The organism is Anaerostipes hominis (ex Lee et al. 2021) (assembly GCF_002270485.1).
GTDB classification, from domain to species: Bacteria; Bacillota; Clostridia; order Lachnospirales; family Lachnospiraceae; genus Anaerostipes; species Anaerostipes hominis.
Window position 1 is genome coordinate 173015 of sequence record NZ_NQOG01000001.1, and the last position, 230686, is coordinate 403700.

At 41.5% G+C, this 230686-nt stretch carries 207 protein-coding genes, 7 pseudogenes, 1 CRISPR repeat array and 1 other annotated feature (2 of these 216 cut by a window edge); of the genes and pseudogenes, 38 read left to right on the plus strand and 176 right to left on the minus strand.

Annotated features, from left to right (window positions below; genetic code table 11):
• The 27 genes from CI597_RS00900 to rsmH all read right to left on the minus strand — a co-directional run.
• A protein-coding gene (locus tag CI597_RS00900) for an SH3 domain-containing C40 family peptidase (RefSeq protein WP_024726758.1) crosses the window boundary here: on the minus strand, positions 1 to 1068 show its 5' portion. The gene continues 198 nt to the left of window position 1, outside the view; 1068 of the gene's 1266 nt are visible here — the first part of the coding sequence; its start codon is at positions 1066 to 1068; the stop codon falls past the left edge of the window.
• A gap of 174 nt (positions 1069 to 1242) precedes the next feature.
• The gene (locus CI597_RS00905; RefSeq protein ID WP_024726757.1) at positions 1243 to 2457 is read right to left on the minus strand and encodes an LL-diaminopimelate aminotransferase; all 1215 of its coding nucleotides are present in this window, start codon (positions 2455 to 2457) and stop codon (positions 1243 to 1245) included.
• A 34-nt stretch (positions 2458 to 2491) separates the two neighbouring features.
• Positions 2492 to 3049 carry an ANTAR domain-containing response regulator gene (locus tag CI597_RS00910; RefSeq protein ID WP_051405181.1) on the minus strand — a complete coding sequence of 186 codons (558 nt, stop codon included), beginning with the start codon at positions 3047 to 3049 and terminating at the stop codon, positions 2492 to 2494.
• Between the two features lie 33 nt (positions 3050 to 3082).
• The gene (locus tag CI597_RS00915; protein ID WP_024726755.1) at positions 3083 to 4414 is read right to left on the minus strand and encodes a glutamine synthetase family protein; all 1332 of its coding nucleotides are present in this window, start codon (positions 4412 to 4414) and stop codon (positions 3083 to 3085) included.
• 172 nt (positions 4415 to 4586) lie between these two features.
• Positions 4587 to 7787 carry a carbamoyl-phosphate synthase large subunit gene (carB, locus tag CI597_RS00920; RefSeq protein ID WP_024726754.1) on the minus strand — a complete coding sequence of 1067 codons (3201 nt, stop codon included), beginning with the start codon at positions 7785 to 7787 and terminating at the stop codon, positions 4587 to 4589.
• Entirely contained in the window at positions 7780 to 8859 is a 1080-nt protein-coding gene (locus CI597_RS00925) for a carbamoyl phosphate synthase small subunit (RefSeq protein WP_024726753.1), read from the minus strand. The genes carB and CI597_RS00925 overlap by 8 nt, the downstream gene beginning before the upstream one ends.
• A 181-nt stretch (positions 8860 to 9040) precedes the next feature.
• Positions 9041 to 9646: an epoxyqueuosine reductase QueH gene (locus CI597_RS00930; RefSeq protein WP_034548907.1), complete on the minus strand. Its 606-nt coding sequence runs from the start codon at positions 9644 to 9646 to the stop codon at positions 9041 to 9043.
• Between the two features lie 155 nt (positions 9647 to 9801).
• The gene (locus tag CI597_RS00935) at positions 9802 to 10113 is read right to left on the minus strand and encodes a YbjQ family protein (RefSeq protein WP_024726751.1); all 312 of its coding nucleotides are present in this window, start codon (positions 10111 to 10113) and stop codon (positions 9802 to 9804) included.
• Positions 10094 to 10315, minus strand: coding sequence for a hypothetical protein (locus CI597_RS00940; RefSeq protein ID WP_024726750.1), 222 nt, complete (start codon positions 10313 to 10315; stop codon positions 10094 to 10096). The genes CI597_RS00935 and CI597_RS00940 overlap by 20 nt, the downstream gene beginning before the upstream one ends.
• Before the next feature lie 115 nt (positions 10316 to 10430).
• On the minus strand, positions 10431 to 10895 hold the full coding sequence (cmr5, locus tag CI597_RS00945; RefSeq protein ID WP_024726749.1) for a type III-B CRISPR module-associated protein Cmr5: 465 nt from the start codon (positions 10893 to 10895) through the stop codon (positions 10431 to 10433).
• Positions 10861 to 11733 (minus strand): CRISPR-associated protein, encoded by an 873-nt coding sequence (locus CI597_RS00950; RefSeq protein WP_235824513.1) that lies wholly within the window; start codon positions 11731 to 11733, stop codon positions 10861 to 10863. Before CI597_RS00950 ends, cmr5 begins: the two co-directional genes overlap by 35 nt.
• A gap of 19 nt (positions 11734 to 11752) precedes the next feature.
• Positions 11753 to 13045, minus strand: coding sequence for a hypothetical protein (locus CI597_RS00955; RefSeq protein ID WP_024726747.1), 1293 nt, complete (start codon positions 13043 to 13045; stop codon positions 11753 to 11755).
• The gene (gene cmr3, locus CI597_RS00960) at positions 13038 to 14126 is read right to left on the minus strand and encodes a type III-B CRISPR module-associated protein Cmr3 (RefSeq protein WP_024726746.1); all 1089 of its coding nucleotides are present in this window, start codon (positions 14124 to 14126) and stop codon (positions 13038 to 13040) included. The genes CI597_RS00955 and cmr3 overlap by 8 nt, the downstream gene beginning before the upstream one ends.
• A gap of 10 nt (positions 14127 to 14136) precedes the next feature.
• Entirely contained in the window at positions 14137 to 15534 is a 1398-nt protein-coding gene (locus CI597_RS00965; RefSeq protein WP_024726745.1) for a Cas10/Cmr2 second palm domain-containing protein, read from the minus strand.
• Between the two features lie 2 nt (positions 15535 to 15536).
• On the minus strand, positions 15537 to 16346 hold the full coding sequence (gene cmr1, locus CI597_RS00970; RefSeq protein ID WP_024726744.1) for a type III-B CRISPR module RAMP protein Cmr1: 810 nt from the start codon (positions 16344 to 16346) through the stop codon (positions 15537 to 15539).
• Positions 16321 to 17400, minus strand: a complete 1080-nt coding sequence (gene cmr6 / locus CI597_RS00975; protein ID WP_024726743.1) for a type III-B CRISPR module RAMP protein Cmr6 — start codon at positions 17398 to 17400, stop codon at positions 16321 to 16323. The genes cmr1 and cmr6 overlap by 26 nt, the downstream gene beginning before the upstream one ends.
• A gap of 1 nt (position 17401) precedes the next feature.
• Positions 17402 to 18301: a type III-B CRISPR module RAMP protein Cmr4 gene (cmr4, locus tag CI597_RS00980; protein WP_095142857.1), complete on the minus strand. Its 900-nt coding sequence runs from the start codon at positions 18299 to 18301 to the stop codon at positions 17402 to 17404.
• Between the two features lie 470 nt (positions 18302 to 18771).
• Positions 18772 to 19378: direct repeats of the CRISPR family, unit length 30 nt; unit sequence ATTTCAATACATCTAATGTTTTTATTTATC.
• Positions 19379 to 19788: 410 nt separating this feature from the next.
• The gene (gene cas2 / locus CI597_RS00985) at positions 19789 to 20079 is read right to left on the minus strand and encodes a CRISPR-associated endonuclease Cas2 (protein WP_024726742.1); all 291 of its coding nucleotides are present in this window, start codon (positions 20077 to 20079) and stop codon (positions 19789 to 19791) included.
• A complete protein-coding gene (gene cas1b, locus CI597_RS00990) occupies positions 20080 to 21078 on the minus strand; it encodes a type I-B CRISPR-associated endonuclease Cas1b (RefSeq protein ID WP_024726741.1) in 999 nt (332 codons plus the stop codon).
• An 11-nt stretch (positions 21079 to 21089) separates the two neighbouring features.
• Positions 21090 to 21587, minus strand: coding sequence for a CRISPR-associated protein Cas4 (locus CI597_RS00995; protein ID WP_024726740.1), 498 nt, complete (start codon positions 21585 to 21587; stop codon positions 21090 to 21092).
• Between the two features lie 14 nt (positions 21588 to 21601).
• Positions 21602 to 24169, minus strand: a complete 2568-nt coding sequence (locus CI597_RS01000) for a CRISPR-associated helicase/endonuclease Cas3 (RefSeq protein ID WP_095142858.1) — start codon at positions 24167 to 24169, stop codon at positions 21602 to 21604.
• Between the two features lie 75 nt (positions 24170 to 24244).
• The gene (cas5b, locus tag CI597_RS01005; RefSeq protein ID WP_024726739.1) at positions 24245 to 25003 is read right to left on the minus strand and encodes a type I-B CRISPR-associated protein Cas5b; all 759 of its coding nucleotides are present in this window, start codon (positions 25001 to 25003) and stop codon (positions 24245 to 24247) included.
• Between the two features lie 3 nt (positions 25004 to 25006).
• Positions 25007 to 25948: a type I CRISPR-associated protein Cas7 gene (locus tag CI597_RS01010; protein ID WP_024726738.1), complete on the minus strand. Its 942-nt coding sequence runs from the start codon at positions 25946 to 25948 to the stop codon at positions 25007 to 25009.
• On the minus strand, positions 25949 to 27673 hold the full coding sequence (locus CI597_RS01015; protein ID WP_024726737.1) for a hypothetical protein: 1725 nt from the start codon (positions 27671 to 27673) through the stop codon (positions 25949 to 25951).
• Positions 27674 to 27684: 11 nt separating this feature from the next.
• A complete protein-coding gene (gene cas6 / locus CI597_RS01020) occupies positions 27685 to 28386 on the minus strand; it encodes a CRISPR-associated endoribonuclease Cas6 (protein ID WP_095142870.1) in 702 nt (233 codons plus the stop codon).
• Positions 28387 to 28575: 189 nt separating this feature from the next.
• Positions 28576 to 28938, minus strand: coding sequence for a ferredoxin domain-containing protein (locus tag CI597_RS01025; protein WP_024726736.1), 363 nt, complete (start codon positions 28936 to 28938; stop codon positions 28576 to 28578).
• A 29-nt stretch (positions 28939 to 28967) separates the two neighbouring features.
• Positions 28968 to 30023, minus strand: coding sequence for a 16S rRNA (cytosine(1402)-N(4))-methyltransferase RsmH (gene rsmH / locus CI597_RS01030; RefSeq protein ID WP_024726735.1), 1056 nt, complete (start codon positions 30021 to 30023; stop codon positions 28968 to 28970).
• Positions 30024 to 30161: 138 nt separating this feature from the next.
• Here rsmH and CI597_RS01035 point away from each other — a divergent pair, with 138 nt between their 5' ends.
• Positions 30162 to 31397: a peptidoglycan-binding protein gene (locus CI597_RS01035; RefSeq protein ID WP_024726734.1), complete on the plus strand. Its 1236-nt coding sequence runs from the start codon at positions 30162 to 30164 to the stop codon at positions 31395 to 31397.
• Between the two features lie 435 nt (positions 31398 to 31832).
• Positions 31833 to 32078 (plus strand): hypothetical protein, encoded by a 246-nt coding sequence (locus tag CI597_RS18300; RefSeq protein WP_024726732.1) that lies wholly within the window; start codon positions 31833 to 31835, stop codon positions 32076 to 32078.
• A gap of 81 nt (positions 32079 to 32159) precedes the next feature.
• Here the strand turns inward: CI597_RS18300 and CI597_RS01050 are convergent, their stop codons facing one another.
• From CI597_RS01050 to upp, 14 genes are all read right to left on the minus strand, one after another.
• Positions 32160 to 34136, minus strand: a complete 1977-nt coding sequence (locus CI597_RS01050; RefSeq protein ID WP_024726731.1) for a sodium-translocating pyrophosphatase — start codon at positions 34134 to 34136, stop codon at positions 32160 to 32162.
• 150 nt (positions 34137 to 34286) lie between these two features.
• Positions 34287 to 35357, minus strand: coding sequence for a branched-chain amino acid aminotransferase (locus CI597_RS01055; protein ID WP_024726730.1), 1071 nt, complete (start codon positions 35355 to 35357; stop codon positions 34287 to 34289).
• Between the two features lie 69 nt (positions 35358 to 35426).
• Positions 35427 to 35924: a dihydrofolate reductase gene (locus CI597_RS01060; RefSeq protein ID WP_024726729.1), complete on the minus strand. Its 498-nt coding sequence runs from the start codon at positions 35922 to 35924 to the stop codon at positions 35427 to 35429.
• A gap of 9 nt (positions 35925 to 35933) precedes the next feature.
• On the minus strand, positions 35934 to 36782 hold the full coding sequence (gene thyA, locus CI597_RS01065) for a thymidylate synthase (protein ID WP_024726728.1): 849 nt from the start codon (positions 36780 to 36782) through the stop codon (positions 35934 to 35936).
• Positions 36779 to 37957 carry a sporulation integral membrane protein YtvI gene (gene ytvI, locus CI597_RS01070; protein WP_024726727.1) on the minus strand — a complete coding sequence of 393 codons (1179 nt, stop codon included), beginning with the start codon at positions 37955 to 37957 and terminating at the stop codon, positions 36779 to 36781. The genes thyA and ytvI overlap by 4 nt, the downstream gene beginning before the upstream one ends.
• Before the next feature lie 86 nt (positions 37958 to 38043).
• Complete coding sequence (locus tag CI597_RS01075) at positions 38044 to 38916, minus strand: DUF5688 family protein (RefSeq protein ID WP_024726726.1); 873 nt, start codon at positions 38914 to 38916, stop codon at positions 38044 to 38046.
• Positions 38917 to 39066: 150 nt separating this feature from the next.
• The gene (gene hisC / locus CI597_RS01080; protein ID WP_024726725.1) at positions 39067 to 40119 is read right to left on the minus strand and encodes a histidinol-phosphate transaminase; all 1053 of its coding nucleotides are present in this window, start codon (positions 40117 to 40119) and stop codon (positions 39067 to 39069) included.
• Between the two features lies 1 nt (position 40120).
• A complete protein-coding gene (locus CI597_RS01085; RefSeq protein WP_024726724.1) occupies positions 40121 to 41314 on the minus strand; it encodes a pyridoxal phosphate-dependent aminotransferase in 1194 nt (397 codons plus the stop codon).
• Between the two features lie 80 nt (positions 41315 to 41394).
• Positions 41395 to 42150 (minus strand): 4-hydroxy-tetrahydrodipicolinate reductase, encoded by a 756-nt coding sequence (gene dapB / locus CI597_RS01090; RefSeq protein ID WP_024726723.1) that lies wholly within the window; start codon positions 42148 to 42150, stop codon positions 41395 to 41397.
• A gap of 12 nt (positions 42151 to 42162) precedes the next feature.
• Positions 42163 to 43047: a 4-hydroxy-tetrahydrodipicolinate synthase gene (gene dapA / locus CI597_RS01095; RefSeq protein WP_024726722.1), complete on the minus strand. Its 885-nt coding sequence runs from the start codon at positions 43045 to 43047 to the stop codon at positions 42163 to 42165.
• A 29-nt stretch (positions 43048 to 43076) separates the two neighbouring features.
• Positions 43077 to 43565 (minus strand): cob(I)yrinic acid a,c-diamide adenosyltransferase, encoded by a 489-nt coding sequence (locus CI597_RS01100; RefSeq protein WP_024726721.1) that lies wholly within the window; start codon positions 43563 to 43565, stop codon positions 43077 to 43079.
• Positions 43566 to 43757: 192 nt separating this feature from the next.
• On the minus strand, positions 43758 to 44393 hold the full coding sequence (locus CI597_RS01105) for a single-stranded DNA-binding protein (protein ID WP_024726720.1): 636 nt from the start codon (positions 44391 to 44393) through the stop codon (positions 43758 to 43760).
• Positions 44394 to 44498: 105 nt separating this feature from the next.
• Positions 44499 to 46325: a translational GTPase TypA gene (gene typA, locus CI597_RS01110; RefSeq protein ID WP_024726719.1), complete on the minus strand. Its 1827-nt coding sequence runs from the start codon at positions 46323 to 46325 to the stop codon at positions 44499 to 44501.
• A gap of 111 nt (positions 46326 to 46436) precedes the next feature.
• Positions 46437 to 47069 carry a uracil phosphoribosyltransferase gene (gene upp / locus CI597_RS01115; RefSeq protein WP_006565577.1) on the minus strand — a complete coding sequence of 211 codons (633 nt, stop codon included), beginning with the start codon at positions 47067 to 47069 and terminating at the stop codon, positions 46437 to 46439.
• A gap of 138 nt (positions 47070 to 47207) precedes the next feature.
• On the opposite strand from upp, the gene hydE reads away from it, so the two are divergent.
• Positions 47208 to 48257, plus strand: coding sequence for a [FeFe] hydrogenase H-cluster radical SAM maturase HydE (gene hydE, locus CI597_RS01120; protein ID WP_024726718.1), 1050 nt, complete (start codon positions 47208 to 47210; stop codon positions 48255 to 48257).
• A 367-nt stretch (positions 48258 to 48624) separates the two neighbouring features.
• Here hydE and CI597_RS01125 read toward each other — a convergent pair whose 3' ends face one another.
• From CI597_RS01125 to CI597_RS18060, 19 genes are all read right to left on the minus strand, one after another.
• Positions 48625 to 50310, minus strand: a complete 1686-nt coding sequence (locus CI597_RS01125; protein ID WP_024726717.1) for a S8 family peptidase — start codon at positions 50308 to 50310, stop codon at positions 48625 to 48627.
• A gap of 53 nt (positions 50311 to 50363) precedes the next feature.
• On the minus strand, positions 50364 to 50846 hold the full coding sequence (locus tag CI597_RS01130; protein WP_006565580.1) for a gamma carbonic anhydrase family protein: 483 nt from the start codon (positions 50844 to 50846) through the stop codon (positions 50364 to 50366).
• Positions 50847 to 50858: 12 nt separating this feature from the next.
• A complete protein-coding gene (locus CI597_RS01135) occupies positions 50859 to 52814 on the minus strand; it encodes a fructose-bisphosphatase class III (RefSeq protein ID WP_006565581.1) in 1956 nt (651 codons plus the stop codon).
• An 86-nt stretch (positions 52815 to 52900) separates the two neighbouring features.
• A complete protein-coding gene (gene clpX / locus CI597_RS01140) occupies positions 52901 to 54310 on the minus strand; it encodes an ATP-dependent Clp protease ATP-binding subunit ClpX (RefSeq protein ID WP_024726716.1) in 1410 nt (469 codons plus the stop codon).
• 29 nt (positions 54311 to 54339) lie between these two features.
• A complete protein-coding gene (locus CI597_RS01145; protein ID WP_024726715.1) occupies positions 54340 to 55731 on the minus strand; it encodes a PLP-dependent aminotransferase family protein in 1392 nt (463 codons plus the stop codon).
• A 22-nt stretch (positions 55732 to 55753) separates the two neighbouring features.
• A complete protein-coding gene (locus CI597_RS01150; protein ID WP_024726714.1) occupies positions 55754 to 56524 on the minus strand; it encodes a peptidylprolyl isomerase in 771 nt (256 codons plus the stop codon).
• A gap of 14 nt (positions 56525 to 56538) precedes the next feature.
• Complete coding sequence (locus tag CI597_RS01155) at positions 56539 to 57528, minus strand: Gfo/Idh/MocA family protein (RefSeq protein WP_024726713.1); 990 nt, start codon at positions 57526 to 57528, stop codon at positions 56539 to 56541.
• Between the two features lie 102 nt (positions 57529 to 57630).
• The gene (locus CI597_RS01160; RefSeq protein WP_024726712.1) at positions 57631 to 59466 is read right to left on the minus strand and encodes an ABC transporter ATP-binding protein; all 1836 of its coding nucleotides are present in this window, start codon (positions 59464 to 59466) and stop codon (positions 57631 to 57633) included.
• Positions 59459 to 61627 carry an ABC transporter ATP-binding protein gene (locus CI597_RS01165; protein WP_024726711.1) on the minus strand — a complete coding sequence of 723 codons (2169 nt, stop codon included), beginning with the start codon at positions 61625 to 61627 and terminating at the stop codon, positions 59459 to 59461. The genes CI597_RS01160 and CI597_RS01165 overlap by 8 nt, the downstream gene beginning before the upstream one ends.
• 18 nt (positions 61628 to 61645) lie before the next feature.
• The gene (locus CI597_RS01170) at positions 61646 to 62107 is read right to left on the minus strand and encodes a MarR family winged helix-turn-helix transcriptional regulator (RefSeq protein WP_024726710.1); all 462 of its coding nucleotides are present in this window, start codon (positions 62105 to 62107) and stop codon (positions 61646 to 61648) included.
• Positions 62108 to 62209: 102 nt separating this feature from the next.
• Positions 62210 to 63142, minus strand: coding sequence for an alpha/beta hydrolase (locus CI597_RS01175; RefSeq protein ID WP_024726709.1), 933 nt, complete (start codon positions 63140 to 63142; stop codon positions 62210 to 62212).
• Between the two features lie 18 nt (positions 63143 to 63160).
• On the minus strand, positions 63161 to 63832 hold the full coding sequence (locus CI597_RS01180; protein ID WP_095142859.1) for a DUF6320 domain-containing protein: 672 nt from the start codon (positions 63830 to 63832) through the stop codon (positions 63161 to 63163).
• Positions 63819 to 65105 (minus strand): hypothetical protein, encoded by a 1287-nt coding sequence (locus CI597_RS01185; protein ID WP_024726708.1) that lies wholly within the window; start codon positions 65103 to 65105, stop codon positions 63819 to 63821. The genes CI597_RS01180 and CI597_RS01185 overlap by 14 nt, the downstream gene beginning before the upstream one ends.
• A 226-nt stretch (positions 65106 to 65331) precedes the next feature.
• A complete protein-coding gene (locus CI597_RS01190; RefSeq protein ID WP_024726707.1) occupies positions 65332 to 65838 on the minus strand; it encodes an SEC-C metal-binding domain-containing protein in 507 nt (168 codons plus the stop codon).
• A gap of 349 nt (positions 65839 to 66187) precedes the next feature.
• Entirely contained in the window at positions 66188 to 66532 is a 345-nt protein-coding gene (locus tag CI597_RS18305) for a Fic family protein (protein ID WP_330606997.1), read from the minus strand.
• A 24-nt stretch (positions 66533 to 66556) separates the two neighbouring features.
• Positions 66557 to 67189 carry a hypothetical protein gene (locus CI597_RS01200; RefSeq protein WP_235824515.1) on the minus strand — a complete coding sequence of 211 codons (633 nt, stop codon included), beginning with the start codon at positions 67187 to 67189 and terminating at the stop codon, positions 66557 to 66559.
• Entirely contained in the window at positions 67179 to 68582 is a 1404-nt protein-coding gene (locus CI597_RS01205; protein ID WP_024726705.1) for an AAA family ATPase, read from the minus strand. Before CI597_RS01205 ends, CI597_RS01200 begins: the two co-directional genes overlap by 11 nt.
• 478 nt (positions 68583 to 69060) lie before the next feature.
• Positions 69061 to 69234 (minus strand): hypothetical protein, encoded by a 174-nt coding sequence (locus CI597_RS17905; protein ID WP_155854002.1) that lies wholly within the window; start codon positions 69232 to 69234, stop codon positions 69061 to 69063.
• A complete protein-coding gene (locus CI597_RS18060; protein ID WP_024726704.1) occupies positions 69231 to 69575 on the minus strand; it encodes a hypothetical protein in 345 nt (114 codons plus the stop codon). The genes CI597_RS17905 and CI597_RS18060 overlap by 4 nt, the downstream gene beginning before the upstream one ends.
• An 83-nt stretch (positions 69576 to 69658) precedes the next feature.
• Here CI597_RS18060 and CI597_RS01210 point away from each other — a divergent pair.
• From CI597_RS01210 to CI597_RS01225, 4 genes and pseudogenes are all read left to right on the plus strand, one after another.
• Positions 69659 to 69829: pseudogene (locus tag CI597_RS01210) on the plus strand (ArsR/SmtB family transcription factor); the annotation flags it as partial.
• A gap of 108 nt (positions 69830 to 69937) precedes the next feature.
• A pseudogene (locus CI597_RS19655) lies at positions 69938 to 70174 on the plus strand (permease); the annotation flags it as partial.
• A 302-nt stretch (positions 70175 to 70476) separates the two neighbouring features.
• Positions 70477 to 71223, plus strand: a complete 747-nt coding sequence (locus tag CI597_RS01220) for a tyrosine-protein phosphatase (protein WP_024726702.1) — start codon at positions 70477 to 70479, stop codon at positions 71221 to 71223.
• Positions 71220 to 71405, plus strand: coding sequence for a hypothetical protein (locus tag CI597_RS01225; RefSeq protein WP_024726701.1), 186 nt, complete (start codon positions 71220 to 71222; stop codon positions 71403 to 71405). The genes CI597_RS01220 and CI597_RS01225 overlap by 4 nt, the downstream gene beginning before the upstream one ends.
• A gap of 41 nt (positions 71406 to 71446) precedes the next feature.
• Here CI597_RS01225 and CI597_RS01230 read toward each other — a convergent pair whose 3' ends face one another.
• Both CI597_RS01230 and CI597_RS01235 read right to left on the minus strand, forming a co-directional pair.
• Entirely contained in the window at positions 71447 to 72313 is an 867-nt protein-coding gene (locus tag CI597_RS01230) for an aldo/keto reductase (protein ID WP_024726700.1), read from the minus strand.
• Between the two features lie 3 nt (positions 72314 to 72316).
• Positions 72317 to 73636, minus strand: a complete 1320-nt coding sequence (locus CI597_RS01235) for a replication-associated recombination protein A (RefSeq protein WP_024726699.1) — start codon at positions 73634 to 73636, stop codon at positions 72317 to 72319.
• 162 nt (positions 73637 to 73798) lie between these two features.
• Between CI597_RS01235 and CI597_RS01240 the strand changes: the two genes are divergently transcribed.
• Entirely contained in the window at positions 73799 to 74440 is a 642-nt protein-coding gene (locus CI597_RS01240; protein WP_024726698.1) for a hypothetical protein, read from the plus strand.
• Between the two features lie 53 nt (positions 74441 to 74493).
• Here CI597_RS01240 and spoIIID read toward each other — a convergent pair whose 3' ends face one another.
• The 14 genes from spoIIID to CI597_RS01310 form a co-directional block, all read right to left on the minus strand.
• The gene (gene spoIIID / locus CI597_RS01245) at positions 74494 to 74769 is read right to left on the minus strand and encodes a sporulation transcriptional regulator SpoIIID (protein WP_024726697.1); all 276 of its coding nucleotides are present in this window, start codon (positions 74767 to 74769) and stop codon (positions 74494 to 74496) included.
• 152 nt (positions 74770 to 74921) lie between these two features.
• A complete protein-coding gene (locus CI597_RS19305) occupies positions 74922 to 75038 on the minus strand; it encodes a hypothetical protein (protein WP_081723786.1) in 117 nt (38 codons plus the stop codon).
• A gap of 20 nt (positions 75039 to 75058) precedes the next feature.
• Positions 75059 to 76411, minus strand: a complete 1353-nt coding sequence (locus CI597_RS01255) for a dicarboxylate/amino acid:cation symporter (RefSeq protein ID WP_024726696.1) — start codon at positions 76409 to 76411, stop codon at positions 75059 to 75061.
• Positions 76412 to 76538: 127 nt separating this feature from the next.
• Entirely contained in the window at positions 76539 to 77297 is a 759-nt protein-coding gene (locus CI597_RS01260) for a DeoR/GlpR family DNA-binding transcription regulator (protein ID WP_024726695.1), read from the minus strand.
• 128 nt (positions 77298 to 77425) lie between these two features.
• Positions 77426 to 78418 carry an aldo/keto reductase gene (gene ydjG / locus CI597_RS01265; RefSeq protein ID WP_024726694.1) on the minus strand — a complete coding sequence of 331 codons (993 nt, stop codon included), beginning with the start codon at positions 78416 to 78418 and terminating at the stop codon, positions 77426 to 77428.
• Positions 78419 to 78471: 53 nt separating this feature from the next.
• On the minus strand, positions 78472 to 79443 hold the full coding sequence (locus tag CI597_RS01270) for a carbohydrate kinase family protein (protein ID WP_024726693.1): 972 nt from the start codon (positions 79441 to 79443) through the stop codon (positions 78472 to 78474).
• A complete protein-coding gene (locus CI597_RS01275; RefSeq protein WP_024726692.1) occupies positions 79436 to 80275 on the minus strand; it encodes a class II fructose-bisphosphate aldolase in 840 nt (279 codons plus the stop codon). The genes CI597_RS01270 and CI597_RS01275 overlap by 8 nt, the downstream gene beginning before the upstream one ends.
• Positions 80276 to 80290: 15 nt before the next feature.
• Positions 80291 to 81346: an NAD(P)-dependent alcohol dehydrogenase gene (locus tag CI597_RS01280; protein WP_024726691.1), complete on the minus strand. Its 1056-nt coding sequence runs from the start codon at positions 81344 to 81346 to the stop codon at positions 80291 to 80293.
• Positions 81347 to 81370: 24 nt separating this feature from the next.
• The gene (locus CI597_RS01285; protein WP_024726690.1) at positions 81371 to 82741 is read right to left on the minus strand and encodes an MFS transporter; all 1371 of its coding nucleotides are present in this window, start codon (positions 82739 to 82741) and stop codon (positions 81371 to 81373) included.
• A 54-nt stretch (positions 82742 to 82795) separates the two neighbouring features.
• Complete coding sequence (locus tag CI597_RS01290) at positions 82796 to 83509, minus strand: ribulose-phosphate 3-epimerase (protein ID WP_024726689.1); 714 nt, start codon at positions 83507 to 83509, stop codon at positions 82796 to 82798.
• A gap of 35 nt (positions 83510 to 83544) precedes the next feature.
• A complete protein-coding gene (locus CI597_RS01295) occupies positions 83545 to 84621 on the minus strand; it encodes a zinc-binding dehydrogenase (RefSeq protein ID WP_024726688.1) in 1077 nt (358 codons plus the stop codon).
• A 491-nt stretch (positions 84622 to 85112) separates the two neighbouring features.
• The gene (locus tag CI597_RS01300) at positions 85113 to 86021 is read right to left on the minus strand and encodes a D-alanyl-D-alanine carboxypeptidase family protein (protein WP_024726687.1); all 909 of its coding nucleotides are present in this window, start codon (positions 86019 to 86021) and stop codon (positions 85113 to 85115) included.
• Positions 86022 to 86197: 176 nt separating this feature from the next.
• Positions 86198 to 87154: a GTP-binding protein gene (locus CI597_RS01305; protein ID WP_024726686.1), complete on the minus strand. Its 957-nt coding sequence runs from the start codon at positions 87152 to 87154 to the stop codon at positions 86198 to 86200.
• Between the two features lie 13 nt (positions 87155 to 87167).
• Complete coding sequence (locus CI597_RS01310) at positions 87168 to 88133, minus strand: CobW family GTP-binding protein (protein ID WP_024726685.1); 966 nt, start codon at positions 88131 to 88133, stop codon at positions 87168 to 87170.
• Between the two features lie 269 nt (positions 88134 to 88402).
• Between CI597_RS01310 and CI597_RS01315 the strand changes: the two genes are divergently transcribed.
• The 7 genes and pseudogenes from CI597_RS01315 to CI597_RS19660 all read left to right on the plus strand — a co-directional run.
• Positions 88403 to 89161 carry a LytR/AlgR family response regulator transcription factor gene (locus tag CI597_RS01315; protein ID WP_024726684.1) on the plus strand — a complete coding sequence of 253 codons (759 nt, stop codon included), beginning with the start codon at positions 88403 to 88405 and terminating at the stop codon, positions 89159 to 89161.
• Positions 89145 to 90602, plus strand: a complete 1458-nt coding sequence (locus CI597_RS01320; RefSeq protein ID WP_024726683.1) for a GHKL domain-containing protein — start codon at positions 89145 to 89147, stop codon at positions 90600 to 90602. The genes CI597_RS01315 and CI597_RS01320 overlap by 17 nt, the downstream gene beginning before the upstream one ends.
• 42 nt (positions 90603 to 90644) lie before the next feature.
• Positions 90645 to 91919: a VanZ family protein gene (locus CI597_RS01325; RefSeq protein WP_024726682.1), complete on the plus strand. Its 1275-nt coding sequence runs from the start codon at positions 90645 to 90647 to the stop codon at positions 91917 to 91919.
• Between the two features lie 209 nt (positions 91920 to 92128).
• Positions 92129 to 92323 carry a hypothetical protein gene (locus tag CI597_RS19310; RefSeq protein ID WP_328514484.1) on the plus strand — a complete coding sequence of 65 codons (195 nt, stop codon included), beginning with the start codon at positions 92129 to 92131 and terminating at the stop codon, positions 92321 to 92323.
• A 47-nt stretch (positions 92324 to 92370) separates the two neighbouring features.
• A complete protein-coding gene (locus CI597_RS19315; protein ID WP_328514485.1) occupies positions 92371 to 92499 on the plus strand; it encodes a hypothetical protein in 129 nt (42 codons plus the stop codon).
• A gap of 290 nt (positions 92500 to 92789) precedes the next feature.
• Positions 92790 to 93109: pseudogene (locus CI597_RS19320) on the plus strand (molybdopterin cofactor-binding domain-containing protein); the annotation flags it as partial.
• A 61-nt stretch (positions 93110 to 93170) separates the two neighbouring features.
• Positions 93171 to 93335 (plus strand): annotated as a pseudogene (locus CI597_RS19660) ((2Fe-2S)-binding protein); the annotation flags it as partial.
• Positions 93336 to 93394: 59 nt separating this feature from the next.
• Here the strand turns inward: CI597_RS19660 and CI597_RS01340 are convergent.
• On the minus strand, positions 93395 to 93847 hold the full coding sequence (locus CI597_RS01340) for a PaaI family thioesterase (RefSeq protein WP_024726679.1): 453 nt from the start codon (positions 93845 to 93847) through the stop codon (positions 93395 to 93397).
• Between the two features lie 183 nt (positions 93848 to 94030).
• Here CI597_RS01340 and CI597_RS01345 point away from each other — a divergent pair, with 183 nt between their 5' ends.
• Complete coding sequence (locus CI597_RS01345; protein ID WP_024726678.1) at positions 94031 to 94456, plus strand: hypothetical protein; 426 nt, start codon at positions 94031 to 94033, stop codon at positions 94454 to 94456.
• A 159-nt stretch (positions 94457 to 94615) separates the two neighbouring features.
• Complete coding sequence (locus tag CI597_RS01350) at positions 94616 to 94819, plus strand: cold-shock protein (protein ID WP_006565614.1); 204 nt, start codon at positions 94616 to 94618, stop codon at positions 94817 to 94819.
• Positions 94820 to 94933: 114 nt separating this feature from the next.
• Here CI597_RS01350 and CI597_RS01355 read toward each other — a convergent pair whose 3' ends face one another.
• From CI597_RS01355 to deoC, 4 genes are all read right to left on the minus strand, one after another.
• On the minus strand, positions 94934 to 95698 hold the full coding sequence (locus tag CI597_RS01355; protein ID WP_024726677.1) for a DeoR/GlpR family DNA-binding transcription regulator: 765 nt from the start codon (positions 95696 to 95698) through the stop codon (positions 94934 to 94936).
• A gap of 106 nt (positions 95699 to 95804) precedes the next feature.
• Complete coding sequence (locus CI597_RS01360) at positions 95805 to 97652, minus strand: PTS mannitol transporter subunit IICBA (protein ID WP_024726676.1); 1848 nt, start codon at positions 97650 to 97652, stop codon at positions 95805 to 95807.
• Positions 97653 to 97667: 15 nt separating this feature from the next.
• Positions 97668 to 98681, minus strand: a complete 1014-nt coding sequence (locus tag CI597_RS01365; RefSeq protein ID WP_024726675.1) for a Gfo/Idh/MocA family oxidoreductase — start codon at positions 98679 to 98681, stop codon at positions 97668 to 97670.
• A 13-nt stretch (positions 98682 to 98694) separates the two neighbouring features.
• Entirely contained in the window at positions 98695 to 99372 is a 678-nt protein-coding gene (gene deoC / locus CI597_RS01370; RefSeq protein WP_024726674.1) for a deoxyribose-phosphate aldolase, read from the minus strand.
• Positions 99373 to 99648: 276 nt separating this feature from the next.
• On the opposite strand from deoC, the gene CI597_RS01375 reads away from it, so the two are divergent.
• The gene (locus CI597_RS01375) at positions 99649 to 100680 is read left to right on the plus strand and encodes an STAS-like domain-containing protein (RefSeq protein ID WP_024726673.1); all 1032 of its coding nucleotides are present in this window, start codon (positions 99649 to 99651) and stop codon (positions 100678 to 100680) included.
• A 211-nt stretch (positions 100681 to 100891) separates the two neighbouring features.
• Here CI597_RS01375 and CI597_RS01380 read toward each other — a convergent pair whose 3' ends face one another.
• The 26 genes from CI597_RS01380 to CI597_RS01500 form a co-directional block, all read right to left on the minus strand.
• Positions 100892 to 101857: a sugar-binding transcriptional regulator gene (locus CI597_RS01380; protein ID WP_024726672.1), complete on the minus strand. Its 966-nt coding sequence runs from the start codon at positions 101855 to 101857 to the stop codon at positions 100892 to 100894.
• 21 nt (positions 101858 to 101878) lie between these two features.
• Positions 101879 to 102937, minus strand: coding sequence for a hypothetical protein (locus CI597_RS01385; RefSeq protein WP_024726671.1), 1059 nt, complete (start codon positions 102935 to 102937; stop codon positions 101879 to 101881).
• A gap of 17 nt (positions 102938 to 102954) precedes the next feature.
• Positions 102955 to 104058, minus strand: coding sequence for an L-ascorbate 6-phosphate lactonase (gene ulaG, locus CI597_RS01390; protein WP_024726670.1), 1104 nt, complete (start codon positions 104056 to 104058; stop codon positions 102955 to 102957).
• 12 nt (positions 104059 to 104070) lie between these two features.
• Entirely contained in the window at positions 104071 to 104757 is a 687-nt protein-coding gene (locus CI597_RS01395) for an L-ribulose-5-phosphate 4-epimerase (RefSeq protein ID WP_024726669.1), read from the minus strand.
• A 16-nt stretch (positions 104758 to 104773) separates the two neighbouring features.
• A complete protein-coding gene (locus tag CI597_RS19085) occupies positions 104774 to 105154 on the minus strand; it encodes an HAD family hydrolase (RefSeq protein ID WP_024726668.1) in 381 nt (126 codons plus the stop codon).
• Positions 105155 to 105165: 11 nt separating this feature from the next.
• Positions 105166 to 106038 carry an L-ribulose-5-phosphate 3-epimerase gene (locus tag CI597_RS01405; protein ID WP_024726667.1) on the minus strand — a complete coding sequence of 291 codons (873 nt, stop codon included), beginning with the start codon at positions 106036 to 106038 and terminating at the stop codon, positions 105166 to 105168.
• Positions 106039 to 106053: 15 nt separating this feature from the next.
• Positions 106054 to 106350: a PTS sugar transporter subunit IIB gene (locus CI597_RS01410; protein ID WP_024726666.1), complete on the minus strand. Its 297-nt coding sequence runs from the start codon at positions 106348 to 106350 to the stop codon at positions 106054 to 106056.
• A gap of 48 nt (positions 106351 to 106398) precedes the next feature.
• Positions 106399 to 107835: a PTS ascorbate transporter subunit IIC gene (locus tag CI597_RS01415; protein WP_024726665.1), complete on the minus strand. Its 1437-nt coding sequence runs from the start codon at positions 107833 to 107835 to the stop codon at positions 106399 to 106401.
• Between the two features lie 14 nt (positions 107836 to 107849).
• A complete protein-coding gene (locus CI597_RS01420; RefSeq protein ID WP_024726664.1) occupies positions 107850 to 108299 on the minus strand; it encodes a PTS sugar transporter subunit IIA in 450 nt (149 codons plus the stop codon).
• 191 nt (positions 108300 to 108490) lie between these two features.
• Complete coding sequence (locus tag CI597_RS01425) at positions 108491 to 110389, minus strand: NAD(+) synthase (protein WP_024726663.1); 1899 nt, start codon at positions 110387 to 110389, stop codon at positions 108491 to 108493.
• A 2-nt stretch (positions 110390 to 110391) separates the two neighbouring features.
• On the minus strand, positions 110392 to 111465 hold the full coding sequence (gene prfA / locus CI597_RS01430) for a peptide chain release factor 1 (protein ID WP_024726662.1): 1074 nt from the start codon (positions 111463 to 111465) through the stop codon (positions 110392 to 110394).
• Between the two features lie 11 nt (positions 111466 to 111476).
• On the minus strand, positions 111477 to 112313 hold the full coding sequence (gene prmC / locus CI597_RS01435; RefSeq protein WP_024726661.1) for a peptide chain release factor N(5)-glutamine methyltransferase: 837 nt from the start codon (positions 112311 to 112313) through the stop codon (positions 111477 to 111479).
• On the minus strand, positions 112306 to 113238 hold the full coding sequence (locus tag CI597_RS01440; RefSeq protein WP_024726660.1) for a DUF1385 domain-containing protein: 933 nt from the start codon (positions 113236 to 113238) through the stop codon (positions 112306 to 112308). The genes prmC and CI597_RS01440 overlap by 8 nt, the downstream gene beginning before the upstream one ends.
• A gap of 78 nt (positions 113239 to 113316) precedes the next feature.
• Positions 113317 to 113517, minus strand: a complete 201-nt coding sequence (gene rpmE, locus CI597_RS01445) for a 50S ribosomal protein L31 (protein ID WP_009290709.1) — start codon at positions 113515 to 113517, stop codon at positions 113317 to 113319.
• Between the two features lie 109 nt (positions 113518 to 113626).
• Positions 113627 to 114970 carry a transcription termination factor Rho gene (gene rho / locus CI597_RS01450; protein WP_024726659.1) on the minus strand — a complete coding sequence of 448 codons (1344 nt, stop codon included), beginning with the start codon at positions 114968 to 114970 and terminating at the stop codon, positions 113627 to 113629.
• 171 nt (positions 114971 to 115141) lie between these two features.
• The gene (locus CI597_RS01455) at positions 115142 to 115867 is read right to left on the minus strand and encodes a SigB/SigF/SigG family RNA polymerase sigma factor (RefSeq protein ID WP_024726658.1); all 726 of its coding nucleotides are present in this window, start codon (positions 115865 to 115867) and stop codon (positions 115142 to 115144) included.
• 9 nt (positions 115868 to 115876) lie between these two features.
• Positions 115877 to 116290, minus strand: a complete 414-nt coding sequence (gene spoIIAB / locus CI597_RS01460) for an anti-sigma F factor (protein ID WP_024726657.1) — start codon at positions 116288 to 116290, stop codon at positions 115877 to 115879.
• A gap of 18 nt (positions 116291 to 116308) precedes the next feature.
• Positions 116309 to 116614: an anti-sigma F factor antagonist gene (gene spoIIAA / locus CI597_RS01465; RefSeq protein ID WP_006565629.1), complete on the minus strand. Its 306-nt coding sequence runs from the start codon at positions 116612 to 116614 to the stop codon at positions 116309 to 116311.
• Between the two features lie 121 nt (positions 116615 to 116735).
• On the minus strand, positions 116736 to 118067 hold the full coding sequence (locus tag CI597_RS01470) for a tetratricopeptide repeat protein (RefSeq protein ID WP_024726656.1): 1332 nt from the start codon (positions 118065 to 118067) through the stop codon (positions 116736 to 116738).
• A gap of 13 nt (positions 118068 to 118080) precedes the next feature.
• Positions 118081 to 118224 carry a hypothetical protein gene (locus CI597_RS18065; protein WP_022261227.1) on the minus strand — a complete coding sequence of 48 codons (144 nt, stop codon included), beginning with the start codon at positions 118222 to 118224 and terminating at the stop codon, positions 118081 to 118083.
• Positions 118221 to 119420, minus strand: coding sequence for a bifunctional folylpolyglutamate synthase/dihydrofolate synthase (locus CI597_RS01475; RefSeq protein ID WP_235824525.1), 1200 nt, complete (start codon positions 119418 to 119420; stop codon positions 118221 to 118223). Before CI597_RS01475 ends, CI597_RS18065 begins: the two co-directional genes overlap by 4 nt.
• 40 nt (positions 119421 to 119460) lie before the next feature.
• Positions 119461 to 122100, minus strand: coding sequence for a valine--tRNA ligase (locus CI597_RS01480; protein WP_024726654.1), 2640 nt, complete (start codon positions 122098 to 122100; stop codon positions 119461 to 119463).
• A 24-nt stretch (positions 122101 to 122124) separates the two neighbouring features.
• A complete protein-coding gene (locus CI597_RS01485) occupies positions 122125 to 123120 on the minus strand; it encodes a hypothetical protein (protein ID WP_024726653.1) in 996 nt (331 codons plus the stop codon).
• Positions 123095 to 123895, minus strand: a complete 801-nt coding sequence (locus CI597_RS01490; RefSeq protein ID WP_024726652.1) for a tetratricopeptide repeat protein — start codon at positions 123893 to 123895, stop codon at positions 123095 to 123097. The genes CI597_RS01485 and CI597_RS01490 overlap by 26 nt, the downstream gene beginning before the upstream one ends.
• Positions 123892 to 124944, minus strand: a complete 1053-nt coding sequence (locus CI597_RS01495; RefSeq protein WP_034548891.1) for a DUF5716 family protein — start codon at positions 124942 to 124944, stop codon at positions 123892 to 123894. The genes CI597_RS01490 and CI597_RS01495 overlap by 4 nt, the downstream gene beginning before the upstream one ends.
• On the minus strand, positions 124941 to 128159 hold the full coding sequence (locus CI597_RS01500; protein WP_268876099.1) for a DUF5717 family protein: 3219 nt from the start codon (positions 128157 to 128159) through the stop codon (positions 124941 to 124943). Before CI597_RS01500 ends, CI597_RS01495 begins: the two co-directional genes overlap by 4 nt.
• An 83-nt stretch (positions 128160 to 128242) precedes the next feature.
• On the opposite strand from CI597_RS01500, the gene CI597_RS01505 reads away from it, so the two are divergent.
• Entirely contained in the window at positions 128243 to 129331 is a 1089-nt protein-coding gene (locus tag CI597_RS01505) for a pyridoxal phosphate-dependent aminotransferase (RefSeq protein ID WP_024726649.1), read from the plus strand.
• A gap of 75 nt (positions 129332 to 129406) precedes the next feature.
• On the opposite strand, the gene CI597_RS01510 is transcribed toward CI597_RS01505, so the two are convergent.
• Positions 129407 to 130330: a TDT family transporter gene (locus CI597_RS01510; protein WP_034548889.1), complete on the minus strand. Its 924-nt coding sequence runs from the start codon at positions 130328 to 130330 to the stop codon at positions 129407 to 129409.
• Positions 130331 to 130557: 227 nt separating this feature from the next.
• Between CI597_RS01510 and CI597_RS01520 the strand changes: the two are divergent.
• Positions 130558 to 130665, plus strand: a pseudogene (locus tag CI597_RS01520) (TnpV protein); the annotation flags it as partial.
• A gap of 135 nt (positions 130666 to 130800) precedes the next feature.
• On the opposite strand, the gene CI597_RS01525 reads toward CI597_RS01520, so the two are convergent.
• The 4 genes from CI597_RS01525 to licT form a co-directional block, all read right to left on the minus strand.
• On the minus strand, positions 130801 to 131013 hold the full coding sequence (locus CI597_RS01525; RefSeq protein ID WP_024726647.1) for a helix-turn-helix domain-containing protein: 213 nt from the start codon (positions 131011 to 131013) through the stop codon (positions 130801 to 130803).
• Positions 131014 to 131127: 114 nt separating this feature from the next.
• Positions 131128 to 132531: a glycoside hydrolase family 1 protein gene (locus CI597_RS01530; protein WP_034548887.1), complete on the minus strand. Its 1404-nt coding sequence runs from the start codon at positions 132529 to 132531 to the stop codon at positions 131128 to 131130.
• Positions 132532 to 133163: 632 nt separating this feature from the next.
• Complete coding sequence (locus CI597_RS01535; protein ID WP_024726645.1) at positions 133164 to 135026, minus strand: beta-glucoside-specific PTS transporter subunit IIABC; 1863 nt, start codon at positions 135024 to 135026, stop codon at positions 133164 to 133166.
• A 109-nt stretch (positions 135027 to 135135) separates the two neighbouring features.
• Complete coding sequence (gene licT, locus CI597_RS01540; protein ID WP_024726644.1) at positions 135136 to 135996, minus strand: BglG family transcription antiterminator LicT; 861 nt, start codon at positions 135994 to 135996, stop codon at positions 135136 to 135138.
• Between the two features lie 648 nt (positions 135997 to 136644).
• Between licT and CI597_RS19325 the strand changes: the two genes are divergently transcribed.
• Together CI597_RS19325 and CI597_RS01550 are read left to right on the plus strand one after the other, a co-directional pair.
• Complete coding sequence (locus tag CI597_RS19325) at positions 136645 to 136737, plus strand: relaxase/mobilization nuclease domain-containing protein (RefSeq protein WP_390123427.1); 93 nt, start codon at positions 136645 to 136647, stop codon at positions 136735 to 136737.
• On the plus strand, positions 136728 to 137018 hold the full coding sequence (locus tag CI597_RS01550) for a hypothetical protein (RefSeq protein ID WP_024726643.1): 291 nt from the start codon (positions 136728 to 136730) through the stop codon (positions 137016 to 137018). Before CI597_RS19325 ends, CI597_RS01550 begins: the two co-directional genes overlap by 10 nt.
• Before the next feature lie 94 nt (positions 137019 to 137112).
• On the opposite strand, the gene CI597_RS01555 is transcribed toward CI597_RS01550, so the two are convergent.
• Together CI597_RS01555 and CI597_RS01560 are read right to left on the minus strand one after the other, a co-directional pair.
• Entirely contained in the window at positions 137113 to 138204 is a 1092-nt protein-coding gene (locus CI597_RS01555; RefSeq protein WP_024726642.1) for a fibronectin type III domain-containing protein, read from the minus strand.
• A 22-nt stretch (positions 138205 to 138226) separates the two neighbouring features.
• A complete protein-coding gene (locus CI597_RS01560; protein ID WP_024726641.1) occupies positions 138227 to 139135 on the minus strand; it encodes an alpha/beta hydrolase in 909 nt (302 codons plus the stop codon).
• Positions 139136 to 139270: 135 nt separating this feature from the next.
• Here CI597_RS01560 and CI597_RS01565 point away from each other — a divergent pair, with 135 nt between their 5' ends.
• On the plus strand, positions 139271 to 140092 hold the full coding sequence (locus CI597_RS01565; RefSeq protein WP_024726640.1) for a DUF6612 family protein: 822 nt from the start codon (positions 139271 to 139273) through the stop codon (positions 140090 to 140092).
• Between the two features lie 53 nt (positions 140093 to 140145).
• Here CI597_RS01565 and CI597_RS01570 read toward each other — a convergent pair whose 3' ends face one another.
• From CI597_RS01570 to CI597_RS01585, 4 genes are all read right to left on the minus strand, one after another.
• Entirely contained in the window at positions 140146 to 141513 is a 1368-nt protein-coding gene (locus CI597_RS01570) for a citrate/2-methylcitrate synthase (protein ID WP_034548885.1), read from the minus strand.
• A 59-nt stretch (positions 141514 to 141572) separates the two neighbouring features.
• Positions 141573 to 142334, minus strand: a complete 762-nt coding sequence (locus CI597_RS01575; protein WP_006565643.1) for an amino acid ABC transporter ATP-binding protein — start codon at positions 142332 to 142334, stop codon at positions 141573 to 141575.
• Between the two features lie 12 nt (positions 142335 to 142346).
• Entirely contained in the window at positions 142347 to 143018 is a 672-nt protein-coding gene (locus CI597_RS01580) for an amino acid ABC transporter permease (protein ID WP_024726638.1), read from the minus strand.
• Between the two features lie 111 nt (positions 143019 to 143129).
• Entirely contained in the window at positions 143130 to 143939 is an 810-nt protein-coding gene (locus tag CI597_RS01585) for an amino acid ABC transporter substrate-binding protein (RefSeq protein ID WP_034548883.1), read from the minus strand.
• A 208-nt stretch (positions 143940 to 144147) separates the two neighbouring features.
• Here CI597_RS01585 and CI597_RS01590 point away from each other — a divergent pair, with 208 nt between their 5' ends.
• Both CI597_RS01590 and CI597_RS01595 read left to right on the plus strand, forming a co-directional pair.
• Positions 144148 to 145533 carry an N-acetylglucosaminidase gene (locus CI597_RS01590; protein ID WP_024726636.1) on the plus strand — a complete coding sequence of 462 codons (1386 nt, stop codon included), beginning with the start codon at positions 144148 to 144150 and terminating at the stop codon, positions 145531 to 145533.
• Between the two features lie 286 nt (positions 145534 to 145819).
• Complete coding sequence (locus tag CI597_RS01595; protein ID WP_024726635.1) at positions 145820 to 147130, plus strand: N-acetylglucosaminidase; 1311 nt, start codon at positions 145820 to 145822, stop codon at positions 147128 to 147130.
• Between the two features lie 100 nt (positions 147131 to 147230).
• Here the strand turns inward: CI597_RS01595 and CI597_RS01600 are convergent, their stop codons facing one another.
• The 11 genes from CI597_RS01600 to CI597_RS01660 all read right to left on the minus strand — a co-directional run bounded on the left by CI597_RS01600 (position 147231) and on the right by CI597_RS01660 (position 162322).
• On the minus strand, positions 147231 to 147737 hold the full coding sequence (locus CI597_RS01600) for a hypothetical protein (protein WP_024726634.1): 507 nt from the start codon (positions 147735 to 147737) through the stop codon (positions 147231 to 147233).
• 364 nt (positions 147738 to 148101) lie between these two features.
• Positions 148102 to 149160: a sigma-70 family RNA polymerase sigma factor gene (locus CI597_RS01605; protein WP_024726633.1), complete on the minus strand. Its 1059-nt coding sequence runs from the start codon at positions 149158 to 149160 to the stop codon at positions 148102 to 148104.
• 275 nt (positions 149161 to 149435) lie between these two features.
• Positions 149436 to 150221 (minus strand): tryptophan synthase subunit alpha, encoded by a 786-nt coding sequence (trpA, locus tag CI597_RS01610; protein WP_024726632.1) that lies wholly within the window; start codon positions 150219 to 150221, stop codon positions 149436 to 149438.
• Complete coding sequence (trpB, locus tag CI597_RS01615; protein WP_095142860.1) at positions 150211 to 151401, minus strand: tryptophan synthase subunit beta; 1191 nt, start codon at positions 151399 to 151401, stop codon at positions 150211 to 150213. Before trpB ends, trpA begins: the two co-directional genes overlap by 11 nt.
• Positions 151398 to 152018 (minus strand): phosphoribosylanthranilate isomerase, encoded by a 621-nt coding sequence (locus tag CI597_RS01620; protein WP_024726630.1) that lies wholly within the window; start codon positions 152016 to 152018, stop codon positions 151398 to 151400. The genes trpB and CI597_RS01620 overlap by 4 nt, the downstream gene beginning before the upstream one ends.
• Positions 152015 to 152794 carry an indole-3-glycerol phosphate synthase TrpC gene (gene trpC, locus CI597_RS01625; protein WP_024726629.1) on the minus strand — a complete coding sequence of 260 codons (780 nt, stop codon included), beginning with the start codon at positions 152792 to 152794 and terminating at the stop codon, positions 152015 to 152017. The genes CI597_RS01620 and trpC overlap by 4 nt, the downstream gene beginning before the upstream one ends.
• A 10-nt stretch (positions 152795 to 152804) precedes the next feature.
• Positions 152805 to 154442, minus strand: coding sequence for a bifunctional anthranilate synthase component II/anthranilate phosphoribosyltransferase (locus tag CI597_RS01630; RefSeq protein WP_024726628.1), 1638 nt, complete (start codon positions 154440 to 154442; stop codon positions 152805 to 152807).
• The gene (trpE, locus tag CI597_RS01635; protein WP_024726627.1) at positions 154439 to 155896 is read right to left on the minus strand and encodes an anthranilate synthase component I; all 1458 of its coding nucleotides are present in this window, start codon (positions 155894 to 155896) and stop codon (positions 154439 to 154441) included. Before trpE ends, CI597_RS01630 begins: the two co-directional genes overlap by 4 nt.
• A gap of 442 nt (positions 155897 to 156338) precedes the next feature.
• Positions 156339 to 156595, minus strand: a binding site (T-box leader).
• 887 nt (positions 156596 to 157482) lie between these two features.
• A complete protein-coding gene (locus tag CI597_RS01650) occupies positions 157483 to 158694 on the minus strand; it encodes an NADP-dependent isocitrate dehydrogenase (protein ID WP_024726626.1) in 1212 nt (403 codons plus the stop codon).
• An 83-nt stretch (positions 158695 to 158777) separates the two neighbouring features.
• On the minus strand, positions 158778 to 160496 hold the full coding sequence (locus CI597_RS01655) for a [FeFe] hydrogenase, group A (protein ID WP_024726625.1): 1719 nt from the start codon (positions 160494 to 160496) through the stop codon (positions 158778 to 158780).
• Positions 160490 to 162322, minus strand: coding sequence for an NAD(P)-binding protein (locus CI597_RS01660; RefSeq protein ID WP_024726624.1), 1833 nt, complete (start codon positions 162320 to 162322; stop codon positions 160490 to 160492). Before CI597_RS01660 ends, CI597_RS01655 begins: the two co-directional genes overlap by 7 nt.
• A 296-nt stretch (positions 162323 to 162618) precedes the next feature.
• On the opposite strand from CI597_RS01660, the gene CI597_RS01665 reads away from it, so the two are divergent.
• The gene (locus tag CI597_RS01665) at positions 162619 to 163263 is read left to right on the plus strand and encodes a chloramphenicol acetyltransferase (RefSeq protein ID WP_024726623.1); all 645 of its coding nucleotides are present in this window, start codon (positions 162619 to 162621) and stop codon (positions 163261 to 163263) included.
• A 394-nt stretch (positions 163264 to 163657) separates the two neighbouring features.
• Here the strand turns inward: CI597_RS01665 and CI597_RS01670 are convergent, their stop codons facing one another.
• The 4 genes from CI597_RS01670 to CI597_RS01685 form a co-directional block, all read right to left on the minus strand.
• Positions 163658 to 164092, minus strand: coding sequence for a hypothetical protein (locus CI597_RS01670; RefSeq protein WP_024726622.1), 435 nt, complete (start codon positions 164090 to 164092; stop codon positions 163658 to 163660).
• A 26-nt stretch (positions 164093 to 164118) separates the two neighbouring features.
• Positions 164119 to 165129, minus strand: a complete 1011-nt coding sequence (locus CI597_RS01675; RefSeq protein ID WP_095142861.1) for an ATP-dependent endonuclease — start codon at positions 165127 to 165129, stop codon at positions 164119 to 164121.
• A 177-nt stretch (positions 165130 to 165306) separates the two neighbouring features.
• Positions 165307 to 166206 (minus strand): nucleotidyl transferase AbiEii/AbiGii toxin family protein, encoded by a 900-nt coding sequence (locus CI597_RS01680; protein WP_024726620.1) that lies wholly within the window; start codon positions 166204 to 166206, stop codon positions 165307 to 165309.
• Complete coding sequence (locus tag CI597_RS01685) at positions 166206 to 166814, minus strand: type IV toxin-antitoxin system AbiEi family antitoxin domain-containing protein (protein WP_024726619.1); 609 nt, start codon at positions 166812 to 166814, stop codon at positions 166206 to 166208. Before CI597_RS01685 ends, CI597_RS01680 begins: the two co-directional genes overlap by 1 nt.
• Positions 166815 to 167107: 293 nt before the next feature.
• Here CI597_RS01685 and CI597_RS17680 point away from each other — a divergent pair.
• From CI597_RS17680 to CI597_RS01705, 6 genes and pseudogenes are all read left to right on the plus strand, one after another.
• Positions 167108 to 167229: pseudogene (locus CI597_RS17680) on the plus strand (TnpV protein); the annotation flags it as partial.
• A 150-nt stretch (positions 167230 to 167379) separates the two neighbouring features.
• Positions 167380 to 167796 carry a hypothetical protein gene (locus CI597_RS01690; protein ID WP_024726618.1) on the plus strand — a complete coding sequence of 139 codons (417 nt, stop codon included), beginning with the start codon at positions 167380 to 167382 and terminating at the stop codon, positions 167794 to 167796.
• A gap of 1 nt (position 167797) precedes the next feature.
• Positions 167798 to 168007, plus strand: a complete 210-nt coding sequence (locus CI597_RS01695) for a helix-turn-helix transcriptional regulator (protein ID WP_024726617.1) — start codon at positions 167798 to 167800, stop codon at positions 168005 to 168007.
• Positions 168008 to 168024: 17 nt separating this feature from the next.
• Positions 168025 to 168168, plus strand: coding sequence for a cysteine-rich KTR domain-containing protein (locus CI597_RS01700; RefSeq protein ID WP_420313782.1), 144 nt, complete (start codon positions 168025 to 168027; stop codon positions 168166 to 168168).
• On the plus strand, positions 168161 to 168226 hold the full coding sequence (locus tag CI597_RS19665) for a hypothetical protein (RefSeq protein ID WP_412215836.1): 66 nt from the start codon (positions 168161 to 168163) through the stop codon (positions 168224 to 168226). The genes CI597_RS01700 and CI597_RS19665 overlap by 8 nt, the downstream gene beginning before the upstream one ends.
• 36 nt (positions 168227 to 168262) lie before the next feature.
• Positions 168263 to 168676, plus strand: a pseudogene (locus CI597_RS01705) (DUF5131 family protein); the annotation flags it as partial.
• A gap of 132 nt (positions 168677 to 168808) precedes the next feature.
• On the opposite strand, the gene CI597_RS01710 reads toward CI597_RS01705, so the two are convergent.
• The 4 genes from CI597_RS01710 to CI597_RS01725 all read right to left on the minus strand — a co-directional run bounded on the left by CI597_RS01710 (position 168809) and on the right by CI597_RS01725 (position 172427).
• Positions 168809 to 169645: a DegV family protein gene (locus CI597_RS01710; protein ID WP_024726615.1), complete on the minus strand. Its 837-nt coding sequence runs from the start codon at positions 169643 to 169645 to the stop codon at positions 168809 to 168811.
• 80 nt (positions 169646 to 169725) lie between these two features.
• Positions 169726 to 170580: a DUF368 domain-containing protein gene (locus CI597_RS01715; RefSeq protein WP_024726614.1), complete on the minus strand. Its 855-nt coding sequence runs from the start codon at positions 170578 to 170580 to the stop codon at positions 169726 to 169728.
• A gap of 13 nt (positions 170581 to 170593) precedes the next feature.
• The gene (locus CI597_RS01720) at positions 170594 to 171070 is read right to left on the minus strand and encodes a DUF5721 family protein (RefSeq protein ID WP_024726613.1); all 477 of its coding nucleotides are present in this window, start codon (positions 171068 to 171070) and stop codon (positions 170594 to 170596) included.
• A 94-nt stretch (positions 171071 to 171164) separates the two neighbouring features.
• Positions 171165 to 172427: a S1C family serine protease gene (locus CI597_RS01725; protein WP_024726612.1), complete on the minus strand. Its 1263-nt coding sequence runs from the start codon at positions 172425 to 172427 to the stop codon at positions 171165 to 171167.
• 175 nt (positions 172428 to 172602) lie between these two features.
• Between CI597_RS01725 and CI597_RS01730 the strand changes: the two genes are divergently transcribed.
• Together CI597_RS01730 and CI597_RS01735 are read left to right on the plus strand one after the other, a co-directional pair.
• Complete coding sequence (locus CI597_RS01730; RefSeq protein WP_024726611.1) at positions 172603 to 174030, plus strand: undecaprenyl-phosphate glucose phosphotransferase; 1428 nt, start codon at positions 172603 to 172605, stop codon at positions 174028 to 174030.
• Positions 174031 to 174040: 10 nt separating this feature from the next.
• Positions 174041 to 175063: an LCP family protein gene (locus CI597_RS01735; RefSeq protein ID WP_024726610.1), complete on the plus strand. Its 1023-nt coding sequence runs from the start codon at positions 174041 to 174043 to the stop codon at positions 175061 to 175063.
• Between the two features lie 62 nt (positions 175064 to 175125).
• Here the strand turns inward: CI597_RS01735 and CI597_RS01740 are convergent, their stop codons facing one another.
• Both CI597_RS01740 and CI597_RS01745 read right to left on the minus strand, forming a co-directional pair.
• Positions 175126 to 176292: an SAM-dependent methyltransferase gene (locus CI597_RS01740; protein WP_024726609.1), complete on the minus strand. Its 1167-nt coding sequence runs from the start codon at positions 176290 to 176292 to the stop codon at positions 175126 to 175128.
• Positions 176293 to 176349: 57 nt separating this feature from the next.
• A complete protein-coding gene (locus CI597_RS01745; RefSeq protein ID WP_024726608.1) occupies positions 176350 to 177078 on the minus strand; it encodes a helix-turn-helix domain-containing protein in 729 nt (242 codons plus the stop codon).
• A gap of 129 nt (positions 177079 to 177207) precedes the next feature.
• On the opposite strand from CI597_RS01745, the gene CI597_RS01750 reads away from it, so the two are divergent.
• Positions 177208 to 177696: a sporulation initiation factor Spo0A C-terminal domain-containing protein gene (locus tag CI597_RS01750; protein WP_024726607.1), complete on the plus strand. Its 489-nt coding sequence runs from the start codon at positions 177208 to 177210 to the stop codon at positions 177694 to 177696.
• Positions 177697 to 178195: 499 nt separating this feature from the next.
• Here CI597_RS01750 and CI597_RS01760 read toward each other — a convergent pair whose 3' ends face one another.
• The 14 genes from CI597_RS01760 to CI597_RS19670 all read right to left on the minus strand — a co-directional run bounded on the left by CI597_RS01760 (position 178196) and on the right by CI597_RS19670 (position 195858).
• Positions 178196 to 179350, minus strand: a complete 1155-nt coding sequence (locus CI597_RS01760; RefSeq protein ID WP_235824516.1) for a CDP-glycerol glycerophosphotransferase family protein — start codon at positions 179348 to 179350, stop codon at positions 178196 to 178198.
• Between the two features lie 18 nt (positions 179351 to 179368).
• Positions 179369 to 180304 (minus strand): glycosyltransferase family 2 protein, encoded by a 936-nt coding sequence (locus tag CI597_RS01765; RefSeq protein WP_024726605.1) that lies wholly within the window; start codon positions 180302 to 180304, stop codon positions 179369 to 179371.
• A 12-nt stretch (positions 180305 to 180316) separates the two neighbouring features.
• Positions 180317 to 182695 (minus strand): LTA synthase family protein, encoded by a 2379-nt coding sequence (locus CI597_RS01770; protein ID WP_024726604.1) that lies wholly within the window; start codon positions 182693 to 182695, stop codon positions 180317 to 180319.
• Between the two features lie 49 nt (positions 182696 to 182744).
• Complete coding sequence (locus CI597_RS01775) at positions 182745 to 183911, minus strand: CDP-glycerol glycerophosphotransferase family protein (RefSeq protein ID WP_024726603.1); 1167 nt, start codon at positions 183909 to 183911, stop codon at positions 182745 to 182747.
• 14 nt (positions 183912 to 183925) lie between these two features.
• Positions 183926 to 184819, minus strand: coding sequence for a UTP--glucose-1-phosphate uridylyltransferase GalU (gene galU / locus CI597_RS01780; protein ID WP_024726602.1), 894 nt, complete (start codon positions 184817 to 184819; stop codon positions 183926 to 183928).
• Between the two features lie 16 nt (positions 184820 to 184835).
• Positions 184836 to 185258, minus strand: a complete 423-nt coding sequence (gene tagD, locus CI597_RS01785) for a glycerol-3-phosphate cytidylyltransferase (RefSeq protein WP_024726601.1) — start codon at positions 185256 to 185258, stop codon at positions 184836 to 184838.
• A gap of 26 nt (positions 185259 to 185284) precedes the next feature.
• Complete coding sequence (locus CI597_RS01790) at positions 185285 to 186031, minus strand: ABC transporter ATP-binding protein (RefSeq protein ID WP_024726600.1); 747 nt, start codon at positions 186029 to 186031, stop codon at positions 185285 to 185287.
• 9 nt (positions 186032 to 186040) lie between these two features.
• A complete protein-coding gene (locus CI597_RS01795) occupies positions 186041 to 186823 on the minus strand; it encodes an ABC transporter permease (RefSeq protein ID WP_024726599.1) in 783 nt (260 codons plus the stop codon).
• Positions 186824 to 186845: 22 nt separating this feature from the next.
• Positions 186846 to 187871 (minus strand): ribitol-5-phosphate dehydrogenase, encoded by a 1026-nt coding sequence (locus CI597_RS01800; protein WP_024726598.1) that lies wholly within the window; start codon positions 187869 to 187871, stop codon positions 186846 to 186848.
• A 1-nt stretch (position 187872) separates the two neighbouring features.
• Entirely contained in the window at positions 187873 to 188583 is a 711-nt protein-coding gene (locus CI597_RS01805; protein WP_024726597.1) for a 2-C-methyl-D-erythritol 4-phosphate cytidylyltransferase, read from the minus strand.
• Positions 188584 to 188668: 85 nt separating this feature from the next.
• A complete protein-coding gene (locus CI597_RS01810) occupies positions 188669 to 190057 on the minus strand; it encodes a polysaccharide pyruvyl transferase family protein (RefSeq protein ID WP_024726596.1) in 1389 nt (462 codons plus the stop codon).
• Positions 190058 to 190134: 77 nt separating this feature from the next.
• Positions 190135 to 191919: a CDP-glycerol glycerophosphotransferase family protein gene (locus tag CI597_RS01815; protein WP_024726595.1), complete on the minus strand. Its 1785-nt coding sequence runs from the start codon at positions 191917 to 191919 to the stop codon at positions 190135 to 190137.
• Between the two features lie 21 nt (positions 191920 to 191940).
• Positions 191941 to 194760: a CDP-glycerol glycerophosphotransferase family protein gene (locus tag CI597_RS01820; RefSeq protein WP_095142862.1), complete on the minus strand. Its 2820-nt coding sequence runs from the start codon at positions 194758 to 194760 to the stop codon at positions 191941 to 191943.
• A gap of 753 nt (positions 194761 to 195513) precedes the next feature.
• Positions 195514 to 195858 (minus strand): acyltransferase family protein, encoded by a 345-nt coding sequence (locus tag CI597_RS19670; RefSeq protein ID WP_024726592.1) that lies wholly within the window; start codon positions 195856 to 195858, stop codon positions 195514 to 195516.
• Positions 195859 to 196062: 204 nt separating this feature from the next.
• On the opposite strand from CI597_RS19670, the gene CI597_RS01840 reads away from it, so the two are divergent.
• Positions 196063 to 198639 carry a YfhO family protein gene (locus CI597_RS01840; protein ID WP_024726591.1) on the plus strand — a complete coding sequence of 859 codons (2577 nt, stop codon included), beginning with the start codon at positions 196063 to 196065 and terminating at the stop codon, positions 198637 to 198639.
• A 73-nt stretch (positions 198640 to 198712) separates the two neighbouring features.
• Here CI597_RS01840 and CI597_RS01845 read toward each other — a convergent pair whose 3' ends face one another.
• From CI597_RS01845 to CI597_RS01945, 21 genes are all read right to left on the minus strand, one after another.
• Positions 198713 to 200092 (minus strand): glycerophosphodiester phosphodiesterase family protein, encoded by a 1380-nt coding sequence (locus CI597_RS01845; RefSeq protein WP_024726590.1) that lies wholly within the window; start codon positions 200090 to 200092, stop codon positions 198713 to 198715.
• Between the two features lie 79 nt (positions 200093 to 200171).
• Positions 200172 to 202019 carry a nucleoside-diphosphate sugar epimerase/dehydratase gene (locus tag CI597_RS01850; RefSeq protein WP_024726589.1) on the minus strand — a complete coding sequence of 616 codons (1848 nt, stop codon included), beginning with the start codon at positions 202017 to 202019 and terminating at the stop codon, positions 200172 to 200174.
• A gap of 51 nt (positions 202020 to 202070) precedes the next feature.
• On the minus strand, positions 202071 to 203408 hold the full coding sequence (locus CI597_RS01855) for a hypothetical protein (protein ID WP_024726588.1): 1338 nt from the start codon (positions 203406 to 203408) through the stop codon (positions 202071 to 202073).
• A 54-nt stretch (positions 203409 to 203462) separates the two neighbouring features.
• On the minus strand, positions 203463 to 204908 hold the full coding sequence (locus tag CI597_RS01860) for a lipopolysaccharide biosynthesis protein (RefSeq protein ID WP_024726587.1): 1446 nt from the start codon (positions 204906 to 204908) through the stop codon (positions 203463 to 203465).
• A 5-nt stretch (positions 204909 to 204913) separates the two neighbouring features.
• Positions 204914 to 206032 carry a DegT/DnrJ/EryC1/StrS family aminotransferase gene (locus tag CI597_RS01865; RefSeq protein WP_024726586.1) on the minus strand — a complete coding sequence of 373 codons (1119 nt, stop codon included), beginning with the start codon at positions 206030 to 206032 and terminating at the stop codon, positions 204914 to 204916.
• Position 206033: 1 nt separating this feature from the next.
• A complete protein-coding gene (locus tag CI597_RS01870; RefSeq protein WP_024726585.1) occupies positions 206034 to 207017 on the minus strand; it encodes a Gfo/Idh/MocA family protein in 984 nt (327 codons plus the stop codon).
• A gap of 19 nt (positions 207018 to 207036) precedes the next feature.
• Positions 207037 to 208077 (minus strand): glycosyltransferase family 4 protein, encoded by a 1041-nt coding sequence (locus CI597_RS01875; protein WP_024726584.1) that lies wholly within the window; start codon positions 208075 to 208077, stop codon positions 207037 to 207039.
• A 6-nt stretch (positions 208078 to 208083) separates the two neighbouring features.
• On the minus strand, positions 208084 to 209160 hold the full coding sequence (locus CI597_RS01880) for a Gfo/Idh/MocA family protein (protein ID WP_024726583.1): 1077 nt from the start codon (positions 209158 to 209160) through the stop codon (positions 208084 to 208086).
• A 29-nt stretch (positions 209161 to 209189) separates the two neighbouring features.
• Positions 209190 to 210086 carry a hypothetical protein gene (locus tag CI597_RS01885; protein WP_024726582.1) on the minus strand — a complete coding sequence of 299 codons (897 nt, stop codon included), beginning with the start codon at positions 210084 to 210086 and terminating at the stop codon, positions 209190 to 209192.
• Positions 210087 to 211208, minus strand: a complete 1122-nt coding sequence (locus tag CI597_RS01890; protein ID WP_024726581.1) for a glycosyltransferase — start codon at positions 211206 to 211208, stop codon at positions 210087 to 210089.
• A 73-nt stretch (positions 211209 to 211281) separates the two neighbouring features.
• Positions 211282 to 211974, minus strand: a complete 693-nt coding sequence (locus CI597_RS01895; protein ID WP_095142865.1) for a formyltransferase family protein — start codon at positions 211972 to 211974, stop codon at positions 211282 to 211284.
• A gap of 17 nt (positions 211975 to 211991) precedes the next feature.
• A complete protein-coding gene (locus CI597_RS01900) occupies positions 211992 to 213305 on the minus strand; it encodes a nucleotide sugar dehydrogenase (RefSeq protein WP_024726579.1) in 1314 nt (437 codons plus the stop codon).
• Complete coding sequence (locus CI597_RS01905) at positions 213302 to 214540, minus strand: glycosyltransferase family 4 protein (RefSeq protein WP_095142866.1); 1239 nt, start codon at positions 214538 to 214540, stop codon at positions 213302 to 213304. The genes CI597_RS01900 and CI597_RS01905 overlap by 4 nt, the downstream gene beginning before the upstream one ends.
• Positions 214541 to 214569: 29 nt before the next feature.
• Positions 214570 to 215529, minus strand: coding sequence for an ATP-grasp domain-containing protein (locus tag CI597_RS01910; protein ID WP_024726577.1), 960 nt, complete (start codon positions 215527 to 215529; stop codon positions 214570 to 214572).
• Positions 215530 to 215538: 9 nt separating this feature from the next.
• Complete coding sequence (locus CI597_RS01915; RefSeq protein ID WP_024726576.1) at positions 215539 to 216717, minus strand: hypothetical protein; 1179 nt, start codon at positions 216715 to 216717, stop codon at positions 215539 to 215541.
• Positions 216710 to 217333, minus strand: coding sequence for a sugar transferase (locus CI597_RS01920; RefSeq protein ID WP_024726575.1), 624 nt, complete (start codon positions 217331 to 217333; stop codon positions 216710 to 216712). The genes CI597_RS01915 and CI597_RS01920 overlap by 8 nt, the downstream gene beginning before the upstream one ends.
• Positions 217330 to 218478 (minus strand): DegT/DnrJ/EryC1/StrS family aminotransferase, encoded by a 1149-nt coding sequence (locus tag CI597_RS01925; protein WP_024726574.1) that lies wholly within the window; start codon positions 218476 to 218478, stop codon positions 217330 to 217332. Before CI597_RS01925 ends, CI597_RS01920 begins: the two co-directional genes overlap by 4 nt.
• Positions 218479 to 218525: 47 nt before the next feature.
• The gene (locus tag CI597_RS01930; protein ID WP_095142867.1) at positions 218526 to 219833 is read right to left on the minus strand and encodes an O-antigen ligase family protein; all 1308 of its coding nucleotides are present in this window, start codon (positions 219831 to 219833) and stop codon (positions 218526 to 218528) included.
• 275 nt (positions 219834 to 220108) lie between these two features.
• Positions 220109 to 222088 carry a S8 family serine peptidase gene (locus tag CI597_RS01935; protein WP_024726572.1) on the minus strand — a complete coding sequence of 660 codons (1980 nt, stop codon included), beginning with the start codon at positions 222086 to 222088 and terminating at the stop codon, positions 220109 to 220111.
• Entirely contained in the window at positions 222085 to 224751 is a 2667-nt protein-coding gene (locus tag CI597_RS01940; RefSeq protein ID WP_024726571.1) for a YfhO family protein, read from the minus strand. The genes CI597_RS01935 and CI597_RS01940 overlap by 4 nt, the downstream gene beginning before the upstream one ends.
• Positions 224752 to 224767: 16 nt before the next feature.
• Positions 224768 to 227413: a YfhO family protein gene (locus tag CI597_RS01945; RefSeq protein WP_024726570.1), complete on the minus strand. Its 2646-nt coding sequence runs from the start codon at positions 227411 to 227413 to the stop codon at positions 224768 to 224770.
• Positions 227414 to 227609: 196 nt separating this feature from the next.
• Between CI597_RS01945 and CI597_RS01950 the strand changes: the two genes are divergently transcribed.
• Both CI597_RS01950 and CI597_RS01955 read left to right on the plus strand, forming a co-directional pair.
• The gene (locus CI597_RS01950) at positions 227610 to 228035 is read left to right on the plus strand and encodes a GtrA family protein (protein WP_024726569.1); all 426 of its coding nucleotides are present in this window, start codon (positions 227610 to 227612) and stop codon (positions 228033 to 228035) included.
• A gap of 4 nt (positions 228036 to 228039) precedes the next feature.
• Positions 228040 to 228789 carry a PIG-L family deacetylase gene (locus tag CI597_RS01955; protein ID WP_024726568.1) on the plus strand — a complete coding sequence of 250 codons (750 nt, stop codon included), beginning with the start codon at positions 228040 to 228042 and terminating at the stop codon, positions 228787 to 228789.
• Between the two features lie 17 nt (positions 228790 to 228806).
• Here the strand turns inward: CI597_RS01955 and CI597_RS01960 are convergent, their stop codons facing one another.
• Both CI597_RS01960 and CI597_RS01965 read right to left on the minus strand, forming a co-directional pair.
• Positions 228807 to 229733, minus strand: coding sequence for a glycosyltransferase family 2 protein (locus CI597_RS01960; RefSeq protein WP_095142868.1), 927 nt, complete (start codon positions 229731 to 229733; stop codon positions 228807 to 228809).
• A gap of 10 nt (positions 229734 to 229743) precedes the next feature.
• On the minus strand, positions 229744 to 230686 hold the 3' portion of the coding sequence (locus tag CI597_RS01965) for a YbbR-like domain-containing protein (protein ID WP_024726566.1). It continues 287 nt past the right edge of the window; the window shows 943 of its 1230 coding nt (coding positions 288–1230); the start codon falls outside the window, past its right edge; the stop codon is at positions 229744 to 229746.

Here is a 230686-nt window from a genome sequence, read left to right on the forward strand (position 1 = left end):
GCGTCCATCGTTTGCCTGGGAATAGGATGTTCTGCTGATGTTATAACCAAAATGACCGAGCACCTGCTGAGTAAATCCGGAACAGTCCGTGCCGTTTGTCAGGCTGTTTCCGCCGTAGCGGTACTTATTCCCCACAAACTTCAGAGCATAATTTACAACCTGCCGGCGGGTAGTTCCTGAGGAACTGCTCCCACTCTCCTGAGAAGAGGAATCCTGCCTTTCGCTCTCGGTTGTTCTCTCTGTACTCGCAGTACTCTTTGCTGTCTTTGTATTTTTTACCGTTGACTTTGCACTGGTATAGTAATACCCAATACTGACATAATCTTTTGCCAGATAGCCTTTGTCCCCGTCTGCCTTCACATTGACCCACTCTGCAGATTCTCCGAGGACTTTGTAGCTGTCATCTCTGGAGACCAGTGTCAAAACTTTTGCTTTGGTAGACTGTTTCTGTCTGACCTTCAGTGTATCTACTTTCACCACTGCTTTTTTCGGAAAATTATGTTCCTTTGCGTAACTGTGAATATTGCTTCCCCAGATCAGATACTCGTTCTTCACATAACCGGTCACTTTTCCGGAACGGATCCTGCTCCATTCTTTTCCCTTTTTTAATACTGTGCCGATGTTTCCTTTTTTGAACTTTCCAACCACAGGACTGGAAATACTCTTTTTCTTTCTGATATTCAGTACAGACCGCACGTTGGGTGTTGCCTTTCCCCTGTAAAATGAAGCAGAAAATTCAGGCTCTTTTGTCTTTTTCTGTACCGCAGCCGTCACCGGCTGTTTTGCTGTCACCTTTTGTTTTGCGGAAGTCGCTGCCGGCTGCTTTTTAACTTCTGTAATATGCTGTGTCTTTGTCGTCTTCTTCACTGCCGCCGTAGCCGAGGCTGCTTTTACATTTTTCTTTGGTGCTGAACTGTCTGACTCTGTGTACTGTTCCATAGCTGCCGCAGATCCCGCAAGACCGGTCTGGTACTGATCGCCTTTGGCGTCTGCGAATGTAGAAACTCCGAGAATGAATGCCAGTGACAGTCCGGCTGCCATCGTTCCCTTTGCTATCTTATGCTTCATATCCCTCTGTGTCTCCCTCTCCTTCCTGCGTATTGTGAACTTATTATAACATTATTAAAATTAACTTAACACATTCTGTGTAAAATGTCAATGAATCGTCATATTTTGACAAAACTCTGTGTCAGGAACTTTAAAAGGACCATGCCGGCAAAGGCATGGTCCTGCAAAATACATTTATATATTTTTAATCCGTTCAATGGCTTTCACCGTATTCTCGTAATTTCCAAATGCCGTGAGCCGGAAATAGCCTTCCCCGCTCGGTCCGAATCCTGATCCCGGTGTTCCCACCACATTCGCCTGCTCCAGCAGGTGGTCAAAGAAATCCCAGGAAGACATTCCCTCCGGAGTCTTTAACCAGATATATGGTGCGTTGACTCCGCCGGACACGGTATATCCCGCTTCTTTTAATCCCTCAAAGATGACTTTTGCATTATTCATATAGTAGCCGACCTGTTCTTTCAGCTGGGCTTTTCCCTGCTCTGTATAAACAGCCGCTCCCGCTTTCTGAACAATATATGGTGCACCGTTATATTTTGTTCCGTGGCGTCTTGCCCATAAATCATGGAGTTTTACGTCTCCGCATTTCAGATCCTTCGGAACCACCGCATATCCCAGGCGCACACCGGTAAAGCCTGCATTTTTAGAAAAACTCTTTAACTCAATGGCACAGTTCCGTGCTCCTTCACACTCATAGATGGTGTGGGCCACATTATCTTCTGAAATATATGCCTCATATGCCGCATCATAAATGATGACCGCTCCGTTTTTGTTGGCATAATCCACCCAGCCCTGAAGCTGGTCTTTTGTGATCGTAGAACCAGTCGGGTTATTTGGGAAACACAGATAAATAATATCCGGCACTTCCTCAGGAAATTCCGGCGCGAAATTATTCTCTGCCGTACACGGCATATAGATCACATCGCTCCATGTCTCACTCTTTGGGTCATAGGTACCCGTTCTGCCTGCCATGACATTGGTGTCTACATAGACCGGGTAAACAGGATCGCAGACAGCGATTTTATTATCCTGTGCAAAGATCTCCTGGATATTTCCCGAGTCACACTTTGCTCCGTCGCTGACAAAGATCTCGTCCGCCTCAATCTGCGCGCCCCGTGACCTGTAATCACCTTCCATGATAGCATTTCTTAAAAATTCATATCCAAGGTCCGGTGCATAGCCATGAAAGGTCTCCGCTGCCGCCATCTCATCCACTGCGCCGTGAAGCGCCTCGATGATCGACGGAGCCAGCGGCTGTGTCACATCCCCGATCCCCAGACGGATAAGCTCTTTGTTCGGATTGGCTTCCTGGTATGCATTGACCTTTTTGGCAATGGTTGAAAACAAATAACTTCCTGGTAATTTTAAATAATTTTCGTTAATCTTAAACATGATGTCCTCCTAATAATTTACTATAAAAGTCCGTTTAGTATCTATATGAATCCCGGATCATCTTAGCCATTTCAATCAGTCCCACACCGCTGTTCATGCTGCGGCGCTGAATATACTCGTGGGCTTCCTGTTCTGAGATCCGGTTGTTTTTCATCAGCAGTTCCTTCGTTTCTTCGATGATCTCCAGCTCTTCCCTCGTACGCTGTCTCGGCCTGTGCCGTTTTTTCTTCTGAGCGTTGCACAGAGCGTCCGCCATTTCCCGTACTTTTTCCATCAGAAACGGGGGCTTTAAAGGCATTGGCAGATACTCCATCCCCTGGATATCCAAAAATTCCAGACTCGCCTGTGGAGCTAAAACAATCATCCTGAATCCGTCAGGGAGATATTCTCTCAGTTCACTGCAGACCATGTCCGCAAACTTATATCCGCAGACGATCAGCCCGTCTTCCAGGCTTTCGGCCCGCTGCATGATCTGGGCGCCTGTGACACAGGCAGCCGTCACTTCAAATCCGTTTCTCACAAGCAGGTTGCGGATACTCCTTGCCTGCTCCTGTTTCGGGAAAAGAACAAAAATATGAACCAAGCTTCCCACCTCCCCGTATGAATGACGCCTGCCTTCTGCCTGTCAAATCTTGTACAAATATTCATCTATTTCCCACTGAGAGACATTTTTCTGATAGGATTCCCATTCTCCCTGTTTTGCATCCAGATACCGGTCAAAAATATGATGTCCGAGCACCTCTTTCATGAACTCACTGTCCTTGAACAGGTCCATTGCCTCCTTCATATCCCTTGGAAGGGCCCCGATACCGGCTTTTAATTTTGCCTTCTCTGTAACTTCGTATTGATTCTTTGTAGATGCCTTTCCGGGCTGCAGCTTATTTTCAAGGCCGTCGATCCCTGCCGCGAGGCTCACTGCAAGCGCAAGGTAAGGATTGGCCGCAGAATCCGGGCTTCTGAATTCCAGACGTGTTCCGCTTCCTCTGGCCGTCGGCACACGAATCAGCGGACTTCTGTTTGCCGGAGACCAGGAAATATCCACCGGAGCCTCATATCCCGGCACGATGCGCTTATAGGAATTCACCAATGGATTTGTGATCAGCGACATCTCCGGCGCATGCTTCATCAGGCCTGCCATAAAGTGGTACGCCTCATCGCTGAGCCCCAGTTCGCCTCTGGAGTCTGCGAACATATTCTGGCCTTCGCTCCAAAGAGACATATTAAGGTGCATTCCGGAACCATCCACACCGGAGATCGGCTTCGGCATAAAGCTCGCATACAGCCCATGCCGTTTTGCAATGTACTTTACTACAAATTTAAAGGTGAGGATATTGTCCGCAGTACGGAGTGCATTGTCGTATTTAAAATCAATCTCATGCTGAGCCGGAGCCACCTCATGGTGAGAGGCTTCGATCTCAAATCCCATATTCTCCAGGTTCAGGATCATATCTCTTCTGGCCGCCTCACCAAGATCCAGCGGCGCCACATCAAAATAGCCTGCTTTTTCATGAGTCAGCGTCGTGGGACAGCCTTCCTCGTCCGTGTGGAACAAAAAGAATTCACACTCCGGCCCTACATTGAAATTATATCCAAGCTTCTTGCTCTTCCTGAGCACTTTCTTCAGGATATAGCGGGAATCCCCGATGAATGGAAGTCCGTCCTGTCCGTACACGTCACAGACCAGTCTCGCGACTTTTCCGCTCTGGGAATGCCATGGAAATATGAGAAAGCTGTCCAGATCAGGGTACAGATACATGTCGGATTCTTCTATCCGCACAAAACCGTCCACTGAAGACCCGTCAAACATACACTTATTATCCAATGCTTTTTCCAGCTGTCTTGCAGTGATTGCCACATTTTTAAGCGTCCCGAACACATCGGAAAACTGCAGCCGGATAAACTGTACGTCATTTTCCCTGACCAGATCTATGATGTCCTGCTTGGTATATCGGTCCATATCATCACTCCTCTTTTCTTTTTTAATATCTGACTTAAAATTACAGCCAGCGGTTAAGATAATTCTATCAAGTTACATTTTTATTGTCAATCAGGGCAGAGGGAACACCGTCCTCCTGTAATACTGAAAAAAGGGGTACCTTTAATAGACTTAAAGGTACCCCGTTGTACGTTTAAATTTGTGCAATGTCCACAACTGATAAATTGTCTCTGCTTCCTGATTCCAGGCTGGTGAGCAGTGCATCTGCCGTATCCAGACTGGTCAGACAAGTCACACCGGTTTCAATCGCATAACGGCGGATCAGGAATCCGTCCCTGCTGCGCCCTACTCCCTGAGAAGGTGTATCTATGATTAAATCTATTTTATCATCTAAAATCAAATCAAGCAAGTTCGGAGATTCTTCTTCCAGCTTGTTGATCGGATGGGCAGGCACTCCGTTTTCATTCAGCACTCTGCACGTGCTCCTTGTGGAGAAAATTTCGTATCCAAGATCCACGAATCTTCTTCCGATATCCACCGCATCGATTTTATCTGAATCCTTCACCGTGAGAATCATCTTCTTGTACTTCGGAAGGTTAATTCCCGCTCCGAGGAACGCCTTATACAATGCCTCATTGTAGTTTTTGGAAACTCCCAGACATTCTCCGGTGGATTTCATTTCCGGCCCTAAGCTGACTTCCGCGCCCCTCAGTTTTTCAAAGGAGAACACCGGTTTTTTAATCGCATAATATTCAGACTCTTCCTGGAGTCCCGGCTTATATTCCAGATTCCTGATCTTGGCTCCGGCGATCACTTTGGCAGCCAGATCTACGATCGGAATTCCGGTTACCTTGCTGATGTAAGGTACCGTACGGCTGGAACGAGGATTTACCTCGATGACATAAACCTCCTCATCACAGACAATAAACTGGATATTGATCAGGCCGACTACATTCAATGATTTCGCCAGCTTCCTTGTATACTCTGCGATCACCCGTTTCACCTTATCACTCAGGTTGATCGTCGGGTAGACGGAAATACTGTCTCCGGAATGAATTCCGGCACGCTCGATATGTTCCATGATACCAGGAATGATGATCTCTTCCCCGTCACATACGGCATCCACTTCCACTTCTCTTCCGACCAAATATTTGTCGATCAGGATCGGATGCTCCTGGGTCTGGCGGTTGATGATCTCGATAAAGGATACAATATCTTCATCGGAAACAGCAATCTGCATTCCCTGTCCTCCAAGAACATAGGACGGCCTTACAAGAACCGGATAACCCAGGTCATGTGCTGCGTTCAGCGCCTCCTCGCATGTAAACACGGTCGTTCCCTTTGGTCTTGGGATACAGCACTCTTCCAGAATTTCATCGAACAGCTCTCTGTCTTCGGCCGCATCTACATTTTCTGCACTTGTCCCGAGGATCGGAACTCCCATCTCCATCAGAGCCTGTGTCAGCTTAATCGCAGTCTGTCCTCCGAACTGCACTACGGCTCCGTCCGGTTTTTCCAGATCCACGATACTCTCCACATCCTCGGCTGTCAGCGGTTCAAAGTAAAGCTTATCTGCCACATCAAAGTCCGTGGAAACCGTCTCCGGATTGTTATTGACGATGATGGTTTCATACCCTACGTCTCTTAATGCCCATACGCTGTGCACAGAACAGTAGTCGAACTCGATTCCCTGTCCGATACGGATCGGTCCGGAGCCCAGTACCATGACTTTTTTCTTCTTGCTCAGCTCTTCTACTTCGTTTTCACTTCCGTATACAGAATAATAGTAAGGAGTGCTCGCCTCAAATTCAGCTGCGCATGTGTCTACCATCTTATAAGCCGCATGAAGACCAAACTGGTTTCTCAGCTGCTTGATCTCTTTTGCAGTTTTCCCTGTCAGCTTTCCGATAACAGAATCCGGGAACTCCAAGCGCTTTGCCTCTGCCAGCAGTTCTCTATCCAATTCCCCTGCTTCTTTCAATTTCTTTTCCATCTCTACCAGAACGGCAATCTTATCTAAGAACCAGCGGTCGATCTTTGTGATATTGAAAATAGTATTGTAATCAAATCCTCTGCGGATTGCCTCTGCGATCACATAGATCCTCATGTCGTCGATCTTTTCTAATTCCTTTGTCAGTTCTTCATCTGACATGTCCCCGTAGCTGCCAAAGATCAGGCTGTCTACATTTTGTTCCAGAGAACGGATGGCCTTCATCAGGGCACCCTCGAAGTTGTCGCAGATACTCATGACTTCTCCGGTAGCTTTCATCTGAGTCGTCAAAGTTCTCTTTGCATGAATGAATTTATCAAACGGAAGACGCGGCATTTTTACAACGCAGTAATCCAGCATCGGCTCGAAGCTTGCATAAGTCTTTCCTGTGATGGCATTTGGAATTTCATCCAGATTATATCCGATGGCGATCTTTGCCGTCACCTTTGCGATCGGATATCCCGTAGCCTTGGACGCCAGCGCAGAAGAGCGGCTGACACGAGGGTTTACCTCGATGACACAATATTCAAAACTGTCCGGATTCAGCGCAAACTGTACGTTGCACCCGCCGTTTACCTTAAGTTCTGTGATAATGTTCAGCGCAGAAGTACGCAGCATCTGGTATTCTTTGTCCCCTAAGGTCTGGGAAGGAGCCACTACGATGCTGTCTCCGGTATGAACGCCGACCGGATCGATATTTTCCATGTTACATACAGTGATGCAGGTTCCGCTTGCATCGCGCATCACTTCATATTCGACTTCTTTCCATCCGCCGATGTAGCGCTCTACCAGAACTTCCCCGACACGGCTCAGTCTGAGACCGTTTTCCAGGATCACTTCTAATTCTTCTCTGTCATGGGCGATTCCTCCGCCGCTTCCCCCTAAAGTATAGGCCGGACGGCAGACGACCGGATACCCGATCTCTTCGGCAAACTCAGCACCCGCTGGGATGTCTGTGACAACTTTTCCTGCCGCGATAGGCTCGCCGATCTTTTCCATCGTATCTTTAAATTCCTGGCGATCCTCAGCCTTTCTGATCGTAGTGGAGGAAGTACCGATCAGGCGCACTCCGCTCTTTTCAAGAAACCCTTTTTCTTCCAGCTCCATCGCCAGATTCAGCGCAGCCTGTCCTCCCAATGTCGGGAGAATACTGTCCGGTTTTTCCTTTTCTACGATCTTTTCCACGACCTCTGCAGTCAGGGGTTCAATGTAGACTTTATCTGCAATATCCTTATCGGTCATGATGGTAGCCGGATTAGAGTTCACCAAAACAACCTCGATTCCCTCTTCCTGAAGGGCACGGCAGGCCTGGGTTCCTGCATAGTCAAACTCTGCTGCCTGTCCGATGACGATTGGTCCGGATCCAATGACTAATACTTTCTTAATACTTTCAATCCTAGGCATTTTTTGCTCCTTTCATCATTTCAATAAATTCATCAAACAAGTAAGCGGTATCTACCGGCCCCGGGCTGGCCTCCGGATGGAACTGTACGGTGCGGACATTTTTCCCCTTATACCGGAGTCCCTCAATACTCTTGTCATTGACGTTGATAAATGAAACTTCTGCCAGATTCTTTGGTACACTCTCTTTTTTGATCACATATCCATGGTTCTGGGAAGAAATATAAACGCGGCCAGTAGCCAGGTCTTTTACCGGGTGATTGCCGCCCCGGTGCCCGAAACGCATCTTTCTCGTATCTGCTCCGTTTGCCAGAGCCATCAGCTGATGCCCCAGACAGATCGCAAAGATCGGCACATCACTGTCATATAATTTTTTTATTTCTTTTATAATGGACACACATTCTTTCGGATCTCCAGGCCCGTTGGATAACATAATCCCGTCCGGCTGATCCCCGAGGATTTCTTCTGCCGCTGTAAATGCCGGATAAACGGTCACATCACATCCTCTTTTGTTGAGAGAATTTGCAATGTTGCTCTTTGTACCCAGATCTAACAGGGCAACTTTCAGTCCGTCTCCCGGAAAATGTTCTTTTTCTTTTCTTGATACGGTCTTAACCGCGTCTTTTACCTGATATCCTTTTAATTTTGGAAGGAGCTCATCCAGATCAAAGTCCGGATTAGTTGTGATCATGCCTCCCATACAGCCTTCTTCTCTCAAAATTTTTGTAATCGCTCTCGTATCCACTCCCTGGATTCCAGGAATATCATTAGCGATCAGATAACTTTCCAAATCCTGTTCACTTCTGAAGTTACTTGCGGTTCTTGATAATTCTCTTACAATAAAAGCCGAATGCCATGGCTTTACGGATTCCGCATCCTCAAGACATACACCGTAGTTACCGATCAGCGGATATGTCATGACGACTCCCTGTCCCTGATAGGACGGGTCCGTAAGCACCTCCAGGTAGCCTGTCATCGATGTATTGAATACAACTTCGCAGATGACTTCTTTCCTGGCGCCGAAACTTTTTCCTTTAAACACTTGCCCATCTTCCAAAATCAAAAATGCGTCCATGAATCTGTTTCCTCCTTAAAAATGTGCATAAAAAAAATATATCCAAAAATAAAAATCACGAATCCAAGCATTGATGCCAGACGCAGTTCAATGCAATATGTGGTATTATTTTAGATATATCTCTCTACAAATTGTAAAAATTTTATCACAAATAAAAACCTTTTGCAAGGGTTTTTGACAATTATTTTTTGTTTTTCGAAAAAACACACCCGCAAAACCTTTGTCGGTACAAGTCAAACTTTTGTGATAATTCCACAGAGCGTTTATAACCGTTTTTCTTTTTAAAATCGGACGGCAGAAACCTCACCTGGTACTGCGCCTCTAATTGCTGACCGATTTCATTGAGCCATTGGGCATTTTTCAGTGGGCTGATGGTAAGGGTCGTGGTAAAATAGTCACTTCCCAATTCTCCTGCCTTTTTCGCCGCCTCAGTAAGTCTCAGCCGATAGCACCGAAGACATCTCTTCCCGCCCTCCGGCTCTCTTTCATATCCTTTGACTGCCTGATAGAACTCTTCCGGACGAAACTCTTCCTTTATAAAAGATACTTTATCCGGAAGTTCCATCTCTGAGATCAGACGCTCCTGCTCCTTGGCTCTTTTTTCGTATTCTTCTTTGGAGTCAATGTTAGGGTTATAATAATATACTGTGATTTGAAAATACTTCGAGAGATATTCCAAAACATAACTGCTGCACGGGGCACAGCAGCTGTGCAGCAAAAGAGAAGGCCTCTTTCCCTGAAGCCCTTCTATGATACCGTCTAACTTTTTCTGATAATTTTCCTTCATCTTTTTCACTCCTGTGTATTATTATACACGAAAACAGCAGGATTTCAATTTATCAAAGTTGAAAATTGTACAAAGAGGACAAGTTTAATATTTTCCTCAGCAACAAAAAAACAGCATTGCCATCTGAATTACACCAGAACCGGCAATGCCATTGTTTATTTAAATTTAACTGCTGTGCCGTAGGCCATAATCTCGGCAGCACCCGACATGATTTCCGTTGATGCATAGCGGACACATACAACTGCATCTGCCCCTAATGCTTCTGCCTCCTCTACCATACGTTTTGTGGCAAGCGCCCTGGCTTCGTTCATCATCTCTGTATAGGCTTTCAGTTCACCGCCAACCAAATGTTTAAACCCCTGAGTAATATCTCTTCCTACATTTTTGGTCTGAATGGTATTGCCTTTGACCATTCCTAATGCTTCGAAATCTTTTCCCGGTATTGCTTCAGTAGTTACTAAGATCATCTTCCTCACCACTCCTTACTTCCTTAATGCGTTCAACGAGTACGAAAACGGAGACACCCGCCAGACAAAGCGGAATCAGACCGATCAGCAGACGGAGAACGACAGATAATGGAATGAGTACAAAAATCAGTCCAAAGTAAAATAATAAAAATGCGATTGTGAAAACCGTCACAATGATTGGGGCAATCAGCTTTTTCAGCATAAAGAATGCGTCTCCTTTTGTATTAATTTTATAATACAATAATATAATATTTTTATTATAGTGTCAATTAGAAAATTTTATCCAAATTAATGACGAATCATTATTTTTCAAATTCTTATTCATCATTTTGTGTACAGCTTATTGTTGTAATGTCTCTTTTTACTTCCATTTCAGCATGTCTCTTTAACCAAACAAAATATTTAATTATCTCCCTGGATATCATCATATATTCTTTTTGACTAACTTCATCGATTATGTAGGTAAATGCGTTGTCCGCCTCTTTTGGAATTGAAAAGACAAATGAAATCCATTTCATTGATTGCTCAAATATTTTCTGTTCTATTGAAGACGTCCCTTTTCCTTTTAAAAAAGCAAAAGTAGTGATAAATCCATTATCCCTCATAAGAACTGGAAGTTTTCTGCAGATGGTTCTTAATTGCTCTTTTTTGCTTTTTATACTTTCCTGTACTTTTGGATCTCCAAGATCTTTTGATTCCTCAATATGTTCTATGAGGTCGTTGATTGCATTATAGGAAGCCAATGCCCTACGACGATTTAGATCTACAAAGTGGTTTTCCATTCTTTACTTCCTCCCTTTTCATTTCACTGATTGTCACACTTCCTTTTCCAGTATTAAGATTTCTTCCAATCTGATATACTTTACCTTCTTTTTCATTCGTTTCAATCCATCTAGAAATTTGAGGAAGCACAGGTGCTTTTACTGGTCTGACAAGATCCTTGAATTCACAAATAAATCCATACAAAATACTTCCTTCCGGCAAATATTCTTCTGTAAACAGTGCCTGATTTTCGAGTCTGTTGCGAGTAATAATCTCTGTATGATATCTAGTAAAATATCTAAAATCTTTATCAGATACGATTCCAATATGTTTGATCACTGTTTGGGAAAGTCCAAGCTTTCTTAAAAGATCCTTTATCACATTATCTTTATAGTTAACAGCCTGTAATTTATATCCTCCAATCCATTCTGTATCATCGTGATGAGACCACTGACATATCACACCATCTACAACCCGCCTTTTCAGTCCCTTCAATTCTTGGGAAACATCATCACATTCATATTCGTTCCATGAAATTTCTAAAAAGAATTGTTCTAAACAGTTTACACTTGTTAAAAGCCTGTAAATCCCATGTGACGATTGAACCGAAAAAAACAGCAGCCTTAAATCTGAAAAAGAAAGTTTTGCCTGCTCCGGTGATTTATTTTGAATTATTTTTTTTAGCTTACCGTCCATTTTATAGAGCAGACTTCCTTTGAACGTCCCTGCATCTATTTTAGGGAAATCATCATTTCTTTGGATATTGCAGTCCGCTCTAAAATCTCCTTCGCCTGACCCTGCACAAACTGGCGTATTTGCTATACACCAAACTGCATTTGCTCTGTTTTTAATGCTCATAATATTCACCCCCTTTTTCTCACAGTGCATCTTTGAACAAATCCTTTAAATCCTCTTTAAGAGTATCCAAATGAAAAACTTCCAATCCGGCCCGGCGTGCAGATGAATATGCCTTTATTATATTTTCATATCCATCAGACTTTACACCTTCTACTGCTTCACGCTTGCTCAGTGGTGTTATCAATATAGGTTTTCCATATACACCGCCTAGCGCATAAGCTGTATACTCCCGTGACTTTGCGTTTTCTGCTGACATAAACCCAGATTTACATTCAAAAACAACTGTTTGTCCTGATCTCAGCAATAAGACAAGATCCAATTCACAAAATTTTTCTTTCCCATTCCAATCATTTTTGTATACTTTTACACTATGGGATAAACTCTGAAAAAAATCTGCATCTGGCTTTGATATTTCTTGTACCGCATTCCAAATCACTGCTGCCGCCATATATTCCAGAAAATATCCAAAAAGATAATTGCTTCTATTATTTAACGACTCTTTTATTATCTCAATATCATCAGTTACTTTACCCTTATGGTTTATACCGTCAAGCAATTTAAAAAACTCATTTGCATTATTTTCTTTCTTATTCCACTTATTTGACTCGATTAACTTTTTCCGTACTTCTTCATTTACTTCATATAGTTTGGAATAAAAATTAGAATAAGCCTTCAGCAGATTTAAAAAATCTCCTTCGTTTTTTCCTTCATGAATAAATACAGCATCACTGATATCCGTTTCGTATCCTGCCAGACGAAACAGGTTGTGTAAATCTATTGTATCGCTTCTATAACTATTGTTTACAGCTCCAAATTTCCACTCATTTGTATCATAATAGCCAACAGTAATCTTCTGGGTATTTCCCTCTAAGTACATAACTGTATGATTTGAACTTGTATCGGCATTATCCTCTATATATTTCATTGCGGTAAATAATATATTTCTCTGTCCTCCCGTGACATTCCAAATAAAGTTTTTATTTTTTTTGTCCTCAATACAATTTTCAATTTTTCTAATATAATCTTCACACTTAAATCTTCTAGGCAATTTTATATCATCAGAGTCAATCCATGGCCTTTCCTCATATCTGTGGTGATAAACTGAAGAAAAATTTTCGTCCCACATCTTATTTGAAAATCGTTTATTTTCCCCGTCTTCATAAGTTAAATTTATAATTTCTAAAGATTTATTTTCCCTATTTTTTAAATTTTCTACCGGCAGATAGTTTACAATTTGATTTAGTGTAGAACACATGACATATACATCGCATTTTTCCTGAGCTTGTCTCCATCTATTTTCAAAATCAGTCATAGACAGCCTCCTCATTTCCCAGTATAAAACTTCCAAATCCTCGATGCTTTTGAACAATTACATCCGACAGTATCTCCGATAATAATTTTTTGTTTTGTTCATTCGTATTAGATTTAAATTGGGTGCTTTTTAACAGATATAAACTTCCTTCTGGGATGACTTTTTTCAATTCTTTGGGCTTATTCTTTGCCATATCCCATCCTCCGGCTGTCTCTGGTTTTCCTATAATCTTTGACAAGACCGAAATTCCTTTTTCTTTTAATACACTCTCCAGACTTTTCTCATTCTTCATAATAAACGGTGTGGTAAAGATTAATTTTAAGTTTTCACTGCTGCTTTTCTTTTTGTTATATTCTCTAACATCTTTATGATACTCGTCCAATGACCCCAAAAATAATTCTAGCCTGGCCATCCTGGCCTCTCCCCCTAATAAAATATTCGCTCTAAATCCCTTTGATATTTCATCATGCATCTCTGCCTCGATAAGAAAGCAAGTATTCTTATATGTATAATCTCTCATTGTTGTAAAATATAGATGTTCTTTTTTTGCTATCTTCTTATTATCTTCCAATTCTATTCCTGTCTTTTGATATTCACCTGCAAACTCTTGTTGATTTTTTAAATAAATTTCTTCTTTTTCAGATATATCATAGCAAGTCATAAATTCATATAAACTGATATATTTTCCCGAAGCTGGTTTGACTTTTTCTTGAAGCTGAGGATTCGTATAAAGCAATCCCTTTTGAAAATTACTATCCCGTATGTCACCATCCTCATTTACCATAAGATCTCTTGGAGCAGGAAGATAAATTTCATTCTCCATCTCTAAATATATCTGTCTGATTTTTAAATTCTCTTTTAAAACATCTTCCAGTATTGTCGTATTTCTTTCTATAAGAGTTTTATGAACCTCATTCAAATATCCATTTTCCATCAAACTCGTGCATATTGCACCATAAAAAACAGAGGGATACGGAAAAAATCTGCTTTCTACATAATTAGAAGTTTTTTTATCCAATAAAGTCCCATCCCGAAACATAACTGTATCCCACGGTTCTATTTTTACTGTAATGATCCCCATCCCATTCCTCCTATTTTTCACTGAAAGATGCTAATTTCTCTGCTATATGCATCAGATCAAAATAAGCATTAAAGTCTATGCAAAATCCATCTTTGGCTTCTTTTGTAACATCATTTCTAAGATTAATTAACAAATCAGTTAATTCTTGTTTTTCCTCAGAGCTCTTTCCCTCGCTTTTCCTTGCCACAATCCTTTTTGTCTCATTATTCATGATGAATCTTAAATCTGTATATTCATCCACACCAAAGTTTTCTCCCCAGCCCATGAATTCCTCTTCCATTTGAAAAATAACACTTCTTGAAAACTGATGCCTGCAAAACGCGGAAATCAGGCTGTAAAAATGATTCTGCATTCTATCGCCTTTTACAAAAATCATTCTTGAACCACTGCCTCTATATAAAACAGAGAAACAGCATCCCCCTTTTCCGTCTTTTCTATAATGTTGTTTTACTTGTTGCATGCTCTCTCTGGACTTTTTCAGAACATATCGAAGCGGCTCCTTGCAGTGTGCAACTATAATACTTTTAGAAAATGTCATCCCTGAATCACACATTTCAATCCAGTCTGACTCTAGCTTCTTTGTAATATCCTCTATACAAAAAACAGGACAAAAAAAGAGCATGTCATCTCCCCCGGCATAGATCACAGCGTTCTCGTTCTCTGTTACTTTTTTCACCTCTTGGTTAATGAACTCTTTCTCTTTTATGAAAAATTCATTTGCTGCCCGACTTATTTTTTTCTGATAATTATGTAATTCTTCATCCCTCTCCCATCCTTTTTCCCCTGAGATGTACATCCCCATATCATCGATATCAATTCGTACTAGTGCGTAATATAGAGAACCAAAGTTCTCTGTTGATGGAAATGCAATGCGTTTTCCTTCTTTTCTTTTGTTACGGCATTCGTTGCACAAATACTCTTCATCAACTAGAGCGTCAGCTAACCGAATTCCACAAATACTACAAATATGGGATGTCACTTGTTCTTCAGATTCTTGTTTCGGCAAAAATGCGTTCAGCCTATTATTTTTATACGCTTGAAATTTTCGGTACAAAAATTTATATGTCTCCTGATAATTCTCTTTCATAGAACATACGGTAATAAAACATGGCAGATCTTCAGAACATCTCTCTCCTTCTTTCATCAATACATCTAAAATCTGTTTTTCTACTTCTTCAGAAGTTTTGTCTGTCTGTAATTTAGCAATAAAAAAATTCGGAGGATCTCCGACAACACCCTCACCCAGCAATAATTCGCAGGATTCAAACTCTCTTTGAATTCTTTTTTTAATCCATAAAATCTGCTTAATGACTCTCTGACTGCTTCCGTAAAGATCTGCAGTCTTTTTGGCACGACTAATGTATTCTTGAACACCGCTGACTGATACCAACAGTAACTTTTCTCCCATAATTACCCCTCTATTAAATACTTAATGTATGTTTGACAATAATTCCTGACAAAATTGTTATATCTCTTTACTCTAAATTCACTGACTATCGGTATTACTTTTGAATCTTCGCTGCCATAACAAGATGCATTTAATAAATATTCTTTTGTATTGGCCGTCTCATGGATACATTTCTTTACATCTTTATAGAATTTCTTCAATTTTCTTTCTCTGCCAATCCTAATCTTTTCCAGACATAAATAGTTAGGGTCGTTACAATTAAAAATAATATTTTGCCCTTTATTTAACTGTTTTATATGGTCTTCACCAGTAATACTGATGATTAATTGCTTCAGTATCTCAATTATATCTTTTTCTTTTGGTGCAGCATCATTATTTTCAATAACCTTAAAGGCTCCATACCCCTTCCGGCTTCTTTGTCCGATTCCTCCAAGATAAGAGGTCAGTTTTAAAATTTGCAAGTATTTATCTAATTTCTCAGAGTCATGGGAAAGCAACTCAATTTCAATCACTTCTCCTTCCTCGAAGAAATCTACAGTTCCCCCTTTTCCTAAATTAACGGATTGCGCATTTGGTCTATCAAATTTATATTGACGTATGCTGACCGGAGCCTTTCTACCTAAACTTCCAAACAACGCTGATTCTTTACGATACAACTCTTCTGCGGAATCAAAGCACTGTACAGCTCTCCACCAAAATCTCATGGCAGACTTTAACTCTGTAATACGAAATTCTAATTCCTTTTTATTAGCACCATGTGTCCCCATAGCCGTTATTAATTCTAACTTAATTCTTTTTTTCAAGATAGCCATAACCAACCGCCCCTTTTGCCCCAAAATTACATACTTGAATACACTCAAGAAATGCTTTTTCTATATCATCTTTATCCCTATTGTCTTTTCCAATTATCATTTGTATCGTCATATCTTTAATTTCTACTGCATAGAAATTTACCAAATTTGGTTTTTGTAGTGTTGGAAAATTCATTTTTTTCCCAGTTTGTGATTGCTGATAATAATTACCATATTGATTAGAAATGATATCCTTTTTGATTGTGTATTGATCCGGGGTAGCCGTTAAAAATATAATTTGTCCTTCATTGTCTTCATCGCCAAACCAATTTTTGATTTTTGCTTCAGATATGTGCCCATCTTGTTCACAAAAGGAACGGAAGACTCCTTTGATTGCTGTCGCTGGCAGCTCAGGGATACCATATAAAAAATTCATATGAAAATATAACTCTTTCTTGATTGTTTGACCTGTCCCAATCAGCATTCTGCTTTCTCCAAATCTTTGCAAAGGAAAGTTTAAAGTATGCCATTTTTCTTTTGAATATATTGACTGTATTTTATTTTTTTTATGATGAATATACTCTTTAGGTATATTAGGAGTTCTGACAATCAAATCTTTTTTGGAACTAGTAAAATAATAATGTAGATATGGATTTTGAATATCCAAAAGCTCTTGCTCTGTATGCTCAATTCTAGTCATGTATTCTTTCCCTTTTAGTTGGTCATTACATTTTTTATTGGCATTATTGCTTTCAGGATGAACAGACATCAAGATTGCAGTTTTACATAATTTCATTGTATCTCTTACACACTCAGCATAGCTTTCGTTATCAGCGGGAAATTTACATTGATCTTTATTCATCCCTCCTTCACCAAACAAATAATAGTATATGAACTGGAAAATATGTCTCTCAGAATCATTTTCTGACCTCTTTGTAAACAAAAACTCCATCGTATAATCCAGTCCAAATTTATAGACATAAGCTGGTATTTTTTTGAGGAGATTTATATCCGAACTACTAAATTCTTTCATGCAGTCCATTATATAAGTCAAACATTCCTTTTCTGTTTTCAACTTACTTACCCTCCTCTGTCTTAATCGCCACGAAAGAAGTAATTCCCTTTCCTATTGTCGTATCTCCGCCAAGTTGAATCATTCCCTCAACTCTAGGGTATTTGTTTGATTCTGCTTCCTTTATTTCTTTCCCCTGTTCCTCCAATATTGTCTTAGCAAAAGAATTTTTATCACAGTTCTGCATATCTTCTACAAAATTATATAGTACAGTCTGTTCCGGCAAAAATTCTTCTGTAAACAGTCCGCCATCCTGTACGACTCCGCTATCTCCAATTTTAATTCGGGTAATCACCTCTGTACTGAATTCACAAAAATAGGAAAACATATCATTGCTGACCATGTAAATATCATTTTGTATTTTATTTCTTAGATACTTATCTTTCTCTGAAACGATAAAATCCGAAGGAAATTTTAATTTCTTATTTTCCTGAACTTGAAATTCAAAATCTTCCAGTATTTTTTTGTCTCCTGGATCTTCATTTTTACCTATCATAATTATTTTATTATCATCAAGTGTTTCTTCCCATTCTCTGAACTTGTTTGTTAGGTTCTCAAACCTTTTAGATCCATCAATCTCATTTAGAAACCTATTTAAAACAAATGGGCAGGTCACCCATACAAATAACTCTTTACCACTACTTTTTACAGGAAGAAAGAGGATTCTGGCGTCTGTAAAGCAAATCTTTCCTGGCTCTCCCTGATCCGAATCACTATCGCTCTCTTTACCAAAATAGTCTTTATATTCACTGATACTTCTAAAATTCCCTTTGATACTCGATGCCTCTCCCTTAGGAAATCCAGTGTGCTTTTCTCTTTGTATAGGAAGGTCAACAACCCCTAATTCAGTTCCTGTTCCCATATGTAAAGGTGTTTCATTTCGATAAAATACTAGAAATCTCATAATCAATACTCAGCGTTGTTATAATAGCTGTTTCTCCTTTTTGTTTAATATTTACATTTTCGTTTCATACAAATACATTTCTACATTACTAAGAATTAAGTTATAAATACTATGCCCGATTTTTGTTGAACTGACTCTCATCCCCCTTATTAACAAAAGGAAAAGACAGAAATTGTATATTTACAACTTCTGTCTAATTATTTCTATGCAAAACATGCTTATAAGAACAGCTATAGTCAGCTATTCTAATGAATTTGCTATTCTTTTTCTTATCCCATTTTGAAACGGATTGGTCCCCATATCTATGAAAGACATTTTTGTTCATCATATCTATATTATAATCCCTAAATCCTCAACCATTCTATCTACTATTTTACTACAATCATCCTGTTTTTTCAACAAATTCCAGAAAAAATCCTTCACTTATATCTTAAAGATAAAAATGTAAAAAATTTTATGTAAGAGAGGAGATTTCAATACATCTAATGTTTTTATTTATCAACACTAAAAAGTAGTTGACAAAAGTACATCAATAATTTCAATACATCTAATGTTTTTATTTATCGCTGTGTTGGGTTTCCGTCACCGTCGCTAATAATTTCAATACATCTAATGTTTTTATTTATCCAGACTTTATATTAGGTATAAATCTAACTAAAAAATTTCAATACATCTAATGTTTTTATTTATCCCGGAGCAGATCACAAGGTTGATATGCAAAGACTATTTCAATACATCTAATGTTTTTATTTATCGAAAGAAAACTGGAAGTAGCGCAGGACTATATAAAATTTCAATACATCTAATGTTTTTATTTATCAGGGCTAAGTCTGTATATTCCCCAATCTTATATTTATTTCAATACATCTAATGTTTTTATTTATCTTGATCCGGTCAAACCTTGCCATCTCCTCATCCGATTTCAATACATCTAATGTTTTTATTTATCCCACCGAAGGAAGAGGTCACAGAAATTCAATATCAATTTCAATACATCTAATGTTTTTATTTATCGAATAGAGGGAAGCAGCATCTGAGCAAAATAAGATTTCAATACATCTAATGTTTTTATTTATCCAACGCTTTTAAGCCATTTCTATTTTTTATCATACCCTATAAACCCTTATTTTTCAACATTTTTTAAATATTTTCCCAACCTCCGCCCTGAAATTTCAATTTTCTCCCATATGTCCTCCTAACCCGCATAAAATCACGCTTTTTTCAGTTTTAATATAAATATGGTTGGGAAACGACCTTCCTTATTGTGGAATTAAAACCATTCTCAAGACTAGTTTAATAGCATCCTCAACAGCTCGATCCACCGATCTTCTCATATATTATACCTTTCAGACAGACTAGTTCATTTCCACATCAAACCTAATCTTCATTGGAGTGAACTAGTCTGCCAAGCAAAAAACAGCTTTTCAAAAACTTTTTGTTGTTCGATAAATACCTGTTAAAAACTGATGAAAGTTAATGAAAAATCTTCACAGTATCAAACTTTCTCCCACATTATCTTCCGGATTACCCAAGATCTCCTCCCCAAATACATTATCATTCATCAGCTTAATAATGCAGACAAAATCCTCATCTTCATCCAATACTTTTTTAAGATCATTCCTGAGCCTAATCAGTTTAGAAGGGGACATTTCTCCCCGGAATACAGATTTTTGAAAATGGGTCAGATACTTTTTACAGACTTTAAACACCTTCTGCACTCGTTTTTCATTTACATCGTAAAATACAAAAGCATAGTTGTAATTCATCTTCTTTTTCATCTACATCTTCTCCTTCAGACTAAATGGCCGGAATTCCTTATCCTCCCAAATAAATTTAATCAGCTTATAGCAATCCAATTTAATGGCAGTTCGATACGTTACCTTTCGTTTTAATTTCGGATGCTGGAATGCAGTTTCCATTCGCTTCTCAAATGCTTCAATGAATATTTTTCTTCCATCTTCATTTAAGAGACAATAGTTTACTCTCTTATCAAAATGCTTCTCTACTTTCAGCTGCTTTCGATTCACCAGATCAAAAATAGTCCGATATACAATAACAGGTTTGAACACTTCACACATATCAAGACTCAGCGAAAACCTTCCTTCTGACGGCTCATGCAGGAAACTGATTCTCTGATCCAGATGTGTCCGGTAAATAGCCGAGATTGTCTTCGCATACAAAAGAGTATTTCCAAAGGAAATCAAGGCATTGATAGGATTGTCCGGCGGACGTTTTACTCTTTTGTTCATAACAAAATCTTCTGGAAGAAAGCTTTTAAAATCTTGATAAAACCTCTGCCATGCTTCCCCTTCCGCTGACATCAGCTGTTTAATATCTGACGCTTCATTTACCTGTCTGATGAATTCATCTCCAAGCCAATCAATCGTTGTCTTCACTTCATCATTGCCGTGCTTATAATAATGATATAAAACCTCCCTGATATTTTCTCCGATTCCGCATACAATAGCCCTTGCAATTTCTATCCGCTTTGTCTGATGAGCCTCTGCCTGTTTCATTAAGAGCCTGCCGCTCATATATTGGGGCTTCGGATAAAATGTACCGCTGTATCCCTCATAGTAGTTAAAAAAATGTACAACCACATGATTCTGTGATAAAAAGTCTAAGAGTTTTGAATTCATAGATACCTCATTAAGGCAGTAAATTTCTTTTGTATTTTCAATGGGTATGTAAATATTCTTTCCGTCTTTTCTGAAACATAAGGAATTATCTTTTCGTGTCAATTCTCCCATGGATGTAATATATTTTGTACTTCCCATACCTTCTCCTCCTACTCGATATAACAGTACTCATAGTACGCACATTTTTTACACTTTGGCTTTCCTAACACACCCGGTACATGATCACTTTCCAGCAATTCTTTGATCCTTTCCTCATACAACCGCAATTCTTCTTCCAGTTCCGGAGTCAGCTCCACAACCTCAATCTTCTTTTCTTTTTTGTTTTTTTCAACAAATTCAAGTTTTCCTTTTCTGATAATCCCGTTTCTTTTCAGCACTTTTAAATAGTATAAAATCTGCCATCTTGCCGCTTCCGGGTCGGCATCAGACTTTTTGATCTCTGTCAGATATTCTTTTGTCAAACGGTCCAGCTTAATGTTTTCAATCGCCAGTTCTGTATTTTTTCCCTGCTCTGCTTTCTGCTCATGAATCGCCTTTCCGATCTTAACCTCCTCACTGTTATCCTCCAGATTCATCCGGTTTCCAAACAAATAGCACTGCCGTTTACAGTGAAAATAATAATTGATTAACGTCCCATTGATCTCCATATGCTTTCTCCATCCTATAAAAAATCCGGTGTCCCGTCCTTTCCTTCCAGCATCATTTTATCAAGTCTTCCATTCTGAAAATACTTCTCCCCATCCTCAATCATATAGAGTTCCCCGATTTTGTCACTGTACATTAAGTCTGTTTTCTGGATCGTATAAGTAAAGTAGTTCATCCTACTCCTGACTTCTGAAAGCTCATATTTTTTCTTGGAATAATCCATTTTCTGATCCAACAAAAGTTCTTTGTACTTGTCCCAGATTTCCTTTCCATCGATTACTGTCCCATCTTCCTCTTCTACTTTTCGGCAAAGGTAAACTGACATGCTCCACATATCATCCTGAATCAGCTGCATTCTTTTTTCAATCTTAGTATGATCCAGGAGACCGAGCTGTGTCGCAAAAAATGCTGTGATTCCGTAATCTCCCGTACTTTCCATAAAGGTTTGCTTTAATACCTCTAAAACAGAACCGTAATATTTCTGAAACGCTTTTTCAAAAAGAATCACTCTCATTTCTTCATTGGCCAGCGTATATTCCAGATTTTCTATCCTGGCATCTCCGTCCCGGTAAATATGCCGCGGATTATCCATTTCAAAGAAGTATACGACTGCATCTTGCTTTTTACAGGACCTGTTGATCCTTCCCATAAACTGCTCCTCACTGTCCAATTTAGACCAGTTTTTATATCCGATATCCATGTCAATATCTACGCCGGCCTCGATCACCTGGGTTGACACCAAAATCATGCCCTGCTCCCCTGCGGAATCAATCTTTTTCAGCACCTGCTTTCTCTCCAGAATGCTCTGATCTCCTGTGAGCAGTTCAGCCGGTACTTCCAGTCGTCCATCCTCCTGAAGCATTTGAAAAAATGTATAAGCAGACTCTTTTTTTATAAATTCTACCAGGACCTTTTTCTTAAGCTCCTGTTGACTTAATACATGATCCAGCAGATCTTCCATGGTAAAGTCTTTTTTCATAAGACTGTAATCCGCATGTACTCTGTTTTTAAAAACCGGATGAGAAAAAAATTTCTCTCTGTCCCTGATCAGCGGCACGGCATTTTCAAGTTCCGGAGATAACACATCCAGGTTCGGCAGTGTGGCGGACATTATGATAATTTTCATATTAAGAAATGATGCAAATTCTTTTAAAAATAAAATAATCTCCGTCCAGATACTGTTTCGGTAACTCTGGATTTCGTCCAAGACAAGAACGCTGTTTGCCAGCTGATGAAAGCCAAATGTACTTTCTTTTCTGCTCCCGAACATCGTATCAAACAGGCTGACATGGGTCGTTAAGATCATAGGGTAATTTAAAAACTGGCGGTTCAGCAGTGCTTCCTGATAATATTGAAGCTCATCTGTTTTTAACTTAACCCGATCCATTGGAATCGGCTTCATGGAATTTACCACTGCAATATCCTCCATAACCTTTGATCCCCCGAATATTTTTTCCATAGACTCAAGGTTTTGCTCAATCAATGTATTAAATGGGTATACATAAAATATCTTTCCAATGCGAGATTTTTTCTTCATAAGCTGAAAGCTTAAATTGACAGCCAAATTCGACTTCCCGCTTCCGGTCGGTGCTTCAATGAAGAAAACGTTCTGATCCATATGCTTTTTTAATTCCCTTTCAGCATCCAGAAAAAGTTCCGTCCGCATAATATTGATATTCTCTTCTTTCTGCAGATCTTTTTCTTCCAAATATTTTTCCTGCTCATAATTTCGTATTCCATGATTAAGTTCTGTCCCATAATATTGTCTGCAAAACTCATCCATATGCTCCATTCCGCCAAAATGCCTGATCTGCACTCCACTCATATATTCTGATGTAGCATAATGGTCACTGGCAACCAGCAGAGAATAGATCAGCCGTTCATACGCGTAAAAAAGAATCTGCCTGGTCCGGCTTTTTTTATCACGGGCTGTCTTTTTTACATTTCCTGCGGCTTTCCCAAGTTTTTCTCTTCCAAGAGAACACTTGAATCGCTTTTTATAAAATTCAAGATTTTCTTCATCTTCCAACATTTCAATCAAATGATAAATATCTTCATCTTCAAAACTTTTGAGATAATTTGCAAATGTGTCTAAATCACTGTGGTGTTTTGCTATCAAATAAGAATTCAGAAATAAGAACTCCTTCAACTGCTTCTTATCACTCTTGTCAAGCGCCCATACTTTTTCCATAAAATATTCAAAATAAAGAACAGCCGAGATCAAAGAGTGATGGCTATTAGAAAAAATCTTTTTAGTCTCCGGCATTTCATGATCCATCTTCTCCTTCTGAAAATAAGGATTTACTTTTCCAAAATCATGAAAGGTCACAATTCCAAATATCATACTCCTGAAAAGATTCTTCGCGTCCCAGCTGATCTGATCAAAATATTTTTTTTCAAACACCTCCATGCAGTGCTCCAGATTCTTTTCCTCAAAAATCTTTAGAAAATAAGATTCTGCCAGATTGGTGTGCTCTTTTAATGTTTCTTTTTTCCTGTCATCTTTCTTTGGCCTGTGAGCAAAATACCGCTCCGGTTGTTTGATCAGATCCTCTATTTTTACAACATCTTTATCAAAATACATATCTGTTCCCCCTAATAATGTAAAAACCCGCCGGAAAGAATTCTGCTCAAAGACAGAATCCTCTCCGGCGGTATTTTAATAAAACACAATCATATTTTCTCCTGCCAGGTATAAGGGCACTCCACATTCTTTTATATATTGGTTCGTATAAACAAACGGCTCTGTGACATAAAGGTTTGTGAAAGGGTCCAATGCATATGGCAGTCCTTCCTCATACTTATAGAAATCCTCTTCCTCATCGTCGTCTTCATCCAAATATGCAAATGTGACTTTTCCTTTTGGCATCAGACAATCCATTTGCCTGTTTTCCGGTGAAATTTCCTCTGCCTCCATAATCTCAGGATGCAAAAGATCCGCAGGATGGTCGTTCTTCCCGAGATAAGGAGAATAAACACAGCGCCTGCCCATCAAAGCTTCAGAGAGTTTACGGCTCTCCTCACAATCCAGGAGAATATAGATATCCCACTCCGGTGATTCCAGCCATTGTTCTTTTATGATCAGATTGCCGCCCTGCTCCTTGGAGGCATAGCCGACTGAATTATTAAAGTATTGGATTTTTTTCGGAATCCAGCCTTTCTCATTTTTCGGCACGATGGAAAGTCTGCAGTCTTTGAGCCGTTCATAAAACTCCGGGAAACCTGGTCCTGCCATGGAATGCTTTTTCCTTTTATCTGTTTTTATGGATTCATAGCCTGAATAGCCAAGTACGGCTCCAAAGATCCCGAGAAGAACAACTTTATGAATCTGGCCATAAGTAAAATAATAATAACTGTTCACATCCGGCTTCTTGAAAAACGCAGTCCTTCCTTTCAGAGTAACCTTGCATACTTCCATTGGCTACACCTCTTTTTGTGTAATGATATTATAGTATTTTGCTCCCTGGATTTCACAATCTAATTTGGTTGTATAAGGATTATAGTAAATTTCCACGCTTCTGATTTTGTCTGCGAGATCATCTAAAAATGCGGTATCTTCAAATGCGATGATGTTTTTATCCTCTCCCTTTGTAAATGTCATATATTCAGAGAGGTTCGGAAGATATAAATCCGGATCTGTCTCCACAAACAGAGCAAACTCATTTTCGCAACCTTCTTTTGAGTTAGTGGCAAAAGCAGTGGCTGAAACTAACGCCGTGCGTTTGAAATTCTCATAGTCTTCTTCTGTGTATCCGTCAGTCACGCCCAGCTGGACAAACTCTTTATATGCCAGAGGATTTACAACAAACGGATAGAAATAATGAGCCTCATTGCTGACGATTTTTGTTCCGAGTGTAGAGTTTTTCGCTTCTTCCTTTTTATTGTCTTTCGATCCGTCCCTGAACGGAGATAAAATCTGCTGTTCCTCCGGGCTTGTTCCCTCATATTTATTGAATCCCTGTCCAAACTGAACGGCTCCGGTGATGGATATATTGTTTTTTTCTTCGGCAAACGTTGCTCCAAAATTTTTTACGTCTGCCGCTTGGAATAAGTTTGTGATCACTTCCTTTGTGTCATTACATTTTTTCAGATCCTCTATACCATATAAATATTCGTACCGCTCTTTCAGGGAATTTGGAACCAATGTCACTTCACCCTTTTTCCCGTCGGAAAATTTCATAGATTTGATATAAAGAACTTTCTTCCCTTCATTGTCCCACATTTTTTTCATTGGATATTTCAGTGCCTTGTCACTGCCAAAGGTTGTTCCATCCTGTGTGGTTTTCGGATATCCGGTAAAATCGGCATTCCAGTTAGCCATGATTGAAGAAATTCCTAAGACTCCATATACTCTTTTATCCATTTACTTATCCTCCTTTGGTACATAAATCAGACTGCTGTGTAAATATCCTGCTATCATCAAATCCTTCTCAAATTGCCCTTTCAGCTCATATTCCGTTATCATGCAGTAAAGGTTATTGAAACGTCTGCTCGATACTTCGATATCATAATTATATTTCAAGAAAAATTGTACCAGTTTCTTTTTTAAGACTGCATCTGTTCTTGCATTTAAAAACGGATTTACCAATGCATGTGTCTTCTTTTTTCCTTTATTTAATGAAATATAATACTGTACCAGCTGTCCGACGGCAAAAAAGTATTCATTATCTGACTGTATTTCAGATGTTTCCTTCGCATCCAGTTTTGCCTTTAAATCGGTCACTATCTGATTAATTCTATTCTCCATCGTATCCTCTCCTTTATCCGAAAAATATTCCAACAGTGAGTGGCGCAAATTAAAGCAGTCCATGGCCTTAAAAATGTAGCCTTCCTTCAACGCTCCCAGTACTAAATCCAAAGATACGTTTCCCAGAACCTTTGCGACCTGCACCTCTTCATCTTTGTACAGCCAGTCAAAAATAGCTTCCCTGGAAATGATGAGATTCCGCTTGATATATCCATCATTCATTCCCAGTTTATTCTGGGGCGTAAAATAATTGCCCTTCAGAAATTTAGAAAAGAAAACTGCGTCCAGCAGACTCTGGATCTTCTCTTTCGTATAATAAGTGCCATATTCGGTTCCTTCTTTATGCTCTTTCGGAGTATAGGAAAGGGCATTTCGATATACTAACGGCCTTCTTACAGAAGGGTGATAACTTGGAATAATATCGCTGCTGTGGATTTCTACTTCTTTTCCTTTTTGAATCCGCAGATAATATCCCTTAAAATCACGATCAATGATTTCATTGTTTTTGAACGCACATATCGTCCTTTGATCCGTATCGATATATACATTGGATTTACCCGCCATGGCAAAGTTCATCAGATGATCAAAAAACTTTTTCTGAAGAAGGACTTCCTCTTTGTTCAGCAGAAACGGCACCTCAATTTTTTTCGTACGGCTGGACAGGAAAGGTTTTTTCGCATTCATTCCGAGATTGTTATTTGGCAGGCCGTAAACTTCGCCTTTCATCTCCAGATTATAATCATTGCTGTTATAAATATTCGGCACCAGATATCTGTCATTTTCCCGTTGATACTGCTCCATCGGTGCTTCAAAAAATATTTTCAGATAATCTTTTTTGGAAAGATCCACATCCAGCTGAAAAATATTCTCTTTTATCCACATGCGGTTCTTTTCTGCTATATCCCTGGGAACACCTCCGATTTCTTCTTCCAGCATTTGATAAATCTTCAATGTCTGTCCCTTATATTTAAGCTCCGGATGGCTGACCGCATCAAAATAACGATCAATGGCTTCCGCATCCAGTTTTCCGTTTTGAAAACTCTCTTTCTTCACAAAAAATGAAAGATAATTATTGGAATGAATGATTTTTTTGTTGTCCTGCGGTTTATTCATATCGATCAGCCTGCTGTAATAGTCATACTGGCAGATTTTAGTGAAATAACGGTTGGTGCGGTTTATCTGACCGCTTTTTTTATCGAGTTCAATTTCCACAGGCTCCAATAATGTTCCGTCTTCCTTCACGATCAGATATGTTCCGTTGGCCGGTATGTAAGAATCGAACAGCAGATTATTGTTTTGCTGTAATTGTTCCTTGAATATTTCCGTACACTCTCTAAGCAAAATGCTACCTCCTACATCCACCTGTAATTTACAAAACCAGCCCCCCGCGCATTTATTTCTCCCAGTCCTGTTCCCAGAGTCATATAACTCAGTTCCTGTGACAATTCATTGTCCGCTACCTTTAACGTAATTTTATCTCCTAAAAGTTTTATTTTCTTATAAGAAACAGTGATCGGAGTTCTGTTTTTGACCTCAATCATACGAATGAATTCAAAATCTTCATCTATCTTTGTATCGCAGAAGGCATTATATTTTTTTATAAGATTTACGGTCAGTCTTTTTTCATACTCCTGTAAAGAAAAAACACCCCTCCAGTAGCGCTCTGCTTTCACAATCACCGGAGAGATAGAATAAATCGTATCAATAATTTTCTTTTCTTTGGGGATAATTTTGATTTCGCAGGTTAATGCCTGCATCTCATCGGATCGCTCATGAATTAATTTTTCGGAAAATACTTTTGCAAGCTGTGGATCAATGGTGCGGATTGTTATGACATACACCTTATCCTTTTTATAAATTTTGTCCTTTTCTAATGGATATGGATTTCCAAAAGAATAATTTTTAAATTGATTTGCCTCATGAAATTTTTGAAGTGCTTCGTCTCTGCTCAGACAAATGTCAATCAGTGCGGCTGTCTTCTTTTGAACTGCTTCTACAGGGATATCTTCTAACAGATATACTTTTAGCCGAATTTCAAAAACTTGTAAATCCACTGCCCCACCCCTTTCTTTTGTATGCACCCTCATATCGTATAAATGCTGATAGTACCTATCATAACGACTGCCTTAGAGGGAATGATTCATTAATAGCTTTTATACACAAACCACTCTATTGTTCTATTTTACTATATTTTTCAAAATAATACAACATTTTTCAGCCATTCTTCAGCTTCCCTTAAACAGTTATTTGCGGTCAAAATAAGGTGCCTTTCCTGCTGCCGCCAGCGGAATTCCAAGGATCATCTTCACTTCCGGTCCCAGCATCCCTAATGATAATGCTCCTTTTCCAACAGAAAACATGATCCGATTATCCACATGATTCATGGACGCCACGCTGACTGCCGAGCCCAATGCAATTCCCAGATCCATCGGATCAAATACACAGACGCTTTGGTTCTCCCTGCATCCCTGGCAGTTTGCCTGATTGCACCAATCACAGCACTCATTCAGTCCTCTTGCTTTCGGTGCGGTTCTGGCAGCAGTACACATCTGTCTGGCTGTCTGAAGCACGCCTTCCATTTCCAGTTCTTTTTCCTCATAAATCATCCCTTCATCCTCCTGACTTATAGAACTTATTACGCCTTTATAGCCCATCTCATCTTTGTCGACCGTGCACGGCTGTTCATCCTGCATTCTTCTGCCGACGGACGGATCACATCGGTTGAAATCTCTTGATAAATCCCTTCCCGCAGCAGACGTTTAAAAGATTTTTTTACCAGTCTGTCTTCCCCGGAGTGAAAGGTCAGGATTGCAGCCCGGCCGTCCTTTGCCAGTACATTGGGCAGCTTTTCTAAAAATTCATACAAAACTTCAAACTCACTATTTACATCAATCCGCAAAGCCTGAAATGTTCTCTGGCACGTTTTCTTCACGGCTCCCTTCTTCTCATGCTCCGGCAGAAATTCCAGAGCCTCTTCGATCACTTCCCTCAATTTTGTAGTCGTATCGATGGCTGTTCCCTTTTTAATCTTAGAGACAACGGCACGGGCGATCACGTCAGCATAAGGCTCATCTGAATTCTCCATCAGCATCCCCTGTAACTCCTGTCTTGTGATGTTTCTAAGCCTCTCCGCTGCTGAAACTCCTTTTTCAGGATTTAGGCGCAGATCCAGCGGACCTTCTGTTTTGTAGGAAAATCCCCTGTCCGGATTGTCAATCTGCATGGACGAGACGCCTAAATCCGCCAGGACAAAATCAAATGGTCCTGCTTCTTTCGCTATTTCGTCAATCTTTGCAAAATTCAGCTGACGGATCGTTAAAATTTCCGGTCCGTAACCAAGTTTCTCTAGGCGTTCTCTAGTTTTCTTAAGTTCTATGGCATCCACATCCAGAGCATACATATGTCCTTTCGATTCCAGACATTTCATCATCTCCAGCGTGTGCCCTCCATAACCTAACGTTGCATCCAGACCGGTCTGTCCCGGTTTGATCTGGAGGAACTCAAGGATTTCTCTCACACAGATAGAAATGTGCATGCCGGCAGGCGTACTGCCTTTTTGAATAATTTTTGCAACCGTGTCCGGATATTTTTCCGGGTGAAGTTCCTTATACTTTTCTTTATAATTTCTAGGATGGGTTCCGCTGTACCGGATACGTCTCTTGTGCTTCTGTTTTTCTTCCTGATTTTCCATGATTACCTCTTTCTCTTTTTGCTTCCTATTCTTTTCTAATGTTATCATATTTCTTAAATCTAGGAAACACACATCAGAAGTGACTCTGGTTATATTTTTATCACGCCGGCATATAGTAAAAGAAAAAGGATTTTTTAAATGGCAGACAAAGGCAACTTAAAAATTCAAGTAAACTCTACCATTGGATATGTTCCGGTGCGGAATGCTACTATATCTATCTCCTATACCGGAGAATCCGATCAGGTTCTAGAGGAAGTAACCACTGATCAGAACGGACAGACCGAAGAGGTAGCGCTTGATGCTCCTCCAGTGGAATACAGTCTTTCCCCGAGTGAAAACCAGCCATACTCAGAATATAATCTGCATGTGACAGCACCCGGCTATGAGCCGGTAACGATCTCGGGAGCTCAGATTCTGGCAGATACAAACGGTCTTCAAAATGTTTCCATGGTTCCCTTGGAAACTGCAACTACAACACTTGATAATATAGTCATAGGCCCTCATACCCTCTGGGGGGATTATCCTCCTAAAATTGCAGAAGATGAGATCAAGCCAGTCAATGAATCCGGTGAGATCGTACTTAGCCGGGTAGTGATCCCTGAATTCGTCATTGTCCACGACGGAGCTATTACTGACCAGACCGCCCAAAACTATTATGTGCGCTATAAAGACTACATTAAAAATGTGGCTGCCTGTGAGGTTTACTCCACATGGCCTCGTTCGTCCCTGGAGGCCAACATTCTGGCGATCATGTCCTTTACTCTGAACAGAGTTTACACTGAGTGGTACAGAAACAAAGGACACGACTTTACGATTACTTCCTCCACCGCCTATGACCACAAATGGATCAATGGAAAGACAACATATGATTCCATCAACACCATTGTGGATGAAATCTTCGCCAGTTATCTGTCCCGGCCGAACGTGCGCCAGCCGATCCTGACACAATACTGTGACGGCAAACGGGTAAGCTGTCCGGAGTGGATGACACAATGGGGTTCTAAGTATCTGGGAGATCAAGGATATACTCCTATCGAAATTCTCAGATATTACTATGGAGAAAGTATGTATATCAATACCGCAGAGCAGATTTCAGGCATTCCTTCCTCCTGGCCGGGTTATGATCTGACCATAGGCTCCACCGGCGAAAAAGTCCGTCAGATGCAGGAACAATTAAACCGGATCGCAAAGGACTATCCTTCTATTCCTACGATACCGGTGGACGGTACATACGGACAGCAGACGGCCAATGCCGTGAGAGTATTCCAAAATGTATTCGGCCTTGGACAGACCGGAGTCGTAGATTATCCAACCTGGTATAAGATCAGCGAGATCTACGTGGCAGTGAGTCGGATCGCGGAACTTAATCCATAAGTTTTTCATCACTATTTCCGTCACGCTTTGAAATGCGTTCCTCCAATAGTGATAAAAAACGATCGCTGAATGGCTCCTTTTGTTTAAAGGATACTTATCCAGCAGAGATATCGTCCATTCATAAAGGCGGTGGGGTTCAATTCCCGCTGCCTTTTCCTTTGTATATCTGCAATTCTAAAAAGTATCTGTCTGTTGTATTTTCAGGAAGATATAGGATTTGGTCTCTTCTCTTTTCCTATGATGTATAATGCCCTGCTGATAAAATACAGTCAGATTTAATCTCTGGGACAATGTATACAGCTTTGTTATTTCACTCATGTAGGCTTTATCATCCGTCTTCATCGGCCGCGGAAATGACCGGAAGGCTCTGCACTCTTTTATGAACAGTATATTCCTGGTGTTGATTTTTTCAGGTTCCATGACAGTGTTCAGCTTTTGTTTTCAGACCAGATTGCTGCCTTTCTGGGTGCCAGCGGAGAGCTTGTCTCCCTAACTTCGGATTATCTCAGGTACTATATTTTATTCGGTATCTCCGGCCTCGGACAGGTGATCTCCTGTATGATCATGCTGCCGCATTTTATCCACGGGAAAGGAAAACTGACCCGGCAAAAGAACAAAGTGTGCAAACCTGTCTCATCGCTTAGGCCCCCATTCTTTGAGGGGCTTGACAAATTTGCGTGACAAGGTCTTTCCTGAGAAATAAAAAATCCATGGTAATTAGATGAGATAACCTCAAATAATTCCATGGATTTTTAAATTCATTTATAAGATTCCGCCGATACTCAAGAATAATGGTGCGAATACTAAAGCTACGATCGTCATCAGCTTAATCAAAATGTTGATAGACGGTCCTGATGTATCTTTGAAAGGATCACCTACAGTGTCGCCGACAACGGCTGCTTTATGAGCGTCACTGCCTTTTCCGCCGTGGTTTCCTTCTTCGATATACTTCTTCGCATTATCCCAGGCTCCTCCGGCATTTGCCATGAAGATCGCCATCATAACACCAGATGCCAAAGATCCAACTAATAATCCGCCGAGAGCTTCCACTCCTAAAAGAACACCGATGATCAATGGGGCAATGATTGCCATAACACCCGGAAGAAGCATTTCTTTTAACGCTGCTGATGTGGAAATTTCAACACAGTTCTTGTAATCCGGCTTTCCTTTTCCTTCAAGGATTCCCGGAATCTCTTTGAACTGACGGCGTACTTCCACGATCATTTCGTTTGCTGTCTTACCTACAGACTGCATAGTAAACGCTGAGAATAAGAACGGAAGCATTCCGCCGATCAGCACACCTACGATTACTTTCGGGTCCAGACAGTTGATCGTTGTCAGGTCAACAGCCTGTGAATAAGCAGAGAACAGTGCCAATGCGGTTAATGCCGCAGAACCGATGGCAAATCCTTTTCCCATAGCCGCTGTTGTATTACCTACTGCGTCAAGCTTATCTGTGATCTTACGCACAGATTCATCTAACTCTGCCATCTCTGCAATACCGCCGGCATTATCGGCAATCGGTCCGTAAGCATCGACTGCTACCGTGATACCTGTTGTGGAAAGCATACCTACCGCTGCGAGAGCAATTCCATATAAACCTGCGAACTGATATGCCACAATAACCGCGATACTGATGAAGATGATCGGGAATGCTGTGGATTCCATTCCTACTGCAAGTCCTGAAATAATCGTTGTCGCAGATCCTGTCTCAGACTGATCAGCGATCTTCTTAACTGCGCCGTAGTCACTGGATGTGTAGAACTCAGTTAATTTACCGATAATATTACCAACCAAGACACCGCCAAGGATTGCCCAGAAAGTATCCAGGTTTCCGAAGAACTGACGGCTTAAGAAGAATGCCGCAATCAAAACGATTACACTTGAGAAGTATGTACCTCCATCCAGTGCCCTGTGCGGATTCTGGCTCTTCGTATTTACTACGAAAATAACACCGAGAATAGATGCCGCAATTCCGATCGCTGCGAGTATCAGCGGGTAAACAGCCCCTTTTACGCTGAATGCCACAACACCGATGGTAATGGCAGATACGATAGATCCGACATATGATTCATATAAGTCGGCACCCATTCCTGCTACATCACCTACATTGTCACCTACGTTGTCGGCGATAACTGCCGGGTTTCTCGGATCATCTTCCGGGATACCTGCTTCTACTTTACCTACAAGGTCAGCTCCGACGTCAGCGGCTTTTGTATAAATACCACCGCCCACACGGCCGAACAATGCCACAGAGGATGCTCCCAAACTGAATCCTGTCAGTACGCTGACATCTCCTGTCACCTTGTAAACCATAGTAACACCGAACAGTCCAAGACCTACCACAGTAAGTCCCATAACGGCACCGCCGGAAAACGCGATGGATAAAGCTTTGCTCATCCCGCCTGATCTTGCTGCCTCTGCAGTTCTTACGTTTGCTTTTGTTGCTGTATGCATTCCGATAAATCCTGCAAGAGCAGAAAAACATGCTCCCACTAAAAAGCATACTGCTGATACCCAGCTCTGGATTCCAAGGCCGATCAATACAAATACTACGATACAAAATAATATAAGCAGCTTGTATTCTGCCCTGAGAAATGCATGGGCTCCTTCGTTGATCGCTCCGGCAATTTCTTTCATCTGGTCATTTCCTTCATCCGCACCTTTTACTTTCGTCATCAGTGCAAATGCAACAACCAGAGATAAGATTCCGGCCGCAATCGCAATGTACATTTCCATTGTCCAATCTCCTTTCATTTCCTCATAATATATGAATTTGAGTTTATGACTTTTAGTCATGTTTTTATATTATACCAAAGTCATTTCAAGAATACAATATTACAATTAAAAAAAAGACTGGAAGAGAGGTTCCTCTTCCAGCCGTAACATTTATTTGATTTCCACAATCCATCCATGGGTATCTTCAATCCTGCCCAGCTGGATTCCGCTCACAGTGTCATAGAGTTTATGGCTTAATTCGCCGATTCCTCCGTCTTTTACCTGCATGATCACATCTCCCCAGCGCAGTTTGCCCACCGGTGAGATAACGGCCGCAGTTCCTGTTCCCCAGACTTCTTCCAAGAGCCCTGCTTTGTGTGCTTCATAGATCTCATCTATGGAAATCCGCTTTTCTTCTACCTCATATCCCCACTCTTTGCAGAGCTCTATAACTGAGTCTCTGGTGATACCGGGCAGAATACTTCCGTTTAACTTCGGAGTCACTACCTTGCCGGCGATCTTGAAGAAGATATTCATAGCTCCTACTTCTTCAATATACTTTCTTTCCACTCCGTCCAGCCAGAGTACCTGGGAATATCCTTCATCATGTGCTTTCACCTGGGATAAAATGCTGGCCGCATAATTGCCCCCGGTCTTGGCTTCTCCGATACCTCCGCGTACAGCTCTTACGTAGTCATCTTCGATCCAGATGCTGACAGGGTCCAGTCCCTCCGGATAGTAAGGCCCTACCGGTGACAGAATGATAATAAACTGATAGTATCTGGAAGTCTTCAGGCCCAAAAACGGATCTGTTCCGATAATAAACGGACGGATGTATAAAGAATGGTCCGGCTCACATGGAATCCAGTCCTTGTCCAGAGCAACTAACTGCTCAATCGCCTGGATGTAGTCTTCTTCCGGAATTTCCGGAATACACAGCCTGTCAGATGAACGGTTAGATCTCTTTGCATTCATGTCCGGGCGGAATAAATTCACATTTCCGTTTTCTGAATTATATGCCTTCAGCCCTTCAAAGACACCCTGTCCGTAATGAAAGATCGTTGCAGCCGGTGACAATGTGAGATCAGCATAGGGAACGATGCGCGGATCATACCATCCCTTTTCCTCATCATAGTCCATCACAAACATGTGATCTGTAAAAATGGTCCCAAACAGAAGCGGATCATCTTTTCCCGGTTTTTCTTTCGGGCACTGTGTCTTTTCAACTTTGATATCTAACATGTTATCTCTTCCTTCCTGTTATATGTAGTTTTTCATTAAGTTTTATTATGAAACTTTTTGAATCTTCTGTCAATCGTCATTCCGTTTCTGATACTTCAAAAATACATATTCAAGGTCAAAATAAGTCTGTTCTTCACTTTCCTTTACAATCTCCCATCCTTCCAGTGCGTCAAGATCCGGAAAATAGGTATCTGCATCATATGCATAGTCGAGTCTGGTGACATAAGCCGTATCACAGTAAGGAAGCATCATCCGGTATATACTCTCTCCCCCAATGATAAAGATGTCTTCATCCGCATATTTTTTAAGTTTTTCAAACAATTCTTCCTCGCTGTGGACCACAATGGCTCCCCGGCCGTCGTAATCCTGATCTGTCGTCATGACAATATTTGTCCTCTTGGGAAGAGGCATGCCGTTTGGAAAACTCTCTAATGTCTTCCTTCCCATCACCACGACTTTTCCTGTCGTAGTCTGCCGGAACATCTTCATGTCGTTTGGTATATGAACTAAAAGCTGGTTTTCCCTGCCGATTCCCCAGTTCTTGTCCGCATTCACAATCAAATTCATATTTCTCTCCTATATGGCAATGGGGATGTCCTTAATCTGCTCCCCTGCTTTGTAATCTTCTATCTTAAAGTCATCCACAGTAAACTCATAAAAGTCTTTCACATCGGGATTCATGGAAAACTTCGGCGCGTCATAAACCGGGCGCTTGATCAGTTCCTTTATGACCGGAATGTGCCGGTCATAGATATGTGCGTCAGCGATCACATGGACAAGCTCTCCCGGCTCCATGCCGCATACCTGTGCGAGCATATAGAGCAGAACTGAGTACTGGACTACGTTCCAGTTATTCGCCGCCAGAATGTCCTGAGATCTTTGATTGAGGATGCCGTTCAGAACAAGCTTTTCATGTCCCGGTTTTTTGGTCACGTTAAATGTCATGCTGTAAGCACATGGATAGAGATTCATTTTATGCAGGTCCTGATGAACGTAAATATTTGTCATGATCCTGCGGCTGTATGGATTGTTCTTTAAGTCGTAGATCACCCTGTCCACCTGATCCATCATACCTTCCGCATACTGATGCTTTACCCTCATCTGATAGCCGTATGCCTTACCGATCGAGCCGTCTTCGTCCGCCCATTCATCCCACACATGACTCTTTAAATCATGTATGTTATTTGACTTCCTCTGCCAGATCCAGAGCAGTTCGTCCACAGCAGACTTGACAAACGTCTTCCTCAGTGTCAGCGCCGGAAACTCCTTTGACAGATCATAACGGTTCACAACGCCAAACTGCTTGATCGTATAAGCTTGTGTGCCGTCCGGCCATTTGGGCCTGACTTTTTCTCCTTCTGTGCTGGTCCCGTTTTCTAAAATATCTCTGCACATATTGATGAACAGAGTATCTGCATAACTCATGATTTTTTTCCCTCTCTTTCCCGTCTGTCCAGTTCTTCTTTTATCTGTTCTTCTTCCTTCTCGCTGTTGATCGTCAGCATCTCGATCCTTCGCCGGAAGAATGCGATCTTCCGGTCAAAGATCCCCAGTTTATATAGATTATACACGAAGATGCCCAGGATCAGAGCCAAAAGCATGCCGCCGATGCCCGAAAGCTTTAAGCCGATATAAATCAAAAATAAAGTGGCAAGGGGTGAAATCCCCATACTGTCTCCCATCATTTTGGGCTGAAGCACCTGTTTGGTCACAAGACAGATCACGTAGATGATCAGCAGTATAATGGCTGTCTTAATGTCTCCTGTGAGGATCTTATAAAGTGCCCACGGGATGATCGCCGTCCCGGTCCCAAGGATCGGAAGCACATCCAGAATTGCGATCACAACTGCGAGGAAAAATGCATAGCTGATCCCCGCAATGATAAAGCCGATCCAGAGGATCGCAATGATAATGACCATGATCTTTACCTGGGCCCAGCAGTAACTTGCCAGAACTCCCAGTGTATTGTGGTAGAAGATGCCGATCTTGTGACGGACCATCCTCGGGACATGCTTTTCATACCCCTGTACAATCTTATCCTTATCTACGATAAACAGATATGAGGCAAAGAACATAACGATCGTGCCGATAAATCCGCTGGTCATGCCTTTGGCCACATTGCCGGAATGCTCCATGCCGTAATTCCCGATGGCACTCACCGCCTTGTCCAGCACCTTGTCCGTGGAACCGAGCATCGTATCAAACTTTACCCCCATTCCGTACGGCAGAGAATCCAGCAGGTGTACCGCCTGTTCTTTAAGATTCATCAGCTGCGTCTGGACCGTCTCTCTTAAATCCGGAAGGTTGGCCGCAAATCCCACGATCTGGGCTGCCAGCTGGCTGAAAATAAATGAAATCAGTGCGATCAGGCCTGCGATCACCGCAATGATGATCAATGCCGAGCCGAATCTCTTTGGAAGACTGATTTTGTCTTCCAAAAATGCGATCACCGGATGGGCCAGCATCGCCACAATCCAAGCGGCCACAAAGGGCCATAAGAATCCGATGCACTTAGGCAGAAAAAAGATCAGAAGAAAGGCCCCTCCCGCGATCACTATAAGTTCCATGAATATTTCCAGATATATTTCCCAACGTCTCATCTTTCATCACCCCAGCTTTTTAATTATTTACATTATAAAGTAACGTTCTCCGGATGACAAGGTCACAGTCCCTCCGGATGTAAAATTCACACTTTCGACATAAATACATTCTGCCCTTTTTTATAATAGTAAACCCGGTCAGACAAGATCTCACCGTCATCCACCACGGTTCGGTTCACCTCTTTCACCAGTTCTGAAAGGGCCGCCGGATCACTTCCTTCCTTTTCAGGCACAAGCAGAACCTCATGGATACTGCTGGGAAGGATATAAAATCCACCTTTGATCTGATCGGAAAAACTGTCGAGTATCCCGTCATAGAGGACAGTTCCCGCACCATTAAGTCCTTCTTCGTTGGTCAGGACATATAGTTCTCCTCCTGCCTCCATCTGTGGAAATAACTGCTCCATAGGGCGGAGCAGCGGCGGAAAGACCCTCTTTGTATTTGCTTTTGCATCTTCCATGAGCTTATCCTTCGTGATGCCCCATAAGTCAAGATCCTGATTGCGGATCAGAGCACTGGCCATCCCATTCTTGTCGTGATGGGCAAACCACCGGTAAGTCACGGCCAAATCTTCGATTCTCTCACAGGGACAGTCCTTTAACTGTTCTTTGTTCTTCTCATAATTTACCAGACGGAAAAACAGAAGATCCCTCATATGGCTGTAATCCCTGTAAAGGGAAGTATCAATCGGACTGTCCGCCCTGCTGTCCTCATAGACCCCGCCTATCCTGCATAAGATCTCTCCCAGATCTGCTCCCTCCCGGTAATCCTCATAATAGGAGTCTAAATAAATGATAGGCTGGCAGACTTCTTCTCCTTTTCCGATACAGAGGCCGTTTAAACTGATGTTATTGTTCTTTGTCACCTGCCGGATGGAGGCCTGCTTTTCCTCCGGGTCCTTCACATACTCCAGTATGTGTTCTTCTACATAAGTTAAAAACTCTGGTCTGGTCAACATAACCGTCTCCTTCCTTGCTGAAACGGAAGTCTACGTCATACCCCACCTCGTATATTCCATAATTTAGAAATAATTACATTATTATCTTACCTCAAAGTTTTTAAAAAAGCAAGCAGTACCGGAAATTTTCCGTGACCTGCCTGCTTTATCCTATGGCCTTATTTGTTTTTTCAAAAACTCCGCCAGAGTCTGCATCTCATCATCTGTGCCGATCGTAATTCTTAAATAATTGTCAATTCTCGGCTTATTAAAATACCGGACATATATTTTCTCTCTCTTTGCCGCTTCAAATAATTCTTTGGCCGGAATAGATTCATGTGATGCAAAGACAAAATTTGCTTTAGAATCCGCAAAAGAAAATCCCATATTTCTCAGCTCTTCCTGAAACCATTCTCTAGTTTTTATAATCTTTTCTCTTGTCTTTTGGAAATAAGCTTCGTCCTCGATCGCCGCCCTTCCCATGACAATGGCCGGCTCGTTCATCGTGTAAGAATTAAAGGAATACTTCACATCGTTCATGGCCTTGACCAGTTCTTTATTTCCCATGGCATATCCTATCCTGAGCCCCGCGAGAGAGCGGGATTTAGAGTACGTCTGTACGACCAGCAGATTATCATACTCAGGAATCAGGCTTCTCGCGCTTTCACCTCCAAAGTCGATGTAAGCCTCGTCCACGATCACAAGAACGTCTCTGTTGTGATCTAAAATATCCCTGACTGTTTCTAATTCTAAAAGAGCCCCTGTCGGTGCATTGGGATTCGGAAAGATCACTCCCCCGTTTTCCCCGTAGTAATCCCCGGCACGTATGCCGAACTCGTCGTCCAAGGCTTTGGTCTCATAAGGTATCTGAAACAGGCCGGCCCAGACATCATAAAATGAATAGGTGATGTCCGGGAAAAACACCGGTCTTCCGGAATTAAAGAATGTCAGAAAAGCGATGGCCAAAACGTCATCTGAGCCGACTCCGACGAAGACTTCATCCCGATTCAGACCGTAATAGGAACTGATCGCTTCTGTGAGATCCGCCGCCGCCGGGTCCGGATACTTTCTCAGATTTTTAATATGATTCATTGCTTCTAAAACTTTCGGAGAAGGAGGATATGGATTCTCATTCGTATTCAGCTTGATCACACCGTCCTCTTTCGGCTGTTCTCCCGGAGTATACGGGACTACATTTCTTATATTATCTCTCCAAGATTTCATCTTATCTCTCCTTGTATTCATCGATCAGTTTCTGAAACAGAGGCAGCGCCTTCTCAATCCGTTCCGTAGGTACACAGTACGAAATCCGCACATAACCCGGACATCCGAAGCTGTCCCCCGGAACCATCAGCAGGTCATACTTCTTTGCCCGCTCACAAAATGCATTTGCGTCTGGTTCCAAAGCCTTGGGGAACAGATAAAAAGCACCTCCCGGCTCCACACACTCGTAGCCCATATCCGTCAAGGCGTTATAAAATAAGTCCTTGTTTGCCTGATATACGGAGAGATCCGCCGTGAGATCAACACAGTCGCCGACTACCTTCTGATACAGGGCAGGCACACTCACATAAGAAAGCAGCCTTCCCGCAGCAATAAATACAGCCAGAAGGTTCCCGTAATCTTCCGCCTCACACGGTGCGATGATATAGCCGATCCGTTCTCCGGGTATGGAAAGGGATTTGCTGAAAGAATAACAGACTAATGTGTTGTCATAATATTTCGGAACGTGGGGAAGCTTTATTCCGTCATAGACGATCTCCCTGTATGGCTCGTCAGATATGATATAAATGCTGTGGCCTGTCTCCTTCTGCTTCTTCGTGAGAAGCTCTGCAAGCCTCTGAATCGTGTGCTTGGAATAAACGGCTCCGGAAGGATTGTTCGGGGAATTGATCAGCACAGCCTTCGTGTGCATATTGATGGCAGACTTAAGCCTATCAAAATCAATTTGGAATGTCTCAGTCTCAGCCGGTATAACGGTGAGCTTACACCCGGCTCCCTCAGCATATACCTGGTATTCGGGAAAATAAGGCGCAAAGGTGATGATCTCATCCTCCGGCCCGTCCACCAGGCTTTTAAAGCAGATGCCCACGGCAGCAGCAGCCCCTATGGTCATGAAAATATTATCCGCGCTGTAAGTTGTAGCAAACCTGCGGTTTAGAGACGCCGCCACGGCATCCCTCACCTCAAATATTCCGGCGTTGCTTGTATATCCATGGACTGCCACCGGATCGCCGCCTTTTATGTACTCCATGGCTGTATCATCCACTTCCTTAGGGGCAGGCACCGATGGATTTCCTATGCTGAAATCAAATACATTTTCAGTTCCCACTTCTTTGGCCCTCTCCATGCCGAATTCAAAAATATCCCGGATCACGGAGTGCTGTTTCGATAACTCTAATACTTTTTTTGATAACATAAAACCCACTCTTTCTTTCGTATGTTCACAAAAAGGCAGTACGAATAATCAGCCGTACCGCCTTTGGTTTCAAACATTATTTAACCGATCACGTCGCTCATGTCATACATGCCGGCCGGTTTGCCCGCCAGGTAGATTGCCGCGCTGACTGCTCCTTTCCCAAAGATTGCTTTGGAGTAGGCCGTGTGATGAAATTCAATGACTTCATCCTGTCCGGCAAAGATCACATCGTGCTGTCCGACTATGGTCCCTCCGCGGACCGCCGAAATGCCGATCTCTTTTTTCGGACGCTTGATCCTTCTCTGGCTTCGGTCATAAACATACTCATACTCGTTGTGAAGCGCTTCATTGACAGCGTCTGCCAACGCAAGGGCAGTTCCTGACGGCGCGTCTACTTTCAGTTTATGGTGTTTCTCTACGATATCAATATCAAAATCCGCATCTGCCAGCACCTTTGCCGCCGTATTCACAAGCTTTAATAAAATATTGACTCCGAGGGACATGTTGGCAGACCTTAAAATTGCGGTCTTTTTGCTTGTCTCCTCGACTTTTTTTAACTGTTCTTCACTCAGGCCCGTCGTACATAAGACAAGCGGTATCTGCTTTTCAGCCACATAGCTTAACAGACGGTCCGTGGCTTTGGAGGAGGAAAAATCAATGATTACATCGACGTCCACATTGCAGTCTTCCAAATTTTTAAATACCGGATATGGATTGTGTCCGTCGTCTTTAAAGTCTACTCCCGCCGCCATGACCGCACTTTCGGATTCTTCGATGATCTCGCTGATCACCTGTCCCATAGCACCATTGCAGCCGTGCATCATTACTTTTATCATTTGTGCTGCTCCTTAAAGAATTCCTGCTTTTTTCATAGATTCAATGAGTTCCTGTGCGTGGCCTTCTTCCATCTCTGTAAGCGGCCTTCTCACTGTATTGGCTCCAAAGCCCAGCTCTGCCATAGCTCTTTTTACAGGGATCGGGTTCACTTCACAGAACAGTTTATGGATCACGTCCATATACTTCATCTGAAGCTCCTGGCTGCCCTTTACATCTCCGTTTAAGAACTTCATGACCATATCATGAGTCTCCTGCGGTGCGATGTTGGACAATACAGAGATCACACCCTTACCTCCAAGAGATAAGACCGGAAGGATCTGATCGTCATTTCCGGAATACATGTCAAGTTCTCCGTCCGTCAGATAGAGGGCATCCGCAACCTGTGAAAGATTGCCGCTGGCTTCCTTCATACCCACAATATTCTCCACTGATTTGAAGATCTTTGCCGTCGTCTCAGGCTGAATGTTTACTCCGGTCCTTCCCGGGATATTATACATAATGATAGGAATGTTTACAGAATTACCTATACTCGTGTAATACTCGACCAAGCCTGCCTGTGTGGCTTTGTTATAGTATGGAGTTACAACTAAAAGCCCGTCGCTTCCGACTCTCTCCGACTCCTTGGCAAGATAAAGGGCTTCGTCTGTGCAATTAGCACCTGCCCCGGCAATGACCGGAACCCGTTTGTTGACGCATGAAACACATGCGGAAACGACCTCGATTTGCTCCTTGTGAGACATCGTGGATGCTTCCCCTGTGGTCCCGCAGATGATGATACTGTCGGTGCCGTGATCAATCTGATCGTCAATGACCCTTTCAAGCTGGTCATAGTCTACTGATAAGTCTTCTTTCATCGGCGTGATCAATGCAACGCCGGCTCCGGTAAATATAGCCATATACATTCCTCCTAATCTCTTATGTAACCTTATGATTCTTTAATTGCGTTAATGCAGTAGATGTCATCCACCCAGTCCTTCAAAGAATCAGGCAGCCTTCTTCCTGTCATGATGACTTCCAGTTCCTCGTCCCTTTCGGCGACCAAAGCCACCAGTTCCTCCTCAGAAAGAAGTCCAAGATCTAAAAGTCCGAGTACCTCATCAAGCACTAAGACATCGCACTGTCTGGTGTCAATGACCTTTTTCGTATAACAGAGGCCGTTGCCGATGAAATGCTCCTGCTCTTTCTTTTGTTCAGGCGTCAGATCCATATAGTGCTGTTCATACTTCTCAAAACTGAACAGCTGGATCTCTGGTTCCAGGCGTCTTATAAAGCTGATTTCCTCCGTGTCTTTTCCTTTCAGGAATTGAACAATAATGACTTGCTTCCCCTGTCCTGCTGCTTTGATGCAGTGGCCTAAGGCCGACGATGTCTTCCCTTTGCCCTGGCCGCAGTAAACTTCCACTCGTCCTTTCATCTTTTCACCTCAAAGAATCTTCCTTTAGTAATATCGCTTTATTATATCACCATTCCGGCAAAAAATCTATACATTATCGTACGAAGTACGTCCACCCGAAGGGTTTAAAATACGGTGTGCTCTGCGGTAATACCTAGTGAAATCCCCCGATTTTATGCTGACTTACCCGTATGTCCTGCAAAACAAAGGGTTTTACTCTTCTTCCGGGACCTTCATTTCCAGTTTATTCACAGACACTTCATATGCAGTCCTCTTTACAACTTCAAATTCACTGATCCGCTTCTGGTACTCACGGCTCTGAATCCTTCCCACAAGTTCAATCCTGGAGCCGATCTCAAGACTCCCCGCAAATCTGGCATTCCTTCCCCAGCAGATACAAGGGATATAATCGGATTTCCCGTAGGAGCGGTTCACAGCCAGCAAAATGTCGCAGATTTCTCTTCCGAGCGGCGTCATCCGGTAGACCGGCTGCTTGCAGATAAACCCGTCCAGCTGGATCTGATTCGGCTTAACGTCTTCCATAGAATCAAGGAACTCCAAATCCCTGACGAAGACGGACAAAATCAAATGGTTATGGTTTTCTTCATGTTTGTTATACGACCGGAACTGTCCGAAAGCCCTGAGATATTTCCCCCGGCAGTCCTTTGTAACGTCCACTAAACGTTCGGAAATCATCAATGGTATTTCATCAGTCGCTTCGCTTAACCTGTTTACTAAAAGTTTGACCATATAAAAACCTTCGCCAAAAATCTCATGGCTGTATTCAAAGGTGGATATAATCTCGCCCGCTACCTCCACTTGATTATTATTGATTCCTTTTTCTGTCATACTTTTTCTCCCTTCTTGTATCAATTCGTGTACTATACAGAGTATTCTAAACTGACAACAATTAGAAGAAAAATCCTTCGACAAAATATTCGGAAGGTTTTGACATTATTGTTTCTTATACGCCTGTCTTTTTCTCATCGTAGGGTCCAGAATTTTTTTTCGGATTCTGATATTTTCCGGAGTGATCTCCAGGAGTTCATCGGTGTCGATAAACTCTAAGGCCTGCTCCAGGCTTAAAATTTTCGGCGGCGAAAGCTTTAAAGCATCGTCGGAACCCGATGCACGGGTATTGGTGAGCTTTTTCGTTCTGCACACGTTCACCTCAACGTCCTCGGCTTTTCCGTTCTGCCCGATGACCATGCCGCTGTAAACCTTCTCTCCGGCTCCAACAAACAGCGTTCCTCTCTCCTGGGCCGCAAATAATCCGTAGGTCACAGTCTCCCCTGTTTCATATGCGATCAGGGAACCCTGCTTGCGGTATTGAATATCTCCCTTATAAGGTCCATAACCGTCGAATACTGTATTTAAAATGCCGTTTCCCTTGGTATCTGTCAAAAATTCTCCCCGGTATCCGATCAAACCTCTGGACGGAATAGAGAATTCAAGCCTTGAATAACCGCCTTTGGCAGAACTCATACCCTGAAGTTCACCCTTTCTCTGGCTTAATTTATCGATGACGGCTCCGGCAAACTCTTCCGGCACGTCAACTACGGCGATCTCCATCGGTTCCAGCTTTTTGCCTTTCTCATCTTCCTTATAGAGGACTTCCGCTTTACTCACTGCAAACTCATAACCCTCACGGCGCATGTTCTCGATCAGAACGGATAAATGGAGCTCTCCACGGCCGGATACCTTATAACTGTCTGTGGTATCGCTTTCCTCTACCCTTAAACTGACATCCGTATTCAATTCACGGAACAGCCTGTCCCTTAAATGCCTGCTGGTGACAAACTTTCCTTCCTGTCCGGCCAAAGGACTGTCATTGACCATGAACTGCATAGCAATCGTAGGCTCTGAGATTTTCTGGAACGGGATCGCAGCCGGCTCATCCATGTCACAGATCGTATCCCCGATATGAATGTCTGAAATTCCGGAAATGGCAACAATAGAACCGATGCCTGCCTCTTTCACATCCACTTTGTTAAGACCCTCGAATTCATATAACTTGGTGATGCGGACCTTTTGCTGTTTCTCTTCTTCATGGGCATTTACAACCATATACTCCTGGTTTACCTTGATAGAACCATTGTCCACTTTGCCGACTCCGATCCTTCCCACATATTCATTGTAGTCAATGGTACTGATCAATACCTGAGTCGGTTTCTCCGGATCTCCCTCCGGCGCCTCAATGTGTTCAATGATAGTGTTGAACAGCGGCTTCATATCTTTCTTCTCATCGGAAAGATCGGCAACCGCATATCCGCCCTTTGCGGACGCGAAGACAAACGGACAGTCCAGCTGCTTGTCGTCTGCGTCCAGTTCCATCAGTAATTCCAGTACTTCATCCACCACTTCATCAGGCCTTGCTTCCGGACGGTCTACTTTATTGACACAGACGATCACGGACAAGTCCAATTCCAGCGCTTTTTTTAATACAAACTTTGTCTGTGGCATAGGGCCTTCAAAGGCGTCTACTACAAGAACCACTCCGTTTACCATCTTTAACACACGCTCTACTTCGCCGCCGAAGTCAGCATGTCCCGGAGTATCAATAATATTGATCTTTACATCGTTATAGCGCACGCCGGTATTCTTTGACAAAATCGTGATACCGCGTTCCCTCTCAATATCGTTAGAGTCCATGACTCTTTCTTCTACTTCCTGATTTTCACGGAAGATACCGCTCTGTTTTAATAACTCATCCACCAATGTGGTCTTTCCATGATCTACATGGGCAATAATCGCAATATTTCTAATATCTTCTCTTACCATCTTTTACTCACTTTCCTTTAAAAAACGTCAACTTTTGTAGTTTAGCACATTCAGATATAAGATTCAAATATTACTCTCATTGTTTCCCAATGTAATTCCCTCATTCATTCTTTATTTCGTTCCGAAAATACGATCGCCGGCATCGCCGAGTCCCGGCAGAATGTATCCGTTTTCATTTAATCCCCTGTCTATCTCCCCACAGTAGATCTGAATGTCAGGATGTGCCTCCGACAGGCGTTTTACTCCTTCAGGCGCTGCTATGATGGAGACAAACTTTATCTGCTTTCCGCCCTTTTTTTTCACAAACTGAACCGCCGCATCCGCAGATCCTCCGGTTGCCAGCATGGGATCTACGATCAGGATCATGCGCTGGTCGATCCCTTCCGGCAGTTTGCAGTAATATTCTTTGGGTTCCAGAGTCTCTTCGTCTCTGTACATACCCACATGTCCTACTTTAGCAGACGGCACCAGGGACAGAATCCCTCCGGTCATGCCGAGTCCTGCCCTGAGGATCGGGACCAGAGCAAGCTTCTTTCCTTTAATAATCGGTGCCGTGGTTGTCTCCATCGGTGTCTTGATCTCGATTTCTTCCATCTCCAGATCCCTGAGCACCTCATAACCCATGAGCATAGAAATTTCTTCCACCAGTGCCCTGAATTCCTTGGTCTTGCACGTTTCATCCCTTAACTGGGAAATCTTATGTTTGATTAACGGATGGCTAAAAACAGTTACATTTTCGTTCATAACAGTTTCCTTTCTGTATCTTCTGTAGTTTCTGATAAAAATTTTATCACAAACAGGCCCACATAGAAATCCTTTCTATTCTATTTCTATTATGGTATGATATTTTCACGAATATGCTAAGAAAGGAACCTGATCTTCATGAACCATTTTGAGTTGATAAACCGATTATATAAAGAACAGATTTTGCCAAAAGAAGATTTTATACGCCTGATCGAACACAGGACAGCAGAGGATGCCGAATATCTTGCATCCCTGGCCCGGAAAGAAGCTCAGAAAATATATGGCACCGGAGTTTTCCCAAGGGGGCTCATTGAATTTACCAACTACTGCAAAAATGACTGCTTATACTGCGGTATCCGCCGTTCCAACCCAAATGTCAGCCGTTACCGTTTGACTGAGGAGCAGATTCTCTCCGCATGTGAAAGCGGATATGAGCTTGGATACCGAAGTTTTGTCCTTCAGGGAGGTGAAGACCCTTATTTTCATGATGAGCGTATAGTCTCTATTGTCTCCGCCATGCGCAAATCCTATCCAGACTGCGCTATCACCCTGTCCCTTGGGGAACGCTCACCGGAAAGCTACCAGGCTCTCTTTGAGGCGGGAGCCAACCGTTATCTCCTGCGCCATGAGACAGCCACCGAGGAGCACTATCAAAAACTTCATCCCGAAGCGATGTCACTGGCCCGCCGCAAGCAGTGCCTGTGGGACTTAAAAAAAGCCGGCTTTCATGTCGGTACCGGCTTTATGGTAGGTGCCCCCGGACAGACGGCTGCCCATCTGGCTGAAGATCTTCTGTTTATCAAAGAGCTGAATCCTAAAATGGTAGGGATTGGGCCGTTCATCCCTCATCACGATACACCGTTTAAGGACGAGCCGTCCGGCACAGCGGACCTCACAACTTATATGATCAGCATCCTGCGCCTGATGAATCACCATCTCCTGCTGCCTTCCACCACGGCACTTGGAACAATTGATCCGAACGGCCGTGAAAAAGGAATCCTGGCCGGTGCAAATGTGGTTATGCCGAATCTCTCCCCGATTGATGTCAGGAAAGATTATGCTCTCTACGACAACAAGATCTGCACCGGAGATGAGGCCGCCGAATGCGTAGGCTGTCTCGGACGCAGGATGGAAAGCATCGGTTATCACCTGGAATTTAGCCGCGGAGATTACCGGGAATATTTATAAATCCTGTCTCCCCTTCCGTTCGGCAGTTTCTTGCCGAATTTCCTATGGCTCCCGCATGATATAATGATTTATTTCCTCTTGCTGTTAAAGTGCCGCAATTACTGTCACAGCGATGATTGCGCTCAACTGCAGATTCACATTGAAGGACCAGCTCTCTGTTCAATGGTGATAGAGATACTCGAAGGCCTGTTCGTCTCCGCCTTTTGCCCTCTCTACATAAGGGCACAGCTTTTCATAAATATTATCTCTCTACATCCTACTACTCCTGTGTATTCTGCTTGTTACTATAAATTAATTATTCCCGAAACAAGATGCAAAAAACTGGAAATAAGTCTGCAAACATGGAGTTTCTTTTGTAGTGCCGTCTCTAACGGATTCTTAAAAAAGCCTGATAAACATCCACGGCCCCAAATCCCCATTCCCTGTTTGGATAATTTCGGTCCGGATCTCTCCTGGCTCCGCGGATCAGATAATTTTTCAGTCTCAGCGTGTTCATGATCAAGTCATTTTCTTTGACCTGACCCCACTCCAACAGCAGTGCCGCAAGACCCGCGACCACTGCCCCTGAAATACTGGCGCCCGTCTTCATCCCAAACCTGTTCCTTGGAAGGACTCCGATCACATTGACACCCGGCGCCGAAAAATCTGGCTGTATGGTCATGGTCCTGGGATATCCCCTTCCGCTTTCGATAAAAAAACTGTTATTGCTCTGATTATAAGTGGAAGGAGTAATGACCGGTGCCGCGTTTCCCGGTGCAGTCAGTGTATTATACGGTGTGGATTCCAAAAAATAAGTCTCATCGGTGATAAAATTCCGTATGGGAAGCCACATGTCAAACTCCCTGCTCCCTACATTTTCGTCTGTGACATGAACCTTCCATATTCCCTCTGCCGGGGCACGGAATCTCATGCGGATAAAAGGCGAACCAGTGGATATGTCAATGGTAAAATAATCTACGATGAGACTCGTCTGTTCCAGCAGAAATGTGATATTTCTTCTGCCCTTGTAGCCTCCTGATATTACACCGGTTCTCTGGCCGGAGGGCGATTCGATGTCCACAAAAAACTGGTTTGGCTGAAAGCCCCACAGTTCCGCCGTAAATCCATATTCCCCCGGTCCCACCTTTATTTCCACCACAACCTCTCCATCTGAGAGAGTACCCGCATAGTGATGTTTGGCCTGCCCTTCATTTCCCCCGGTCACAACGATCGCAATTCCCGGCTGGTATGCCAGGGCTGAAATCTGCCTGGCCAGCGGTGAAGTTCCGGTGTGGGAAGAAAGATTGGTCCCAAGTCCCAGATAGATCACAACCGGCATATTAAGTTCATCTGCCTTCTCCAGAACATAGCGGATCGCCAGCATGATATCTGATTCTGCATATACTTCCTTTGAAGGGTCAATACAGTAATATTCTTTCAGGTAGCTTTTTGCCTGTTTCAGTTTTACCACCACCAGCTCGGACCCTGGTGCGATCCCTGAAAAATTCTCTTCCTGTACTTCATTTCCCGCGATCATGCCTGCAAGAAATGTCCCATGCCCCGACGTATCCTGGCTCGGAACAATCTCCAGGGGATCTTCTGCCTGCAACGCCTTATCAATCTGCTCTTTTGTATATTCTGTCCCATATCCATAAGGCATTGGAGGATCTTCTCCCTGTATCGTCTGATCCCACATATATTGAATCTTTGTAGTCTGATTTCCCAGCTGGAACACAGTATTGGTATAGTCGATCCCTGTATCTATGACTGCTGCCAGGACTCCCTGTCCCGTAAGATCCAGCCCCGACCGCTGCACCTGGGCCGCCCCGGTCTCCTCCAGAACCTGCATATCCATGAGGCCGTAGCACCTGGGAATTGCATTTCCCGAAAAATTGGAGACAGGGGAAGCAGCCGCCTGCTGCTCATCTACATAGACGATCGCATATTGAAAATTCACCTGAGTGATGCAGTCTGTGTGATAAAAGTCCCGAAGTTCATTCGGATTGGTCCTGAATCCGGAAATAAAATCGCGGTAATTTTCATTGACTGCCGCACCAATGCAAGCATCCGGCATAAAATTCTCCCTAAAAATAATCTTGCTTAATAGTTATGAAATGTCTATTGAAATTATGATTTTTTCTCTATGAGATGATTTTGTGCAGTTTCCACATAATACCGGCTGCTTTCCCTGATATGGCGGATTTCTACTTCTGTTACCGGACGGACCACCTTTGCGGGACGTCCGAACGCAAGGCTTCCGTCCGGGATCACGGTTCCTTCCGTCACAAGGCTTCCCGCCCCGATGAAACAATGTGTGCCGATCTCGGCTCCGTTCATGATGATGCTTCCCATGCCGATCATTGTCTCATCCCCAATAGTGCACCCGTGAAGAATCGTGTTGTGTCCTACCGTCACCCGCTCCCCTACGAGAACCGGATGGCCTTCCTCCACGTGGACCGTGCAGTTTTCCTGGATGTTGGTCTGGTTTCCGATCTTTATACGGTTTTCGTCGCCCCTGACCACAGAGGAGAACCAGACAGAAACTCCGTCTCCCAATTCCACGTCTCCCAGCACTGCAGCCGTAGGTGCCTGATAATATGTCTTTTCCATAGTGTCTGCTCCTTAGATTCTTTCTGAAATTTCTCCTTTTCGGTATGCTGTCACGAGACAGCCCAGATCCTTAATGCTTTCCTTTATTCGTTTTCCGTTGTCCGTATCCCCGACCCGTTTCCTGCGGATCACCTTTTTAGACAGGACCGTATCTGAATGTATATCTGTTTCTTCACGGATAACAAAATCTCTGGATTTAAACGGCTCATGGGCAACCAGTTTAATTCCGTAAGAATTGGAAACGAGAGTATAACCTGCGATCCCTGTTTTTTTCTGGTATGCCTTTGAAAAGCCTCCGTCAATGATGAACAGCTTTCCTTTGCATTTGATTGGGCTTTCTCCGTCCTTGACAGCGACAGGCATATGGCCGTTGACGACATGACCTTTCATGCCGTCGGCATCAAACTCCTCCAGTATCTGGTAAAGGACTGCCTCTTCCTCGATCAGCTGATAATAATAATCCTTCGTCTCCTTTTTCAAGTCAGGGTCCTCCACAAAATAGCGCTCGAAGGTAGCCATCTTATCTTTTCCATACACCGGAGAATTTTCATTGGACCATATGTACCACATGATATCCTGTCCGTACTTTTTCTTCGGTGAATTTTCCTGCTCAAAATATCCCTGGCGGGCGTGGTGTTCCAGCACATCGCAGAGGGCCTTCCCCGCGTATTTCTTTCCGTTGATCTTCACCTGACGGAAACTTCCGTCTGCATTCAGCGGAACGCAGCCGTGATAGAGCACCATGTCGTTATATGTAAGATACATACTGCCTTTTGAAAAAAGAAACCGCACATGTTCCTGCAAATGAGCACAGTATTTGAACGAAGTAATCAAATGTTCCATCACATACTCTTCTTCTTTGGTCAGCCGGTACGGATCCTTTGGATCGATAGTCGGAAAATGAGTATCCTTTAACGGGTATTCTTTTCCCCGCATACAGATGGTGCCTTTTTCATAGTTGATCTTATCCAGAAGCAGGCGCTCCTCCATGCCGAAATCCGGTCTTCTCCTGATCAGACGGCCCTCCAGTTTAAATTGAATGACGGCAATGGCCTTGTGCATCTTTTTATTTAGATCCAGCTCCCTGACATCCTCTTCCTGGACATCCCCCGAGATCGTAAACAGTTCGCAGGGATCATCCTTATAACAGTCCAGCGCAAACCTCGCCAGAGGGATGAGATTGATTCCGTATCCGTTTTCCAGGGTATCCAGATTATTATATCTGGCGCTGATCCTCACCACATTGGCAATACACGCCCCGTGTCCGGATGCCGCTCCCATCCAGAGAATGTCATGATTTCCCCACTGGATATCCAGAGAATGATAATCCATCAGACAGTCCATGATCCGGTGTGCTCCCGGTCCGCGGTCATAGATATCCCCGATCACATGGAGATGGTCGATGGTCAGCCTCTGGATCAGATGGCCCAGGGCTGCGATCAGCTCCCTGACCTGCCCGGTCTTTAAAACCGTCTCGATGATCTGGTCAAAATACTCGTCCTTGTCCAGCATTCCGTGTTCTGTGATCAATTCCTCCATGATGTACGCAAACACCGGAGGCATAGCTTTTCTCACTTTCGATCTCGTATACTTGCTTGCGGCCAGCTTCGCCATGAGGATCAGCCGGATCAGCGTGGTCCGGTACCAGGAATCCAGCTCTTCTTCGGACAATTCCTCTTCCATCAGGTCCATCTTCTGCTCGGGATAATAGATGACAGACGCCAGATTCTTTTTCTCTTTGATGCTTAAAATATTGCCGAACTGGTCGTCAATCTTCCCCCTGATCGCCCCGGAACCGTTTCTCAATATGTGGCTGAATTTCTCGTACTCCCCATGCAGATCGGAAACGAAGTGCTCTGTTCCTTTGGGAAGATTTAAAATAGCCTGCAAATTAATAATTTCCGCAGAGGCCGCAGAAATGTTTGGGTACTGCTTGGACAATTCTTTCAAATACTTAAAATCATTCATACACAATCCTCCATAAAGCTATTATATCATCTCCTCAGCAAAAATATTAGGCAAAAAGCCAGATCATATGATCCGGCTTTTTTCTGTTATTGTCCCCGCAGTTCGATCACCGGCGTACCGTGATTTAAAATATAATCCCTGTTGATGATCACTCTTCCGATCGTGTCATCCTTCGGAATCTCAAACATGATATCCAGCATAAATTTCTCTATGATCGCCCTTAATGCACGGGCACCTGTCTTCTTTTCCAGCGCTTTTTCCGCGATTGCTTCCAGCGCACTTTCGTCAAATATCAGCTCAACTTCATCCAGCTCCAGAAGCTTCTGGTACTGTTTTAAGATTGCATTTTTCGGCTCTTTCAGAATACGGACCAGCATATCCTTTGACAGCCCTTCCAGCGTAAATACCATCGGGAGTCTCCCTAAAAATTCCGGTATCATACCGTATTCCCGCAGATCATCCACAGTGACTCTGGACAGAATGTTCTCGTCTTTGTCAAATTTATCTTTTAGGTCTGCATGGAAGCCGATAGATGTCTGCTTCATGAGACGCTTTTTGATGATTTCATCAAGATCAGGAAAGGCACCCCCGCAAATAAACAGGATGTTCTTTGTATTAATTGTCGTCATGGGCACCATGGCATTCTTGCTTGTTGCACCCACCGGCACTTCTACCTCCGCACCCTCCAGAAGCTTTAACAGCCCCTGCTGTACGGATTCTCCGCTGACATCACGGCTGTTGGTATTCTGTTTCTTTGCGATTTTATCGATCTCATCAATAAAAATAATGCCGTGTTCTGCCTCGTCGACATCATTGTCTGCTGCCTGCAGAAGCTTGGAGAGCACACTCTCCACATCATCTCCGATATAGCCAGCCTCCGTCAGAGAAGTGGCATCCGTAATGGCAAGCGGCACCTGAAGAAGCCTCGCCAGAGTCTTTACCAGATACGTCTTTCCGGAACCGGTAGGCCCGACCATGAGCATGTTGGATTTGTCGATCTCGATCTCTTCCATGGTGTTGGTCACCACCCGTTTATAGTGATTGTAGACCGCCACAGACATGACCTTTTTTGCATAATCCTGTCCTATGACATATTCATCCAGCATAGCCTTGATCTTGTGCGGTGCCGGAATATCTCTTAAATTTAATTCTTTTTTTTCTTTCTTTTTCTTCTTTTTATCTTTTTTCTTCACTGCCTGCGCAGGCGGTTCCTGCATATTTTCCATCAGACGGGATAAGTCCATATTGTTCAGGTCCATGTTTGTGGCATCGATAAAGCTGAACTGTCCGTTTCCCATACTGTCCATAGTTCTCTGCATACAGTCTACGCAGATATGTATATCCTTGGGAAGCGTGATCATCTTTCCGGTAATCGATTCCGGCCTGCGGCACAGATAGCAGTAGCGCTCCACATCATGGGTTTCGTCTTTCTCCTCAGTAGTTTTTGCAGGCACTTCTTTTTCTTCTAATTCTGTTTCATTTATTTCTTCAGACATTATTTGTACCTCATTTCTTGTAGAAAATGTCATGCCAGCCGGTAAACATCCCGGATGGCTTTAAGTCCTTTTATCATATCTTCTTTCTGCATTTTCGTAAAGCCTAAAATATACTGCTCCTTTTCGGGACCTCCGTCTATATAATACATCGAAAGAGGATAAACCCTGACTCCCCTTTTCAGCAGTTCTTTTTCAAACCAATCTGTATCCTGAATATGAAAATCAACGCGCACATGAAGGCCTGCTCCGGCACCGTAAACTGTGATCCGGCTGTCAATTTCCTTCAGCTTTTGAATCAGAAGATCGTGCTTTTCTTTATAAACATTTCTCATCCGGTTTAAGTGCCGTTCAAAATGACCTTCCGACAAAAAAGAGGTGAGTACACTCTGGTCGATCCTGGATACCGCACAGGAGAAAATACCCGCAGTCTTTCTGTATGCAGGCACAAGGCTTTTGGGCAGCACCATATAACCGATTCGTATGGCAGGGGCGATCGCTTTAGAAAAAGTACCCATATATATTACCTTATCACTCTCGTCGATGCCCTGAAGGGCCGGGATCGGCTTTCCATAGTACCGGAACTCACTGTCGTAGTCATCCTCGATAATATACCGTTCTTCCTTTTCTCTGGCCCATTTGATCAGCCGGCTCCTTCTGCCGATCGGAAGAACTACACCGGTAGGATACTGACGGGCGGGCGTGACATAGGCGAGATCCGCACCGCTCTGCTCCAGCTGCGAAACCCTCATGCCTTCCTCGTCCATGTCTACGGGAAGTACCTGAAATCCGAGTTCGCGGACCGTCTGATAGGCGTTTAGGTATGCCGGGTTTTCCATGGCCATGGTCCTGCCCTTACCCAGAGTCAGGCTCAGGAGAAACAGCAGGTTTTCAATCCCCGCTCCTATGATAATCTGGCTGGTGCCCACGTGGACGCCTCTGGACTGCCTGAGGTAATACATAATAGCCCTCCTCAGGCCTAAATCCCCCTGATTTTCTCCTTTTTGGAACAGCTCACTGTTGTCGTTCATCATGACTTCTTTCAGAAGCCGTCTCCATACATTATAGGGGAACAGAGTCATGTCGACTCCTACGGGAGAAAAATCAAAAGGGATCGGATCTTCCTCCTGCACCGGATCTTCCTCCTCTGTCTCCACGGGAATATTTAAAGACGCCAGGTCTTCCACCTGGCAGATAAAATATCCGCGCTTGGGCTTTGCCTCAATATATCCTTCGGCTGTCAGCTGGCCGTAGGCCAGATCGATCGTATTCCGGCTCAGGTCCATATGCTTTGCCAGCCTCCTGGTGGACGGAAGCCTGGACCCGCAGGGCAGAGCCCCACTCCGTATTTCATCCCGGATATAAGTATAAATCTGCCTGTAAAGCGGTTCTTTTTTTGTGTGATCCAGTCCGATGGTAAGCATCTGTCCCTCCCCAGCAGTTTTTCTAGTAATTCTTTACAGTGATTTTTTGAATGACAATGTCTTTTTTAGGTTTGTTTTCGGCCTTTGCATCTGACACAGTCTGAGCCTGGGCAATCTTGTCCAGAACATCGTATCCGTCATACAGCTGTCCGAATACCGTGTAGTCTCCGGTCAGAGACGGGTATCCTCCCTGGTCTTTAAACAGATTCCTCTGCGATTTTGTAAGCTCTATCGGAGAAGAATCCAGCATTTCATCAGTGATTTCCCTGTTCTGCACTACAAAAAACTGGCTTCCGTTGGTGTCGGGTCCTGCATTTGCCATACAGAGAGCGCCTCTTACCGGGATCAGTTTGTCGGAAGTCTCATTCTTGAACTCTTTTCCCCAGATGCTCTGCCCGCCTTTTCCTGTTCCCGTCGGATCGCCTCCCTGGATCATGAAATCTTTGATGACCCTGTGAAAAATAATTCCGTCATAATATCCGTTGGATGCCAGAGTCAAAAAGTTCTTGACTGCCAGCGGGGAGTCTTTGAGGAAAAACTTAAACTTCATTGTTCCGTAACCCTTGACTTTCACAATGGCAACCGTCTCCCCTTTGGACGGTTCCCCGATCTGCACAGTCTTTTTAGCTCCGTTGATCCTGATCTCTTTATATTTGCTGAGTACCTTTGCCTCTGTGGATGTCCGGGCGGTGGTTTTTGCTTTCTCTGTTTTCTCCTGTTTTTTTCCGGTCTGGCATGCACAAAGCGCTAATGTGCAGAGGATCAGCCCCCCTGCGATCAGTTTCTTTTTCATGAATCTGTTCTCCTTTACTGTTCTGTGATTTTATCTGCCGGAAATACGATTCCGGTCTGCCGTCTGGCTTCGTCTATGATCTTCATTTCCATGACAGAAGCTTCCAGATATGGATGGTCTGTCTGCCCTGTCTCTATCAGTTCCACAAAGGTCTGTGCTTCGTAATTCATCGGGTTGGAACGGCTGTCACATTCAATGATCTCTTCGCTGCCGTTGTTGTAAAGAATCTTGATCTCTCTTGGATTCGGGCACTCTGACACGATCATGCAGCCCTTCTCTCCCTGGATCTGGGTCGGAAGCTTGGAATTGGTGATCTTTGAGTAAATGACTTCCGCCTGTTTATCCCCATAGGACGCGATGAGAGAGCCTGCCCCGTCCACACCGTTGTCCAGGAATATGGCATCTGCCAGTATTTTTTCCGGCATCCCGAATAAAGCTGCAAGAAAATGCACGCAGTACACGCCGATGTCCATAATGGCTCCGTTGGAAAGCTCGGGCTTAAAAGCATTTTCAATAATTCCGTTTTTAAACTTGTCATATCGTGAAGAATACTGGCAGTACTGGATCGTGGCACGGCGCACGGTGCCGAGCTTAGGAAGATGTTCTTTCATTGCTTTAAATCCGGGTGTATGTACGGACTTCATGGCTTCCATAAATACGACCTGGTTTTCCTTTGCCGCCTGAATCATCAGTTCAAGCTCCGTTAAATTGGATGCCACAGGCTTTTCACATAACACGTGCTTTTTGTGGTTGAGCATCATCATCGTGTGCTTAAAATGACAGTAGGTAGGGCTTGCCACATAGACCGCATCGATCTCAGGGTCCTTTGCCAGTTCTTCATAATTATCATATACCTTATCGACCCCGTATTTGGCCGCAAATTCTTTCCCCTTTTCCATTGTCCTTGAATAGACCGCTGAAAGCTCGATCCCTTCGACCTCCCGGATGCCTTCCAAGAGCCAATCCGTGATAAAATTCGTTCCTATACATGCCAACCGTACCATAATTTCCTCCTTATACCTAAATGCAATTTAGCCTCTGGCACATCGGGGCAAAAATGCACCGACGGTACCGGAGGCTTTCAGGACCGGAAGATAAAATTCCTTCTAGTCCGCTGTTTCAAACTGACTGTTATAGAGGTTCGCATAGAAACCGCCTTTCGCAAGCAGTTCCTCGTGATTTCCCTGTTCTACGATATCCCCGTGGTTCATGACGAGAATCATATCAGCATCCTTGATCGTAGAAAGACGATGTGCGATGACAAAACTGGTCCTTCCTTCCATCAGATTATCCATGGCTTTCTGTATCCGCTCCTCCGTCCTTGTATCAACGGAACTGGTAGCTTCATCTAAGATCAGGATCTTAGGGTCGGCCAGGATCGCTCTCGCAATGGTCAGAAGCTGTTTCTGTCCCTGGGAAATGTTATTGCTCTCCTCATTTATTATCATATCATAACCTTTCGGCTGTGTCTCGATAAAATGATGGGCAAATGCAGCTCTTGCCGCTCCCTGGATCTCTTCTTCGCTGGCGTCTAACTTTCCGTACCGGATATTATCACGGACGGAAGCATTGTAAAGCCATGTATCCTGTAGAACCATTCCAAACATCTGCCGGATATCGCTTCTTTTAAAGTCTCTGACATCATAACCGTCGATCTTGATCGATCCGCCGCTGACATCATAAAATCTCATCAAAAGTTTGATCATCGTCGTTTTTCCTGCGCCTGTCGGCCCGACGATAGCGATCTTCTGTCCTTCTTTGACTTCCACGGAGAAATCGTTAATGACCCTCTGTTTTTCATTGTACCCGAAGGATACATGTTCAAAGGTCACATTTCCGTCCAGCGAAGACACATCCACAGGATTCTCCTTTACTTCTTCTTCCTCCTCTTCTTCGAGGAATTCAAAGACACGCTCTGCGGAGGCCGCGGTCGTCTGCATCATATTGCCGACCTGGGCCAGCTGGGTGATCGGCTGGGTAAAGTTTCTTACATACTGGATAAATGACTGGATCTGCCCTACCTCAATGGTATTCTTGATTGCCAGAAAGCCTCCCAGGATCGCAACGACCACATAGCCAAGGTTTCCCACAAACTGCATCAGTGGCATCATTGCCCCGGAGAAGAACTGAGATCTCCATGCTGAATTATATAATTTTTCATTTACTTTTTCAAACTCTTCCACAACACTCTTTTCTTTATTGAATACTTTTACGATGTTGTGGCCGCTGTAAATTTCCTCTACCTGGCCGTTGACTTCCCCAAGCAATGCCTGCTGCGCCTGGAAATAAGGCTGGGATTTTTTCATGATTGCCCCGATCATCAGGAAGGAAACCGGAAGGATCACGACCACAGCGACCGTCATCGGAACACTGATCCTGATCATCATAACGAACACACCGATAATGGTAGCCACAGAAGTAATGATCTGTGTCATACTCTGATTCAGACTCTGTCCCAGAGTATCCACATCGTTGGTGATCCTTGAGAGCACTTCACCAAACGTTCTGCTCTCAAAATATTCCATCGGCATCCTGTGGATCTTTTCAGAAATATCTTTTCTCATCTGGTATGTGGTGTTGTTGGACACGTGGGTCATAATCAGTCCCTGGAGGAATGAAAATGCCGCAGATGTCAGGTACAGTCCGAGAAGCGTCAGCAATATGCCCCGTATCTTGGAAAAATCAATACCGCCGGTTCCCTGGACTTTTTTTACCAGTCCGTTAAAAATTTCAGTTGTGGCATTTCCCAGTATGGTTGGGCCTACAATGTTGAATACCGTACTGGCAATGGCAAACAAAATAACAAAAGCGATGGCGCCGTAATATCGTCTCATGTATTTTAAAAGCTTTTTGATGGTTCCTTTGAAATCTTTTGCCTTTTCTCCGCCCTGCATCGGGCCGTGACCCATTCTCCTGACTGGTCTTCTGTTCTGATTACTCATGTTCTGCAGCCTCCCCTCTGGCTTTTGCAAAATCGTCCTCAGATAACTGGGATTTTGCAATCTGTAAGTAGACCGGACATGACTCCAGCAGTTCTTCATGAGTTCCTGTGCCCACGACACGGCCCTCATCTAAGACAACGATCTGGTCTGCGTGCAGTATCGTACTGATCCTCTGCGCAACGATCAGGGTCGTGCTTCCCTTTGTCTCTCTGGCCAGTGCCTGCCGAAGTGTCACATCCGTCTTATAATCAAGTGCGGAAAAGCTGTCGTCAAAAATGTAGATCTCCGGGTCCTTGGCGACCGCCCTGGCGATGGACAGCCTCTGTTTCTGTCCTCCGGATACGTTGGAGCCTCCCTGGGCGACCGGAGAATCATATGCCTCTTTCTTTTCTTCGATGAAATCTGCAGCCTGTGCAATCCTTGCCGCTTTCTTCACCTCTTCTTCGGATGCATCCTCTTTTCCGTAACGCAGGTTCGAGTCGATGGTTCCGGAAAACAGGACACCCTTCTGGGGTACATAGCCCAATTTATCTCTTAATTCCGACTGTTTTACCTCCCGGATATCCACTCCGTCAACAAAAATGCTCCCCTCCGTCACATCAAAAAACCTTGGGATCAGATTGATCAGCGTAGACTTTCCGCTTCCTGTGCTTCCGATAAACGCCGTGGTCTTTCCCGAAGGCGCCGTAAAACTGATGTCGTGGAGCATATCCTCTCCTGCATCAGGATATCGGAAAGAAACATGCCTGAATTCCACTTCTCCCTTTTTCTCATTCAGAAATTTTTTCGGCTGTTTTGGATCTTTGATCATGATCTCCATGTCTAAAATTTCATTGACACGCTCTGCTGCCACCTGGGCTCTCGGCATCATAATGGATACCATGGATATGAAAAGGAATGACATGATGATCTGCATCGCATACTGGATGAATGCCATCAGATCTCCCACCTGCATCCTTCCCAGGTCAATGTTGTCTGCTCCAACATAGACGATCAGGACTGTCATGGCATTCATAATCAGCATCATGAGCGGCATCATAAAAGTCATCGCCCTGTTGACAAACAGGTTGGTCTTCATCAGGTTCTTATTGGCCGTATCAAACCGTTCTTTTTCGTGCTTTTCGGTGCTGAATGCACGGATGACAGGAAGTCCGGTCAGGATTTCCCTGGATACAAGATTCAGCCGGTCAATCAGCTTCTGCAAAACCTTAAATTTTGGCATGGCCACTGTAAACAGGACTAAAATTACGGTCATGATCGCCACGACTCCGATGGCAATGGTCCATGTCATGTCCACATTGGTCTTCAGTACTTTATAGATGCCTCCAAGCCCCATCAGCGGTGCAAATACAACGATCCGGAACATCATGGTCACAAACATCTGGATCTGCTGGATATCATTCGTGCTCCTGGTGATCAGGGACGCCGTGGAAAACTTATCAAACTCTGAGTTCGTAAAATCCATGACTTTTTTAAAAATATGGTCACGGAGAATCCTGCTCAGTCTGGCTGCCAGTTTTGCAGACAAAAGCACGACGGTTACGGACACAGCCATAGCCAGCAGCGCAAGCCCCACCATAATGGCTCCGGTCCTTAACATATAGTTGGTCTGTATCTGGTCTAAATCAAGTCCCATGGCCTTATATTCAGCTTTTACAAAAGAGATCGCGGCCTGGCTGATGATGCTTTCCGGCATGTCGTCAATGCTCTTTCCCTTGAATTTCTGCGCCATCCTGGCATTTTCTTTGGTCTGGCCGCTTTGCTCCATCATTTTCATTTCCAGCATCAGCATCGGTTTTGACAGGATTATGTCTAAGTCCTCCCTCTCCTTTTTACTGATGTCTTTTCTCACATAGAGACGGCCTTTTTTATAAGAACTATAATCTGAGTCTTTCACCTGTTTTCTCGAATATAATTCATAGGCATCCTTCACTTTCTCTGCATCCTTTGGCTTCATCATTCCCATGAGTGCCTTCATGGACTCTTCCCGGACGGCATCCGGCACTGCGTCCTCAATTCCGCCCTGCTGGATTCCCACATTGACGATATTGGACGTATACGTCGGGATCGTCAGTTCACAGCTGACCTGCACACACAAAAGCAAAACAATACATGCGATCGGGATATATGCTTTTTTCAGATATCGGAATATTTTCAGCATGATGTCTCCTTTCTACGATTATTCCTTACATTTACAAGTTTCTATTTCCAAATCAACTAATTTATCAAGCCCCTCATAAAACTTTGTGAGCAGCCGGAACAGTTCTTCTTTTTCCTCTTCCGTGAAGGTCTTCATGACCTGATTTTTGATTTCGACGGTAGCTTCGGAAATTTTCTCATAGATCTGCCGGCCGTGCTCCGTGAGATACACGAGGCTCCTCCTCTGATCTTCCGGATCCTGCTTCCTGATGACAAACTTTCTTTTTTCAAGCCTGCGGATCATGACATTGATCGTTGAAGGCTTAATGCCCAATTTATCTGCAATTTCCTTCTGAGTCACTCCTTCTTTCTTGTAAAGGCCGGTGATCAGCGGCATCTGCCCCGGATGCAGACCTGCCTCTTTTAAATAGGCAAATCCGATTGCAAAATTCTTATGGTTGATCTTCAGAAGCAGGTGATAAATGCCGTCATCTTCATACATGATGACTCCTTTCTAAAACTTTGAAAAAATACATTAGTTGTCTAATCATTAGTTGACTAATAGTTATCATAGCACAGTGCAAATGGAAATACAAGAAAAGAATTATGAATATTTAGTAACGTTTTTTGGTCCGAAAATCATTCTGAAAAAGGTCCTGATCTCTCTCCAGGCCTCTTTGCTTTCCGGCAGCATTCCCATCGCCAGTTGAAACACATGGAACATGTCGGGATAGACACTGTATCTCACCGAAACACCGCTTTCCTTCGCCTTTCTTGCCGCTCTCAGTGTATCGTCCAGCAAAACTTCCCTGCCGCCTGCCTGAAACAGCATCGGAGGAAATCCATGATAATCTCCGAACAGCGGAGAAATATATGGATTGTTTACATCCTCACTTCCCGGATACAGAGAATCATAAAGCATCGTGACCTTTGATCTGCCGAACAGCGGATCTCTCCCGTAGTTATACTTAAGACTTTCTCCGCTCAGCGTCAAATCCGTCCACGGTGACATCAAAATAAAACCTGCCGGCATGGAAATTCCATGATCCTTCAGATATAATCCGAGAGCCAGCGCAAGTCCTCCCCCCGCCGAGTCGCCTGCAACCACAATCTTTTCCGGCAAAAACCCCTTCTCCTCTGTCAGCCATCGGTAGGATGAGACAGCGTCTTTAAGCGCCGCAGGAAACGGATGTTCCGGCACAACCCGGTAATCCGGTGACAGGACACTTCCTCCCCCGCTGCAAATGGAGTACTGAAGGGCTGCTCTTCGGTATGCGTTTCTAAGAGTCCCGATATATCCGCCGCCGTGAAGCTGCAGAACTGCCAGGTCATTTTTATCCTGATCCGGAAATAAAAATTCCATTTGAAAATTCTCATGTGCCCGTTTCTCGTTTGTATATCCTTTCGGACACTTCCACCGATATTCCTTCGGATTCTGGTGTCCCATGCCGGTGGCATACGTCCTTCCTCTGGGTGTCGCTGTAAATCCTCTGATGCATTGAACGGCCATCTGTCCGCGCAAACTTGCTCGTTTCATAGTATGCTCCTTCTCTGATTAAGTGTGAAATCTTCTGGCCAGTTCATTTTTCCCCTGCTTGTTTCCCGCCGCTAAAATAACAAATACCGTCAGCACTGAAATTCCGCAGGAGATCCATGCGATCAGCGGCTGTTCAAAGAGTCCGAACAGGTACATGATAACCGGTATCACACTCAAGACCGCTATAAAGATCAAGTACATCAGATAACTGTACCATGTCTTTCTGTTTACTAACACCAGCACTATCACTGCCAGGTCTGCCGTTAGGATCAGCCCCGGTATGACATAAGCCGCAGACCATCCTTCATATCCGATGACATAGTCAATGACAGATACCAGGATTCCTCCGCCGATTACCTCCACAACAATTTTTGCAGCCAGATTTCTCCTGTGTACAATCGAATAGGATACAGTCACCATCAGATATAAAATACTTGCAAGGACGATTGCCGACCAAAGGAATCCATTATATGTAATATAATTGATGATTCCCATAAGAACTGCAATCATACCAAGCAGAATAAAAAAAATATTTTTAATCCCGTAAAGCCTCTCTCTTTCTTCTTCCGGATCAGGGTACATTCTCTCCGGCTGAAAGGGTTTTCCGTCGTCAATCAGTACCCTGTTGCAGAGCGGGCACGTCACTGTCTCATCCAGGACTTCCACCTGGCAATTCTTACACCTTTTCATTGATTACCCCATTGCTTTCTATGGCTACTTTGATTCCTTCCTTCGCCAGATTTCTGAAAAAAGCTTTCTGCAGATAGCTTTCCTGGAATACCGACGTAAATGTGATGACCGCCTGGTCTTTATAACTCAGCATGGCGCATTTCATCTCCTGTGTCTTGAAGACACCCATCATCACATGAAATTTCTCGATCTCATCCTCATATCCGGGAAGCACTTTGATCTGTCCCAGGTTGGACAGCGTAGTAGTCGCTGACTTGCTGGAACGCCTGAACTTATAACTTAGTCCAAGGTTTTTCACAGCCAGCGGCAGAATCCGTATAAATGGGTTCTTCTCTGCTGAAACATTATAGGACAGCACCTCCTCGATCTTTTCCTTTTTAATCTTTTCGTCCATCTGCCGGCTGACTTCAGAAAGGACCTCCTGAAACGTATGGTCCTCCCCCCTGGATAAAAATTCTATCAACGTCACCGCATAAAAGTTGCTGGTCGTACTGGAGTCAAAAAAAGCCCTTAAATTGATCGGCAGATTAATCCCGATAGGATTTTTATCCTGCTGCCTGTTCATGTATTCTTCATATATACTGTATATTAATACGGCGGTCAGATATTTAGTGACACTGACCCCGCAGCTCCTGCAGGTTTTCTTCAGATCCGCAATACTGACATAACCGTGTATGACGCTGATGGCGCCTCCGTAAATCCTTCTTCCTTTCATCTGATAAGCTTTTTGCGTGCTGTAACCCTTTCCCTTTTTCTTTCTGTAATGCTTAAAGTAACTGTCTTCCTGATCCAAAATACATTCTTCGCTCGGAGAATATTTTTTCATCTCTCCTTTGGACTCGTTCCTGAGCAGATCAATATAGCGGTAAGTGAGCTCCTTTAAAAACGTGATGGCTCCCATGCCGTCTGAGACAGCGTGGAATACTTCCAGATTGATCTTCCTTCTGTAATAGGAAACACGGAACAGAAACTTCCTCCTTCCATGGGGATCGATATACCGACAAGGATACTCGGTCTCATCCTCCACCTGGGGCCGGTTCTTATTTTCTTCAAAATAAAACCAGAAAAATCCCCTTCGAAGCCGCACCCGAAACACGTCAAACCACGGAAGGACATCTTCCAGCGCTCTCTGGAGCAGTTCCGGACGTACTTCCTCTTTCAGAGTGGCTGAGATACGGTAAACATGGCTGATCTCCCTGTTTGCGATCACCGGAAAAAGCTGGGCCGTATTGTCAAGCTTCCTCCATGTAATATGATCTTCTCTCTTTTTCATAATTCTTACCTTCCCAAAAAGCAAAATTAAAAGAAATTTCTATCTATAAACAAAAAGCTGCCAAACTTAATTGACAACTTTTCGGGTGTTATAAACAGTTTTACAGCACAGTCGGAGGACAGCATCTTTTGTTGAGAAGATACCACCTCCAGAAGACATTATGACCATTTTCTACATGATTGGAGTGAGGCATTCTAAGAGCTGAACGGAAATCATGTGGAAAATGTCACGCATTTCTTCCGCAGCACTTTTTGTATTTCTTGCCGCTGCCGCAAGGACACGGATCATTTCTTCCGATCTTCTCGCCTTTTACAACTGTCGTGGATGATTTCTGTTCTTTATATAACTCTTTTCTTCTCTCTTCTGACAGAATATCATTCCACTGTTCCAGCTCATACAGCCATTCTGCACGGCATGCAACCATGTTGTAGTATAATTTTTCAAAGTCGATATCTAAAGTTACTTCTGTATCTTCCTCCATCTCCTCGATCGGATTCGGAGTTTTCAGACTGTCATTGATCCCATCCAGAAAACCTACAAAGAACTGAAGTTCAGTCTCGTATTTTTCTGCCAGCTCTTTGACGGTTCCTTTTTCTACAAAGTCTTTATCTGATAATAACTTTTCGTAAATCTCTTTTTCGATTCCAAAATAGGAAAGCCAAAACTGCTGTCCTTCCTGTGTACGGTCGTCAAATTTATACGCATAGTCGCGCCATTCCTGAAGTAATCCCATGATTTATCCATCCTTTTACTGATTTTATTGCTTTCGTGATACTTAAGATACTATAACAAATTTAAAATATTTTTTCAATCTGTGTATAAAAATAATTACAGGGGACATACTCTTAATGTCTAATCAATAGATTAGAATACTTATCCTCCCCTTTACGTGCAGGAGGCCTTGAGTTTCAGGGTCTTCTGCATGTTTTTTATTTAATTGAGGGGCCGTGGAGCTGAAATAGACTTGCCCACTTTGTTCTCTGCTAAAACAGATTTCGTACAATCAATTCCCTATTCCGCAATTCGTATTTTTCCTCTATAAGTAAGTTATAAAAAAATCGTTCCAGATATTTAAATTCTATTCAAATCCCTTTTGGATAGTTTGCATAGTTAGAACGCACAAGAGCGTTTCTGAAATATTGAGCATGTTTCTGAAACATATCGTTATTGACTGGAAAACCAATACTGTTTAAATATCGTTCGATAAATACCGCAGTAGTTCTCGTATTTCCTTCTCTAAACGGGTGAGCAACATTCATTTCTACATATTTTTCAACAATTTTATCGAAAGTTGGTTGTGGCATTTTATTAACACTCTGCAATGCCGCTTCCAAATTATTGAAAAATCCCGAATCAAACATCTGAACTGCATTCTTTTTACTAATTAATTCTTCTGTTTTGTAATTCTTCCGTAATGCAAATCCCAAGATTTGTATGCCTCTCGATCGAATTCATACCATCCTCAATATATGCCCATGTTTCTTTATATTCGCCCTCAACAGAAAAATCCGATTCACAGATAAACTTGACAAATCCTTCCAGATTTTTCTATATCTTATAGCAAACGCATATGCATCATCTTCCTTGTCCTCATCTGTACTGTTTCTCTTATTATGTAATACATGATCTAAATTACAAGACATATAATACACTTTATAAGGAATCTTCCAGATTTGTCCTGTGCTCGTGAGACGATACAAATTTTCCTGTTTCTGCTGATTACGTCTGATAATTGCCTGTCGATTCAATGTGTGAATTCCATCAGATTCATACAAAATCTCATTACAATCCTGTTCTTCCAATATTCGATCCTCAGGAATATACGCACCATCTGTATCAACAATATGAATGATTTGTTTAAAGTCTTTTGCTGTATAATGATGCGATTTTGCATAACCACGCACCTCATTTCCTATTTTGGAAATAATATTTTGTGAAGTTACTCCTGTTCTGGTAGTAATATCACCGTGCATGATATAAACATACACCGAATCTTTATCATATACTTGATTCAACATGACACCCAGAGCAGCATTGTCTGAAGGACCTTCTACAATGACAAGTACAATTTTCTTACGAGCCAAATACTTCACCCGCCTCTCTGAACGCTAAAGCTATCTCATAATTATTGGTCGGATTATAAACCGGCTCATTCTGTTCACCTAAAACAATATCTCGATAATAGAAATCCCGGAGATTATTGTTTCCTTTCACATTTGTCATACGAATGTAACGATTATCCGGATTTGTTGTTGTAAAAGCAATAAATCCCTTATCAATCGTTTCCAACGGCCTAAGATTATGAGATGTAAAGATCAACTGCCCTTTTCCTCTTTCGGATATAATATTGAGAAGTTCGCCTAATAAATATTCAAAAATTCCGGCATCCATTTCATCAATAGCAACTGTAATAGATGGATTGTTATATACAACAATTAACAACTGTAAAATCGAAACAATTTTTTTAATTCCTTCTGACTCATATTGAAAAGGAATTGCTTTATTATTTTTTAAAGACATCAATTGAATAAGCCTTCCAATCTTACCATCCTTCGAAACCATCGGTCCCAAATCAACAATATCAATTGTTAGGCCCGGAATGATTTCTTCTAAAACAATGTTCATATTAGAAATAATTTTTTTCACCAGTTCCATTGCATCCTCCGGAATTGGAGCTGCCACATTCAGGGGCAGCATTAAATTTCCAACAGTTTCTGAATTTTTTTCTTTATACTTAAATGCCAACGGCAAGGCATTCATGCTAATCAATCCCGAATTTTCCGTGTCAATAACAAAAAGTTCTCTGTTTCCAAATGTGTATAACCCTTCAATTAATGCCATATATTTTTCGTTCTTACAGTTTTTCCTAAAGGCATTTATCATTTCTCGTGAAAAAACGAATGTTCTTCCCTGCGTCTGAACAAGACGTTTCGTTACAAGCAATTCTGTAATATCATTTGTTACTTCACCTAAAAGTTCATTAAATTTCGACTTTGGCACAAACACTCCTGAAGTTCTTGTATCAACAAGTGGCCCCTTACGGACTTTTTCATCCTTTGAAGTGTATGCGAAGCTTAATACTTCATCATATATTTGTGTTTTATATTCCAGATCAGCATTTACGCCTTCTTCATTAGAATGTGTATCATCTATCATTTTCTTTAATGAAAATTGATACCAAATGTCATAACTGACTTCATCCCTTTGCATTTTAAATTGAAATTTTAAAGTAGCATGGTCTTCGTCAACATGAACATAATCCGCATATTTTTCCGGAATAGCCTTTCCACATAATGCAAATTTAAGCACTTGTAATGCATCAACTAACGCAGTTTTCCCTGAACCATTTTGTCCATACACCCCCACAATACTTGCACGATAATTTTTTTTGCGATTTGTAAGATCAAGGGTTCCGTACTTTACATTTTTAAAATTCTCTATAGTTATATTTTCTATCCTGACAAAACGTCCGCCCATAACAACCTCCATGCCCCTATATAATTCATATTTCTGTATTATTTCTATTGATGCTCCTATTATATCATTCCCTTATTTATAATTCAATATTCAATCTCATATTCTATACTTTTTGTTCCGCTTTTGTCCTTCGATTTTCTTGTCGTATTTATTAGAAAAACGCGGGCTCCACAATCAAATGAAATCCGCCAAAAATTTACGTATATACTATTTCATTCAACACAATCCCCTCCTGTGCCTCTTCATTCACATCTGCAAGATAAGCCCAGAGCCAACAGTTCAGTACCAGACCGTTAAACAATATCGGATTGCTATTTTTCAAAAATCACTGTCAACAGTCTGTGATCCGCTACACTTGGCGGAGATACATGCCATGCCCGGCGCACATAGAAAAGGAACACCCTTTTTTATAGGTATTCCTGAATTTTATATGTTATTTAATTTTATTATGGAGTGATACAAAGTAATTTGTTGCTGTTTATGCCACTTTTCCTTGGTGTCCCAATGTTACCTTTCCATCTCCAAATGCATGTACCTGCCAGATAGCAGAGGTAAATCTTGCTATATGACTCACTAATTCAAATTCATCACAGGCAAGATAATTAAAATGTCTTTCCTCTTCAAAATCATATTGGAATGTATCTTCAATCATAAAAAATTAGCATGCTTTACAGTCTCTCCATTCAAAATCGGGTCTGCTTTAGAAATATTATATGATCTGATCTCTCCCGCAATATCATAAATCCCCCGAAACAAGTATTTATGAATTGACTTCAGCACAGCCGGACTGAAAGTGAAAGAATCATCCTTCAATAGTTGTACAATACGGTTTGATACTAAGTCACATTCCATTCTTCGACTTATCCGGTCATCTTCCGTCATATTTTCGTAATGAGAATACAAAAGCTTTTCAACAGACTCATTCGATAATTTACCGTATATATTTTCCTTGGACAATTCTATCAGATAGTCTGATACCTCCAGATAATCCACTTCCTGTAATCCAATCGCAGTCTTCCAATATTCTTCATTCTTTCACCGCCTTTGTAGAGAGACTATCATAAGAGCTTAATGAAAAGATTGATGTTTCGCAGCCTACCATGTCCCATCATATGAAAATTTTGTGTGATTCCGGAGTTGTATCGGGCCGCAGAGAAGGCAAATGGACCTACTATTCAATTTCATCTGAAGGAGTGTTCTTTGCCCTTCGGACTTTGCATGCACTGACAGGCAAAAAATTATCGTAAAAATTTAGTGGTGACCTGAGCAATCATAAAGATCGCTGCGAAAATTATTTATACTCTATACATAAATACATTTATATATATCTATATATAAGAAAGGGCTTTAACAACATGGATACAATAAAATCAATATGGATTTTCTTTCAGAATGAAATCCTCGGAATGAATTGGCTGAACCAAATCATAAAAAAACTTTTAGAATCCTTTGGCCTTGATACCTCATCCAGGGTTGGAAACAGTATACAGTTTTTTATATATGACACGATGAAGATCATGGTGCTGCTGGGAATATTGGTCTTCCTAATCTCTTACATCCAAAGTTACTTTCCGCCGGAAAGAACAAAACGAATCTTTTAATGAATCTGATCATGTCCTGGATGTGCCGCAGGAATCTTTGTGCTTTAAAAACAGAGTCAAATATGCATGGAAGACAGCAAAAATCACAGTAAAAGGGGTCACACCATATATTTTGGCGGGTGTCGCCATAGGCGCGGTTATTCATAACTGTTTTGTGGGATACTTTTTCAATGTATTCCAGTATCTGTTTATATAAAGAAGAACGTCACACTCTGTCCAAAATCACCCCTTGTATCTTCTTTCTCTTCCCATTAAAATAGAAGAAACAAATCTATTGTGCGGGAGGTTATCTTTTGAATTACACACCATTAAAAAGAATCCGTTTAGAACATGCATTTAATATCAGGGATCTGGGCGGCCTGGAAACCGCGGATGGCTCAGTCATCCGATGGAACCGCCTATACCGCGGTGACTGTCTTGCATTCCTTTCTCCAGACGAATGGAAAAAGCTTGAGAAATGCGGGATTGTCTCTGTCATAGATCTTCGGAGCAGATCCGAGACACTCCTTATGAAAGATCAGGTTCCGGAGTCAATGCAGTATTATCACTGTCCCCTTCAAAAAGAAGAGATTGACTTTGAAAATGCTGCAGACTCAGCCTCAAAGGCCTTCACCAAAAGCCTGGCTGACGGTTATCAGAAAATGCTGTATGACAGTCCTGAGTTGATCGCCGGCACAGTGAAAACTGTCGTTCAATGTCTTAACAAAGGCGGAGTTCTGTTCCACTGTACCGCAGGGAAAGACCGGACCGGTGTTCTTTCTGCCATACTCCTAACACTTCTTGGCGCTGCCAGAGAAGACATCGTCGCAGAATATCAGGTTTCCTTTACATACAATCAGCGCGGCGTAAACAAAGCAGCCATGAAACTTCCTGACTATAAATCCATGCTTCCGATGCTCGGCTCAGATGCCGCCCATATGGAACAGCTGCTTAATTTGTTTGAAGAACTTCACCTTGTGTCCTATCTTACAAAACATGGATTGTCCGATCCTGAAATTACACATCTGAAAGAACTTGTCTTGGAAAGGAAAAACTCATGAAACAAAAAACAAAACGTATCCTGTCCATCCTTGTGATCCTGTCCATTTTTCTCGTCATAGGCCTCACTCTGTTTTGTGCATTTACCGGAAACGGAGCGTTCTACGGTATGCTGGCACTGATGTTTTTTTATCCGCTGCTCCTGTGGGTGCTTATTTTTCTATACAAAAAAAGTAAAGACTGAAACAGAAGGTGCTTCCCATTCCCGGAATGCACCTTCTGTTTTTAAAATCCTACGACTTGTCTTGTTCTCGGTATACTCGGTTCCTCCCCGATCATCCCATAAGATCTGAGCGTTGCAATCTTTTCCATATCTTCTTCATTGATCTCAAAATCAAAAACATCTGCATGTCCCCTGATACGCTCCATGCTGGACGCTTTCGGCAGCGGGACCACACCTTTTTGCATGATCCAGCGAATACAAATCTGAGCCACAGTACGGTCGTATTTTACGGCCATTTCTTTTAACAGCTCTCTTTTAAATGCCTGTCCCTGAATCAGCGGACTCCAAGCCTCCGGCACGATCTGGTTTTCTTTGCAGTAAGCGGCCATCTCTTCCTGAGGATGCTGCGGGTGAAGCTGCACCTGATTGACCATTGGCATGATCTTTGCATGGTTCTTTAATATTTCCAGATGTTCGATCATAAAATTGCTGACACCGATGGCTCTGATCTTACCCGCCTCATAAAGCTCCTCAAAAGCTCTCCATGTGTCAAGGATATCCTGCTCATAGTCGTCCTTATGCTCGATCACAACCGGCCAGTGAATGAGGTAAAGATCCAGATAGTCAAGGCCTAAATGTTCCAGTGTTTTATCAAATGATTTCTTTGCCTTTTCATATCCATGGTCTGCATTGGGAAGCTTGCTCGTAATAAACAGTTCTTCCCTGGGCACTCCGCTCTCGCGGATTCCTTTTCCTACACCTGCCTCATTGGCATATGCAGCTGCCCCGTCTATATGGCGGTAACCAGCCTGAATCGCCATTTTCACACTCTCACAAACCACATCGTCTGGGGACTTCCAGGTCCCAAAGCCAATACATGGAATTTTTACTCCATTTCTCAGCGTATATCCATCCTGTAAACTGTTCATGACTCATTCCTCCCTCAGGCTTTCCAAATATTTCCTGATATTTTTCTCGTATCCATTCTCTGTTGGTTCATAAAATACGGTTCCCATGAGTTCATCCGGAAGATACTGCTGTTTGACATAATGTCCCGGATAATCATGGGCATACCGGTATCCGATCCCCCGTCCCAGTTTGGACGCCCCTTTGTAACTGGCATCTCTCAGATGGTTTGGAACCATCCCGTTTTTTCTCTTTCTGACGGCCTCCAATGCCTGGTTCACAGCCATATAAGCCGCATTGCTCTTAGGCGCCCCCGCCACATAGGTCACCGCCTGTGCAAGAATGATCCTGGCTTCCGGAAGTCCGACCCTCTCCACAGCTAAAGATGCCGCGACCGCAACCTGCAGAGCCTGCGGGTCCGCGTTCCCCACATCTTCCGAAGCGCAGATCATGATCCTCCGGGAAATAAAGGTAACACTCTCTCCGGCATCGATCATCCTGGCCAGATAGTAAACTGCCGCATCGGGATCCGATCCCCTCATGCTCTTAATAAATGCAGAGATAATATCATAGTGGTTGTCCCCGCCCTTGTCATACCGCATGACCCGCTTCTGGATGCACTCCTGGGCCACGCCGATGTCAATCACGATCTGTCCGTTTTCTCCCGGTTCTGTGGTGAGGATTCCAAGTTCAATGGCATTCAGGGCACTCCTCGCATCGCCCTCGGCCATGTCTGCCAAAAAGTCCAGGGCTTCATCCGTAACCTTGGCCTGATAGATCCCCATGCCCTTCTCGTCGTCGGTCACGGCTCTGACCAGCAGCTTTTTAATGTCCTCTGCCTCCAGAGACTTGAGTTCAAAAACGTTGGATCTTGAGATGAGCGCCTGGTTTACTTCAAAGTAAGGATTTTCCGTTGTGGCCCCGATCAGGATGATTGTCCCGTCCTCTACAAAAGGCAGCAAAAAATCTTGTTGGGCTTTGTTAAACCTGTGGATCTCATCGATGAACAGAATCGTTTTTTTCTGAAACATCCCCAGTGCTTCTTTGGCCTCCTTCACGGCTTCCTGCATTTCCTTCTTGCCGGAGGTAGTGGCATTCATCTGCACAAAATTGGCCTGGGTTGTCTGGGCAATGACTTTTGCTAACGTCGTCTTCCCAGTACCCGGCGGCCCGTAAAAAATGATCGAGCTGAGTTTATCTGCCTGAATGGCCCGATAAAGCAGCTTGTCCTTTCCTATGATATGCTCCTGTCCCACGACTTCATCGAGGTTTTCAGGCCGCATCCTGCCGGCCAGCGGAGCTTCTTTCCTTCCGTTTTTCTGTCTTGCATAATCAAATAAATCCATATCTCCTCCTTTTTGGTAATCTTAACATAGGGGCCGATGAAAATCCACGCAAAATTAAGACTTTTTTTAGAAATAAGTCATGATTTTATATACACGATTTGATATAATGTCACTAGTATATTGATAAGAAACAATAAACCAAAACTGCGTATTGGAGTTATTATGGGTAAAATATTAGTAGAAAAGCTTTCTTACACTGAAGTCAGCAAAAATATCAGTCAGACAGAATACGAAAAGATACAGGAGGAATACCTGCTGTCCAGGTCTCCTGAAAAATACATGATCAGCATGCCCGTAAGAGTATTGATGTTTGAGGGGCTGGAGAGAGAACCGAATATCCGTTACTATATTTATGAGGAAGACCACACAAACTTTTTTTTCATTCAGAATCAGACCAGCGGACATGTGGTCCATAAGACAAAGTTTTCCCTGACACAGGAAGAAGTAGAAAAAATGCTCAGCGGAGATTATCAGTTCCTGCTGGACAGTGAAGAGCCGGCGATGAATTCTTTGTATTTCCAGTTCACCATCAATAAGCTCCATCCTACTTATAAAAAGGAATGTACCAGGAAGATCTTTCACCAGAATCGTTTTTTAGATATCGTGATTGATATTTCCATTAAAAGGACACCGTTTGAGGGCTCTGACTTTTTTACTCCGCAAAAATTATACGCTCAGAAAAAATCTTCGCTCAGGTGTCATACAAGACAGTATCTGACACTTTCAAAACCGATATCCTCCCTGCTGAAGTACAATGAACAGCTCCTACATAATCAGACGGGAAATGTCAATGCCGGCCGCTGACCCATAAAAGCGCTGCCTTCTTTGGTATACCGTATCTTAAATACAAAAGCAATTCACCCCTGAATTGCTTTTGTATTTTTTTTAATCTTCTGGTATTTTCCACGGGTCGCCATGCCGCCCCGTATGTGCCGCTCCGATTTGTTGAGATCCAGTACCTCTCTGGCCCTCCTGGCCAGGGACTGATTGATCTTTTCCAATCGTTCCGTCACATCTTTATGTACGGTAGATTTAGAGATTCCGAACACTTTGGCAGTTTGTCTGACTGTGGCTTTTTTATCTACGATATAATTGCCGACTTCTACCGCGCGTTCTTCAATGTACTCTTTCATAAAAATCCCCTGCATTCTCTGTTTTTACAGTGTATGCAGGGGCTCTAAGGCTTATTCCTTGATTTCGCCGGCTATTGCACAAGACTCAGAGCTAAGGCCGGATACTCACATAAAACACGATACATGGTAAATGGTAACTCATTTCCTATCACTTATACACGATCCGATTCAAAATGGTCAAAAAAACCTGCCAGTTGAAGTGCCGGACGATTGATATCTGCCAGTTCTACCGTCCTATCCGTCAGGTCAATATCCAGATTTCTTTTAATTTTACCGTCACTATGTCTCCTTAACTGTTATATATCTCTTTATTTAGTTCCTTTTCTTTTGAATTTATAATTACATTTGCCGCAGCGTCTCCTACTACATTCAACGTAATTACCGCCATTCCCGGAGGATAGTTCATCGCCAGAACCAACGCATATCCTATCATGCAAAGTTCCGAATTGAATCCCAGTCCATTCAATACCGCGAATACCATCGTAGTCCCGGCAACCGGAATCGCCGGAGTCCCCATCGATGTAGAAATAGAGAGAAATGCCGCAAGCACAAGGTGAGCCGGTGTGACATCAAGCCCTGCCGAGGTTGCAATAAATGTAATTGCCATCATGTGCATGACGGTAGTTCCATTCATATTTATTGTCATACCCGTAGGCAATACAAAGTTTGAAATCTCCTCACTGCATCCAAGCTCCTCGACACAAGTCTTTTTGTTCAAAGGGAGGGTAGCCGCTGAAGACTGTGTCGCCGCTGCAAAAAGTCCTACTTTTAATACCTTCCGGATAAATGTCAGTGGATTTAACCCTGTAGTAAACCAAACTCCCAATGGGTAGATCGTAAATACAAGCAGAATACAAATAAAAATTGTCGATACAATCCATGCCAGTGCAGGCCGAAGATACTCTACCCCATAAGTTGCAAAGGTTCTGCTAATCATACAGAAGATTGCAATGGGACTGATCTTATTAATCAGAAATTCCATGTACACACGAATCATCTCATTCAGACTCTCCAAAACCTTTTTAACGGGTTCTGACTGCTTTCTGAGTGCATTCATGGTAAGTCCGATGATAACCGCAATCACTACAACTGCAAGAATGCTCGTATTGGTCGTAAATACAGAAAAGATATTATTCGGCACTGCATTTACTATGGTTGTGAGCGGATTGTAAGAATCCATTGTTGCCAGATTCGATGTGTCCGCAGTGGGCAGCTGAACGGAAAACCAACCAAGTGTTTTAACCATGTATGCAAAACAGCCTCCCAAAAATGCTCCAACCACATAAAATGATATAAAGCAAAAAAGTGTCTTTCCGAAAATTTCCCCCAGTTTCCGCGGATTTGTCATACTGCACAGTGACAAGCTGAGTGATACCAGCACCAGTGGCACAATTGCCAATTGTAATCCATTCATAAACAACTGGCTTATAATGTAAAAAATACCGATTGACTTAAATCCGTCATCCTTTGTAATATCGTTAAAAAAGATTTTGTTAATTATATCCCAAACCTGCCCCATACCATTCGCATTCAAATACTCACGTAACAGCAGGAAGAGAATTCCCACACCAATGCCCCCAAACAATGCAATGGCCATTTTTTTCATAATGGACATTGGTTTCCTGTCCTGTCGCTTTCCCATCAAATTCCTCCGTTCTCCATGAACCATAAAAGGACCCTTGCGCATGTATCCCGTCTGAGATATAACATCCACAAGAGTCCTCTGCTTACACCGAAACACCTATATCCACGTTCCGGGATGCTTCTTTCTAATATATAAGCTTGATATCGTTCTCTTTGCAAAATTCCGCCCATCTGTCGTCTGGTCTGCGATCGGTAACCAGATAATCAATCTGATCCCATGACGCCAAATGCGCAAAAGCCGTTTTATCAAATTTGGAGTGATCCACGAAAAGCGCGACCTCATTTGCCTGTTTAATCATAACCTTCTTTGCTTCCGCTTCCGTCTCTTTAGAATCCATCACACCCTTTTCTATGTCAATTCCCTTACAGCTGATTAACAGAATATCCACATGATAATTGCGAATATTTTCTCTTGCTGTCTTTCCCTGCAAAGACAAGGTACTGCGGTTAAAGACTCCGCCGGTTAAAATGATGTTGATATCAGTGCTTGCCAGCTCTGCCGGCATGGCTGTTGAAGTTGTAAGTATCGTAATATCACGGCTGTTCTTCACCCTTTTGACAACTTCCATCACAGAGGTGCTCGCATCTGCGGCAATCGTACTTTTACCTCTTAAAATCGGTTCAAATACTGTTGCCATCCTCCGTTTCTCTTCTATATGGATTCCCGCTCTTTGATAAAAATGAATGCCTTCTCGTTGATTTTCAACATTCAGAACTGCACCGCCAAAGGTGCGGTTCAAAACCCCTTTGTTCTCTAATTTTTCCAAGTCGCGTCTGATCGTCTCCTCCGTCACGCCAAATGATGTACTCAATTCGGACACAATCACCTTTTTTTCTGTCTGAATCATTTTTTTGATCAATTCAAGCCTATCCTTTGCTGCCACTAACTCACTCCCCTTCTCTATACCATCTCCGCTATTTCACTTGGAAATAATTATATCACATCTTATGTTGAAATCAAAGATTACTCTTTTAATTTCAACATTTAAAGGAGTATTACTTGCTATTTTCTTTATTTATCAATTTTCTCTGCCATATCACGCATAATCTGTACATCTTTTGGATCTAATTCTAACTCTGCTGATTTTACATTTTCTTGAATCTGCTCCACAGTTGTAGATCCGCTCAGCAGATTCAAGAAGTCTCCCTGTGCAAGAATCCAGCTAAGTGCCAGATTCGCGATAGTGCAGTTGTATTTTTCACAGAGCGGTCTCCACTCATCCATCATGTCCATAGCATCCTGCATGTGATCCGGCTGGAACCATTTCTTCGGAATCTGTGCGCCTACTGGCTGGTAATCTCTCGGCATTGTCCCTGAGAGCAGTCCCATCTCAAGTGGTGAATACGCCTGAATCGTCACTCCATTTTCACGGCAGCAAGGAATGATTTCTTCTTCAATACCACGGTCAAGAATTGAGTATTTTGCCTGCACAATATCAAGCTGCCCCCATTTCAGGTATTCTTCGATATGGCGGATATCCACATTGGCTGCACCGATTGCTTTAATCTTTCCCTGTGCCTTCAATTCATTTAACACATCCATGGTCTTTTGAATCGGCACGTAATATTCGCTTCCTTCTATTGCCTGCCAGTGTGTCATATAAACATCCACATAATCTGTTCCCAGACGTTCCAAAGATGCTTCAATTTCTTTCTTTACAGACGCACTGTTTAAGTTCTTGTAAAGCTGAACTCCGTTTACCTTGTTAAAAAGGTCGCCTTTCATCTCCTGATCCCATGTGACACCACATTTTGTAATAACGACTACTTCATTCCGGTTCATTCCTTCCAAAGCTTTTCCGAGGATTTTCTCGCTGTTGCCGAAGTTATATCCCGGTGCGGTATCAATCAGATTTACACCAGCCTTGGGAGCCTCTTTGATAGTGTCCACCACAACCTGAATATCGTGGTCTCCGCCCCATGCCGAGCCTCCGCCGATTGACCATGTTCCGAGACCGATCCTTGAAATATCAATTCCTGTCTTACCAAGCTTCATTGTTTTCATACTTTTTTGTTCCTTTCTTGTCTATAGAGCCCCTGCACACAATACTGCATGTACTACGCTCCATAATCTTTACGATACCTTGTAAACATTTCTTCCACAATCGCTCTGTCCTTTACTCCGCCGGTGGCGCCAACATATTGGACCGAAACCGCTGCAGTGCAGTTTGCATAGGCGGCACATTCCCGAAGCGTCTTGCCCTCCAGCAATGCTGTGATAAATCCAGATGCAAAATTATCTCCTGCTCCGATTGTATCAATCGCCGTCACTCCCTTGGCCGCCGGAACAATCACAGACCCTTCTGAATTGCGAATATAACATCCCCGCTTTCCTATCTTCATAACAACGTTTTTAACACCGCATCCATACAGGATATCGGCTACTTCGTTTTCCTTGACCGCTCCCGTCATCTCACTTGCCTCTTCAAAATTGGGGAAGAAGTAATCTACATAGCTCAGTGCCTCGCGAATGTCATTTAAGGTTTCATTCACCTTCGGCATCACCATATCCGCACAAATTGTCATTCCTTCCTTCTTTGCCTTTGAAAAGACTGCGACAAGCGCCTTGTTGTCAAATAAGGGATTATTGAAAATACTTGCAAATGAAAGAATCTTTGCGTCCTTTAATGCAGACATATCCAGATCTTCATAGCAGAATTTCCATAAGCTTCCCTGCCGATTTGTAATAAATGTTCTTTCTCCGTCTTCCGCTACAAGCCCTACGTTAATAGAGGTATCTTTGGTCGGATCCTGCTTGATATAGGTTGTATCAATACCGTTTGTCTTACAGTGATCCATGACAAACCACCCCGGCAGGTCTACCCCAACACAGCTCATCAGTCCCACCTTATGTCCTAATCGAGTGATAATTGTCGCTTCATTGATCGCATCGCCCCCGATGGTCATCTTAATCCCGTCCACCGGATAAGATACTACATCAAATACTTCCTTCCCCACCGGCCTGAGGGGCAGGTCTACAAGCGCTGCGCCAATAATAATTACGTCTAGTTTCTTATCCACTTTATTCATCAGCCCTTCCGTCGTCACCAAACAGTTTAATCTTATACATTGCACGTTCTTTAACTGCTTTTCTCACTTCACGCTGAACTGCCAGGAATGGCTCATCCTTATGTGCATTGACTGCCTCCATCGCTGCCTGACAGAGTTCTGTGTGAATATTTATTTTAGAAATACCGAGTGAAATTGCCTTTTTGATATCCTCGTCTCCAATACCTGAAGCGCCATGAAGTACAAGCGGCACATCTACTGCTTTGGCAACCTCTTCCAGAATATCAAATGCAAGTTCCGGTTCGGAGGTATATACCCCATGCACGTTTCCAATGGCAACTGCCAGAGAATCACATCCTGTTCTCTCCACAAAATCTTTTGCCCTCTTCGGGTCAGTATAATGATAATCTGACAATGCCTCTTCGTAGACAGTCTCATTTCCTACGTGTCCAAGTTCTGCCTCCACCGGAATGTTATATGCATGGAAATAATCTACACATCTTTTAATCTCCGCCACATTCTCCTCATATGGAAGAGCAGACGCATCGCGCATTACAGAATTCATGCAATGGTTCACCGCATTCTGAAGGATCGTCATATTGCGGCCGTGATCCCAATGCATAATCACAGGAATTGTTGCATTTTTTGCCATAGATTCCATCATATAGCAGAAGTCTTCGAAGGAAGTATTTCCAACAAACCCTGTACCGAAAGAAATAATAATCGGCGCACGGAGCTCTTCTGCCGCGTCAATTACTCCCATCAGCATCTCCGCATTCCATACATTAAAATGAGGAATTGCATAATGTCCTCCTTTTGCTTTTTTTTCCCAATATCTGATATCTGAAATCATATTCTTCTCCTTTTCTTATTCAGAAATTTTCACAACACCTTTTACTATATCGGCTTTTCTCACCGGGTCGATGGCTTCCATAAATGCCTTTTGAACGTCTTTATATTCGTAAATATTTGTTACCATATCTTTTACATTAAACTTCCCGGTTGCAATCGCTTCGATAGTCTGCGGGAAATTGTTACAGTACCGAAAGGAAGTCTGAATTGTCACTTCCCGGTTAATTTTTAAAAAGTCAATCGGAACCGGCTGGGACTGTGTTCCAACCATCATAATTTTCCCGCCACGCGCTACCATTTGTACCGCCTGATTGGTTGTAAATGCAGAGCCTGCTGCCTCAAACACCAAATCCACACCATGATCTCCGTATAATTCCTTTGATCGAATTGCCGCAACGGTATCTTCCTCTTTCCCGTTTATAACTCTCTTGGCGCCAAGCCTTTTAGCAAGGTCAAGACGTTTTTGAATCACATCTACTACAGTGATATCTGTAACACCCAGACTTAAGCAGGCCTGAAGTACCATAAGTCCGATTGCTCCGCCCCCGAGAATCACAACGCTTTTTCCAGTCTGTGCACCTCCTAAAATTGCCGCGTGCATACCGACTGCCGCCGGTTCTACCAGAGCTCCTTCCAATGTAGACATCTCCTCCGGAATATGATAAGTCCATTCTTCTGGATGAGTCATGTACTGTGTCAGCGCCCCTTTATAGTTAGGTTGTGTCGCCATAAAATCAACCTTCGGGCAAATATTGTAACGGCCGGTTCTGCAATATTCACATGTATCATCCGGCACTCCGGGCTCAATCAGCACTTTATCTCCCACTTTAAACTTCGTAACTTTTGCACCAACGCCCACGACTTCACCAGCCACCTCATGTCCAAGTCCGATTTTCTGATTTGGATCCTTCGGTGGGATAAACGGTCCGAATTCAAATCCATGAATGTCTGACCCGCACATTCCCACATATTCCACCTTCATCAAAATCTCATTTTCTTTCGGCTCGGGCATCGGGCACTCCTGAATCTCAAATTGTTTCGGTGTCACTAAAATTGCTTCTGAATTCTGCATAATAGAACCTCCTTCATCTGTCTGTCAGTCAACGTTTCCGATATCTTCTACCGATTCTCCTCTCGTCTCAATGCCGAGGAACAAGATAGCTACAGCAATGATTACCGCAACAATGGAGATGAGAACGAACACACCATTTGCTCCGATTGTACTGGCAACATATGTTACAAGGAAGGGGAAGAAAATGTTACTCACACGTCCCATGGCATTACTAAAACCAGATCCAGAAAGCTTTGCAGATGTCGGCCACATCTCCGGCACATATACTGCGGAAGCATAACATACATACATATAAATTGCTGTGTTAAGCAGGAATGTCCAAATGATCAGCCCGCTCATTGAAGACTGCTGCCCTGTAATAATTCCGAATACAGCCATAATTGCCAGCAGTGCAACTCCCATTGCCTTTCTTGGAATCTTATCCATAATTAATGACGCAATGAATATTCCAAAGGGTGCTCCAAAAAGGCCAAACATTGTCATAAACTGTGACTGTGATGTATCAAATCCCATAGAGGAAAGCATGGACGGCATCCAGTTCATCAATGTATATTGAATGGTATTCATACCAATCAGTACAAGTGAACCTACAATCGTTCTTCTTAAAAGCTTTCCTTTAAATAATGCCGAATACGGAAGTTGTTTCACCGGCTTTGGCCCCTCTGTCACTTCCGGGAGCGGTTTGCCTGTCGCTGCTTCAATCTCTTTTTCAATCTTTGTTACAATTTCATCTGCCTCCTCTACTCTCCCCTGTGATTCCAGCCATCTTGGTGATTCCGGAAACTTCTTATACACTAGGATACTTGCGATGATAGAAAGTACAGATGGAATCATAAACTGAATTCTCCAGTTCAACGCATAACTTGCCACAATAGAACCGACAAGCAGTGCGATACCATTACAGACAGGGTGCGCCCAGTTTCCAATAAAGGAAGTACGGCTTGACCATGTACCACGGTTTCTTCCAGGTACATACTCTGTGAATCCGGCAAATAAAACAACTAACAACGCTCCCAGTCCGAGACCCTGAATCAGTCTGAACACATAGAGTACGTATACATTTGGTGACAGCGCGCCTCCGATCATTGCGATAATATGTACTATTTCATATAAAAGAATAGATTTCTTACGTCCAATCTTATCTCCGATCGGGCCCCCGATTAATGCTCCAAATAACTGCCCCGCCGTATAAATGGTTCCCCACATGGCAAGCAGTCTGGAACCCGGCTCCAGCCAATGAATCTCATTTAACAGGATGTTTTGTACTGCGCCGCCGATACCGTTTGACCAGCAAACCAGCAGTGCAAAGGCTGTTACCAGCCACATTTTAATATGCCATGATGAGTTAGGCAGACGATCCAGCCTTGCTCCAATATTTGCATTCTTTTTATTCATATTCTATTTCCTTTCGGTAAAATATCAGCTTTTTCATATAGCATCTCTTCGTGACTACAAAATTTCTTCGTCACATCTGGCGTCCCTGAGCTCCCTCTCGAGATCTTCTTCCATAATATCCCACGCCTTTTTAAAATCTTTGTCATTATTCCAAAGCGCCGGAGGTCCCATCACTACAAGATCCGTCCCTGCCTCATATAACGGCCGGTATAAACTTTTGTTCATGGAACCATCTGCCTCAATCAGGAAGTGGAGGCCTCGTTCCTTTCGCATCTGCGCCAGTCGCTTGATCTTAACATACATCTGAGAGTCAACTGGTTGTCCAGCGATACCAGGATCCACAATCATAATTGTCACCTTATCCAATAGCGGGAGATAATATTCAATTGTTGACAACGGAACAGACGGGCTAAGTGCAACACCGGCTTTGCAGCCCAACGCTTTAATCTTATGAATTGTCACAAACGCATCTCCTTCGATACAATCTGTGTGAGGTGTAATGTATGTCGCGCCCGCCCTGGCAAATACCTCCAGATACTGCTGTGGACGCTTTACCATCAGATGCGCATCCATCGGCTTTAGCTGATCTATGTGCCGGTTTAAGTAATCCAGATAATCCGGTCCGATTCCATAACTTGGCACATAGACTCCGTCCTTGATATCCATATGCAAAAAGTCTGAGTGTTGATTGATTATTTCCATCTGTTCTTTCACATGAAACAAATCACAGCACCCTACCGATGGCGCAATCATTAATTTTCTCTTCATAACCTCTTCCTTAAATACTTTGTTACGCTTCTCTATTAGTCCTCATAATCATAAGTAATAATTACTTTGATTGCTTCCTTGTCTGCCATAGCCTGGAATCCCTTTTCCCACTCAGAAAGTCCAATTCTGTGTGTAATCATCGGTTTTACTTTGATAGCACCTGACTGCAGAAGGCGAAGCGCATTTCTCCAAGAAGTAGAATCATATGCCATATGTCCAATGATGCTCTTATTCCAGGATGTAATGTCGTTAATAGAAAACTCTAACGGTTTGAATCCCATACCAACGCGGACAATCTCTGCATTTGCTCTTGTCATTTCAATTGCCTGCTTAAGTGCAATATTGGCGCCGGAGCATTCAATCACCAGTCCAAGGTTCTCTTTACCGCAGATTTCCTGACAACGTTCTACTACGTTTTCCCTGGACCCATTCACACAATGTGTAGCGCCTAATTCTTTTGCAACACCAAAGCGTACCTTTGTATCCTCCTCTAGGCCTACCATTACAATGTTCACCGCCCCCATAATGCGCGCAATCTGAACGGAAAATAAGCCAAGCGGGCCTGTTCCAAATACTACAACATCCTGTCCTGGAAGAAGATGCGCCTGCTGTGCAATAGCTTTGTAGGCATTACAAATTGGGTCAAGCACTGCCGCTTCTTCATATTCAATACCTTCTGGAATCTTCCATATTGCATGTTTGTGGATTCTCAAAATCTCTCCTGGAATCTTACAATATTTCGAAAAACCTCCACCCCATGTATTGTTATCTAAACCTAGATTTATTTTTTCTTCACAACAAAGGAAATCGCCATTCTCACACGCCGGACATACACCACAAACATGGGCACTATTGTCAGATACGATTCTCTGTCCAACTTTCCAATCTTTCACCTCTGAACCAATCTTAATAATCTCTCCGGCAAATTCATGTCCGCGAATGGAATTGAATTGATCAGATCCATTTTCAACCTTATAATGTTTCATATCCGCACCGCAAATTGCAGCGGCTTTCACCTCGATGATAATATCCTCCGGTCCACATTCCGGTTCCGGAACATCAATCATTCTGTATCCTCCAAATTCTTTTCCATATCTTGCTAATGCTTTCATCGCTTCTCCTCCAAATTATGAATCTCATTGTTAACTGGTTTCGGCCGAAAACAAATGTTTCATTCTTCATTTGTTATGGTTTCATCTTATCATCACTTTTTCTGTATTTCAAGCATTTTATGTTGCTTTTCAAAGATTTTGTTACTGTTTTCCAAATTATTTTCTGTTTTTTATACATTTTCACCGAAGATAGGAAGCTTATCATCCTTTTAACCGGTGACTATCTTTTTCATAATATAAATGTTCTTTACATTTGAGAACAACAAAAATAGGCGTTCATTATTGAACGCCTACGCCAAATTCTTATCACAACACTTGTACGATCATCTATGGCCAATATTTTTTCTTTATAGTACTGAATTTAAGCAGCCCGCTATTCTCAGAACCTGTTTCAATCGCAGTTCATATGAAATGCCTGTACCTTTCTAATTTCCGGACACATATATATTCCGGATACGCCCCTGGCTTAAATACATTTCCGTTCAGACTTCCTATAATTCTTGATATATAGATTCCGCGTCCAGTACGTGGAACGGTCTGGTCTGATGGTCTCCTCTGGCACCCGCAGTCACCAGTATATACTCCTTTCCGCTTATATTGACCCAGCTTGCCAGGCAGAGTCCCGCTTCTTTTGTATAGCCTGTCTTTCCGCCGAGAAACCTTCCATTCTTTGGCTTCAGCTGGTCTTTATAATCTGTCAGGGTACTGCGCAGAAGAAGTCCCTCAGGATGCTTTTGAGTGGCTTCCGTCCGGTACTGCATCGCCTCAAATACCTTTCTGAACCGTGGGTTTTCCAATGCGTACCGGAGAAGGATCATCAGATCTTCCGCTGTTGAAACATGCTGCGGGTCATGCAGGCCGGTTGAATTCACAAAATTTGTATGTTTCATTCCGATCTCCTTTGCCTTCTGATTCATCAGCACGGCAAACTTTTCTTCACTTCCTGCCAGATACTTTGCCAGCCCGAGACAGCACTCCGCTCCTGACGGCAGCATCGCTCCATAATAAAGATCTTTTAATTTCACTTTCTCCCCCGGCAGAAATCCTGCCATCGAGGCATGTCTTTGGGCCAGAGACTGAAAAATATCCTGGCTCAGCAAGATTTCCCTGTCGTCATTTGAAACAGATTCCACAGCCAGCAGAACCGTCATAATCTTTGTTAAAGAGGCAGGATATATTTTCTGGTTTCCCTGTTTATTCATCAGGATCTTACCCGTTTTTTGTTCTGCCAGAATCACAAAATTGCTGTAGATCTTTTGATCTGAGACCTGTCTTAAATTTGATACCTCTCTGAAAACAGCGCCCCCAAATGGAATATCCTCAGGAAAACAATATCCGCCTTTTACCCACAATACCGCGGCAAGGATGATGATCAACAGCCAAACTCTTTTTCTTTTCATTCTAGTCCCTCCTGTTTTATCTTTTCAGTTTGTCTTTCTAATTTTCAGTATAAAGATAAATAAAAGAGCCGTGATAAAAAAACCTTGTATTGGGCATCATCCTGCCTCAAATAAAACAGAGACAAACGTTTGGGCCAAATGGCCGACGTTTGCCTCCGTTTCTTACAGTGTGCTGATTAAAAGCAGATCAGCTTATCTTTTGGCTGTGTTCCCTGTTCTATGCGCAGTGCCTTTAGAACCGGGCCCTGCTTTCCTCCGTACGCTTTATGGTTTTCCATACTGATTTTTGCCGTCAGCACGGCCCAGGAACCATCCTGTACTTTTTTGATCGTAGAAGACTTGACATGATTCATTTGACAGATGAAACCGATAAATGTAATATCATCCTCACAGCAGGTCATGGCAGACCGGCCCGGCAGAATCAGTCCGGCAGGGATTCCATGAGGCCTCCTGACAAACACATTGGAAAGCTCCACCACTTTGCCCATATAGACATTGGGCCGTTCCAAAACGTCAATGTACCAGATCCCAAAATCATCTTCTTCCACCCTGATGATCTCCGCCTCCGGATCGTATGGGAGCATCTCATTCAGCTCAAATTCCTTTCCGTCCGCCCGTTCAAATCCTACCTGCGCTCTTCGGTTTACTGCCTTAATACTCCTTCTATAGGAAGACGCATTGTTTTCATCAGTACAGCGGTTGAAAATAACCATATCTGCCATCTTGAACATTTCCACCATCAGTGAGCGCATATTTTTCAAATACAGCTCTGCAGTGGATGCATCCACCGTGACAATGATCTGATACAATTCCATATCCGTCTCATCGATCACGTCCATGACATCCTCGATCTGATACATTCCATTGTATTCGATCATAATACGGTCCGGATGATAATTCTTCTCACAGTTTTCCACAAAGGCCGGAGTAAAGTCTTCTATATCCTCCACCTGCAGGACAAAAGAATTACTTTCCCTGAGAAAGCTTTCTTCGTATTCTTCCTCCCCTTCTTCAAAAGAAAGAATCATCGTGCGCTCACCGTCTGCAAAATATTCCTGGTTCAAAGTATCTTTTATAAAAGAAGTTTTGCCGCTCTCTAAAAATCCCCATATCAGGTAAACCGGCATTTCCATAGTTTTTACCTCCCTATTCAAGCCCAAAAAGAGCCTGGATCTTTTCCGTGTCCAGATCTGAGCCAATAACACAGATTCTTCCGGTATAATCTGCTTCTCCCTCACGGACTTCATACTCACCCGGTACCAGGTCAAAGTGCAGCCATGTATGATCCGGCCCTTCTACGATGCCTTTTGCCCGCAGGATCGTTCCATAACAGTCTGTTCCCGATAAATCTTTCAAAATCTGCTCCATTGCTTCTTTTTCGTATTTCTTCGGTGTTTCCGCTCCCCAGCTTGTAAACACCTCATCGGCATGGTGATGGTGTTCCTCCCCATGGCTGTGGTGGTGTCCGCATTCCGGACAGATCTCCTCTTCTTCAAGAAGTTCCATTTCCAGCTGGTTTCCTTCCTCCATTACGGCGAGTATCTTCTCTCCGTCAAGTTCTTCCCACGGTGTTGTGATCACGGCTGCTTTCTGATTATGCTCCCTGATCAATTCCACTGCCTGTCCGAGTTTCTCTTCCGGCATCTGTGCCGTTCTGCTCAATATGACGGTGCCTGAGTATTCCACCTGATTATTGTAAAATTCTCCGAAATTCTTCATATACATTTTACACTTTTTCGCATCTGCCACCGTGACAAAACTGTTTAGGGTAAGAGAGCAGTTCTCTGTTTCCTTCTGCACGGCTTTGATCACATCGGACAGTTTCCCAACGCCGGACGGCTCGATGATGATGCGGTCCGGAGCATACTGTGAAACCACTTCTCTGAGCGCCGTTCCAAAGTCTCCTACCAGAGAACAGCAGATACATCCGGAATTCATCTCCGTCACCTGAATCCCGGCCTCTTTTAAAAATCCGCCGTCGATGCCGATTTCACCGAATTCATTTTCGATCAGGACAACCTTTTCCTGTCCCAGAGCCTCTTTTAAAAGCTTCTTGATCAGCGTTGTCTTGCCTGCTCCTAAAAATCCTGAAATGATATCTATTTTTGTCATAAATCTTACTTCCTTTCTTTGGATGATTGCATCCTGCGGCCGGGTCACATATAATTTATTTATACCACAGTATTTTTTTATTGTACTACTTTTTGAAAATATTTCAAACATCCCGAATGCGCGGTTTTTGTCCTGAACGTAATTAATTCTTAAAACTTCACGTTCTGTCCGCGGTATCACAGGATATTTTTAAGACATTTTTGTTTTCTTCTCTTATAGTAGTTCCTGTATAGGAATCAAAAGAGATCAGGCAATTAGAAAGGAGTTTTATGTTAGAAATCATTCTCTGCGATGATGATCCTTTTATTTTAAAAATCATCAGAGAACAGGTAGAACATATTTTATCAGAGTCCATCTCTGAGGGCCGGATTGCATGTGTTGCCTCCGGCTATCAGGAACTGTTTCTTTTTTTAAAGAAACATCCCGGTGAATATCTTTTCTTTCTGGATCTGGACTTTGGAAGCAATGAATTTAATGGAATTGATATTGCAAAACAGGTCAAAAAAAGTTTTCCCGGTTCAAAGATCGTATTTGTGACGAACCACTATGAACTGGCACTTAAAGTACTGAAATCTGGAGTGGAGCCTTTTGGCTTTATCGAAAAGACCACAGACATTATGAAGATGAACCAGTGCTGTTATCAGTATATCTATCTGGCCCAAAAAAGCTTTCCTCCAGATGAATCTGAGAAGGATACGGAAACTGTCACTTTAAAAATCGGCACCGACGAGGAGCTGTCACTTCCCAAAGCCGATATCCTGTATGTGGAGGCAGTCAAGACGAAGTCCCACTGTATCTGCTATCATACAGTGAACGGTTCTTCCATTACAGTCCGTGAAACGATCGACCATGCACTTGAGACTTTAGGAGAGGGATTTATGAAGAGCCACCGCTCCGTTATTGTCCAGAAGTGCCATATGATCAGTCTCTCTGACGGAATGGTCAAGTTTATCAATGGGGATACGGTCCCCTGTTCCTTCCGGCAGAGAAATGAAATAAAAGGAGTCATCTATGGAAAACAAAGCTAAAAAGATCATGTGGCTGCTTTATCCTGCAGCCATGTGGGTGATATGGTACACACAGTTTCCAAGAATACTGTCAATGACTGGTACTACGGTTATGCAGTACTTCGTGATGAGCCTTGTTTCTGTTCTGTCTATCGCCATTTTAAATCTGCTGCGCTTTCGGCTCCCTGATTATCTGCTACTATTTTCTGTAATCTTCATGGTCGTGTCGAAAACGTACTTTATTGAAGGATTTTCAGATTTCCTGATCTTCTTTCTGATCTTCGGCATCGGCTACTACAGAAAAGAGCTTCAGAAAGGCAAAGTTTTGTTTTCATGGATCACATTTATCCTGTATGTAGCAAACCGTATGTTTCTTCGGAACATTTATGACTCTTTTAAAGATTTTTATTTCCGCTATGCAAACGGACTGCAGACTGAATATCTGGTCAAAGCAGGGATCTTTGTCCTTCTTTCCGCTACTGTGGTGTTATTGGACACACTGTTTATCTTTCTGATAAAAAAAATTTTCGGGAAATATCTCTTCAAAATTTCAGTGCTGGAAAAGTCATATCCGAAGATCGCCCGCAATTTTATTCTATGTACCATTTGTTTGTTTTTACTGGCTCTGATTTTTCAATATCAGCTTTCCACGTTCATGACGCTTTTTTATACGGCGAATTATCTTGAATTTTATAATCAGATCATGAATTGTATTGATACGATAACGCTCTGTGTCATGCTGATTCAGATCATCATCCTGGCGACCCTTCTTATGTTTTCCAAATATCGTTTTACCATTGACGCAAAACGGCGCTATGAGGAAAACCTGCTTTTGTACAGCAATGATCTGGAGAAAAATCTGACCGAGATCAGAAATTTAAAGCATGATATGAAAAATATCCTTTTTACACTGGGCCATCTAATTGAGAACAGCCATGATGAACCTCTGAAAGAATATTTTAAACAAACCGTCAATCCTTATTTTCAGGATGAGCTTAAGAAAAATGATTTATATGCCCAGCTGCAGCAGGCAGACGATGAACAGCTCAGAGCTTTTCTATATTATAAAATCTCTGCCGGCTTTCAGGAGCACTTAGACATCCGCCTGTCGTTCGACGGTGTCTTTAAAGAAAGTCTGATCACAGATAACATTGATTTTCTGGACTTTATCCGCATTTTGGGAATTTTCCTCGACAATGCCATGGAGGAAGCTGCTCTTACCATGGACAAACAGATCGACATCCGGTTCGTCTCAAATAAAGATATGTATGAAGCTGTCATCTCCAACTCTGTCCGGAGGGAGAAGGACGTAGTGCCCGGCTTGTCAGATAAAGGACTGGGCCGGGGCAATGGGCTGATGATTGTCCATAAGATACTGGAAACCTATCCTAACATTATTTTAAACTCCTATACAAACAACGGGAAATTCATCCAGCACCTTGAAATTACCAGTTCTGAATGATTCCGTTTTGCCTGATCTCCACACATAGCAAAGGAGATCACTATGAACAAACAAAGACAAACAAAAACAAACAAATATTTCAAACGATTTTTCTGGGCAGTATTTATATTTTATCTGTTGATTTTGATAAAGATCGTTCTGTTAAAAGATACGGACCTCTCTGCTCTTCCAAAGTTTTTGACCGGTGAAAAAAAGGGATTTCGTTCATCCAACCTTATTCCTTTTCAGACCTTTCTTAATTTTTCCCGCATTGCAGGGAACGGAAATTTTTTGTGGAGCATATCAAATCTTTTGGGAAACAGCCTGATTTTCCTTCCTTTTGGTTATCTTCTTGCTCTGTTGAAAAGCCCGAAAATTTCTAAGCGAAAGATTCTGTTCCTGTCGGCTCTTTTAAGTCTCTTCTTTGAGACCAACCAATATGTTTTTTATCTTGGATCTGCCGACATTGACGACCTGCTCCTGAATGTGCTCGGCGCTGCCGCGGGGATTCTCTGCTTCCATATTCTAACGGCATTGTGCAGGAAAGATCTTCACCGGATCTATCTTATCAGTCTCATCCTTGGATTCCTTTCGTTTGTCGGAGCGGGTGTGATCGCCTATGCGGAATTCGGGAACCGCCTGGGCCTCGTGCATTATAAAAGTACTGTCATAGGCGGGGAGGACATACCAAAAAGAGAGCCTGATTACACTGGTTACTTTATTTCCGGAAGTAACAGAAAGCTCCGCTGTACCAGCGACACAGATGAGGCATTCGGCGATCCTTCTGTCATAAATATCACCCCTGCTACAAAAATCTTCCACTTAAGCTATGAAAAAGAGAAGACCAGCTTTCATCAGATCAATACTGTCTATAAGCGATACAGCTTATCTCAGCTGAAATCTGTGAAAAAACATTCCAAAGTTTCTGTCTGGTTTTCTAAAAACGACAGGAATGCGGATATCATTGTTCTGTCCGACCCTGTCAATACAGACAGCGAGAGCGTCAAGACAGATGGGCCTTCCGAAGAAAAGAAAGAACTGAACGGTACTGTCATTAGTCTGGGAAAAGGAACATTTACGATCAGCAAGATCAACACTTATGATGACAAGAAAAACGGCGGACAAATTGCTGAAAGCACTAATATTCATATCACAGTAAAATACAAAAAGGATCTGAAGATTACCGTCTGTGATGCCTATGATCAGGGAACAAAAACCAGCTACCGGAAAGGCAGCTTAAAGGACTTGAAAAAGAACCGCAGCGTTCTTCTGAAAGGAACCGTCAAAGATAAAATATTTTACGCGGAATCTGTTACCGTGTATATTTTCCACAAATAACGTTTTCTGGCTTCATGCGTCAGCTGACTTTCGTCAGATCGTGGCCTGGGCGTCTCTAACAGCATTCTTTTTCATAGAATGTTTTTAGAAAACGCTCAGGTATTTTATATTCAGAGGGGGATTGCCTATGAAAACTGTTGGTCAAAGCATAAAAAGCATATGCTGTACTCAGCGAGAGTTTCCGCACCCCTATCGTCCAGTACTGCCACATTGAGCCGCCGATTTCCTATGCCTACATGGAAAAAGACAGGATCGTTGTCATATGTTCCACCCAGATCCTCCATATCGTGAGAAGAGTCATCGGGCAGGCTTCGGCAACAAACAGGAGTTTCTTTATGAACCTCTCAACACATTTCTGTCCGCCTCTGTCGGCGGCCGTCCGGTGTAACTGGAGCTTTCCATAAAGGAAACGTTTGCAAACACCAGGACCCGCCACTCCATAGAATATGACCTGACAACAGATGTTACAAAAGTTGGAAAAATCCTCGCCAAAGATATGAAAGCCTATTCCAACCAGGTGGCCTACGCCTCCCACGGCCATGCCATCGCAGCCAACGGTGCTACCGCGGATGATGGATGATCTGGCCTATAAAATTTCCGTGGACCCGTTAAAATTCCCGGAGATCAATTTATATGACGGATATTTTTAAGATCCCGTTTTAACTCCGCTCACCGCAAACACCAACGGCGTCAAAGAGTGTATGAGGCGCGGAGCAGGCTACATACACTGGGAGGAAAAACGCAGCTTATATTAAAACCAGTCCGGGAATATCCGGAACCAGACTTATCCTCAATCAGGACGGAAGTGTCCATCTCCGGACCGGTGCCGCAGAAATCGGGCAGGGTTCCGACACTGTTTTTACACAGATGGCCTCCATGCAGGTCCACGGCGATATGTCCGTAGGCATAGGCTATGGTCTGAGTGAGCAGATGCTCCTGGATGAAAAGACCGGGCGCGTACTGAACGGCAGCCTGTTAGACTACAAACTTCCCACTATGATGTACTCCCCGGATCTCTGTTTGGACTTTGTAGAACTTGAAGATCCAACGGCCCGTTCGGAAACAAGGCTCTGGGCGAGCCTCCCGCAATTCCTCCTGCCCAGGCCATCCGCAATGCTTTTCTTCACGCAACCGGGATTCCAGTCAATGAGGTCCCTTTTGAGGCATTGAAAAAATCTGATTATATATAGGGGGGATAAATGGAGTTTTCATCGAAAACCACGGAACGATCTCTATTGGAGCTGCTGCGTCCTGTGCAGGACCGATCTTTCTACCCGGACACTGAAAGATGTGAGAGAATCCCTGTTAGAGATGCTCAGAAACCGTCTTGGCCTGACTTCCGTAAAAAAAGGCTGCGAGGTGGGAGAATGCGGTGTGCCCTGCGGGTATGACATTATGTCCATTTTCTACATGACTGGAGTGAGGCATTCTAAGAGCCGAACGGAAATCATGTGGAAAATGTCATGAATTACAGATTACCGAAATGTTTTAAATGGTCTCGGAGTCTTAAATATTCCGGTGGCACTGCCCACCAGCTCATCCCCCACATATGCTTTTCCCATGAAATTCATGATCGTTTTTCCAGTGGATACAGCTTCGGCTTTTACTGTCACTTTAGATCCAATGGGGATTCCCTTCAGAAAGGAAGTGGAGAGCTGGACCGTGGGTGCGATATCATAATCGCCCAGTCCGCTTGTCAGCGTGCCAAAGGTGATGTCAAACATCCCCACCAAAGATCCCCCAAACATAATATTAAATCCGTTTCGGTGGAAATCCCCGACCTCATATTCCATCGTCACACGTTTTTCATCATAATTGTAATCCACAATCTTTCCTCTCAATTCATTGAAAATACTGTGGTCGCTCACATGGCGGATGGCCTCCACTCTGCGCCTCATATTTTTTTCAAAACTCTCACGGTTACCCATAAGATTCACTTCCCTTCTTTTTGCTTTCTGATAATTTTAACACAGATGACTCCTTTTTGCACACCTTAACGCGCGAAGTGCGAAAGGTCCAAAGGACATAAAATACGATGTGCCCTTTGGGTATAATTTTTCTGTTTTATGTAAATGCTACCTGTAACAGATGTATTTGAAAGGAGTTTCATTATGGATAACCAGAACTTATTAAACGAGATGTATCAAAATCTTCAGATGGTGTTAAATACCATGCCTGAGCTCACCCAGGCCACCTCAGACTGTGATCTGAAAGGTTGTCTAGAACAGCAGGAACAGCAGTTCCAGGACTTTTTTTCAAGAGTCAAACAGGCTATGACAAAAGACATGCAGCAGCCGGAAGAAATCGGCGAAATTCAGAAAAAATATGCGGAATGGATGACCAAGATGAAAGCCCTCGCCGACAAATCTACAAGCCATTTAGCAGAAATGTCCATCCAGGGATATACCATGGGAATGATCCAGCTGATACAGAGTTCTCATAAAAACTGTGACGCTTCCAAGGACAATTTGTCGATGGCATCTGATCTTGTAAAACTCTACGAAGAAAGTATCGATAGTTTAAAAAAGTATTTGTAAAAAAACAATGGTTGTGGTATGATAATTACTGTTATTAGTGAATGTATAGATCACGTCCGGGTAGATGTTGCATTGCTATGTATCCCTCTGGAACGTGATCTTTTTATTTCGCTGATAATGAAAGTAATGTTAATTTTTATTTTTAATGGAGGTACCCAAATGAACACTGGTACAGTAAAATGGTTTAACTCAGAAAAAGGTTACGGATTTATTTCTCAGGAAGGCGGAGACGATGTATTCGTACACTTCTCAGCAATCTCAGGTGATGGATTCAAGACTTTAGAAGAAGGACAGCAGGTTAGCTTTGAAATCGCAGAAGGACCTCGCGGAAAACAGGCTGAGAACGTATCCAAATTAGCTTAATCTTTTTCTTTTTGAATTAAATAGATTTTGCAAGAATCCCACAGACGGTGCACACCACTGTCTGCGGGATTCTTTATTTCATAGAAAATTCTGCGGCCTTCCCTCCTTATCCTTTCAGGAACAAACCACTTCTATTCCTTGCTTTTCCAGGACCTCCTTTGCATGGTCCGGTATCTGTGCGTCGGTGATCAGCCGGTGGAACTCCTCCGCTTTTGCATAGGAACAGATGGTGCGTTTTCCGATCTTTGAACTGTCACAGATAAGATATTTCCACTCTGCGATCCCCATCATCCCTTTTTTGATTTCCGCCTGTTCCAGATTCGGCGTGGTGGCACCTTTGGCCAGGGACAGGGCATTGGCAGACATAAATGCCTTATCTGCAGACAGATTTTCCAAAAATTTAAGTCCCATGTTGCCCACCGTACATTCAAAATAGTTTCTCACATGACCGCCTAAAAATATGAGATAAATCCCCTGATGTCTCTGAAGTTCCAAAGCGATTTGGAGATCATTGGTCACCACCGTCAGATTATTTGCATCCTTTAAGAGCTTGGCGAGTTCCAGCGTCGTCGTCCCGCTGTCCAGGAGGATCATATCGCCGTCTTCGATCATTGCTCTGGCAGTCTTTGCAATCTTCTGCTTTTCTTCCATCCGTTTATCTTTTCTCGCTGAGATGGACTCTTCCATGTCCAGGACATCTTCATTCAGCATGGCTCCTCCGTGTGTCCGGATGAGTTTTCCAGCTCTTTCAAGCTCTGTGAGGTAAGTACGGATCGTTGTTCCGCTGACCTGAAACATTTCGGTGAGCTCCCCGATGCTCGTCCTCTTATTCTGCCTTAGAAGCTCCATGATCTTTTCTTTTCTTTCTTCTGCAAACATGCGATCCCTCCGTGCTTTTCGTGTACTTTTTGTTAAGATAAATTATAGCACAGCGGCCTCAAAAGGAAAAGCCGCGGGAACTACCGCCCCCGCAGCTTTGCTTCTGCTATTTCGTCAAAATGTGATATAGTTCTTCTACGTCCCTGTCATCTACAATCTTTCTCACTGCCTCCTCCTGATTCAGAGTGAGTGCGACATTTGAAAGAATAGACAGGTGTTCCTGGTCGGCTCCTGCGATCCCGATAACCAGTCTCACTGTCTCGTCATTCCAGAGTATTCCGTCCGGTACGATCAATGCGGCAATACCCGATGCCTTGATTTCCTTCTTGGCCTCCAGAACACCGTGCGGGATAGCGATTCCGTTGCCCAGATTGGTCGGATTTTCTTTTTCCCTTAAAAGCATGCCCTTCTCATAGCTTTCTGTGACATATCCGTCTTTTAAGAGCATCTGCGCAATCATATGGATTACATCTTCTTTTGTTTTCGGCTGATCTGTCACTTTGATATTTTCCTTTTTCAGTACTGGAAGAGGATTTTTCGCCTCTGTCAGTTTTCTTACGATCTCATCATACTTTGGACTGGAAAGGAAGTTATCCACGGAGATATGTATGGCCTCCGGACGCTCTCTCATAGCCCGCTCCGTCAGTGATTCATGGGTGACAACCACATCCACGTCTGCCGGAAGATTCGGGATCGCCACGTTTTTCACCTCGATATCAAGACCTGCCTGTTTTGCCTTATCTTTGAGTATAGAGGCTCCCATGGCACTGGAACCCATCCCTGCGTCACATGCCACATATACTTTTTTGATGACTTTCCCTGTAAAATCAATGACTTCCCGTGCACCGATACGGCCTCCGCCTCCTGTGCCTTCTGCTTTCATAGAGTCTTTCTTTGCCACTGCCTTCTGGAGCGCTTCTTCATCGGAGTCCCGGCAGAGTCTCAGGATAAACGCGCCGACTCCAAATGATACGGCAGTGGATATGAGCATTCCGGCAATGATCGGAAGATAGTCAGATTTCGGTGCCACTGCCAGCACTGAAAAGTAACTTCCCGGAGAAGCCGTAGCTACCAGACCGCATCCGAACATCTGAAAAATAAAGTTTCCTGACACTGCTCCGCAGATGGAAGCCAGGATCATCTGAGGCTTCATAAGGATATATGGAAAATAAGGTTCATGGATTCCGCCGAATGCATGGATGATGGCTACACCAGGAGCCGTCTTTTTGGCTGTTCCTGTCCCAAAAAACGTATAGGCAAGCAGAACTCCAACTCCGGGACCCGGGTTCGGTTCCAGAATAAATAAGATAGACTTTCCTGCCTCCGCTGCCTGAGTGATTCCAAGCGGCCCAAGAATTCCATGGTTGATAGCATTATTTAAAAACAATACTTTTGCAGGTTCAATAAACACACTGGCAAACGGTGTCAGTCCATGGTCGATGATCACATTTACCCCGGAGGACATGACATGGTTTAATACCTGCACAAACGGTCCGATGGCAAAAAACGCCGCCAGTACTAAAAAGATTCCTAAGATCCCGCAGGAAAAGTTGTTGACGATCATCTCAAAGCCCGGTTTGATCCGCCCCTCAAACAGACGGTCCACACGCTTCATACAAAGAGCCGCCAACGGCCCCATGATCATCGCTCCCATAAACATGGGAATGTCAGATCCTACGATGACCCCCATCGTTGCGGCGGCACCTATAACACCGCCACGGTCGCCGTAAAAATTCTTTCCTCCTGTATAACCGATCAGTGTCGGAAGCAGATATTTCAGCATTGGATCGATCAATACTGCGATCTTCTCATTTGGAAACCATCCGGTTTTTAAGAACATCGCCGTGATCAGTCCCCAAGTGATAAACGCTCCGATATTCGGCATTACCATGCCGCTTAAAACACCTCCGAACTTCTGGATCCTGGCACGGAATCCTGTGGCTTCATTTCCCATAATACCCTCCTATCCTTATAACATGACTATTTTCTTCTGTACAATTGATTCATTCCCCGCCTTCACTATCTTCACTGCCATTTTTCCGTCGTAACCGCTGCACTCTACTTCGCTGTCATTTAAAATTGCCTCTATAAAACTTCTGTCCTCCAAAAGATACGCATCCTTAAACAGATGGGTCCAGCTGTGCATGGAAGGCCTCTTTAACTGATGGCTTTCGTTGGCGCTGGTGATCTTCTTCTCATGCATATCCCCGATACAGATGACTCCTTTGGTTCCAAGGATCTCAACTCTTGCATCATATCCATACTGCACATACTGGGCGCCCTCGATGCAGGCATGCACTCCGTTTTCGAACTCTGCATTCACGATCACATTGTCATAGAAATCCGGATACTGTTCTGCGATCTCCTTATTTCGGAAGTTGCCTCCCAGTGCGTATACACTCTTTAACTCACTTCCAGCAAACCACCGCACAGTGTCAATATCATGGCTGCAGACTTCTGCCAATGGACCGTTGCTCTTTTCAATGTCATACATCCACTCACGCGGCTTGCTCGGCCCTCTTGTGTGAGATTTCACCAGGACCACGTCCCCGATCTCACCTTCCTCGATCATTTTTTTTGCTTCCCGGAAGCTGTCATCAAACCGTCTCATAAATCCGATCTGGAGCTTTACGTTATTACTCTTGGCTGCCTTGATCATCTCATCACATTCTTCCTCATTCATAGCCATAGGCTTTTCACAGAAGATATGCTTTCCTGCGTTTGCCGCTGCCACTGCGATCTCCCTGTGATATTTTGTCGGGCAGGCTATGATAACCGCATCGATGGATTCATCGCCGATGGCTTCCTTGTAGTCCTGATAATAGGTATCGATCCCAAGTTCCTCTGCCGCGGCTTTGGCTGCCTTGACATCGGGATCACAGGCTGCATAGATTTCTCCCCCAGGAACGCTTCCAGCCATATTTCTTGCATGAATCATTCCCGCTCTTCCGGAACCGATCAAACATACTTTTACTTTCTTCATTTTGTCCACCTCTTTAGTCCTGTTTTTTTAATTCTTCCACAATTTCCACACCTGCACTAGTTCCCAGACGTTCTGCCCCCGCTTCAATCATTTGAAGCGCTGTCTTTAAATCTCTGATGCCTCCGGCAGCTTTGACTTTCACCTCATCACCCACTGTAGTTTTCATCAGTTTTACGTCTTCCGGTGTAGCACCGCCTGTTCCAAACCCAGTGGAAGTTTTGATGAAGTCAGGCTTTACTTCTTTTGCGATCTCGGCAACCTTTACCTTTTCATCATCTGTGAGATAACAGTTTTCAAAGATCACTTTGCTGATCACTCCGGCTTTTCTGCACTCTGCAACGATGTCTTCCATTTCTTTTTTTATGTAGTCATAGTTCTTGTTCTTTAACTCTGCGATGTTGATGACATAGTCGATCTCATCCGCACCTTTTTCAATGGCATCTTTTGTCTCAAATACTTTGCACTCCAGTGTTGTCTGTCCTAACGGGAAACCTATAGCCGCACCTACGTGTACCGGGGACCCCTCCAAGAGACGCTTGCACCGTTCTGTCTGTGCTGGATTGATGGCCACCATCTTAAAACCGTATTCTCTCGCTTCCCCGCACAGCTTTTCAAACATTGCCTCGTCTGCGAATGCTTTTAAATTTGTGTGGTCTACCATACCTGCTATTAGCTCTGCACTTAACTTCATCTTTTTGATTCCTCCATTTTGTTTACTTTTATATAGTTTTGTTTATGCTTGTATATTATCATATTTTCTTTCAAAATGCAACAATAAACAAAAATTAAATACAACCTAATAAAAGTTTTAAATGTATACAATATATAAATATAGAAGCTTTTAAGAATAAATCGAATAACGAATCCAAAAAAAGATTAGACAAAATGTTAACAAAATCCACTTTAAGTGATATAGTAAAGATGTAAAGTTAAAAAAAGAATAAAAATAGTTAAAAAGGAGGATTATATGTTTACAAATGAAAAACGTGAAAGTATAAAACTATATATTTTAGAACAAATTCATAATAATAACAGCAACATTGCAAAACTAACCTCAGAGAAATTGCAAATCTCCTTAAATACTGTGTATAGATATATTAGAGAAATGATTTCTAATAATATAATTGCCAGAGATTCCTCCTCTAAAAGTAAGCTTAAATTAATTGAAAAAACCAAGTTAGTTAACTATAAAGCTTCTGATCCTTTGGAAGAAGATCGCGTTTATATTAACGATGTTGAGGAATATATAAAAAATTTTCCTCTAAATGTACGAACAATTTGGGAATATTCTTTTATGGAAATGTTCAATAATGCTATTGATCATTCCGAAGCATCTAATATTCATTGGTATATTGTTCAGAATTACTTAAATACAACAATAATAATTGGCGACAATGGGGTGGGTATTTTCGAAAAAATTAAAAAATATTATGAATTTACCAGTATCAACGATGCAATTTCAGAATTATTCAAAGGAAAACTGACAACTGATAAAGAAAAGCATTCGGGTGAAGGTATCTTTTTTACTTCACGAATATTAGACACTTTTTGTGTATTATCAGATGGTAAGATTTTTACTCACAATAGCTATACTGATATTTTAGAAAATTTAGAGGATATTGAATCATTAAAAGAATGGAATGATAAACCTGGGACAGAAATAGTGATGAGTTTATCAAACTGGACAAAAAAAAATCTGAAAGAGGTGTTTGATATGTATTCTAATGACGATGGGCAGTTTATAAGAACACAAATTCCAATAAAAAATATGTTTGAAAATGGTTATCCAGTATCTAGATCGCAGGCAAAGCGTTTGTGCCGCCGATTTGATTGTTTTAAAGAAATCACTCTTGATTTCAAAGATATTACGGAAATCGGACAAGGATTTGCTCATGAATTATTTGTCGTTTTTAAACGAGCTCATCCGGATATAAAAATAAATATAGTTAATGAAAGTGAAAATGTACGAAAAATGATAAATCACGTTACTTTAGGCTAACTAATATATCGAAAAATTTTATACAAAACTTATAACTTTATTGTATACAAAAAAAGAAGGTATCTTTTTCATTCAAGATATCTTCTTTTTCTTAGAGTTACTTAGCAATAATCAACCCCATAATGATCTTTGGCAGTCAGACTTCCGCACTTTTCACTACTCCAATGCATCTCCTCATTCTAGATCAGCATGAGATGCATCTATTTAGAAATTATTCATGGTCTATGATTTTCAACATTCGTCTGGCAGCATTCTCATCTGTAATCAACGTGTCAATACATCCGCCTCTGACAGCCCCAAGGATTGCTTCGGCTTTCATCTCGAGCCCGGCCACGCAGATCACATTTTCCGCCTTTTTAATATCCTCAAGACTGAGGCCGATCATCCTCTTTACAAACGGTGTCTCCACCTCTATTCCATCCTGATTGTAAAAATGACCGCCGATATGGCCGATCGCCCCGTTTTTTTCTAAGTAATATAAATCTTTTGTGCTTAAGTAAGACTTCCAGCTCTTATACACAATCGATCCTACACTGGTCAGAATAATGTTGGCTCTCTTTGCTATCGTCAGGGTCTCTTTTATGTTTGGGTCTTCTTCAAGGCTATCCCTGATATCACTTGAATTCACAAACAGGGGAGCATAGATGTAATGGTAATCTCCTCCGTAGGCATGGGCAAGTTCTTTGGAAAGATCCAGCGCATCCCTCTCGGGTTTCCCCACACTGGCAGCTCCCATGATCGGAACGACCGTCAGAGATATATTTTTACTTGTCTTTACAGCTTTCACTGTGTGGTACATGGTGTTTCCCCATGACATTCCGAGCACTGTGTCTTCATCTATCTGGCTGTCCAGATAATAGGCGGCCACTTCGCCCAGCTTCTGCAGGATCAGAGTATCATTGGACTCCTTCGGTATGATCACGCGGATATCCTTCAGACAGAACCGCTTCATCAGTTTCTGTTCCAGCACTGTATTCCGGTCCCATGGTTCTTTGATGGTAATCTCCACGATCCCAAGCTGTCTGGCCTCTTTCAGCATCCTGGAAATCTTGGAACGAGAGGTAAAAAAGCGCTCAGCGATCTGATTCTGTGTCATTTCCGCATTATAATATAGGTTTGCAACACTTGCCAGCATATTTCGTTTTTCACTGTCATTTAAAGAATCATACTCTTTCATTTCCTCACCTCACTGCCGTCATTATATCACAGTTGTTTCCCCTTCTTCCACCTCGTACAGAGCAATTTCATTAATTTCCCGGTTGGCAGAAAGAATATAGGATTTTTCCTCAGTCTGGTAAGACAGGACATTGGCAGGTCCCACATTCCGGTCTATGATTTCTGCTTCATAGCCTTCCTCCCCGCAGGTAAAAAACATAAGATTCCGTTCGCCTTTGCGGTGGCCGACCAGGACTCCCTGTTTTCCCAGGATGTCCCCGCCCCAGATTCCGTGAGCGAATTCCGCCGGCTTTTCATAAGTATAAACAGTTCTATATTGACCGTTCTGCTTCTTCAGAATACGGACTGTATCTCCGTGGAACGGCGAGATCGTCAGCATTTCCGGCTCCCCGTCCCCGTCCATATCTGCAAATGCCATATCACTGGAAGGCTGGTCTGTCAGCTGCCTGATCACCCATGCATCTTCCCCTGCTGCCGGGGGGATAAACTGAAAAACTCCTTCATTGGATGCCGTAAACGCACATTCTATTCCTTCCATCGCTGCTTTACAGTATCCATGGTTTTTAAACATCCCTTCCTTTAAAACAGTAAATATCAGAGAATGGTTTTCATCAATTGCGTCCATATTTTCCGGCAGCCTGCACACATACACTTTTCCCGGGCTTCTCCAGTCCTCTTTATATTCGTGTCCGGATTTCAAAGTACATGCGATCACATAACTGATGCCGTCTCTGGTGATGATATCAAACCTGTGGACAAACGGAAGTTTTGCAGCTGTTCTTACACTCCATCCACTTTCTCCGGGAGAAACCAATACGATCTTGGCTTCTTTAGAGTCATTTGGAGAATAGAACCGCTGGGTGGCCAAAAAGATTCCGTCAGTACCGGGGATCTGGACCATAGACATGGTTCCCCCCGGTCCTTCCCAGATCACATCGGCCAGTTTTCCATCCAAGTCATACAGACGGCACTGATTTACCTTTTCCGCTGCCACCAGCATATAGTCTTTCCCATGATAAGAAAGAGGGGCAATGGAATAACACTTTTCCAGATTCCCGATCACTTTTTTCTTTACTTTCATTCGTTCTCCTCTCTTTCTTATAAACAGGAGCGGAATGGGATATTCTGCGGTGCCTCGAAACAGTCTTCAAACCCTCTCCGGTGATGATATGCCTTTTTGTCCTTATCTGCCGGATAAATATATTTTCCTCCTACTTCCCAGAAGAATGGATGGAACTTATAATCCAGCCGGTCTTTTTTCATATCGTACAGTACTCTGATCTCATTCACGTCTGCCATAAAGTTGGTCCACACATCGTAATGGATCGGAATCACAACCTTACATTGAAGAGCCTCTGCCATTCTGAGGATATCGCAGGATGTCATCTTATCAGCCATGCCGACTGGATTTTCCCCGTAAGAACCAAACGCCACATCCACATCATAATCTTTCCCATGTTTGGCAAAATAGATAGAGTAATGGGAATCCCCGCTGTGATAAATATTTCCGCCCGGTGTCTTAATCAAATAATTCACCGCTTTGTCATCCATGTCAGTCGGGCAGATCCCGGTCAGTTCTTCCCTGTCGGCCCCTGTAGAATCCGTAGTCACAAGACAGGTGCGGTCAAAGGAATCCAGGGCTATGATCTCAAGATCCTTTATCTTGACTGTATCCCCCGGCCTTACGGTGATACAGCGGTCCTCAGGCACTCCCCACTTCTGCCAGAGCTCCACTGATTTCTTAGGGCCAATAAACGGTACCGGGATCTCTTTTCCGTTCTCATCTACAGTTGTCATATTGCTCTGTATCACATGTGCCGCATATTCTGCACTCATATGATCCTGATGATAATGGGTCGCCAATACTGCATCTACCTGTTTCACCGCAAAAGGATCCAGCACAAATGGAACTGCCCGGAGATTTGGCTGCATAGCGCGGGCCCCGCACATATTTGCCATCTGGTGTCCCACCTTCATTTTTCCGTCTCCGTGGGTTCTTTTCCCGTTGCCGCACCATAGATCCACCGTAATATTACAGCCGCCCGGCGTCTTAAACCACATCCCGGTGCATCCAAGCCACCACATGGCAACGGTTCCCGGTTTCACTTCCTCGCGCTCAATCTCTTCATTCAGCCAGGTCCCCCACTCCGGAAAAGTACCCATGATCCAGCTTTCTCTCGTAATCTCTTCTATTTTACTCATCTTAATCCTCCTTTATTGGCCGTAATATGCATGTTCCCCGTGTTTCCTGAAAAAATGTTTATCCTGAAGATCCTGGGAAGCGGCCTCCACACTTTTTCTCAGATGCTCCGTCCGGTATGCCATCTTGGCAACCTCTTCTAAAACGACTGCGTTATGTACCGCCTCCCCTGCATTCCTTCCCCAGGAAAACGGCCCGTGGTTTGCACAGAGCACCCCCGGCACATACATAGGATTCTTTCCCATAAAAGTTTCCGCAATGACAAGCCCTGTGTTCGTTTCATAGTTCTGGTCGATCTCTTCCGGTGTCAAAGATCTGGCACATGGAATCTCCCCGTAAAAGTAATCGGCGTGTGTGGTCCCATAGCACGGAATTCCCTTGGCTGCCTGTGCCCATGATGTGGCCCATGAGGAATGTGTATGGACGATTCCTCCCACTTCCGGAAATGCCCTGTAAAGTTCCAGGTGGGTAGGGGTGTCCGATGAAGGATTAAGATCCCCCTCCACTTTCTCCCCATTCAAGTCCACCACGACAAGCTGCTCTGGAGTAAGACTTTCATAATCCACACCGCTTGGCTTAATTACAAACAACTCCCTGCTCCGGTCAATCCCGCTGACATTGCCCCATGTATAAGTTACCAGGCCCTCTCTGGGCAGTTCCATATTTGCCTCATATACCTGCTGCTTTAAATCCTCCAGCATAAAAATCTCCTTTCTTTTATTCTCCGAATAATTCTTCTATTTTTACAGCCACGCCGTCCTCGTCATTTGATAACGTGACACAGTCCGCATATCTCTTTACCTCTGGATCTGCATTTCCCATGGCGATGCCAAGCCCTGCTGCTTTCAGTATTTCCATATCATTGACTTCATCCAGAAATTTTTTATCCTCATGGCTGGCTACAATTTTGTAAACCTGCGTATGCTTCACATACTCCTCCAGATCTTTTACGATGCGGATGGGAATTCTGTCCTCTGCGTCAAGCGTCCAGTTAAACTTTCTGTGAATGACCAGTCTCTCGTTCCCGGGATCATCCCCTAACTGCTTTTTTGAGTTTAATAAAGTTCCGTCCAGGTCAGTAACCACCATCCGATACATGTTTTCCCCCATTACGCCGCAGGATTCATTCCCGCCCTGCGCATCTTGTCCTCTACAAAATCTCTGGCTTTGCGTATTGTCTCAACCGCCTCCTCCATGGACTGCCCTTTTGTATTGTCTGCCCACATTTCGATCAAAAACATGCCCGTATAATTTAATTCCTTCAGTTTCCTGAAAATCTCCGTAAACGGAACCGTTCCCTCTCCAAACGGAACATTCTTAAATACTCCCGGTTTTGTCTCCTTTACGTGGATGGCCACGGTTTCGGCTATACCAAGTTCCAGCTCACTTCCCACATCGCTGCTGAATTGAGTCAGATTTCCCATATCCGGATAAATCTTAAAATACGGGGACGGAATTTCTCTCAGATAATGCATTGCCCTCAAGATCGTACCTACAAATTTCGTATCCATGATTTCCATTGCCAGGATGACTCCCGCTCTGCTGGCCATCTCCACGGACTTTTTCATTCCTTCCAAAAAGAGCCTTTCAGTCTGTTCATCCGATTCCTCATAGTAGACATCATATGTAGCCAGCTGGATGCACCGGATACCAAGTTTTTGGGCCAGAAGGATCGCTTTTTCCATGATTTCAAATGCCTTTTTCCTCGTCTCCATGTTTTTGCTTCCAAACGGATATTTTCTGTGGCCGCTTAAGCACATAGTAGGAATCACGATATCTTCCTGCCTCATATATTCACGGATTTCTTCTATCTGGCTGTCCGTCCAGTCAAGCCTTGAGAGCCTCTCTTCTGATTCATCAATTGAGATTTCTATATAATCATATCCTGCCGCCTTCGCCGCCTGGATCTTTTCTTTCCATGAAAAGGAATCAGGCAGAGCCTTCTCATAAATTCCTAAAGGATTTCTTTTAATGTCATACATCTTCCTTTTTCTCCTCTATGATTCTTTTGGCATATCCAATGCTGTTCTGATCTTTTCCTCGATCTCTTTTTCGGACAGAAGGTTTTTCAGTCCTATGATTTTTGTATCTTTCCCCGGATGGAACTGAGATGTAAAAGTTTCGGAGACAAAGATCATATCGTAATTGTTTGCGACACCTTTTGCCTCCCCGACACTCATATGTCCGATTTCCGCTTCGATCCCCAGCCGTTTAAATACCTTGTTTATCTTCATTTTGATCATCTGGCTGGACCCCATACCGTTTCCACATGCTGCAAGTGCTTTGATTCTCATAATTATTACCTCCATTTATTTCATATTTTTAGTTTCTTACCTGCCTGGTCAATATTCTTCTTCCTGTCCGATCTTAAAATATTTTTCCTTATCAGATCTTAAGTACTGAAGCTGCGGGATTGCAAGCATCGCAATCACACAGAGAATGATTCCCGGTATTTTCAGATACTTTACAATATAAGATACTCCGAGGAAAATGGTTGAAAAGTCAATATTTCCATGCCATCCCCCAAATGCCACCAGCTGAAGCAGCAGGGCACAGACTGCACCGCCCATTACCTGGATCACTCCGCATACAAATGGAAGGATCATTGCCGCTTTTACGCCGCCCCTTTTATTGGCGTAGACTGCGATGGTTGCATTGTCAAAAAACAAGGGAACGAATCCCGCAATGATCATGACCGGGGAATGAAATAGCAGAAGTCCCGCGATGGCCAAAAACTGTCCGACAGCTCCGAAGAAGAATCCGATGGTGACAGCGTTTGCCGGGCCAAATCCGTAAGCTACCGCGCAGTCCACTGCCGGGATTGCCCCGGGCAGAAGTTTGTCTGAAATACCCTTAAAGGATTCGGTCAGTTCTGCCACAAACATGCGGACACCTGCCTGAAGTACATTCAGATAAACCGTAAAGCTCAGTGCCTTGGAAAAGATATAGATGATAAAAGCCGTATCCTTTGAAAAGCTATCATCGATTCCCCGCAGGAATTCTTCTCCCAGAACCGCCATGATCACTCCGAAAAACAGAAACATCAAAACTGACGTGGATACAACATTGTCACTAAAAACCTGTAAAAATCCGGGAAGCTTTATATTCTCAATGGAGTCCTCTTTTTTTCCTATCTTTGGTGCGATCTTATCTGTGAGCCAAACTGCAAACATCTGCTGATGTCCGATAGCGAACCCGCCTTCTCCGTCCGTCAGGTGATCAGTGGGCTCCACTGTGAGATTAGAAAATACAGCCTGATAGGTCCCCACAAGAATCCCCACTGCCACGGCTCCCCAGATATTCCTGAGACCCGGCACAAACAAAAATACAATCCATGTGACGGTTGTCGCCTGCTGTACCATGATGTGTCCTGTCAACAGTAAGGTCCGAAGCTTTGTCACCTTCCGGAACATCAGTAAGAGAATATTCCACAGGAAAGCAAGAAGCAGAGATGTCATAGTCCATGCGGCTGAGAGGCCGATGTTTTCCAATGCTGCATTGACTGCGTTTAACCCAAAATACGGATCAATCACCACTGCGTTCAAATGAAACTTTTGGTTCAGCCCCGCAAGAATCGGCCGGAAAGCTGTGACCAGCCCTGCAGATCCTACATTTAAGATCATATATCCTACCACCGCCTTTATAAAACCAGCCATGGTCTCGTACCATTTTCTCCCCAGTAATATGTATCCTATCAATACGATCAGCCCTACAAACAATTCAGCTCTTGTGAGAATGTTGTTGGAGATAAATGTGAAAAATGTGTTTAATACTTCCATTCTTTTACTCCTCCCTAAAGATCAGCTTCAAATTCATTGATCGCTTTGGCTGCCGTCTCTGGATCTCTTGCTGTCCTTATTGCCTCAAGATTTTCTTCCTCCGAAATATATTCGGCCATTCCCTGCAGCATCTCTAAATGGGAAGTATCATCTGTGGCAGCCAGAGTAAGTACAATATCTACCGGATCATTTTCGCTTCCGAAGCGGATCGGTTCCTTTAAGGTCAAAAGGCTGAGTCCTGTTTTATGTACACTTGCATCAGGTCTGGAATGTGACAACGCAAGCCCTGGGGTAATGACGATATAGGGGCCGTTTTCCTCCACACACCGGATGGTCAGATCAATATAGTCCGGTGTAATGTAACCGCTGTCCACCAGGAGCTTCCCTGACCTTTCCATGGCATCTTTCCAATCTGTAGCTTCTGCGTTCAGCTGGATATTCTCTGCATTGATTATGCTTTTCATAATTACCTCCTTTTTTATGCAACTTGTATGTTTTCCTCTAACTTCTCTCACTTAAGTTGGTTATATCTTAGCATTTTCAAATATCGCTTACAACAAATTCTCAGTTTCCGCACAAACGTGCAACTTCAGTTCTTTATCTTGACAAAAAAATAGAGATTGTTCTAAAACTAGAACAATCTCTATTTCTCTTTTTATGATTTCTGCCAGATATTCACGCTGGCGTCGCTCGGCATTCTCAGATCTCCTCTCGGAGACACCGCAACACTTCCCACCTTCGGCCCGTCCGGCAGACAGGAGCGCTTAAACTGCTGGCTGAAGAACCGCCAGTAGAACTTATCCAGCCACTTTTGTATGGTTTCATCATCATAGTCACCTGCAAATGTAAGCTTTGCCATACGGTAAAGCTTTGCCTTCGGGAATCCGAATCTCAGCATATAATATAGGAAGAAATCATGCAGCTCATAAGGCCCCACCAAGTCCTCTGTCTTCTGTGAGATCACACCGTCCACCGGAGGAAGCAGCTCCGGACTCACCGGGGTATCCAGCACATCCATCAGCACGTCGGATAACTCTTTATTTTCAACCGTCTCTGCATAATACAGTACCAGGTACCGCACCAGAGTCTTCGGCACAGAACAGTTCACCGCATACATGGACATATGGTCCCCATTATAGGTAGCCCAGCCAAGAGCAAGCTCCGACATATCACCTGTCCCGATGACCATGCCGTTGTACTTGTTTGCAATATCCATAAGGATCTGAGTCCTCTCTCTGGCCTGGGAGTTTTCATAAGTCACATCATGGACATCTTCCTCATGTTCAATATCTTTAAAATGCTGTCTGACGGCTTTTTCAATATTGACTTCTTTTAAAGTAGCTCCCAATTCATGGATCAGGGATACCGCGTTCTGATACGTCCGATCCGTCGTTCCAAAACATGGCATCGTTACACAGATAATATTTTCCCTTGGAATGTCCAGCATATCAAAAGCACGCACGGTCACTAAAACCGCAAGGGTAGAATCCAGTCCTCCGGAAATTCCCACCACCGCATGTGTGCAGTTCGTATGTTCCAGACGTTTTTTCAGCCCCATAGACTGAATGGATAAGATCTCATCACACCGTTTCTCCCGCTCTTCCCTGCTGGACGGCACAAACGGATTCTTTGGAAACTTTCTTGTAAGCTGGTTAACTTTTATCGGAAGAATAAACGGTACACTCCGGTATTCCTCAGATTCTTCCTCGAAAAAGGTGGTCATTTTTCTTCTCTCTGCCGCAAGACGCTTCACATCCATATCCGCATAGATCACATCATTTACAAACCGCTTTGCCTCCGCCAGCACAGTTCCGTTCTCACAGATCAGATGGTGTCCGCTGTAAACCACATCTGTTGTGGATTCTCCCTCTCCTGCATTGGCATACACGTAACCTGAGAGCAGTCTTGCAGACTGATTTGACACAAGAGCGCTCCTGTAAACCTCCTTCGTGGTGATCTCCACACTGGCAGATGGATTACAGATGACGGTTGCTCCGGCCAGAGCGTGATAAGTGCTTGGCGGAAGTGGAACCCAGAGGTCCTCACAGATTTCCATGGCAATGGTCAGTTCGGGGATATTTGTGCATTCCAGCAGGATGTTCGCTCCAAACGGAACATACTCACCATCCAGCAAAATGTCTTTTACTTCTCTTTTTCCTTTTGCAAAATGTCTGGCTTCATAAAACTCTCCGTAATTCGGAAGGTGAATCTTCGGCACCACACCTAAAATACGCCCGTCAAATAAAAACACACCGCAGTTATAAAGCTTATGTTCCACAACTAAAGGACAGCCTACGATGACGACCATGTCCATCCCTTTTGTTTCCCTCTTAATCTCCATGAGTCCCCTAAGGGATTCATCCAGCAGAGGGTCCTGCAAAAACAGGTCCCCGCATGTATAGCCGGAAACGGCCAGTTCGGAAAGAACCAGAAGGCTGGCCTCCTCATCTCTTGCCTGTCTGATAATTTTTATGATCTCTTTTGTGTTATATTCCGGATCTGCGACTTTCACCTTCGGTGTCGCCGCAGCTACTTTAATAAAACCATCTTTCATATCTACTCTTCTTCCATATTGCTTAATTTGGCTGCCTGGTCCGCAGCGGTTAAACTGTCGATCAGCTCATCCAGATCCCCGTTCATGACAGAATCCAATTTGTGGAGAGTCAGCTTGATCCTGTGATCTGTCACACGGCCCTGAGGATAATTGTAAGTTCTGATCTTCTCGGAACGGTCTCCGGTTCCCACCTGGCTCTTTCTCTTTTCAGCCTCTGCATCGTGGGCCTTCTGCTGCTCCAGCTCATACAGCCGGGAGCGCAGCACCTTCAATGCCTTGTCTTTATTCTTAAGCTGTGACTTCTCATCCTGACAGGATACAACGATTCCGGTCGGCAGATGAGTCAGCCGCACCGCTGAGTCTGTCGTATTGACACACTGTCCTCCGTTTCCGGATGCACGGAATACATCAAACTTACAGTCATTTAAATCTACTTCCACTTCCACATCTTCCACTTCCGGCATAATGGCCACAGTGATCGTAGATGTATGAATCCTTCCGCCGGACTCAGTGGCCGGGATTCTCTGCACACGGTGCACTCCGCTTTCATATTTAAACCTGGAATAGGCACCCTGGCCCGAGATCATAAATACAAGCTCTTTAAAGCCTCCGATCCCGCTTTCATTAAAACTCAGTGTTTCCACCTTCCAGCGGCGTCCTTCCGCATAACTCCTGTACATGCGGGCCACGTCTGCCGCAAACAGGGCAGCTTCATCCCCGCCGGCTCCGGCCCGGATTTCCACAATGATGTTCTTGTCGTCATTTGGGTCTTTTGGAATCAGAAGAATCTTTAAGTCCTCTTCCAGCCGCTCTACATTCGCTTTGGACTCTGCAAGTTCCTCTTTCGCAAGTTCCTTCATCTCCTCATCGGATTCCTCTTCCAAAAGTTCCAGGCTTTCCTCTATGTTCTGTTTCTCCTGCACATATTCCTTATATTTCTCCACGATGGGAGCCAGATCACTCTGCTCCTTCATCAGATCCCTGAAACGTTTCTGGTCCGTTGCCACATCCGGGTCATTGAGCTGCTGGAGTACGGTATCCAGTCTCTCTACTAAACTTTCTAACTTATCAAACATCTTCTTCTCCTTTATGCCAGCGTTCCGATGACCATCCGGTCAAGGCCCGCCAAGTCTTTCTTTATCTCCACAGAGGAAAACCCTGCTTCCTCCATCATCGTTTTTACCGCCGCTCCCTGGTCATAACCGATCTCAAATACGAGGGTGCCTCCGCCGTTCAAATGCTTCGGGGCCGTCCCTACAAGCTGTCGGTAAAAATACAGCCCGTCCTCTTTTCCGTCAAGAGCCAGCATAGGCTCGTGGTCTTTTACCTCCGGCATCAGTTCCATACAGTCTTTTGTAGGAATATACGGAGGATTGGAGATGATCAGGTCAAAAGAACCGTCTACCCCGGAAAAAAGGTCGCTCTTTTTAAATTTTACCATAGGAGCCAGTCTTCTTCCATTCTCTTTTGCAATTTCCAAGGCCTTTTCATCAATATCTGTACCGATGCATACGTCCGGCTTCAGCATCAGACAGAGGCTGATGGCAATACATCCGGAGCCTGTACAGACATCCAGGATACTTTCATGGGGATAGTTCCCTTCCACAACCGCCTCAATGACACTTTCCGTATCCTGTCTCGGTATGAGCACATCCGGAGTCACCCGGAATGTATATCCCATAAAATCCTGAGTCCCGGTCAGGTATTGGAGAGGGACCCTCTCCCTGATCCGGCGGTCCAGCAAAGCTTTGTACTGCTCTAATTCTTCCCCTTCTTCCACCGGTGTAGTCATCGAAAATAAGTATTCTTCCCGGCTTAAAGAAAAACTATGGGAAAACAGATACCATGCTTCACCATCCGGGTTATCGATCCCCGCTTCCCGCAGCTTTTCCGCTCCATATGTGACCCAAATCTTCCTATTCACGTTTTTTCCTTTCTTTCTCCAGATATGTCTTCCAGTCAAAGACACCTTCCACTGACCGGATTGCCACTTCGATCATGCTCTCATCCGGCTCTTTCGTCGTCAGCAGCTGAAGACACAGCCCCGGCTTGCTGAGCGCCGTGATCACCGGATTGTCTGAATTTCCGGCGAGCCGGATAAACTCATAGGATACCCCTGCGATCACCGGGCCCAGCAGAAGTCTCAATACAACTTTCAGCCACACCGTGTCGACACGGATAAAAAAGAAAAATATAATGCTTATGATCATGACAAAAAACAGAAAACTGGTGCCGCACCGCTTGTGCAGTCTGGAATATTTCATTACATTTTCAGGTGTGAGCTCCTCCCCTGCCTCCAGGCAGTTGATCGTTTTGTGCTCGGCCCCGTGATACATGAAGACCCGTTTGATATCATTCATTCTGGATATGAGAATGATATATCCTAAAAAAATTCCCACCCGGATCAGGCCCTCCAGCAGCAGAACAGCCGGACGGCTCATGCCGAATCCTTCAAAAATGTTGGAGAGGAAATAAGGCAGCACCATGAACAGCCCGATAGCAATGGCAAATGACAGTACCACGATGCCTCCCATGAGGACCCCTTCCCACTTCTCTGAGAAATGGCGGTTCAGCCACTGTTCCAGCCGGGACGGCTCTTCTTCCCCGTCCTCTATGAAGTCAGCCGAATAAGCGATCGTCTTCATACCGACCACCATAGATTCCGCGAAATTTACGACTCCCCGCAGGACCGGGAGCTTCAGGACCGAATATTTATCGGATATGCTCATATACCGTTCGGTCTTCGTCTCGATCTCCCCGTCCGGTTTTCTCACAGAAACTGCATAGCGGTCTCCGTTCTTCATCATGACGCCTTCCATGACCGCCTGCCCGCCAATCCTTACTTTCATAGTCAGTCCTTTCTGATAAATCCCAATACAACAAAATAGGCTGAGATTTCGCAACCTCAACCTATCATTTCATGTTTTCTACTTAGTACCATACTTACGATTGAACTTGTCAATACGTCCGCGAGCTTGAGTAGCTTTCTGTTGTCCAGTGTAAAAAGAATGACACTTAGAACAGATTTCAACGTGGATATCTTCCTTTGTAGATCCTGTTACAAATTCGTTACCGCAGTTGCAGACTACTTTTGCCTGATGGTATTCTGGATGGATTCCTTCGCGCATGTTTCTTCACCTCTTTGATCTTAGTTTATCTTAAACATTCCTTTTGTTTATTCTTAAACAGCTTTCTCATTATATCACAGCATCTTCCACAATGCAAATACTTTTTCTCTTATTTTCTCAGCAGGGATTTCTTCGCAAATTCAATAAATTCCTTATTATTTCTAGAACGTTTAAACATATTCAGTGTCTGTTCGAAAAACTCATCTGAACGGCTTCCGGACAATTCTTTGTGCAGTGCGGTGACCACGGACTGTTCATCTTTGGAAAGCAGGAGATCATCCCTTCTTGTACCGGATTTGGCGATGTCCACCGCCGGGAAGATCCTGCGCTCAGAGAGATGGCGGCTTAGCACTAGCTCCATGTTTCCGGTTCCCTTGAATTCTTCAAAGATGACATCATCCATCTTGCTTCCGGTCTCCACCAGTGCAGTGGCAAGAATCGTAAGGCTTCCGCCCTCCCGCATATTTCTAGCCGCTCCGAAAAATCTTTTTGGCATGTGGAGTGCCGCCGGGTCAAGCCCTCCTGTGAGAGTCCTTCCGCTCGGGGGCACGGTGAGGTTGTACGCTCTGGCAAGCCTTGTGATACTGTCCAAAAGGATGACCACGTCCTCTTTATGTTCTACGAGGCGTTTTGCTCTCTCAAGAACCATTTCCGACACCCTCTTATGATGGTCGGGGAGCTCATCAAAAGTAGAATAGATGACCTCCACGTTCTGTCCCTCCACAGATTCCTTAAAATCTGTCACTTCCTCAGGTCTCTCATCGATGAGCAGCACGATCAGCTTAATATTTTTATAATTTTGGCTGATGCTCTGGGCCATCTGTTTTAACAGCGTGGTCTTTCCCGTTTTGGGAGGTGATACAATCATACCCCTCTGCCCTTTTCCCACAGGTGAGAGAAGATCCACCATGCGCATCGGGATCGTCGCCCGCTCGGTCTCCAGTCTGAGCCTCTGGTTCGGAAAGATCGGCGTGAGGTCTTCAAAATGCTTCCTCCTTGCTGCCGCCTCGGGGTGATATCCGTTTACGGACTCTACAAACAGCAGGGCTCCGAATTTTTCATTCTGGCTTTTTACGCGGATGGCGCCGTTTAAGATGTCTCCGGACTTTAAGTTAAATCTCCGGATCTGGGTCGGTGAAACATAAATATCATTCTCTCCGGGGAGATAATTCTCACAGCGAATAAATCCATAACCGTCCGGCAGAACTTCCAGTATCCCATTGGCTTTTTTTCCGCTGTCCAGGCTTTTTATGTCTCTGGGAACACGGTCAGTCCTGGCGTCTTTTGTCTGCTCTGCTTTTTTCTCCGGTTCCGGATCACTCTGTTTATGTTCATTGTCATAATCATTTAAATATTCAATCAACTCCTGCTTTTTCAGACTGCTGATGCCTTTCAGCTTCTTTTCCTTTGCCGCCTTTCTAAGTTCGAGCAAAGACATAGATTCATATACCATAGAATGTTCTCCTTTGTTTAAATACATAAGATTTTTCTTGTTTTGATTCGATATGCAATATTCAGTGCGGGTAAATGGATGATGTATCCGATGACCTGTAATCTGATCGATCTTTACAGAATTGTAATCGTAAGAGGGAAATTTCCCTCTTAGATTATACTACCACAATTTTCAACTATGTCCAAGAATTTGTTTTCTCATACGGAGTAAAATTTTCTTCTCCATCCTTGAAACCTGTACCTGGGAAATCGAAAGTTTTTTCGCGATTTCCTGCTGTGTCTTCCCATGGAAGTATCGCATGGTGATCAATTCTCTCTCCTCTCCGCACAGCGTATCCATGAGTTCTTCCAGCATCACATGGTTGATGACAGTGTCCGACTCATTTTCCTCTCCCGGCAGTTTGTCCACCAAAAGCACCTGGCTGTCGTCGCTTTGATAGCTTGGCTGATAAATAGATTCCACATCTTTGTTTGCCTCCAGTGCGACGACGATCTCGTCTCTGGCGATCTTTGTCTCTCTGGAGAGTTCATCTATAGTTGCTTCCCTGTTGTACTTCATGGCAAAGGCCTCTCCTGCCTGCCGGACCTGGTAGGCGATCTCCTTTAAGGAACGGCTGACCTTGATCATCCCGTCATCCCTTAAAAACCGTTTGATCTCCCCGGTGATCATCGGCACCGCATAAGTAGAAAATTTCACATCATAGGAGAGGTCAAACTTGTCCACTGCCTTTAAAAGTCCGATGCTCCCGATCTGGAACAGATCTTCGGGCTCGTGTCCCCGACCTGTAAAACGCTTTACCACACTCCAGATCAGTCCCATGTTGTCAAGCACTATCTTCTCTCTCGCACCCTGATCTCCTTCTTTCGTAAGCTTTAACAATTCTCTTGTCTCGTCCATATAAAAGGCCTATTTCCCGGTCACTTTCTTTTCCATGATGACTCTGGTCCCTTTTCCTGACTCGGAGCTGACTTCGATCTTGTCCATGAATGCTTCCATAAAGGAAAATCCCATCCCCGTCCGCTCCTCATCAGGCTTTGTAGTATACATAGGTTCCATTGCCTGTTTCACATCCGGAATGCCGACACCGAAATCCTCAATGACGATTTTCAAAACACTGCCTTCATTTGAAATATCCATGCAGATCTTTCCCTGGTCGTCCTCATAGCCGTGGACGATGCAGTTCGTGACCGCCTCGGAAACCGCCGTTTTCACATCTGCCATCTCTTCCATCGTCGGGTCGAACTTCATCATATAGGTTGCCGCCAGCACTCTTGCGATCCCTTCATTTTCTGATTCGCTGTTGAATTCTAAATGTATCATTTCTTATCCTCCCTATCGCTATCGCTCATTGATGATCTTGTGCAGACCCGCCATGTGTACGATCCGTTTTACCACATCGTTGACATTTACCACGCTCACCGTGCCTCCGAGAGGCTTCAGCTGCTTGTACCGCCCAAGGATCATTCCTACCCCGGAGCTGTCCATAAAACCGGTATTCTTAAAATCAAATTCAATATCCCTGATCGGATATGACTTCAGGATCACATCACATTTATGCCTGACACGCTCTGCCAAATGATGATCCAGTTCTCCGTCAAGCCTTACGTACAGTGTCCTGTTTTCAACCTGATATTCTGTTGCCATAGATGATTCACTCCTTTAATGATAAAAAAATGAAAGAGAAATACACCGGAAGGTTTTGATATCTTCCGGATATATTTCTCTTTCGTGTCTTATCGGTTTCTTTGTCAGCCCAAATGCTGTTTTAAAGATTTTTAGCTTTTTTGTTCTGTAATTGATTCAGATAATTCTGTGAATTCCTTGCACTGTTGGTGCCCGGGAACTTCTGGATGACATCCTCGTATGCCTTGATGGCTTTGTCTTTGTCACCATTTTTCTCATAAGATCTGGCAAGGTAGAAATAAGATCCCACATTTGTGTCTTTGACTTTGATGGCTTTTTTCAGGGTGCTGATGGCATCTTTGTAGTTGCCCTGATTATACGCACTGATTCCCTTATTGTAAAGGCCTGTGGCCGCATATGGGTAAACCTTCTGTTCCAGATCGTCATAAATCTCTTTCATCTTCTTTGAGCCCAGCTTATCCCTGTCTATGTTCAGCAGGGCATCGGCAGACTCCGTATACTGACGGTCGCCGTAATACTGCATAGCTGTCAGCAGAGAATCATAGATTCCCTCTGTCTTGCTGTCTCCCACAAATTCTTTTAATTCTTTCTTCGCCTTTGCCTCAGCAGCCTTTGCCTCTTTGATGTCTTTTTCGTTGCTCTTTAACTGAGTCTCTTTGGCGAGAAGCTGTTCCTTATAATTTTCAATTTTGGATGAATACTTGTAGCTGGATGCCTTCCTAATACTCGGATATAAGAGCACCAGAGAAACAAGCACGCCGATCACAATGCCTCCTACCATATATACCATGCGGTGGCGGTTGGACGGCAGCTCCTCGTATTTGCCTACAACGCTACTAATACCCTTCTTTTTCGGTCCTTCTGTCTTCTCGGAATCACTGTCTTCTGCTTTCATGTCCGCAGGTTTTAAAAGAGTTTCCGTCTCCTGCAGATATTCTAATGCCCTTGGGTTTTTGCAGTCAACATCCAGCACATTTTTTAAAGCCTTCTGGGCGTCTTTAAAATTCTCATCTTTGATGGAAAGCAGGGCGATCAGAAGCTGTGCATTGATAAAATTCGGCATCATGGAAACAACATTTTTCAGCTGGATCATTGCCAGGTCTTCATTCCCCTGTTTTGCATATACAAGAGCCTGATTATACTTTTTAATGACCTGATTGACCGTGTCAAGCTGGACAGGATTCTCCTGCACATCTTTCAGATAATCAATGGCCGCGTTTTCTTCTTTTTTCAGATTGCTGCTGATAACCCACTGGCTCAGGGCAGGGACGATGTCACCCATCTGATAATAGACTAAGCCCAAAAGATTCCTGGCATTCATGTCATTCTTGTCATAAAACAACGCAGCTTTCAGGTTCTTTACAGCCCCGGTCAGATCGTTGGCATTGGCTTTCTCCAGCCCAAGATTGTAGTAGTATTTGGAACTGTTTTTAATCTTTTCCTTACTCTTCATATCTGCCACCTTACTATTTCTCTTCTTCTATGTCTTTTTTGATTTCATTGATCAGATCTTCTACATCTTTTAAATCATCGCTGTAAATGGCATCCTCTGCCTGATCCACATCTAAGCAAGGTTCAAATTTTTTTAACTCTTCTCTGTAATTAATCATTTTCTTCCTCCATTCAAGATAAACGTTTTAACCTTACCAGCTAAATAAAAAGAGCCGATACAAAAGCAGAGAACCCCCTCCTCTGACTTTTGTATTATTGTCTTATATGCCTTTAAGAAATCATCCTCCGGTATCTCCCGGTTCACAACCGGAACCTTTATGATCCCTTCCAAGTTTTCAACTCCCGTGAGAAGCTTCAGGATGCCCTCTTCTTCCTTCTTATGGGAAGGGGCAAAAACAATCAGTTTTCTCTGCGGAAAATACTTCTCTAGTGTATGGCAGAATGCCTCCGCCGCCTGAAGATTATGTCCTCCGTCTATAAAAATATTGGGGCTCACTTCCTCCATCCGTCCTGCCAGAAAAGCCGAGGAAAGACCGTTAAATACCGTCTTTCTTTTCAGGTCAGGAAACAGCAGGCGGACTGCAGCCGCTGCAAGAGCGGCATTCTCATACTGAAAATCGCCCAACAGGCCTAATTTCAAGCATTTACTCTTTTTATCATACGCACTCTTTCTCAAAAAATCAATATAATCACTGCTTTTTTCAGAAAAAATAAGATTATCTTTTGAAATTGTTAGGAATTCCGAATCTTTATGTGCCGCCTCTTCCTGAAATACCCTGAGAACCTCAGGCTTCTGCCTGAGACAGATCACAGGAACCCCCGGTTTTATGATCCCTGCTTTTTCCGCGGCGATCAGTTCCAGAGTGTTTCCTAAAAATTCCTGATGATCAAGACTCACCGCAGTGATAACAGAAAGCCTCGGCACGATCACATTAGTCGCATCATGTCTTCCGCCCATTCCGGTCTCGATGATACAGACCTCCGCATTTTCTTCCTGAAAAAATACAAGTGACATAAAGAACAGAAATTCAAAGAAGGAAGGATGTTCTGCCCCCTCCTTTACTGCCAGAAAGACAGCACTCTTTACTTTTGCAAAGACTTCTGCAAATCTTTTTTCGGAGATCTCTCTGCCGCCGATCTGTATCCGTTCTTCCATGCGGATCAAATGCGGGGACGAAAACCGTCCGGTCCTTTTTCCTGCACCCGTAAGAATCGAGTCCAGAAATGCACAGACCGAGCCCTTTCCGTTGGTACCTGCTACATGGATCATGAACAGAGCTTTTTCCGGATTTCCCAAAACATCCAGAATCCATTGTACATTGGATAAGGATGTTTTTTTAGCGAAACCCGTCACATGATTCAAATAATTTCTTGCTTCTTCAAAATCCGTCATGTTATTTTACAAGCTGGCCCAGACGTTCTTCCACTTTCTCGAGCATCTGCCGGTATTTTGACAGCTTTTCTTTCTCTTCTTCTACTTTTTGTTCCGGTGCTTTGCTTAAGAAACGTTCGTTATTGAGCATGCCTTCACACCGCTTGATCTCTCCGTCCAGTTTCTTTTGTTCTTTTTTCAGTCTCTCAATTTCTTTTTCAATATCGACAAGCTCTGCAAACGGCATATAGATTACGGCATCCGGAACGACTGTGGATACGGCATCCCCGGCAATTCCTTCTTTATCCGCCTGTACGCAGACTTCACTTGCATACCCGAGGGTTCCGAAGAAGACCCTGCCCTGTTCAAAGATATCCCTCACTTCTTTCTTCTCAGAGACAACAAATACTTTTGCTTTCTTTTTCGGGGATACGTTCATCTCGGCCCGTATATTACGGATTCCCCTCACCGCTTCTTTCATGAGTTCCACTGCGGCTTCTTCCTGAGCAAAGCTGTATTCCTTTCTGTATTCCGGCCAGGATGCCAGCATGATGGATTCTTCTCCTGTCAGATTACAGTAGATCTCCTCTGTGATAAACGGCATGAATGGATGAAGCAGCTTCAGTGATTCGGAGAGTACCTTTTTCAGTGTCCACAAAGCTGCGGCTTTCGTGTTGTCTTCATCGTTATAAAGACGCGGTTTCACCATCTCGATATACCAGTCACAAAATTCTTCCCATATAAAGTCATTAAGCTTCTGTACGGCAATTCCCAGCTCATATTTGTCCATATTATCCGTCACATCTTTGGCCAGAGTGTTGAACTTGGATAAGATCCAGCGGTCTGCGCTTGTCAGGTCGGGAAGTTCCACATGAGAGAAGTCCGCCTGTTCAAAGTTCATCATCATAAAACGGGATGCATTCCACACTTTGTTGGCAAAATTCCGGCTGGCTTCCACACGCTCCATGTAAAAACGCATATCATTGCCCGGTGCATTTCCGGTGACCAGAGTAAATCTCAGTGCATCTGCCCCATACTGGCTGATGACCTCCAAAGGATCGATTCCGTTGCCCAGAGATTTGCTCATCTTTCTTCCTTTGTCGTCTCTCACGAGCCCGTGGATCAGCACCGTGTCAAACGGTGCTTTCCCTGTATGCTCATATCCCGAAAATACCATTCTGACAACCCAGAAAAAGATAATGTCATATCCGGTTACCAATACGTTGGTCGGGTAGAAATAATCCAGTTCCTCCGTCTGTTCCGGCCAGCCTAACGTGGAGAACGGCCACAGCGCAGAGCTGAACCAGGTATCCAGAGTATCCTCATCCTGAGTAAAATGTGTACATCCGCATTTTGGGCATACTTCCGGTTTTTCTTTTGCCACCACAGTTTCACCGCACTCATCGCAGTAATATGCAGGAATCCTGTGTCCCCACCAGAGCTGCCTGGAGATACACCAGTCACGAATATTCTCAAGCCAGTGCAGATATGTCTTTGTATAACGTTCCGGCACAAATTTTATGTCCCCGTTTTTAACCGCCTCGATGGCAGGCTTCGCGAGCTCGTCCATCTTTACGAACCACTGCGGTTTAACCATCGGCTCGATGGTGGTTTTGCAGCGGTCATGGGTTCCGACGTTATGCTCGTGTTCTTTTATTTTTACCAGGTATCCCTGTTCTTCCAGATCTTTTACGATGGCTTTTCTCGCCTCATAGCGCTCCATGCCCTCATATCTGCCGCCGTTTTCATTGATCGTGGCGTCATCGTTCATCACATTGATCACTGGAAGGTCATGTCGTCTTCCCACTTCAAAATCATTTGGATCATGGGCCGGTGTGATCTTCACGGCACCGGTTCCAAACTCCTTATCTACATATTCGTCCGCCACGATCGGGATCTGTCTGTCACAGAGCGGAAGCTTTAACATTTTTCCAACCAGATGCGTATATCTTTCATCGTCCGGATGGACAGCCACGGCCGTATCTCCGAGCATTGTCTCGGGACGGGTGGTAGCGATCTCTAAATAATCATCTGTTCCCACAACCGGATATTTAATATGCCAGAAGTGTCCTGCCTGGTCCACATGCTCTACCTCGGCGTCGGAGATCGAAGTCTGACAGACCGGACACCAGTTAATGATCCTGGAACCCTTGTAGATATAACCTTTTTCATATAACTTGATAAAGACCTCTTCCACTGCTTTGGAACAGCCATCATCCATCGTAAAACGTTCTCTGTCCCAGTCACAGGCAGAACCAAGCTTCTTTAACTGGCTGACGATGGTTCCGCCGTATTCTTCCTTCCACTTCCAGGCTCTCTCAAGAAACTTCTCTCTTCCCAGATCCTCCTTCTCAATGCCTTCCTCTTTCAGCGCCTCGATGATCTTGACTTCCGTTGCGATGCTGGCATGGTCCGTTCCCGGCTGCCAAAGGGTATTGTAACCCTGCATTTTCTTAAAACGGATCAAGATATCCTGCATAGTCTCGTCCAGTGCATGTCCCATATGGAGCTTGCCCGTAATATTGGGAGGAGGAATCACGATCGTAAACGGTTTTTTGCTGTGATCCACTTCTGCATGAAAATATTTGTTGTCAAGCCACTTCTGGTATAACCGGTCTTCAATCTCAGACGGGTTATAAGTCTTTTCCAATTCTTTACTCATCTCATATCTCCTACTTTTTATATATTATTCTAAAAGATTGTTGCGGATCGCCCGCTCATGCTGCACCATTGCCTGCTCGCAGATGTTCTGACGGCCGGACAGCCATTCCATCCGTTTGATCCTTTTCGGTATATCATAAATTGCCTTTGGATAATAACACCAGGCCTGAGGTGCATGCATTCTGCACTGCTCCATGGCCAGGACAAATGTCTTCCTCTGGGCGGAAAGTTCTTCACTGCAATTTAATTCCGCTGCAACTTTAGCACAAAACTCGAATAATTTCCACTGTTCTTCGGAAATATATCCAAACAGCACCTGATATTTCTCCCTGCAAAACTCCAGATCATTGACAATCGTATCATACTCCGATCTGAGCCGCCGTCCCGAAGTCTCTTTGTGGCTTCTCACCATACGATACATTTTCTTTTTCTCTGCCGCCTTTTTCTTTCTTGTCCTGAGAATCAGAAGGATCACAGCCGCACCGAGCACCGCTGCCGCTGCCGGCCAGAGGGATACGCTCAGTCGGAGCTCAAAATAAAAAACTGCCGCCGTGCCGAGTCCCGCAGCAGTCAGAGCCATGATCAGCGAAGAAAGGAAATAGGCCCTCCTGTTGATGAACTTCCCATGAAACTCACGCTCTTTTCTCTTCAGATCACGTTCTTCGTCTTCCTGGACTGAGATCTCCTTCTCGATCTGCTTTTTTTCACCCTCCAGGGATTGGATACGGGACAGACCCTGCCTTATTTCCCCTTCCCTCTCCCAGAGGGGCAGAAATTCCTCATCGGAGACTCGTCCGCCTGCGGAATCATAAAAAATCCTGGCAAAGATGCGGTTGTATTTTCTGGCCTCCTCACTGATCAGCTTTGCTTCTTCATCGGAAAGCTTCTCCATGATCTCGATATCTTCCTTCTGCTCCAGAATATAAGACACCTCATCTTCATACATTTCCACAAAACGCCGATTTAATTCCATCCGTTTTTTCTGATATTCAATTTCAGACAATCTCTCTTCTGTACTCATTTTTCCACCGTTCCAGCATCGACCAGGTAAGCCTTCTGGTCATCAGGTCATCGGGTTTCTTTCTGTGATAGTCAATCTTCTTAAGTGCTGTGGATTCCTCGCTTCCGGAAAACCGTTCCTCCATACCTGAGATGTTTTCATGGATCTCGCTCAGCTGTTCTTCTGTAAAGGAAAGTGCTCTGCCGTCCTCCAAAAACTTCTGGTAATCTCCATGCATATAAGAGACTATGAAATATGCTTCCTGGCATTTCTTATTCTCTTTAAGGCGACAGCTCCTTTTGAAAAACTCCTTTGCCTCCTGAAAGCGAAACATCCGGGTCAGGCAGAGTCCTGTGTGATACAGGACCTCCTGCTGTTCCTTTGTCTTCAGCTGCATCAGCCCGGAAAGCGACTTTTGATATGCGTGATAGGCGCTCAGATATCTGGAATGTTTCAGATATAAGTCGCCGAGCATTTTGTGCTTTCGCACAGAGGAGTATAGATACGCCGTGCGCATCTTCTGGACCAGCATTCTCTGCTCGGGAACCGTAAAATAATTCCGGTAGCCGATGATGTGCTCCAGCTGCTTCTTTGTCTCTTCTTCTGCCGGCAGAACCAGACCGAGTTCTTCTTCGATCCACTCTCTCATTCCTTCCGGGATTCCTTCTGTCAGAAAATATAAATACTGTCCTGAAATAATATAACATAATTCTTCATAGGAAGAAATGGTCTGTCCAAAGGAATTCAGCGTGTAAGTCCGCCTGCTCTCCTCCGTTTCACATAATACCATTCTCATGGCTGTCCCCTCCTCTCCCATGAAATCACCTGCTGGAATACCTGGTGTGTAGAAGGATATAATTTTCCAAACCCCAGATCCGTGATCTTGATCCTGCACTTTGTCTCCCCGGTGCACTCAGCTTCAATCTTCAGCTTTGTAGCACGCCCCGGACGTTTTTTAAGGCCTTTTAAGGAAATCGGAAACCGCATTCTGTCACCCTTGCCGGGAAACAGGGGTTTGATCTCCACAGGAATAGATGCCGCTGTCTCAACCAGTACCGTCATATTTCCCCGGCTCTCAAACCATGGCTTTCCTCCCTTTATGACCGGCAGAAATTCTTCTTTGCCGTGGTTCCATACCATGGCGCCGATCTGGTACATCATAACCGTGTCGGTAAGGATCACAGCAGAGTCAAGATCCGCCGCATTTTTTCTTCCCAGCAGACAGACGGCCCCTGTCGCGTACACATGATCTCCCATAAACACACGCCGTCCCGCACACAGCTTTGCCGCAGCACTTTTCAGCCATCCGCCGTCAAATCCTCTGCCGTACAAATAAACTAAAGAAGTAACCTCCTGGGATATGGCCTGGACGGCGGCGTTCTCAAATGCCATGTCTTTCTGATGGGGCAGCCGGGTGTTTCTCATAAAAGCAGAATAGTCTTCTCTCTCTACGAGCAGCTGCCCATTCTGCTTTTTTACCAGATAATAAAACAATCTCTGACCGGAATAGTCAAACAGCCCCACAGCTCCCTGATCTAGCTGTTCCTTTCGTTCCCCCGCAAGTCCCAGAAAGGCCGCCTCCTTCGTAAGCAGCTTCAGCTGTTCCTCCGAAAATCCCAACTCTTTCCTAAGCTCCGCGGCTTTTGCCGCCAAGTCCTCCTCCGGGTCCTCCAAAATGATGCCCATAAACAGATTGGACGTATCCGCATGCTTTTCCGATTCCTCACGCACATAATCCGTCCAGTCCCCGGAAAACTTTTTCGGTTCTTCTTCCACGATCTTTCCATCCGTTACGGAACACTGATATATCATTCTCTGTTCTATCTGTATGCCTATTTTCATCATAGATCCTCTGTCATCGGACGGATCAGATCCGTCATTGCCTTTTCATACGCGTAGATTTCCATCTCCATGGCTACGCTCTCCCTCTGTTTTTCCTTCAGCATGTGATTCAGCTGATAAAATCTTCCCTTTTGATTCCTGCCAGAATGGTCGAGAAAGACGATATCTTTTCTCCTGCGTCTCTCTTCTCCCGGTGCTGTCACATAATAATCTGCCGACTCATCGGCAAAAATCAGCACTTCGGCCACATAATACCCCGGCAGCAGTTCTCTCATAGGAATCTCTCTGGCCGGCTCCGACCTGTTTTCTGCATAGTGAAATACCATACCGCTTGCTTTCTCTCCCGTATAAACTACATAAGTATAAGTATAGCACTCATACGGGAGAGATATCTGCTCCTTATATTCTAAAAGCACCGGCAGAATACAGCGTCGGTCTTCCTGCCATTCAATAAGCTTTTTGATCCTTTCTCTTACTTCTTCTGATAATTCTTTATCTTTGTAAAAATCCAGATAAGCCCACTGCCAGATCAGATTTAAATTTCCCTGATCGATCAGCCTTCCCAGGATCGGATAAAACTCATCCGATACGTGTATTCCTTCTTCATAAGACAGTTCTGCAAACTGGCCCGCCAATTTCTTGATCAGCTTTCTGTCTCTGAAATCCCTCTCAACATAAGATAAGAAGACAGGAAGGTCCTCCCACCCTGCGCCTTTCCCGGCGGCCATATCAAGAAGCTGCTCCGTAAACTGCTGATCATATATTTTGTGTCTGTCTCCCTGTTTCCAGATCTTTCGCATCTGATCCAGTTCTCCCCTGAAAAAACGTTCCAGATATGCAAGGATTTCGCTGTTGTATACTTGTCCCCTGAAAACCGCCAGGCACATATCGATCAAAGTCTGCACCCTCTTCCGGCTGCGGGATGTGAGTTCATGCAGGACGACCTCTTTTAACGGCTCCGGGTCCATGAAATCAAATCCAAAGATCTCCATGCCTTTCATCGCTTCTTTGTAGTGGCGGCCAGCAATGAAATACTCCAGCATCTGCTTGCAGTTTTCGTCTGAAAGAAATTTCCACTGGACCATAGACAGCGCCTGCTCTAATTGTTCCTGCTCTCCATGCTTCCAGTAATAGTCCAGAAGCTTTTCAAATAATCTGTGCCTGTATTCTTCCTTCAGACTCTGACACTCGAGGACAGCCCTCACATCCGGAATATCTCCGGGTTCATATTCTGCCTTCTGTGCAAAGACCAGGCTTCTGCGGATCAGATATGCTTCATTTCTCCTGCCAAGCCCCGAAAATACGGCTTCCTCCTGCTCCCTCGTCCACAGCTTTGAAAATTCATATTCCAGGGACAGATAGCGGTTGTCCTCCTGATCCATAAACACGACCAGAGGGTCGCTGTAGACCGTCACATAAACTTCTCCGTTCTCCAGAGAAACATTCTGAACTTCTTTTAACTCCTGATGATAGACGGCAGCCTTTTCCACCGCCGGATTCCTGCAGATCAATTTCTGCTTCGCCATAATACCTGCGATTCCGGCCCTGCCCTTCATCCCTTCCAAAAGACGGTCAAAGAAGGCCTGGTAAAGAATAAACAGATTGGTATTGATCCTGCCTTCTGCCAGCTGTTCTAAGAGAAATTCTTCAATCTGCGGCTCAAAAGATGGAAATACTGCCTCATATTTTCTCCGGTTCTTAACAAGATTGGCATACAGGTAAGCTCTCTCCCGGCTGCTTAAACTGTTGCTGTACGAAAAATACAGCAGTACATTCTTCTCAAGATACGGATACCGGTCCTTTGGAATCGTACGAAGGTAAGATTCCTGGAGTCCGATCATCTGAATCCCCGCCCGGACAGCTTTTTTAAAATATATATGAAAACACTCATCAATACAGTTTCCCCGGATCAGCATAGAACAGATCGCCTGGAGCCCTTCCCTGGACTCTTCTCTCTGAAAGGACAGTATTAAATCACAAAGCAGCTCCTCCGAGAAACCTTTTTCTTTCAGCACAAGACCGTAAATGTGTTTTTTCATGCTTTTCCCAAACAGGTCCCGGCAAATGCCGAAATGAATGATCTCTCTCTCAAAATCAGTGATCTTTTTTGCCCTGCTGTGATCCTGGTTCCAAATGCTGACAGCCTCAAACCATAAAAAACTGCTGCACTGGCCTGTTTCATAGACTTCTTTTATCTTCTGAAGCTGAAGTCCGAAATCATATGCCAGCTCTTCGTCCAGATAAATCAGCATCCACAGCAGATATCCCTTTTGATCGTCCGCTTCCTGAAAGAGCTCATGAATCCGGTCCTTTGCATACTCTGTTTGATCCGGTGTCTTTAAATAAAGCGCTTTCAAATATAAATAGTAGCCATAGTAAAAATGATCTGACTGAACCTCGCTCATATTCGGCTCAAGTCTTGCAAAGCCTCTCTCGATCGCTTCCTCTGCGCCGAGAACAATATGACAGTGCAGGTTTAAGAGAGTCCTCAGTATCTCTAAGGATGCCTCTCCCTCCATCTGTGCGGTCAGATTCATTTCCTTTTCCGCAAACTCCGTGACATGACATCTGCCAAGGCAAAATTCCATATACGCATCGAAGATCTGATCGGACAGATTCCAAACCCCGTCGTTCCTCTCTTTCTCTGCATTGAACAGAATATCTGTCTGACAGCTGCTGTACGGGGCAGAAACTGTGAGGATTCCCCGGCTTTCTTCCCTTGCATCCGAAAACAGCACCGGAATGGTCAGTACCCCTTGCACAAAATCCTCTTCTGAAAATTCTGTCTTTTCCAGAGACAGAAACGTGGAATCCAGACGGATCTTCCCCTGGACATAGCCGCTGCCCTCTTTGTGAATCTTTACATACAGAGGCTCAACGGCATTCACCCGGCGGATCTCATACGCAACCTTTTCCGGTCTCAGCACCGCAGGTTCTTTTGCCCCGATACAGATCAAAAACTCTTCAAAGATCTGGCCCCGGTTTCGGCCTAGCAGGAGCTGATGATAAATTTCTTTTTCCCTGGAATTCTCCTCCAAATACTCATTTTTGAAGGCCTCAGAAAAAAAGAGGGTCTTTGCCCACTGTTCATCTTCCTGTACAATTTGTACGAACTGCTTCATCTTTTCTGTCATGGGTTCCTCCGATTTTAAGACTGGTGGTCTCAGGGTATTTGGTCTATAATGGACTGTAATATAATTCTGTATTTCAGAGGTCATGGATACTTCACGTCCTTTGACCTCTGCTCCGTAATATTATAGCAAACTTCGACAAAATATAAAAGATAAAGAAAGGTGAAACTATGTCAAAAAAGAAGCAAGTCTTCCACGGAAGCGACTTAGAAAAAGCAGAAGAAATATATGGAATCAAAAAAGAAGACATCATTCCTTTCGGAGGCAATGTAAATCCTCTTGGGATCTCCCCACTGTTCCGGGAAAACCTGATCCGTCATGTGGATGCTGTCTGCACGTATCCCGACCGTGACTACAAATCCCTGCGCTCTACCCTGAGCCTGTACGCCCAGATCCCCATGGAACATATCATTGTCGGAAATGGAGTGACTGAGCTGATCAGCCTGACCATGCACCTGAAACGTCCGAAAAAAGCCCTGCTGCTGTCCCCGACTTACTCTGAATACATGCGGGAAATCTCGATGATCGGCGGAACCTGCCTGGAGTATAACCTTCAGGAATCCTCTGACTTTCGTCTGGATATTGAAGACTTGAAGCGCTCTCTCACCGGTGATGTAGATCTGTTCGCATTCTGCAATCCAAACAATCCCACATCCAGTGCATTAAACAAGGACGAAATCTCGGAAATCCTTTCCCACTGTAAAAAACACGGCATTTTTGTTTTGGCGGACGAGACTTATGTAGAGTTTGCACCGGACATGGATGCTGTCACTGCCGTACCCCTGACCCGTAAGTTTGACAATCTATTTGTCTTACGTGGAACTTCAAAATTCTTTGCCGCACCGGGTATCCGCCTCGGATACGGGATCAGCGGAAACATGGATTTTATCAGGGCAATGGAGGACAGAAAAAATCCATGGAGTATCAATACTCTTGCGGCACTTGCCGGCGAAGCAATGTTCATGGATACAGACTATATTAAAAAGACAAAGGCTTACATCGCAGAAGAACGCAGAAAATGTACAGACAGACTTTCAGGCACCCCCTTCTTTAAGATTTATCCATCCTATGCCAATTTCCTGCTTGTCCGCCTGATGGACGGCACCGCCTCCCATGAAATGTTTGAACGCTGCATCAAAAAGGGGCTGATGATCCGTGACTGCTCAAGCTTTGAAGGGCTTGACGGGGAATATATCAGATTCTGCTTCCGAAAAGCAGAGGAAAATAATGCACTGCTGGACACCCTTCTGCACAAATGAGTTTTTTAGCACTATTTCCGTCACGCTTTGAAATGCGTTCCTTCAATAGTGCTAAAAAACGATCGTTGAATGTCTTTATTGTTTGGCATAGAATATATATTTTAGAAACTGCAGTGTCACATAGATCAGCAGAGCTGCCGAGAGCACGGTCTGGAAATCTACGATCCATTTTAAATAGGTCACCGGATATCCCCACTGGCTCAGTGTGATAAAAGCTTCTTTTAATGCTGCCGCACTGATCACAAACGGAAATGTATAAGCGGCAAATGACGCTGTAAACGGCATGACGATATATTTTAATCCCATCGCAAGCACAAATACATATAGAACCACAGATAAAACCGTAAGCACGATCACCAGCCATGCCACGGGCTTTTCAAAACAGTTTAAGTACCCTGCCAGCAGAAGGCTTGCGGGTGCCGCAAAGATACAGATCAGAGGCTGATACTGTTCCGGTATTTCTTTTACTGCTGTATACCGCTTTATGATCGGTACAGCAATGATCACCGTAAACAGAAGGGCTGCCCAGAAAAACCAGCGGCCGATCTCTCTCATATCGACGTTGGGAGCCGTCATGCTGCTCATCGCCAGTCCGGCATAAAAGATAAAAAAACTTGCATATACATTTTTAATGTTGAACTTGTAATATATGAAGTGTCCGTTAAAATATACCAAAAGATACACATGCACTGCCAGCGCAAGAATCCACAAGATAGAAACGGCATCTCCCACATAAGGCTTGATATAGGCGGTCAGGACAAGCAGGCCCATGGAAAATGCAGCCGAAATACTGCAGTTGACCGGATCTTCAAGTTCTTCTTTCACCATGTCGAGACAAGTCCCGATCTTGGCCAGCAAAAGGATCAGCAGGCAGACGGCCATGGCTCCGCAGATTGACTTTAAAGTTACAGAATAATTTTCTATCATGATTCCCATGGCGGCAAAACCGAGCATCGGCCCCGCTAAAGGCAAAGGTATTCTCTCTATCGTGTTTTTCATTTTTATAATCCACCTTTCTGCGAAAGGCACCAATACGTCATGAAACATGTTGGCTAACTTTCGCTTTTTTAATCTATCTTCCTTCTGATATTATCTTCTTATAAGACCTGGATCTATGCCTGTATTTGCATTATGGATTCCTATGGTCGTACAGAGTATAAGCAAGCTCGCTTTTCTTCCTTCACAAAAGGTTTGCAAGAGTTGTGTGACTGGCTTGCTAAACATGACTGCTGCGACATTTGAATTATCTGAAACAGTACCGCAAAGTTACATACACCAATCTTCTTACAAGCGACAGACTGGACGCCTACCTTGCAAACATTGACAGACAGGCATAACCTACTATCCTGTAACTAATACAAGCAGCAAAACAGACAGCAAAAGTCTGTTTTGCCTTATAGCAATCAAGGCAGATAAGCCAAAAAAACGCTTATCCGCCTATCCATAATTATAAACAAGAAATTTACCGTTTAAAAGAAATTATCATCTGGTATATGTTCCATAATGTCGCTAATATCACACTCCAAAATATTACAAAGGCGGTCAAGCGTGTTCGTGCTTACCGGCTGATTGTATCTTAAACGGTAAAGCTGAGCTTTGCTTACATTATACTTTTTAGTCAGTATGGATTTTGTGATTCCCCTTTTTTCTGCTGTTTCCCAAAGTTTGTCATACTTAATCATGTCAGCCCTTCTTTACTTTTTTTCTATTATCGCAGGAAAAAAAACAGGGTATTTCAAAGGGACCATACGCCGTCCGTTGAAACACCCTGTGAGATTTATGTAAGGAATCAGAATTTACAATGACGCTCCGTTGGAAGAGATCACATCACGATACCAGTAAAAACTTTTCTTTTTATAACGTGTCAGGCTTCCGCTTCCATCCTCATTCCGGTCCACATATACAAAACCATACCGCTTTTTCATCTGTGCCGTGGAGGCGCTGACCACATCAATACAGCCCCATGCCGCATAACCCATGACATCTACACCATCATCCAAAGCTTTTTCCACTTCTTTTAAATGATTTCTCAGATATTCAATCCGGTAATCGTCCCTGACTGTATATCCACCCTGTCCGTCGTCTACCAGCTGATCATTTGCTCCCAGACCATTTTCTGCAATAAATAACGGCTTCTGGTAACGATCATAGAAATAATTCAATGTATAGCGCAGACCCTGGGGATCGATCTGCCAGCCCCATTCGCTTTCTGGTAAATATGGATTTTTAACGCCGCTGGTCAGATTTCCTGCACCTTTGGAATACAAGGAACAATCCGCAGCTGTGCATTTACTCATATAATAGCTGAAGGAAACATAGTCTACCGTATTTTTCAGCAGTTCTTCATCCCCGGATTCCATTTGAATACAAATTCCGTTTTTCTCCCAATACTTTTTGATATAGGACGGATAATATCCCCGGGTCTGCACGTCTGAGAAGAACATTACCTTACGGTCAGCCTCCATCATGGCAATCATATCATCCGGTTTTGGCGTCATAGGATAGCTCAACGCACCTAAAACCATACATCCCATTTTTGCATCAGGAATCATATCATGGAGCCGCTTAACAGCTAATGCACTGGCAACGAACTCATGGTGTGCCGCCTGGTATTTGTCCTGCTCCGTAAGCTGTTCCTTCGGTGTCCAAATTCCGGCTCCCATAAGTGGAAAATGCCATAATGCATTAATCTCATTAAAGGTCATCCAATATTTTACCTTATCCTGATACCGTTCAAACACTGTCCGGCAATAACGGTCAAAAAAGGTAATCATCTGGCGGCTCCTCCAGCCATCATATGTTTTTGCCAGATAAAGCGGCGTCTCATAATGAGAAAGCGTTACCATGGGTTCGATCCCATAAAGACGGCAGGTATCGAAAACACGGTCATAAAACTCCAATCCCTTTTCGTTCGGCTGTTCTTCATCACCTTTTGGGAAAATCCGGCTCCATGCGATTGACATACGGAACACTTTAAATCCCATCTCCGCCATCAGACGAATATCCTCTTCATAGCGATGATAAAAATCAATTCCTATTAATTTTAAATTTTCAGGAACAGGCTGTTCTGATACCGGCCCTGCAACACCCTTTGGCATAACATCCTGAATGGAAAGACCTTTTCCATCTTCCAGATATGCACCTTCACACTGATTTGCCGCCAAAGCGCCGCCCCACAAAAAATCTTTTTGAAAACTCATAATCTCTCTATTTCTTTTTATTGATTTTGCACAAAAAAGCCTTTGTTTTAGCCCTTTTGTCAAAAGTTAATAGTTCTGTATAAGTTACAATTCAAAGCCATATAGATGGAAATCTGCATTATTGTGCTTGATTTCAGGTAAAAAAGGGTGCAAAAAAATAAACGTCTTGCTCTTTTATGAAGGCCATTCTTCATTCCCATCTTTCCTACAGTAACAAACCTCCCATGTCTAACAGGATCACCAAACATTCCATCCGGGTCCTAAATTCCTTCGTTCTGTCTATCTATAGTTGGGTGCTGCCTATGCTCCTTGACAGGGTCATGCCCTACGGATAAAATCCAGCGCAGCTATTCTGGCTCTGCTTTGTATCATGTACTTACATTCCTGCTCACAGCACCAAGCACTTGGCGGACGCTTTACTGTTTACAGTTACTTTGTAAACCATAGATGTCACTGCTAAATTTAAGAACTCTCTTGGTCAGTTCACATCCCCGCCATTCAAAACCTCTGGCAAAGTGAGTCTCACTTCCAATATCTATTCCTACCACTAAAGTTGTAAGATGATATCTTAATTATACTGTGAGGTTCTTTTCTCGTCCATTGACGAGATTTATGAATTACGGGAATGCTCCTTATTTTAAAATCGTAATCAGATCTTCTCCGGCTTTTCCCACTTTTTTCGCTAATACGTCCAGATAGTCCGGCGTATTAGCCACAACAATCGGAGTCGTAACATCATAACCCGCTTCCTTGATCCCCTGAATATCAAAGGATATCAGCAGCTGTCCCCTGGCTGCTTTTTCACCCTGTTTTACATGTACCTCAAAATATTTTCCTTTTAACTCCACAGTATCCAGACCAACATGGATCAAAAGCTCCACTCCGTCCATTGTTTTTAACCCAATTGCATGACCTGTGTCAAAAATGGATTCTACCACACAATCTTCAGGAGCTGCCACTTCTCCCTTTTCCGGCACTACTGCCGCACCTTTGCCCACAATTCCGCTGGAAAACACTTCATCCTTCACCTCTTTAAGAGGAATGATATTTCCAGTTAATGGAGAATCTATCGAGATTTTGACCGCTTTATCTGATCTTTCCGGCTCAATACTTCTATCCGGGAGATCTTCCCGCTCCTCTTCCTCCTTCGGATCTTCAAATCCAATGATCAATGTTGCGGCTGCTGTTACAACGATAGAAATCACAATGGTAACCCCTGCATTGATCACATTATTAAAACCATCGCCTCCAATATATACCGGAAGTGCAAAAATACCTGCTGTAGTAGAAGAAAATGTATGAATTCCTGTGATACCTGCGTACAGACCCGCCGCAAAGCCGCCGATCATAGATGCATATAATGGTTTCTTTAATCTGAGGTTTACACCATATAAAGCCGGTTCTGTAATACCCATCAAACCTGTAACACCGGAAGAAATACCAAGCTGTTTTAATTCTTTATTTTTACTTCGAAAACCTGCAACAAGCGCTGCTGTTCCCTGAGCAATATTGGATGCCAGCATGCCGGGGCCCAGAATTGTACCATATCCCAGTGTTGCATACTGAATTGTCTGAATCGGCGCAAAGCAGTAATGCATACCTGTCATAATGAAGAATGGACAGAAAGTACCCATCAAAACAGGAATCACCCAGCCTGCATACTCATTTAACCAGTTAAACCCAACTGCGATCACCTGACCAACCAGATTTCCAAGGGGTCCTGCGATCACAATTCCCACAATGCCCGTTCCAATAACGGTAATCATTGGCGCAAGGAAAATTTTAACCGGTTTCGGAGATATTTTATTTGCAAAACGTTCTATATAAGACTGTACCCATACGATCAGTAAAATCGGAACAACACTTCCGCTGTAAGAGATCATTGTTACCGGAATAATCTCAAACAGTTTTACCGCATCACCGGTATTTAATCCGGTAAAAGAAGGATGTAACAGTACGCCTGCCAGAACTGCAGCCACATATGGGTTGCATTTAAATCGCTTCGCTGCGGAAAACGCCAGAATAAACGGCAAGAAATAAAACAGCGCATCGCCAAACGCAGAGAAGATCTGGTAAGTCTGGGAAGCATTATCTACTAATTTAAATGCCACCATTAAAGCAAGCAGCGCCTTGATCATACCAGAGCCGGCAAGCGCCGGAATCACTGGTTGGAAAATTGCTGTTAATGTGCCAAAAAAGGATGCAATTATACCTTTTTTTTCTTCATTGCCAGCAGCTGCATTCTCTTCGAAATCACCCAGTGTTTGGATTTCCTCACAGACGTTTCCCACATCTGTTCCGATGACAATCTGAAACTGTCCGTTTTTCGTTACAACGCCCTGAACACCCTTTAATTTTTTTATAGCTTCTACGTCTGCTTTTTTTACATCATTTAAATGAAATCTAAGCCGTGTCATACAATTTGTAACACTGGCTATGTTTTTATCACCGCCTACAAGCTGTAAAATATCGGCCGCTAATTTTTTATGATTCATATAATACCTCCCTAACGTTATGAAATTGGAGCAGGTTTCTGCTGCTCTGTATTTTGGAAGAGAAATTCCAGCTCCTGCAGTAAACCGTCCTTTCCCAATTTCCCAATCTTTATTCTTTTCCTTCCGCCATAGTGATTCTGTGGATATATACAGCCAGATAGATTTTTTCTTCTTCCGTAACGGTCAGCTGATAGTCCTCCGAAATGACCCTTGCTATTTTTTCCGCACACATATAAGCCTCTGCGTACTCTTTGCGGATCATTTCATGAAATTCAGAATCGTCACTATCCAGCATATTATCCTGAAAAATTCTTTTGGCAAAAAATTTCAAATGCGTGGTAAACCGGACAGAATGTACAGATTCTTCATCAAAATTCATATGGTACTGGTAACGTACAATATTTATAATTTTATGAATAAGCTCCGTCATTCTCACAGAGTCATTCACATTCTCATAATCAAACTCCGCATTGATGATATGGATCGCCATCGCGCCCGCCTCATCCTCAGGAAGGTCAACCCCCGTTTTTTCATTGATCAGCTCTAACCCCTTTTTGGCAGCAGCAAATTCTTTTGGATAAAAACTTCGTATTTCCCATAATAACACGCATTTAAAAGCAATGCCCTGTTTCATACGGGAAACAGCAAACGATATATGATCCATTAAATGCAGAAATACCGCTTCATCCAGTTCTTTATCCAGCTCTTTTTCTGCCATCTTTACAATTTCAGATGTAATTTCCATATATATTTCCGGTGTCTGCGCAATCAGCGCATAGAGCTTACCGGCTGCATTTTTGGATTTTAAGAAAAATTCTTTTTCTATTTTTGACGGAGCAACCTCGTCTCCGGACTTCATTCGAAAACCGATTCCTTTTCCAATCAGAATCCTCTCCTGATTACGTTCATTTCTGGCACTCACGACGTTGTTATTGATCACACTTGTAACAATCCATCGCTTTCCACTCATTTCTCTTTCCCCCGATAATCTGTTTCTTTACAAGTTCCTTATCTGAATATGACGAGAAAACAAAAAAAAGACCCCCATTACACGCACTCAGTTACGGCGTGTAATGTCAGGTCTTGCCTGCCTCACAGTAACAATCCTGATGGAGTCATTCATTCATTCATTACATTCAGGCTATCACATTTTGATATTCTTGTCAATAACCAAAAATCAGCATCCCACGGTAAACGCAATTATCCAAGAAGCCTATGAGTATGCAAAGGAGAAATTTAAGAAACGCAGGAAACAAGCACATAGATTATAGAATGGAATGTCACCCAACACACAAGGCTGAGCGCCACCGAAAGTATGCTGCTCTTTTCGGCTGGTGTATTGCAGCATGGTTTTGAATTTCAAAGCCGTTACATAGCATTACGAATCAAAGCAGGAGAAATACTCTCCTGTCATCCGTGATGTGGTGTAGCGGCTTTTTCATTTATCCAAAAGTCAGGAGAAATGGAATCCAGAACGGAGGTGAAAAGGATATAGGATTGTGTCAGCCATAATCCCAACCCACACCGCTTATGGGCGTCGACTTACTCAGGGGACACCCCTGTTTACCCCGAAAAAAGAAAAAAGACAGGAGGATATATCGCATGGCACGGCTACCAGATAATCGTTGTTACCCACCTTGACAGAGGACATCTGCATAACCATTTCTGCTTTAACTCCGCGACGACAAGCAGGATGGACTTTTGGGAGTGACGTTCACAAGACCCGCATTTATGGAAATGATGAACTTTGTCGGGCAGTTGTTGGAGATAAATTTTGAGCGTCTGGACGTGAGGTATATCGCCATCATGGACAAAATTGACACTGCCAAAGGCATCAGCGACCTTGTGCCCATGCAGGATTTATTCAACGAATGGCACGCCAAAAATATGAGCCAGAAAGTTCGGAACGTATTACGCAATAAAGGAATGGCAGGCTTCCCACTCACAAGCAATCCACCCTATGGATATATGAAGAATCCAGAAAATCTATGAGGATAATATAAACGGACGAATCTCTGATGAACGCTATGCCCTTTTGTTTTTTCTATCCACTACCTCTTTATTTCAAATTTATCCTCCTTGTGTTCTAGTTTTCATATATATCTTTCAGGATCGCCTCAGCACTTTTCCTGTGATAACCCTCCGGATCTTCCATAATATGATCTCCGGAAATATCCCATCTCATCTGTCCGTACTGGGTAAGATAGCTCCTTCCCCTGGAACAGTCCGGATATCTTTTGTACCATTTTCTATGATACTTTTTCATATATTTTCTGGCAAGTGCCAGTGCCTGGCTTTTTTTCTTTCCTGCCGGTGTGGCCGTTCCGGAAATCTGCACTCCTTTCGGACTGGAATGAACCAAAACGACACTGCCGTCTTTACAGGAGCCGATAACGATCCATACATGGCCGCAGCTTGAAGATCCCATAATATCTCCTGCTTTGTAGTCTGTCACCTTACTCTTGATTTTATATGTTCCCCAGCCTTTTTGAGCGAATAATTTAGGCTGGTCTTTTGCCTTCCTCACATAACCGCCTTTGCCCGGCACCGTATTTCTGATATTATATACGGTCCACCCGACGAAGCCGGAGCAATCCAGCCCTTTTCCTCTGCGGTAGCGGTACTTTTTGTAATTATACCCTGAATTCTGTGACAGGAAAAACCGGTTCCATTCGCCGTTAAGTCCGATCCTCTTCCCGTCATTCCCGGTTCCGGTATCAGCCTTATTCCATCCTCCGCCCCAGATGTATAAGGTGGTGCCCACCGGGGCTGCGGCTGTTTTCAGGAAATTTTTAATGGTAGATTCTCCTCTGGCTGCCATTGATACCTTAACTGTTTTAGAAAATCCGCTGTAATATTCCTTCTTTTTGTATTTCCTGTAAGAACGGACTTTGAAGCGATAATTGACTCCGGGCTTCAATCCTTTGATCACATGTCTGGATGCCTTTGAGACAGCCTTTTTTCTGTACTTTTTCTTCTCTTTGTCGTACAAGTAAATCTCCGTCCCTATGGCCTTTTTCCCCTTAACCCAGGACAGAACAACATTTCTTTTTACGGCGGTGGCCATCACTCCTGAAGGCTTCCCCGGTTTTTTCGATGCTCCCTGAATTTGTCTCTCTCCTCCTGCCCATACCAGCATCATACAGAGTGCTGTAAGCAGTATTCTCTTTGCTTTCATGATTATGTATCCTCTATTTCATTTATTCGATAAATTCGAGTATTTCGTTATAGATCTGATCGGAACACGCTTCGTTCAATATTTCGTGTCTGCATCCGGGATATAGCTTTCCTCTCGTATTGGCATAACCAAGCTCCTTTAAAAAAGAGACCGCATTCCAGAATTGTTTTGGGGATACAATGCACGGATCATCTTCTCCTGCTATAAACAAGATCGGCAGCTCAGTCTTTTTCTTCTCCCATCCCCTCCGGCTGTAAGTCTCATCCATCAGATGAAACAGGTTTAAAAATCCGTTGTTTGTAAAGACAAACCCGTCCAGCGGTTCTTCATCATATTTCCTGACGTTATCTTTATCATAACTGATCCATCCGTTGAAAGATTCGCCGTCCTTGAGCTGCTTCTTAAAGGCTCCGAATGCCAGTTTATGAAAAAATAAACCTTTCTTCCGGTCTCCGCAGATTCTGCATGCGATCTTTGCCATCCCTGCGGCCGGCTTTGCCAGGGGATTTTTACTGGGACTTCCGCATACGGTCAGCGAGCTCAGTTCCCAGTCATACTTTTTCAAATAACACCGCACGATCAAAGAACCCATGCTGTGCCCAAATAAATGGACAGGCAGGCCAGGGAACTCCTTTTTGATCCACTCTGTAACCTGATGGGCATCCTCCACGACGGCCCGTCCGGAGGTGTCATAAAAATATCCAAGATCGTCTGCTCTCACTATACTCTTACCATGTCCTCTGTGGTCATGGATCACTGCAGCATAACCGCAGCTTTCCAAATATTCCATAAACGGAAGATAACGTTCCTTATGCTCACTCATCCCATGGCAGATCTGGACCACTGCCTCAGGCTTATGTTCAGGCGTTATGGCTAATACATGGAGACGGTGGCTGTCTTCTTCAGATTTTAAATATAATTCTCTTTTCATGCTCCCATCCTCCTATTTGTTTTCAACCTTCTTGTTATGATGTATTATACTCGTTTTGCTTTACCTTGGAAAGAAAAACAGATATAATTATTTTGTAATGTATTCTAATTTTATTAAGAACACAGGAGGACAGTTATGAAGAGATTAAAAAGAGTTCTGGCACTTACTTTGGCTGCCGTGATGCTTTTTACACTGGGAGGATGTAAGAAGAAAACTCCCGAGGAAGTATTGGAAGCTGCCACGAAGAAAATGAGCAAGGTAAAATCTGCCGATATAAGCGGAAATATCAAAATGAAGATGAGCAGTACTTCATCCACCAGTTCCAGCCTTGAGATGAACATGGGACTCAAGATGAAGGCTACTGACATGACATCGGAAGACATGAAGATGGATATGGACCTCACCATGGGGATTGCCGGTCAGGATATGGTCATCAAAGCCTATTACGCCGACGGTTACTACTATATGAACTATTCCGGTCAGAAACAGAAACAGAAAATGGACTTTACAGCCATGCAGAAACAGATGGAAAGTTCTACCGGACAATTTGATATGTCTGTTGACAATTACAAAGACCTGAAGATGGAAAAGAAAGATGATAATTATATTATCTCCTTTAAGTTTAAAGAGAAAGCACTCAACGACTACATCAATAAAATGATGGGGCAGATGAATTCCACAGGCGCTGCAGGTTCCAGTACCAATTATGCGGATCAGGTAAAGTTTGACTCTATGTCCGGTACCATGACCGTCAATAAAGACTCAGAGATCACTGCACAGAAGATCAATATGGTTGTTTCAAGCAAAGAAGATACGAAGCTTAAGATCAAAATGATCGTTGATGTTAAATATAACAGTATCGGAAAAGATGTGAAAGTAACACTTCCTGATGACCTCGATACTTATAAGGAAGCTCCTGCAACGACCGCGGCGCCTTCCACAACAACTGCACAGTAAATTACAGCGGGCCTTCCGGATTCCTCCGGCAGGCCCATATCTTTTCCATGTTATTAACGTTCTTTTATCGGTGTATATTTTTTATGTCCGGCCACACCTTTGTACGCCGGACGAATGATTCTTCCTCCGTTTACAAGCTCCTCCATCCTGTGTGCGCTCCATCCTGCGATCCTCGCGATGGCGAACAGCGGAGTATACAGTTCATAAGGAAGATCCAGCATACTGTAAATAAAACCGCTGTAAAAATCGATATTTGCGCTGACGCCTTTATATATTCTGCGCTCTTCGGCAATGACTTCTTTGGCCAGCTTTTCTACATTGGTATATAAAGCATATTCCTTTTCTTTTCCTTTTTCTTTTGACAGTCCCTCTACAAAGTAACTTAATACCTTTGACCGCGGATCGGAAATAGAGTAGACCGCATGCCCCATTCCATAGATCAGTCCGGACTTATCAAAGGCCTCTTTCCTCACGATCCTGGTCAGGTATCCTTTCAGTTCCTTCTCATTCGTCCAATCCTTCACATGTTCTTTGATATCAGCAAACATCTGGACAACCTTGATATTGGCTCCCCCATGTTTCGGTCCCTTTAAAGAACACAGCGCCGCTGCCACAGAAGAATATGTATCCGTTCCCGAAGAGGAAACCACGTGAGTCGTGAAAGTTGAGTTATTTCCGCCGCCGTGCTCCGCATGGAGAACCAGCGCAAGATCCAGGATTTTTGCCTCCAGTTTTGTATACTTGCTGTCCGGCCTTAACAGATACAGAATGTTTTCCGCCGTGGACAGATTCTCTTGAGGCGGATGGATCACCAAGCTTTCTCCTTTTTCATAATGGCTGTATGCCTGATATCCATAAACCGCGAGCACAGGGAAAAGTGCGATCAGCTGAAGCGACTGCCTGAGCACATTTGGTATGGAAGTATCACTGGCGTTATCATCGTAAGAAAATAACGTCAGCACACTTCTCGCCAGCGTATTCATCATATCCCGGCTCGGAGCCTTCATGATAATGTCCCGGACAAAATTTGTCGGAAGCTGACGGTATTCCGCCAGAAGCTGTTTTAAATCCTGTAGCTGTTCCTCATTGGGCAGTTCCCCGAATAAAAGGAGGTAGACTGTCTCCTCGAATCCATACCTCTCTTCTTTGATAAATCCCTGGACAATATCTTCAATGTCAATTCCATGATAATATAATTTTCCATCACAGGGAACAATCTCTCTGTCCTCGACCATATAGGACATAATCGTCGAAATATCAGTCAGTCCTGCAAGTACACCTTCTCCGCTCTGTTTCCGCAGCCCTCTTTTCACATCATACTTTTCAAAAAGGGTGGGATCAATTTTCTTCTCACACTTTTTTGCCAGTTCTTCAATTTCAGGTGTAATTTCAGAAAACTTATTCGGCATATTTTTTATCATCTTGATTGCTCCTTTCTTACTATGATTCTTAACATTTAAAAGCCCTGTTTACTGCACTGTTATGCAATATCATGGTACTTTCCGAGGAATTCCCTCGTCCGCTCATTGGCTGAGTTAAACACATCCTCCGGAGCCGCATCTTCCACGATGACTCCCTGGTCCATGAAGATGACCCGGTCTGAGATCTCTTTCGCAAATGCCATCTCATGGGTGACGATCACCATGGTCATATTCAGATCTGCCAGGGATTTGATGACCTTCAGCACCTCTCCGGTCAGCTCCGGGTCCAGTGCAGAAGTCGGCTCGTCGAAGAACAGAATTTTCGGCTCCAGCGCCAGCGCCCTTGCTATGGAGACCCTCTGGGACTGACCGCCTGACAGTTCACACGGATAGGCATCGGCCTTTTCTTCGAGTCCGAGCTTCCTGAGCAGTCCAAATGCCTTCTCTCTGGCTTCTTCTTTTGGGATACCGGCCACCTGTACCGGAGCCTCCATTACATTTCTCAGCACACTGTAATGAGGAAACAGATTAAAATTCTGAAAAACAAATCCTGTCTCCATCAGTATTTTCTTTTGTACCTCTTTTGACGCATACTCCGGCGTGTCTCCGTTCATGGATACCAGCGTATGGCCATTGATCTCAATGGTTCCCTTCGTCACCTTTTCCAGCTGGTTCATACATCTTAACAGCGTGGATTTCCCGGAACCGGAGGAACCAATGATCGTCACGATCTCTCCGTCGTTAATCTGGAAAGAAATATCTTTTAAGACCTTCAGCTTTCCAAAATTTTTCTGGAGATTAGTCACAGATAAAACACTCATTTTCTTTCCTCCTTAACGATAATAGCTCATCCGTTTTTCCAGGATGCCAAAAACTTTAGATACAATCATATTCATGATCAGATAAAAAATACCTGCCACGATCAAATATTCCATCCCGCGGCTTCTGGACATATTATTGGCTGCGACCACATAAATTTCCATGACACCAATCACATGTGCCAGAGAAGTATCTTTTACAAGAGTCATGCACTCACTTCCCATAGGCGGCAGTATGATCTTGACTACCTGCGGCAGTATGATCTTAAAAAATGTCTGTGCCTTACTGAATCCCAGCACTTTTGCTGCCTCGTACTGTCCGTTCGGTATTGCCTGGATTCCGCTCCGGTAGATCTCCGCAAAATAAGCGGCATAATTTAAGGAAAATGCCACGACTGCGGCCATGGTTCGCTCGATTCGTATGCCTAAAAGCAGATTCAGGCCGAAATAAAATCCGTATAACTGGAGAATCAGCGGTGTACCTCTCATGATCAGCAGGTAAAAACGCACCGGCAGCTGAATGATCTTAAATCTGGTCATCCTCCCAAGCGCCAGCACAAGCCCCAATGTCAGACCGAAGACCAGTGTGAGGAAAAAGATGATCAGTGTCTGATCCAATCCGTTATGTAACAGCATATCTGCAATGCCAGGCAGTTTTTCAAACCATTGTATGATACTATCTATCATTTCTTTGCTCCTATAAGTATAAATTTTCCGGAATTTTTCTTGTCAGAAATTAATTTCTGTGTTGGTGAAAAAATCAAGAGGCTTTGAAAAAAGCCTCTTGCTTCTTGTCTCTTATTTGATTGTTGTCAGATCTTCGCCAAACCATTTTTTACTGATCTTAGCCAATGTTCCGTCTTTTTTCATGTCCTTTAACTGGTTTTCCACTTCGGTTTTCAGTTTCTCATCTCCGGTACGGAACCCAATGACATATTTCTCAGTACTTAAATTGTCATTTAAGATCTTGAATTTTCCCGGATCCTTTTTGGCGTAATATTTTGCTACCACTTCATCCATAACAGCTGCATCACAGCCATTTCCAAGGTCATTTAAGATCTCAACGTTATTGCCGAAGTAAACAATCTTTGCATTCTTTAATTCTTCTGTCTTGTCAACCGCATCTGCCGCCGTAGAACCTTTCTGTACTCCCACCTGCTGCTTTTTAATGTCTTTTAAGCTCTTGATCTTGCTCTTTTCCGGTACGAGCATTACCTGGTGGTTATCCATGTAAGATTCAGAACAAAGCATCTCTTTTGCTCTGTCTTCGCTGTATGTCAGGCCATTCCAGATACAGTCGATTGTCTTGCCCTGCAGCTCCTGGTCTTTGGAATCCCAGTTGATCGGCTGTAATTTTAATTTGATCCCCATTCTCTTGGTAACTTCTTTTGCCATATCAATGTCAAAACCTACGATCTTCTGATCCTTATCTGTGAAGCCCATAGGAGGGAAAGAGGCATCCAATCCCAGAATTAATTCTTTGTTGTCTTTTACATACTGAAGAGACTCGTCTGTCTTACTTTCTTCTTTCTTTGAACATCCTGCCAAAAGCATAGACCCTGCCAGCACAGCACTCACGCAAAGCACTAATAATTTTTTCACTCTCATCCTAAAACTCCTCCGTTTTTATTTCCTGTCATGATAGCACATTAGCGTACTAAATTCATACGTTAATATACTATCAAACTACTTGCTTTTTGTCAATCTCCATGGATAGTATTTCCTGCTCTTTTCCATGCAAAATCCTTGTTTTTGCGGTGCGATCCGTGTTATAGTAAATTTATCTTTGGTAAAGAAAGGAAGGGGAATATCTACCATGAGAAAAAAAGGACTTAAAATACTCACCATGTCCGCGGTACTGAGCGTCTCTATGACTGCCTCTGTCTTCGCAGGAAGCCTGTCACTGCGGTATTCCGGAAAAGACCGCACATACAAGGGAAAACAGCTCACATTTTATTATAAAGGAAAAAAAATCGATTTAGGAAAGGCCCCGGGCATCCAGATCAACAAGGTCAACATGCTTCCATATTATAATGCGATCGTGAAAAACGGGCCGAAAGTAAAGAGAAGCTACAACAGCAAGACCGGAAAGCTGGTACTCACCAACGGAAAGAAGACGATCACCTTCTATAAAAATAAAAAGTATGCCTATACCAACGGAGTAAAACGGACATTTACTACTGCTCCGCTGACTGTAAAATACAGAAGCATCAACAAAAACTATATTCTGCTCCCGGCGAAATTCACAGCCAAATATCTGGGCATCAGCTATACATACTCAAGTTCCGCAAAACGCATTGATTATGCAAAGCCTGCCGAAAGCAAACCTGTATCACCAGTCAAATCCAATACGACAACAAAGTATAATACGACTTTGAACAATTACATAAAAAAACAGCAGGCCCAATGGAAAACTTACGGCGGAAAAACGATCGACTATAAAAAATACATCCCCGTAACTGCGGATAATACGAACAGTTTCCAATTTCTTCGTCTCGATACATACCATCCTGTAAATGCTTCTAAATTTTCCTCCACTCTTCAGACAATGGTTTCTAAAAAAACCGGAAGCGTATTATCAGGAAAAGCTTCAGTCATTACTAATGCTGCAAGTACATATAATATTGACCCGTTATACTTCCTCTGCCAGACCATCCATGAAAGCGGCTATGGCACGAGCACACTAGCGAAAGGAAAGGCAGTGACACAGGTTATCACCGGTGATTCTCTCTCTCCAAAAGGGGCAACCGGAACTAAAGTAACAGCTTTTAATACTGTATCAAAGGCTGTTAAAACAGCTGGAGAGAAAAAAGGTAAGAAATACTACGAAGTTAATAAGAACGAATTTTATGAAGTGAAAAATATTTCATCCAAAAAAGTGTACAATCTTTATGGCATCAAGGCCTATGATAATGCCCCGCAGCTGGGCGGATTCAGCTATGCATATTATCAGGGATGGACAAGCGTGGACAAAGCTATACAGGGTGCTGCAAAATATGTAAGTAATAATTATATTCACCATGGAACTTATAAACAAAATACCTTATATAAAATCCGATACAGCCCTTACCTCCAGGATCTGGGCCATCAGTATGCCTCTGATCCGGCCTATGCCCAGTCCATCGGCAAGCTGATGAATACATATCAAAGCGTATATTCAAGCACCAGCGGATTTATTTATGACACACCAGTATTCAACTAAATAAAAGGCGAAATAGCTCAGGGACAGATCCTGGGCTATTTTTTATTACTTAGGAAATCATTTGACTGCGTCAAATCGCATCTGGCGCACAAAGTTTAAAAGCCCCTCAAAGAATAAGGGGTTGGGGAGATGAGGCGGGCCTGTCCACTTTGTCCTCTCCTAAAACAAATTTTTTCTGCTCTGTCCGCCTTAAATATTACATTTATATTACGATTTTATTGTATATTTTTTAATATAATGCTATACTTATATTACATTTCAATTACAACAGGAGGATAAATAGGTTATGAAGAAACGAGTCATTGCAGCATTTACGATGTTATTTGCCTTTACATCCATTTTTTCCGGTTTTCCAAAACCGGATATCTCGGCTGCTTCTCTAAAGATCAGATACGGCGGCAAGACAAGATACTATACAGGGAAACAGCTTAACTTTACATACGCTAAAAAAGGAATTTCGACCAAAACACCGGGTATTCAGATGAAGAGCATTAACATGATACCTTACTACAGTATTCTGGTTAAAAATGGCCCGAAAATCAAACGCAGCTACAACAAAAAAACAGGCAAACTTGTACTAAAGCACAAGAACAAAACACTAACTTTCTATAAGAATAATAAAACCTGTTATGTAAACGGTAAGAAGAAAAAATTATCCGTTGCACCCGTCTCAGTCAAGTACTACACGACCAAAAAATATAACATTCTGCTTCCGGCTAATTTTACAATCAAGAATTTAGGACTGGACTATTCCTATATCTCTTCAGCAAAGAGAATCCACATCAACAAACCGGGAAACAGCTACTTATACACAAAAAACACAACGACTAATTATAATAAGAAGACATCCGATTATATTAAATCCCAGACAGTTAAATCTTATGGTGGTAAAAAAATCAACTACAACAACTATGTGCCGACCAGTACTGATCCGACTCACGGCTACCAGTATCTGCGTCTGAATACATACCGCACCGTCAACAGCTCAAAGTATAACAGTCTCTTAAACAGTAAGGTAAAATCCAAAAGTGTACTGAAAAACAAAGGTTCTGTTCTCAACAGCGCTGCGAAAACCTATAAGATCGATCCTGTTTATTTCCTTTGCCAGACGATCCTGGAGACCGGTTATGGTACAAGCACTCTTTCACAGGGCAAATGGATTACCAAGGTTATAACAGGAAAGTCTGTTGTGAAAGACAAAAAGGGCAATGTCACAGGGTTTCAAAAAGTAAACGGCAAATATCAGACAAAAAAGATCTCATCTAAAAAAGTATATAACTTATATGGTATCAAAGCCTATGATTCTGACCCACAGCTGTGCGGTTTCAGCTACGCATACTATCAGGGCTGGACAAGTGTGGACAAAGCCATTAAAGGCGCTGCAAAATATGTCAGTCAGGAGTATATTAATAACAGTACATACAAGCAAAATACTCTGTACAAATTCCGCTATAATCCAAATACTAAGTACATCTGGCATCAGTATGCTACAGATCCGGGATATGCCCAGAAGATCGGAAAACTCATGTACAGTCAGTTCAGAAGTGCCTATGCAACAGGCAACACAGTCACATTCGACCGTCCAAAATTTAAATAATGGTTTTTATAAGACAAATCTGATCTGTTCAGATTCACAAAAAGCTCCTGTACCCCCTCACTCATTAAGGGACCCAGGAGCTTTTATTACTCTGCCTTCTTTATTTTTTCTTTTTCCCTAACCCTGCTGCAAATCCGGTCAATGCCGTCCCGAACACCAGAATGAGACACAGAATCTGTCTCTCGTCTCCTGTTCTGCTGACACGCCCCCTTCTCGCTCTTTTCTTATACTCCCATTCCGGCACAGTCTCCTCTGTTTCCGGCTGGCAGTCTCCTCCGTCAGGACCAAAGGCTTCTCTGTGATCTCCTGTCAATGTCACTTTTACTGTGGCTTTCTTTCCGTCTGACAGAGAAAACGTAAAACCAAAAACCCCTGTTTTGCCATTTTTCTTTGCCCGGTTGATCACTGCCAGCTGTGTTTCATCGACTAGTATCCTCATATTATCCAGATTTTTGTCTTTTCCATGGGAATAAGTCAATTTAAACTTCCCGACTTTCCCCTGTGTTTTATGTTCATTGATCTTTTTAAACTGTTCCTGATCCACAAAGAAATCATCTAAAGAAATATTGTTGCCGTCTTTATCCGTGGATCTGTTTAAGCTCCTCACCCCAATTTTCCACATATTTTGGCAAATTGCTCGTTTCGGTATTGGTTTTGGTTTCCGATTCTTCTGTTGTCGGTTCTGTATCCTCTGTATTTCTTATGTTCACTTCAGGCTTTCTATCTTCTGTCTGTTTTGCTGCTGCTCCTTTTCCTCATTATCTGACATTTTTTCTTATCAGGTATTGGTACCTGGAAAAAGAGTTAGACCAAAAATAAATATTTTTTAAGCAGTTTGCTGAATACAAATGATTCCTTCATACATTTGTTCGCATCCTGTCCATAGGACGAACTTTCATATGCAACAAAAAAGGAAGGAGTGCCTGCATGGCACATCCTTCTCCCAGTTATCTTTTCTCTTGTTACCAAAATCAGTCTTCAATATAGGCTCTGAGAGATTTCGTTTCTTTTTTCATTCTCAACTTTCTCAAAGCTTTTCCTTCGATCTGCCGTATGCGCTCTCTTGTCACATGATATTCTCTCCCTACTTCCTCCAGGGTCCAGATCCTGTTTTCTACAAACCCGAAACGCAGCCTTAAAATCGTCTGTTCACGTTCGGTAAGTTCCGACAATATCTCATTTATCTGTTCAGAGAGAATTCCCTGCTCCGCCGTCTGATATTGTTCCGGCATGCTCTCATCCGCCACAAAATTTATGAGCATCGCGTCTTCCTCTTCTCCGACCGGAGAATCTAAAGATACAGTGTCACTGTACAATCTCATGATCTCATCCATTTGATCTCTGCCGATCCCCATCGATTCTGCCAGTTCATCTGCATTTGGCTCCCGTCCGTTTTTTTCGAGAAATTTTCTGGCCGCATTGTTCACTTTCCCCATCTTTTCTTTCATATGGACCGGTATCCGGATAGTCCTGGCCTGGTCCGCGATAGCCCTCGTGACAGACTGACGGATCCACCACATGGCATATGTGCTGAACTTGTACCCTCTCCGGTAATCAAACTTGTCCACTGCTTTCATAAGTCCTATATTGCCTTCCTGGATCAGATCCAGAAGGGCCATGTTGCTGCCGGCGGCATATCTTTTTGCAACACTGACGACCAGACGCAGGTTGGAATTGATCATTTTATCTTTTGCTGACTGGCTTCCCGCTTCAATTTCCTTTGCCAGTCTTTCTTCCTGGTCTCTGGAAAGCAGCGGAATCCTGCCTATCCTGTGCAGATAAGCCTTCACTGAATCCTCCATCACAGGATTTTCAGCTTCTGCCGCGTCTGTCTGCTGCCGGTCTGCCTGGCTTGCTGCTGTAAAATCTGAAAATTCTATACTCTGGTCTCTCAGACGGCCGATAACATAATCAAATTCCTGCTCACTTAAACTCTTATCAAAGATCTGATCGACCTCATCCAGCTGAATGACATTATGGTTCTGACCGGCCATTTTTATAAGTTCTTGTATCCGTTTCTCTATTTGCACTGCAGTGTGGCTCCTTTCTCTGAAAAATAGCAAAGTGGACAATCCCACTTCATCTCCTAAGCTCCACTCTTTGAGGGGCTTTTTTATTCCACAGAACGAACTTTTCTATGATATAAAAGAAGACCGGAGCTAATTCCGGTCTCAGCATTTTGCTCTATATACTTATTTTACCACATTTTTAAAATTTTAATAAGTTTTCAGAAAAATATTTTTAAATTTTATTAATATCTGACATTTATTCACCAATACAATTTGTACATTTTGCACAAAAATTTTTATTCATCCAACGCATCCCGAAGGCCTTTCGTAAACTCATATACCTTTTTGGGGCTGTCTTCCCCATACTCGCTGATGATCTTTACAATAGCACTGCCCACGATGACGCCGTCACAGTACCGGCTCATCTTTTTGGCCTGTTGGGGGCCTGAAATCCCAAACCCTACGGCACAGGGAATTTCTGTATTTTTCTTGATCACGTCAAAAAACGCGTCAAAATCTGTGGTAAACTCATTTCTTGTCCCCGTCACACCGATGGATGAGACACAGTACAAAAATCCCTCTGCGTCTTTTGCGATGGATTCGATTCGGTCGTGAGAAGCAGGCGTCACCAAGCTGATATTGTCAACGCCATGTGCCGTGGCTGTCTCCTGTATCTCATCCTTTTCCTCAAACGGCATATCCGGCACGATGACACCGTCGATCCCGCATTCATTGCAGAGATCAAAAAAACGTTCCGTCCCAAAACGGTAGATCGTATTTAGGTACATCATCATCACAAACGGAGTATCAGTTTCATTTCTGAGTTCCTTGACCATTTTAAAAATTCCGGCCAGTGTAGTCCCTCCTTCCAGGGAATGCTGGCTGGCTTCCTGGATTACGATCCCTTCTGCAATGGGATCAGAAAACGGAATCCCGATTTCTATGATATCCGCCCCGGCATTTACCATGCTCATGATGTTTTTCTTTGTAGTCTCATATCCAAAATCACCGGACACAATATAGGTGATCAGCGCTTTCTGTCCATTTGTCTTTCTCTTCTCAAATGCTTCTTTAATTCTCATCTAACTTCACCCCTCTATATCTTGCTGCCTGAAATACATCCTTGTCTCCCCGCCCGGACAGACAGATCACGACACTTTCATCCTTTTTCATATTCGGAACTATTTCCATTGCCGCAGCTACCGCATGGGCTGATTCAATGGCAGGGATAATCCCTTCCATCCTTGTCAGATACTCAAATGCGCACACCGCCTGTTCATCCGTGATGCTCAGATATTCTGCCCTGCCGATGTCATGAAGGTGAGCGTGCTCCGGTCCGATTCCCGGATAGTCAAGCCCTGCGGAAATAGAATAAACCTCATCAATCTGTCCTTCCTCATTTTGAAGAAAAAGGCTCTTCATTCCGTGAAAAATACCCTTGCTCCCCCTGGCGATCGTGGCGGCATGCTGGATTGTATGAACTCCTCTTCCCGCTGCTTCGGCTCCGACAAGGCGCACTTTCTTATCTTTTACAAAATCATAGAAAGCTCCCATGGCATTGCTCCCGCCTCCCACACATGCGATGACACAGTCCGGCAATTTTCCTTCTTTCTCCTGTATCTGGCGTTTTGTCTCTTCCCCGATGATCTTCTGAAAATCCCTGACCATGGTCGGATAAGGATGGGGCCCCATAACAGAACCGATGCAGTAAAAAGTCGTTTCAATATTCGTAGCCCAGTCTCTCATAGCCTCATTGATCGCGTCTTTTAAGGTCCGTGTCCCGCTCTGCACAGCCACTACCTTTGCTCCGAGCAGTTCCATCCGGTAAGCATTGAGACTCTGGCGTTCCACATCCTCCGCTCCCATGTAGACGACACATTCCATATCAAACAACGCCGCCACTGTGGCTGTTGCCACCCCATGCTGTCCTGCTCCGGTCTCGGCAATGATACGCTTCTTACCCATCCTCTTCGCAAGCAAAATCTGTCCGAGCACATTATTGATCTTATGGGCTCCGGTATGGTTTAAATCTTCCCTTTTCAGGAATACCTTCGCACCGCCCAGATCCCTGGTCATACGCTTTGCCTCATACAGCATAGACGGCCTGTTTGCATAGTTCTTATAATATTCATGCAGCTCTTCCAAAAAGTCTGGATCATTTTTATATTTTTCATATGCCTCATTCAGTTCATTAACTGCGTTCATTACGATTTCAGGCACATACTGGCCTCCGAAATCTCCGAATCTTCCGATTTTATTCATGCTTTCCTCCTCTTGCACAACTGTATCACCTTCCGCATTTTTTCTCTGTCCTTGACTCCGCCGGTCTCAATCCCGCTGGAAATATCAATTCCATACGGTTCTGTGTTTCTCAAGATCACAGGCAAATTATCAACCGTCAGGCCTCCCGCTATAAAATACGGCTTCCTGATCTCTGCCTGATCAAGCACAGCAAAATCCATGACCTTCCCCGTGCCTCCATAAGACTCTTCTGAAAAACTGTCCAGTAAAAGCTTATCCGCCGGGAGTTCCTGCGCTGCTTGAATATCTTTTGCCGTTCTCACCCGGACAGCTTTCCATATTTCTTTTCCGGTTTTATGTCTCACTTCTCTGATATACTCGTCGTCTTCATCTCCGTGCAGCTGAATGATGTCGAGTCCTGCCTCTTCTGATATGGAAATCAGTGACCGGAGCGGTTCATTTACAAAAACGCCGACTTTTTTAACAAGCGGGTCCAGCTGTTCCCCCAATTTTTTTGCCTCTTCGCCGCTGACTTTCCTTCTGCTTTCAGCAAAAACAAACCCTATATAGTCCGGAAGACACTCATTTGCGTAAATTATTTCATCCGGTCTGCGAAGCCCGCACATTTTAATTCTCATAGACTCCCTCTCAGTTCATTGATTGTATTTTTAATATCTCCCGAGCGCATCAGGGTCTCTCCGATCAGCACTGCATCGGCCCCGTACTCTTTCACTTCCTTTATATCGTTTCCGTTTTTCATGCCGCTCTCAGAGACGAGAACTGCATCATACGGTACCAGTTTTGCCAATCGTTTCGTAGTATTCAAGTCCACATGAAACGTTTTCAAATCCCGATTATTAATACCGATGATATCACATTTACAGCGGACAACTTTTTGAAGTTCCTCCTCATTGTGAACTTCTGTAAGGCAGAACAGTCCCAGAGATGCCGCCAGCCGGGAAAGTTTTATAAGTTCTTCTTCTGAAAGGATCGCGGCGATCAGCAGGACTGCATCGGCTCCCAGCACTTTTGCCTCATAAATCTGGTATTCGTCAAATATAAAGTCTTTTCTCAGGATCGGCAGATTTACGCTGGCTCTGATGTCCGCCAGATATTTGTCTGCTCCTTTGAAGAAATGTTCCTCTGTCAGACAGGAAATGGCGTCTACGCCGGCTTCCTCATAGGCCTTCGCCTGCTCTGTGGGACGGAAATCTTCTGAGATGATCCCTCTGGACGGGGATGCTTTCTTTACTTCGGATATAATGGAAATGCCGTCAGCCTTCAGGGCGGCTTTGAAATCCAAAGAGACCCTCCTGGAATTTAAAGCCATCTCCTTCATATCTTCCAGTGGGAAATTTTCTTTTTCTCTCTCAAGCTGTTCTCTTCTCTTCTCTACAATATCATCTAAAATCATTGGTTTTCTCCTAATAGCGATTGGTAAATTCAATGAATTGGTTCAGTTTTTCTATGGCCCTGCCGGAATCAATGGACTGCCTTGCCATCTCGATTCCTTCCTTCATATCTTTTGCGGCCCCTATGGTATAAAGGGCGCTTCCCGCATTGAGAAGTACGATGTCCCTTTTTGGCCCCTGTTCTTTTCCAGTCAGGATTTCTCTGGTAATCACCGCATTTTCATCGGATGTTCCTCCTTTGATGGAGTCCTTTTCTGCCATAGAGATTCCGAATTCTTCCGGACTGATCTTATAAGAAATCAGCTTACCATCCCGGATCTCACAGATACTGGTCGTATCGGATATGGAGATCTCATCCAGACAATCATCCCCGTACACGATCATTGCCTGCTTCACACCCAGATTCTGCATAACTTCTGCCATAGGCCTCAGAAGATCTTCCTCGTAAACACCGAGTACAATATAATTTGTCATCGCCGGATTTGCCAGAGGCCCTAAAATGTTAAATACGGATCTCACTCCAAGCTGGGCCCTCACAGGTCCGGCATATTTCATAGAGCCATGGTGTGTCTGTGCAAACAGGAAGGCGACTCCCACTTCCTCCAGGCATCTCTGATTCTGTTCCGGGGAAAGTCCGATCCTGGCACCCAAGGCTTCCAGCACATCGGCCGCTCCGCTTTTAGATGAGACACTGCGGTTTCCATGTTTTGCAACCTTCTGTCCCGCCCCTGCGATCACAAAAGCGGATGTTGTGGAGATATTAAAACTGCTGGCCAAGTCACCGCCGGTTCCTACAATGTCAATAGCCTCTGTCTCATCGGGAACAACGGCCGCTTTTGCGCGCATGACTTTTGCAAATCCGGTAATTTCATCCACCGTCTCATGATTCATGCGCAGCCCTGTGACAAAACTTGCAATCTGAGCCTGGGTCGCACCTCCTGACATGATACAGTCCATAGCCTCGTATGCCTCATCAGCCGTCAGATGTCTTCCCTCGACGATTTTTTCTAAATATGGTTTCATTGCAGTTTTCTGTGCAGGTTCTATTTCTTTCACCTTATTTTCTGCCTTTGTCTCTATGCCTGCCATCTTTAAGAAATTTTCAAAGATTGTTTTTCCTGACTCCGTCAAAATGGATTCCGGATGAAATTGTATGCCGTACACATCATAGTCTCTGTGTTTTACAGCCATGATCTGGCCCTCATCGTCTTCGGCCGCAACAGTGAGCACTTCCGGTATTCCCTCCCTCTCAATGATCAGAGAATGGTATCTGGCTGCCGGAATTGTTTCCGGAAGTCCCTGAAACAGAGGAAAGCTGCTGTCAATCTGAATCTTACTCTGTTTTCCGTGCATCAGAGATTTGGCATGAACTGTTTTTGCCCCAAATACTTCGCCGATGGCCTGGTGTCCAAGGCAAATTCCAAGCACCGGAACTTTCCCTGCAAAATACCGGACTGCCTCTTTTGATATGCCCGCAGTCTCCGGATATCCCGGTCCCGGAGAGATGATCAGTGCTTCGATCTCTTTTTGTGCGAGTTCTTCCACCGTAGCCTCATCATTTCTGACGACCTCAATATTTTCATACAGCTCGCCGATCCCCTGGCAGATGTTATAAGTAAATGAATCGTAATTGTCTATTAATAAAATCATAATTCTGCCGCCTCCTTAATCGCATTGATGACTGCCAGCGCTTTGTTTTTGGTCTCTTCGTATTCTTTTTCCGGTTCTGAATCGGCCACAATCCCGGCTCCTGCCTGGACATAGCCTTTTCCATCTTTAAAAAGCACTGTGCGGATCGCAATACACGTATCGATGTTTCCGTCAAATGCCAGATATCCCACGGTTCCTCCGTACAGCCCGCGTTTTTTATTTTCCAGTTCATCTATAATCTCCATGGCTCTGACTTTCGGTGCACCGGACAATGTGCCGGCAGGAAGTATGCTCATAAGAGCATCCAGTGCAGTTTTGTCTTCTCTCAGTTCTCCCTGTACGTCGCTGACTAAATGGGTAACCTTTGAATATTTTTCTACTGACATAAAGTTATCCACACGAACTGTTCCAAATCGGCTGACTCTTCCCACATCGTTCCGCCCAAGATCTACAAGCATCGTGTGCTCCGCCTGTTCTTTCGGATCATGCATGAGCTGTCTGACCAGAATATCATCCTCTTTTTTCGTAGTCCCTCTTGGCACAGTACCCGCGATCGGTTTTGTGGTCACGATTCCATTGGTAACACTTACGAGCATCTCCGGGGAGGCACCTGCGATCTGATAATCTACAAAGTCAAAAAAGTATAAATACGGCGATGGATTTGTTGTTCTTAAACACCGGTAAACATCAAACGGATCTGCCTCGCTTTCCACTTCAAATCTCTGTGACAGCACCACCTGGAAAATATCACCGTTTCTTATGTATTCTTTTGCTTTTTCCACCTTGGATTGGTACTCTTCCTTTGTAAGATTAGAAATAATCTTAGTCTCTTTTTTATCTGTGCGATCTTTTCTGATCATCCGGAAATTGTCGATCTGTTCAATCATTTGCCTTGCTCTAGGCTCAAGGCTCTTATATTTTGTCTCCAGATCATCATCCCCGTGGACATTCTGAATGACGATCACCCGGTTCGTGAGATGGTCAAATGCCATAATCTCATCATACATACACAAATGACATTCCGGCATGTTCAGGTCATCCTCCGGCACATTGACCAGTTTCTTTTCCACAAACCGAATCGTGTCATAGCCGAAATATCCGATAAATCCTCCGGTAAGCTTTGGCTTATCAATAAGCACCGGAGATTGGTATGCATTGACCATCTCGATTAAATATGAAATATGATTTTCCACTGTCTGCTTTTTACCGTCTATTTCTATCTCAGTGCCGTTTATCTTTACTTCCTTTTTGGGATTCACACCGATAAATGAATACCTCCCCCACTGATCTCTGTTTTCCACACTTTCCAGTATAAAAGATGGGGTACCGGCCTTTCTAAGTGCCATAAATACCTGAATCGGTGTCACATGATCGGCCAGCACCTCATAAAACACCGGTACCGTCGGATAAATCGTCAATAAATTTTTCACCTGTTCTAATGTTGGACTTAACATATAATCCTCCTATCTTTTCACATCGTGCGTTTTTATTTCACAGGGAAGGTCGTAGAGCTTTCCTATAAAAAGAACAAAGTGGGCAAGCCCACTTCAACGCCCCAACCCCTCACTCTTTGAGGGGCTTGACAACTTTGCGTGCCAGATGCAATTTGCCGCAGGCAAATAATTTCCTTACGCATCTGTGCACAACCCGCGGAGCGTTTTTATTTCACAGGGAAGGTCGTAGAGCTTTCCTATGAAAAGAACAAAGTGGGCAAGCCCACTTCAACGCCCCAACCCCTCACTCTTTGAGGGGCTTGACAACTTTGCGTGCCTGATGCAATTTGCCGCAGGCAAATAATTTCCTTACGCATCTGTGCACAACCCGCGGAGCGTTTTTATTTCATAGGGAAGGTCGTAGAACTTTCCTATGAAATAAAAAAGGCCTATCATCCCTCATACAAGGGACGATAGACCGTGGTGCCACCCAAATTTAAGAGTCCTTCCGAAATTACAGACTCTCCTCTTAGAGTACTCCGCCTAAGCTTTTATACTCCGTTCCCGTAACGCGGGATCACGTCGACAGTTACTGACAATATGCGTTCTCTGCGCTCCTCACAAACCCATTCGCATGACTCGTATCTGCTGTCTTCCACCAACCGGCAGCTCTCTGTAAAACCGCTTGACATGCTACTTACTTTTGCTCAAAGGATTTCTCAATTTTTTATTATTATATTCCAGGACACCAAATAATGTCAAGAACTTTTTTCTTCTTTCATGTGCATCAGTATAAGGATGGAAATCATTCTCACTTCGATGATTGGAAGGATTAGAATTTTATTTAGATTCGGTTGAAATGAGATTCGTACATCTGATGCCGCGTAATTTAGTAGTAGTTTATAGTTGAGAAGAGATGAATGATATATTCGTACAAGATATGGTGAGAATGATTCCTCATCCTTAATTTACATTATAATACATTTCTCTTTGTTTTTCAACCATAATTTTACTATTATTACATTTCCATCTTAAACAGATCATTTGTTTTCTAATTTGTTCTGAATGATCCTCTGCTATTTTTTTAAAGTGCCCACTGCTCTCCACTGTTTCGATTCGTCCTTCTGTGGTGCCCAGTTGCTGGGGAATCGGATTCAGTTTTATATCAAACAATCCCGCAAGCTACTGAAAATCTTCATTCGATAACACCACAAGCTCCTCCTTCCGTTATTCTAAATTTTTCTTTTGCAGTTATTTGGTAACTATATTTTAAAGTAATCTATGAGTTTATTACCACTATCTCCGTCACGCTTTAAAATGTGCTCCTCCAATAGTGATAAAAAACTATCGTTGGATAATTCCATTGTTTGATGAGTACTGATCTGTTTGAAAATGTTATGCTATTGATTATACCATTCTGTCAAAATAAAATCAGCAATTTTTTCCATTTCAATATTAAAAGAAGATCCTGACAGCCAGACAGTCAGGATCTTCTTTTTCATTGTTGAATAACTCCTTATGTTCGAGGAAAACCTACTGGATAAATATCGGTTAAACAGAAGGAGACAATTAACGATAATATTTTATACCCTTCGGGTGGACGCGCTTCACGCGATAAGGTATGATAATTTCTCAGCGATTGCTTTGATAAAATCTCCGCTGTTTGCTACTTTGACGTTCTTAAGCGTAGTGATCAATGCAAGGTCTTTTGTCATAATTCCCTCTTCTATCGTATCAATCGTCGCCTTTTCAAGCCTGTCTGCGAATTTAACCAGCTCTTCATTGGAATCTAATTCGCCTCGCTTTCTTAAGGCTCCCGTCCATGCAAAAATGGTTGCAACAGAATTCGTGGATGTCTCTTCCCCTTTCAGGTGCTTGTAGTAATGGCGCTGTACTGTTCCGTGCGCCGCTTCATACTCATAATATCCATCCGGCGATACTAAAACAGAGGTCATCATGGCAAGAGATCCGAATGCGGAAGATACCATATCACTCATCACATCCCCGTCATAATTTTTACAAGCCCAGATGTAGCCTCCCTCTGACTTCATGACACGGGCAACTGCATCGTCGATCAATGTATAGAAATACTCAATACCTGCTGCTTCAAATTTTTCTTTATATTCTGCATCATAAATTTCCTGGAAAATGTCCTTGAATGTATGGTCATATTTCTTTGAGATTGTATCCTTTGTGGCAAACCAGAGATCCTGTTTTGTATCCAATGCGTATGTAAAGCAACTCTTGGCAAAACTCCTGATCGAACTCTCTGTGTTATGCATGCCCTGAAGGATTCCTGCCCCGTCAAAATCATGAATGAGCTCTTTTATCTGAGCTCCGTCTTCTGCCGTGTATACCAATTCTGCTTTTCCCGCTCCCGGTACTTTGATCTCCACGCCTTTGTAGACATCACCGTAAGCATGCCTTGCAATGGTAATCGGCTTTTTCCATGTGCGGACTGTCGGTTCAATTCCTTTGACTGTAATCGGAGTTCTGAAAACTGTTCCGTCCAAAATAGCACGGATTGTACCGTTCGGACTTTTCCACATCTCTTTTAAGTCATACTCATCCATTCTTGCGGCATTCGGAGTGATCGTAGCACATTTAACAGCAACACCATATTTTTTGGTGGCTTCTGCCGCATCAAAGGTCACCTGGTCATCAGTGGCATTTCTGTGCTCCAGACCAAGGTCATAATATTCAGTCTTCAGGTTGATAAAAGGGGACAAAAGATCGTCTTTGATCATTTTCCAAAGAATTCTTGTCATTTCGTCCCCATCCATCTCAACCAATGGTGTCGTCATCTCTATCTTGCTCATACTGCTTCTCCTTTTCTTGCATTCTCCATAAATTGTTACTATTATAGCGAAAAAAGAAAACCATGTCAAAGAGATTGATAGATTCAGACCTGGTGTTCAGTATGCAGTAGCTGGTGTGCCCTGTGAGACAGTGGTTTTTCAAAAAACTCTTCATAGAGGTTTTGTATGTCCGGATTGTCATGTGAGAAACGGATATCTGTATTCCGGTCCAGGAAGTAGAGGCTTGATCCCCTCTCTTCTGCCAGTTCCTGTCCGTCATGGATCGGCTGGCCTCCGCCTCCGGCACAGCCTCCCGGACAGGCCATAACCTCTACGAACTCATACTTCACTTCTTTTCTGCGTATGGCTTCCATCAGCTTCCCTGTGTTACCAAGACCGCTTACTACGGCGACATGGATGACATTTCCCGCCACATCAAACTCGGCTTCTGTCCATCCCTGGCGTTTGACTCCCCGGATCTCATGAAAAGCATCCGCATCCGGATTTTCTCCGGTCACAAGAAAATAAGCCGATCTCAAAGCCGCTTCCATAACACCGCCGGTTGCCCCAAAAATAACGCCCGCACCTGTGCCCACTTCAAACGGAGAATCAAATTCCCCTTCCTCTAAAAACTGAGGATTTAAATGTTCTGCGCGGAGCATTCTGTCCAGTTCTCTTGTGGTCAGTACACAATCAATATCATGGCCTGCATATTCTTCATAGAATAAGTCCATCTCCCTTTCCGCTTTCTTAGCCAGACACGGCATAATGGACAGCGTAAAGATTCGTTCCGGATCTACTCCAAGTTTCTTTGCAAAATAAGTCTTCATGACCGCACCGAACATCTGCTGCGGAGACTTGGCTGTGGAAAGCCTTCCAATCATGTCCGGGTACTGAGTCTTTATAAATCTTACCCAGCCGGGACAGCATGAAGTAAACATGGGATACTCTTCTAAATCTCCATCCTGCAGACGTTTGACAAACTCGCTCCCCTCTTCCATGATCGTAAGATCGGCAGAGAATGTCGTATCGAACACATAGTCTATTCCCATTCTCCGAAATGCCGTCACAATCTTCTCAACCGGAGCTTCCTCTCTGGAAAGGCCAAGCTGCTCCGCCCAGGCAGCCCTGACTGCCGGTGCAATCTGAGCAACCACGATCTTGTTTTCATCTTCCAGGGCGCTGAACAGCATAGAAGTGTCGTCCCGCTCCCTCAGCGCCCCGACCGGGCAATGTGTGATGCACTGTCCGCAGAGAGAACAGTCCGCCACCCGGATATCCCGGTTTCTGGAGACGTCCACCGTCGTCCTTGCTCCGGTGCCGGATACATCCCATACATTCAGCCCCTGTACCTTATCACAAATTTGAATGCAGCGCATACATTTGATACACTTATTCGCATCCCTGATCAAAGGAAATGTTTTATCCCATTCTCTATGTACGAATTCTTTTTTAAATGGATTGTCCAGTATATTAAAATCATTTGCGATCTTCTGAAGGCTGCAGTTCATGCTCCTGCTGCAGGTGATGCACTGTCCGTCATGCTGTGACAGAAGCATCGAAACCGTTTTTCTGCGGTTTAACCGCACCTTGGGACTGTTCGTATAGATGACCATGCCCTCTTCCACTACATTATTGCAGGATGTGATCAGTTTATCTTTGCCTTCCATCTCTACAACGCAGACGCGGCATGCACTGATTTCATTAATGCCTTTTAAATAACAGAGCTTTGGGATATCGATATGAATGGAAGCTGCCGCCTCCATAATTGTCGTGCCCTCAGGCACCGTTACTTTCATTTGATCAATCGTCAGTGTTACCATTTCGTATCCCTCCCTCCTTTAAATACGCCGAATCCAAAGTGATCACAGCGCAGGCACCGCCCGGACTCCTGATAAGCCTCAGCTTCTGACATACAGTTTTCTACTCCTTCAAAATCATTTACACGTTCTCCGGCTTCTCTCTCCGTCATATTGACCCGGCCGCACGGAGGACGGTCGTCAAGACGTGGCTCCGGAATTTCCACATCACAGGTGATTTCATGATGAAAACCAAGATATTCATCAATATTTGCAGCAATGACTTTTCCTGCAGCGATGGCAGAAATAACCGTGGACGGTCCCGTTGCACAGTCTCCCCCTGCAAACACTCCCGGAATATCGTCAAATCCGCCGTATTTTTCTGTCTTGATCTTGCCTCTCTGAACAGGTACTCCGTTCTCCTCAAAATGCTCATACAAAATATCCTGTCCGATCGCCACTACAAGCGTCTCACATGGGATAAAGATATCTTCCTCACCGGTGGGCATCACACTGGCTCTGCCATTTTGTATCCTGCTGATCATCTGGGGCGTGACCCAGATTCCTTTTACATATCCGTCTTCTGATACCTCAATCTTTGACGGAGCCATCAGGGTCTTCACCTCAACCCCTTCTGCCACGGCTCCCTGAATCTCTTCCTCCAAAGCCGTCATATCGGCAACTCTCCGCCGATAGACAATGCTTACTTTCCTGGCACCGAGACGGACTGCTGTCCGCACCGCATCCATGGAGACATTGCCTCCGCCGATCACTGCCACTTCCTGTCCCTCCAGGCACTCACACCGTCCATGGCCTACATCTCTTAAAAACTGGACTGCGGAAATGACACCTTTTGCGTCTTCTCCTTCGAGTCCAAGCTTTTTATCGGTGCTGGCGCCGATGGATATCAGGACAGCATCGTGCTGTTCCCTCAATTCACTTACAGAACAATTCTTTCCAATGACAGTGCCATATTGCACCTTGACACCAGTGGCAAGGATAGCCTCAATATCTTCATCCAGACGTTCCTTCGGAAGCCGGTAATTTGGAATGCCGTATCTTAACATGCCGCCCAGCTTCGGCAGCATCTCATAAATTGTAACATCGTGTCCCATCAGTCTCAGATAATAAGCAGCGCTCAGTCCTCCCGGTCCGCCGCCCACAATGGCAACCCTTTTTCCGGTCTCTTCACTGCACGGTGGCGGAGGAACTTTGCCGGCAAAATCTGCGGCTGCCCGTTTTAATCCCCGGATGTTCACTGAATCATCGATCATGTTTCTGCGGCACTTAGCTTCGCACGGATGCTCGCATATAAAGCCGCAGGTTGTCGGCAGGGGATTGTCTTTGCGTATCAGGCGGACGGCATCCGCATACCTTTCTTCCCTGACCAAAGCAATATAACCCGGGATATCGACTCTCGCCGGACATAAAGACACACAGGGCACCGGAAGTTTTAATGACATCAGGCACCGGTTGTACATGATATGTTCCAGATAGTCGTCTCTGAAGCCGATCACTCCTTTATATACCATATTTGCAGCCTCATATCCGATCGCACAGTCTGCTGAGTCCATGATTGAGCGCGCCGTATCCCGGATCAGTCCCAATGTCTCTATGGTTGCCTTTCCATCCAGCACATCATTGATCAGATTTTTCAGCTGGCCAAGACCAATCCTGCAGGGCACACATTTACCGCATGTCTGCGCATGACATAACTCAAGAAATGCCCTTGACATATCGACCGGGCAGATCCCCGGCGGACTGGATTCGATCCTTCTCTCCAAATCTTTATAAAGACCCTCCATCACAATCTGTGCACGGTCCGGCGTTACAATTTCTAAACGACTCATTTCATCACCCTTTCTTTATAAATATTGTATCTAATTATATACAATTTCCATTTGTCATACAATAGTTTTCGTCTAAAAACACCGTTAATTAAATAACGAAAAACTGCATAAATTCAGGCTTTTTGAACATCTTATTCACAGTGTTTCCATGCTGCACACTGCTGAACCCTCATGCTTTCGTGCAAAATATTTCATATCCCAGCAAAAAACTTATACATATTTTTAACAATCTGTTTTTACACATTGCTCTTTTTCCTTTATAATAAAATACAATAGTTAGAAAATGGAGGTGCCTCATGTTTAAACATATCAACCCCGAGACTTGGGAGAGAAGAGAACATTTTGAATATTTTACCCAAACAATAAAATGCGGTTACAGCCTGACCGCTGAATTAGATGTAACAGAATTTTTAAAACTGACCAGGAGCAAAGGCCTCAGATTTTATCCGAGCTTTGTCTACTGTGTCTCAACCGTTATCAACCGCATGAAAGAATTCCGAATGGGTATTTCCGAAGACGGACAGCCCGGATATTGGGATATCGTCCATCCTTCCTATACTGTTTTTCACGATGATGACCACACCTTTTCAGACCTGTGGACGAACTACACCGAAAACTTTTCCTCTTTCTACCGGCAGATGACAGAGGATCTGTCTGCATACGGAAATAACAAAGGGATCAAAGCCAGGCCCGGACAGCCCCCTAATTTTTTCTGTATTTCCTGTGTACCCTGGCTGTCTTTTACCGGATACAGCACCATGACTGCCGAGGGCAGCCCAAATCTCTTTCCGATTATAACTTATGGAAAATACCAGATGAAAAACAGCAGCTATCAAATGCCGTTTACGGTCACAATTTCCCATGCCGCTGCCGACGGCTATCATACCAGTCTTCTCATCAATGAAATCCAGGCACTGATTTCAAAAGATTTTACGCTTTAATACAATGAGCATTTCCTTGTATCAATCCATGAAAAAAGGAAACGGTCCAAAAAGGGACACTTCACATAAGGAAGTGTCCCTTCCGGCATTTATAAGTATTTGTAATGATGGTTGGGTATGATGAATTTGTAGTAAAATAAATATATTACGGAGGAAACTACAATGAAATCATTGTTTGAACAATTCGGTGGTACATACCATAATGAAAGTGATTATTTAACAGAATAGAAGTTGATTTTTATATTAAGTATCTTGTCTAATGTATGAATTGTGTCAATAAGAAAGTTTGCAAACATTAACTTTTTCTGCCGTTTTGAGAGAAAGAATATGTTTAGGAATTCTGTGGGTTAATGTCACGAAAATGGCTCACTTCACTTTTATTGGGGAAATATCATTATTTTTGAATAAGCACATTGTCAATTCCAAGGTTGCTCTTAGCTAATATCTTAGCTAAATTGCTCTGGAAACAGTTGGCATTATAATTATTTAATTTTACAATAATTAACTTGCTCAAATTCTCAGCCTCGAAAGTTTGGTATAATTTCTTTAGATGGTCAGTTCGTGTTTCATATCCCAAATATACAGCCAAATCATCAACTGCCGAATAGAAAGCATTCTCGTCAATTATAGCCTGCTCAATTTTACTTAGCATTCGCTTAATGTTGGATACTATTTTACGAGTTTCATTTCCTTCAACAGGTATTTCAGAAATAACATCGTAGGCTGAATATTTTTCTATAATTAGATACTTAGCAATGGCAGAGTATAACCAAGCCGTATCTGTAGTGATTTCTGCAATGGGCGTTTGAGGTATATAAGTGTACTCCACTCCATTAGCGGATAACTCATCCGCACCTATTCTTGCATTATCATTACTAAATCGAAGTAATGCAGATTTTTTGTTGGGGTCGAGTAAAGAACTCCTTCGTTTTTGATTTTATTAATGGCATCCTGAAAAGTTTTAACTTTTGCCTCCCGTGAATAATCTGTACTCATATCTATATCATAGTCAGAGCCATACACATCCTTCATAAATGGCTTTATGATTTCTTCTATCACGAAGCTATTATTTGTTCCTATAAAGTGCTGAGTAATATCTACAGACAATCTATCTTTAATCTCTTGTGCTGCTTTAATGGTAAAAGTAATAGCCGCAACAACCTTGTGAGTACGATTATCATTTAAACATGCAAAATTATAATGGTTATATATTGTTCTGCAATCTGTATCAGAAAGTTTTTCGATTAACTTTACCATATGGTAATGCTTTGAATCTTGCAAATAATCAACAGGTGAAGTTTCTCCCAATAAGGTCAATAACCTATCATGCATTACTTCATCTAAATCGTTTTCCAAATCTACTTTTGATAAGAAAATACTATACTCACTGCGTATCTTATCAAGAGTTTTTATATTTGCGTTATATAGTGCTCGCTTTGCGGCTATAGAATTTTCTTGGATTTGCTCAGTAGGTAGCAATTCTTTTCCAATATACTTGTTACAGCGTGAAAAACCTAACACACTGTATGTGCCTTTTCCTTTTACAGCTCTCAAATCATTATCTGTTCTAATTGCATTAAATATTTCAAGTTCATCTAATATAGATATATACATTTGAAAACCGATGCCATCGACAGGTAAGATATAAGTCCCATCTGATTCATAAAACGGGTGAACAATAGCAAGCACCTTGCTGAATAACATATATTCAGATGGTCCTTCAACTAAAAGCACCTTGTTTGCAAAAATTGCTTCAGACAAGCAGCGATTTAACATTTTTCTTGCTTTTTCATAATTTTCTGGCACTTTATAAAAAGTGCTGATACCGTTAATTTTTCTGTCACTATATATGCGTACTAAATTCACATTATCCATCTCATAAAGCACGAATGGCGAATGCGTTGTAACAAACACATACCGCAGTGCATATAAGAAATTAGTTTTGCCAACATCATTCAACCCAAAGAAAATATTCTTATTAGATAAAGTCAATTCAATATCTTCGAAGTTTCTAAAATTTTTTTATTTTTATACTTTCAAATTTCATAATGACCTCCATCCACTATTTACTGTCCATTCCTTTTGCCATTCATCTTCATTAAAAATCGCCTCAAACACAGGTTCAAGGAAATCTCGAAGTTCATCAATCACAACAGTAAACTCAAGCGTATCATCTTTAATATTCTTCAAAAAATATTTCCACCGTTTCTGCATATCCTCATCTTCGGCAAGTGAAAGAATCCGTTTGAAGCTATCCTTATCATAGGGTGTTCCACGGCACTGTAAGGTTTCAAAAATTGCCGTCTGCAATCTTGCTCCATCGAAGTCAAAAGTCCTTGCAAGATAATAGATATCGTAAAAGTCTTTCATTCTGCCCGTCAGTTCAAACCGTTGCAGGATTGCATCAAACTTTTCGGCAATGGTACTTTCAAGAGAATAGGTTTTAATAACGGGAGCTTCAAAGTCAGGAAGCTGTGTGTTGATTGCTCGTTCCTCGGCACAAGGCACAATGACATCACCCACACCGATATCCACATTAAAAGGTACACGAACATTTTTTATCTGCGCAATAATCTGTGCACTGATACCGTGATATTTTCTCTGCGGTGAAATTTCCTCAAAACCTTTTGCGGTCATAGAAATATAATCATTACCCGTTGGCGTGTTGATTACCTTGTTAATCAGTTCCTTTACATCTTCAATCGAATTGGATGCTGCCCGAAGAAGAAAGTCCACATCAATCGTAGCTCGGCTCTCAAAATTGGTAAGCGTGTAAATAAACAGACCGCCCTTGAGAATAAGATTATCTTCATATCCCGATTTTGAAAGTTTACGCAGAAATTCTTCCTGCACAAAAAGTTGCAAGCACTGTTGATAACTGATGCCGGAAGCCTTTGCTTTATTTCTAAGTTTCGCAAGAACAGAAGCCGCTATATCTGCCATTACAACCACACTCCAATCAATTCTTTAACTCTCTTTTGCACCCGTAGCACTTTTGCATACTCCATAAGGTTGGGTATGTTTTTTTTCGGGTCTTTTACATAACCTTGTATTGCCTTATTAAAAATTTCCTTATCCATCTTGTTCATATTCCGCAGCACATCACAAATGGTACGGTCTCGGTCATAAATACGAATATCAATAAAATCAATTTTCCCCGTTGTTTCACCAAGCGTAACCAATGCAGGCTCAACACGATATGCCTTGATAAATGGATAATCGATTTTAGTACGCAATTTTGAAACATTTTTATCAATTGCAAAATTCCACTCAGCAGGATTTCGGTCACTGTATCTGTAGTAGAAAAGAGCTGTTTCCATACAAAGGACTGCATCGGGAAACAGACGATTGATAATTACAATTTCGCTTTCTCCAGAGTCTTCAATCCAATGATAGTAGCCCCGTCTTACCCTTTCAATCAGCCCTTCATCTAAAAGCAATTTTATATCTGCGTAATATAGCTTTGAAGCTGTCAGTTCAGCGGTAGTCATAATATAATTGTACTGGCTAAACAGCTTTCTCAAAATTTCAATGTCATTTTTCTGAAGCATTCTTCCACCTCTACTTAACTGACCCAATTTTCATCATCGATAGGGTACTTTACTATATTATATCCACTTTTTTGCCCAAAGTCAACAATAGCAAACTGAACACTTTTGATTTCTTGGAGTGGGTAGTTAAATAGAAGATACTGAGTATACTTGACCATATAAAGCAAATTAAATGTATACAATGGTTGCCAAGCTGTTAAAGATAGCTACGATAGATTGTGTCTTACCAAGCACTGAATTTGATTATCCAAATTCGCTTGTTAGGGGTAAAAGCCCCTAAGACCCCATAATTTTTTGAAATGCTCACAGAGCAGATGAAACAGGCACAGGGTATCACAGAGCAGTTAAAGGCAGAATGAATAACATACGGGCGTGTGCAAGTGAGATTGTGGAGAGGAAAATCATCTTCGCATAAGCAAACAAGGCGGCAGAGGGTAAAAGCTCTGTCGCTCTTTTCTTTCGGGGGAGTTAAAAATATTTCACTTTTCCTATTGACATTCATAAACACAAGTGATATATTTATAACATCGCAAGTGCGAAATATATAACATAGGAGAAACACAATATGAATAAAAAAGTATCCTTAAAAGAAATTGTCGGAACTAAAATTGTCTATGCTATCATCCTCACATCCTACTATTGGATGTGGGCAAGAACTGATTGGAAAGGCTGGTATGAAACAGCACAATATGTACTTGGTGTCTTTCTCTTCTCCTTCTTTGTTGTACAAATGATTCGAATTTCCAAGTATAAAAAAGAAGGCATCGACGAAATGGCGGAACATAACTTGAAACGATGTGACTCAATTTGTTTAAAACTTTTTGTCGGTGTAATGGTTGTAGTCGCTTTTGGTGCTGCCATTCTCGGTCATACGAATGCCGTCAGTACAGGATTTATTGGATGGACGATTGTTTTGTCGATTTTGATTTTATCTATTATTCGAACAGTGATGTTTGTAGTTATGGATAGTAAGGGGGTATAATATGGCTCTCATTACCAAAATCAAAGAATATCGGGAGCAGGCAGGATATAAGCAAAGTGAACTTGCCGAACTTGTTGGTGCGAGAAGAGAAACCATTGTTCACCTTGAAAACGGCAAGTATAATCCTTCCTTAAAGTTAGCTATGGATATAGCGAAAATATTCCATGTGACTGTAGAAGAATTGTTTGAATTTGTAGATGACAAAAAGTAAAAAGGGTGTTTTGCAAAATGGCAGCAAATAGAACTATACCAAAGGAATGGATACGCTGTCCTATCTGTTGGAGCAAAACAAGGGTACAGATACAGGAAAATACAAAACTGAAAAATTTTTCCCTGCCACGCTACGAAATGCAAGCAGGAAAGTTTGATTGAAGCAATAAAATTACATATAGCAATTATCAGAGAACCAGATACAAAGGCGATGGACTGATAATATTATTTGAACTACACCAGAACGGAGGATTTTATGGCAATGTGGAATCCGTGGCGTGGCTGCCACAAACACAGCGAGGGCTGTAAATACTGTTATATCCATAAAGGCGATTACAAGCGGAGGATTGACACAAACAATATTGTAAAGACAGATAACTTTTACGCCCCTATTGCTAAAAACAAATCGGGAGCATACAAGATAAAATCGGGACAGATGGTGTATCTCTGCTTTTCTACTGATTTTCTGATTGAGGACGCTGACGGTTGGCGTGGAGAGTGTTGGAATATGATACGAGAGCGTTCCGACCTGCATTTTATCTTTCTGACAAAACGGATTGAGCGTTTTATGGATTGTGTTCCAAGCGATTGGAATGACGGATACGAAAATGTTACCGTTGGGTGTACGGTTGAAAATCAAGATAGGGCTGATTACAGACTTTCGCCCTTCATTATCATAGAAGAATCTTATTTACAGACTTTTTTTCATAGTCTCATACCGTAATTTGTAAGAGCCGCCCTCGTCCCCTCCACTTCTTTATGTGAAGGGGACGAACCGTTTCCTTTTGCATTCCACTATTAACTAATATGCAACAACTACACCGCCGTCACATGCATACAGGCTGCTGACTCCCTTAGTGTCGACTATGACGATCTCTTTGACTTCCAGCTTGTCTTCGAGCAGTTTCTTAAGATACACTGCTCTTTCATAGCAGTTGCAGTGTGCAATGGCCAAAATCCGATCCGTCAGGTCCTGTCCTTCTTTCACAATGCATTCCACCATTTTGGCCAATGCCTTCTTTGGTCCCCTGGCCTGTGCCAGCTTCTGTATAATACCTTCTTTGGTCCCTTCCATAACCGGCTTTATATTCAGAGCTGTGGCAAGGACTGCATTCACCTTTGACAGCCTTCCGTTTCTCTGAAGCACATCCAATGTCTCCAGAACAAAAAAAGTTCTCTGCCCTTTGATGTAATCCTCTACCTTTTCTACCACCTGTTCAAAAGGCATGCCTTCGGAAGCATATTCATAAATCTTTCTTGCTATGAGAAGCTGCGTACTGGATGCTCCTCTGGAATTAAATACATGAATATTTTTTTCTCCGCGCTCCTCCTCATACAATTTTTTCCCAAGTTCGGCACTGTTATAGGATCCGCTCAGCTCTGCAGATAAAGTCACCGCATAAATATCATCTGCCTTTTTATATGCCTCCATATAAGCTTCCGGCGCCGGACAGGCTGACTTGCAGGCTCCTTTGCTGTTTGCCACTTTTTCCAGAAAAGAATGCTGGTCAAACGTATCGTCATCGATGATCTCTTCATCTCCGATCAGCAATGTCAGAGGTATCCATGTATAGCATCCTTTCTCAAAATCTTTTTTTGTCAAATCCGTGCAGCTGTCACAGACAATATTAAAACTCATATGGCGTCTCCTTTTAAAACTTTCCGATATAGTATTCATTACTACATATCATATCATATATTTCTATAAATGAAAACCCTTTAATCTTCGCCCAGATAATAGGCACAGATGCAGCCCGCAGCCAGTGCAGCTAATCCCGTCAGCCCTGAGAACAAATTAAAATGATCAAAATTTGCCTCATAAAGAATTGCAATTGGAGAACCAAGAATCAGTCCGCCGATTCCCGCAAAAGTAATGACTTCAAAATGTTCAAACAAATATTCTATGATCTTGGCGATGATCACCACTCCTGCTATGATCCCGACAGCCATAGGTGTCAGAAGCAGGATACCGTGAGTGAGGCCGGACAGATTCAGAGTCGCCAGATTGATCATAAACTGTGTGATCTCACGGAGAATCGGCTGATAAAATCCCAGAATCAAAAGTATCATCGAACCGCTGACTCCCGGTACGACCATCGTAGCCGCCGCAATAATCCCGATCAAAAACATTTTCCCCATCATCAGAGGATCGGCAGTCAGGATCACTTCCGATGCCGTGCTGCTCCCTAAAAGTGGCAGGAGTACAACCAGTGCAAACATAAAAAGAAATGCAATCCCATGAGAAAGACCTTTTTTCTCTCCTTCCATTCTCTTAAAAATGGCAGGCAGTCCTCCGATGATCAGACCGATAAACAGGAAGTTTATCTGAATCGGATAATACTCAAACAGCCATTTAATGACAAAGGAAAGTCCTATAAGTCCGATCACTGCTCCAATGCCTACAGGGACCAGTATTTTAAGGCTCTGTTTAAACTCTTTGCGTATATGTGTGAGTGCATAGATGATCTTATCGTAAACTCCCATAGAAACCGCCAGGGTCCCTCCGCTTACCCCGGGAATGATATTGGCAACCCCGATCAGTATCCCCCGACAAATCTCTTTTAATAATTTCATAGGCTCGCTCCTCCTATCTGCCTTTCAAAAATATTGTTATCTCTTCATCCCAGGCTGTCTCCAGGGTTTTATCCGGAACAAATGTGTTTCTTGACACTCCTGTCGTGCACTTTAAATGTTCTCTGTCGAAATAAATATTTAAAAATAATCCTCCGATCTCCTGCGGCCTATCAGATATATTATATTTCAAAAGAAAGGCTTCCATTCGTTTCGGTGCCAGCATAAGCACAAACTGAAAAGACAGAGGGGTCTTTTTCCCCTTTATAAGGGCAAATATTCTCTGCTTCTCCATTTTCCAGGGTATATACGGATACTCTTTCAGTATTTCCCATTCGTCTGTATCATAAAAATCTTTCATCATTTTTCCGTCAAATTCATACACGGTCCCCATGGACAGCCGGCCTTCGCACAGCATAAACTGGTCACACACGTCCCCCGTCAGAAAGCCGGCCATAAAAGATTTTATGTGTTCTATCTCAATTGAAATCATATGAACCCTCTTTTCTGTTACGTTAAAAACGGACGGCTGCCTGCCGCCCGTTTTCATTGTAACTTGTATGCTTTGAGAATTCAACCGTTTCCGCTTAGTTATTCTGTGTACTGCCTGAAGAGCCGTCATCCGTCTTTTTTTCCAATTTGACACTGATCGTTTTCTTCTCGTAAGTCCCCATTTGATTCTGCCGTTTTACAACAACTTTTACCGTATCTCCGGCCTTTTTGCTCTCAATTTTGCTTTTCAGTCCCTCCATTGTAGAAACCGTGCCCCCGCCAAAGCTGATGATCACATCTCCGGCACTGATACCCGCCTTCTGAGCCGGTGAATTCCGGACAACCTGACGTACCAGCGCTCCCTGAGGCATATCCATCTGCGCTGCCATATCGCTGGATATGGTCTGGCCTGATATTCCAAGGTATGCCTGCTCGGATTTATCTACGGTTTTCTGCTTGATCAGCTGATCAATGATCGGTTTCGCCGTATTGATCGGAATTGCATATCCCATTCCTTCTACATCTTCGGAAGAATATTTTACCGTATTGATCCCGATCAGTTCCCCTTTACTGTTGAGAAGAGCGCCTCCGCTGTTTCCGGGATTGATCGCTGCATCTGTCTGAAGAAGCGTCATGGTTTTATCCGTCAGCTGCACTTCTCTGTTCAGTGCACTGATATACCCGCCGGTCACTGACTGTCCGTATCCGAGTGCATTTCCTATGGCGATTGCCTGCTCTCCCACTTTCAGGTCATCAGAATTTCCGAGTGTGATGATCTTGATCTTTTTTAATGTAGCAGCTTTAATGTCCTTTACCTTTACTGCGACAACTGCCAGGTCCGCGTCATTGTCCGATCCCTTGATCGTACCGGATGCGCTGGTACCGTCTGTGAATCCGACGGATAAAGACTGTGCATCGGCGATGACGTGGTTATTTGTGACAACCAGCAGATACCCGTCTTTCTTACCGACGATAATGCCGGAACCTGCTCCTTCGCTCTCATTCTGCTGCTGTCCGAAAAGGTATCCTGAACTGGTCTCATACTTGCTTGTGATAGAAACGATGGACGGCATAACATTGGATGCCACAGTAGATAAATCTTCTTTTCCTGATGTTGTTCCCTTTGTTGAGGTTTTTGTTGTATTGGTCGTTGCCAGCTGTGTTCCTCCATTGCCGATGCCCATTGCAGAAAACCCATACTGGACTCCCTGCATGGTTACTCCTGCAATCAGTCCGAAAGCCACTGCGGCAGCCGCAAGTTTTGCAATCCTCCTGACTGTTTTGTTTGCGTTTCCTCTATTTTGATTTTGATCCGGCTGTGTATATTCTGTATTATTAAAATTCATATCTTCGTACATAACCTGTATCTCCTTTCGTATTTAACTTGCTTAAATAGTACAAAATAAATGTGTAAAAAATGTGTTCTAAATGTTATAAAACTAAGAAAAACATAAGAAATAATTCCATTGTGCCTTTGCCCTTTTTCACTTATAATAAGTACAGTGTAATATTATCGTAAAGAGGAGAAAACAAATGATTAAGCAAAACCAAGCCTATTTAAACCGTCTGCATATTTTTATTGATGCGGTCTGTATTTATTTATCGGCTTTTCTGTCACATAAGATCCGCTTCGAATGGGGAAAGGATTCATGGGTCTCTAAGCTATTTTTCTTTGTCGGAAAATATGAACTGGGATTTTCATACTACCAGAAGACGGTTTTTATTACAATCATTATCCTTCTTTTATTATATGCCTTTTTCGGCCTATATACCCCCAAAAGGTATCAGCGCGGAAGCCGTGAGATCCTAAACCTATTTAAGGCAAATCTTATCGGCCTGGGCATCGGGTCTGTTGCCATTGTCCTGACAAAACTGCAGAACTTCCCCCGCAGCCTCCTGCTTTTATTTTTCTCTATTAATTTTGTCATCGGAGTTCTTTCCCGCTTCACAATCAGAAAGGTGCTGAACAGAACACGGGAAAGCGGACGAAATTTAAAACACGTAGTCCTGGTCGGCTTCAGTACCTCTGCCGCCGCCTACATTGACCGCATCAAAGCCAATCCCCACTGGGGACTTTATATCCATGGTATTTTTGATGATACCATCAGCGACAACTTTGAATACAGAGGGATCAAAAAAATCGGCCTTTTAAACGAATTGGAAGACTACCTAAGCCAGACTACTCTGGACGAAGTGGCGATTACCCTGAATCTGGATGAATACGAAAAGCTGGAAAAACTGGTGGCCATCTGTGAAAAGTCCGGTGTCCATACAAAATTTGTACCTGACTATTATAACTTTATTTCCACAAACCCATACACCGAGGATCTGGACGGTCTTCCCGTCATCAATATCCGCAATGTGCCGCTGACAAACGTCGTAAACCGTATTGCCAAGCGGATCATTGACATCATCGGATCTGCCTGTGCCCTGGTCATTTTGGCTATTCCGATGCTGATCATCGCACTGCTGGTAAAACGCAGCTCACCGGGACCGGTCTTTTTTGCGCAGGAAAGAGTCGGGCTTGGCAACAAACCGTTTAAGATGTACAAATTCCGTTCCATGGGTGTTCAGGATCCAAAAAAAGAAGCCACTCAGTGGACAAGACCAAACGACCCGCGGGTGACCCCGTTCGGCAGGTTCATCCGTCACACCAGTCTGGACGAGCTTCCTCAGTTTTATAATGTTCTACGGGGAGATATGAGCCTTGTGGGGCCCCGTCCGGAGCGTCCGCTGTTTGTAGAAAAATTTAAGGAAGAGATCCCCCGCTATATGATCAAGCATCAGGTCCGCCCGGGCATCACAGGCTGGGCCCAGGTCAACGGTTTCCGCGGTGATACATCCATCCGCGGCAGGATCGAGCACGATCTCTATTATATTGAAAACTGGACCTTATCATTGGATTTTAAAATCCTGTTTCTGACCGTTTTCAAAGGATTTATCAACAAAAACGCATACTAGGAGGTTTTTTATGGGCGTAAAAGCAGAAAAACGACGGCATTCCCATATCCGCTGGATCTTTATCCTACTTTTCCTGATCGTTGTTCTGATCGGCGTGATCTTGGGAGTTTCCTACACGAAACTGGGCAAGATCAATTCCACACCAATGAATCAGAGCAAACTGGTCACGGTCCATGAGGATGCCAATATGAAAGATTACACCAATATTGCCCTGTTCGGCATTGATTCCCAGACCGGCAGTATGTCGGACCGCGGCAACCGCTCTGATTCCATTATCGTTGTCAGCATCAACAATCAGACAAAAGAGATCAAGATGCTGTCCATCTACCGGGACACTTATGTGAGCGTCAACGGCCACTACACAAAGATTAATGCAGCATATTCCATGGGAGGTCCAGAACTTGCCGTCAGCACCATCAACCGGAATCTGGATTTGAACATAACCCAGTATGCGACCGTAAACTTCAAAATTCTTGCGGACATCGTAGATTCCATCGGCGGCATAGAAGTAAAGGTTGATTCCTCTATTTTAAAAAATCTGAACAGCTATATCGGTGATATGAACCGTTTAAACGGAGGCGATTCCCCCAAGATAAAGACCGGCGGAGTACAGACACTGGATGGGAACCAGGCCGTCGCATATTCGAGAATCCGCTATACGGCAGGAGGCGACCTTGCCCGTGCCGGACGGCAGCGTGAAGTTCTTCAAAAGATCTTTGCCAAAGGCAAAAAAAATCCATTTGGCCTGATGGGCGCCATGGATAAGATTCTTCCCCAGATCAAAACCAATATGGACCAGAAAGAACTGTTCTCTATGCTCTTGTCTATCTTCCGTTATGACATTAAGGGTCAAAAAGGATTCCCGTTTGATCAGAGGGAATACAAGTATCTCGGAGTATGGTATGGCTTTCCAACAACTCTGAAAGAAAATGCTGTCCAGGTACATCAATACCTGTTTGACACTGAAAACTATCAGGTCAGCGATGAACTGGGACGGATCAACCAAAAGATTATAAATGTAATCGGATATTAAAAAGAAGGTATTCCAAAGTCAAAACGACTTGCGGAATACCTTTTTCTATATCATTCTATACATCAATACCATCTGGTCATCGGCAGTTCATTATTTATCCCATTGGTAAATAAAAGCTGATGCAGATCAATGATGCCATTCTGAAAGGTTGACGCACAGGCACAAAGATACAGATCCCACATCCTGGAAAATGTCTCTCCGAACCGTTCTTCGATCTCTCTTCTGTGCTCATTAAAATTCTTATCCCAGCACAGCAGCGTTTTATTGTAATGTCTCCTCAGACTCTCTGCGTCCAGTAAATAAAAACGATACTTGGCGCTCAGGCTGGTGATCTCCCGCAGACTCGGTATCACGCCTCCCGGGAAAATATATTTCTTCATCCATGGATCTCCCGGATGTTCTTCCAGCGCACTGATAAAATGCAGGAGAAACACCCCTCCTGGCTTCATCGCCCTTTTGATACACTGGAAAAACAGTTCATAATGATCTCGTCCCACATGTTCCAGCATACCCACGCTGACAACCCGGTCAAATTTTTTCCCATATCCCGCAAGATCACGATAATCCATCAGTTCAGCATGCAGGTAATCCTCAAGTCCTTCTTCCCTGATCCTCTTTTCGAATCCCTGCTGTTGTTCTCTGCTCAGTGTGATCCCGGTGCCCCGGATTTTATATTTCTTTGCGGCCTCTATGAGAAGATATCCCCAGCCGCATCCAATGTCCAAAAGCTCCATACCTTCTTTTAGATAAAGCTTTTCCAGTATTCTCTGTGTCTTCTTTTTCTGTGCATCAAAAAGCGTGTCCTGCTCATTCTCAAAATACCCGCAGGAATAATTTAAAGTCTCATCCAGCCAGAGACTGTAAAAGTCGTTTCCCAGATCATAATGCGATGCGACGTCTTCTTTCTGCTTTCTTCTCCCCAGAGACGGAAACATCAGTTTCCTTAATACTCTGGTATCCACAGAAAAGTTCCCCATCTGTCCGAGAAAATAGTACAGGGCCTGATACAGATCCCCGTCGATCTCTAAATCACCCCGCATATATGCCTCTCCCAGCGCCAGAGACGTACTTGTGATCATCTCCTTCAGATCCGGCTCTTTTTTAAAAATAATGGAAAACCTGGGATTTCCGTGCCCGATTGTATACTCTTCTTCTCTGATTTTAACAAGAAACGGAGTCTCATCAAATCTGTCCAAAAAATGGAGAATTGCTTTTTCTTCCAGCTTCATATGCTCTGTCACACCCTTTCTAACGTCATATCTTGAGTATTGACAGATTTACAGCTTTTAAACGGTGGATGTCAAATCGGGAATATCGATCGTTCCTACGTATCTTCCGACTCTCTTATATTCCAGAGAATTGGTGATCAATTCATCATCTATGGTGCCGTTTAATGATCTCAGAAACTGGACGCCGTGTCTCTTAAAATAGCGTCCTATGCATAAATATCCGGCCCGAAGAAACATCCATATCTCTCCATGCTTCGGCAGACGTCCATCCAGATATTGAAAACCCAGAACTGAATTTCTGCAAAACTTTGGTTCCAGATTGCTTGTGCGCACCCATACAAAAAATGTACATTCCCTTGTAAGCGGATTCTGTTCCACCCATACATCATGTACTTTCTGGCTCCCATAGTCGGCCAGCCCATCCTCCACACTGGTAAATTCAAAACATTTCATAGCTTTTTTACCTGACGATGTCAGAGACACCATTTTGTCATATTCCAGATTGATCACATATTTGATATATTCTTTTTGATGCGCCGGCAGTCTCTTGAACTTCTGAATATAATCCTCGTAACTGTATGGCACCATTGGCTCTCTGTTGGAAAACTCATCCAGAGAACAATTTAAGGAGGCCGCCACTTCTTCCATCGTATTATACCTGGGATTTGGTGTAATACCGCATACAATTTTTGATAAAGTTCCTATCGGAATCCTGCTGATTTTTGACAGTTCTTCCACAGTAAAATTTTTTGACTGCATAATTTCCTTTAGTTTTTTATAATTCATCCGCTTAACCTTCCAAATATGGAATAAATCCATTGCTCCATAAGTTGACAATATTCCTCATTATTCTCTATAATGAACATGATTACATAATCTAAGGAACCAACATTATCTTTATAAGGGGAGTATATCATGCAAAACGAAAATCTTCAATTGGTACTGTCAGATGATACAATTTTACAAATTTCGGTCATCCATTCAAAGGATAGGGCACCTATACCTGACACCACATCTCACGTGATTCACATTAACCAGCTGTTAAATCAGACAGTTTCCGGAACTCAGCATCTGGACCTTTCCGGAAAGATCAGCAAACTTTTAAAACAGCTGGGCATCACCCCGAATCTGAAAGGCTACCTCTACCTGAGACAGGCAATTGAAAAAGGAGTGCGGGATCCTTCGGTTTTTGACGGCATTACAAAACGTCTGTATCCGTATATTGCAGAGCAGAATCATACCACGTCCACCAGTGTAGAGAGGACGATCCGCCATGCCATCGACACTGTTTGGAACAAGGGAAACAAAGAATTATTCTGGAGCATAACTCAGACATTCACGCTGGAACGTCCTACAAACAGTCAGTTTATTATTCAGCTGGCTGAATATTTCTCAGAATATTAAATTATTTTATCAGCTTTCTTTTATTTAGAATGACCGTTCATAAAATCGTCCTTTACCCGGGTATTACTTCCGGATAAAGGACGGCATTTCTTAAATATTTCTCTTCTATTCATCCATACTCCAGCTTTCATGGAATCTCTGCTCATAGTCTTCGGCCAGTATCTGACGGAAATCCGGATGTGCGATCTGGATTCGCTTTTTGGTCCGGTTTCTCAGGGGTTTCCATGTCTTCCATTCTCAAATCATCTGGTGCATAATAGACAGCCGCTCTCATATGTTTCTCCTCCTTTTTTACTGCATGATTCCTCTTACCTTATCTCAAGAACACCATGCCCCTTTCTTTACCCTCAACCAGGCTATTTCCCATCAGGTAAGAAAGATCAAAAACAAAGTCTTTCCTGATAAATAAAAGAAAAAGCTGATCCTCCGTTTCATCTACGGAGAATCAGCTTTTCACTGTCTCTTTTTCTGCATATGGAATTTTTCGTCTGCATATCACCTACAAAAGCTGCATCTTTTCCAGAAGCGCTCTGCCCACTTCCCTCTGTCCTCTTTTACAATAAAAAAGGTCCCTGACTTTTTTTCTGTCTTCCTTAAAATCATCAATTCCTGAGACTATCTGACTCATGCCGTTCATTAATTCATCAAAGGTCCCGGCCTTGATCCCCGGTGTCACTTCATCATAAGGAAAATACATCTCCCTGTCCTTTTCAATATAGCTGTCATAATCAAAATCATAGAAAATGACCGGGCGGTCCAGCAGCAGATAGTCGATATATGTGCTGGAGTAATCGGTGATCAGTATATCCGTTTCTATCAGCAGCTCCTGAATATCCAGCGAATCCTTTGTCATGTCTACAATATTGGAATAATCCGAAAGATCTACATCCTCATGGATATGATAAAAATGTCTGCGGATGATAAACAGTATCTGATGATCCCGGCAGAATTCATCCAGGCCTTTTAAGTCAAAATGCTCCTTCAAAGGAAACGGAGTCTTCCCTTCCTGCCGGTGTGTTGGCGCGTAAAGGACTACGTTCTGTCCCTCAAGCCGCTTCCTCAGTTTTTCATTCACCGGGAAAAGCTCCTCATCATCGTAGAAGAAATCATTCCTGGGCTGTCCATAAGTAAGGATCTGCTCCGCGGGACGACGGAATGCACTCTTATAAATCTCGGAAAAGGTCCGGCTCGTGGCTACCACATACTCTCTTCCCAGAGGAAACTGCTGAATTTTACGCCGGATCCTCTGTCCCCTGCTGTCCCAGTCTTTTTCCTTGGTATCATCATATCCAACCTTCTTGAGCGGAACTCCATGCCAGACATTCAAAAATACGGCTCTGCCGAGAAATGCATGATTCAGATCACTGATCCCATTGCACATCACCGCATATTTCGCCCTGAGCTGACAGAGAATCCCCTTCCGGTCAGAAAACAGATAGGCCTCATAGCCAAGCGCCCTCACTTCCCTGACAACCTGGGGATTTTTCGTAATCCAGACCGGGCGGATTCCTTCCATCTGGTTTGCTTCTATGAAAAGATATTTAGGATTATCGGCAAACTGCTGTCCGAGCCAGGCACCGAACACCCATACCTTTCTGCTCCTGGGCCAAAGACACGACAAGTACATTACAATATATTTCAGTATAAGCTTCATACCACTTTTCATCTCATCTTAACCCCACAGCCACTGCATCAGCTTACGGATTTTCCCTTCTTTCAGAACCTGATGATTCCGGTAGAAGTAAAGTCTGCGCATCTTTCCTCTATAATATAGATTCCCATAAGTTTTCAAAAGATTATATTCATCCAGTCCTTCGATTTCTTCCCCATAGGTTTCTACAAATCCCTGGATCTGCTCCATAGATTTAATCATCTGTTTCCGGTAGGACTCTTTGCCCTCTTTGAGTCTCTGCATTAAAAACACAGGATTCTTTGAATTCTTCGCTCCCACGGAATTATTTCCATGCTGCCTGTAATACATCGTAGGTTCATTGACAAAGGCAATCCTCCCGAAAATCTTGGCGACAAGAGCCGCCCAGTAATCGTGCATCAGAATTTTCCCCATAGGAAGCGGCTGCAGAAAATACTTCTGAAGTGCCCGGTTAATCATTGCTGTGCATCCGGTTACAGAATTTTGTACGATCAGCTGGTTTAATGCAATCCTTTTGGGCAGGTTTGCATATTGGAAGAAGGATTCTGCGATCATCTCCAGATTTTCGTCTACCACTGAAAGATCCGTGTGTACAAGGATCGGCGTATCCTTCCCATACCGTTCCTCCATGGCTTCCATCTTCTTCATCGTCTCATAAATCTTATCCCGTTTCCACACATCATCCTGGTCACAGAACATAAAATACGGTCCGTGCGAATTTCTCAGAAGATTGATAAAATTATTCTTGGCACTTCCGGTGGCAGGCTCATTTTTTATGATCTTCACCTGGTCCGGATAGCGCTTTTTAAACTCTCTCAAGATGTTCAGAGTCCCGTCACAGGATCCGTCGTCTCCTGTGATAAGCCTCCAATTACCATATGTCTGGGAAGCAATGGATTCTAATTGAGCCTTCAAATAATCCTCTCCATTATATGTTGCTAATAGAATTGTAACCATAGCCCTACCCTCCTACTCCTTCAGGAAAAATAAAGAATCGTCTCTCTTATCCTTTGCAAACAGATGATAGTACTGGACCATCCAGTACTCTTTTAAATCCTCCGGCAGGTCATCCAGCGTGTCAATTGTGTGCAGCTGCCTGTTGGCATCCATATACACATGGGATGTGACGACCGGATACTTTTTGTGCAGTTTTAGCAAGTACTTTTCATATGGTGTCTCATCCAGGTTCAAAGTATTCACAAGGAAGGCTCCCAGATAATTAGGGCTGATATCATTGACTGTCTGTTCTTTAATGTCGTAGTTAGCCCAAATGACAAACGGTACCTTTTGTTTTCTCTGTGCACTGCCATTGTTTACTTTATTATAGAATTCAACATCCAGGCTTGGCTGGTGGTCTCCGAACATGACGATCACTGTGGGTTCTTTTACCTTTTCAAAATAACGGACCAAGTATTCAAAGGCAGAGTCTGATTCTTTCACAAGACTGAGATAACGGTCTGCAATCTCATCGCCTTTTCCGTCGGTGATATGAATCTTTTGGTTAAAATTCGTATATCCTTTGTCATATCCCCCGTGATTCTGCACAGTCACATTAAACATATAATAAGGAGTACTGTCCTTTTCTTTTGCCTTCTCATACTCTTCAATCACTTTTTTGTAGTTTTCTTTATCGGAGATAAATCTTCTCAGCATCTCCGGTTCCTTAAAGTCCACATCGGAAAGGAAATCGCTGAATCCTAGCAGCGGATACACAACCTCCCGGTTATAGCCGCTGGCCAGATATGGATGAAGAGCTTTCATTCCCTGGTATCCCTGTTCCTTCAAAGTGGTGGTAAGGCTTCCCAGCTCATCCTTTACCTGATACTGGTATGCTACAGATCCCCCCGGAAGAAACGCCATGGAACTGCCCGTCAGAAATTCAAACTCAGAATTGGCCGTCTGACCTCCAAAGCTTGACATGTACATGTTTCCTTTGATTGTATTTTTCTTCAGGCTGTGATAGAACGGCATATAATCCTGATTGGTCTTAAAATCTCCGAGAACCGACAGATCAGAGAAGGACTCATTCATGACTGCAATGACATTCGGAGTCTGTTTTGTCGTCTTTTTCCCGGATACATTGATATTCCGGTTCTCCTCCTCAGCCTTTTTCACATAAGGCTTCATGATCTGCTCCACTTTTTCCTCCGAGTAGCCTTCCGGCTTTTCTGCCACTAAGAACTTAAGGCTGGCTGTAAAAATCGCCGCATAGCCGTTTCTCTTACAGCTGACAGATGGGTTAAACAGCTTGATCTTGATCCCCCATTCCCTCAGACGCTGGGTATTGCTGAACACACTGATATTCACCAGCAGCATTCCCGCAAATACCGCTGCCGGTATCAATCTCTGTTTCTTTTTCAGCCCTTTTCCTGCATTCAGCCGGAATAAAACGATCAGAAATCCAAGGATCAGGACTCCATTCCACAGAATCGCCGTGTTGATGCTGTACTCATAACCTGCTGCCACATTGGCAGCTGTCCGGATCGAAGTAAAATCAATTGGCATGAGATCAATTCCCCGGAAAGAAACTACAAAGTAATTAGCCAGCCCCAGCAAAGACACTGTAATGATCGTCAGAAAAGAAGCAATCTTTGTCCGGTTCGTGATCAAAAAGAAAAATGCCAGCAAAAGAATATAGACCAGCAGATTGACGCTGCTCTTAAAAACACCAAGATTCCGTATACTGGTCTGATTAAACCGTTCCAGCAGAACAAACGCCAGCACCGGCGTAACAGCAAACATAGCCCTGCTCAGGTAAAGATTCCATTTTTCATTGAGCTTATTTGGGATCCACAGAAGAACCTCCAACATCAAGATTGCTCCCAGGAGCATACAAAACTTGATGGTATTAAACCCATAATAATGCATAGTGAGATCCGGTCTCCTGGCTGTGATGTTCTGTTCTTTTGGCATATCAACGGCTTTTAAGCTGAGATTATAGCTCTCACCCTTTTTAAGCTTTTTATTCACATCGTAGACCGTTCCCTGAATCCCTCTGGCATAGATCCCTTTTCTCATCTCAGAGGCTGGAAAATCTTTCTTCCACACACTTTTCCCGGATGAATCTTTGATCTCAGCCTGGACATGTCCCTGAGCCGTGTCCCCTTTCGGGTTCAGATAGGTCATCTCAAAATACTTCAGTTCTCTCTGTGCTGCCGTAAACTCTAGCTTCTTCTCCCAGCCGTCACAAACTACTTCCGTCTCCGGCGAGTCAATCTTGTACGCCTTAAATATATCTCCCTGAAAAATCTTGTACTGGAATGCCGCAAAAATAAAGTATAGTATAATGACAGCCAATCCGATCCATTGGAAGATATGCTTCTTCTTCTCGTTTTTTCTCGTTAACATGCTGTTAAACCTTTCATATAGATAAAAAAGAAGAGTTTCCTCTTCTTTTTTATTGTCCTGTAATCTTTTTCACGATCTTATCTGCCGCTTTTCCATCATCCCTGCAGTTAAATTTCTCGTGATAAGCATCGTATTTGTCTTTCCACTGTACTGGATCATAAGTGAGGATGTCTTCGATCAGCTGGTCCGTATCCCTTGAAATAGGCCCCGGTACTTCATTGACAAAATCAAAATAGAATCCTCTTAAATTATCTTTATAATCCTCCAGATCATAGGCAAAGAAAAACATCGGACGTCTTAAAATACTGTAATCAAACATTACAGAAGAATAGTCCGTGATAAGAAGGTCAGACACCAGATAAAGCCATGCAATATCCTTTGTCTCATCAAACGTGTAGACAAATCCCTTGTATGGGCTCCAGTCAATGGACTCTGAGACGAGATAATGGTATTTTACGATAAATACATACTCATCTCCCAGTGCTTCTCTGGCCTTATCAAAATCCAGCTTTGATGCAAACTTATATTTTCCTTTAGAGTGGAACTCATTGTCTCTCCATGTAGGAGCATATAAGATAATCTTCTTATCCAGAGGAAGACCCAGCTTCTGCCTCATTTTCTGAATGGCTTCCGGATTGTCATCGTTGATCAAAATATCATTTCTTGGATATCCGATTTCCAGGATAGGTTTATCTTCAAAAGCAAAACAACTTTTAAATATCTCCGTGGAAAACGGATTCTGTGAGATGAGATAATCCCATAGAGACGTGGCCCTGCGGAACTTATTATGGTAGCCTTCGATATTCTGGCTTCCGCCCATATCCATCTTATCCATGTCCAGAGCAAGTTTTTTAAGAGGTGTTCCATGCCATGTCTGAATATACATACAGGAATCTTTTTTCCTCATGTACATAGGCTGCCTGCTGTCAAATACCCAGACTCCGGCCCTCATCAGATACCAGAAATATGGAATATAATTATTTCTTATTTTTTTGCAGCGGCCCGGGATCTCGATTGTGGTATCAAACAATAACCAGACCAGAGTATACTCTTTATCCAGCCCCTGACGCACCATCTCTTCATATATATATCTTGGATTTCCAGAATAATTTCTTCCGTTGCTGCTTTGGAATAGAATGATTTTTTTGCTTGTTGGTATAATATATGTTAATCTTTTGTATATCTCAATTATTAATTGTTTGATTTTTTGTTTCATAGTTGTCCACTCTCTTATAATTTCTGACTAATTTCTTTTAAATAAGCAGCAACTTGATCATACAGTTCTGGTCTTTCCAAGGCAAGATCAATAGTCGCTTTTATAAAACCAAACTTGTCACCCACATCATAACGGATACCCTCAAAGTCATATGCATAAACTGCCTGTGTATCTATCAGCCGGCAGATAGCATCTGTCAGCTGAATCTCCCCGCCTGCACCGGCTCCCTGGCTTTCCAGCAGTTCAAAGATCTCCGGAGTCAAAACATACCGTCCAAGCACAGCCATACGGCTCGGAGCATCTTTCTGCTTTGGTTTCTCCACCATGTTATCAAGCTTTACAGCTCGTCCGTCTGCAGGTAGATTTTTATTTGGGGCCACGATCCCGTATTTGCTTACTTGGTCCTCTGCTACTGTCTGGACACCTACAACAGATGCATGGTGTTTGTTATAAGCCTCTATCAACTGTCCAAGGGCCGGTTTGCCCCCTTTATTGATTACAACATCATCCCCAAGCAGAACAGCAAAAGGATCATTTCCAATAAATGATTTAGCACATAATACTGCATGCCCGAGCCCCTTAGGCTCTTTTTGCCTTACATAATAAATATTTGCGAGATTGGATATATCATTAATCATCTTGACTTGGTCCATTTTCCCTGATTCAGCCAAACGTTCTTCTAATTCGTATGCTTTGTCGAAGTGATTTTCCATACAGTGTTTATTAGAATTTGTAATAATCAAAATCTCCTCAATTCCACTGGATACCGCTTCTTCGACAATATACTGTACAGTAGGAACATCTACTATCGGAAGCATTTCCTTAGGAATCGCCTTTGTTGCCGGCAAAAACCTAGTACCTAATCCCGCTGCTGGAATGACAGCCTTTCTCACTTTCTGTGTATTCATAGAGCCCTCCTGTTTATTACAATTCACTTGATTCTTGTTTCTGCTCTCCCATTAATCCCAGATCTTGCTTTATTTTTGTGGTAGAAATACCTTCTGTTCTTGGAAGATATACCACATCACAATACTCTTTTAAAAAGTCAAATTTGCCTTCCCAATCATTTCCCATAACAAAAGTATCGACATGATATTCCTGAACATCGGAGACTTTTTGTTCCCAATTATTTTCCGGGATTACTAAATCTACATACCTGATAGCTTCCAGAAGCTTTTTTCTCTCTTCATAACTGAAATAACATTTCTTCTGCTTTTCGTTCCAGTTAAATTCATCCGTAGAAAGAACAACAATCAAATAATCTCCTAATTCTTTTGCTCTTCTTAATAAATTAATATGTCCTGCATGAAGCAAGTCATAAGTACCATAGGTAATTACCTTTTTCATTAAGTAAAACCTCCTCTATTTTGGCTCTAATTCGTTTTCTCTTCGTAAATCTTGCTGACTTCCTCTACTGTGCCACTCGCAATAATCTGTCCAGCTTCCAACAGTATGGCCTTATTGCACAATCTCTTTACCTGTTCTAACGAATGTGATACAAACAATACAGTAACTCCTTTGTCAAACATGTTCATGATCTTCTTTTCGCTCTTTTTTCTAAACTTGGCATCTCCTACAGACAATACTTCATCTAAAATCAAGATATCCGGCTCCACCAGTGTTGCTACAGAAAAACCAAGTCTGGTTTTCATTCCTGATGAATAATTTTTTACTGGGACATCAATAAACTTTTCCAGCTCTGAAAACTGTACAATTTCTTCATATTTTTCATCTAAAAATTTTTTAGAGAAACCTAGTACCGCACCATACAAATAGATATTTTCTCTTCCTGTATACTGTTGATCAAATCCTGCACCAAGTTCTAATAGGGGTGCAATTTTTCCTTTTGTGGTCACTGTACCTTCCGTCGCTTTCAGTACTCCGGCGATAACTTTCAGTAAAGTACTTTTACCTGCTCCATTGAGCCCCAAAATGCCCAGGCGATCCCCCTTGTTTAATGTAAAGTTTATATTTTTCAAGGCCCAAAATTCATTATATTGAAGTTCTCTTTTTAACAATTTAATTACATAATCTTTTAAATCATCAACTTTTTCCTGACTTAAATTAAATTTCATTCCGACATTTTCAACTTTAAGGACCTCTTTTTTTTGCTTAGCCATAGTATCCTCCTAAATGTGTAAAATAAATTCATCCTGCTTCTTGTAGAAGAAATAAAGACCTATGATTACAGAAAAAACAGCAAACACAGTCGATGCAAGGAGGAAGTGCGTATTCATTGGGCGACCATAGACAGCTTGACGGAAATTATGAATTAATAAGTATAGAGGATTACATTTCAGTACAAATTGATATATTCCTGGTTTATTTAATAATTTCTCTGCAGGATAAAAAATTGCTGACGCATACATAATTAACATTAATGCAACAGACCATAAGTATTCTAAATCCCTAAAAAACACTGCCATAGTAGATAAAATCATACCCACCCCGAATGCAGTTACCAAAATCAAAACCAGAGGTACAACAGCCTGCACAAGATATATTGTTGGATATACCTTAAGAACAACAGCAACTGCCACAAGAACAATCAAAGACAGCAGAAAAATAATATAATTAAAAAGTACACTGGACAAAGGGTATATATATTTTGGTACATAAACCTTTTTAATCATTCCTGCATTGTTACGTATCGACTTCATTGCCCCGCTCGTCGCAGAAGAAAAGAAAGTGTACAACAGTCGTCCCGTCAGGATATATACAGGGAAGGTTGGATCTGGATTTCCAAACATTGAACCGAAAACGATTGTCAGCACAATCATTGTAAGAAGCGGCTCAAGAAGTGTCCAAAGAATCCCTAAATACGAACGCCTATATTTTAATTTTATACCTTTTTTTACAAGCTCCACTAAAAGAAATCTATATTTCTTAAAATTCTCAATATATGTCTTCACTTTCTTTTCTCCCTGACCCAAATCATTTTTTCCATACCATAATAGTCTTTCCAAAAGCTTTCTGGATATCTAATTCAAATGCCTTTGTCATATCTTTGATCGTATTTACTTCAACGACAGCTCCGACAATATTGCTGAGATAATCCACAATTTCAGGATTCTTTTCGAAAAGTTCAACTGTCTTAACAAAATCTTTTCTGCCACTTCGGCTGCTGCCAAACATACGCAGACCTTTTTCCAGTATCATTCGAGTCTCCACCGGTATCGGATACTCTGATACCCCTAAAATAGAAATAGTGCCTTCTGGATTTATAAAATCTATAATCTGTTGAATCGCCTTCTGAGAGCCGTCCCCTCCTACACATTCAATAGCATGATCAATGGACAGATCATCTGGGATTTCCCGAACAAGATAGGTCTCGTCAACGAATGAAAAGTCATCTAATTTGTCCTGATTTACACCAAAAACATATAGTTTTGTATCAGGGAACATCGCCTTAAATAATAATGCTGTAATGAATCCTAGATTTCCATCTCCCCAAATACCAACACTTTCACGCCTTTGATGAGCAATAGAATCAAATCTGCTCAATGCATGTACACTAACAGAAATAATCTCAGTAAACGCTGCAACTGTTTTATCTATATTTTCTGGCAGCCGTACAATGCGGTCTCTATCAAGAGCGACATTATCCTGCATGAATCCATCAAAGCCGCTGCCTCTGAATTTGCTGCTGCGTAAATAATTTTCAGATACAATATCATCACTTTCCGTTGGGGTATTCGGTACCATAACCACTGCATCTCCAGGCTGAAACTCGCCTTTCGGGTCATAGACCACCTCTCCGATCCCCTCATGAATTAATGCCATCGGTAATTTTTTAGCTAAAACTTCGGGTGCTCTTTTCCCTTGATAATATCTTTGGTCCGCATTACATATAGATAAATGGGTAGGTCTCACAACTACCTGTTCCCCAAATAAATCGATTTCATTAAACTCTACTTCAAAATGACGGGGTGCCGTCAAACGATAAACCGTATTTAGCATATTAGAGATCTCCTTTAATCATTGTCTCCATCACCTGTAAATCAAAAGGATAAGTTATTTTTGTATTAAATACCTCACCTTCCACAAGATATACTGGTTCTCCCTTTAATACACATATCCTACATGCATCAGGAAGAGTTTGTCTCTCTTCTTCCGATAAGGAATTATATAATTTTCTGATCTTTGCTGCCTGAAATGACTGAGGTGTCTGTCCCTGGCACATTCTTCTTCTATCCGGAATATCAGCAATCATATGGCCTTCTTCAGTTCTTTGTACAATTGTATCCGCTGCTGAAACAACTGTATCACATGCTCCATATTCCCGTGCTGCCTGTATATTTTCTTCCAGTATTCTATGTGTAACAAAAGGTCTCACTGCGTCATGCGTCACTATGATCGTGTCATCAGTGACACCATATTTTTTTTCAATATAGGTTACTGAAGCCATGATTGTTTCATTTCTTGTCTCTCCACCCTCAATAACTATAATTTTCTTATCATTATTCAAATATTTTTTTACTAAATTCTTTGTATGCCCTATCCATGATGGAGGACATAAAATGATCACTTCATCAAAATTCTTATTTACAAAAAACTTTTCCACCGTATGAATAATAACCGGTTTTCCTCCAAGATTTAAATATTGTTTGGGCTTTTCAACATTTCCCATCCTGCTGCCGATTCCACCTGCTAATATGACTCCGAATACCATAATACACCTCACATTTTATAATTGAAATTCTATCTAATCTATTCTACCGTAAATCTGCATTTAATTCAACTACTCTTGATGATTCCTACCTTTTCAACAATTTTCTCAAACTGACCGCATATTTTACGGGTTTACTTTCCAGAAGTTCTTTTCTGTACTGAGATTCCTTTTTTTCTCGATTACATTCCCTTTTTAAATCCCGAAAATCCACTCTTAATTGCTTTTCTCTTATTTCTCTTTCTCGATAATACTTGTCTACCCTGTGAATATTGTCTTCATAGCTGTGCCCATTTAATGTGTCAACTGGTGGGGGTAGTTTTACATTGTTTATCCTTTTATCCAAAGGTGCTTCTTTTGGATTCTGCCCATTTTTAAAAATATGTTCAATACCATTTTCCTCGAGAAACTTTAAATATGCGTGAAAGTTCTTGTCATGATCTTTTAATACGGACTTAAAATCAATCTTCTCTATTAATTCAAAAACATCCTGCCCTGGTCTTAGATCTTTTGCGTGGATATGAGGCAGGTGATGAAACTCAGTTAATTCTTTCATTCTGGAGTCATGAGGAATCAGCAAAGCCGGGGTCCCTGCAACAATTGACGCAATATTACCATGGAGCCTGCCGCCAATACTTAAGTCTACTTTTTCAAGAAAATCAAACCAAGTTTTCGCATTTAAAAAACACCTCACTCTGTTTTCCCTATAGACTTCATCCAACATACTATCTGGATAATCCTTTGCATGTTTCTGCTTATGGATGTAAGGCTCTCCTGCAAAAGTCATTTTCAATTCTTGAAGCCTTTGAGGCAAAAAATAATAGTCCGGTATTTGCCTCATCACATTACGCAAAAACTGATTGACATTGTTTGGTGCTACAACAGAAGCGTTGATCGAAATCCTTGAATCTGTTGACAATCTCGGCTGTCTGACTGTCAGATCCGCCCCATTGGTATACATGGAAGGGCACCCTATAACTGTAAAGTCTATTTCTTCTCTAAACCCAAGCTTTTTTAGATATGCTGCGGTAACTTCTCCCCGTATACCAATCTTGGCAGAATGGTCAAGAACTGCTTTAACAAATTCCTTTACCTCTTCATCAAACGGAAATTCTCTTGTTATATCAGCATCCATAGGTGCCCTCAATCCGACTCCAACAATGACTACAGGTATTCTAAGCTTACGGATAAGATGTGTTAAATCTTTAAGAGTATCGACCATATCTAATCGAAAAGCATCTGCAAACGGCATAACATAAGCATCATAGGTTTCGTTGATAAAATCAGCATGAACACTTTTTCTAAGTCTGTAGCGATTTGGAATTAATTCCTGATGATCTGTGGTCAATGCCCGATAAAAACCATTTAGATAGATTAGATTTCCTGTATTATCTCCTATTGCATTGTCTAAAATCACTTGTGCTGCATCAAAGTTTTCATATGGAGCCATTCCTGCTCTTGTTAAAATCTGTTTCATTTTCTCCCTCTATTGTTGTCATTTTTCTATTGCAAAATAGAGCCATACTCCATACATAAAGTATTGGCCCTAAATCGTTATCCATTCATAGTATCTAAGATCAACTCAGCTACTCTCTCAGATGATTTTCCATCCAGATCGTCAAAGAATCTAGTCTTAAAATTTTGAATCTTCTCTTCCTCAAAGTCCTTTTCTTCCATTGCAGTGAGCATCGCTTTCTCACTGTCTACAATTTTTCCTGGAACAAACAATTCATACTCATAGTAAAAACCTCTGGTAGAAATATATTGATGCAGATCAAAAGCATAAAAAAGCATCGGTATATCTAATAATGCCGCCTCAAATATAACAGAGGAGTAATCTGTTACCAATAAATCAGTAACAAACAGCAGGTCATTAATTTCTGCCTCCTCAGACAGATCGATAATATACTCTTTATACTCCTCTGGAATTTCATTCCGGTCTTGAACAAATGGATGATGTTTGATGATGATTGCATATTCTCCATTTAACGCTTCATACACCTTTTTCAAATCAAAACGGAAGACCGGATAATATCCGCTGACTTTTCCCTGTCCTCTGAAAGTAGGTGCAAACATAAGAATTTTCTTTTCTTTCAGCTTAGGATAGTGTTTATAAAATTCTTCCTGCATTCTCTTCTTATATTCTACGTCAAAGAATATATCCGTTCGTGGAATTCCAGTAGCCTTTGCCTTTTCAATAGATAGTCCAAATCCTTCTGCATAGAAATCAGCAATCTCCTGAGAGCTGACAATAGTATAATCATAGTTTCTATGACTTTTTTCCCTCTGCTTTTTCTTGCTTTTTATAAAATTGGCTCTGCTAAACCCAAATGTCTTAAATGCACCGCAAGCGTGCCACAATTGAAAAATTGAGGTCCCTTTTCTCTTAGGTATTTTGTAAAGCATAAAATAGAAATCATCGACTAAAATAATCCTAGATGTTGCCAAATATTCAGCCAGCTTAAATGATGTGGAAAGTTTCATTTCTTTTCCTTCAACAGAAGAATCTAATAGATATACAAAATCTAAACCTTGTCTTTGTCTTAGAACCTCATATACATATCCCAAATTTCCTGACAATTCATCCCTTCGGTTTGACAGAAACAAAATACGGTTTTTCTTTATTCTTCTTAGACACATAGCTTTATAATAGAATTTAAATAGATTCAGCTTAGCTCTTTTGACACCAAACTCCATACGAGAAAAATTACCATATCTCCATCGAACGTGATTCAAAAAACGCTTTCCTCTCTGAACATTATTCTTAGGAGCCGATGCCGCACATCTAAATTGTTCTAGGACTGCTTCCACGAGAAAAATCGGAGACAAAAAAATGGTTATAATTATCAAAACCAAGTCCCATAATCCACGAATACAACTCGTACCAAGATCGACAATTTCATTTACCACTCTTACTGGTCGATATTGACTGTTTACAACAGACAATCTAGTATTTTCACTTGATGGTTTCACCTTATATTTTTTATCCCCAGATATCTTCATACCTTTCTCTAACTGAAATGGCATATGATGAATCCTGTCGTCCCCATATATAAATTCAAAATATATGGAAAACTTCTCTATTTCCTCCTCTGCATAATAAATATAGTTTAAATCATACGTATGCTCTGCAAATAATACAAATGTCTTTAAATCTTTTTTAGGATAATATGATAAGACCATTATAGGAATTCTGCGTATCTCTTTTCCATTATCAAAAAAAATTGCTAATTTAGGAGCCCTTATGACGGGAGTATAAATACCTTCCACTTCAAGTTGAATTTTCAAATTATCTTTTTCAATGTTCAATTCAAGTACTGTTAATTTATAATTATCCAATTTATTCCTCATTTCCTGTTGTTACTTTAAATACGACTTAATTAATCCGGCCACTCTTTCCGCAGAATGTCCATCGCAGCTTCCCATCATCTTTTCCTTAAATTCTTCAATGCCCGGAATCTGATTTCCTTTTAACGCCTGATGAATTGTCTCTGTTAACAGAGAAGGATCTGTAACAAAGTTACCAAATAATTCTTGAGGGAACTTCAAATAGAAATCTCTCTCGTAATCATAAAAATCGGGGCAGTAAAAAATGACCGGTTTATTATAAAGAGCATATTCAAAAATAACTGAAGAGTAATCTGTGATCATTAACTTAGAAACATTCATTAAAGTATAAGTTGATACCTCGTTCATATTTTTAATTTTAGAATATTTTTTTCCCTCAAGCAAATCATATTTCATAATAGGATGCTTTTTAATCAGTAACACCTCATCATCCTGTAAAGAGTTATTTAATTCTCGCCAGTTTATTCCTGTTTTATATTTTACCTGTTTATTATTAACTTCACGAAAGGTTGGACAGAATATAATTATTTTTTTTCCTTTTAATTCAGAGAATTTCCGGAAAAACTGTTCCTTATCATTTTTATTATTTATCTGATCCAAAAGATTATCTGTCCTTGGAACCCCCAAAGCCTTTATTCTGTCAATAGGAATACCAAATGCCCCAGCATAATATTTTTTTACATTTTCTGAACTCACAATAACCGTATCATACTGATAGTGAGTAAGTTTTTCTGTAAATCGATCGCTAGAAGGATAATCCAGGCTGAATTTTTTAAAAGCGCCACATGCATGCCATATTTGTACTACTTTTTGCTTTGGTCGGAGTTCAACTTCTCTCAAATATTTACAGTAATCATCTGTGACGATCACTCTACTAGTAAGAAGTTTAAAATACATCCCTATTTTTTCTTTTTTTGTATGTGGCAATCGGCTTGCAAAAATAACCTTTTTTACATCAGGCAACGCATGATATACTGCCGCACTATTTTCTAATAAAGCTCCATCGTTTCGTATACTGTAAAAAAAGACTCTGTTAAATACAGGTAAAACCGCTTTTAGAAATGCAAAAAATTGTTTCTTACGTTTTTGCTTCATCTTTATTCTATTCTCTAAACATTGTTTCTGATATAATTTTGTCCTTTTAAATTCAGAGCTATATTTGAACTTATAAGAAAATCTAACGGGAGAAAAAATAAAAATATGCTTTAAAAAATCTCTATCCGTAAGATTTGTAATAATTGGATTATCTATTATTTTTTTAAACTGGAACTCCCTGTATAGTTTCTTACTATCCTTCCAAGGTTTATCTGTAAATAAAAAATTGTGACTCTTTAAAACATTCTTTTTTATTAATTTATTAGAAATTGTATTATCAAGCTTATTATATGTTGTTTTCTTCTTCAGCGGCTGTCGATACCGCAAAACATTCACAACTTCCTGTGTATCGATATTTATAACTTCATTTTCACCCAGATGCTTCATTTTCATGACCACCATATCAATATCGGATGACATGATAGCTTTATACATTTTATTTAATGTATTTTTTTCAAATAAAGCCAGATGGTCTATAAATATTATGGCTGTCCCACGAGCTTTTTTCACAGCTTCATTTTTTGCTTCTGTAGCTGTTTTAGCTTCTAATAATCTTAAATTACACTTCTCCTTATAAAAAATATTTAAATTCTTAGTGCGAGATTTCTGAATCAATACTTCAAATGCTGGGAATAATTGATTATAAATGGAATCCATCATGATATCTAGCTCTCTAAATTTCAGGTTTTCTGTAATTACTATTGAAATAAGAGGTTGCTTTGCCAATTGCTCTGCTTTGAGCAAAGGACGATTTAATCTTAATTCTGGAAGTCCACTGACAAGGTTATCCCATTTTTCCGGAATAATATATTGTTTATATTCCTGTATCTTTTCTGCAATTAATTTAAAGACATTTTCATTTTCTTTCCAAATCTGACGATAAAACTGATCTAAAATACTCTTTACTAACTTCTCATAAATTGCAGATACATAACTGATTTTTTTATATTGAAGCTGCAGCCCCAACCCCGAATTAAAATCAGCTATTTCTTCCATGTCTCTGCTCAAAGAGTCCTTCGCCAGTGTTATAACTTTTTCATATGAATAGAGAAAGTCCTCAAACAGTTCTCTGCTGATCATCTGTGTAACAGAACGCCCCTCCCAACAAAAACGTTTTCTATATTGATTTGTTATTTTGGAACATCCACAGATCATTTTACTCTTAAAGATACAGCTCATTGTAAATATAGCGTCTTCAGAAAATTTAACAGATTCAAACCTTATCTTGTTCTCCTCAATTAAATTTCTGGAATATAATTTATTTCCAAGCATCATAGTCCAGAGAATATCCTCATCATATTTATCAATTTGCTTTTTTACTGATAAATTCTTTGTATGTTGATAAATACTTTTTTTTGCAAGACTAAACTCCTGCATCTTCCCAATGATAATCTCTGCTTTGTGCTCTTTTGCAGTGCGGTACATTGCTTCAAGTGCTCTTTTAGGCATTAAATCATCTCCATCTAAAAATGCAACATACTCACCATGGGCACGATCCAAAGCATAATTCCTCGCTTGTGATACACCTTTATTTTCTTTTGAATATGAAATAAATCTTGTATCTAACTGAGAATATTTTTTCATAATTTCTAACGAAGCATCTGTAGATCCATCATCTACCATCAGTACTTCATAATCATCAAATGTCTGATTTTGTATAGACTGCAATGCCTCTTCTAAATAATCTTGCACATTATACACTGGCATTATAATTGATATTTTTATATTGTTAATCATACTTGTCCTCCATTATTACATAATTCAGTAAGAATTCTCCTGTCTTAGTAAAAGCAGATGATATCTTTTTAAACCACCAGCTAATCCATTTTCCTGACAATAAAATTGTAATTAATACTGAAGTTATAAGCAAAAATATTTTTCCTTGCTGTGTACTTCCTATTACATTTATCACTTGTCTATGATTTAAAAAATATACATATATGAATGTATGTAATATATAAACTTGTAACGTATTTTTTCCCCATGTTGTGTATAAGTGCTCATTAGGAGATATTATACACATAAATAGAAACCCAAACCACACTGCTAGGAGCAAAAAAATCCCTCTGAGGACAATTCCTTGCAGATTGTTGACATGACACACATGATAAGAATATCTTCCTGTTGAAAATATTGTTAATTTTACAATATAATTATGAAAATTATATGTAAGAACGGAAGATATCGACAATAGGATTCCCGTAAGTACCCTATACTTTTTACTTATTATTATTAAAAAATGGGGTCTTCGCTCGCTTAAAGTACATACCCCCATAAAAAAAGATACCAAAAACAAAGATTCTTGACAAGGCCATATAATCTCCGATACTCTGTACACACCCTGCTGCCAATCCGGTAAGAATCAACACTATCTGTACCTTTTTTCTTTCCAAAAGTAGAATATACGGTATCAATAATTGCCAAATAACAAGTGCTAACAAATACCATGGTACACCTCCATCTAAAAATAAGGAGAGTTTTGTATTACCTTCACCAAGTAAAAAATAATCCAAATTTGAAAAGGATATACCAGCAAAACAAATTAAATACTTTAAGAAAATTCTTTTTTATGCCAAATTCTCCATAATTAGAAAAATACCCAGACACGAATATAAAAAGAGGCATATGAAAAAAATAAATTACAGAACGGATAACGCTCATTATACAGGAAGAGTCCTTTAATAGATCCGACAAATGTCCAATTACGACAAGTAATATTAAACCAAATTTCAAATTGTCGAAATAGGGATTTCTCGTATTTAAAGCTGTTTGAGAATTGCTTTTTATCATGATGAACCCTCTCTCATGTTGTTCTTTAGCTTTATTATATATCATATCTAAATATTTTCCAAGATAGCCAGCAGCATTGTTAATGTGTATATTGATACATTATACACATTCTCTATCTTAACTTTTTGGACAGTGTTTGTCTACCATATATGTTAATATTATATTACAAATTTTAATTTTCTCTGGTTGTCAAGTAAGATCTTATTATTTATAATGATATAAAAATATAATCTAGAGGAGTTCACTTATATGAAACACTACATTAAAAGTAATAAAAGTTATTCTAATTTTGCTATATATACGATTATTTTTTGTCTTGTAATAATTTTTATCTATTTCCCTTTTATACATCAACAACATTCTTTTGTCTGGGAAATTGATGGATCTAAACAACACTATCCAGCCCTTGCATATTTAGGAATTTACATACGAGAAACAATATCTAACTTTCTGCACACTGGTCATTTATCATTAAAAATGTGGGATATGACACTCGGGTATGGAGGAGATATTCTTACGACTCTTAATTACTATTCTTTTGGGGATCCACTTGATTTATTAAGCATTTTAGTCCCCTATCGCTATACGGAATATCTGTATAGTTTTTTAGTGATATTCAGAATTTATTTATCCGGGCTTAATTTTTCTTATTATTGCAAAACACATGGTCATGAAGGAATGCATGTTCTCATCGGCAGTATAATGTATAGTTTTTGCGGCTACACTATTATTTTTGCTACCAGACATCCATTTTTTATTAATCCTATGATCTACCTTCCTTTACTTTTGGTAGGTATAGATCAAATGTTGGAAAATAAAAAATCTGTACTGTTTCATATCATGGTCATAATATCTCTTATAAGTAACTTTTACTTTTTCTACATGTTAACTCTTTTTATGTTTTTATATGCATTACTGCGCTTTTTTGAACTTCACCCAAAAGATCAAAGGGATTTCCGTTTGTTTTTTAAATCCTTTTTCCATTGTACAATACAGTTTATACTTGGTATTTTAAATTCAGCAGTGATTTTCCTTCCTGTGTTAATTTCTTTTTTTAATACGGAACGGCTGGATCAACCGCTGCCAGACAACCTATTTTTATACCATCCAGACTATTATAAGTCTTTAATCCCATCCCTGTTTTTCAGCACTTTGAGGAATACTTCCCAATATATTAACACCTCTTACCTTGGTTATTCTGCCTTAGCAATTATATCTTTTGTTTTATTATTTAAAATAAGAAAGAAATTTCTCACTTTCAAAGTTGTGGGACTAACATTATTTATATTTCTACTGTTCCCATTTGCAGGATTTGCTTTGAATGGTTTTTCCTATATTTCTAATCGGTGGACTTTCCTGCTCTCATTTGTCCTATCATATTGTTTTGTGCTGGTTTTTGAATCTTTTATCGCCCACACTAATTTCAGTGTATACGCAAAACTGGCGATTCTAGTATTTGTTATAGTAGAAGTCTCAATCAAAGGATTTTATAACAACTCTCCACTTGGAGACAATCAAGTTTCCGTATATTATGATCTTGGTACCGCAAACAACCGTTTAACTGATAATAGTATAAATTCTTTACATAAAAGAGAACTCACATCTGGATTTCGAGTAGATGTCTTAGATCGCGAAAGCCGGAATTATGGTATTTTGAACCGATTACCTACTGTCTCATCTTATTTCAGTATTACATCTAAATATTCTTCTTTATTTTCAAGATATTTAGGGAATGCCGGAGAAACGGTAACCGTTTCTATCGGAAACTTTGACTCAAGATCAGGACTAAATCTTTTGACTGGAGTAAAGTATGTAACAGAAACTTCTACACATGGGAACCACTCCGTCCCTTTTGGGTATAAAAAGATAAAATCAAAGTCCCGTACACTTTATAATGGGGAAAAAACCATAGACACAATACATAAAAATACTAATTATATTGGATTATTTTCAGTCTATGATAACTCTATTTCCGAGAACAATTTCTTAGAATATAGCACATATCAGCGAGAACAAGTTATGTTGCAGTCCTGCATTTTAGAAAAACAAAACAAAAAAACAAACAAAGACGTTTCCATTGATACACAGGTGTCACAAAATAAAAATGACTTTTTTAAACAAATCAAAACTTATATTTCTAAAAACCCAAAATGCGGTATAAAAGTTGATAAAAACAATAAAATTTATGTCTCTAAAGAAAACTGCACTTTTACTTTTAGGACAAAAGGTGCAAAAAATTCAGAAATATATCTTTATTTTGAGGATTCAGATTTTATTCCAAAGAATTATTCTATATCTTCTACCAATATAATTGCTTTTTCTTCCAATGGTAAAAGTATATATGAATGTAAGGCTAAGAACAGTAGTACTTTAGGAATAGATACTGCTTTATTGAATACAGGCTATAGTAAATCAGACTCCGTAAAAATCTCAGTTATATTTACAAATCCCGGCGCATACTCTTTTAAAGACGTAAAAGTAATACATCAGCCAACCCATAAATATTCACACTATGTAAATAAATTAAAGGAACGTAAAATCAGCAACCTACAGATAGACAATAATAATATATCTGCTGAAATTTGTGTAGAAAAAAATAAGCTTCTTAATGTAGCGGTTCCCTATAGTCCTGGATGGTCATGCATGATAGATGGAAAAGAAACTAAAATAACTCGCAGCAATATCATGTTTATGTCTGTTCCTCTAACAAAAGGCTCACATACAGTTATTTTTACCTACCGAACACCTGGCCTAAAAACAGGTCTTTGTATATCATTAGTAACATCATTATATTGCTTGTATTTCTTCAGGCGCAAACATTTATAAACCTTAAAAACAGAAAATAAAATTTTTTTAGAAAAACAAGGCTACCTTTATCATTGGCAGCCTTGTTTTCTTTTTACCATAATTTTGTATTAGTCGTTATATAATCTGCATCTCTTTGTATGTAATCCCAAGCGGTCTCTTTATCATCAATTACCCATGCACAAATTGTCAATCCCGCACTGTGAAAATCACTTAATGTACCAAGCGATACATTTTTATAATTACAATCCAGCTGGATCCCCCGTCTTTTATAATACGATAAATTATCCAAATCCGGAGAGTTAACAATATGACGAAGACTTACATTGGATGCATCACTATCCTTCATTTTTAGATACCGCATTCCAATTACTGTTTCTAAATTAAAAGAAGTAAACGTATAAGGACGGTCACCCATAATCGACTTTACTTCATCATAAACTCTTTTCATATCCTCATCTTTCATATTTATTTTTTCGCCATTCTTTTGTTCCACCTTCAGCTCTATTAATGGAACCTTTTCACTCTTCTTACATATCTTTAAATATTCCTCAAGACTAGCTATCTGAGTTGCATCCTTTATATTTTTATACTTAGAGATATTGTTACCTCCAGTTATCTTTAGAGTACGGATATCCTCATAATCCATATCCTCAGGTCTTTTATCCACTCCACACATTCTTTTTAATGTCGCATCATGAAGTAAAATAAATTTATTGTCTCTTGTCATTCTTACATCAGTCTCCATACCCCAATACCCTTCTTTTGCTGCCAACTCAAAAGCATAACGGGTGTTTTCCGGAGCCTGGGCACTTAATCCTCTATGAGCAATAAATCGAGTGCTGTCACTTTTTATTTTTCCAATTACTCTTACTTTGTAACTGCCCTTTTTCTTAGAACCGTCTTTGGCAGTTGCCGTAATTGTAGCGTATCCTATCCCTTTGGCAGTTATCTTTCCTGAACTTGATACAGTTGCAATTTTCGTATTAGATGATTTGTATGTAACACCTCTGTTATATGCATAAGACGGTGAAACACTCGGTTTCCTTGTATATGTCTGTCCTACCTCAAGACATTTTTGAGAAGAACTAAATTTTACACTAGATACTTTTTTAGTCTTAACCGTGATTTTACATCTTACTTTTTTTGACTTTTGTGTCTTAACTCTGGCCGTTACATAAGCAGTTCCATTTCCAACAGCCTTGACCAAACCTTTTGAGCTCACTCTTACAACTTTCTTATTACTGGAATACCATTGAAGTTTTTTCTTTTTTGCCTTTGATGGGGTAATTTTCACCTTAAAATATTTTGAGGTTCCCTTATACATAGTCCTCTTTGATTTTACATTTGACCATTTAATCTTCTTCACATAGTAGCTTTTTGCAGATACAAAGTTGCTATTCGACACAAGAAGAATTGTTGCTAACATAAATACTACACAGGTTTTACTAATTCTTTTCATTATCAATACCATTATATTTATCTCCTCTCTTGAAATGAGTGTTTAGATCATATGTTATTAGTCAATGAAGTTTCTGCTTTTCAGTATCCTTTTACTCCTTCCTGTAATGATATGTATCTACCAAATCATGAACCAGTTCTTTCATATTCTCAGTTTCGGCATATGCAGCTTCATACAATTTTTTTAATGAATTCGATAATTTTTTTTCATCTATAACGATTGGTTTCCCTATTTTTATGAGCTTGTTAGGAGTCGTCTTTAGTCCTTCTTCTTCCATTAATAGCTCTTCAAATAATTTCTCTCCTGGACGCAGACCTGTAAATTCTATTTTAATGTCCACATTAGGAGTGTATCCAGAAAACTTAATTAGATTTGTTGCCAAATCCAAAATTTTAACTGGTTCTCCCATATCTAACACAAAAATCTCTCCTCCCTTTGCATAAGCTCCGGCCTGCAACACAAGTGAAACTGCTTCAGGAATTGTCATAAAATATCTTATAATATCTGGATGAGTGACAGTAACAGGGCCTCCCTCTTCTATCTGTTTTTTAAACAATGGAATTACTGAACCATTTGATCCAAGTACATTTCCAAAACGTACTGCCACAAATTCTGTCTTTGATTTACATCCAAAAGCCTGTACAATCATTTCACAGATCCTTTTGGTTGCACCCATAATATTTGTAGGATTTACTGCCTTATCTGTAGAAATAAGAATAAATTTCTTTGCTTCATATTTATCTGCAGCCTTCGCAACATGAAAAGTTCCAAATACATTATTTTTTACAGCCTCATTGGGAGAGTCCTCCATTAAAGGAACGTGTTTATGTGCCGCTGCATGATATATGATATCAGGGTGATACTCTTTGAATATCTTGTCAATTTTCTTAGAATTTCTTACCGATGCAATCAGTACCTTTATATTTATTGTTGGATATTTACGAATTAATTCCTGTTGAATATCATATGCATTATTTTCATAAAAATCAATCAAAATTAGCTGTTTAGGGCCATGCTTTGCAATTTGACGGCATAATTCACTACCTATCGATCCTCCGCCTCCAGTCACCATAACAACTTTGTTATTTACATAGTCCATGATTTCTTCAGTGTTAATTTCAATTTGGTCTCTTCCCAAAAGATCCTCTATCTCAATATTCCTCAAGGCACTGACACTGACTTCATCATTCAATATTTTATACATACCAGGCAGTACTTTAATTTTACACTTAGTTTTACTGCAAATATCAATGATTTTTTTTCTCTCCAAACCAGTTGCACTCGGAATAGCAATATAAATTTCATCAATTTCATATTTTTCAGAAGCTTCTAATATCTTCTCACGTTTTCCTACAACTTTTTTGCCTTGAAGATATCTTCCCTGCTTTGTTTCCATATCGTCAATAAAACAAACTACCGTCTTATTAAGTTTGTCCGATCCTGTAATTTCTTTTGCAATCTGATTTCCGGCTTCTCCAGCTCCTATGATCATAATGCGACTTGCATCTTTACGAGATCTTCCAAATAGACCACGTTCCTGCAGATACAGGCGAATAAAACGGTAAAAAAAACGAATCCCCCCTGTTAAGGCAGTTAAAATTAAAGCAAAAATAAAATACCAGGACCTAAACATACGTTCCTCAAACAAAACAAACATAATCATATTGGAGGCAGACGAAATTATATTTGCCATAATAATGTTACGGAATTCATAAATACTAGCATAAAGCCAGAGACTTGTATAGAATTTCAGTAATATAAAAATAAACATTGTCAAAGACAAAATAATATAAATATATTTATTTATTAAAGACAAATAATACGGTTCAATTTGCCCATTAAAACGTACCCACAAAGCTCCGTATGCTGCCAATATTACGGCAATTATATCAAATATAAATAACCCCATTCTGCGTATACTAATTGTTTTAAATATCATAAGTTTTCGTCTCCATTTTAACGTAACAGACAATTCATTATTCTAAAAATTTTACATACCTTTATTTATCTTTGATATAATCACACTTCCTACATTAATGCCAATAACTAACCAACTATATCCATAATTCAGGAAACCGCTAGGCCCAAATACTGCAAATATATACGATATATCGACCAAAATTAAAGTTAATATTATTTTATCGTGTTCCTTAGCATATATTTTAAGTAAAGAAATAAATATATACATTAAAAACATTACATAAACAAGAAATATTATTATACCATATTGAGTGAGTATTTCAGACCACAAACAATGCGGATTAGATAGCAACAGGCCTTTTTCCCCTTCTTGCAAATGTTTCGCATATCCGCCCGGCCCATATCCCAAACCAAAAGTGTCCTTAAAAGTATCTACAAAGCTATCAATATATGAATTGATTCTTATACTGCCAGACGTTCCCGTTCTATCAATCAACTGAGCTTTGATTGTAGACTGTAGATCTGCAATTTCAACATCATGCTCACCACCAAAGCCCGTTAGTATTGATCTGAGAAAACTAAAAATAGCGTTCAATACCTTATGCGACCAGAAATAGGTACTTAAAATGATCACACGATATATTAACTGTAGCACTGATTTCTTTTTTTCCAGTAAGTAATTGAAAAAGAAAACTATACATGATACTCCAACAGCAAAAATGGCGGTCCATGAATCAAACATTCTTAAGAATCCAATACTTACAGCGATAATTATAGTATTAAAAATCATTTCTTTCTTAGTATTAAATACAAAAAAAACAGGGACAAATATCGCTATAAAGGCAGCATAATCATTCTCATTATAAAAGATTGTAGTTGCTATCTTTTTTGATGAATCTATAGTAGAAAATATATTATCACTTAGTTCATTTGCTAGCCTTGATGTATATAGATGATACCTAGTTATTATCTCAAGACATGCTAAGCCTAATAATAGAACATAAATAAATTTTATAGTATTTATAAATATACTGCAATTCGCCTCATTAATTATGCAATATATAACAATAAATACCATCGCGAAGCCTAATGCCAATCCGAATAACTCTTTAATTCCTTCTTTCAAATTAAGATTATCTATTATCAAAAGTTGAAGGCTGCCATAAAGAAGCCAAACTATAAATATAGAAGCTACTATTTTTATTATATGTTGGTGGTTTAATCCATGATTATTATATCTCCACGTAAAAGTAAAACATAAAACAAATAATATTGGTATGAAAATCCTATAGGGAGTTACAACCATCCCAAAGATTCGTATTTGGTGTATACCAAACATCCCAAAGACTGCTAACACACTAACTATCACAGCTAAAGCATTATTATATTTTCTAACTAAATCACTCATCATCTTTTTCCATAAATCCTTTTCATTTGTATAGGTCGGTACAGAAAACAATATCTAAAAGTACTTTACTCTCCCAAGAGCTTTGACTATAATTTTTATAATTTCTTTTATATTGTCTCTATAGCAAAAACTTAATAAACAAATTGATACACAAAACACAAAAACTTTCCAAGGTAATGTCAAGTAAATCACACTTAACATGGACAATAATAATAAAATGATAGAAGAAGCAATTAATTTTTTCATCTGATACGGACACTTATATAATTTTTGAGAAAAGTAAGTAATGAATATGAGCATTAGCAAATATCCGATCCATGTTGTTAAACCTGCTGCAAAAATACCAAACTTTTTAATTAGCAAAAAGTTTAATATAATGTTTGTCAGCGCTGCTACTATTGTAGACAGGAGCATGTACTCAGAACGTTTTTTAAATGCTATACCGTATCCAACAATTGTTACTGCTGCATATAATACTTGAGCGAATAATAATGTAGGCATAACTCTATATGCTTCAAAATATTTTACATCAACCATTATATGTAATATTTCTTTAGAAAACATCGATACTGTAAAAACTATACTTGTAAGAATTAAGTATAATATATTTAATATTTTTGAATATATATATTTACTATTTTCATCGTCCTTTATACTATAAACAAATGTAGTATAGGCTGTATATATGCTATTAGTAAAAACATTTATAATACCTACAAATCTTGCTGCAACACCGTATAATCCGACTTCTGATTCGCCAGTCAAATGTAGTAAAATTATTCGATCAGAAGCAGTTAATATCCATGTTGAAATCACCATAGGAACAAGTGGAAGAGAATATCTTAACAACTTAACATTTAACTTTCTGTTAACATATTTTTTATGGGGTAATTGATCTGTTGTTACTAAATACATTATAAACATTATAACATTTGTCACTAACGTACTTACTATTAAAGCTGAAGCACCAATTCGTAATTTATATACAGTCATAATATTTGATATTATCATTATGCTAGATGCAACTGTATTTAATACACCAAATGTGGTCATGCGATTTTCTACCCGCAAATAAAGTGAAAAGGGTAAATACCACAATTGGCAGATTAATGTTGCTAATGCAATTATAATTATGTAACTATATTCTTGACTTCCTAAGACAAATCTAGAAATTGTTTTAGAAAAAAACATTAGCCCTAAAGGAACCATACTAGTAAATATTAATATAAATGAAATATTAGAAAATACACTTTTTTTATATTCTTTGCTCTCTTCATCAAAATAAAAAGCACTAAATGCGCCATCCAACCCTAATACAAGTATTGGAAATATTAAACTAATTAGTGTAGTAATTGAATCAGAAATTCCTAGTTGTTCCGGAGTTAAATATTTAGTGTATAAAGGGAGTAAAAAAAAGTTAATTGCTTTTGTACATATATTAGAAATCGTTAATATCATACTTCCTTTCAGAAATAATATTAATTTTTCTTTTAAATTCACTGTTATCACCTTATACTATCTTTTAGTGCTAAGCAAATCTTTTCAATTTCTTCATCTTCCAAATAAGGATGCATAGGTAAACTAAATACAACTTCAGATAAATGTTCGGTTTTATCCATATTCCATGATTGAATCATTCTAAAGGCCTTTGATTTATGTATAGGAACAGGATAATAAATCATAACCGGAATTCCATGTTCTTTCATTTTTAAGACAATTCTATTCCGTTCTTCTTTTGATTTTGCTTTTACTGTATATTGAGCCCAGGATGAAAAATAATTTTGCGGTATTTGAGGTATTTCTAATATACTATTTAACATATCAGTATATTTTTGAGCCACAATATTTCTTTTTTTTAATTCCTCATCAAATATATTTAATTTTTCTATTAGGATCGCCGCCTGGATTGTATCTAATCTACTGTTTAATCCAATTGTGTTATTTTCATACTTATCTTTTCCCTGACCATGAACATGAATTGACTTCATTTTTTCATACATGGATTTACTATTTGTAAATATGGCTCCTCCATCACCATAGCATCCTAATGGTTTTGCTGGAAAAAATGATGTTCCTGATACATCTCCAAAACTACATGCTTTTTTTTCTCCTATCCTTCCACCAAATCCTTGTGCTGCATCTTCTAAGAGAAACAAATTATATTTCTCTGCAATAGCTTTTATTTTGTAATAATTAGCTGACAAACCAAATAGATCAACCGCCACAATACCTTTCGGATTTAGTTTTCCTTCCTCTAAAACTACTTTTATTTTCTCCTCTAAATCTACTGAATCAATGTTAAATGTTTTTTCATCTGAATCTACAAATACAGGTGTAGCTCCAGCTAGTGATATACTCTCAGCTGAAGCAAAGAAGGAGAATGACGGAACAAAAATCGCATCCTCTTTCTTTACATTATAAGCCATTAATGGTATTGTTAAAGCATCCGTTCCACTTGCACAGGTAAGCACATACTGTACTCCAGTATATTCCTTTAATTTTTCTTCAAATTCTGTTACTTCTGGACCTTCTATAAAACCTTTATGATCTAGTACACTAGCAATTCTGCTATTTACCTGTCTTTCTATCTTTTCATACTGTCTGTGTAAATCTATAAACTGCATTTCACTTCTCCATTCTTTGATCAGCTTCTTCAAGAATTTTAATAACACGAATTGCTGCATCTGCATCTGTATCTGATCTTGTTCCCATACATATACATTTTCTAAAATGCTCTAGACTATTATATAACGCATCAGATTGCTCTAATTTTGGAATAATTCCTTCTCCACTACGCGTTTTTATTACATAATCTGAATATTCCATATCTTCAATTTTATCAAATCCTTTATCATATACAATCAGCTTATTTAAAACATCCACATCATCATAAACTAGCATCTTCTTTGTCCCAGCTATAATAATTCTTCTTTCTTTTATCGGTGATACCCAGCTAGAAGTTACGTTAGCAATAAAATTTTCGAATTCAATCGATAAAAAAGTAACTGAGGGTTTTTCAGAGTATGCTTTCTTACCAATCGACTTAATATTCTTAGGTATCGGCCCATTTGATAGATAATCTATAATCGATAAATCATGCACACTTAAATCCCACATCGAACTAACATCATTCTTCAATTGACCCAAGTTTATCCTGGAACAATCATAGTAAATAATCTCTCCTAGTTCTCCAGAATCAATAATCTCTTTAATCTTTTTTATAACAGGATGATAAACCATGATATGATCAACATGAATTAAACAGTCTTTTTCATTGGCTATTTGCTTTAATTCTATTGCTTGTTTAACATTATCTGTAAATGGTTTTTCAACATACACATGTTTTCCGGCTAATAACACTCGTTTCGCTAATTCATAATGGGCACTCGTCTCTACAGCCAAAGCAATCATATCTATTTCTTTATCATTAATTAATTCATCAAAATCTAATGAATATTCAACTGATTGCGCATATAGTTCCTTGGCCTTACTAAGTCTGCTTTCTCTCTTATCACATATAACCTTTAAATTATATTCAGAATTTATATTGAGATTTCTAGCAACATTAGGTCCCCAATAACCGTATCCTACCAACCCAACAGTAATCATTTGATTCCTCCTTATCTCCTTAAAGCAAATTAAAAAGATTATTATCTTCTATAGTGCCTTCATAAATTTTCTTCAGATAGTAGGCTACCTTATCTGCATCATGATATCTTTCAACATATTTACGACCTGCTTTTCCTATGAGTGTACGTTTATTGCTATCTGCTAATAAATCACTGACAATTTCATGTAAATCATCAAATTCTGCGCTGACAATCGGTAATTCATTAGGGAACGTCGATCGATATTCTTCTGCAATATATGTTATTACAGGTTTTCCTAAAGCCATTGCTTCTAGAGCTAATACCCCATATGTTCCGCCTGAAATTTGATCTATTATAATATCTGCTTTCTTATATATTTCAAATGCTTCTTGTTGAGTTTTTCCTTCAACTAAAATCAATTCATAGTCACATTTTACCTTTTTTAGAGCCTCTAAAATTCTGTCCGTTCCTTTAATCTTCCTCTTACTCGGAGCATGCACTATTATAGGTTTACTCCTATGTAAAGAATAAATTGGTTCAAATTTCTTAATATCTATCCTTAATGGAACAATATAAACCGGTTTAGATATATTGGGCAAATGTTCTATCAGTTCATAATCATGTAGAATAATCCCATCTGCGTTTATTATCAAGCGGTTTAATCGTTTTTGTCGCTTCTGTTTGTTTACGGTAATAGTATAATTCTCCAGATATTTGTATTCTTTCTCTTTATATGCCCACCTTATATCCGAACCGTGGAACTCTGCAAAAACTTTCATCCCTAACAATTTATCAACTTTCAAATCAAGTCCAAAAGGTAATAATGAATAGCCAAAATGTGAATGTAAAACATTATATTTTGTCCAAGCTTTTATACAAAAACAAAACATTTTAAATCCATAGAAAGGCATTTTTAAAATGTCTTTTTTTATCTTCAGATCGATATCAACTTCATATCCAGATGGATTTCTCCTCCAAACTACCATATTAGAAGTAACATTATTATTTCTTAAGCCTGTAACCGAATTAATTCCTTGTCCTGCCACTTCTGACATACCATGTATAACTTTTAATTCCATACTTATTTATTTAAATTCCCCTTTCATATCAATTGAAGAGAACTTTTCTAATGGAAATTTTACCGGCTGTCCGTATTTCTGACTTTTGTAAATTGCCAAAATTACTTCGACAGCATTCCTTCCTGCTACTGCATCTACATAAGGCCTTCTATCATTTTCTATGGCATTAATTACATCTGCAAATAGACTTGTATGTCCGTTCCCATACACATTACTGGTTTCTTCCTCTAATCCTTTATTTTTAGTATCCTCTTCTGTCTCATCTGAAAAGTTCCAAACATCTATATTATTTGTTGATGTACCGCCAATCTTTACAGTACCTCTTTCCCCAAAAATATATAAGGTTTCTTCAAGATTTCTAGGATAAACATTGGTCGTTCCTTCTATGGTTCCAACCGCTCCATTTTTAAATTTAATTACAGCCATTCCTACATCTTCTGCTTCTAAATAATGATGAAACTGCTGTCTGGTGACCCCATAAACTTCTTCTATTTCATCTCCCATCATCCATCTCAACAAATCGATGCCGTGAATACACTGATTCATCAGAGCACCACCATCTTCTTTCCATGTTCCCCTCCATTTTGCTTGATCATAGTAATCTTTGTTTCTATTCCATCTTACGTGGATAGATCCATGAGACAATTTCCCAAATCTACTTGTCTCTACAGCTTTTCTCAGTTCCTGAATTGCCACATTGAACCTATTCTGATGGCAAGCAGATACTTTAACACCTTTTTCTTCAGAAAGAGCAATAATTTTATCTGCATCTTCTATGCTCATAGCCATTGGCTTCTCTATAATGAGATTTACGCCTTTATCTATCAAATTCAACGCAATTTCCGCATGGCTTCCACTTTCTGTAGCTATGCTGGCCAACTCAGGATTTATTTCTTCAACCATCTCTGTATAGTCTGTATATCGCTTTATACTTCGATTATTTTCAAGCTCATGTTTGATAAGAAGCTCCTCCATCTTTTCTGGAAATATATCACAAACTGCTGCTATTTCAAGGTTATTATTAACTGCAGCCTTTATATGATTCGTTGCTATTCTTCCACATCCAATCAACACATATTTCATAGTTTTCCTCCATCCTTCTACATCAAATATTAACGCATTGTCTTTAAATGTTTTATAAACTTATCATGATCTATAGCTAAATTCCCTGTCACGCTTGCCCCTTTTTCTACATTTTTGGAGACAACTGCTCCCATATTTATGCTCGCTCCTTCTCCAATTTCTAACAACTGTTTAATTGTAGAAGAAAAGCCAACCCAACAGTTATCCTTAATAACTACTCTACCTCCAATTCCCGTGTTTGCAACTATCATACAACATTTTCCTATCTTAGCTCCATGTCCAACATGAACTAAATTGTCTATTACTGTATGTTCTTCTATTACTGTATCATCCCACGGGTATAAAGCTTTATCTATCGCTGTATTTTGTTGTATTTCTACATTCTTTCCTATCACCACTCCACCAACATGTTTGACTACAAAAGTCCTGTCAGACTCTCTCTTTACTTCAAATCCTTCACCACCAATTACTGATCCAGATCTTATAACTGCACCATCTTCTATAATTACGTTCTCTTTTATTGATACAAAAGATTCAATTGTTACATTTTCCCCAATTATAACATTTACATCTGATATTTCCGAAAGTTTGCTTATATTACTTCCCACCCCTATTTTTGTTTTCTCTTTTCTCCTTTGGTAAGAATAATTATCTTTATTAGCAAGATAATTATGAATTTTGAAAAAAGTCAGTCTCGGTTCTTTTACTATGCATTTATTGTTAAAATTAATCTTATCGCAAAGTTCGGCATTGGTCAAAATAAGTGATACATTCTTCGAATATTTCTCAATAAAACGTTCCTCATCTATAAATGTACAAAAATTTTTTATTCCTGTTTCTTTTGAAACCCCCAATGTATCAAATTCCATTTTTCCAATATATTTTGCCTGTATGTTCAACTCTTTTAAAATTGCCTTCAGATCCACTTAAATCTCCTTCCCAAATTCCATCAATTCTGTAGCTACTTGTTCAGCCCTTGCTTCCCAGGTGTTTTTATTAATAGCATCTATTGCACATAATGTTTTCTCTTTTATTTCTTCAAAATGCTCAGATAAAAAAACCAATAACTTTTCTATATCTTTAACATTTGCATCTACTACCCATCCATAATTTTCTTTTTGTACTACTTTTGACAATGATAAGTTGCTTGATATAATAATAGGAGTTCCATATCCCAACGTCTCTTTTGCCTTTATTGGGGAGGACATATCCATATATAAGTTTGATTCCTGACACAATATTGAAACATCCGCTTCCTTATAATATGGAGCTAATTCTTGACTCTTTTTATGTATTATTTTTATTCTTTCACATAATAAATCTTTATATCTTTCTTTATTCATTTCCCACTGTTCCTGAGTAGTACATATAGTTAAAGTTACATTTTTGCAATGATTAACTGCTTTTATAAAAGAATATGGATTATAAATTCCTTTTACTCCTCCAACATAAAAAATATGGAGCTCCTTAGTCTTTCTATCTTTTCTTACTTTTTTTGCATTAACAATATCTACATTTTCTTTGCAACCCGGTGGTAAAGATTTTATTAATATTTCTTTTGATAAGTAATCTTTAAACCCTTCCGCTGGAACATATAAGATCTTTAATAACTTTTTGTAATTAAATAAATCCCATTTATAAAGAGGAATAGTAATACATCTTTTATACCAAGAAACTGCCTCTTTATATTCTGGAAACTTCCAATGCATGTCCCTGTAAAATAGCCCTATAGGTATATGATATTTCTTACATAGGTTAAAAAAATTAAAATCTAAAAAAGGATATCTAGGGAAATGATCTTCTTCTGCTAACAGCGTTGGTTGAGTTAGACTTTCCGAATAGAGAAAATCATAACGTACTCCCTTTTTTAAATTATCCTTTATTTTTAAAATTGCATTCTTTCTATCTTTTCCATAACCTATAACTTTATCAACAATATATCCATTTTGTTCAAATGCTTTTACCATTCTATATGGACGAACTTCAGATCCGGTACCTGGATTCTCATTAATAGGATGAGGATAATGAAAAATACATTTTTTGATCATTTTAATACTCCATTTATCATTTTACAAAGCTTTTATTTACCATAGTTTAGAAAAGAATTTTGCCTAAATTGTTTTATATTCGCCTTAAATATTGATCTAATTTTTTGTCTAGCATTAACTCTTTTTTATTATCCATAAGAGTATTATAATTATCCGCATCTTTTATTTCCTTAAGGCTAAATGTGCCATTTAAAACATTTTCTACATTTTCAATCAACATCCTTATTTCAAGTTCTTCCATTTTCTGACTAATATCATACCAGCTGTCATCTCTTTCAATCTTAATTTTCTTTATATCTATGATCTTACCAACGTCTATCTTTTTATCTATAAAGTGTGCCGTGACTCCTAATTCTTGACCATTATAAACCGCCCATTTAATTGCATCTAATCCTCTTACATCAGGAATAATACCCGGGTGCAGATTTAAAATCCCTATTTTTACACTATCTATAATAAAATCACTTAAAATTCTCGCTCCTGCAACAATTCCTAATTCGATATTTTCGCGTAGAAGAATATTTTTACATGTTTCAGAGTTATGTGGGCATACAAAATAGTCTATTCCAAATCTATCACATATTTCTTTGGTTTCTAAAAATGGCTGTTTTTTTACTTTAATTCTTTTAATAGACTTTGACATATTTAATTCTACTCTAGGGGCAGCAATAACACATTTGATCCGGTAACCCTTAAGAATTAAATTAGACAAAAACGTTTGACTTTTCATATGCAAAAAATCATAACTAAATATTGCAATATTCATTGATTCTCCTTAATTATTTATAAAATTTCTATATTTTTACGATTTATAATATTTTTCATTGCATTCTTGGTATCAAAAACCCACTTAGCATTTTCCTGAACCATTTGATAATCAATTGAACTATGAGAAGCAGTGATCATGACCAAATCATATGAAGAAATAATATTTTTATCAATCGAATTCAATCCACTGTGAAAGTCTCCTTTATCTTTGTACTCAGGAATAAATGGATCATAATAATCAACTAGCGCCCCTTGTTTTTTTAATATATTTATAATATCAATGGCTGGGCTTTCTCTATAATCATCAATATCTTGTTTATATGCAACGCCCATAACCAATATCTTTGACCCATTTAGAGCCTTTTGATCTTTATTTAAGATCTTACTAGCTCTTTCAACACAGTATTCTGGCATTTTGTCATTAATCATCATTGATGCCTCAATCATTGATGTATGGAAACCAAATTCTCTGGCTTTCCAAGACAAATAGTACGGATCAAGAGGTATACAATGCCCTCCTAAGCCTGGTCCAGGATAAAAGGCCTGAAATCCATAAGGTTTTGTCTTTGCCGCGTCAACAACCTCCCACAGACTAATCTGCATTTTATTACACAAAATTGCGAGTTCATTTACTAAACCGATATTTATATTTCTATATGTATTTTCCAATATTTTTTCCATTTCTGCAACTGCAGGAGAAGATACTTCGTAAATATCACCATCAAGTACCACTCTATACATTGCAGAAATAACCTCTTTTGCATCTTCTCCCACTGCTCCAACAACTTTTGGAGTGTTTTTTGTTTTAAATTGTTTATTCCCTGGATCTACGCGTTCTGGAGAAAATCCTAAATAGAACTCCTTTCCACAGCTTAATCCAGATCCATTTTCTAATAATGGTTTTATTAATTCTTCTGTTGTACCTGGATAGGTTGTTGACTCAAGAACTACCATTGTTCCCTTTTTCATATATTTAGCTATCTCCACTGTTGAATTCTTTACATAGCTAATATCTGGTTGCTGATGTTCATCTAATGGAGTAGGGACACAAATCGCAATGAAATCAACATCCTCTATAAAAGAAAAATCTGTAGTCGCTCTTAACTTTCCCTCTTTTACCAGTTTCTCTAAATCCTCATTTACTACATCTCCAATATAGTTTTCGCCCCTATTTACCATATCAACTTTTTCTGACTGAACATCAAACCCAACCGTTTCAAATCCTGCCTTTGCCTTTTCAACAGCTAAAGGTAATCCAACGTACCCTAAACCAATAACACCAACTTTTATCTTTCTATCATTAATCTTTTGTAAAATTTTACTTTTCAATTTTCTATTGCCTCCTTCATAATTTTTCTCAATTTCTTAGTCAACTCATAAAATGAAAATTTTTCAGATGTCTTTATGCAATTTTCACAATATTCTGTATAATCTAATTTACTCAAATTATAAACTGTCTTAACAGCCTGAAAAATATTTTCATTCACAAAAGCACAATTATCTCTTGTTAAATAATTATATCCAAAATCTGCATTTAACATAATGGGTTGGCCTGATGCTAAATATTCAAAAGATTTGTTTAAACTCATTCCATACTTATACAAATCAGATTTAGCAATAAAAATTAAGTTTACAGTGCTTCTACTCAAGATATAAGGAATATATTCCTTCCCCACTTTACCTTTGAAAATTATATTATCCAGCTTTTTGTCCTTAGCAACTCTCTCTAATTCTTCTCTCTGTGACCCTTCTCCAAAAATCAAAAATAAAATATCTTGCATCCCTTCTTCTTTACACTGTTCAGCAACTTTAATTAACAAATGTAATTGATTTGCTTGTCCAATTGAACCTGTATAAACTATTTTAAATTTATTTGACTCCAGATCTCTATCAAAATAAATTTTATTTTCCTTATTATTTCTAAATACTTCTAGATCAACACCGTTGTTAATATATTCAACTTTATGAAGAGGAACATATTTTTCCCACTTCATATCTTTAATATATTGCTTCCCACCTTCCATGGTGAAAATCACTTTCTTTGCATTTTTGTATGTATATAATTCTAGTTTTAATAGAAAATTATGTAACAATCCATTTCTTTTTATTTTTCCAAACTCAACCAAGGTTAATGGCCATATATCACGAACTTCACATATGCATGGAATATTATATTTTTTGCCTAAATAAATGCCTGCGACTAATGTTAAAGGATGGACTGATGATGCTAAAATAATGTCAGGTTTTTTACCATTCTTTATCTTTTGCTTTCCTACTTTTTTTACATTTTTCCAATATAAAATCATATTTAATATTCTTGAGATACCGTTACCTTCATATGGTTTCGTTTTCACGAAGATATAAGGTATGTTATCAGCACCAACTTTTTCACAACTTATGCCCTTTTTTATTTCTATATCTTCTCCTTTATTATGGCCATAATTTGAACAAAAAATATTTACCTCATCTCCATTCCTAATGAGATATTTTGCGAATCCATGATGTCTTCCTCCCCCGTCAAAATACATATCTGTAGCATAATGATTTAAAATCCATATTTTCATAAACTTCTACGTAAGCCTCCCTAATATGTTCAATCTATAATTTTCATATCCAAATACTTCATCATATATACAGATTCTTTATAGTTGCCTATCTCTATCTCATTCTCTTCTTCTAACAAATTATTAAGCATATATTTTGGGAAATTACAACCACACAAATATGCATGTGGATATCCTCCTCCAAACCTTGGATTCACTTCGGATATATAATAATTTCCATTTCTCTCAAACACATCAATATCAATTTGACCAATGAATCCTGCAGTTTCAACGAATCTTTTTATCAGATTAAATAACTTTTTATCTTTAACCGATTTTGATTTATCTGTTTCTCCAGCTCTCATTAATATCTTTTCTTTTATAAAAATGGAGATAACTTTTTTTGATAAGGTATCTATATAAACATCGCAGCCGAACTCTTTACCTTCCATAAATTCCTGAACAATTAAATTGTGATGTTTATTTAAAACATACTTAAGATCACTTATGTTTTCTATTTTTTGAATATCAATGCTACAACTCCCCCTTCGTGGCTTCACAAAAACAGGAAACTGTAATTCACTTTCAGCAATTGCATTTTTCACATTTTCTATGCCACAAAAAGTTTTAACAGTAGGGAAGTGATTACTTTTACAGAATTTATAAAATTTAAGTTTATCAAAACACATATCAACTTCTTCATAATTAGATAAGAACAATACAATATTACTTTTTTGAAATAGCTCTTTATTTTCAGCTAATAATGAAAGTTCAGGATCAATCAATGAAAATATTCCATCAATATTCTCTTGCTTACATATATCCAATATAACTTTTAAATATTCCGGATCGTCAATACGTGGAACAATGTAATAACCATCTGCTTCATACAAAGATGGCGCTAATGGATCACAATCTGTGCATATAATTTTCCCTTCATCTCCCAATTCTTGCTTGAAAAATTGAATTAACTTATTTCTAGTTCCCGTACTCAATGCTAAAATATTCATCTTATTTCCTCATTTACTACCTAAATATTCAGTAACATTCCACTTTTTTCTCACACATTCAATATCACAATTAATTTTTTTTAAATATACTGCAGGAAAATATTTAATAAACAATGGGCTCAAACACATCGTATACGAACCAACTTTATAATATTTAATTAAATCTCCTTCTTGCAGCAACTTATAATTTTTCAGATGAAAAATTCTATCATGTTCCATGCAAGTAAAACCTGAAATGATCTGATTATCAACCACCTCATTATGACTATTACTCTCAATATCATAAAAATACTTTGTTTTTGTCATAAGAGGATCTATATCATTTCTACTTCCATCTGTTGTTATAAAAATATTTCTATTTGTTTTTTTGACATCGATCACTGATGTTACAAACGAGACAGGCGATGCAATTATAGACGCACCTGGTTCCACTATAAGAGTAATTCCATGAGAATTCATAAAATCACCTAAAACACACTCCACTTGTTCTATATAATCTCTATACGAAGGTTTATCCGTCAGTCCGCCAAAAAAACCTCCACCAATATCAACATATTCCAAATCTAAATTATATCTTTCAATTACACTTCGAGCTGTTTTTGCAATAGCTTTATAAATATTTAGACTTCTAGTCTTACTACTAGTATGTAAATGTATTCCTGTAATTTTTATATTCTTTTGGCAATTTAAAAGATCTATAGCTCTGTCCAATTCCTTATTATGTAAACAAAAACCAAACCGTCCTCCTTCATCTCCACATGCGCTTTCTAAAGGACACATTTTCTCTATGTCAAAATTAATTCTAATCCCAATTTTATACTTCTTATTTTTATTTAGACAATCCAACCACCGGATTTCCCTTGTTGTTTCTATGTTAACAATAGCTCCCGATTCTATGGCATCTAGAAATGTTTTTTGGTCTTTCATGGGCCCATTATATATAATATTTTTTCTAAGATAACCTAATGTAACTGCTAAATTATATTCATCGTAAGAAACAACTTCTGCAAAACAATTATGATCTCTCATATATTCACATAAATAAGGGAGAGAGTTTGTTTTAAAAGAATATCCAATTTTCCAGTTATCAAACTTCTGTGATAATGCTTTTTGCATATCCCGTATGTTATGATCTAGTTCCTTCTCATCAATCATAAAATATGGTGTCTCTAATATTCTCCTATCCATTACCTTTAAAATCCTCCATTGTTTCCGATGAGTCTGAACTTATTCCTTCTTTTTTTAAGACTGCTTTTACAGTATACAAAAGAATTTTACAGTCAAATAAAAAACTAATTTTGTGCACATATTGGATGTCCTTTTTAAATCTTTCATCCCAGCCCAAACAGTTTCTCCCATTCACTTGCGCCCATCCCGTTAAGCCTGGTCTTACATTATGACGTTTCTTTTGCTCCTCATTATATAAGGTAATATATTCGACTAATAACGGCCGTGGCCCTACTAGACTCATTTCACCTTTTAGAATGTTAAATAATTCTGGTAATTCATCTAAACTGGTAGCTCTTAACTTCTTACCGAATTTTGTCAATCTGGCTTCATCAGATAACAATTCTCCTTTAGAGTCTTTTTTATTGGTCATTGTTCTAAATTTGTATAATTTAAATATTTTTTCATTCAATCCAGGCCTACTTTGCGTAAATATTACGGGCTTTCCAAGTTTCACTCTTACCAACACTGCAACCAGTAAAAAAACAGGAAATAGAACACAAATAGCAATTATTGATACTGTAAAATCAAAAAAGCGTTTTATATATTTTACATATACTTTTTGGCTACTCTTCATTTTCCAAAACATCCTTTAACAATTTCACATACCTTATTTAAATCATCTATTGTCATTTTTGTATCGGACGGCAAACATATACCCCTTTCAAATATTGATTGTGCTGTTGCCTCATTATTTACGTAATCAAATTTCTCAAAATACGGTTGCATATGCATTGGTTTCCATATTGGCCTAGCCTCTATATTCTCGTCTTCCAATGCAAGCTGAATATCCAAAGGGGTAATCAGACATGTTTTTGACATAATAAATGAAGATAGCCAACAATTACATTCTTGATATGCCCCATGTATTGGCATCATTGATATATCTGAAATGCCTCTAAACGATTCTTCATAATAATGAAAAATCTCCCTCTTCTTCTCTACCCTTTGCCCGAGAACCTTTAATTGTCCTCTTCCGATTCCTGCTACGATGTTACTCATCCGGTAATTATATCCTAATTCTTTATGTTGATAGTAACGCTCAAGTTCTCTAGCCTGTGTTGCCCAAAATCTTGCTTTTATAGCCATGTGTTCTGCATTTTCCGTATTACACAAAAGCATTCCTCCACCAGAGGATGTAATAATCTTATTCCCATTAAAAGAAAGAATTCCATAATCTCCAAATGTCCCTGTCATTTTCCCTTTATATAATGACCCAAGACTTTCTGCTGCATCTTCCAAAATTGGAGCACCATACTTCCTACAGATCTCCCGAATTTCATCTATTTTAGCTGGAATTCCATACAAATGAACTACAATAACTGCCTTTGGTTTTAATCCTTTTGTCTCATAATGCTTAAATGCTCTCTCAAGAGCATCCGGACTCATATTCCAACTTTCTTTTTCACTATCAATAAACACCGGAATCGCATTTTGATAAATAATTGGATTAGCGCTTGCAGAAAAAGTCAAACTCTGGCAGAAAACAAGATCTCCTTGTTCCACACCTAAGGCTTTTAACCCTAAATGCAGGGCAGCCGTTCCTGAACTTAAAGCAACTGCATCATTTGCTCCAGTTACTTCACAAATTTCCTGCTCAAATTTATTTACATTCTCCCCAAGAGGAGCAATCCAATTGGTATCAAACGCTTCTTTTATGTACTCCATTTCATATCCTTCATCGCTCATGTGTGGTGACGACAAAAAAATCCTTTTATTCATTCAAATTCTCCTTATCACAAATTACAGTTATTATATATAATAAAGAATTAAATATCGCTTACTTGATTCCCTATATTATAATTATTTTTCTGCTGATTAAGAACTAACATTAATATAATTGAATAAACATAAGTTTCAATTAAAAACTGACATTCAAATAGATTTACGACAAACATAAAACAAGCGCAGATCAACCAATAGTCCGTTTTTTCATGATCCATCTGAATCACCTTTTTTATCAATATTAATAAAAATAAAATAAAAGCAAATACTCCGCATACAGATATTGTGCCAAGGTATCCATTATGGAAATCAAATGCCATCATTTGCCTTCTCTGTTGCTCTGCCCTTACAGGATCTTTGTAAATTTTCATAAAAATATCTTTTCTTTTATTTTGGCTATTTATAACGCTTCCTGATCCCCAAAAATCCGTGAGTTTATTTGTGTTAATATCATACTTCCAGATCAAATATCTTCCGGTACTTCTTTGGTTTAGTTCTTGCTCTATTGGATTCATAACTTCAACTTTACTAATATCAGTACTGTTTTTGTAAACTACACCATATAGTCCTGCTGTCATGCACACACATGCCACAAAAACTAATGTCACAAAAATTTTAATTATATACTTTTTCTTTGATAGCTGCATTAATACATATCCTATGCCACATACCATGAGAGCCACTTGTGCACTTCTAGCATGAACTAAATACATAAAATATATGGAAAAAGTACAGTACAGCCAAAAAAATATTTTTCTCTTTTTAAACACTGCCGCTGCCAAGACAACGGCCATACCTGTTAAAATTCCAGCTCCATTTGAATTTGTATATAGTGAAGCGTAAGGGAAGCTTGCATAGCTGCTATATTTTGTAAGCCAAAGCACCACTCCCCCTTCCGGCGCAAACACTCCTTTGGGAACAGCGTAAAAAATAAATATATTTAAAATATTTATAATTAAATTCAAAAAAATATACACTTTAAAAACACTATTTAAATTATCTATATACTTTAAACTATAATAGCCTATAATTATGAGACCAAAGATCTCATAATATATTGTTTCTAGAGCATTTTGATCCACAGAAAAATCTCCAAAAAACAAACTTCCACACCGAACAGTAAAATATAAAATAATCATCCAATTATTCTTTAATATATATTTCACTTCACCTTTTGTAGTATATAACAAGTTCCACAAAAAAGGAATCCAAAGAAGAAATGTTATATAAAATAACATTTCTAATCTTAGATTCCATTCTAGCATTCTAGCAAAAACTGTAGTTTGAAGAAAATATATACAAATTATTATTCCTATAATCCATTTGGTAATATGACTATTTACCTTCTTCATCTCTCATCTCTCCAAAATGCCTAATCTTCTTGTAATTTTTTACTGTTATTAACCTTTATTATATCATATAATAATAAATTTACAAATAATTCTCTATTTTTTATATTTTTGTACTGATTTTTTTATATAAAAACTACCGAAAACAAAACACAGCATTATAAAAAATATTAACGTGTAAGTAATCCAATAGTTCCGCCTTTTATGTTTTTCTTTAGTCAGATAATTTTCTAAATAACGCATTATTTTCATAATGTATCTCCTCTTAAACTAAGATATTAGAGTTTAATTTTTTTAACTTTCTCGTTTCCGCTTCGGTCTACCACATAAACCGTATAATACCTGCCCCTCTTCGCCTGAAAGCTGGCACTGCCTTTCTTATTCTTCAGCCTGCTTCCTTTTTTTCCTTGCTTAAAATAAGACGCAGATTTTTTCCCTTTTGCATATCTGAATTTTAATGTCTTTTTGCTCTCGTCTGAGGCTTTTATCCTAACTTTTGCTTTTGAACGGCTCTTTTTATATACTTTGACATTAAGCTTCGGCGGCTTCCCGGCAGTGATCTTTACGGTCTTCACTGTCTGGTTCCCTGCGCTGTCTCTGGCAAAAACCGTATAATACCCGGTCTTTTTTACTTTGAGTGTCCCGTTTTTTACGTTATATCCCTTTTTCCCGTTGGAAAAGTAAGCGGAAGTCTTCTTTCCCGTTATGTATCTAACTGCAGCAACTGTTGTACTGCCTCTCTTTTTGGCACTGACCTTTGCCAGAGAATAATTCTTCTTCTGTGTTGTTTTAACTGTAATATATGGTGGATAGTAATTGGAATTCACAGTCTTTTCAGCATTCAAATATCCGCCGGACGCCACTTTTCCATTTAAGCTGCTGATTCTGGTTGCTCCGCGCTTCAACGCATTTTTCGCCATAGCAGGGGTTATTCCCGGATACTTTGCGTAGATCAAAGCGGCCGTACCGGTAACCATAGGCGCTGCCATAGAGGTTCCGGTCTCAACGATCCCCCGTTCATTAACACCCAGGCTGAATATGTCCGTCCCCGGCGCTGCCAACAGAACACTTTTCTTTCCATAGTTTGAATAGGATTCTAAGTAACCTGTGTAATCAAGATTTGCAACCGATATCACGTTGCTGTAATTATAGCTGGCCGGATAAGCAGGATACCTGTCATTGTTGTTTCTCTCATTTCCCGCAGCGCAGATAAACAGCATATCTTTACTATCTTTTATCACATCCCTGAGCATCTTATCGTTCTGGTAGGATCCAAAGCTAAAATTACATATCTTGGCCCCCATCTTTTTGGCATATTTTATGCCCTTGATGACACTCAAGGTTGTTCCTTCTCCTTTTCTCCCGCCCAGAACCTTGATGGTCATAAGCTTTACATTGGTGCCCGATGCAATCCCCGCTATTCCATAGCCATTGTTGCGCACAGCGGCGATAGTCCCCGCTCCGTGGGTCCCATGGTCATCCTCATAATTATTGTAGCTATAAGCCCTGTTTGAATAGACTTTGTTATTGTTATTATAAAAATTCCAGCCATAAATATCGTCTTTGTAGCCGTTTTTATCACTGTCTTTCCCGTTTTTCTTTTCTTTCGGATTCTTCCACATAACGGACTTAAGGTCAGTACTGGTGTAGTCAACTCCGGTATCAATATTGGCCACAATGACCTTACTCGTATTTTTTTTGTTCAGCTGTTTCCAGAGATTCTTTACATTAATATCCAATCCCTTTTTCTGTGGAATCGTAACACCCTGTCCCCCACCCTGAGTGCGGACAAAGTCTGTAAGGTTTGTTCCATAGTTATAGAGCCCCCACTGTGCATAAAAGAAAGGATCGTTAACACCAGCCGTCTTCATGGCGCGCTCTCTCTCTGATACTCTGCCGTTCCCGTCTACCAGCCGATAGACATAGTTTGGCTGTATATATTCTACGTCATCATTTTTGTTCAGTTCTTTCACTGCGGCTGCCGTCTCTTTTTTCGTGTCTGCCTTTACCACCGCTACCGTCCCCGTTACCTGTTCGGCTTCTCCTGGTGTTTCCTCTATGATATTTTCCTTTTTTGTCTCGGATACACCGTCTTTGAATTTTACAATGACCTCTTTTGTCTTATATTCATTTGGGTCTGTCACTGATGCCGCGGTACTCTCAGAATTATCGGCCCGGACTGGCTTTGTCCCTGGCTGAATGAAAATAAGGCCCCCTGCAAGACAGATTGCAGTCAATGTACTTATGGCTCTTCTCATACTCTTTTCCTCTTCTTTCTGGATACTACAATATAAATTATCAAGATGATCCCTGCAGCTGTACTGACAGCAACCCCCGGGATCAGCCACGGAGTTGTGTAATTTAACGTGATCTTGTGTTCACCCGGCGTAAGGACTAACCCCATATACATACCGTTGGTTTTTAATATTTTGGTCTTCCTGCCGTCTACTTTCGCTGACCATCCCTTAGAATATGCCACCGGAATACACAACAATTTTGTTTTCCTGGTCTTGATCTCCCCTGAAAATACATTGTCTTGATAGGTAATATTCTGAAGTGAATTCTGCTCTCTGTTTTTCAGCTCTTTCTGCATCTTTTCAGGATTTACAGAGATCAGAGAGATGGACTCTACACTGTATGTTCCGGAGCTTAAAAAATTCACTTCAAAGTCCCCGTCACCGGTAATTCTCATTAGATAATCATGGCGTCCGAAATAGTAGGAACTCATCTTATCCTGAATATAAATATGCTGTTCCTTTGAGCCGTCCATGACATCGATCCCTTTGTTGCCTTTTTTCCCTTTTAAGGCAATATCTGAGATGTTGGATTTGTTTTTTGTCAAAGGGCTGTACCGGAGATTCTTAATATAGATGTAATTCTCCTTTTGGGAATTCAGTTTGACACGATACTTTTTGGTCTTTCCTCCCTTATTGACCGACAGGCTTTGTCTGCCGGAAAGTCGTTTCTCTCCAACATGTACAGAAGAACGTTCCTGCTTCTTAAGGCCTTCTACACCCTCATTCAGAACCGCCGACTTGATCATCGCCTGCTCACGTTCTGCCCCGTTCATGGAGTCGTACTCCTTTTGGCTCATCCATGAATCATACGTATACCCAAACGGAAGGGCATATGGGTTTTCATAGAGCCTGACCCCATCTGTCTCATGGAGCAGACGGCAGCCCTTCAGGTTTTCATTTTCAGGCACCATAATATATTTGACCGAGGCAAGGCTTAACAGCCCCTGTCTCAGATCCACACCATGATACTTGTCAGCATACTGCATGCCCAACGTTTCATAGCTGCGCACTGTCTCCATTGTCTCCTTCGGGATAATGCTGTAGTAAGCGCTGACTGTATTCAATTCGTCCAGAACACCATAATTGTGGAACCTCTGAGTTTCATTGTGGACTCTGACCATCTGACCTGCAGCCTGCTTTTTCAGCTGTTTATTTTCATCAGAAGAAAGCAGTCTCAAGGCTTCTCCATGGTTTAAAAACTCACTGATATAATTTCTTCCGCCGTCACCGAAACGGTAAAATCCATGGACCCCGATGCTGATCACAATCAGCACTGAGATAACAATTTTGGTAGCTATATTCTTACTGTCCATGTTTTTCCACTGAAAAAACAGTAACACCAGGTAAAACAAAAAGAGAAAAATACCGGCTATATAGGCTCCATCATTTTTAAACACATCCGGCTTGCTCAGCTCAGCCACTCTGATGATCAGATTATAAATAGAGATGCCGATCAGGATCCCCATGATCTGGCGCTTGGACATATGAAAAAGTCTCGGATACATCTCTGCCACAAGCAGTGCAATGATGAACGTAAAGACAAAACTCCAACGGTTTGTGACGTAGGAAAAACCGTTAAAGATAAATCCGAACACTGGAAGTGCCAGGAATATGATACAGCCCAAAAAGGCCAGTTTGTATTTTTTATGTTTCATCCGGCGGGAATACATCAAAAACAGAACAACGATGCCTGCAATGGGGATGAAACCTACATTGGTCGACTGTCCGCTGTTTCCGTATCCCACAAAATTCTCCAGGAATAAAATATAATACTTGAACGGATAAGCGATCAGATTGTGGACCTGCCCGCCTCCGCGGCCGTTTCCTAAAAAGCCATAGACCGCAGGCAGAAGAATCACTGCTGAAAGAGCCACTCCCAGAATATAATATCCTGCGAATCCTCTGAGCAGCACGAGAAAGTTTTTAAGCCTGTCCTCGGCATAGTATTGATAAAACCGGATCAGTGCATAGATGACTGTAAAAATCGTCAACATGTATAAGAAATAAAAGTTACTCATCGATGCCACCGCAGTGACTGCGATAAACAGGTAAGGACGTTCTTTTTTATAGATCTTTTCAACGCCCAGGCACAGCAGTGGAAAATAAATCATCGGATTAATAAAAAATGGATGCCTGAGTCCTGAACGGAAAATAAAACCGCAGAACACATACACAAGAGCCCCCAGCACAGAAGCGAAATTATTTTTGTTCATCTTTCTGCAATATAACATAAAGGCTGTTCCCGCTAAAAACATCCGCAGAAGGATCATAAAATTATACATAACTTCCGTATGTTTCATCGGCACGAAGATATACAGAAGATTCAGCGGATCACCGATGGCATAATAATTTAACGTGGATAAAATATCTCCTCCGTAGCCAAGATTCATATTCCACATAGGAAGTGACGGATGCCCTAAAAAAATGCTTTTCACTGCTTCCCGCAGATAATGACCCCAGTAAGCCAGCGACTCAAAATGCTGGGTCAATCCGTCTTCCACGCCTGCGGCCCAGATAAACGATTTTCCTTCTGCGATAAACGGATAAAAAGCCGCAAAACACATTACAATAAATAATATGAAATATAGCAAATAATATTTCTTTGTACTCCTTTGTGATGTCATATCTTTGTCGCTCCTTTTAGAATCTTCTTCGTTTCCTCAAAACCAAAAGCAGGCCAAGGGTAAGTATACTGACAGCCGCACCGGGTACAAGTCCCGGCGTCCGGTAAGTCATCTGAATCTTATGTTCTCCCGGTGTCAAAAGCCAGCCCATATACATGCCATTTACTTTTTTGATCTTCATATCCCTTCCGTTATCCTGGGCTTTCCATCCGCTGGAATAGGGGATGGGGATGCAAAGTATCCTGTTTTCCTTCACAGAAATTTTTCCTGAGAAGTCATTATCCTTATATGAAATCTCCTTCATGACACTATTGTCTTTCAGACGAATCAGCTGATGCAGAGTTTTGTCCTGGCTGACAGCCAAAATCTTCAAGTTATCTACTTTATATTTCCCGCGTTTATTAAAAATAATACTGAGAGTCTTGTCCTTCAGCCTTCCAAGATGCAGTATATAGTCTTTTCTTCCAAAAGAATAACTGCTTCCTTTCTGCTGGATCCTGAGTTTCTGTCTCCAGCCCTGGCCTGACAATGTTATAAAATATGTATTTTTTCCTTTTCTGTTGTTCTCATATTCCAATCCCTTTATATAGAGATAATTATCCTTTCCCGGTACCATTTGAATTGGTAGCTGGTACATCTGACGCCTTTTTTTTATCTTTATCGATTTTTTCTTTAATGGGACATTTCGCTCTGTGATTGAAAACTGTGGATCTCCTCTGCGGATGCCCTGCTCTTTTTCGTCCAGCACAGCGCTCTGAAGCATTGCCTGCTCTCTCTCAATCCCGTTCAGCTTCTTGTATTCTTCCGCTGTAATATAAGAGTCATAGGAATATCCGAATGGAAGAGCATACCTGTTTTTTAAGAGCAGCCTGCCGTTTTTTATAGAAATTGGATCAAAGCCTTTCTTCTTCCATGCTTTTGACGCATTTTTGCTATACTTTACAGAAATATATTTGACTCCATTCAGACCATACAGTCCAGTCCTGTGGTCCAGTCCCTTGAACTTAAATAAATACGTCAGATTTAATGTCTGAAAGCTTTCTACTGTCTTCCCTACATTTCCGTTTGTAACGCTGTAGTAGTTATTTACTGTATTTAAATCAGCAGCCTGTCCGTAGTTGTGATTCAGGCTCTGATTGGTGTTCACACGGAAAACGCCAGAATCTCCTGTACTTTTTAAACCCTTCGCTGAGTCATCCACCAGCGATTCATATCCCGTTCCGCTGTCTAAGAAGTCTTTGGTGTACTTTCCTTTCTTAGGCCCGAACCGATAATAAGAATGTATTCCCAAGCTGCCGATGATCAACAAAGCTATCATCACAGAACTGATCACGCTTTGATATGCCGCTCCTGTCTTCTGGATCAGGCAGATACATAAAAAACTGCCTGCCAATGCTATGATAGCACTGTTAGAACCATATGTATAGAACCCGCCTCCAACAAATTTTTGAGCAAACACACTATAAACAGCCAACAGGCCAATCACAGCGGCAACCAGCCATTTTTCTCTGTTCGTCATTGAAAACAGCTTCGGATACATTTCTACAAAAATCAATGCGACAATAAATCCTATGACAAATGTCCAGCGGTTTGTCACATATGCAAACCCATTCAAACCATAACCAAACACTTTGACACAGAGAAAGATCAGTGCCAGTCCAAATGCAGCTTTGAATGGTGTATATTTTCTGTCTTCATTCTTTGCCGCAAACAGGAGAAGAACGGCTAATCCTGCCACAGGAACAAAACTTAAAGAAACCGAATTTCCTGAATTTCCAAAACCAACGAAATTCAGCATTACACGGCTGTAATACCGCAGTGGGTAGAATAATCCCACCGATATATTCTCGCTGCTCCGTCCGTTTCCAAGAAATCCTATGACTGCCGGCAACAAAATAACTGCGGAGAGTCCCAGTCCCAAAAAATAATAGCCGGAGAATCTTCCCACTGTCCGTATAAAAGTCATAACATAATTTTCCCGGACATAGGAAAAAAAGCGGATCAATGCATATAAAAATGTAAATACAGTGAGCATATAAAGAAAATAATAGTTGCTCATAGCCGAAATACATACAGAGAATATAAACACATACGGTTTCTCTTTTTGAAATATCTTTTCAGCGCCAATCAAAAGAAGCGGTAAATAGATCAGCGGGTTCAGGAAAAATGGATGCCTTATGCCTGCCCACAGTGTAAATCCTGTAAACACATAGATCAGAGAACCAAATACAGTTGCCCTGTGCCCCTTCTTCATATATAAACAATAGGACATAAAGGAAAGACCTGCCAGGTACATTCTGAAAATGATCATAAAATTATACAAATACTCTGTATTCTCTTTAGAAACAAGTGCATATACAAGATTCAGCGGGTCCCCTATAGCATAATAGTTTAATGTAGATAATATATCTGCGCCATATCCAAGACTCATATCCCACATAGGGAGCGAGGGATGTCCTGCAAAAAGATTCGAAAAAAAGCTCCGCAGATACTCGCCCCAGTAAGCCAGTGAATTTAAATGCTGGCTTAATCCGTCACCTGCCATTGAAACCCATATCAGAGACTTCCCGCTCTGATACATAGGGTAGAACACAATGCAGGATATGACCGCAAACAATGCCGTATAGATCAATCCACTTTTTAATTTTTTATTCTCTCTCATGATTCATACCACCTATCCAAAAAATTCCATAAAACTAAAGTATTCGTTTATTATACCATAAGTCGGCAATAATTTAAGCTCTTTCTAGTCACTTCTCTGGATTGTAAGAAAATCTTCACATTCTTGCAAACTTTTATCAGAGGTTTTATACTATAATAAATTTTAAACATATAATATATAAGAAAAGGATACTATCATGATGATTTTAATTAAAAAACTTTGGTATAATCAAGGGCTCCGCTATCTTTTTTTCGGCGGTTGCACTACCCTTGTAAACCTGGTGATATTTAATGTGCTTGTTTATACGTTCCATATCAATTATACCGTCAGCAATATTATTTCTGTCATTGCGGCAATACTCTTTGCCTATGTGGTCAATAAGCTTTTTGTCTTCTCTTCCAGCTGCAGTTCCTGGAAAGAAGTATTTTTAGAATTTTACAGGTTTGTGCTGGGCCGTTTATCTACTATGTTCATTGAAGTCGGCGGCGTCTATGTCCTTGTACAGTTTATTGGACAGGCCAAATGGCTGGCCAAACTGGAAACACAGGTGATCGTAGTGATCGTAAACTACTTTATCAGTAAATTTTTAGTTTTTAAACATACACAGCCAGAAAGAGATTAACATTATGAAATTAGATAAAGCACAAAAGATAATGCTTGCACTGACTCTGGTCTTTGCCCTGTGTCTGGGAGTCATCGGCTCTTCATTTCCCGTCAAGGAAGATGCCACACCCCAGTACCTTGACACCTTAGATCTTAGAGGTATCGACAACATTATGATCGTGGCACATCCTGACGATGAGTCTCTATGGGGAGGAGCGCATCTGGCAAAGGACCGGTACCTTGTTGTATGTCTCACCAACGCCAATACATATCATCTCACCAGATACAAAGAATTTAAATACGCTATGAATGTAGCCGGTTCTCCCAGCATCATGCTGGATTATCCGGACTATGTAAACAGAAAACGGGTTTCCTGGGAACCATACAAAAACAGGATCGAAAAGAACATCCGCACCCTTTTAAGATACAAAAAATGGAAGGTCATCGCCACCCATAATCCGGAAGGTGAATATGGCCACCCTCATCATATTGGCACTTCAAACATTGTCACATCCGCCGCGAAGAAAGAACATGATTTTGATCACTTATACTATTTCGGTAAGTATTACCGCCAGCTGCCTCCAGAGAGGCCCATCGGTCCCCCGGAAGACCCGAAATATATGAAGATCAAAAAAAAGATGTTCCCATTCTACAACCGGGAACGCCGTACAATCTGGAAACACAGACAGATGCACTACTTTGAAAATTGGGTAAAGGCTTCAGACTGGAACGAAGGAACAAAAAGCAAAACAGCGGAAGGAAATCAGCCTTGATTTCTTTCCGCTGTTTTTTATTTCTTCTGTTTTGTGATCTCCGAAATAATGTATCTCGGCCTCATTTTAACTTCCTCATATATTTTAGACAAATAATATCCGATCACTCCTAAACTGAACATCAAGATACTGCCAATGATCAACAAGAGCAGGATCACTGTGGTGAAGCCTGCCACTGCCTTTCCGCTGAAATATAGGTAGAGTGACTGTACCGCCAAAACAACTGCAAATAAAAAGAAGATGACGCCACAGAATGTAACAACCTGCATAGGTACTGCACTGAAAGACGTAATATTATTGATCGCATATCTGAAAAGTGACTTCATAGACCATTTTGATTCTCCGGCTTCCCTCTCTTGTACGTGGAATTCTACATAAGTAGTCTTAAAGCCCACCCAGGAGGACAGTGCACGGAAAAATACATTCCGTTCCGGCAGCTTAAGAAATTCGTCCACAGCAGTCCGGTCCAGAAGTTTAAAGTCCGATGCTCTTGACATATCCACACCTGTGGCATTGCTGATAATCTTATAAAATGTCTTGGCAAAAAACTTGTGGATCATCCCTTCTTTTCCTCTGGATGCCTTTACTCCCTCGATCACCTGATAACCCTGCTCCCAGAGCCTGTACATAGTCACCAGAGTCTCAGGAGGATGCTGGAGATCGCAGTCCATGACTGCCACACAATCTCCAGAAGCATTGGCGATCCCTGCAAACACAGCTCCTTCTTTTCCAAAATTCCTGGAAAAGCAGACCCCTTTTATATTTGGATTCTCCTCAGATACTTTAACAATCTTTTCCCATGTCAGGTCCTTAGACCCGTCATTGACAAACACCAGTTCATAACTTATGTTTTCTTCTTCCATAAGCTCTGGTATGATCCTGGCCGTCTTTTCTATCATTTGTTCTTCATTGTAAGCCGGAAGAACGATTGACATTGTCTTCATAAATAGGCTCCTATTCTGATACTATAATCTTCACCTGGACATTTCCAATAATATCCATATTCTTTACTTCTTTGAGCTGTACCTGCACCGTGTGTGTTCCGGTCTCATAGACAGACACATCAATCTTTGGATTCAAATCCTTAGCTGTCAGTTCATCCACAACTGATTTTAATCCTGTAACCTTGATCGGCACTTCAGATTGGTCAAACTCTATATGATAGTTATTCTTATTGTTGATCAGCTGAATCTGGTCCGTAGAAAGAGTGATCATGCGCTTTTTATTCTTCTCAATATTTGCTTTGACTACAATATCCTCGATCTTGCTTGTATCCTTTACAAACGTAATTCCCTCCGGAAGCTTGATATCTTCTGCTTTGATGGTTTTTTCGATACTCTTGGTACTGCTGCTGATATCAATGGTGGACAAAGCGATCTCGTCCACTTCATCCAGAACGTCCTTTTCTCCGGTGATCTCGATCTCTTCCGGAGAGTAGTCGATACTTCCCAGAGCATACCCTTTTGCAGGAGTTCCTTTTGTCTTTACTACGATCGGTACAGTCTTGGTCCTGCTGAACTTGATCCTTACTTTGACTTCATCGTCATCCAGCTTCAGCCTGGACTGGTCTACCTGCTCTCCTTCGCTGTCATAGCAGACAACTTTATGAGTGATGGATACATCTCTCTTTAATCCAGACACATCTACGATCACTTTGATGGCTTTCACCTGCTTAACCACACTCTTAGGACCGGAAATAGAAATCAGGTTCGGTGCCGCAGTCCTGCTGCCCACCGCATATCCCGATGCCGGTTTTCCTGTTGTCTCCACTGTCACCGGCACCTGTACTCTGCGCAGGTCTTCCAGTTTTACTTTGACACTCTGGTTATTTCCTGATACAATCTCCAGCTGGTCAGCAAACTTCAGCGGTACGATCTTGATCGGGATGGAATTTACC

Bases quoted from the DNA above. Each gene is read 5' to 3' on its own strand.
- CI597_RS01060 (WP_024726729.1), bottom strand. From the start codon at position 35,924: ATGAATTTGATTGTGAATGCGGACAAGAACTGGGGAATCGGCAGGGAA.
- CI597_RS01950 (WP_024726569.1), top strand. From the start codon at position 227,610: ATGATGATTTTAATTAAAAAACTTTGGTATAATCAAGGGCTCCGCTAT.
- CI597_RS00915 (WP_024726755.1), bottom strand. From the start codon at position 4,414: ATGGACCGATATACCAAGCAGGACATCATAGATCTGGTCAGGGAAAAT.
- CI597_RS01175 (WP_024726709.1), bottom strand. From the start codon at position 63,142: ATGAAACGAGCAAGTTTGCGCGGACAGATGGCCGTTCAATGCATCAGA.
- cmr4 (WP_095142857.1), bottom strand. From the start codon at position 18,301: ATGAGATTTCTAGTATTTTATCGAAATGAAACACCTTTACATATGGGA.
- CI597_RS01150 (WP_024726714.1), bottom strand. From the start codon at position 56,524: ATGAAAAAGAAACTGATCGCAGGGGGGCTGATCCTCTGCACATTAGCG.
- CI597_RS01495 (WP_034548891.1), bottom strand. From the start codon at position 124,944: ATGATGAAAATAGGCATACAGATAGAACAGAGAATGATATATCAGTGT.
- CI597_RS01270 (WP_024726693.1), bottom strand. From the start codon at position 79,443: ATGAATAAAGTGGATAAGAAACTAGACGTAATTATTATTGGCGCAGCG.
- CI597_RS01365 (WP_024726675.1), bottom strand. From the start codon at position 98,681: ATGAAGAAAGTAAAAGTATGTTTGATCGGTTCCGGAAGAGCGGGAATG.
- CI597_RS01505 (WP_024726649.1), top strand. From the start codon at position 128,243: ATGTCAAAAAAGAAGCAAGTCTTCCACGGAAGCGACTTAGAAAAAGCA.
- CI597_RS01630 (WP_024726628.1), bottom strand. From the start codon at position 154,442: ATGATTTTATTAATAGACAATTACGATTCATTTACTTATAACATCTGC.
- galU (WP_024726602.1), bottom strand. From the start codon at position 184,819: ATGAATACACAGAAAGTGAGAAAGGCTGTCATTCCAGCAGCGGGATTA.
- CI597_RS01485 (WP_024726653.1), bottom strand. From the start codon at position 123,120: ATGAGTACAGAAGAGAGATTGTCTGAAATTGAATATCAGAAAAAACGG.
- CI597_RS01320 (WP_024726683.1), top strand. From the start codon at position 89,145: ATGGAAAACAAAGCTAAAAAGATCATGTGGCTGCTTTATCCTGCAGCC.
- CI597_RS01395 (WP_024726669.1), bottom strand. From the start codon at position 104,757: ATGCTGGAGGATTTAAAGCAGCAGGTATATGAGGCAAATATGGAACTG.
- CI597_RS01510 (WP_034548889.1), bottom strand. From the start codon at position 130,330: ATGAAAAACACGATAGAGAGAATACCTTTGCCTTTAGCGGGGCCGATG.
- CI597_RS01740 (WP_024726609.1), bottom strand. From the start codon at position 176,292: ATGAAGCTGGAAGAAAAAGCAATTCTCCATTTTTTGGACAGATTTGAT.
- prfA (WP_024726662.1), bottom strand. From the start codon at position 111,465: ATGTTTGATAAGTTAGAAAGTTTAGTAGAGAGACTGGATACCGTACTC.
- CI597_RS01155 (WP_024726713.1), bottom strand. From the start codon at position 57,528: ATGGTACGGTTGGCATGTATAGGAACGAATTTTATCACGGATTGGCTC.
- CI597_RS01375 (WP_024726673.1), top strand. From the start codon at position 99,649: ATGTTTACAAATGAAAAACGTGAAAGTATAAAACTATATATTTTAGAA.
- CI597_RS01870 (WP_024726585.1), bottom strand. From the start codon at position 207,017: ATGATTACTGTTGGGTTGGTAGGATACGGTTATTGGGGACCTAATGTT.
- CI597_RS01145 (WP_024726715.1), bottom strand. From the start codon at position 55,731: ATGCTTACCATCGGACTGGATCACACAAAAAAAGAACCGCTTTACAGG.
- typA (WP_024726719.1), bottom strand. From the start codon at position 46,325: ATGGTAAGAGAAGATATTAGAAATATTGCGATTATTGCCCATGTAGAT.
- CI597_RS19670 (WP_024726592.1), bottom strand. From the start codon at position 195,858: ATGATATATAATAAAGCTAAAGAACAACATGAGAGAGGGTTCATCATG.
- CI597_RS01295 (WP_024726688.1), bottom strand. From the start codon at position 84,621: ATGAAAGCATTAGCAAGATATGGAAAAGAATTTGGAGGATACAGAATG.
- CI597_RS01050 (WP_024726731.1), bottom strand. From the start codon at position 34,136: ATGGAAATGTACATTGCGATTGCGGCCGGAATCTTATCTCTGGTTGTT.
- CI597_RS01650 (WP_024726626.1), bottom strand. From the start codon at position 158,694: ATGAGCAAGATAGAGATGACGACACCATTGGTTGAGATGGATGGGGAC.
- hydE (WP_024726718.1), top strand. From the start codon at position 47,208: ATGAACCATTTTGAGTTGATAAACCGATTATATAAAGAACAGATTTTG.
- CI597_RS01580 (WP_024726638.1), bottom strand. From the start codon at position 143,018: ATGATAGATAGTATCATACAATGGTTTGAAAAACTGCCTGGCATTGCA.
- CI597_RS01960 (WP_095142868.1), bottom strand. From the start codon at position 229,733: ATGAAGACAATGTCAATCGTTCTTCCGGCTTACAATGAAGAACAAATG.
- CI597_RS01190 (WP_024726707.1), bottom strand. From the start codon at position 65,838: ATGGGATTACTTCAGGAATGGCGCGACTATGCGTATAAATTTGACGAC.
- spoIIAB (WP_024726657.1), bottom strand. From the start codon at position 116,290: ATGATACATTTAGAATTCAACAGCGAATCAGAAAATGAAGGGATCGCA.
- CI597_RS01285 (WP_024726690.1), bottom strand. From the start codon at position 82,741: ATGAATAAAAAGAATGCAAATATTGGAGCAAGGCTGGATCGTCTGCCT.
- CI597_RS01415 (WP_024726665.1), bottom strand. From the start codon at position 107,835: ATGGAAGTATTAAACACATTTTTCACATTTATCTCCAACAACATTCTC.
- spoIIAA (WP_006565629.1), bottom strand. From the start codon at position 116,614: ATGGCAACAGAATATCAGGTTGAAAACAGGACACTGTACGTAAGGCTT.
- CI597_RS01235 (WP_024726699.1), bottom strand. From the start codon at position 73,636: ATGGATTTATTTGATTATGCAAGACAGAAAAACGGAAGGAAAGAAGCT.
- CI597_RS01770 (WP_024726604.1), bottom strand. From the start codon at position 182,695: ATGTTAACGAGAAAAAACGAGAAGAAGAAGCATATCTTCCAATGGATC.
- CI597_RS01840 (WP_024726591.1), top strand. From the start codon at position 196,063: ATGAAACACTACATTAAAAGTAATAAAAGTTATTCTAATTTTGCTATA.
- cmr5 (WP_024726749.1), bottom strand. From the start codon at position 10,895: ATGGAAAACCACTTTGTAGATCTAAATCGTCGTAGGGCATTGGCTTCC.
- cas2 (WP_024726742.1), bottom strand. From the start codon at position 20,079: ATGAAAAAGAAGATGAATTACAACTATGCTTTTGTATTTTACGATGTA.
- CI597_RS01955 (WP_024726568.1), top strand. From the start codon at position 228,040: ATGAAATTAGATAAAGCACAAAAGATAATGCTTGCACTGACTCTGGTC.
- CI597_RS01170 (WP_024726710.1), bottom strand. From the start codon at position 62,107: ATGTATGAAGATGACGGCATTTATCACCTGCTTCTGAAGATCAACCAT.
- CI597_RS01410 (WP_024726666.1), bottom strand. From the start codon at position 106,350: ATGAGAATCAAAGCACTTGCAGCATGTGGAAACGGTATGGGGTCCAGC.
- CI597_RS01735 (WP_024726610.1), top strand. From the start codon at position 174,041: ATGGGCGTAAAAGCAGAAAAACGACGGCATTCCCATATCCGCTGGATC.
- CI597_RS01565 (WP_024726640.1), top strand. From the start codon at position 139,271: ATGAAGAGATTAAAAAGAGTTCTGGCACTTACTTTGGCTGCCGTGATG.
- CI597_RS01700 (WP_420313782.1), top strand. From the start codon at position 168,025: ATGGCAGCAAATAGAACTATACCAAAGGAATGGATACGCTGTCCTATC.
- CI597_RS00905 (WP_024726757.1), bottom strand. From the start codon at position 2,457: ATGTTTAAGATTAACGAAAATTATTTAAAATTACCAGGAAGTTATTTG.
- CI597_RS01730 (WP_024726611.1), top strand. From the start codon at position 172,603: ATGATTAAGCAAAACCAAGCCTATTTAAACCGTCTGCATATTTTTATT.
- CI597_RS00935 (WP_024726751.1), bottom strand. From the start codon at position 10,113: ATGATCTTAGTAACTACTGAAGCAATACCGGGAAAAGATTTCGAAGCA.
- CI597_RS01420 (WP_024726664.1), bottom strand. From the start codon at position 108,299: ATGAAAAGCATAATCAATGCAGAGAATATCCAGCTGAACGCAGAAGCT.
- CI597_RS01925 (WP_024726574.1), bottom strand. From the start codon at position 218,478: ATGAATAAAAGGATTTTTTTGTCGTCACCACACATGAGCGATGAAGGA.
- CI597_RS01765 (WP_024726605.1), bottom strand. From the start codon at position 180,304: ATGGTTACAATTCTATTAGCAACATATAATGGAGAGGATTATTTGAAG.
- upp (WP_006565577.1), bottom strand. From the start codon at position 47,069: ATGAACGAAAATGTAACTGTTTTTAGCCATCCGTTAATCAAACATAAG.
- CI597_RS01845 (WP_024726590.1), bottom strand. From the start codon at position 200,092: ATGGTATTGATAATGAAAAGAATTAGTAAAACCTGTGTAGTATTTATG.
- CI597_RS01360 (WP_024726676.1), bottom strand. From the start codon at position 97,652: ATGGGAAATGAAGCCACAGGATTCCGTGCCAGGATCCAGAAGTTCGGA.
- CI597_RS01590 (WP_024726636.1), top strand. From the start codon at position 144,148: ATGAGAAAAAAAGGACTTAAAATACTCACCATGTCCGCGGTACTGAGC.
- CI597_RS01380 (WP_024726672.1), bottom strand. From the start codon at position 101,857: ATGAAAGAGTATGATTCTTTAAATGACAGTGAAAAACGAAATATGCTG.
- CI597_RS01760 (WP_235824516.1), bottom strand. From the start codon at position 179,350: ATGAAGCTTATACTGAAATATATTGTAATGTACTTGTCGTGTCTTTGG.
- CI597_RS01725 (WP_024726612.1), bottom strand. From the start codon at position 172,427: ATGTACGAAGATATGAATTTTAATAATACAGAATATACACAGCCGGAT.
- CI597_RS01325 (WP_024726682.1), top strand. From the start codon at position 90,645: ATGAACAAACAAAGACAAACAAAAACAAACAAATATTTCAAACGATTT.
- CI597_RS01355 (WP_024726677.1), bottom strand. From the start codon at position 95,698: ATGTTTGCAGAAGAAAGAAAAGAAAAGATCATGGAGCTTCTAAGGCAG.
- trpE (WP_024726627.1), bottom strand. From the start codon at position 155,896: ATGTTAAGTCCAACATTAGAACAGGTGAAAAATTTATTGACGATTTAT.
- CI597_RS01595 (WP_024726635.1), top strand. From the start codon at position 145,820: ATGAAGAAACGAGTCATTGCAGCATTTACGATGTTATTTGCCTTTACA.
- CI597_RS01000 (WP_095142858.1), bottom strand. From the start codon at position 24,169: ATGTATTTTGATAAAGATGTTGTAAAAATAGAGGATCTGATCAAACAA.
- CI597_RS19085 (WP_024726668.1), bottom strand. From the start codon at position 105,154: ATGTATCGGATGGTGGTTACTGACCTGGACGGAACTTTATTAAACTCA.
- CI597_RS01855 (WP_024726588.1), bottom strand. From the start codon at position 203,408: ATGAGTGATTTAGTTAGAAAATATAATAATGCTTTAGCTGTGATAGTT.
- CI597_RS01535 (WP_024726645.1), bottom strand. From the start codon at position 135,026: ATGAATCATAAAAAATTAGCGGCCGATATTTTACAGCTTGTAGGCGGT.
- trpA (WP_024726632.1), bottom strand. From the start codon at position 150,221: ATGAGAATTAAAGAAGCATTTGAGAAGAGAAAGACAAATGGACAGAAA.
- CI597_RS01585 (WP_034548883.1), bottom strand. From the start codon at position 143,939: ATGAGAGTGAAAAAATTATTAGTGCTTTGCGTGAGTGCTGTGCTGGCA.
- CI597_RS01775 (WP_024726603.1), bottom strand. From the start codon at position 183,911: ATGAAACAAAAAATCAAACAATTAATAATTGAGATATACAAAAGATTA.
- CI597_RS01290 (WP_024726689.1), bottom strand. From the start codon at position 83,509: ATGAAGAGAAAATTAATGATTGCGCCATCGGTAGGGTGCTGTGATTTG.
- CI597_RS01340 (WP_024726679.1), bottom strand. From the start codon at position 93,847: ATGGGTAACCGTGAGAGTTTTGAAAAAAATATGAGGCGCAGAGTGGAG.
- CI597_RS01480 (WP_024726654.1), bottom strand. From the start codon at position 122,100: ATGAGTAAAGAATTGGAAAAGACTTATAACCCGTCTGAGATTGAAGAC.
- CI597_RS01185 (WP_024726708.1), bottom strand. From the start codon at position 65,105: ATGAAAAAGAGAGAAGATCATATTACATGGAGGAAGCTTGACAATACG.
- CI597_RS00940 (WP_024726750.1), bottom strand. From the start codon at position 10,315: ATGCTGAAAAAGCTGATTGCCCCAATCATTGTGACGGTTTTCACAATC.
- CI597_RS01865 (WP_024726586.1), bottom strand. From the start codon at position 206,032: ATGCAGTTTATAGATTTACACAGACAGTATGAAAAGATAGAAAGACAG.
- CI597_RS01010 (WP_024726738.1), bottom strand. From the start codon at position 25,948: ATGGATAAAAGAGTATATGGAGTCTTAGGAATTTCTTCAATCATGGCT.
- CI597_RS01915 (WP_024726576.1), bottom strand. From the start codon at position 216,717: ATGGATAGGAGAATATTAGAGACACCATATTTTATGATTGATGAGAAG.
- CI597_RS01560 (WP_024726641.1), bottom strand. From the start codon at position 139,135: ATGAAAAGAGAATTATATTTAAAATCTGAAGAAGACAGCCACCGTCTC.
- CI597_RS00955 (WP_024726747.1), bottom strand. From the start codon at position 13,045: ATGACTGATTTTGAAAATAGATGGAGACAAGCTCAGGAAAAATGCGAT.
- cmr3 (WP_024726746.1), bottom strand. From the start codon at position 14,126: ATGGGGATCATTACAGTAAAAATAGAACCGTGGGATACAGTTATGTTT.
- CI597_RS01750 (WP_024726607.1), top strand. From the start codon at position 177,208: ATGCAAAACGAAAATCTTCAATTGGTACTGTCAGATGATACAATTTTA.
- CI597_RS00925 (WP_024726753.1), bottom strand. From the start codon at position 8,859: ATGGACGCATTTTTGATTTTGGAAGATGGGCAAGTGTTTAAAGGAAAA.
- CI597_RS01425 (WP_024726663.1), bottom strand. From the start codon at position 110,389: ATGAAAGATGGTTTTATTAAAGTAGCTGCGGCGACACCGAAGGTGAAA.
- carB (WP_024726754.1), bottom strand. From the start codon at position 7,787: ATGCCTAGGATTGAAAGTATTAAGAAAGTATTAGTCATTGGATCCGGA.
- CI597_RS01025 (WP_024726736.1), bottom strand. From the start codon at position 28,938: ATGATTTATGAGGAAAAAGAACTGGAAATGGAAGGCGTGCTTCAGACA.
- CI597_RS01745 (WP_024726608.1), bottom strand. From the start codon at position 177,078: ATGAATTATAAAAAACTAAAGGAAATTATGCAGTCAAAAAATTTTACT.
- CI597_RS01660 (WP_024726624.1), bottom strand. From the start codon at position 162,322: ATGAGTCGTTTAGAAATTGTAACGCCGGACCGTGCACAGATTGTGATG.
- CI597_RS00950 (WP_235824513.1), bottom strand. From the start codon at position 11,733: ATGAGCATTAAAAACAGAGCAAATGCAGTTTGGTGTATAGCAAATACG.
- CI597_RS01810 (WP_024726596.1), bottom strand. From the start codon at position 190,057: ATGAAACAGATTTTAACAAGAGCAGGAATGGCTCCATATGAAAACTTT.
- CI597_RS18065 (WP_022261227.1), bottom strand. From the start codon at position 118,224: ATGATTAATTACAGAGAAGAGTTAAAAAAATTTGAACCTTGCTTAGAT.
- CI597_RS01655 (WP_024726625.1), bottom strand. From the start codon at position 160,496: ATGGTAACACTGACGATTGATCAAATGAAAGTAACGGTGCCTGAGGGC.
- CI597_RS01310 (WP_024726685.1), bottom strand. From the start codon at position 88,133: ATGACAAAAATAGATATCATTTCAGGATTTTTAGGAGCAGGCAAGACA.
- rho (WP_024726659.1), bottom strand. From the start codon at position 114,970: ATGGTATATGAATCTATGTCTTTGCTCGAACTTAGAAAGGCGGCAAAG.
- CI597_RS01930 (WP_095142867.1), bottom strand. From the start codon at position 219,833: ATGAAGAAGGTAAATAGTCATATTACCAAATGGATTATAGGAATAATA.
- CI597_RS01710 (WP_024726615.1), bottom strand. From the start codon at position 169,645: ATGAGTTTTAATATTGTCTGTGACAGCTGCACGGATTTGACAAAAAAA.
- CI597_RS01035 (WP_024726734.1), top strand. From the start codon at position 30,162: ATGGCAGACAAAGGCAACTTAAAAATTCAAGTAAACTCTACCATTGGA.
- CI597_RS01165 (WP_024726711.1), bottom strand. From the start codon at position 61,627: ATGCTGAAAATATTCCGATATCTGAAAAAAGCATATATCCCGATCGCA.
- CI597_RS01910 (WP_024726577.1), bottom strand. From the start codon at position 215,529: ATGAATATTTTAGCATTGAGTACGGGAACTAGAAATAAGTTAATTCAA.
- CI597_RS01075 (WP_024726726.1), bottom strand. From the start codon at position 38,916: ATGTTGACCAGACCAGAGTTTTTAACTTATGTAGAAGAACACATACTG.
- CI597_RS01225 (WP_024726701.1), top strand. From the start codon at position 71,220: ATGAAACAAAAAACAAAACGTATCCTGTCCATCCTTGTGATCCTGTCC.
- CI597_RS01895 (WP_095142865.1), bottom strand. From the start codon at position 211,974: ATGAATATTGCAATATTTAGTTATGATTTTTTGCATATGAAAAGTCAA.
- spoIIID (WP_024726697.1), bottom strand. From the start codon at position 74,769: ATGAAAGAGTACATTGAAGAACGCGCGGTAGAAGTCGGCAATTATATC.
- CI597_RS01085 (WP_024726724.1), bottom strand. From the start codon at position 41,314: ATGTTATCAAAAAAAGTATTAGAGTTATCGAAACAGCACTCCGTGATC.
- ulaG (WP_024726670.1), bottom strand. From the start codon at position 104,058: ATGAGTAAAATAGAAGAGATTACGAGAGAAAGCTGGATCATGGGTACT.
- cmr1 (WP_024726744.1), bottom strand. From the start codon at position 16,346: ATGGCTATCTTGAAAAAAAGAATTAAGTTAGAATTAATAACGGCTATG.
- CI597_RS01890 (WP_024726581.1), bottom strand. From the start codon at position 211,208: ATGATCAAAAAATGTATTTTTCATTATCCTCATCCTATTAATGAGAAT.
- CI597_RS01530 (WP_034548887.1), bottom strand. From the start codon at position 132,531: ATGAGTTTTCAAAAAGATTTTTTGTGGGGCGGCGCTTTGGCGGCAAAT.
- CI597_RS01230 (WP_024726700.1), bottom strand. From the start codon at position 72,313: ATGAACAGTTTACAGGATGGATATACGCTGAGAAATGGAGTAAAAATT.
- CI597_RS01935 (WP_024726572.1), bottom strand. From the start codon at position 222,088: ATGAGAAGAGCCATAAGTACATTGACTGCAATCTGTCTTGCAGGGGGC.
- CI597_RS01570 (WP_034548885.1), bottom strand. From the start codon at position 141,513: ATGATAAAAAATATGCCGAATAAGTTTTCTGAAATTACACCTGAAATT.
- CI597_RS00965 (WP_024726745.1), bottom strand. From the start codon at position 15,534: ATGGGAGAAAAGTTACTGTTGGTATCAGTCAGCGGTGTTCAAGAATAC.
- rsmH (WP_024726735.1), bottom strand. From the start codon at position 30,023: ATGGAAAATCAGGAAGAAAAACAGAAGCACAAGAGACGTATCCGGTAC.
- CI597_RS01665 (WP_024726623.1), top strand. From the start codon at position 162,619: ATGTTTAAACATATCAACCCCGAGACTTGGGAGAGAAGAGAACATTTT.
- ydjG (WP_024726694.1), bottom strand. From the start codon at position 78,418: ATGAAAACAATGAAGCTTGGTAAGACAGGAATTGATATTTCAAGGATC.
- CI597_RS01455 (WP_024726658.1), bottom strand. From the start codon at position 115,867: ATGGACGAGACAAGAGAATTGTTAAAGCTTACGAAAGAAGGAGATCAG.
- CI597_RS01555 (WP_024726642.1), bottom strand. From the start codon at position 138,204: ATGAAAGCAAAGAGAATACTGCTTACAGCACTCTGTATGATGCTGGTA.
- CI597_RS17905 (WP_155854002.1), bottom strand. From the start codon at position 69,234: ATGATTGAAGATACATTCCAATATGATTTTGAAGAGGAAAGACATTTT.
- CI597_RS01490 (WP_024726652.1), bottom strand. From the start codon at position 123,895: ATGAGAATGGTATTATGTGAAACGGAGGAGAGCAGGCGGACTTACACG.
- CI597_RS01385 (WP_024726671.1), bottom strand. From the start codon at position 102,937: ATGAAAGTAAAGAAAAAAGTGATCGGGAATCTGGAAAAGTGTTATTCC.
- CI597_RS01205 (WP_024726705.1), bottom strand. From the start codon at position 68,582: ATGGGCGGACGTTTTGTCAGGATAGAAAATATAACTATAGAGAATTTT.
- CI597_RS01255 (WP_024726696.1), bottom strand. From the start codon at position 76,411: ATGGGAAAGCGACAGGACAGGAAACCAATGTCCATTATGAAAAAAATG.
- CI597_RS01720 (WP_024726613.1), bottom strand. From the start codon at position 171,070: ATGATTTCAATTGAGATAGAACACATAAAATCTTTTATGGCCGGCTTT.
- CI597_RS01620 (WP_024726630.1), bottom strand. From the start codon at position 152,018: ATGAGAATTAAAATGTGCGGGCTTCGCAGACCGGATGAAATAATTTAC.
- ytvI (WP_024726727.1), bottom strand. From the start codon at position 37,957: ATGAGACGTTGGGAAATATATCTGGAAATATTCATGGAACTTATAGTG.
- CI597_RS01525 (WP_024726647.1), bottom strand. From the start codon at position 131,013: ATGATTAAGTATGACAAACTTTGGGAAACAGCAGAAAAAAGGGGAATC.
- CI597_RS00995 (WP_024726740.1), bottom strand. From the start codon at position 21,587: ATGGAGATCAATGGGACGTTAATCAATTATTATTTTCACTGTAAACGG.
- hisC (WP_024726725.1), bottom strand. From the start codon at position 40,119: ATGAAATCTTGGAGAGATAATATAAGAAATGTAGTCCCGTATACTCCG.
- CI597_RS01575 (WP_006565643.1), bottom strand. From the start codon at position 142,334: ATGAGTGTTTTATCTGTGACTAATCTCCAGAAAAATTTTGGAAAGCTG.
- clpX (WP_024726716.1), bottom strand. From the start codon at position 54,310: ATGTCTGAAGAAATAAATGAAACAGAATTAGAAGAAAAAGAAGTGCCT.
- CI597_RS01300 (WP_024726687.1), bottom strand. From the start codon at position 86,021: ATGAAAAGAAAAAGAGTTTGGCTGTTGATCATCATCCTTGCCGCGGTA.
- tagD (WP_024726601.1), bottom strand. From the start codon at position 185,258: ATGAAAAAGGTAATTACCTATGGTACTTATGACTTGCTTCATGCAGGA.
- dapB (WP_024726723.1), bottom strand. From the start codon at position 42,150: ATGATAAAAGTAATGATGCACGGCTGCAATGGTGCTATGGGACAGGTG.
- CI597_RS01880 (WP_024726583.1), bottom strand. From the start codon at position 209,160: ATGAAATATGTGTTGATTGGATGTGGAAGAATAGCAACGAATCATATA.
- CI597_RS01690 (WP_024726618.1), top strand. From the start codon at position 167,380: ATGAATAAAAAAGTATCCTTAAAAGAAATTGTCGGAACTAAAATTGTC.
- CI597_RS01240 (WP_024726698.1), top strand. From the start codon at position 73,799: ATGGGTAAAATATTAGTAGAAAAGCTTTCTTACACTGAAGTCAGCAAA.
- CI597_RS01100 (WP_024726721.1), bottom strand. From the start codon at position 43,565: ATGAAAGGACGAGTGGAAGTTTACTGCGGCCAGGGCAAAGGGAAGACA.
- cas1b (WP_024726741.1), bottom strand. From the start codon at position 21,078: ATGGGAAGTACAAAATATATTACATCCATGGGAGAATTGACACGAAAA.
- CI597_RS01440 (WP_024726660.1), bottom strand. From the start codon at position 113,238: ATGAAAGTAAGGATTGGCGGGCAGGCGGTCATGGAAGGCGTCATGATG.
- CI597_RS01940 (WP_024726571.1), bottom strand. From the start codon at position 224,751: ATGACATCACAAAGGAGTACAAAGAAATATTATTTGCTATATTTCATA.
- CI597_RS01695 (WP_024726617.1), top strand. From the start codon at position 167,798: ATGGCTCTCATTACCAAAATCAAAGAATATCGGGAGCAGGCAGGATAT.
- CI597_RS01820 (WP_095142862.1), bottom strand. From the start codon at position 194,760: ATGATTAACAATATAAAAATATCAATTATAATGCCAGTGTATAATGTG.
- cas5b (WP_024726739.1), bottom strand. From the start codon at position 25,003: ATGGAAGTATGCAAGGTTACTCTGAAAGGAAGGACTGCGTTTTTCAAG.
- CI597_RS01350 (WP_006565614.1), top strand. From the start codon at position 94,616: ATGAACACTGGTACAGTAAAATGGTTTAACTCAGAAAAAGGTTACGGA.
- CI597_RS01405 (WP_024726667.1), bottom strand. From the start codon at position 106,038: ATGTATGACATTAAAAGAAATCCTTTAGGAATTTATGAGAAGGCTCTG.
- CI597_RS01125 (WP_024726717.1), bottom strand. From the start codon at position 50,310: ATGCCGGATGCTTGCATTGGTGCGGCAGTCAATGAAAATTACCGCGAT.
- CI597_RS01680 (WP_024726620.1), bottom strand. From the start codon at position 166,206: ATGGCAGATATAGCGGCTTCTGTTCTTGCGAAACTTAGAAATAAAGCA.
- CI597_RS01315 (WP_024726684.1), top strand. From the start codon at position 88,403: ATGTTAGAAATCATTCTCTGCGATGATGATCCTTTTATTTTAAAAATC.
- trpB (WP_095142860.1), bottom strand. From the start codon at position 151,401: ATGAATAAAATCGGAAGATTCGGAGATTTCGGAGGCCAGTATGTGCCT.
- dapA (WP_024726722.1), bottom strand. From the start codon at position 43,047: ATGGCTATATTTACCGGAGCCGGCGTTGCATTGATCACGCCGATGAAA.
- CI597_RS01850 (WP_024726589.1), bottom strand. From the start codon at position 202,019: ATGATATTTAAAACAATTAGTATACGCAGAATGGGGTTATTTATATTT.
- CI597_RS01905 (WP_095142866.1), bottom strand. From the start codon at position 214,540: ATGAAAATATGGATTTTAAATCATTATGCTACAGATATGTATTTTGAC.
- licT (WP_024726644.1), bottom strand. From the start codon at position 135,996: ATGAGTGGAAAGCGATGGATTGTTACAAGTGTGATCAATAACAACGTC.
- CI597_RS01055 (WP_024726730.1), bottom strand. From the start codon at position 35,357: ATGTTAGATATCAAAGTTGAAAAGACACAGTGCCCGAAAGAAAAACCG.
- rpmE (WP_009290709.1), bottom strand. From the start codon at position 113,517: ATGCGCGAAGGAATCCATCCAGAATACCATCAGGCAAAAGTAGTCTGC.
- CI597_RS01790 (WP_024726600.1), bottom strand. From the start codon at position 186,031: ATGGCTAAGCAAAAAAAAGAGGTCCTTAAAGTTGAAAATGTCGGAATG.
- CI597_RS01160 (WP_024726712.1), bottom strand. From the start codon at position 59,466: ATGAGTAATCAGAACAGAAGACCAGTCAGGAGAATGGGTCACGGCCCG.
- CI597_RS01800 (WP_024726598.1), bottom strand. From the start codon at position 187,871: ATGCTAAATACGGTTTATCGTTTGACGGCACCCCGTCATTTTGAAGTA.
- CI597_RS01105 (WP_024726720.1), bottom strand. From the start codon at position 44,393: ATGACAGAAAAAGGAATCAATAATAATCAAGTGGAGGTAGCGGGCGAG.
- CI597_RS01470 (WP_024726656.1), bottom strand. From the start codon at position 118,067: ATGAAGAGTAAGGAAAAGATTAAAAACAGTTCCAAATACTACTACAAT.
- CI597_RS01280 (WP_024726691.1), bottom strand. From the start codon at position 81,346: ATGCAGAATTCAGAAGCAATTTTAGTGACACCGAAACAATTTGAGATT.
- CI597_RS01875 (WP_024726584.1), bottom strand. From the start codon at position 208,077: ATGGAATTAAAAGTTATACATGGTATGTCAGAAGTGGCAGGACAAGGA.
- CI597_RS01500 (WP_268876099.1), bottom strand. From the start codon at position 128,159: ATGACCTCTGAAATACAGAATTATATTACAGTCCATTATAGACCAAAT.
- CI597_RS01685 (WP_024726619.1), bottom strand. From the start codon at position 166,814: ATGCTTCAGAAAAATGACATTGAAATTTTGAGAAAGCTGTTTAGCCAG.
- CI597_RS01345 (WP_024726678.1), top strand. From the start codon at position 94,031: ATGGATAACCAGAACTTATTAAACGAGATGTATCAAAATCTTCAGATG.
- CI597_RS01130 (WP_006565580.1), bottom strand. From the start codon at position 50,846: ATGGAAAAGACATATTATCAGGCACCTACGGCTGCAGTGCTGGGAGAC.
- CI597_RS00930 (WP_034548907.1), bottom strand. From the start codon at position 9,646: ATGAAGGAAAATTATCAGAAAAAGTTAGACGGTATCATAGAAGGGCTT.
- CI597_RS01135 (WP_006565581.1), bottom strand. From the start codon at position 52,814: ATGAATGATTTTAAGTATTTGAAAGAATTGTCCAAGCAGTACCCAAAC.
- CI597_RS01180 (WP_095142859.1), bottom strand. From the start codon at position 63,832: ATGAAAAGGTGTAAGAATTGCCAGGTGGAAGTCCTGGATGAGACAGTG.
- trpC (WP_024726629.1), bottom strand. From the start codon at position 152,794: ATGATTTTAGATGATATTGTAGAGAAGAGAAGAGAACAGCTTGAGAGA.
- thyA (WP_024726728.1), bottom strand. From the start codon at position 36,782: ATGAGTTATGCAGATACTCTGTTCATCAATATGTGCAGAGATATTTTA.
- CI597_RS01805 (WP_024726597.1), bottom strand. From the start codon at position 188,583: ATGGTATTCGGAGTCATATTAGCAGGTGGAATCGGCAGCAGGATGGGA.
- CI597_RS01945 (WP_024726570.1), bottom strand. From the start codon at position 227,413: ATGAGAGAGAATAAAAAATTAAAAAGTGGATTGATCTATACGGCATTG.
- CI597_RS01305 (WP_024726686.1), bottom strand. From the start codon at position 87,154: ATGGAAATGCCGGTTTACCTGATATGGGGATTTTTAGAGAGCGGCAAA.
- CI597_RS01715 (WP_024726614.1), bottom strand. From the start codon at position 170,580: ATGAAATTATTAAAAGAGATTTGTCGGGGGATACTGATCGGGGTTGCC.
- CI597_RS01275 (WP_024726692.1), bottom strand. From the start codon at position 80,275: ATGATTTCAGATATCAGATATTGGGAAAAAAAAGCAAAAGGAGGACAT.
- CI597_RS01920 (WP_024726575.1), bottom strand. From the start codon at position 217,333: ATGAAGAGTAGCCAAAAAGTATATGTAAAATATATAAAACGCTTTTTT.
- deoC (WP_024726674.1), bottom strand. From the start codon at position 99,372: ATGAAGTTAAGTGCAGAGCTAATAGCAGGTATGGTAGACCACACAAAT.